216 protein-coding genes, 2 tRNA genes and 5 pseudogenes (1 of these 223 only partly in view) are annotated in these 224,895 nt (G+C 65.0%); 79 read left to right on the top strand and 144 right to left on the bottom strand.

Annotated features, from left to right (window positions below; genetic code table 11):
• From QPK31_RS16340 to QPK31_RS16325, 4 genes are all read right to left on the bottom strand, one after another.
• Window positions 1–1,165: the 5' portion of an MFS transporter gene (locus QPK31_RS16340; RefSeq protein WP_290423972.1), read on the bottom strand. It extends 149 nt beyond the left edge of the window; the window shows 1,165 of its 1,314 coding nt (coding positions 1–1,165); the start codon lies at window positions 1,163–1,165; the stop codon falls past the left edge of the window.
• Window positions 1,158–3,638 carry a family 20 glycosylhydrolase gene (locus QPK31_RS16335; protein ID WP_290423971.1) on the bottom strand — a complete coding sequence of 827 codons (2,481 nt, stop codon included), beginning with the start codon at window positions 3,636–3,638 and terminating at the stop codon, window positions 1,158–1,160. The genes QPK31_RS16340 and QPK31_RS16335 overlap by 8 nt, the downstream gene beginning before the upstream one ends.
• Window positions 3,639–4,003: 365 nt before the next feature.
• A complete protein-coding gene (locus QPK31_RS16330; protein WP_290423970.1) occupies window positions 4,004–6,658 on the bottom strand; it encodes a TonB-dependent receptor in 2,655 nt (884 codons plus the stop codon).
• A 233-nt stretch (window positions 6,659–6,891) separates the two neighbouring features.
• Complete coding sequence (locus QPK31_RS16325; protein WP_290423969.1) at window positions 6,892–7,101, bottom strand: DUF2905 domain-containing protein; 210 nt, start codon at window positions 7,099–7,101, stop codon at window positions 6,892–6,894.
• A 121-nt stretch (window positions 7,102–7,222) separates the two neighbouring features.
• Here QPK31_RS16325 and QPK31_RS16320 point away from each other — a divergent pair, with 121 nt between their 5' ends.
• The 8 genes and pseudogenes from QPK31_RS16320 to QPK31_RS16285 all read left to right on the top strand — a co-directional run bounded on the left by QPK31_RS16320 (window position 7,223) and on the right by QPK31_RS16285 (window position 14,625).
• Complete coding sequence (locus QPK31_RS16320) at window positions 7,223–7,690, top strand: host attachment protein (RefSeq protein ID WP_290423968.1); 468 nt, start codon at window positions 7,223–7,225, stop codon at window positions 7,688–7,690.
• Window positions 7,691–7,905: 215 nt separating this feature from the next.
• Window positions 7,906–8,508 (top strand): lipocalin family protein, encoded by a 603-nt coding sequence (locus tag QPK31_RS16315; RefSeq protein ID WP_290423967.1) that lies wholly within the window; start codon window positions 7,906–7,908, stop codon window positions 8,506–8,508.
• Between the two features lie 183 nt (window positions 8,509–8,691).
• On the top strand, window positions 8,692–9,615 hold the full coding sequence (locus QPK31_RS16310) for a bestrophin family protein (RefSeq protein ID WP_290423966.1): 924 nt from the start codon (window positions 8,692–8,694) through the stop codon (window positions 9,613–9,615).
• A gap of 32 nt (window positions 9,616–9,647) precedes the next feature.
• Entirely contained in the window at window positions 9,648–11,156 is a 1,509-nt protein-coding gene (locus QPK31_RS16305) for an acetyl-CoA hydrolase/transferase family protein (RefSeq protein ID WP_290423965.1), read from the top strand.
• Window positions 11,157–11,350: 194 nt separating this feature from the next.
• Window positions 11,351–12,964, top strand: coding sequence for a methyl-accepting chemotaxis protein (locus QPK31_RS16300; RefSeq protein WP_290423964.1), 1,614 nt, complete (start codon window positions 11,351–11,353; stop codon window positions 12,962–12,964).
• Window positions 12,965–13,360: 396 nt separating this feature from the next.
• On the top strand, window positions 13,361–13,699 hold the full coding sequence (locus QPK31_RS16295) for a zinc ribbon domain-containing protein YjdM (RefSeq protein ID WP_290423963.1): 339 nt from the start codon (window positions 13,361–13,363) through the stop codon (window positions 13,697–13,699).
• Between the two features lie 87 nt (window positions 13,700–13,786).
• Window positions 13,787–13,954, top strand: a pseudogene (locus QPK31_RS16290) (alkylphosphonate utilization protein); the annotation flags it as partial.
• A gap of 98 nt (window positions 13,955–14,052) precedes the next feature.
• Entirely contained in the window at window positions 14,053–14,625 is a 573-nt protein-coding gene (locus QPK31_RS16285) for a hypothetical protein (protein WP_290423962.1), read from the top strand.
• Window positions 14,626–14,834: 209 nt separating this feature from the next.
• Here QPK31_RS16285 and QPK31_RS16280 read toward each other — a convergent pair whose 3' ends face one another.
• A complete protein-coding gene (locus QPK31_RS16280; RefSeq protein ID WP_290423961.1) occupies window positions 14,835–16,106 on the bottom strand; it encodes a serine hydrolase in 1,272 nt (423 codons plus the stop codon).
• 199 nt (window positions 16,107–16,305) lie between these two features.
• On the opposite strand from QPK31_RS16280, the gene QPK31_RS16275 reads away from it, so the two are divergent.
• Window positions 16,306–17,292, top strand: a complete 987-nt coding sequence (locus tag QPK31_RS16275) for an LLM class flavin-dependent oxidoreductase (RefSeq protein ID WP_290423960.1) — start codon at window positions 16,306–16,308, stop codon at window positions 17,290–17,292.
• Window positions 17,293–17,367: 75 nt separating this feature from the next.
• On the opposite strand, the gene QPK31_RS16270 is transcribed toward QPK31_RS16275, so the two are convergent.
• Window positions 17,368–17,958, bottom strand: coding sequence for an isochorismatase family protein (locus QPK31_RS16270; protein ID WP_290423959.1), 591 nt, complete (start codon window positions 17,956–17,958; stop codon window positions 17,368–17,370).
• A gap of 76 nt (window positions 17,959–18,034) precedes the next feature.
• Window positions 18,035–19,213, bottom strand: a complete 1,179-nt coding sequence (locus tag QPK31_RS16265; RefSeq protein WP_290423958.1) for a PQQ-dependent sugar dehydrogenase — start codon at window positions 19,211–19,213, stop codon at window positions 18,035–18,037.
• 122 nt (window positions 19,214–19,335) lie between these two features.
• Here QPK31_RS16265 and QPK31_RS16260 point away from each other — a divergent pair, with 122 nt between their 5' ends.
• From QPK31_RS16260 to QPK31_RS16225, 8 genes are all read left to right on the top strand, one after another.
• The gene (locus tag QPK31_RS16260) at window positions 19,336–19,872 is read left to right on the top strand and encodes a DUF882 domain-containing protein (RefSeq protein ID WP_290423957.1); all 537 of its coding nucleotides are present in this window, start codon (window positions 19,336–19,338) and stop codon (window positions 19,870–19,872) included.
• Window positions 19,873–19,889: 17 nt separating this feature from the next.
• Window positions 19,890–20,702 (top strand): hypothetical protein, encoded by an 813-nt coding sequence (locus QPK31_RS16255; protein ID WP_290423956.1) that lies wholly within the window; start codon window positions 19,890–19,892, stop codon window positions 20,700–20,702.
• On the top strand, window positions 20,699–21,007 hold the full coding sequence (locus tag QPK31_RS16250) for a hypothetical protein (protein ID WP_290423955.1): 309 nt from the start codon (window positions 20,699–20,701) through the stop codon (window positions 21,005–21,007). The genes QPK31_RS16255 and QPK31_RS16250 overlap by 4 nt, the downstream gene beginning before the upstream one ends.
• 105 nt (window positions 21,008–21,112) lie before the next feature.
• A complete protein-coding gene (locus tag QPK31_RS16245; RefSeq protein ID WP_290423954.1) occupies window positions 21,113–22,582 on the top strand; it encodes a PQQ-dependent sugar dehydrogenase in 1,470 nt (489 codons plus the stop codon).
• A 19-nt stretch (window positions 22,583–22,601) separates the two neighbouring features.
• Window positions 22,602–23,045 carry a thioesterase family protein gene (locus QPK31_RS16240; RefSeq protein WP_229437580.1) on the top strand — a complete coding sequence of 148 codons (444 nt, stop codon included), beginning with the start codon at window positions 22,602–22,604 and terminating at the stop codon, window positions 23,043–23,045.
• Between the two features lie 130 nt (window positions 23,046–23,175).
• Entirely contained in the window at window positions 23,176–23,778 is a 603-nt protein-coding gene (locus tag QPK31_RS16235; RefSeq protein ID WP_290423953.1) for an RNA polymerase sigma factor, read from the top strand.
• A 13-nt stretch (window positions 23,779–23,791) separates the two neighbouring features.
• On the top strand, window positions 23,792–24,298 hold the full coding sequence (locus QPK31_RS16230; RefSeq protein ID WP_290423952.1) for a hypothetical protein: 507 nt from the start codon (window positions 23,792–23,794) through the stop codon (window positions 24,296–24,298).
• A 30-nt stretch (window positions 24,299–24,328) separates the two neighbouring features.
• On the top strand, window positions 24,329–25,471 hold the full coding sequence (locus QPK31_RS16225; RefSeq protein WP_290423951.1) for a hypothetical protein: 1,143 nt from the start codon (window positions 24,329–24,331) through the stop codon (window positions 25,469–25,471).
• 84 nt (window positions 25,472–25,555) lie between these two features.
• On the opposite strand, the gene QPK31_RS16220 is transcribed toward QPK31_RS16225, so the two are convergent.
• Window positions 25,556–26,065 (bottom strand): DUF3016 domain-containing protein, encoded by a 510-nt coding sequence (locus tag QPK31_RS16220; protein WP_290423950.1) that lies wholly within the window; start codon window positions 26,063–26,065, stop codon window positions 25,556–25,558.
• Window positions 26,066–26,232: 167 nt separating this feature from the next.
• Between QPK31_RS16220 and QPK31_RS16215 the strand changes: the two genes are divergently transcribed.
• The 4 genes from QPK31_RS16215 (at window position 26,233) to QPK31_RS16200 (ending at window position 29,621) form a co-directional block, all read left to right on the top strand.
• On the top strand, window positions 26,233–26,970 hold the full coding sequence (locus QPK31_RS16215) for a DNA-formamidopyrimidine glycosylase family protein (protein WP_290423949.1): 738 nt from the start codon (window positions 26,233–26,235) through the stop codon (window positions 26,968–26,970).
• A 157-nt stretch (window positions 26,971–27,127) separates the two neighbouring features.
• A complete protein-coding gene (locus QPK31_RS16210) occupies window positions 27,128–28,657 on the top strand; it encodes an HD domain-containing phosphohydrolase (RefSeq protein ID WP_290423948.1) in 1,530 nt (509 codons plus the stop codon).
• Complete coding sequence (locus QPK31_RS16205; RefSeq protein WP_290423947.1) at window positions 28,645–29,118, top strand: hypothetical protein; 474 nt, start codon at window positions 28,645–28,647, stop codon at window positions 29,116–29,118. The genes QPK31_RS16210 and QPK31_RS16205 overlap by 13 nt, the downstream gene beginning before the upstream one ends.
• 95 nt (window positions 29,119–29,213) lie before the next feature.
• Window positions 29,214–29,621 (top strand): PPC domain-containing DNA-binding protein, encoded by a 408-nt coding sequence (locus QPK31_RS16200; RefSeq protein WP_290423946.1) that lies wholly within the window; start codon window positions 29,214–29,216, stop codon window positions 29,619–29,621.
• Between the two features lie 105 nt (window positions 29,622–29,726).
• On the opposite strand, the gene QPK31_RS16195 is transcribed toward QPK31_RS16200, so the two are convergent.
• The 3 genes from QPK31_RS16195 to QPK31_RS16185 all read right to left on the bottom strand — a co-directional run bounded on the left by QPK31_RS16195 (window position 29,727) and on the right by QPK31_RS16185 (window position 32,607).
• Entirely contained in the window at window positions 29,727–30,146 is a 420-nt protein-coding gene (locus QPK31_RS16195) for a GFA family protein (protein WP_290423945.1), read from the bottom strand.
• A 5-nt stretch (window positions 30,147–30,151) separates the two neighbouring features.
• A complete protein-coding gene (locus tag QPK31_RS16190; RefSeq protein WP_290423944.1) occupies window positions 30,152–30,487 on the bottom strand; it encodes a hypothetical protein in 336 nt (111 codons plus the stop codon).
• A 167-nt stretch (window positions 30,488–30,654) separates the two neighbouring features.
• Window positions 30,655–32,607, bottom strand: a complete 1,953-nt coding sequence (locus QPK31_RS16185) for a GAF domain-containing sensor histidine kinase (RefSeq protein ID WP_290423943.1) — start codon at window positions 32,605–32,607, stop codon at window positions 30,655–30,657.
• A 196-nt stretch (window positions 32,608–32,803) separates the two neighbouring features.
• On the opposite strand from QPK31_RS16185, the gene QPK31_RS16180 reads away from it, so the two are divergent.
• The 3 genes from QPK31_RS16180 to QPK31_RS16170 are packed head-to-tail and all read left to right on the top strand — an operon-like array spanning window position 32,804 to window position 33,910.
• Window positions 32,804–33,118, top strand: coding sequence for an EthD family reductase (locus tag QPK31_RS16180; RefSeq protein WP_290424046.1), 315 nt, complete (start codon window positions 32,804–32,806; stop codon window positions 33,116–33,118).
• A gap of 15 nt (window positions 33,119–33,133) precedes the next feature.
• Window positions 33,134–33,268 carry a hypothetical protein gene (locus QPK31_RS16175; protein WP_290423942.1) on the top strand — a complete coding sequence of 45 codons (135 nt, stop codon included), beginning with the start codon at window positions 33,134–33,136 and terminating at the stop codon, window positions 33,266–33,268.
• Window positions 33,269–33,319: 51 nt separating this feature from the next.
• On the top strand, window positions 33,320–33,910 hold the full coding sequence (locus QPK31_RS16170; protein ID WP_290423941.1) for a hypothetical protein: 591 nt from the start codon (window positions 33,320–33,322) through the stop codon (window positions 33,908–33,910).
• A gap of 30 nt (window positions 33,911–33,940) precedes the next feature.
• Here the strand turns inward: QPK31_RS16170 and QPK31_RS16165 are convergent, their stop codons facing one another.
• Window positions 33,941–34,873 carry a LysR family transcriptional regulator gene (locus QPK31_RS16165; protein ID WP_290423940.1) on the bottom strand — a complete coding sequence of 311 codons (933 nt, stop codon included), beginning with the start codon at window positions 34,871–34,873 and terminating at the stop codon, window positions 33,941–33,943.
• A gap of 92 nt (window positions 34,874–34,965) precedes the next feature.
• Between QPK31_RS16165 and QPK31_RS16160 the strand changes: the two genes are divergently transcribed.
• Window positions 34,966–36,327 carry a S41 family peptidase gene (locus QPK31_RS16160; RefSeq protein WP_290423939.1) on the top strand — a complete coding sequence of 454 codons (1,362 nt, stop codon included), beginning with the start codon at window positions 34,966–34,968 and terminating at the stop codon, window positions 36,325–36,327.
• A gap of 3 nt (window positions 36,328–36,330) precedes the next feature.
• On the opposite strand, the gene QPK31_RS16155 is transcribed toward QPK31_RS16160, so the two are convergent.
• The 7 genes and pseudogenes from QPK31_RS16155 to QPK31_RS16125 all read right to left on the bottom strand — a co-directional run.
• A complete protein-coding gene (locus QPK31_RS16155; protein ID WP_290423938.1) occupies window positions 36,331–36,831 on the bottom strand; it encodes a hypothetical protein in 501 nt (166 codons plus the stop codon).
• Between the two features lie 55 nt (window positions 36,832–36,886).
• Entirely contained in the window at window positions 36,887–37,147 is a 261-nt protein-coding gene (locus QPK31_RS16150) for a hypothetical protein (protein WP_290423937.1), read from the bottom strand.
• Window positions 37,148–37,273: 126 nt separating this feature from the next.
• On the bottom strand, window positions 37,274–37,585 hold the full coding sequence (locus QPK31_RS16145) for an antibiotic biosynthesis monooxygenase (protein WP_290423936.1): 312 nt from the start codon (window positions 37,583–37,585) through the stop codon (window positions 37,274–37,276).
• 165 nt (window positions 37,586–37,750) lie between these two features.
• Window positions 37,751–38,221 (bottom strand): hypothetical protein, encoded by a 471-nt coding sequence (locus QPK31_RS16140; RefSeq protein ID WP_290423935.1) that lies wholly within the window; start codon window positions 38,219–38,221, stop codon window positions 37,751–37,753.
• Between the two features lie 380 nt (window positions 38,222–38,601).
• Window positions 38,602–38,742 carry a hypothetical protein gene (locus QPK31_RS16135; protein WP_290423934.1) on the bottom strand — a complete coding sequence of 47 codons (141 nt, stop codon included), beginning with the start codon at window positions 38,740–38,742 and terminating at the stop codon, window positions 38,602–38,604.
• An 87-nt stretch (window positions 38,743–38,829) separates the two neighbouring features.
• A complete protein-coding gene (locus QPK31_RS16130; RefSeq protein WP_290423933.1) occupies window positions 38,830–39,117 on the bottom strand; it encodes a hypothetical protein in 288 nt (95 codons plus the stop codon).
• Window positions 39,118–39,358: 241 nt separating this feature from the next.
• A pseudogene (locus QPK31_RS16125) lies at window positions 39,359–40,733 on the bottom strand (IS1182 family transposase); the annotation flags it as partial.
• Window positions 40,734–41,427: 694 nt separating this feature from the next.
• On the opposite strand from QPK31_RS16125, the gene QPK31_RS16120 reads away from it, so the two are divergent.
• Window positions 41,428–41,802, top strand: coding sequence for a hypothetical protein (locus QPK31_RS16120; RefSeq protein WP_290423932.1), 375 nt, complete (start codon window positions 41,428–41,430; stop codon window positions 41,800–41,802).
• A 251-nt stretch (window positions 41,803–42,053) separates the two neighbouring features.
• Here QPK31_RS16120 and queC read toward each other — a convergent pair whose 3' ends face one another.
• Window positions 42,054–42,770: a 7-cyano-7-deazaguanine synthase QueC gene (gene queC, locus QPK31_RS16115; protein WP_290423931.1), complete on the bottom strand. Its 717-nt coding sequence runs from the start codon at window positions 42,768–42,770 to the stop codon at window positions 42,054–42,056.
• A 152-nt stretch (window positions 42,771–42,922) separates the two neighbouring features.
• On the opposite strand from queC, the gene QPK31_RS16110 reads away from it, so the two are divergent.
• Both QPK31_RS16110 and QPK31_RS16105 read left to right on the top strand, forming a co-directional pair.
• Complete coding sequence (locus QPK31_RS16110; protein WP_374045817.1) at window positions 42,923–44,788, top strand: autotransporter assembly complex family protein; 1,866 nt, start codon at window positions 42,923–42,925, stop codon at window positions 44,786–44,788.
• Window positions 44,788–49,233 carry a translocation/assembly module TamB domain-containing protein gene (locus tag QPK31_RS16105; protein ID WP_290423930.1) on the top strand — a complete coding sequence of 1,482 codons (4,446 nt, stop codon included), beginning with the start codon at window positions 44,788–44,790 and terminating at the stop codon, window positions 49,231–49,233. The genes QPK31_RS16110 and QPK31_RS16105 overlap by 1 nt, the downstream gene beginning before the upstream one ends.
• A 103-nt stretch (window positions 49,234–49,336) precedes the next feature.
• Here QPK31_RS16105 and QPK31_RS16100 read toward each other — a convergent pair whose 3' ends face one another.
• Complete coding sequence (locus tag QPK31_RS16100; RefSeq protein ID WP_290423929.1) at window positions 49,337–49,504, bottom strand: hypothetical protein; 168 nt, start codon at window positions 49,502–49,504, stop codon at window positions 49,337–49,339.
• A gap of 134 nt (window positions 49,505–49,638) precedes the next feature.
• On the opposite strand from QPK31_RS16100, the gene QPK31_RS16095 reads away from it, so the two are divergent.
• Complete coding sequence (locus tag QPK31_RS16095; protein ID WP_290423928.1) at window positions 49,639–50,151, top strand: hypothetical protein; 513 nt, start codon at window positions 49,639–49,641, stop codon at window positions 50,149–50,151.
• Window positions 50,152–50,451: 300 nt separating this feature from the next.
• On the opposite strand, the gene QPK31_RS16090 is transcribed toward QPK31_RS16095, so the two are convergent.
• The 3 genes from QPK31_RS16090 to QPK31_RS16080 are packed head-to-tail and all read right to left on the bottom strand — an operon-like array spanning window position 50,452 to window position 55,354.
• Window positions 50,452–53,274, bottom strand: a complete 2,823-nt coding sequence (locus QPK31_RS16090) for an ATP-binding protein (RefSeq protein ID WP_290423927.1) — start codon at window positions 53,272–53,274, stop codon at window positions 50,452–50,454.
• Between the two features lie 21 nt (window positions 53,275–53,295).
• Window positions 53,296–53,994, bottom strand: a complete 699-nt coding sequence (locus QPK31_RS16085; protein ID WP_290423926.1) for a hypothetical protein — start codon at window positions 53,992–53,994, stop codon at window positions 53,296–53,298.
• Entirely contained in the window at window positions 53,987–55,354 is a 1,368-nt protein-coding gene (locus QPK31_RS16080; protein WP_290423925.1) for a hypothetical protein, read from the bottom strand. Before QPK31_RS16080 ends, QPK31_RS16085 begins: the two co-directional genes overlap by 8 nt.
• A gap of 379 nt (window positions 55,355–55,733) precedes the next feature.
• On the opposite strand from QPK31_RS16080, the gene QPK31_RS16075 reads away from it, so the two are divergent.
• Window positions 55,734–55,922, top strand: a complete 189-nt coding sequence (locus QPK31_RS16075; RefSeq protein WP_290423924.1) for a hypothetical protein — start codon at window positions 55,734–55,736, stop codon at window positions 55,920–55,922.
• 44 nt (window positions 55,923–55,966) lie between these two features.
• Here QPK31_RS16075 and QPK31_RS16070 read toward each other — a convergent pair whose 3' ends face one another.
• Window positions 55,967–56,713 (bottom strand): DUF3108 domain-containing protein, encoded by a 747-nt coding sequence (locus QPK31_RS16070; RefSeq protein ID WP_290423923.1) that lies wholly within the window; start codon window positions 56,711–56,713, stop codon window positions 55,967–55,969.
• A 2-nt stretch (window positions 56,714–56,715) separates the two neighbouring features.
• Window positions 56,716–57,825 (bottom strand): DUF3108 domain-containing protein, encoded by a 1,110-nt coding sequence (locus QPK31_RS16065; RefSeq protein WP_290423922.1) that lies wholly within the window; start codon window positions 57,823–57,825, stop codon window positions 56,716–56,718.
• 112 nt (window positions 57,826–57,937) lie between these two features.
• Here QPK31_RS16065 and QPK31_RS16060 point away from each other — a divergent pair, with 112 nt between their 5' ends.
• The gene (locus tag QPK31_RS16060) at window positions 57,938–58,606 is read left to right on the top strand and encodes a PhaM family polyhydroxyalkanoate granule multifunctional regulatory protein (protein ID WP_290423921.1); all 669 of its coding nucleotides are present in this window, start codon (window positions 57,938–57,940) and stop codon (window positions 58,604–58,606) included.
• Between the two features lie 146 nt (window positions 58,607–58,752).
• Window positions 58,753–62,013: a patatin-like phospholipase family protein gene (locus tag QPK31_RS16055; RefSeq protein WP_290423920.1), complete on the top strand. Its 3,261-nt coding sequence runs from the start codon at window positions 58,753–58,755 to the stop codon at window positions 62,011–62,013.
• Window positions 62,014–62,250: 237 nt separating this feature from the next.
• On the opposite strand, the gene QPK31_RS16050 is transcribed toward QPK31_RS16055, so the two are convergent.
• Entirely contained in the window at window positions 62,251–63,954 is a 1,704-nt protein-coding gene (locus tag QPK31_RS16050; RefSeq protein WP_290423919.1) for a tetratricopeptide repeat-containing response regulator, read from the bottom strand.
• Window positions 63,951–64,658: a sensor histidine kinase KdpD gene (locus tag QPK31_RS16045; protein ID WP_290423918.1), complete on the bottom strand. Its 708-nt coding sequence runs from the start codon at window positions 64,656–64,658 to the stop codon at window positions 63,951–63,953. The genes QPK31_RS16050 and QPK31_RS16045 overlap by 4 nt, the downstream gene beginning before the upstream one ends.
• A 244-nt stretch (window positions 64,659–64,902) precedes the next feature.
• Between QPK31_RS16045 and QPK31_RS26255 the strand changes: the two genes are divergently transcribed.
• The gene (locus QPK31_RS26255; RefSeq protein WP_374045816.1) at window positions 64,903–65,130 is read left to right on the top strand and encodes an ankyrin repeat domain-containing protein; all 228 of its coding nucleotides are present in this window, start codon (window positions 64,903–64,905) and stop codon (window positions 65,128–65,130) included.
• Window positions 65,131–65,297: 167 nt separating this feature from the next.
• Complete coding sequence (locus QPK31_RS16040; RefSeq protein WP_290423917.1) at window positions 65,298–65,762, top strand: hypothetical protein; 465 nt, start codon at window positions 65,298–65,300, stop codon at window positions 65,760–65,762.
• A gap of 467 nt (window positions 65,763–66,229) precedes the next feature.
• Here the strand turns inward: QPK31_RS16040 and mnmC are convergent, their stop codons facing one another.
• The 4 genes from mnmC to QPK31_RS16020 form a co-directional block, all read right to left on the bottom strand.
• Window positions 66,230–67,888: an FAD-dependent 5-carboxymethylaminomethyl-2-thiouridine(34) oxidoreductase MnmC gene (gene mnmC / locus QPK31_RS16035; protein WP_290423916.1), complete on the bottom strand. Its 1,659-nt coding sequence runs from the start codon at window positions 67,886–67,888 to the stop codon at window positions 66,230–66,232.
• A complete protein-coding gene (locus QPK31_RS16030; protein ID WP_290423915.1) occupies window positions 67,885–68,451 on the bottom strand; it encodes a DNA-3-methyladenine glycosylase I in 567 nt (188 codons plus the stop codon). The genes mnmC and QPK31_RS16030 overlap by 4 nt, the downstream gene beginning before the upstream one ends.
• Before the next feature lie 133 nt (window positions 68,452–68,584).
• Complete coding sequence (locus QPK31_RS16025) at window positions 68,585–69,415, bottom strand: DUF4142 domain-containing protein (protein ID WP_290423914.1); 831 nt, start codon at window positions 69,413–69,415, stop codon at window positions 68,585–68,587.
• A gap of 266 nt (window positions 69,416–69,681) precedes the next feature.
• Entirely contained in the window at window positions 69,682–71,349 is a 1,668-nt protein-coding gene (locus QPK31_RS16020) for an acid phosphatase (protein WP_290423913.1), read from the bottom strand.
• A gap of 173 nt (window positions 71,350–71,522) precedes the next feature.
• Between QPK31_RS16020 and QPK31_RS16015 the strand changes: the two genes are divergently transcribed.
• The gene (locus tag QPK31_RS16015; protein ID WP_290423912.1) at window positions 71,523–72,107 is read left to right on the top strand and encodes an O-methyltransferase; all 585 of its coding nucleotides are present in this window, start codon (window positions 71,523–71,525) and stop codon (window positions 72,105–72,107) included.
• 15 nt (window positions 72,108–72,122) lie between these two features.
• Here QPK31_RS16015 and QPK31_RS16010 read toward each other — a convergent pair whose 3' ends face one another.
• Window positions 72,123–74,117 carry an MHYT domain-containing protein gene (locus tag QPK31_RS16010; protein ID WP_290423911.1) on the bottom strand — a complete coding sequence of 665 codons (1,995 nt, stop codon included), beginning with the start codon at window positions 74,115–74,117 and terminating at the stop codon, window positions 72,123–72,125.
• 214 nt (window positions 74,118–74,331) lie between these two features.
• Between QPK31_RS16010 and QPK31_RS16005 the strand changes: the two genes are divergently transcribed.
• On the top strand, window positions 74,332–75,738 hold the full coding sequence (locus QPK31_RS16005; RefSeq protein WP_290423910.1) for a S41 family peptidase: 1,407 nt from the start codon (window positions 74,332–74,334) through the stop codon (window positions 75,736–75,738).
• 141 nt (window positions 75,739–75,879) lie between these two features.
• Here the strand turns inward: QPK31_RS16005 and QPK31_RS16000 are convergent, their stop codons facing one another.
• Window positions 75,880–78,111: a TonB-dependent siderophore receptor gene (locus QPK31_RS16000; RefSeq protein ID WP_290423909.1), complete on the bottom strand. Its 2,232-nt coding sequence runs from the start codon at window positions 78,109–78,111 to the stop codon at window positions 75,880–75,882.
• 131 nt (window positions 78,112–78,242) lie between these two features.
• On the opposite strand from QPK31_RS16000, the gene QPK31_RS15995 reads away from it, so the two are divergent.
• Genes QPK31_RS15995 through QPK31_RS15980 form a run of 4 tightly spaced genes read left to right on the top strand, consistent with a single transcriptional unit; the run spans window position 78,243 to window position 81,261 of the window.
• On the top strand, window positions 78,243–78,956 hold the full coding sequence (locus QPK31_RS15995) for a DUF4198 domain-containing protein (protein ID WP_290423908.1): 714 nt from the start codon (window positions 78,243–78,245) through the stop codon (window positions 78,954–78,956).
• A gap of 18 nt (window positions 78,957–78,974) precedes the next feature.
• The gene (locus QPK31_RS15990) at window positions 78,975–79,277 is read left to right on the top strand and encodes a DUF3649 domain-containing protein (protein WP_290423907.1); all 303 of its coding nucleotides are present in this window, start codon (window positions 78,975–78,977) and stop codon (window positions 79,275–79,277) included.
• On the top strand, window positions 79,274–80,911 hold the full coding sequence (locus QPK31_RS15985) for a PepSY domain-containing protein (RefSeq protein WP_290423906.1): 1,638 nt from the start codon (window positions 79,274–79,276) through the stop codon (window positions 80,909–80,911). Before QPK31_RS15990 ends, QPK31_RS15985 begins: the two co-directional genes overlap by 4 nt.
• Entirely contained in the window at window positions 80,908–81,261 is a 354-nt protein-coding gene (locus QPK31_RS15980; RefSeq protein ID WP_290423905.1) for a DUF3325 domain-containing protein, read from the top strand. The genes QPK31_RS15985 and QPK31_RS15980 overlap by 4 nt, the downstream gene beginning before the upstream one ends.
• Window positions 81,262–81,275: 14 nt before the next feature.
• Here the strand turns inward: QPK31_RS15980 and QPK31_RS15975 are convergent, their stop codons facing one another.
• From QPK31_RS15975 to ssuE, 18 genes are all read right to left on the bottom strand, one after another.
• Entirely contained in the window at window positions 81,276–81,998 is a 723-nt protein-coding gene (locus QPK31_RS15975) for a glycosyltransferase family 2 protein (RefSeq protein ID WP_290423904.1), read from the bottom strand.
• Window positions 81,995–82,585, bottom strand: coding sequence for a methyltransferase (locus QPK31_RS15970; RefSeq protein WP_290423903.1), 591 nt, complete (start codon window positions 82,583–82,585; stop codon window positions 81,995–81,997). The genes QPK31_RS15975 and QPK31_RS15970 overlap by 4 nt, the downstream gene beginning before the upstream one ends.
• Window positions 82,563–83,351 carry a PIG-L deacetylase family protein gene (locus QPK31_RS15965; protein WP_290423902.1) on the bottom strand — a complete coding sequence of 263 codons (789 nt, stop codon included), beginning with the start codon at window positions 83,349–83,351 and terminating at the stop codon, window positions 82,563–82,565. Before QPK31_RS15965 ends, QPK31_RS15970 begins: the two co-directional genes overlap by 23 nt.
• Window positions 83,339–84,382, bottom strand: a complete 1,044-nt coding sequence (locus tag QPK31_RS15960) for an acyl-CoA dehydrogenase family protein (protein WP_290423901.1) — start codon at window positions 84,380–84,382, stop codon at window positions 83,339–83,341. The genes QPK31_RS15965 and QPK31_RS15960 overlap by 13 nt, the downstream gene beginning before the upstream one ends.
• Before the next feature lie 111 nt (window positions 84,383–84,493).
• Window positions 84,494–85,267, bottom strand: coding sequence for an enoyl-CoA hydratase (locus QPK31_RS15955; RefSeq protein ID WP_290423900.1), 774 nt, complete (start codon window positions 85,265–85,267; stop codon window positions 84,494–84,496).
• Window positions 85,268–85,390: 123 nt separating this feature from the next.
• Window positions 85,391–86,587, bottom strand: coding sequence for an acetyl-CoA C-acyltransferase (locus QPK31_RS15950; protein ID WP_290423899.1), 1,197 nt, complete (start codon window positions 86,585–86,587; stop codon window positions 85,391–85,393).
• A gap of 25 nt (window positions 86,588–86,612) precedes the next feature.
• Window positions 86,613–89,009 (bottom strand): 3-hydroxyacyl-CoA dehydrogenase/enoyl-CoA hydratase family protein, encoded by a 2,397-nt coding sequence (locus tag QPK31_RS15945; RefSeq protein WP_290423898.1) that lies wholly within the window; start codon window positions 89,007–89,009, stop codon window positions 86,613–86,615.
• 21 nt (window positions 89,010–89,030) lie between these two features.
• On the bottom strand, window positions 89,031–90,821 hold the full coding sequence (locus tag QPK31_RS15940) for an acyl-CoA dehydrogenase C-terminal domain-containing protein (protein ID WP_290423897.1): 1,791 nt from the start codon (window positions 90,819–90,821) through the stop codon (window positions 89,031–89,033).
• Window positions 90,822–90,868: 47 nt separating this feature from the next.
• Entirely contained in the window at window positions 90,869–91,492 is a 624-nt protein-coding gene (locus QPK31_RS15935; RefSeq protein ID WP_290423896.1) for a TetR/AcrR family transcriptional regulator, read from the bottom strand.
• Window positions 91,493–91,796: 304 nt separating this feature from the next.
• Window positions 91,797–92,177, bottom strand: coding sequence for an RNA-binding S4 domain-containing protein (locus QPK31_RS15930; RefSeq protein WP_290423895.1), 381 nt, complete (start codon window positions 92,175–92,177; stop codon window positions 91,797–91,799).
• 73 nt (window positions 92,178–92,250) lie between these two features.
• Entirely contained in the window at window positions 92,251–93,411 is a 1,161-nt protein-coding gene (gene clsB, locus QPK31_RS15925; RefSeq protein WP_290423894.1) for a cardiolipin synthase ClsB, read from the bottom strand.
• A 3-nt stretch (window positions 93,412–93,414) separates the two neighbouring features.
• Window positions 93,415–94,224 (bottom strand): endonuclease/exonuclease/phosphatase family protein, encoded by an 810-nt coding sequence (locus QPK31_RS15920; RefSeq protein WP_290423893.1) that lies wholly within the window; start codon window positions 94,222–94,224, stop codon window positions 93,415–93,417.
• Window positions 94,225–94,356: 132 nt separating this feature from the next.
• Window positions 94,357–94,560 carry a hypothetical protein gene (locus tag QPK31_RS15915; protein WP_290423892.1) on the bottom strand — a complete coding sequence of 68 codons (204 nt, stop codon included), beginning with the start codon at window positions 94,558–94,560 and terminating at the stop codon, window positions 94,357–94,359.
• 562 nt (window positions 94,561–95,122) lie between these two features.
• Window positions 95,123–95,884 carry an ATP-binding cassette domain-containing protein gene (locus QPK31_RS15910; RefSeq protein WP_290423891.1) on the bottom strand — a complete coding sequence of 254 codons (762 nt, stop codon included), beginning with the start codon at window positions 95,882–95,884 and terminating at the stop codon, window positions 95,123–95,125.
• 23 nt (window positions 95,885–95,907) lie between these two features.
• Entirely contained in the window at window positions 95,908–96,840 is a 933-nt protein-coding gene (gene ssuC / locus QPK31_RS15905; protein WP_290423890.1) for an aliphatic sulfonate ABC transporter permease SsuC, read from the bottom strand.
• Window positions 96,841–97,998, bottom strand: a complete 1,158-nt coding sequence (gene ssuD / locus QPK31_RS15900; protein WP_290423889.1) for an FMNH2-dependent alkanesulfonate monooxygenase — start codon at window positions 97,996–97,998, stop codon at window positions 96,841–96,843.
• Window positions 97,999–98,007: 9 nt separating this feature from the next.
• A complete protein-coding gene (locus QPK31_RS15895; protein ID WP_290423888.1) occupies window positions 98,008–98,982 on the bottom strand; it encodes a sulfonate ABC transporter substrate-binding protein in 975 nt (324 codons plus the stop codon).
• A gap of 20 nt (window positions 98,983–99,002) precedes the next feature.
• Entirely contained in the window at window positions 99,003–99,587 is a 585-nt protein-coding gene (gene ssuE, locus QPK31_RS15890) for an NADPH-dependent FMN reductase (RefSeq protein ID WP_290423887.1), read from the bottom strand.
• A 190-nt stretch (window positions 99,588–99,777) separates the two neighbouring features.
• Here ssuE and QPK31_RS15885 point away from each other — a divergent pair, with 190 nt between their 5' ends.
• The 8 genes from QPK31_RS15885 to QPK31_RS15850 are packed head-to-tail and all read left to right on the top strand — an operon-like array spanning window position 99,778 to window position 107,299.
• The gene (locus tag QPK31_RS15885; RefSeq protein WP_290423886.1) at window positions 99,778–100,995 is read left to right on the top strand and encodes an acyl-CoA dehydrogenase family protein; all 1,218 of its coding nucleotides are present in this window, start codon (window positions 99,778–99,780) and stop codon (window positions 100,993–100,995) included.
• Window positions 100,996–101,002: 7 nt separating this feature from the next.
• Window positions 101,003–101,821: a methionine ABC transporter ATP-binding protein gene (locus tag QPK31_RS15880; RefSeq protein ID WP_290423885.1), complete on the top strand. Its 819-nt coding sequence runs from the start codon at window positions 101,003–101,005 to the stop codon at window positions 101,819–101,821.
• Entirely contained in the window at window positions 101,814–102,476 is a 663-nt protein-coding gene (locus tag QPK31_RS15875) for a methionine ABC transporter permease (protein ID WP_290423884.1), read from the top strand. The genes QPK31_RS15880 and QPK31_RS15875 overlap by 8 nt, the downstream gene beginning before the upstream one ends.
• A 29-nt stretch (window positions 102,477–102,505) precedes the next feature.
• Entirely contained in the window at window positions 102,506–103,330 is an 825-nt protein-coding gene (locus QPK31_RS15870) for a MetQ/NlpA family ABC transporter substrate-binding protein (protein WP_290423883.1), read from the top strand.
• Window positions 103,327–104,748, top strand: coding sequence for an LLM class flavin-dependent oxidoreductase (locus QPK31_RS15865; RefSeq protein WP_290423882.1), 1,422 nt, complete (start codon window positions 103,327–103,329; stop codon window positions 104,746–104,748). The genes QPK31_RS15870 and QPK31_RS15865 overlap by 4 nt, the downstream gene beginning before the upstream one ends.
• Before the next feature lie 16 nt (window positions 104,749–104,764).
• Window positions 104,765–105,745 carry an aliphatic sulfonate ABC transporter substrate-binding protein gene (locus QPK31_RS15860; protein WP_290423881.1) on the top strand — a complete coding sequence of 327 codons (981 nt, stop codon included), beginning with the start codon at window positions 104,765–104,767 and terminating at the stop codon, window positions 105,743–105,745.
• 4 nt (window positions 105,746–105,749) lie between these two features.
• On the top strand, window positions 105,750–106,571 hold the full coding sequence (locus QPK31_RS15855; protein ID WP_290423880.1) for an ABC transporter permease: 822 nt from the start codon (window positions 105,750–105,752) through the stop codon (window positions 106,569–106,571).
• On the top strand, window positions 106,568–107,299 hold the full coding sequence (locus QPK31_RS15850) for an ABC transporter ATP-binding protein (protein WP_290423879.1): 732 nt from the start codon (window positions 106,568–106,570) through the stop codon (window positions 107,297–107,299). The genes QPK31_RS15855 and QPK31_RS15850 overlap by 4 nt, the downstream gene beginning before the upstream one ends.
• Window positions 107,300–107,318: 19 nt before the next feature.
• On the opposite strand, the gene epsC is transcribed toward QPK31_RS15850, so the two are convergent.
• Together epsC and QPK31_RS15840 are read right to left on the bottom strand one after the other, a co-directional pair.
• Window positions 107,319–108,236, bottom strand: coding sequence for a serine O-acetyltransferase EpsC (gene epsC / locus QPK31_RS15845; protein ID WP_290423878.1), 918 nt, complete (start codon window positions 108,234–108,236; stop codon window positions 107,319–107,321).
• A gap of 155 nt (window positions 108,237–108,391) precedes the next feature.
• Complete coding sequence (locus tag QPK31_RS15840; protein ID WP_290423877.1) at window positions 108,392–109,576, bottom strand: hypothetical protein; 1,185 nt, start codon at window positions 109,574–109,576, stop codon at window positions 108,392–108,394.
• 336 nt (window positions 109,577–109,912) lie between these two features.
• Here QPK31_RS15840 and QPK31_RS15835 point away from each other — a divergent pair, with 336 nt between their 5' ends.
• Window positions 109,913–110,302 carry a hypothetical protein gene (locus QPK31_RS15835; RefSeq protein ID WP_290423876.1) on the top strand — a complete coding sequence of 130 codons (390 nt, stop codon included), beginning with the start codon at window positions 109,913–109,915 and terminating at the stop codon, window positions 110,300–110,302.
• A 3-nt stretch (window positions 110,303–110,305) separates the two neighbouring features.
• Here QPK31_RS15835 and nudB read toward each other — a convergent pair whose 3' ends face one another.
• From nudB to ubiE, 9 genes and pseudogenes are all read right to left on the bottom strand, one after another.
• Window positions 110,306–110,758: a dihydroneopterin triphosphate diphosphatase gene (nudB, locus tag QPK31_RS15830; RefSeq protein WP_290423875.1), complete on the bottom strand. Its 453-nt coding sequence runs from the start codon at window positions 110,756–110,758 to the stop codon at window positions 110,306–110,308.
• 93 nt (window positions 110,759–110,851) lie between these two features.
• Window positions 110,852–112,654, bottom strand: a complete 1,803-nt coding sequence (aspS, locus tag QPK31_RS15825; protein WP_290423874.1) for an aspartate--tRNA ligase — start codon at window positions 112,652–112,654, stop codon at window positions 110,852–110,854.
• 69 nt (window positions 112,655–112,723) lie between these two features.
• On the bottom strand, window positions 112,724–113,311 hold the full coding sequence (locus QPK31_RS15820) for a DUF502 domain-containing protein (RefSeq protein WP_290423873.1): 588 nt from the start codon (window positions 113,309–113,311) through the stop codon (window positions 112,724–112,726).
• 51 nt (window positions 113,312–113,362) lie between these two features.
• Window positions 113,363–113,689: an FmdB family zinc ribbon protein gene (locus QPK31_RS15815; protein ID WP_290423872.1), complete on the bottom strand. Its 327-nt coding sequence runs from the start codon at window positions 113,687–113,689 to the stop codon at window positions 113,363–113,365.
• Between the two features lie 555 nt (window positions 113,690–114,244).
• Window positions 114,245–114,841, bottom strand: coding sequence for a methyltransferase domain-containing protein (locus QPK31_RS15810; protein WP_290423871.1), 597 nt, complete (start codon window positions 114,839–114,841; stop codon window positions 114,245–114,247).
• Between the two features lies 1 nt (window position 114,842).
• Complete coding sequence (gene ubiB, locus QPK31_RS15805; protein ID WP_290423870.1) at window positions 114,843–116,414, bottom strand: ubiquinone biosynthesis regulatory protein kinase UbiB; 1,572 nt, start codon at window positions 116,412–116,414, stop codon at window positions 114,843–114,845.
• A 134-nt stretch (window positions 116,415–116,548) separates the two neighbouring features.
• Window positions 116,549–117,157, bottom strand: a pseudogene (locus QPK31_RS15800) (SCP2 domain-containing protein); the annotation flags it as partial.
• Window positions 117,158–117,267: 110 nt separating this feature from the next.
• The gene (locus QPK31_RS15795) at window positions 117,268–118,230 is read right to left on the bottom strand and encodes a Tim44 domain-containing protein (RefSeq protein ID WP_290423869.1); all 963 of its coding nucleotides are present in this window, start codon (window positions 118,228–118,230) and stop codon (window positions 117,268–117,270) included.
• Between the two features lie 11 nt (window positions 118,231–118,241).
• The gene (ubiE, locus tag QPK31_RS15790) at window positions 118,242–118,976 is read right to left on the bottom strand and encodes a bifunctional demethylmenaquinone methyltransferase/2-methoxy-6-polyprenyl-1,4-benzoquinol methylase UbiE (protein ID WP_290423868.1); all 735 of its coding nucleotides are present in this window, start codon (window positions 118,974–118,976) and stop codon (window positions 118,242–118,244) included.
• A gap of 174 nt (window positions 118,977–119,150) precedes the next feature.
• Here ubiE and QPK31_RS15785 point away from each other — a divergent pair, with 174 nt between their 5' ends.
• The 5 genes from QPK31_RS15785 to QPK31_RS15765 all read left to right on the top strand — a co-directional run bounded on the left by QPK31_RS15785 (window position 119,151) and on the right by QPK31_RS15765 (window position 122,468).
• Window positions 119,151–120,035, top strand: a complete 885-nt coding sequence (locus QPK31_RS15785) for a hypothetical protein (RefSeq protein ID WP_290423867.1) — start codon at window positions 119,151–119,153, stop codon at window positions 120,033–120,035.
• Between the two features lie 202 nt (window positions 120,036–120,237).
• On the top strand, window positions 120,238–120,921 hold the full coding sequence (locus QPK31_RS15780) for a hypothetical protein (RefSeq protein ID WP_290423866.1): 684 nt from the start codon (window positions 120,238–120,240) through the stop codon (window positions 120,919–120,921).
• A gap of 41 nt (window positions 120,922–120,962) precedes the next feature.
• Window positions 120,963–121,355 (top strand): hypothetical protein, encoded by a 393-nt coding sequence (locus tag QPK31_RS15775; protein WP_290423865.1) that lies wholly within the window; start codon window positions 120,963–120,965, stop codon window positions 121,353–121,355.
• 83 nt (window positions 121,356–121,438) lie between these two features.
• Entirely contained in the window at window positions 121,439–121,903 is a 465-nt protein-coding gene (locus QPK31_RS15770) for a hypothetical protein (RefSeq protein WP_290423864.1), read from the top strand.
• A 361-nt stretch (window positions 121,904–122,264) separates the two neighbouring features.
• Entirely contained in the window at window positions 122,265–122,468 is a 204-nt protein-coding gene (locus tag QPK31_RS15765; RefSeq protein ID WP_182990774.1) for a cold-shock protein, read from the top strand.
• Window positions 122,469–122,808: 340 nt separating this feature from the next.
• Here QPK31_RS15765 and QPK31_RS15760 read toward each other — a convergent pair whose 3' ends face one another.
• The 4 genes from QPK31_RS15760 to QPK31_RS15745 all read right to left on the bottom strand — a co-directional run bounded on the left by QPK31_RS15760 (window position 122,809) and on the right by QPK31_RS15745 (window position 128,566).
• The gene (locus QPK31_RS15760; RefSeq protein ID WP_290423863.1) at window positions 122,809–123,234 is read right to left on the bottom strand and encodes a DUF971 domain-containing protein; all 426 of its coding nucleotides are present in this window, start codon (window positions 123,232–123,234) and stop codon (window positions 122,809–122,811) included.
• A gap of 8 nt (window positions 123,235–123,242) precedes the next feature.
• Window positions 123,243–123,692, bottom strand: coding sequence for an HIT family protein (locus QPK31_RS15755; RefSeq protein WP_290423862.1), 450 nt, complete (start codon window positions 123,690–123,692; stop codon window positions 123,243–123,245).
• On the bottom strand, window positions 123,689–127,696 hold the full coding sequence (locus QPK31_RS15750; protein ID WP_290423861.1) for a DUF3683 domain-containing protein: 4,008 nt from the start codon (window positions 127,694–127,696) through the stop codon (window positions 123,689–123,691). Before QPK31_RS15750 ends, QPK31_RS15755 begins: the two co-directional genes overlap by 4 nt.
• 366 nt (window positions 127,697–128,062) lie before the next feature.
• The gene (locus QPK31_RS15745) at window positions 128,063–128,566 is read right to left on the bottom strand and encodes a YqaA family protein (RefSeq protein ID WP_290423860.1); all 504 of its coding nucleotides are present in this window, start codon (window positions 128,564–128,566) and stop codon (window positions 128,063–128,065) included.
• Window positions 128,567–128,751: 185 nt separating this feature from the next.
• Here QPK31_RS15745 and ilvA point away from each other — a divergent pair, with 185 nt between their 5' ends.
• The 5 genes from ilvA to rapZ all read left to right on the top strand — a co-directional run bounded on the left by ilvA (window position 128,752) and on the right by rapZ (window position 134,353).
• Entirely contained in the window at window positions 128,752–130,284 is a 1,533-nt protein-coding gene (ilvA, locus tag QPK31_RS15740; protein WP_290423859.1) for a threonine ammonia-lyase, biosynthetic, read from the top strand.
• A gap of 456 nt (window positions 130,285–130,740) precedes the next feature.
• On the top strand, window positions 130,741–131,571 hold the full coding sequence (queF, locus tag QPK31_RS15735; RefSeq protein ID WP_290423858.1) for an NADPH-dependent 7-cyano-7-deazaguanine reductase QueF: 831 nt from the start codon (window positions 130,741–130,743) through the stop codon (window positions 131,569–131,571).
• 365 nt (window positions 131,572–131,936) lie between these two features.
• Entirely contained in the window at window positions 131,937–132,419 is a 483-nt protein-coding gene (locus QPK31_RS15730) for a PTS sugar transporter subunit IIA (RefSeq protein WP_229437697.1), read from the top strand.
• 34 nt (window positions 132,420–132,453) lie between these two features.
• Window positions 132,454–133,389, top strand: coding sequence for an HPr(Ser) kinase/phosphatase (gene hprK / locus QPK31_RS15725; RefSeq protein ID WP_290423857.1), 936 nt, complete (start codon window positions 132,454–132,456; stop codon window positions 133,387–133,389).
• A gap of 100 nt (window positions 133,390–133,489) precedes the next feature.
• Window positions 133,490–134,353, top strand: coding sequence for an RNase adapter RapZ (gene rapZ / locus QPK31_RS15720; RefSeq protein WP_290423856.1), 864 nt, complete (start codon window positions 133,490–133,492; stop codon window positions 134,351–134,353).
• 69 nt (window positions 134,354–134,422) lie between these two features.
• Here rapZ and QPK31_RS15715 read toward each other — a convergent pair whose 3' ends face one another.
• From QPK31_RS15715 to QPK31_RS15675, 9 genes are all read right to left on the bottom strand, one after another.
• Window positions 134,423–135,193: an APH(3')-II family aminoglycoside O-phosphotransferase gene (locus tag QPK31_RS15715; RefSeq protein WP_290423855.1), complete on the bottom strand. Its 771-nt coding sequence runs from the start codon at window positions 135,191–135,193 to the stop codon at window positions 134,423–134,425.
• Between the two features lie 12 nt (window positions 135,194–135,205).
• On the bottom strand, window positions 135,206–136,291 hold the full coding sequence (locus QPK31_RS15710) for an enoyl-CoA hydratase/isomerase family protein (protein WP_290423854.1): 1,086 nt from the start codon (window positions 136,289–136,291) through the stop codon (window positions 135,206–135,208).
• A 128-nt stretch (window positions 136,292–136,419) separates the two neighbouring features.
• Window positions 136,420–136,773, bottom strand: a complete 354-nt coding sequence (gene hpf, locus QPK31_RS15705; protein ID WP_290423853.1) for a ribosome hibernation-promoting factor, HPF/YfiA family — start codon at window positions 136,771–136,773, stop codon at window positions 136,420–136,422.
• A 61-nt stretch (window positions 136,774–136,834) separates the two neighbouring features.
• The gene (locus tag QPK31_RS15700) at window positions 136,835–138,310 is read right to left on the bottom strand and encodes an RNA polymerase factor sigma-54 (protein ID WP_290423852.1); all 1,476 of its coding nucleotides are present in this window, start codon (window positions 138,308–138,310) and stop codon (window positions 136,835–136,837) included.
• Between the two features lie 49 nt (window positions 138,311–138,359).
• Window positions 138,360–139,118 (bottom strand): LPS export ABC transporter ATP-binding protein, encoded by a 759-nt coding sequence (gene lptB, locus QPK31_RS15695; RefSeq protein WP_290423851.1) that lies wholly within the window; start codon window positions 139,116–139,118, stop codon window positions 138,360–138,362.
• A 2-nt stretch (window positions 139,119–139,120) separates the two neighbouring features.
• Window positions 139,121–139,696 carry a lipopolysaccharide transport periplasmic protein LptA gene (lptA, locus tag QPK31_RS15690; protein WP_290423850.1) on the bottom strand — a complete coding sequence of 192 codons (576 nt, stop codon included), beginning with the start codon at window positions 139,694–139,696 and terminating at the stop codon, window positions 139,121–139,123.
• A 27-nt stretch (window positions 139,697–139,723) separates the two neighbouring features.
• The gene (lptC, locus tag QPK31_RS15685; protein ID WP_290423849.1) at window positions 139,724–140,320 is read right to left on the bottom strand and encodes an LPS export ABC transporter periplasmic protein LptC; all 597 of its coding nucleotides are present in this window, start codon (window positions 140,318–140,320) and stop codon (window positions 139,724–139,726) included.
• Between the two features lie 3 nt (window positions 140,321–140,323).
• Window positions 140,324–140,854 (bottom strand): HAD family hydrolase, encoded by a 531-nt coding sequence (locus tag QPK31_RS15680; RefSeq protein WP_290423848.1) that lies wholly within the window; start codon window positions 140,852–140,854, stop codon window positions 140,324–140,326.
• Window positions 140,855–140,857: 3 nt separating this feature from the next.
• Complete coding sequence (locus tag QPK31_RS15675; RefSeq protein WP_374045815.1) at window positions 140,858–141,880, bottom strand: SIS domain-containing protein; 1,023 nt, start codon at window positions 141,878–141,880, stop codon at window positions 140,858–140,860.
• 85 nt (window positions 141,881–141,965) lie between these two features.
• Here QPK31_RS15675 and QPK31_RS15670 point away from each other — a divergent pair, with 85 nt between their 5' ends.
• Window positions 141,966–143,945 (top strand): cation:proton antiporter, encoded by a 1,980-nt coding sequence (locus tag QPK31_RS15670; RefSeq protein WP_290423846.1) that lies wholly within the window; start codon window positions 141,966–141,968, stop codon window positions 143,943–143,945.
• A gap of 44 nt (window positions 143,946–143,989) precedes the next feature.
• Here the strand turns inward: QPK31_RS15670 and QPK31_RS26250 are convergent.
• The 5 genes and pseudogenes from QPK31_RS26250 to ychF all read right to left on the bottom strand — a co-directional run.
• Window positions 143,990–144,322 (bottom strand): annotated as a pseudogene (locus QPK31_RS26250) (DUF6404 family protein); the annotation flags it as partial.
• 101 nt (window positions 144,323–144,423) lie between these two features.
• Window positions 144,424–145,542, bottom strand: a complete 1,119-nt coding sequence (locus QPK31_RS15665) for a diguanylate cyclase (protein WP_290423845.1) — start codon at window positions 145,540–145,542, stop codon at window positions 144,424–144,426.
• A gap of 108 nt (window positions 145,543–145,650) precedes the next feature.
• Window positions 145,651–146,496 (bottom strand): MOSC domain-containing protein, encoded by an 846-nt coding sequence (locus QPK31_RS15660; RefSeq protein WP_290423844.1) that lies wholly within the window; start codon window positions 146,494–146,496, stop codon window positions 145,651–145,653.
• Between the two features lie 65 nt (window positions 146,497–146,561).
• The gene (locus tag QPK31_RS15655; protein WP_290423843.1) at window positions 146,562–148,553 is read right to left on the bottom strand and encodes a PhoX family phosphatase; all 1,992 of its coding nucleotides are present in this window, start codon (window positions 148,551–148,553) and stop codon (window positions 146,562–146,564) included.
• A gap of 150 nt (window positions 148,554–148,703) precedes the next feature.
• Window positions 148,704–149,795 carry a redox-regulated ATPase YchF gene (gene ychF / locus QPK31_RS15650; RefSeq protein ID WP_290423842.1) on the bottom strand — a complete coding sequence of 364 codons (1,092 nt, stop codon included), beginning with the start codon at window positions 149,793–149,795 and terminating at the stop codon, window positions 148,704–148,706.
• 281 nt (window positions 149,796–150,076) lie between these two features.
• On the opposite strand from ychF, the gene QPK31_RS15645 reads away from it, so the two are divergent.
• Window positions 150,077–150,763, top strand: a complete 687-nt coding sequence (locus QPK31_RS15645) for a PEP-CTERM sorting domain-containing protein (RefSeq protein ID WP_290423841.1) — start codon at window positions 150,077–150,079, stop codon at window positions 150,761–150,763.
• Window positions 150,764–150,809: 46 nt separating this feature from the next.
• Here the strand turns inward: QPK31_RS15645 and QPK31_RS15640 are convergent, their stop codons facing one another.
• The 8 genes from QPK31_RS15640 to QPK31_RS15605 all read right to left on the bottom strand — a co-directional run bounded on the left by QPK31_RS15640 (window position 150,810) and on the right by QPK31_RS15605 (window position 158,300).
• Window positions 150,810–151,913 (bottom strand): patatin-like phospholipase family protein, encoded by a 1,104-nt coding sequence (locus QPK31_RS15640; protein WP_290423840.1) that lies wholly within the window; start codon window positions 151,911–151,913, stop codon window positions 150,810–150,812.
• Between the two features lie 286 nt (window positions 151,914–152,199).
• On the bottom strand, window positions 152,200–152,784 hold the full coding sequence (pth, locus tag QPK31_RS15635) for an aminoacyl-tRNA hydrolase (protein ID WP_290423839.1): 585 nt from the start codon (window positions 152,782–152,784) through the stop codon (window positions 152,200–152,202).
• Window positions 152,785–152,911: 127 nt separating this feature from the next.
• Window positions 152,912–153,502 (bottom strand): 50S ribosomal protein L25/general stress protein Ctc, encoded by a 591-nt coding sequence (locus QPK31_RS15630; RefSeq protein WP_229437724.1) that lies wholly within the window; start codon window positions 153,500–153,502, stop codon window positions 152,912–152,914.
• Between the two features lie 189 nt (window positions 153,503–153,691).
• The gene (locus QPK31_RS15625; protein WP_229437725.1) at window positions 153,692–154,642 is read right to left on the bottom strand and encodes a ribose-phosphate pyrophosphokinase; all 951 of its coding nucleotides are present in this window, start codon (window positions 154,640–154,642) and stop codon (window positions 153,692–153,694) included.
• A 148-nt stretch (window positions 154,643–154,790) separates the two neighbouring features.
• A tRNA-Gln gene (locus tag QPK31_RS15620) sits at window positions 154,791–154,867 on the bottom strand.
• A 71-nt stretch (window positions 154,868–154,938) separates the two neighbouring features.
• Window positions 154,939–155,820, bottom strand: a complete 882-nt coding sequence (gene ispE / locus QPK31_RS15615; protein WP_290423838.1) for a 4-(cytidine 5'-diphospho)-2-C-methyl-D-erythritol kinase — start codon at window positions 155,818–155,820, stop codon at window positions 154,939–154,941.
• Window positions 155,817–156,401, bottom strand: a complete 585-nt coding sequence (locus QPK31_RS15610) for an outer membrane lipoprotein LolB (protein ID WP_290423837.1) — start codon at window positions 156,399–156,401, stop codon at window positions 155,817–155,819. Before QPK31_RS15610 ends, ispE begins: the two co-directional genes overlap by 4 nt.
• Window positions 156,402–156,473: 72 nt before the next feature.
• A complete protein-coding gene (locus QPK31_RS15605) occupies window positions 156,474–158,300 on the bottom strand; it encodes a tetratricopeptide repeat protein (protein WP_290423836.1) in 1,827 nt (608 codons plus the stop codon).
• 98 nt (window positions 158,301–158,398) lie between these two features.
• Here QPK31_RS15605 and mutM point away from each other — a divergent pair, with 98 nt between their 5' ends.
• From mutM to mutY, 3 genes are read left to right on the top strand one after another with little or no spacing between them, the layout of a single operon-like run.
• Window positions 158,399–159,232: a bifunctional DNA-formamidopyrimidine glycosylase/DNA-(apurinic or apyrimidinic site) lyase gene (gene mutM / locus QPK31_RS15600; RefSeq protein WP_290423835.1), complete on the top strand. Its 834-nt coding sequence runs from the start codon at window positions 158,399–158,401 to the stop codon at window positions 159,230–159,232.
• A gap of 22 nt (window positions 159,233–159,254) precedes the next feature.
• Window positions 159,255–161,174 carry a dynamin family protein gene (locus QPK31_RS15595; protein ID WP_290423834.1) on the top strand — a complete coding sequence of 640 codons (1,920 nt, stop codon included), beginning with the start codon at window positions 159,255–159,257 and terminating at the stop codon, window positions 161,172–161,174.
• The gene (mutY, locus tag QPK31_RS15590) at window positions 161,171–162,286 is read left to right on the top strand and encodes an A/G-specific adenine glycosylase (protein ID WP_290423833.1); all 1,116 of its coding nucleotides are present in this window, start codon (window positions 161,171–161,173) and stop codon (window positions 162,284–162,286) included. Before QPK31_RS15595 ends, mutY begins: the two co-directional genes overlap by 4 nt.
• A 90-nt stretch (window positions 162,287–162,376) precedes the next feature.
• On the opposite strand, the gene QPK31_RS15585 is transcribed toward mutY, so the two are convergent.
• The 9 genes from QPK31_RS15585 to QPK31_RS15545 form a co-directional block, all read right to left on the bottom strand.
• On the bottom strand, window positions 162,377–162,694 hold the full coding sequence (locus QPK31_RS15585; protein ID WP_290423832.1) for a hypothetical protein: 318 nt from the start codon (window positions 162,692–162,694) through the stop codon (window positions 162,377–162,379).
• Between the two features lie 425 nt (window positions 162,695–163,119).
• Window positions 163,120–164,274 carry a deoxyguanosinetriphosphate triphosphohydrolase gene (locus QPK31_RS15580; RefSeq protein ID WP_290423831.1) on the bottom strand — a complete coding sequence of 385 codons (1,155 nt, stop codon included), beginning with the start codon at window positions 164,272–164,274 and terminating at the stop codon, window positions 163,120–163,122.
• Between the two features lie 10 nt (window positions 164,275–164,284).
• Window positions 164,285–165,925: a bifunctional shikimate kinase/3-dehydroquinate synthase AroKB gene (gene aroKB / locus QPK31_RS15575; protein WP_374045819.1), complete on the bottom strand. Its 1,641-nt coding sequence runs from the start codon at window positions 165,923–165,925 to the stop codon at window positions 164,285–164,287.
• Between the two features lie 124 nt (window positions 165,926–166,049).
• Window positions 166,050–167,444: an Ig-like domain-containing protein gene (locus QPK31_RS15570; protein ID WP_290423829.1), complete on the bottom strand. Its 1,395-nt coding sequence runs from the start codon at window positions 167,442–167,444 to the stop codon at window positions 166,050–166,052.
• A 152-nt stretch (window positions 167,445–167,596) separates the two neighbouring features.
• A complete protein-coding gene (gene pilQ, locus QPK31_RS15565; protein ID WP_374045814.1) occupies window positions 167,597–169,771 on the bottom strand; it encodes a type IV pilus secretin PilQ in 2,175 nt (724 codons plus the stop codon).
• Window positions 169,768–170,304 carry a pilus assembly protein PilP gene (locus QPK31_RS15560; protein ID WP_290423828.1) on the bottom strand — a complete coding sequence of 179 codons (537 nt, stop codon included), beginning with the start codon at window positions 170,302–170,304 and terminating at the stop codon, window positions 169,768–169,770. Before QPK31_RS15560 ends, pilQ begins: the two co-directional genes overlap by 4 nt.
• Entirely contained in the window at window positions 170,301–170,987 is a 687-nt protein-coding gene (locus QPK31_RS15555) for a type 4a pilus biogenesis protein PilO (protein ID WP_290423827.1), read from the bottom strand. Before QPK31_RS15555 ends, QPK31_RS15560 begins: the two co-directional genes overlap by 4 nt.
• The gene (locus tag QPK31_RS15550) at window positions 170,984–171,607 is read right to left on the bottom strand and encodes a PilN domain-containing protein (RefSeq protein WP_290423826.1); all 624 of its coding nucleotides are present in this window, start codon (window positions 171,605–171,607) and stop codon (window positions 170,984–170,986) included. The genes QPK31_RS15555 and QPK31_RS15550 overlap by 4 nt, the downstream gene beginning before the upstream one ends.
• A complete protein-coding gene (locus QPK31_RS15545; protein ID WP_290423825.1) occupies window positions 171,604–172,668 on the bottom strand; it encodes a pilus assembly protein PilM in 1,065 nt (354 codons plus the stop codon). The genes QPK31_RS15550 and QPK31_RS15545 overlap by 4 nt, the downstream gene beginning before the upstream one ends.
• 332 nt (window positions 172,669–173,000) lie before the next feature.
• Between QPK31_RS15545 and QPK31_RS15540 the strand changes: the two genes are divergently transcribed.
• Entirely contained in the window at window positions 173,001–175,340 is a 2,340-nt protein-coding gene (locus QPK31_RS15540) for a penicillin-binding protein 1A (RefSeq protein WP_290423824.1), read from the top strand.
• A 165-nt stretch (window positions 175,341–175,505) separates the two neighbouring features.
• Here QPK31_RS15540 and cyaY read toward each other — a convergent pair whose 3' ends face one another.
• Entirely contained in the window at window positions 175,506–175,835 is a 330-nt protein-coding gene (gene cyaY / locus QPK31_RS15535) for an iron donor protein CyaY (protein WP_290423823.1), read from the bottom strand.
• 39 nt (window positions 175,836–175,874) lie between these two features.
• On the opposite strand from cyaY, the gene QPK31_RS15530 reads away from it, so the two are divergent.
• The 3 genes from QPK31_RS15530 to QPK31_RS15520 all read left to right on the top strand — a co-directional run bounded on the left by QPK31_RS15530 (window position 175,875) and on the right by QPK31_RS15520 (window position 179,316).
• A complete protein-coding gene (locus QPK31_RS15530; protein ID WP_290423822.1) occupies window positions 175,875–176,123 on the top strand; it encodes a lipoprotein in 249 nt (82 codons plus the stop codon).
• Window positions 176,124–176,138: 15 nt separating this feature from the next.
• The gene (gene lysA, locus QPK31_RS15525; protein WP_290423821.1) at window positions 176,139–177,419 is read left to right on the top strand and encodes a diaminopimelate decarboxylase; all 1,281 of its coding nucleotides are present in this window, start codon (window positions 176,139–176,141) and stop codon (window positions 177,417–177,419) included.
• A 79-nt stretch (window positions 177,420–177,498) separates the two neighbouring features.
• Window positions 177,499–179,316, top strand: a complete 1,818-nt coding sequence (locus QPK31_RS15520) for a DUF4153 domain-containing protein (protein WP_290423820.1) — start codon at window positions 177,499–177,501, stop codon at window positions 179,314–179,316.
• A gap of 32 nt (window positions 179,317–179,348) precedes the next feature.
• Here the strand turns inward: QPK31_RS15520 and QPK31_RS15515 are convergent, their stop codons facing one another.
• The 5 genes from QPK31_RS15515 to QPK31_RS15495 all read right to left on the bottom strand — a co-directional run bounded on the left by QPK31_RS15515 (window position 179,349) and on the right by QPK31_RS15495 (window position 185,202).
• Window positions 179,349–179,975 carry a sulfite oxidase heme-binding subunit YedZ gene (locus QPK31_RS15515; protein WP_290423819.1) on the bottom strand — a complete coding sequence of 209 codons (627 nt, stop codon included), beginning with the start codon at window positions 179,973–179,975 and terminating at the stop codon, window positions 179,349–179,351.
• A complete protein-coding gene (gene msrP / locus QPK31_RS15510; protein WP_290423818.1) occupies window positions 179,975–180,958 on the bottom strand; it encodes a protein-methionine-sulfoxide reductase catalytic subunit MsrP in 984 nt (327 codons plus the stop codon). The genes QPK31_RS15515 and msrP overlap by 1 nt, the downstream gene beginning before the upstream one ends.
• A gap of 192 nt (window positions 180,959–181,150) precedes the next feature.
• Window positions 181,151–182,329, bottom strand: coding sequence for a c-type cytochrome biogenesis protein CcsB (gene ccsB / locus QPK31_RS15505; RefSeq protein ID WP_290423817.1), 1,179 nt, complete (start codon window positions 182,327–182,329; stop codon window positions 181,151–181,153).
• 37 nt (window positions 182,330–182,366) lie between these two features.
• Entirely contained in the window at window positions 182,367–184,460 is a 2,094-nt protein-coding gene (locus QPK31_RS15500) for a cytochrome c biogenesis protein ResB (RefSeq protein ID WP_290423816.1), read from the bottom strand.
• A 103-nt stretch (window positions 184,461–184,563) separates the two neighbouring features.
• On the bottom strand, window positions 184,564–185,202 hold the full coding sequence (locus tag QPK31_RS15495) for a cytochrome c (protein ID WP_290423815.1): 639 nt from the start codon (window positions 185,200–185,202) through the stop codon (window positions 184,564–184,566).
• A 176-nt stretch (window positions 185,203–185,378) separates the two neighbouring features.
• On the opposite strand from QPK31_RS15495, the gene yihA reads away from it, so the two are divergent.
• Complete coding sequence (gene yihA / locus QPK31_RS15490; RefSeq protein ID WP_290423814.1) at window positions 185,379–186,098, top strand: ribosome biogenesis GTP-binding protein YihA/YsxC; 720 nt, start codon at window positions 185,379–185,381, stop codon at window positions 186,096–186,098.
• Between the two features lie 15 nt (window positions 186,099–186,113).
• Complete coding sequence (gene hemB, locus QPK31_RS15485) at window positions 186,114–187,127, top strand: porphobilinogen synthase (RefSeq protein WP_290423813.1); 1,014 nt, start codon at window positions 186,114–186,116, stop codon at window positions 187,125–187,127.
• A gap of 258 nt (window positions 187,128–187,385) precedes the next feature.
• Here hemB and QPK31_RS15480 read toward each other — a convergent pair whose 3' ends face one another.
• From QPK31_RS15480 to QPK31_RS15455, 6 genes are all read right to left on the bottom strand, one after another.
• The gene (locus QPK31_RS15480) at window positions 187,386–189,077 is read right to left on the bottom strand and encodes a tyrosinase family protein (RefSeq protein WP_290423812.1); all 1,692 of its coding nucleotides are present in this window, start codon (window positions 189,075–189,077) and stop codon (window positions 187,386–187,388) included.
• A 210-nt stretch (window positions 189,078–189,287) separates the two neighbouring features.
• Window positions 189,288–190,199: a hypothetical protein gene (locus QPK31_RS15475; protein WP_290423811.1), complete on the bottom strand. Its 912-nt coding sequence runs from the start codon at window positions 190,197–190,199 to the stop codon at window positions 189,288–189,290.
• Between the two features lie 139 nt (window positions 190,200–190,338).
• A complete protein-coding gene (locus QPK31_RS15470; RefSeq protein ID WP_290423810.1) occupies window positions 190,339–193,488 on the bottom strand; it encodes an efflux RND transporter permease subunit in 3,150 nt (1,049 codons plus the stop codon).
• Window positions 193,485–194,663, bottom strand: coding sequence for an efflux RND transporter periplasmic adaptor subunit (locus tag QPK31_RS15465; RefSeq protein WP_290423809.1), 1,179 nt, complete (start codon window positions 194,661–194,663; stop codon window positions 193,485–193,487). Before QPK31_RS15465 ends, QPK31_RS15470 begins: the two co-directional genes overlap by 4 nt.
• A gap of 159 nt (window positions 194,664–194,822) precedes the next feature.
• Entirely contained in the window at window positions 194,823–196,184 is a 1,362-nt protein-coding gene (locus QPK31_RS15460) for an ATP-binding protein (RefSeq protein ID WP_290423808.1), read from the bottom strand.
• Window positions 196,181–196,909: a response regulator gene (locus tag QPK31_RS15455; RefSeq protein ID WP_290423807.1), complete on the bottom strand. Its 729-nt coding sequence runs from the start codon at window positions 196,907–196,909 to the stop codon at window positions 196,181–196,183. Before QPK31_RS15455 ends, QPK31_RS15460 begins: the two co-directional genes overlap by 4 nt.
• A 198-nt stretch (window positions 196,910–197,107) precedes the next feature.
• Between QPK31_RS15455 and QPK31_RS15450 the strand changes: the two genes are divergently transcribed.
• On the top strand, window positions 197,108–197,659 hold the full coding sequence (locus QPK31_RS15450; protein ID WP_290423806.1) for a Spy/CpxP family protein refolding chaperone: 552 nt from the start codon (window positions 197,108–197,110) through the stop codon (window positions 197,657–197,659).
• 73 nt (window positions 197,660–197,732) lie between these two features.
• Here QPK31_RS15450 and QPK31_RS15445 read toward each other — a convergent pair whose 3' ends face one another.
• From QPK31_RS15445 to QPK31_RS15295, 31 genes are all read right to left on the bottom strand, one after another.
• Window positions 197,733–198,347, bottom strand: a complete 615-nt coding sequence (locus tag QPK31_RS15445) for a hypothetical protein (protein WP_290423805.1) — start codon at window positions 198,345–198,347, stop codon at window positions 197,733–197,735.
• 133 nt (window positions 198,348–198,480) lie between these two features.
• On the bottom strand, window positions 198,481–200,481 hold the full coding sequence (dsbD, locus tag QPK31_RS15440; protein WP_290423804.1) for a protein-disulfide reductase DsbD: 2,001 nt from the start codon (window positions 200,479–200,481) through the stop codon (window positions 198,481–198,483).
• A 146-nt stretch (window positions 200,482–200,627) separates the two neighbouring features.
• Entirely contained in the window at window positions 200,628–201,023 is a 396-nt protein-coding gene (gene rplQ, locus QPK31_RS15435) for a 50S ribosomal protein L17 (protein ID WP_005663400.1), read from the bottom strand.
• Between the two features lie 121 nt (window positions 201,024–201,144).
• Window positions 201,145–202,122 (bottom strand): DNA-directed RNA polymerase subunit alpha, encoded by a 978-nt coding sequence (locus QPK31_RS15430; RefSeq protein WP_026354946.1) that lies wholly within the window; start codon window positions 202,120–202,122, stop codon window positions 201,145–201,147.
• Window positions 202,123–202,262: 140 nt separating this feature from the next.
• Window positions 202,263–202,886 (bottom strand): 30S ribosomal protein S4, encoded by a 624-nt coding sequence (gene rpsD, locus QPK31_RS15425; protein ID WP_290423803.1) that lies wholly within the window; start codon window positions 202,884–202,886, stop codon window positions 202,263–202,265.
• A 246-nt stretch (window positions 202,887–203,132) separates the two neighbouring features.
• Window positions 203,133–203,537, bottom strand: coding sequence for a 30S ribosomal protein S11 (gene rpsK, locus QPK31_RS15420; protein ID WP_005663404.1), 405 nt, complete (start codon window positions 203,535–203,537; stop codon window positions 203,133–203,135).
• 14 nt (window positions 203,538–203,551) lie between these two features.
• On the bottom strand, window positions 203,552–203,917 hold the full coding sequence (rpsM, locus tag QPK31_RS15415) for a 30S ribosomal protein S13 (protein ID WP_229437761.1): 366 nt from the start codon (window positions 203,915–203,917) through the stop codon (window positions 203,552–203,554).
• Between the two features lie 12 nt (window positions 203,918–203,929).
• A complete protein-coding gene (rpmJ, locus tag QPK31_RS15410) occupies window positions 203,930–204,043 on the bottom strand; it encodes a 50S ribosomal protein L36 (RefSeq protein ID WP_005663407.1) in 114 nt (37 codons plus the stop codon).
• Between the two features lie 36 nt (window positions 204,044–204,079).
• The gene (infA, locus tag QPK31_RS15405) at window positions 204,080–204,298 is read right to left on the bottom strand and encodes a translation initiation factor IF-1 (protein WP_005663428.1); all 219 of its coding nucleotides are present in this window, start codon (window positions 204,296–204,298) and stop codon (window positions 204,080–204,082) included.
• Window positions 204,299–204,318: 20 nt separating this feature from the next.
• Window positions 204,319–205,653 (bottom strand): preprotein translocase subunit SecY, encoded by a 1,335-nt coding sequence (secY, locus tag QPK31_RS15400; protein WP_290423802.1) that lies wholly within the window; start codon window positions 205,651–205,653, stop codon window positions 204,319–204,321.
• 28 nt (window positions 205,654–205,681) lie between these two features.
• Complete coding sequence (gene rplO / locus QPK31_RS15395) at window positions 205,682–206,113, bottom strand: 50S ribosomal protein L15 (RefSeq protein WP_290423801.1); 432 nt, start codon at window positions 206,111–206,113, stop codon at window positions 205,682–205,684.
• A gap of 29 nt (window positions 206,114–206,142) precedes the next feature.
• Window positions 206,143–206,322 (bottom strand): 50S ribosomal protein L30, encoded by a 180-nt coding sequence (gene rpmD / locus QPK31_RS15390; RefSeq protein ID WP_056337609.1) that lies wholly within the window; start codon window positions 206,320–206,322, stop codon window positions 206,143–206,145.
• Window positions 206,323–206,332: 10 nt separating this feature from the next.
• On the bottom strand, window positions 206,333–206,851 hold the full coding sequence (gene rpsE / locus QPK31_RS15385; protein ID WP_290423800.1) for a 30S ribosomal protein S5: 519 nt from the start codon (window positions 206,849–206,851) through the stop codon (window positions 206,333–206,335).
• A gap of 12 nt (window positions 206,852–206,863) precedes the next feature.
• The gene (gene rplR, locus QPK31_RS15380; RefSeq protein WP_229437765.1) at window positions 206,864–207,226 is read right to left on the bottom strand and encodes a 50S ribosomal protein L18; all 363 of its coding nucleotides are present in this window, start codon (window positions 207,224–207,226) and stop codon (window positions 206,864–206,866) included.
• Window positions 207,227–207,237: 11 nt separating this feature from the next.
• Window positions 207,238–207,771, bottom strand: a complete 534-nt coding sequence (gene rplF / locus QPK31_RS15375; protein ID WP_290423799.1) for a 50S ribosomal protein L6 — start codon at window positions 207,769–207,771, stop codon at window positions 207,238–207,240.
• 9 nt (window positions 207,772–207,780) lie between these two features.
• A complete protein-coding gene (gene rpsH / locus QPK31_RS15370; protein ID WP_290423798.1) occupies window positions 207,781–208,176 on the bottom strand; it encodes a 30S ribosomal protein S8 in 396 nt (131 codons plus the stop codon).
• A gap of 14 nt (window positions 208,177–208,190) precedes the next feature.
• Window positions 208,191–208,496 carry a 30S ribosomal protein S14 gene (gene rpsN / locus QPK31_RS15365; RefSeq protein ID WP_141835681.1) on the bottom strand — a complete coding sequence of 102 codons (306 nt, stop codon included), beginning with the start codon at window positions 208,494–208,496 and terminating at the stop codon, window positions 208,191–208,193.
• Window positions 208,497–208,500: 4 nt separating this feature from the next.
• Window positions 208,501–209,040, bottom strand: a complete 540-nt coding sequence (gene rplE / locus QPK31_RS15360; protein ID WP_290423797.1) for a 50S ribosomal protein L5 — start codon at window positions 209,038–209,040, stop codon at window positions 208,501–208,503.
• Between the two features lie 4 nt (window positions 209,041–209,044).
• Complete coding sequence (rplX, locus tag QPK31_RS15355) at window positions 209,045–209,359, bottom strand: 50S ribosomal protein L24 (protein ID WP_136219936.1); 315 nt, start codon at window positions 209,357–209,359, stop codon at window positions 209,045–209,047.
• A 9-nt stretch (window positions 209,360–209,368) separates the two neighbouring features.
• A complete protein-coding gene (gene rplN, locus QPK31_RS15350; protein ID WP_005663451.1) occupies window positions 209,369–209,737 on the bottom strand; it encodes a 50S ribosomal protein L14 in 369 nt (122 codons plus the stop codon).
• Window positions 209,738–209,970: 233 nt separating this feature from the next.
• Window positions 209,971–210,243: a 30S ribosomal protein S17 gene (gene rpsQ / locus QPK31_RS15345; protein ID WP_229437767.1), complete on the bottom strand. Its 273-nt coding sequence runs from the start codon at window positions 210,241–210,243 to the stop codon at window positions 209,971–209,973.
• Window positions 210,240–210,431, bottom strand: coding sequence for a 50S ribosomal protein L29 (gene rpmC, locus QPK31_RS15340; protein ID WP_027867254.1), 192 nt, complete (start codon window positions 210,429–210,431; stop codon window positions 210,240–210,242). Before rpmC ends, rpsQ begins: the two co-directional genes overlap by 4 nt.
• A gap of 12 nt (window positions 210,432–210,443) precedes the next feature.
• Window positions 210,444–210,863, bottom strand: a complete 420-nt coding sequence (rplP, locus tag QPK31_RS15335; RefSeq protein ID WP_005663456.1) for a 50S ribosomal protein L16 — start codon at window positions 210,861–210,863, stop codon at window positions 210,444–210,446.
• Window positions 210,864–210,865: 2 nt separating this feature from the next.
• Complete coding sequence (gene rpsC, locus QPK31_RS15330; RefSeq protein ID WP_229437768.1) at window positions 210,866–211,696, bottom strand: 30S ribosomal protein S3; 831 nt, start codon at window positions 211,694–211,696, stop codon at window positions 210,866–210,868.
• A 10-nt stretch (window positions 211,697–211,706) separates the two neighbouring features.
• On the bottom strand, window positions 211,707–212,039 hold the full coding sequence (gene rplV, locus QPK31_RS15325; RefSeq protein ID WP_210735950.1) for a 50S ribosomal protein L22: 333 nt from the start codon (window positions 212,037–212,039) through the stop codon (window positions 211,707–211,709).
• Window positions 212,036–212,311 (bottom strand): 30S ribosomal protein S19, encoded by a 276-nt coding sequence (gene rpsS, locus QPK31_RS15320; protein WP_229437769.1) that lies wholly within the window; start codon window positions 212,309–212,311, stop codon window positions 212,036–212,038. The genes rplV and rpsS overlap by 4 nt, the downstream gene beginning before the upstream one ends.
• 9 nt (window positions 212,312–212,320) lie before the next feature.
• Window positions 212,321–213,148: a 50S ribosomal protein L2 gene (gene rplB / locus QPK31_RS15315; RefSeq protein ID WP_290423796.1), complete on the bottom strand. Its 828-nt coding sequence runs from the start codon at window positions 213,146–213,148 to the stop codon at window positions 212,321–212,323.
• Complete coding sequence (gene rplW, locus QPK31_RS15310; protein WP_229437771.1) at window positions 213,148–213,465, bottom strand: 50S ribosomal protein L23; 318 nt, start codon at window positions 213,463–213,465, stop codon at window positions 213,148–213,150. Before rplW ends, rplB begins: the two co-directional genes overlap by 1 nt.
• Window positions 213,462–214,082: a 50S ribosomal protein L4 gene (rplD, locus tag QPK31_RS15305; protein WP_229437772.1), complete on the bottom strand. Its 621-nt coding sequence runs from the start codon at window positions 214,080–214,082 to the stop codon at window positions 213,462–213,464. Before rplD ends, rplW begins: the two co-directional genes overlap by 4 nt.
• A gap of 2 nt (window positions 214,083–214,084) precedes the next feature.
• A complete protein-coding gene (rplC, locus tag QPK31_RS15300; RefSeq protein WP_229437773.1) occupies window positions 214,085–214,741 on the bottom strand; it encodes a 50S ribosomal protein L3 in 657 nt (218 codons plus the stop codon).
• A gap of 277 nt (window positions 214,742–215,018) precedes the next feature.
• Window positions 215,019–215,095 (bottom strand) — tRNA-Val (locus QPK31_RS15295).
• A 482-nt stretch (window positions 215,096–215,577) separates the two neighbouring features.
• Between QPK31_RS15295 and QPK31_RS15290 the strand changes: the two genes are divergently transcribed.
• The 8 genes from QPK31_RS15290 to QPK31_RS15255 all read left to right on the top strand — a co-directional run bounded on the left by QPK31_RS15290 (window position 215,578) and on the right by QPK31_RS15255 (window position 223,210).
• A complete protein-coding gene (locus QPK31_RS15290; protein WP_290423795.1) occupies window positions 215,578–216,153 on the top strand; it encodes a TerD family protein in 576 nt (191 codons plus the stop codon).
• A 37-nt stretch (window positions 216,154–216,190) separates the two neighbouring features.
• Window positions 216,191–217,270: an ATP-grasp domain-containing protein gene (locus tag QPK31_RS15285; protein ID WP_308633799.1), complete on the top strand. Its 1,080-nt coding sequence runs from the start codon at window positions 216,191–216,193 to the stop codon at window positions 217,268–217,270.
• A complete protein-coding gene (locus tag QPK31_RS15280; protein ID WP_290423794.1) occupies window positions 217,267–218,451 on the top strand; it encodes a phosphoribosyltransferase domain-containing protein in 1,185 nt (394 codons plus the stop codon). The genes QPK31_RS15285 and QPK31_RS15280 overlap by 4 nt, the downstream gene beginning before the upstream one ends.
• Complete coding sequence (locus tag QPK31_RS15275) at window positions 218,429–219,181, top strand: HAD hydrolase family protein (protein ID WP_290423793.1); 753 nt, start codon at window positions 218,429–218,431, stop codon at window positions 219,179–219,181. The genes QPK31_RS15280 and QPK31_RS15275 overlap by 23 nt, the downstream gene beginning before the upstream one ends.
• Window positions 219,178–220,269, top strand: coding sequence for a cysteine protease StiP family protein (locus QPK31_RS15270; RefSeq protein ID WP_290423792.1), 1,092 nt, complete (start codon window positions 219,178–219,180; stop codon window positions 220,267–220,269). Before QPK31_RS15275 ends, QPK31_RS15270 begins: the two co-directional genes overlap by 4 nt.
• Entirely contained in the window at window positions 220,262–221,185 is a 924-nt protein-coding gene (locus QPK31_RS15265) for an HpcH/HpaI aldolase/citrate lyase family protein (RefSeq protein ID WP_290423791.1), read from the top strand. Before QPK31_RS15270 ends, QPK31_RS15265 begins: the two co-directional genes overlap by 8 nt.
• Complete coding sequence (locus QPK31_RS15260) at window positions 221,182–222,444, top strand: TerD family protein (protein WP_290423790.1); 1,263 nt, start codon at window positions 221,182–221,184, stop codon at window positions 222,442–222,444. The genes QPK31_RS15265 and QPK31_RS15260 overlap by 4 nt, the downstream gene beginning before the upstream one ends.
• Before the next feature lie 91 nt (window positions 222,445–222,535).
• Window positions 222,536–223,210, top strand: coding sequence for a hypothetical protein (locus tag QPK31_RS15255; protein WP_290423789.1), 675 nt, complete (start codon window positions 222,536–222,538; stop codon window positions 223,208–223,210).
• Here QPK31_RS15255 and QPK31_RS15250 read toward each other — a convergent pair.
• From QPK31_RS15250 to QPK31_RS15240, 3 genes and pseudogenes are all read right to left on the bottom strand, one after another.
• The gene (locus QPK31_RS15250; RefSeq protein ID WP_290423788.1) at window positions 223,207–224,142 is read right to left on the bottom strand and encodes a hypothetical protein; all 936 of its coding nucleotides are present in this window, start codon (window positions 224,140–224,142) and stop codon (window positions 223,207–223,209) included. The two genes, QPK31_RS15255 and QPK31_RS15250, sit on opposite strands and share 4 nt — an antisense overlap.
• A 172-nt stretch (window positions 224,143–224,314) precedes the next feature.
• On the bottom strand, window positions 224,315–224,632 hold the full coding sequence (rpsJ, locus tag QPK31_RS15245; RefSeq protein ID WP_036209000.1) for a 30S ribosomal protein S10: 318 nt from the start codon (window positions 224,630–224,632) through the stop codon (window positions 224,315–224,317).
• Window positions 224,633–224,813: 181 nt separating this feature from the next.
• A pseudogene (locus QPK31_RS15240) lies at window positions 224,814–224,895 on the bottom strand (elongation factor Tu); the annotation flags it as partial.

The following is a 224,895-nucleotide window of genomic DNA, read 5'->3' as shown; positions in this document are numbered from 1 at the left end:
AGCCCAGCTGCATGAAGCCGCTGCCCAGCGCGTAGTGCGCGGTTTGATAGGGGCCGCTGGCGATCACCTGCATGATGAACAGGATGATGCCGACGAAGCCGAATCCATAACCGAACATCTCCACGCCGAGCGCGGTGGCGATCAGCGGCAGCGAATCGGGCTGCGCCGCGCTCAAATACCAGAACACCAGGTTCGGCAAATTCATCGCCACGATCAAAAACAGCATCGCGCGCTTCAAACCCAGCCAGGACGTGAAGTAGCCGCCGGCGATGCTGCCCACCAAAAACGCGACCGTACCCGCGGTGCCGTACACCGCCCCCACTTCGGCCGTGCTCAGGCCCAGGCCGCCGACGGCGCGCGCATCGCGCAGGAACAGCGGGCCGATGGTCTGGATCTGCCCTTCGCTGGCGCGGAACAGGATGATGAACAGGATGCCGATCCAGATGCCCTTCTTGGCGAAGAAGGCGCGGATCACGTCGAGCAGCGTGGCGGCGATGCTGCGCAGCGAATCGGTCTGCGCGGTGCGCACCGTGAGCGTGCCTGGCAGCGCCCATGTGTGGTACGACCCCAGGGCCACCAGCGCGGCGCCGAGCAATGCAAACACCACGGTCCAGGCAGGCGCGATGCCGATGCGCTTTTCCAGGTAGCCGGCCAGGATCACCAGTCCACCCAGCGACAGGAATTTCGCGGCATTGAAGAAGGCGCCCTGCCAGCCGGCATAGGCTGCCTGCTGCTTCGCACTCAGGCTGGCGATGTACAGGCCGTCGGCCGCGATGTCGTGGGTGGCCGATGCCAATGACACCACCGCCAGCAGCGCGATCGACAGCGCGAACCAGCTCGGGAACTGCAAGGCCAGCGCCACCGTCGCCAGGCTGGCGCCACCGATCAGCTGGAAGATGACGACCGCGCGCTTCTTGCTGCGCGCCAGTTCCAGGAAGGGGCTCCATAAAGCCTTGAACACCCAGGCAAAGCCGAGCAGCCCGGTCCAGCGGGCGATCTGCTCGTTCGGCACGCCCATGCTCTTGAACATCAGGCCGGCGATCAGCGCCACCGCATAGAAGGGCAAGCCCTGCGCCAGGTACAGGGTCGGCACCCAGGCCAGCGGATGGCGCGCCGCGGGCGGTGCGCTTGTGGCGACAGGGGCGGCGGTGGATACGTCAGACATCGAAAGCGTCCTTCAGGGCGATGGTGGCGCTGCGGCTGCTGCGTCCACGTGTGTCGAAACTGGCGATGGAGACTATACGCGCATCGCGCGGCACATCGCTGGAAACACCCAGCGCCTCCGTATAGCGTGGGCTGGCCGCGGTCGGCTCGCTGCCGTCGACGGTATAGCGCAGCGTCAGGCCCGGCAGCGCCACGTTGGCGTGGATCCGGCCCTCTTCCAGGCGCACGCCCGGCGGCGGCAGGCGGTAGGCCCAGGCCAGCGGCGCACGGTCCAGGCGCGGCAGTTCGCGCTGGCCGAGGCGGTTGGCGAACTCGTTCCAGTCGGCGTCGATGCGCGCTTCGCGTTCGCGCGGATCGGCGATCAGGCGCCAGCCCGGGTCCGGACTCCAGGCGCGTTCGGCCAGCGCCAGCAGGCGCGGCGCCACCATGTATTCGATACGCGCGCGCGAGTGGGCGTTTTCTCCCCACAGCTGGCCCTGCAGGCCGGCGATGCGGCCGCCGTCGAGCTTTTCCAGGCGCGCCAGCAGCGCCTCGGGCACGCGCCGGCCCATCGGGTCGCGCGCCGGCACCGCCCCCTGGTCGAGCGGGCAGAAGGCAAAGGCCTGGCGCAGGCCGACGAAGCCGGCCCAGTAGTAGCCGGGTTCTTCCGGGTCCTTGGCGCAGGCCAGGTCGAAGTAGAGATTCGCCGCGTTCGACAGCACGACGCTGTAGCCGGCATTCGCCAGGCGGTAGGCGATGTCTTCCTGGCCCGAACCCCAGGCGTTGTTCCACACATAGGCGTGGAAGTCCGGTCCGGCGAAGCGCGGCTCGGGTGCGGGGGCGCCGCCGGTGTCGTGGGTCAGCGCGGTATCGTCCCAGCCGGCAAAGGCCAGACCGTGGCGCGCCAGGATTGCGCGGCAGCGCGCCACGAAATCGAAGCGCAGCTGCGCCACGTCGGTCCAGCCCTGCTCCGCCATGCGGGCGCGGCAGCGCGGCGAACCGATCCAGGCGCCGTTCGGCACTTCGTCGCCGCCGGTGTGGATGGCGCGCAGCGGTACGCCGGCTTGCCGGAACAAGTCCTTTACTTCGGCCACCACGGTATCGATGAAGCGGTCCACCGAGGGCAGCGCGATGCAGATCACGTTGTCGTGCCACAGCTGCACCGATTCGTAGGTCGAGGCGTCGTCGGGATCGTCGAGGCGGCAGGCCCAGGCGGCATCAAAGTCGCCGGCCGCCAGCAGGCGGTCGTGGCGCACGCGCATCGCCATCACCGCGGCGCGCGCGTGGCCGGGCATGTTGAATTCGGGGACCACCTCGATATGGCGCGCATGCGCATGACGCAGGATGGCGATGAATTCGTCGTGGGTGTAGTGGCCGGTGCCGGGGGAACTGTCGATGTCGGCGCCGGAGCCGAACGATGGCGGCAGGCAGGGGCTGCCATCCGGGCTGACGCCGCGCCGCGCGCCGACTTCGGTCAGCTCGGGCAGCGCCGTGATCGGCAGGCGCCAGCCTTCGTCGTCGGTGAGGTGGAAGTGGAAGCGGTTCAGTTTATAGGCGGCCATGCAGTCGAGCAGGCGCAGCACGGTGTCGACGCCGACGAAGTGGCGCGCCACGTCCAGCATCATGCCGCGGTAGGCGAAGCGCGGGGCATCGAGCACGTGGCCGGTCGGCAGGCTGCCGTCAGTCTCGATCAGCTGACGCAGGCTCTGGATGGCGTTGAAGACGCCGTGGGCCGAGGCGCCGCGCAGCACGACGGCGTCAGGTTCGATGTCGAGCTGGTAGGCTTCGTCGCCCGGGGCTTCCAGCGCCACGGAGCCGGTCTCGAGGACGACCTGCGCGGTGTGCGCTTCGCCGGCCGGCAGCGCGTCCAGCAACGTGCGCAGGAAGGCGGCTTCGTTGGCGAGCTCGGGGCCGTGGACGATGTGCGTGCCGCTTCCGAGCATGCACCGGCCGGCGCCGAAGCGGGCCGAGACCGGGCGCGGCGTGATGCGGCCGACCTGGTCTTGCGGGAGCAGGTGAAGGGCGGCATTGTCGGTGTAGCGCTGGGCCGCGTTGGCGGTCGGCACCCGGTCTTCGACGTGGCGCATGCGCTGTTCGACGCGGGCGAAGGGCAGGATGCGCGGGTCGCCGAGTTCGATCACGCCGCCGTCTTGCGGCAGCAGGTAGAAGCCGAGCGGCGCGTCGGTCACGCTGATGACCCAGAACTGGGCCTGGTAGGCGATGTCGAAGGCTTCGTCTTCCGGCCAAGGCTTGTCCGCCAGGGCGGTGAGTTTGAACAGGTCGCCGTTCACGTGGGCGATGGCGAAGCCGGCGCTCACGGTATCGGGGATGACCTTGCGGCAGGCGTTGAAATACAGCTGCCAGCCGGGGGCGATGGGTTTGCCGGAGACGTTGCGCAGGTTCAGGCGCGCTTCGAAGATGGCATCGCCGGCGAAGTTGCTCAGGCATTCCCATTCGATGGCAATGGGCGCCGTGCCTGGATGGGGTATCGGCATTGTGTTCCTTGATAAGGCCAGGGTGTGACCCGTACGGTGGGGTCTGTGAGGCCGGGGGCCTCGCAGACGAAGTGCCCACGCGGATACGTGCTGATCCGCGAGCCGGCTGCGTATAGGCTTCGCTCCGCGACGTATTCGGTGGACGAGACGTTAGCGAGACGCTTTGGAGACACTGCTGGCTTGCGTCGTTATCGTCGAACACATTAGCCAACAATGATCGACGTTCCGCGTGGGCACGGGGTGCCCACCGTACGATTGACGTCAACATTGGACGCCATTGCCGACCATGCTCACCGCCGAAAAAAAGGCAAGGCCGCCGCTGGCCTTGCCCGCAAACGCCACGGAGATGCGCTATACCGCGCCGCTTACAGCTTCCCGCGCACGCCCAGGAAGAAGGTCCGCCCATTCGAGTAGAACGCGCGCGGCCGGTCCTTGTTCTCGGCGTACATCTTGATGGTCTCGTTGGTGAGATTGAGCGCATCGAAGGTCAGGGTCAGCTGCTCGGTGAGCTTGACGTTCACCGAGGCCGCCAGCGACGGCATGTCGTCCACGTGCTGGCTGGCGCCGCGGTCGACGCCGGCTTTATAGGCCGAGCGGAAGCTGTAGGCCAGGCGCGCGCTGAAGCGGTCGTTCTCGAAGTAGCCGGTCAGGTTGTAGGTGCGCTTCGAGGAGTTCAGCAGCTCGCCGCCGTCATCCAGCTCGCCGTCGGCCCAGGTGTAGTTGGCCAGGAAGCCGAAGTTGTTGAACAAAGGCTGCTGCCAGCTCAACTCGATGCCCTTGTTCTTGCCGCTGGTGTTGAAGGGCGAGGTGATCTGGTACTCGGCCAGCGCGCTGCGCTTGTTGTTGTAGTAGGTGCCGGTGCTGGTGCCTTGCGCCACGATCGAGCGCAGGTCCATGTAGAACAGGCCCGCCGACAGCGCCGCCTTTGGCGCGTAATACCATTCGGCCGAGACGTCGAAGTTGGTCGAGCGCACCGGGTCGAGGTTGACGTTGCCGCCGCTGCCGCTCAGGGCGTCGTCGTTCAGCGACACCGAGCCGCCCAGCGCCGAGTAGTCCGGCCGCGCCATGGTCTTGGCCACGGCCGCGCGCAGCACCAGGTCGTCGCGCAGGTCGAACTTCACGTTCGCGCTCGGCAGGTAGTCGCGGTAGGTGCGCTTGAAGGTGGTCGGCGTGTAGGGGCCGAAGGCGGAACCGGTGACCGGGTTCGGGCCGCCCGGCAGGTTGACGATCGTGGTCTGCTTGGTTTGCACCGCGCGCAGGCCGATGTTGCCGCTCCAGCGGTCGCCGCCCGCTTCCAGCATGCCGTACAGCGCGGCGGTCTTTTCGCCGACCTGGAATTCGTCCATCCAGTTATGGCGCAGCGTGTAGTCGAGCAGGCGGTTGCCCGGCACCGCGCCCCACTGGCCGAGCGCCCAGCCGTCGTACTTGAAGTAGTTCGAGGACAGGTTGCCGCCCAGGTCGTTGGCGAAGTCGGACGGGTACATCTGGCCGCTCCAGGCCGGGCCCGGGTTGGTGAAGCCGACCGGGCCCGGACGGGTTTCCAGCGGGTGCTCGGCGGTGCGGTCGTGGTCGGTCACGCGGGCGCCGAAGCGCAGCGCGCTGAACATGCCGTCGCGCAGGCGCCATTCGCCGTCGATCTGCGCATACTTTTCCTGGTCCACCGATTGCGCCTCGCCGCCGCCGGCCCAGGCCGTGGAGCCCGGCACCGCCGTGTTCCCGCCGGGGTAGGCAATGGTGGCCGGCGACAGGCCGTTCAGCCCGTACACCATGCCGCCGTCGACGTTGTTCTGGTAATAGACGTCGTTGCGGTCATAGCCCACGCCGTGGGTCTTGCCGAGCCGTCCGGACAGGCTCAGGTCGTCGTTGACCTTGAACTTGCCGTTGACGTCGAGGTACCAGGATTCGCCGCCGGCATCAGGGCGGTAGATGTTGTCGACTTCGCCGTTGTTCACCGCGAAGCCGGCGCCGACCAGGGTGTTGTTGCGCACCACCGGGTTCTGCGGAATCTGGTTGGCCGTGTTGATCGAGTTGGCGGGAGCGGCCAGCCAGTTGGTGTTCTGGTGGCCGGCCTTCAGCTCGGAATAGAAGCCGTTCACGTCGAGCGACACGCCGCGCGCCGGGCGCAGCTCGACGTCGAAGGCGCCGCCGCTGCGCTTCTTGGTCTGCTCGAACAGCGAAGCGCCGATGAAGGTCGGCACCATCACGCCGGTCAGCGCCGGATTCGCGATGGCGGCGGCGCTGGTCGCGCTGATCGGGGTGTAGCCGAGGATCTCCTGGCCATCGCGCCGCACCGCGGCTTTTTCCGAGAAGCCCTGCAGCAGGAAGCCGGCGGTACCCGCATCGTTCTTCATCGCCACCAGGGCCGAGACGTGCGGCTTGGTCTTGCTCGACAAATCGTTGTAGTTGGCCTGGGCCGAGGCCTCGAAGGTGAGCGGCTGGCGGAAGTCGAGCGGACGGCGCGTGATGACGTTGATCGCACCGGAGACGCCGCCTTCGACCAGGTCGGCGGTGGCGCTCTTCTGCACCACGATCGAGCCGACCAGTTCCGACGGCAGCAGCGAGAAGCTGCTGGAACGGCCGACGTTGCCGCCGATCTGGTTCAGCACGAACCAGTCGCCGGTGCTGATCGCGTGGCCGTTGAACAAAGTTTGCTGCAGGCTGGGACTGGTGCCGCGCAGGCTGACGCGGTCGTTCTCGCCGAAGCCGCCCTCGCCGCCCGCCGACGACTGCGTGTTCACGCCAGGCAGGCGCTGGATTGCGTCGGCCACGTTCTTGTCGGGCATCTTGCCGATGTCCTCGGCGGTGACGACTTCGACCACCGAGTCGGCGTTGCGCTTCTGGCGCAGCGACTGTTCCAGCGCCGCGCGCACGCCGGTGACGACCACCGTCTGCATGCCGCCTTCCTGCGCCGTATCGGCTTGCTGGGCCCGCGCCTGCAGCGCGGTGCCCATCGCCAGGATCATGACTGCGGCCGCGATCGCGGTGTGCTTGTGATTATGCCGTGCCATCAACTCGTTCATGTTCTCTCCAAAACATTCGTGGTGTCGTTCGATTCAACCCGGTTTCGAATGCGGTGGGCGCTGGGCGCCTCTGCGGTTCGTATGGACGGCATTGTGTCGTTAGTTGATTGGCCATGTTTGTCAAATCTTGCTGAGCGTGAGGCGGTGTCACATTTTGGACATGCGGGTGTGGTAGGCGCGACGGACAAAAAAAACGCCACCCGAAGGTGGCGTCCGGTCGCGCACAGCCCCCCTCAGCGCCGGAAGATCCGGAAGATCCATAGGATCAGTGTGACGATAATTGAAATGACGAGGCAGGTCACGATCGGAAAATGAAAGCTGAAGCCATCCCGCACGACGTGGATGTCGCCCGGCAGGCGGCCGAAGGGCAGGCGTTTCAGCCAGGGCCAGGCGAGGCCGGCGGCAAGGATCAGGGCGCCGGTAAGGATGAGCAGGCGTTGCATGTCGAGGCTTTCGGTGATTCCACGGGTGCATGCTACACCGGCGCAGCGCACAGGGCGCGCGCGCCGCTGTTGGCATTTCGCGTAGACTTTATTTCACCGAATCGACAAGTATGGAGGTGTTATGGAAGCAACTTGGATCGTTACCGCAAACACGGGCCGCGCGCGTATTTTTGCCGATGCGAAAGGCGCAGACAAACTCGAAGAAATCAACGACATGGTCAACGACGCCGTGCGCCTGCGCACGCAGGACACGGAAACCGACCGCCTGGGCCCGACCTCGGCCACGCAGAGCATCCACAATACCGGCGGCGCGACGCCGAACAAGCAATACGAGCCGCACCAGACCCCGGCCGAGCACCAGTCGGAATTGTTTGCGCGCAGCCTGTGCGACTACCTGCTGCAGGGGCACCAGCAAAACCGTTACAGCCGTTTGACCCTGGCCGCGGCACCGCAGTTCCTGGGCCTGCTGCGCAAGATGCTCGACCCGCAAGTGAGCAAGCTGGTCACCGTGGAACTCGACAAGGACTACACCCAGGTCCCGCCCCACCAGCTGCGCGAGCAGATCGCCGCCCACCAGCAAAAGGCCTGACCGCTGGCCGCGCGGGCAGCGCTATCGGCCTGCCCGCCTTGCCGTCCGGATGCGCATCGGCATCCAGACGGCCGTGCCCGGCGCATGCATGAACGCCGGGCCATATCGCATTTGACCGCTTCGCGCCCTGCCCCCCGCGTTCTCCTCTATTCGTGCGGCCGGGTTCGCCTTGTCGGGCTACCATGATGCAGTCGCCGCTTTAACGAGGACTCTCCATGAACCGTCGTCTCGCCCCCACCCTGGTCAAGGGCACCCTGCTCGCTTCCGTTGTCGCCGTGCTGACCATGAAAGCCTATGCCGCCGGCAAGGCCGCCGCCAGCGACCTGGAACCCGTGCGCAGCCTGGATCTGGAACGCTACATGGGTAGCTGGTACGAGATCGCCCGCTACCCCAACCGCTTCGAGCGCAAATGCGCCGGCAATACCACCGCCATCTACACCGCCATGCCGGACGGCAGGGTACGCGTCGAGAACCGCTGCCGCCTGGAAGACGGCGGCACCGATGTGGCCGAGGGCGTGGCGCGCCTGTGCGGCCCGGCCGGCTCGCCGCGCCTGAAGGTGCGCTTCGCGCCGGCCTTGCTGTCCTTCCTGCCGCCGGTATGGGGCGACTACTGGGTAATCGATATCGACCGCAACTACACCCTGGCCGCCGTCAGCGAACCGGGCCGCGATTACCTGTGGATCCTGTCGCGCACGCCGCAGGTGGAAAAACGCGCGCTCGACGCCTTGCTGGCACGCCTGTCGGGCCAGGGATTCGACGTGCGCCGGCTGGTTTACACGCCGCAGGCCGACCCGATCCAGGCCCAGCAGCACTATTGATCGCGGTGTTATCTCAGCAACAAGTATTCATAACGTTAATAACAGGAATGGGAAATGTGAATTAGAAATTCTGCTGCGCAGCGGCCAGAATAGGCTTTCAGACTTCCCGCCTTCCTCGGCGATGGCGCCCGGCATGAACGATTGCAGCAGTACCTCGTCTCCTCATTTCTACGAGAGGGCGGCATGATCGTCCGCGACCGCCCGAATGGCCTGCGCCTCTTCCTCACCATGCGCGGCTCGATCCTGCCGAGCATCTGGAAAAGCCTGTTCATCACCACCCTGCTGGCGGTGATCGTCACCTGGACCCATGGCCAGCTGTGGCAGCACAAGGTGCACCTGACCATCATTCCGTTCACATTGATGGGCCTGCCGCTGGCGATCTTCCTCGGTTTCCGTAATAACTCGGCCTACGACCGCTACTGGGAGGGGCGCAAGCTCTGGGGCGAACTGGTGCTGCGCAGCCGGAATTTTTCGCGCGAAGTACTGAGCCTGGTGGACACCGCGCCCGGCCACGAGCACATCCGCGAGCGCATGATCCGGCGCGCCATCGCCTTTGCCCACGCCCTGCGCCACAATTTGCGCCGCAGCGACCCGGGCGACGACGTGGCGCGGCACCTGACCGAGGCCGAATGGGCGGCGCTGCGCGCGCGCCCCCACCTCGGCAACGCCATCATGCTGGAAATGGGCGCGGACCTGGCGCGCTGCCGCCACGCCGGCATGCTCGACAGCATCCGCGCCGTCACGCTCGATGCCACCGTCTCGGCGATGGTCGCCACCGGCGCTTCCTGCGAGCGCATCAAGAACACCCCGGTGCCGTTTTCGTACACCCTGCTGCTGCACCGCACCGCCTACCTGTACTGCTTCCTGCTGCCCTTCGGCCTGGTCGATTCGATCGGCTACCTGACGCCGCTGGTGGTGGCGATCGTCGCCTACACCTTCTATGGCCTGGACGCGCTGGGCGACGAGATCGAGGAACCCTTCGGCGTGTCGCCGAACGACCTGCCGCTCGACGCCATCTGCCGCGCCATCGAAATCGACCTGCGCGACGCGCTGGGCGACCCCGACCTGCCGCCGCCTCTGCTGCCGGTCAACAACTGGCTGCGCTAGCGGCCCTCCTGCAACCTGCAAGAAGATCCACGATGAACGACGCATACCAAGACCGAATCGGCTGTCCCCTGCTGCGCGAGCGCATCACCACCGCAGCCGAGGCAGCTGCCCACATCCGCGACGGCATGACCGTCGGCATGAGCGGCTTCACCCGCGCCGGCGACGTCAAGCTGGTGCCGGCCGCGCTGGCCGAACGCGCCCGCCGCGAGCCGCTGCGCATCACCCTGCTCACCGGCGCCTCGCTCGGCAACGACACCGACAAGCTGCTCACCGAAGCGCATGCGCTGGCGCGCCGCGCGCCCTTCCAGGTCGACCCGGTGCTGCGCGCGGCGATCAACCGCGGCGAAGTGATGTACATCGACCAGCACCTGTCCGAGACCGTCGAGGTGCTGCGTGCCGGCCACCTGGGCCCGGTGGACGTGGCCGTGATCGAAGCGGTGCGCATCCTCGATTCGGGCGCGATCGTGCCCACGACCTCGGTCGGCAACAGCGCCAGCTTCGCGATCCTGGCCGAGAAGGTGATCGTCGAGATCAACCTGGCGCAGCCGCAGGCACTGGAAGGCCTGCACGACATCTGGATTCCGAAGAAGCGCCCGATGCGCGAGCCGATCCCGCTGATGCACGCCGAAGACCGCGTCGGCACCACGGCGATTGCCATCCCGCCGGAAAAGATCGCCGCCATCGTCTTCACCAACCAGCCCGACAGCACCTCGAGCGTGCTGCCGCCCGATGCCGAGACGGCCGCCATCGCGCGCCACCTGGTCGATTTCTTCGGCCGAGAAATCGCCGCCGGGCGCCTGACCAACAGCCTGCTGCCGCTGCAGGCCGGCATCGGCACCATCGCCAACGCGGTGATGGCGGGCTTCGTCGACAGCCCCTTCGAGCACCTCACCATGTATTCCGAAGTGCTGCAGGACTCGACCTTCGACCTGTTCGACGCCGGCAAGCTGGCCTTTGCGTCCGGCTCCTCGATCACGCTTTCGCCCGAGAAGAGCCGCCAGGTGTTCGGCGAGCTCGAACGCTATGCCGACAAGCTGGTGCTGCGCCCGCAGGAAGTGTCGAACCATCCGGAAGTCATCCGCCGCCTCGGCATCATCGCCATCAACACGGCGCTGGAAGCCGACATCTACGGCAACGTGAACTCGACCCATGTGGGCGGCACCCACATGATGAACGGGATCGGCGGCTCGGGCGACTTCGCGCGCAACGCGTATTTGTCGATCTTCGCCACCAAGTCGATCGCCAAGGGCGGCAAGGTGTCGTCGATCGTGCCGATGGTGTCGCACGTCGACCATACCGAACACGATGTCGACATCATCGTCACCGAGCAGGGCCTGGCCGACCTGCGCGGGCTGGCGCCGCGCGAACGGGCGACCGCCATCATCGCCAACTGCGTGCCGGCGCCCTACCAGCAGATGCTGCGCGACTACGTGCTGGAAGCGCAGGCGCGCGGCGGCCAGACGCCGCACGTGCTGGAGCAGGCGTTTGCCTGGCACGAGCGTTACCGCCGCACCGGTTCGATGCTGCCCGAGGCAGGTTGACCATGCAGTGCGAATAAGCGCTGTTTATTTGTTAAAAAAACGTGGACATCGCGCCACGTTTTTTACTAATTGCTTGTAGGAAATATAAGTCTGGCTTGGTTTGCCGGCAAAACCTGCGAAAATCCATCGACTTTCCACGCGGCAATTACAAACCGCCGCGCAGGCCTTTCTTTTTTTCCGATTCAAGACTCCTCATGAAACTCGATAATCTCAGAATACGCACGCTCCTCATGGCCGGTTTCGGCGCCATCCTCGCCGTGATGGTGATCCTGGTCGGCCTGGGCATTGGCCAGATGAACAAGGCGGACGCGCTGACCAAGAAGCTGACCGAGGAAAGCTTCTACCGCGCCTCGATGCTGCAGGAATGGCAGGCCATCATCGACACCAACGCCGCGCGCACCCTGGCCGCGATCAAGCTGGCCGACGAAGCCGACGCCAAGTTCTTCCTCGACGCCATCAGCGTGTCGTCGAAGCGCTCGGACGTGCTGCGCGAAGACATCATGAAAAGCATCGAAGGCGACCCGCAGGCGCAGGCCCTGTTCGCCGCCGTCGACAAGGAGCGCGACGCCTACCGCGTGGCGCGCAAGTCGGCGCTCGAGAAAAAGGCCGCCGGCGACGTCGACGGCGTGCGCCAGTTCCTCGATACCGAGATGGTGCCGCGCGTGAAGTCGTACAGCGCCAGCCTGACCGCGATGGTGAAATACCAGCAGGACGCCGTCGAAGTGGATTCGAACAGCATCGAGGCCGAGTTCGCGGCCAGCCTGCGCCTGCAGATCGGCCTGGCGATCGCCGCCGTGCTGGCCGGCGCCGTCTTCGCCTGGTGGATCGGCCGCCGCATCTCGGCACCGCTGGAGGAGGCCGTGACCGTGGCCGCCACTGTGGCGCGCGGCGACCTGACCAGCCGCATCGAAGCGCACGGCAGCAACGAGACCGGCGCGCTGATGGGCGCCCTGCGCGACATGAACGCCAACCTGGTCGACATCGTCAGCCAGGTGCGCGTGGGCACCGGCACCATCGCCGAAGCCGCCGACCAGATCTCGGCCGGCAACCTGGAACTGTCCTCGCGTACCGAGCAGCAGGCCAGTTCGCTGGAAGAAACCGCCTCGTCGATGGAAGAACTGACCTCGACCGTGCGCCAGAACGCCGACAACGCCCGTGAAGCCAACGCCCTGGCGCAGACCGCCTCGCAGGTGGCCGGCCGCGGCGGCGAGACCGTGGGCCGCGTGGTGCAGACCATGGACGCGATCACCGAATCGTCGAAGAAGATCGTCGACATCATCGGCGTCATCGACGGCATCGCCTTCCAGACCAACATCCTGGCGTTGAACGCCGCCGTCGAAGCGGCGCGTGCCGGCGAACAGGGCCGCGGCTTCGCGGTCGTGGCCTCCGAAGTGCGCAACCTGGCCCAGCGTTCGGCCGGCGCGGCGAAAGAGATCAAGGAACTGATCGGCAACTCGGTCGACAAGGTCGAGGAAGGCAGCCGCCTGGTGTCCGACGCCGGCACGACGATGCAGGAAATCGTCGACAGCATCGGCCGCGTGACCGCCATCATGTCGCAGATCGCCATGGCCAGCGCCGAGCAGTCCTCGGGCATCGAGCAGGTCAACCAGGCCGTCGCCCAGATGGACCAGGTGACCCAGCAGAACGCCGCCCTGGTGGAAGAAGCCGCGGCCGCCTCGGACGCGATGCGCGAACAGGCGCAGGCACTGGCGGCCCTGGTGTCGACCTTCCGCTTCGAGGAGCGTGCGGTGCAGGCGGCGGTGCAGTCGCTGCGCGCGCCGGCACGCGCCCTGGCCCTGCAGGCCTAAACGTTTTGCCAGCACCGGCGCGGCCGGTGCACCCTTCCAGCGCCGGGCGATGCCCGGCGTTTTTTTTGGCTGAGCGAAAATCGATACCGCCCGTATCAGTCAGCGGCGCCGCCCGTACGGTGGGCACTCCGTGCCCACGCGGCTACGTGCGTATCCGGTCGGCCTGCAACCGTGATCATTCGCCCCAAAACGTCACCACATATGGAAACGCCAGCGAGACGCATGTGGAGACGCCGCCAATACACACCGTTTTACGCGCCGAACGACCGCCAACATTGATCGACGTTCCGCGTGGGCACGGCGTGCCCACCGTACGGGTTGCGCATTGACCGATCCGCCAATCCCGTTGATGCAGGCAGCGCGCGGTATACTTGCGGTTTCTTTGCGAGCCCCACCATGTCCCTGCCTCCCTGCCCCACCTGCCAGTCCGCCTATACCTACGAAGACGGCGCCAACCTCGTCTGCCCTGAATGCGGCCACGAATGGCCCGCGCAAGCGCTTGATGGCGCCGCCGAGACCGCGCGCGTCTGGCGCGACGCTTCCGGCAACCTGCTGCAAGACGGCGACACCGTCACCGTCATCAAGGACCTGAAACCGAAGGGTTCGGGCGGCGTCATCAAGCAGGGCACCAAGGTCAAGAACATCCGCCTGGTCGATGCCGACCACGACATCGATTGCAAGATCGACGGCTTCGGCGCCATGAGTTTGAAAACCGAATTCGTGCGCAAGGTCTAAGGAACACGTTCACGGGACGCTGTTTGCACGGCTAACACTGATCATCGTTCCGCGTGGGCACGGAGTGCCCACCCTACGGACGGCGACACCGTCACCGTCATCAAGGGCCTGAAACCGAAGGGTTCGGGCGGCGTCATCAAGCAGGGCACCAAGGTCAAGAACATCCGCCTGGTCGATGCCGACCACGATATCGATTGCAAGATCGACGGCTTCGGCGCCATGAGTTTGAAAACCGAATTCGTGCGCAAGGTTTAAACAGGTAAAAAAACACCAGCGTCGTGCGCTGGTGTCTGCTGGACGGGCCGCCAGGTGCGGCCCCGAGTAGGGCAACCGATCAATAGCCGCGGCCGCCGGTGCTGGTGCCCGAGGTACCGGTCGTGCCGGTCGTGCCGGTCGTGCCGCTGGTGCCCGACGTACCGCTGGTACCCGTGGTCCCGGTGGTACCCGAGGTGCCGGACGTGCCCATCGAACCGCTGGCGCCGCTGGTGCCCATCGAACCGCTGGCGCCGCTCGTGCCCATCGAGCCGCTGGTGCCGCTGGAACCGCTGGTACCCATGGAGTTGTCCAGGGTGCCGCTGCTGCCGGAGGAACCGGTGGTGCCGGTCGAGCCGCTGGTGCCCGACGAACCGCTGGTGCCGGTCGAACCGGTGCCGCTGCTGTTGCTGCTGCCGCTGGTGCCCATCGAGCCGCTGCCCGAGGTGCCGGTGCCGCCACCCATCGCGCCGCTGGTACCGCTACCCGACGAACCCGACGAGGAACCCGACGACGAACCGGCGCTGCCGCTGGTGCCGCTGCTGGAACTGCTTTGTTTCTTCTGCTTCTTGCCCGAATGCTTGGTGCTCGATCCGTCCTGGTTCGATGCCGACGAACCGCGTGCTTGCGAGCTGGTCTGGTCGGTCGTGTTGCCGGCGGTGCTGCTCGATTGAGCGTGCGCGCTGAACGACGTTGCCATTGCCGCGGCAACGGACGCACCAAGAAGGCCTTTCAACAATTTATGCATTTTCATGTCAATCTCCTAATGTATTGGGGGCTTAATTCCTCAACAATATCAATGACATAATTGAGGGGGCCGAGTCTAAAGAGGTCGACAGGATGGGGGCGCGCGTTAGCCGAGCGGAAAGATAAAAAAAGAAGTTCAGGGTGCCGCGACACCCGTGTTCGCCCTATGTGCCGGCACGCCTGCCGACTCCGCCGCCAGGGTGCCGAGCCGGGTGTACAGCGCCAGCACGTTGGCCTTGTCGTCGGGATAAACGCGGTTCGACAACAGCACGTAGAAACTGCGCGATGCCGGGTCGATCCACAGGATGCAGCCGGTAAATCCGGTGTGGCCGAAGCTGCCTACCGGATACAAACTGCCGCGCGGACGCAAGGCATAGGGCGAATCGATGTCCATGCCGAGCCCGCGCAGCGCGGCGATGCCGGGCGGGCTTTGCACCGTGGTGAGCAGGCGCACGCTGGCGGGTTGGAGAACGCGCACGCCGTCCAGTTCGCCACCTGCCAGCAGCATGCGCGCAAACCGGGCGACGTCGCGGCTCGTGGTGAACACGCCGGCCGAACCCGCCACGCCGCCGATGCGGCGCACCGTCGGATCGTGCACCACGCCCTGCAGCAGGCCGCCGGCCAGGTCCGCATGAGGCGAAGCGCTCGCCTCGGCGGCGAGCTTCTGCGTCGGCGCGATGGCGGCCCGGTCGATGCGGCGCAGCGGCAGGTAGCCGGTGTCGCGCATGCCCAGCGGCCCGAAGATGCGTTCCTGGGCAAACACGTCGAGCGGCTGGCCCGCGACCTTGCGCACCAGCTGGCCGAGCAGGATGTAGTTGATGTCGGAATAGCGGAAGAAGGTGCCGGGCGCATGCGTGACCGCCTGCGCGCAGGCCAGCGCATGCGCCGCCTCGTCGCCGCGCCAGGCCGGCCTGGCGGGCAGGCCCGCCGCCAGGCCCGAGGTATGGGTCAGCAGGTGGCGGATCGTGATCGCTTCCTTGCCGCCGCCATTGCACTCCGGGAAGTAATCGACCAGCTTCGCTTCGAGGTCGAGCTTGCCGTCCTCGGCCAGCAACAGGACCGCGGGCGCGGTGGCCAGCACCTTGCTCAGCGAGGCGGCGTCGAACACGGTGCCTGGCGTCACCGCCGCGGCATCGGCGTCGTAGCTGAAGCGGCCATAGGCCTGCTCGTAGACGTCGGCGCCACGTTCGAGGTGGAAGACGGCGCCCGGCAGGCGGCGTTCGCCGATCGCCGCGTCGATGGCGCTGTCGATGGCGCCAAAGCGGGCTCCGTCCAGCCCTGCCCTCGCTTGCGGCGCGCTTGGCTCCCCTGTTTCGGGCAAGCCTGCACAGCCGGCCAGCAGGACAAGGCAGGCGCTGGCGACCAGGGCTTGGCGCCGGAGCAAGGTGTACGGGGAAATTGAACGCATGGGAATCCTGGGAACAGCGGCCGCGCGCCGGCCTGGCAGGGGCGGACGCAGAAGCCTTGAATAGAAGGCAATCATTATCCTTGGATTGATCCCTTGGTCAATCTTTACACCCGGCGCCAGACGGCGCGCGCGCCAGGAGCGGCCGCCGTTTTTTCGACCCGGACAGCGAGAAAAAATCCTTCGGCGTATCATGCGGCTCATGATTCCCTTTTCCATACTCGACCTCTCGCCCATCGCCGAAGGCAGCGATGCGCGCGCTTCTTTCAACAACTCCCTCGATCTCGCCCAGCATGGCGAGCGCTGGGGCTTCAACCGTTTCTGGCTGGCGGAACACCATGGCATGCCGGGCATCGCCAGCGCCGCCACCTCGGTGCTGATGGGCTATGTCGCGGCCGGCACGTCGACGATCCGCGTTGGCGCCGGCGGCATCATGCTGCCGAACCACTCGCCGCTGGTGATCGCGGAACAGTTCGGCACCCTGGAGTCGCTGTTCCCGGGCCGGATCGACCTCGGCCTGGGCCGCGCGCCGGGTTCCGACCACGTGACGGCACGCGCCCTGCGCCGCAACCTGGCCTCGGACGCCGACGCGTTTCCGCAGGACGTCGTCGAATTGATGGATTACTTCAACGATTCGCCGCGCCGCCAGGTAAAGGCGGTGCCGGGCGCCGGCCTGAAGGTGCCGCTGTGGATCCTCGGTTCCAGCCTGTTCGGCGCGCAACTTGCCGCCGCGCTCGGCCTGCCCTACGCATTCGCCTCGCACTTCGCGCCGCAGATGATGATGCAGGCAATCGAACTCTACCGCGCCAACTTCCGCCCGTCCGAGCAGCTCGACAAACCGTATGTGATGCTCGGCTTTAACGTGTTCGCGGCCGACACCGACGAGGAAGCGCAGTTCCGCGCCACCTCGATGCAGCAGGCTTTCGTCAACCTGCGCACCGGCCGGCCCTCGCGCCTGCAGCCGCCGGTGAAGGGTTACCTGGAGTCGCTGGGCCAGGCCGAACGCGCCATGCTCGACAGCGTGCTGTCGTGCTCGGCAATCGGTTCGCCGGAAACGGTGGCCGAGCAACTCAAGGCCTTCATCGCCCATACCCGTCCGGACGAGCTGATGATCACCTCGCAGATCTTCGACCACGCGGCGCGCCTGCGCTCGTACGAGATCACGGCGGCCATCCACGCAGCAAACTGACGCGCTGCGAGCACGAAGACGCCGCCGGACACCTGTTCCGGCGGCGTTTTTCATTGGCGGGCTGCGCTGTCCGCCTCAGGCGTCGCCGGTGCCAGCCTGCAAGGCGTCGATCACGTGCGCCGTGCTGCGCACCTTGCCCATCAGGCGGAAGGTGTTCTTGCAGGCGAAGTCATGGGCCTCTGCCGTGATGCCGCTCATCGCATCCTCGACGAACACCAGGCCATAGCCCAGGTCGTGGGCCGCGCGCGCGGTCGACTCGACGCCGATGTTGGTGACGATCCCGCCCAGCACGATGGTCTCGATGCCGCGCCGCCGCAGCAACTGGTCGAGCTCGGTGGCATGGAAGGCGCCCCACTGGCGCTTGACGATTACCACGTCGGTTGCCTCGACGCCGGCATCCGGCGCGAACTGCGAGGCATCCGGCGGTGGCGGCGGCGCGCCCGGTGCATGCAGGGACACGTCCGAAGGCGGCATCTGCAATTCGTTCAGCAGCACGCGCACGAACACCACCATGCCGCCGCGTCCGCGCATTTCCTGGGCCAGCGAGACGCAGTTGCCCAGTACCTCACGGCTCGAATACGGCGCCAGCTCGCGCGCCATGTTGCCGTTTTGCAGGTCAATCAGGACCAGCGCCGTGCTGGCCGGGTCGATCGAAAAATCGTCCATCGCTTTGCTTCCTCGTATCAAATGGGATAGCGGTCAGTATCGGCCAAAGCGATGGACGGCGGCGTCCGTTTCCCGATTACGATTTGTCGGGAACGATACGCAGGATGCGCGACTTGCTCTCGTCGGTCAGCACATACAGCTGGCCATCCGGCCCCTGGCGCACGTCGCGCACGCGGGCGCCGATGTCCAGGCTTTCCTGGCGCACGGCCTTGCCGCTCTTGTCGAGCTCGATACGGCGCAGGTCCTTGCTGGCCAGGCCGCCGCTGAACAAACTGCCGCGCCACTGAGGGAAGGCCGAGCCTGTGTAGTACGCCAAACCGGACGGCGCCGGCGACGGCGCCCAGGCCACCACCGGATCGACCATGCCCGGCACGCTGTGCTTGCCGATCGGTTCGCGCGAGCTGTAGTCCAGGCCAAAGCTCTGCAGCGGCCAGCCATAGTTCTTGCCGCCCTCGACGCGGTTGATCTCGTCGCCGCCGCGCGGACCGTGTTCGCTGGCCCAGGCGCGTCCCTCGGCATCGACCACGATGCCCTGCACGTTGCGGTGCCCATACGACCAGATTTCCGGCAGCGCGCCGGCCTTGCTTGCCAGCGGATTGCCGGGCGCGGGTTTGCCGTCGGCGCTCAGGCGCAGGATGGAGCCGTTGTGGCTGCCCAGGTTCTGGGCCTGGTCGCGCGCCAGCATGTTGCCCACGCGCTGGGGCGGATTGCCGCCATCGCCGATGCTCATCAGCAGGGTGCCGTCGGGCAGCCAGGCGATGCGCGAACCGAAGTGCTGGCCGCCGCTCTTCGACGGCGAGGCCTGGAACAGGGTCTTCACGCTGTGCACCTTCTTGCCGTCGAAAATGCCCTGGACCAGGATGGTGCGGTTCTCGCTGCTGCTGCCGTTGGCCATCGTCATGTAGACGCGTGGATTGCTTCCCTTGTCGGCCGGGTGGAGCGCGATGTCGAGCAGGCCGCCCTGGCCGCTGTCCATCAGCGTCGGCAGTTTTTCGATCGGGACTTCCGTTACCTGCTTGCCGTTCACCAGGTGCAGGGTGCCGGCTTTGCCGGTGACCAGCATGCGGCCGTCGGCCAGCCAGGCCATGCCCCAGGCTTGCGGCAAGGCGTCGGTGACGGTCTCGGCGCGCCAGCCCTTGATTTGCGGCGGGGCGCCGGTGGCCTGGACCTGGGCCAGGGCTGATACGGCCGCGCCTGCCAGGACTGCGGCGCCGACGAGGTAACGCAAAACCGCTTGAGGTTGACGCAATTGCATGCAATTCTCCTTTAAAAGTTGTTATCTTTCAGTCATCGTGGCGCATTTACGTCGATTTCCTGCAGAATGAACGAAACCGGGGTATCATGGCGGTCTCCTCTGAATTCGCGCAAGGATCTTCGATGAACCAACGACGCTCGTTCCTGAAAACCTCTCTCGCCCTTGCCTCCGTTGCCGGCATGCCTGCCCTGGCCAAGGCCGCACAGGCTGTACCTGGCGAACGCACGCTGCGCCTGTACAACACCCACACCGGGGAAACCGTGAAGAGCGTGTTCTGGGCCGAAGGCCAGTTCATTCCCGACGCTTTGCAAGACCTGAACAAAGTCCTGCGCGACCACCGCAACAACCAGATCGCGCCTATCGATCCGCAACTGCTGGTGCTGCTCAATGAAGTGAGCGGCAAGTTCGGCGACAACCAGTTGATCCACGTGATTTCCGGCTACCGCTCGCCCGCATCGAACGCCAAGCTGCATGCCAATACCAGCGGCGTGGCCAAGCACAGCATGCACATGGATGGCAAGGCCATCGATATCCGCCTGCCGGGCAAGGACCTAGCGCAGCTGCGCAAGGCCGCCATGGCCATGCACCGCGGCGGCGTCGGCTACTACCCGGATTCGCAGTTCGTCCACATGGACACCGGACGCGTGCGCTACTGGTAAGCAGCATGAGGCCGCCCATGAATCCTTTCCTGCGCTGCCTCCTTCTGGCCCTTGCCGCTGCCGTGACCACGGCGGCGGGCGCCCAGGATACCTCTCCCGACCCCGCTGTCGCCACCGTGAACGTCACCACCACGCGCGATCCGGTCGACAAATCCTACCGCAAGATGATCAAAGGCATGGAACGCTTCGAACGCGAGCATGCCTATGCCCCCGCCGCCAGCCTGCGTTTCCAGCTGCTGCCGCGCACGCCCGACGTGAAGATGGAAGGCATCACCCTGCGCGTGGCCGGCGACACGGTGTCGGCCAAGGTGCTGGTCGAAGCCGACAACAGCTTCGTTCTTCCGCGCAACGCGCAGCTGCTGCGCGAAGACGCCGCCGTGCTGGCCAACCGCAAGACCACCAGCATGACCTGGCGCGCCGCGATCGTCACGCCCGGCCTGCCACCCGGCACGCGGCGCCTGGGCGACATGCGCCTGGAATGCCGGGTCGGCGTCGAGGCCGGGCTGGTATCGAACAGCTCGCCGCTGTTCGGCTGGCTGTCGAACGCACTCACGAGTGCCGACGACATCTGCACCAGCCCGAACGGCAACTACCTGTTCTTCGCCGAGCGCCCGGTGTTCGCGGTGCGCCTGCGCGCCGGCGAGCGCAGCGAAGTATTACCCTTCCATTTCCTGTACGCCGGCGGCCTGCCGCGCGAGGAACTGCCCTTCTGCGATTGCCAGGTGCTGCTCGACCGTACTTATTACGTGCCGCTCTGGGACAAGAGCTGGCCCGACGATACCCTGGTGGAATTCGAGTACATGACCGATGCCGTGGAGGTGCAGCCATGAGCGTGCGCGCCCTCCTTTTTTCGCTGGCCTTGCTGGGCGGCTGCGCCACCGGCAATGCTCCGCCCGGCACCCAGGTGCCGGCCGAGCGCCTCGCTGCCGCTGTCGTGCCCGGCACCACCACCAGGGCCGAGCTGCTGTCCACGTTCGGCAAGACCCAGGTCGTGGTCTTCGACAGCGGCTACGAAGCCTGGCTCTACCAGTCGCCGGCCGGCGGCGGACGCTTTATGGAATTCGTGATCCTGATCAATCCGCAAGGCGTGGTGGCGAAGACACGCCAGGGGCCGGTTTCGACGCCCAAATCTTGATACCAGGCCGGTTTTGCCCGGCCCCCGCTTTGCCGCTAGCGTGCGCTCTGCTCCAGCGCCTGCTGGCAAAATGGCTCCGTGGATGCCTATCTGTGGAGACCCATCATGCTGGTCGATCGCGCACGGAAGTTCCTGCTGTCCCTGATGCCCTTGCTGCTCCTGCTGGCTGCCTGCGGCGGTGGCGGCGGCAATCCCGGTGCGAATCCCCCAACCAATCCCGGCGCCACCACGGGCAGCCTGCAAGTCAGCATCAACGCCCTGCCTTCCGGCACCAACGCTTCGGTGCGCGTCACCGGCCCGAACAATTTTGTACAAGACCTGACCGCCTCGCAAACGCTGGCCAGCCTGGCGCCCGGCAGTTATACGGTCACGGCCGCCAGCGTTGCCGTCGGCAGCGCCACCTATGCCCCCAGCCCGGCCACGCAAACCGTCACGGTCACGGCCGGCGCCACGGCCAGCGCCACCGTCGCCTATGGCGCCGGCACGCTGACGCTAGCCCTGTCCCAGGTCGGCAATACCTTCGATGCGCCCACCTTCGTCACGGCCCCGAGCGGCGACGAACGCCTGTTCGTGGTCGAGCGCGACGGCGTCATCCGCGTGCTGCAGAACGGCACGGCGCTGACGGTGCCCTGGCTCGACATCAGCGCGCGCGTGTTCACCGGCGGCGAAGGCGGCATGCTGTCGCTGGCCTTCGACCCCGACTTCGCCCGCAACGGCTATTTCTATGTGTACTACATCGACCTGCAGCAGAACATCGTGGTCGAGCGCTTCGGCACCTCGCAGTTGCCGAACGTGGCCGACGCCACATCCGGCCTGGTGATCCTGCGCATTCCCCATCCGCAGTACACGAACCACTTCGGCGGCCTGGTGGCCTTCGGTCCGGACGGCCTGCTGTACGTGGGCACCGGCGACGGCGGCGGCGCCGGCGACCCGCTCGGCAATGCCCAGAACCTGGCCGTCCTGCTCGGCAAGCTGCTGCGCGTCGATGTGCGCAACGCGAGCGCCGGCCAGCCCTACACCATCCCGCCCGGCAATCCCTACCTCAACCAGCCCGGCACGCGGCCGGAGATCTGGGCCACGGGCCTGCGCAATCCCTGGCGCTTCGCCTTCGACAACAACCAGCTCTACATTGCCGACGTCGGCCAGAACGCGCGCGAAGAGGTCAACATCGCCGCGCTCGCCCAGGCTGGCGCCAACTATGGCTGGAACATCATGGAAGGCAGCGGCTGCTATGGCAGCGCCAACTGCGACCGCAGCGGCCTGACCCTGCCCGCCTTCGAATACGAACACGGAAGCAACAACGCGAATGGCTGCTCGATCACCGGCGGCTTCGTCTACCGCGGCAGCGCCCTGCCCGAACTGGCCGGACGCTATTTCTACTCGGATTACTGCGGCGGCTACCTGAAGAGCTTCCTGGCGCCCGTCACCGGGGCCAGCAGCGTCAGCGAGGCGCGCGACTGGAACATCACGGGCGCCGGACAGGTGGTTTCCTTCGGGCGCGACGGCGCGGGCGAGCTCTACCTCGTGAGCGCGAACGGCCGCATCTACCGCATCGTGAGAGGACCCTCGGCCTGACAGGGGGTACAATCCCTGGATGGCACGCTTACACCTCTCCTTCCCCGAAGACCAGTATTACTATTCCACGCCGCTGACGGTGCGCGTCACCGACATCAACGGCGCCAACCACCTCGGCAACGACTCGATGATCTCGATGATCTCCGAGGCGCGGGCCCGCTTCCTGTTCGAGTTCGGCATCGGTGAGACCGAGCGCGACGGCACCGGCATCATCGTCACCGACCTGGCGACGACTTACCGGGCCGAAGCGCATGCGCGCGACCAGCTGCTGTTCGAAGTCGGCGTCATGGATTTCAACAAGTACGGCGGCGACATCACCTTCCGCATCACCCGCCCGCGCGACAAGACCCTGGTGGCGATGGCCAAGTCGGGCTTCGTCTTCTTCAACTACAAGACCAGCCAGGTGGTCGCCATGCCCGAGGACTTCCGCAACAAGTTCGAGCGCGTGAATTGGGTGGACTGAGCCGGGTGGACTGAGCCGGACCGGCTGAGCTGGTTCGGCTGAACGCACGCAGCTGCAGCAGCGCATGGCCGTTCAAAAATAGTTGGAACTTTCCGGCGCCTTTGCCGGAATATGGGTGAGAGATGCCGACATGACCATCACACCCACCACCACCGACGACGATTTGCTGCGCCAGATGCGCGCCGGCCGGGCCGACGCCTTTGCCGCCCTGTACCGGCGCCACCAGGGCCCGGTGTACCGCTTCGCCCTGCTGCGCTGCGGCTCGGGCGACACCGCCGCCGACATCGTCCAGGAATGCTTCCTGGGCCTGCTCGGCGGGCGCTTTGCCTTCGATCCCTCGCGCGGCGCCCTGCAACACTTCCTGTTCGGCGTGGCGCGCCTGCTGATCCTCAAGCACGAGGCGCCGCGCCGGCGCGAATCCCCCTTGCCGGAAGCCGGCGCGCCCGATGCCGGCACGTTCGGCGCCGACGACGACGAGACCGAAGCCGCCTGCGAGGCCGCCGGCCCGCTGGCCCGGCTGCTGGCCGACGAAGCCGCCGAGGAAGTGCGGCGCGCCCTGGCCCGCCTGGCGCCGCACTACCGCGACGCCGTCATCCTCTACGAGATGCACGACCTGTCCTACCTGGAGATCGCCGCGGTCTGCCAGGTCGACATCGGCACCGTGCGCTCGCGCCTGGCGCGCGGCCGCGCCGCCCTCGCCAAACACCTGCGCGCCCACGCCGGCGCCGCCTGAACGGAATACGAGCATGGAACCCGACCGCACCCCCGCCCCCGGCCACGACCCCGATCTCGATGCACGCCTGGCCCTGCTGCGCGGCGCCACGTCCAGCCTGGATGCGCCGCGCTGCGTGGAAAAGGAATTGATGCAGGCCTTTGCCGCCCGCTTCCCGCGCAAGCTGCCCTGGCATCGGCGCCTGAACGTCCTCGAATGGAGCGCGGCCGGCGCCGGCGCCGCCATCACCGCCTGCGTGCTGGCGATCCTGCTGGCGCCGCCCCTGCCCTATGGCGCTAGCCCCTACCCGCCCCTGGTGCGCCTGGAAAACGGCGCCGCCTTCATCGCCCTCGATTCGGTCGAGCGCATCGAGCAGGAACCCGACCCGCAGCTGGTCGAAGCCGAACTGCCGCGCACCGTGCTGGCCGCGCTCGGCCTGCCGGTGGCGCCGGAACAGGCCGGCGAGGCGGTACGCGCCGAAATGCTGATGGCGGCCGACGGCGACCTGCTGGCGCTGCGCCTGTCCGCCATCGACAACTGAATCCATCATCCACCCACCGACGAGGATCCCATGCACACCCGTTCCCCGCTCCCAGCCGTCCTGCTGGCCACCCTGCTGGCCGGCCTGTCCGCCCCCGCCCTTGCCGACGACGACTCGCCGGGCGCCGATACGCACCAGGTCACGACCTTCACCGAAACGCGCATCCGCGACGGCGCGCCCGATGGCCTGCACCTTGCCCTGCGCGGCCCCAGCCGGATGGTGAAGAACGCGCCCTACAGCGCGCTGGCCGTCTCCGAGCGCCTGCAGCAACTGGCCGACGGCAACCAGATCGAGCGCCGCACCCGCACCGCCAGCTACCGCGACAGCGCCGGGCGCACCCGCCTCGAGGTGCAGGACGACAAGGGCAACCTGCGTACCGTGACCATCAACGATCCGGTGGCAAACGCCACCTGGATACTCAACCCGCGCACCCGCAGCGCCACCCGCCTGCCGCGTCCTGGCCTGTCGCGCATCGGCGCCGACGCCGCGCGTACAGCGGCCGAGGCGGCGCGCACCGCGGCGCATGCCGCCCAGGCCGCCCAGGCCGCTGCCCGCAGCGCCGACGATAGCGCGCGCAGCGCCGCCAACGCGCAGCGGTCCCGCATCGAACAAATGCGCAAGGAAGGCAAGCTGCCGGGCGTGGAAGTAAGCGAAGGGCCGAACGGACGCCAGATCGTGGTGCGCCGCATCGAGAACAGCAGCGGCGGCCAACGTGAAACGGTGCGCGTGATCGAGGTGCCGGCGCTGGCGCCGGGAGGGCTGAGCGGCGCCGACCCGCAGGTCCTGGCCGCGCGCATCGGCCCGCTGGTGGCGGGCGCCGCCGGCGACGCGAAATGGGCTGCAAAGGCCGTGCGCCGCGATCTCGGCACGCGCGAATTCGACGGCGTGAAAGCCGAGGGCAAGCTGCGCAGCTACGAGATCCCGGCCGGCGAAGTGGGCAACCGCGCGCCGATCGAGGTGGCCGACGAAAGCTGGTACGCGCCCGACCTGCAGGTGACGGTGTATGCCAGGCACAGCGACCCGCGCAGCGGCGACTACGTCTACCGTCTGGAAGACCTCAAGCGCGGCGAGCCCGACAGCGCCCTGTTCACGGTGCCAGCCGACTACAAGGTGCGCGACGTCCAGGCCACGGTCGAGCGCCGCGTCCTGCGGAAAATCGACGACGCCAAATGAACACCGCGCAGCAGGCCATCATGGCCTGCTGCGCGGCAAAGTTAACACAGGCCGGCGACAAGCTTGCGCCGCGGCCCACGCCGATCAGCGGCGTACTGCCCGTTCGCTGCGGTCGCGCGGCAGGATCGCCGTATAGAACCAGTCCTCGATCATGCGCTTTTCGAAACGCAGGGTGTCGCTGTCGTTCATGCGCACCATGCGGTCCATGAAGCCCATGTCGCGCAGTTCGGCGTCGCCGCTGCGCAGCACCTGCCCATCCTGCTCGAGCGTGTAGTGCAGGTCGATGCGCGGCCAGTCGGGGCCGTTGCTACGCACCACGCGCAGGTCGCGCCCGCCGCGGCTCGGAAATTCGCGTCCGGCCAGGTCGACGTCCTTGACCTCGATGCGCAGGTTCTGGTTCGGCGGCAGCTCGGCGCCGAGGCGGCTGAAGTGCTCGCTCAGCCCCTTCAGCGCCTCGTCACGCTCCCAGGGGGTGAAGGGCACGTCGGTAAAGCGGTCGGGCTGGATGAAATTCACGGTCGTGCCGGCAGCGGCACCGCCGGCGGCCAGCGCCAGCAACCCGGCAGCGGCCAGGTGGCGAATCACGTTCTTCATGGCGGTTCCTTTCTGTCGTAATCTTTTAACTGTTCATTTACCTACTGAATAGTACGCCTGTACACGCGCGCGCGTTGTCATTCAATGGTAAAAGCTGTGTCGAATTGTTAGTCCTCGCACAGCCGGGTTCGCCCGCCCCCGCCAGAATGATGGCAAGGAGGTCGACCGTGCCCGAAGGACCATCGCTGTTCATCTTGAAGGAAGAGAGCACCCGCTTCGTCGGCCAGGAAATCGTCGAGGCCGGCGGCAACGTGCGCGCCATCGATCCGGCGCGCCTGGTCGGGCAGACCATCCTGTCCTTGCGCACCTGGGGCAAGCACTTCCTGATCGAAACCGCGGCGATGACGGTGCGCATCCACTTCCTGCTGTTCGGCACCTACCGCATCGACGAACGCCGCGAAAAGCAGCCCCGGCTGTCGATACGTGTGGCCGACGGCAGCGAAATCAACTTCTATGCCTGCTCGGTACGCGAGATCGAAGGCGAGCTCGACAGCCTGTACGACTGGAGCGCCGACGTCATGTCGGATGCCTGGGACCCGAAGCGCGCACGCAAGAAGCTGCGCGCCCAGCCCGGCATGCTGGCCTGCGACGCCCTGCTCGACCAGGACATCTTTTCTGGCGTGGGCAACATCATCAAGAACGAAGTCCTGTTCCGCATCCGCGTGCATCCGCTGTCGACGATGGGCGCCCTGCCCGCGCCGAAATTGCGCGCGCTGGTCGAGGAAGCGCGCCAGTACAGCTTCGACTTCCTGGCATGGAAGAAACAGTATGTCTTGAAACAGCATTGGCTGGCCCACGCCAAGACCACCTGCCCACGCTGCAATACCCCCTTCAAGAAAGCGGTGCTCGGCCGCAGCGCGCGGCGCAGCTTTTATTGCGAGCGCTGCCAGAAACGCTACGAGTGAGTCATCCGCCCAACACTTCCGATTTTGATGCCTAAGGGCATCTATTGCCTGTTGTTAAGGAACAAAAGCCGTACTACAATCGATTTGCCTGCTTATTGATCAGGCGCAATTTCTATTGCATAAACGTCGAGTCTTTACCAACGGTATCGGAAACGCCATGTCTTTTCTGTCTGCAGCCGCGCCCAAACTCGCACCATGGAAAGTGCTACTCGTCGATGACGAGCCGGACATCCATGACATCACCAAGCTGACGCTGAACCGTTTCCGCCTCGACGGCCGGGCACTGAGTTTCCTGCACGCCTACAGCGGCGCCGAGGCCAAGGAAATCCTGGCCCGCGAAGAAAACGTTGCCCTGGTCTTCCTCGACGTGGTGATGGAACGCGAGGACAGCGGCCTGGAAGTGGCGCGCTGGATGCGACAAGACCTCGACAACCAGTTCACCCGCATCGTGCTGCGCACCGGCCAGCCGGGCCAGGCGCCGGAAGAGCGCGTGATCGTCGACTACGACATCAACGACTACAAGGAAAAGACCGAGCTCGACCGGACGAAACTGTTCACCACTACCTTTGCCGCCCTGCGCGCCTACCGCGACATCATGAAGGTCGAGGATGCGCGCCGCGTCCAGCAGAGCTACCGCGAAGGCCTGGAGCGCGTGATCGCCGCCTCCGCCCATATCTTCCAGCAGCGCAACCTGAAAGACTTCGCCAGCGGCCTGCTGCAGCAGGTCGTGGCCCTGCTCCGCCTCGAACAAAGCATGCTGCTGCGCCTGAAAGGCGCCAGCGTGATCACCGGCGAGAGCCAGTACGAAATCCTGGCCCGGATCGGCGACTTCGGCAGCGAGGGCAGCAACGACGGGTCTGCCAACTTCCTCGGCCCGGAACTGCTGGCCCAGCTCGACGATGCGCGCCACAACCGCATCTCCAAGCTGCACGGCGACACCTACGTCGGCTACTTCCCGAACAACAGCGGCAAGGCATCCTTGCTGGTGCTGCACGGCGTGGAAGAAATCTCCGAGATCGACGCCCAGTTGCTGGAAGTCTTCTGTTCCGGCGTGGCGATTGCCTTCGATAACATCCTGCTGAACCAGGAAATCACCGATACCCAGGCCGAACTCATCCTGCGCCTGGGCGACGTGGTGGAATCGCGCTCGAACGAAGCCGGCAACCACGTGCGCCGCATGTCGCAGGTCTGCCATTTGCTGGCGGAAGTGTCCGGCATGCCGGAAGAAGAAACCGCGACCCTGATGCACGCCGCGCCGATGCACGACGTCGGCAAGATCGCCACGCCCGACGCGGTGCTGCTGAAGCCCGGCCGCTTGAGCCCGGAAGAGTGGGAAATCATGAAGCAGCACCCGACCGTGGGCCTGCAGATCCTGGACGGCTCGACCCGTCCGATCCTGAAAGCGGCTGCCGTGATCGCCCACCAGCACCATGAGAAGTACGACGGTACCGGCTATCCGCAAGGATTGAAGGGCGAGGACATCCATCCATATGCGCGGATTGTCGCCGTCGCCGACGTCTTCGATGCTCTCAGTCACGAGCGCTGCTACAAGGAAGCTTGGCCCGTCGAACAGGTGACGGATTACCTGCGCGAAGTGGCTGGCAAACACCTCGATCCGTATTACGTCGACCTGCTCATCCAGAACATGGACAAGGCGGTGGAGATCAATCGGCAATGGCCGGATTGAAACTGGCGCTGGCTGGCCTGCTGCTTGCCGGATGGGCAGGCATGGCCGCGGCCCAGACCTTGCCGACCCCGTCGCGCACCATGTACAAGTGCACGGCCAATAAGGTCACCTCGTATTCGGACAAGCCCTGCCTTGGCGCGGAGCGCTTGGTGGCGAATCCGGCGCGTGGCGTCAGCAAGCTCAGCGGCACAGAGCGCATCGGCAAGGATGTACAGGACGAACGTATCCGTGACATGTGGGCGGATGCTTTCCGGCCGATCTCGGGCATGACACGGGAAGAGTACGAGGTTTTTCGCCGACGCAATACGCTGAGCACGGCTGCGAAACAGGAATGCCGCCGGCTCGATCCTTCCCTGCTTCAACTCGAAGCCATGGAAAAGGCTGCCGACAAGGCTGCAAAGGCAACGGTCCAGCGCGACTTGTTCATCCTGCGCCAGCGCTTCACCGAACTGCGCTGCTGACAAGCGACCGGCAGTTCGCTTGACGCCTGCGCGCAGCCGGGACTAGCATGCTCCAGCCAAACCGGCATCCGATCACGCCTCCTGCGAGAACTTCGATGGAATTGCTTCCTGTTCGCCTGTCGCCAGGCGCCGACCTGCGCCTGGCCCTGGAAACCCTGCTGCGCCAGCACGGGTCCAACGCAGCGTATGTGTTGCAAGGCATCGGCAGCCTGAGCGTGGCGCAGTTGCGCCTGGCCGGCCGTCCAGCGCCGAGCGAGCTGCGCGGCGACCTCGAGATCCTGACCCTGGCCGGCTCCCTTTCGCCCGACGGCGCCCACCTGCACATGTCGGTGTCCGATGCGGACGGGCGCGTCATCGGCGGTCATGCCTGCGCCGGCTGCACGGTGCGCACGACGGCGGAAATCCTGATTGCCCTATTGCCCCAGCACCGCTTCCGGCGCGCGCTGGACGACGACACTGGCTTTCCGGAACTGTCGATCGCACGCGCGCATACACAAGATTGAACTGAAGGCATCCTGTAGACGGCTACAGACACCAGACAGGACCATGTAACTTCGCTGTCGATTCAACAGTGGCCGTGGATGCGGCCGGGCGACATGGTTAATGGCTCATCCCTGCGCAACTGGCGCCTCTCGGAATTTTGGCAATGCGGGGTCCATGTGATCCCAATGTGCCGCACTGGCGGTGTACATATCCAGGGTGGGACGAAAGCTTTCCGGCGTATCCAGGGTCCCGGCGCGAAGTCCCAATACACCTGGCATCATCTGCAGCTTGGCGAATAACTGCGAACCACATTCTGGACAAAAACCGCGACTGATCGCGTTGCCGCTGTCTGCCCTGGATTCGAAGTATTTGACGGTTCCTTGAATGTGAACCTGGTCTGATTGGACGAAGATCGCTGGAGTGAAAGCACTTCCCGAACTACGCTGGCAATCTCGACAATGGCAATTCCCGGAAAAGACCGGCTCAGCCGAGGCTTCAAAACGAACAGCACCGCACAAACAACCACCACTTAGCAATTTGGCCATACCCTTTAAAACTCCTCTATCACTCGTTTGCAGACGATGGCTTCGCCGCCCTCGCCAGCCGCAGCAATTTGCTTCGCAAGGTCGTTATTGGCTTCGACCAGCAGTTCGCGATAGTCAGTCGATTGTCGGATTGTAGGTAAGGCGGACCGCTCCTCCTCGGTGAAACCCACGAGCATCTTCTCGTATTCTCTTCGGAAGGTGGCTGGATCGAAGGAACCGCAACGACGTTCGACTGCATCAAACAATGCCAACTGCGCCAGGGCCGGATACTCCCAGACGGCAAGCGCATTCAGCGGCACCAGTACGCAGCCAAGGATGGTGTAGAGCAAAGCGCGCGACATCGATTCGCCTTGAAAAATATTTCGTTATCAGTCAGAGGGATCCAGTAGCTCAGCCGAGAATCCATCAGGCCAGCCATTGGACCTGAGTGTAAGTTATTCTTCAAATAAAAGAGCCGGGCTTATGGGAGGCGTTTCATTGCCATCCCGCGTACAGCGCGGGGTCATGTTCACGCCGCCAGCTTCTCCGCCCGCATGCTGCGCGGGAAACGCAACTCGTAGCGCAGCCCCTGCCCCGGCGCACTGTCCACGTGCACCGTCCCGCCCAGCGCGCCCGTCACCAGGTTGAACAGGATGTGCGCCCCCAGCCCACTGCCGCCACTGCCGCGCTTGGTCGTGAAGAAGGGATCGAACAATTTATCCAGCGACTCCTTGTCCATGCCGGCGCCATCGTCGGCGTAGCTCAGCGTCACCGTCTCGCCCTCGAGCGCCGCACGGATGCCGATCTTGCCGGCCTGCTCGCGTTCGAAGCCATGCACCAGCGAATTGACCACCATGTTGGTGACGATCTGCGACACGGCGCCCGGATAACTGTCCAGCACCAGGTCGTGCGGGCAATCGACCTCCACCTTCACCGGCCGCCCCTTGAGCTTGGGCTGCAGCGACAGCAATACTTCGCTCAGGTAATTGCGCATATTAAAACTGCGGATGTCGCCCGAGGATTGGTCCACCGCCACCTGCTTGAAGGAACGCACGAGCGCCGCCGCACGCTGGGTATTGGTGGTCATGATGCGCAGCGACTGGTCGACGATGTCGAAGAAATTGCCCAGGCTGTCTTCGGTCATCTCGCCATTCGCCAGTTCCTCGCGCGTCAGGCGCAGTTCTTCCACCAAATGGCTAGTGGCCGTCACGCAAATGCCCAGCGGCGTGTTGATTTCGTGGGCAACGCCGGCGACCAATCCACCCAGCGAGGCCAGCTTTTCCTGGCGCACCAGTTCGCCCTGCGCTTGCTGCAACTGGGTCAGGGCCGTGTTCAGGGCCGCGTTCTGCTCTTCCAGCAATTCCTTGGTGGCGCGCAGCTTGCGGTCGGCCTGCATGCGGGCAATCGCCACCGCGACGTGGCTGGCCATGAAGGCGAGCAAGTCGAGGTCGGCCTTGGTGTAGACCACGGCCGGATCGTAGCTCTGCACGATCAGCACGCCGTGCGGCTTGTCGTGCACCAGCATCGGCGCACCCATCCAGCTGGCGATGTCGACATTGCCCAGCGGCTCCTTTACCTGGCCGCTCGCCACCAGGCGCGCGAAGCTACCGGCGTCGTGCAATTGCGCCTGCTTCGATTGCAGCAGGTAGGAGCACATCGCCTTGCCGTAGGGGAAGCGCTTGACCGGCGCCTCGGCGTCCTTCTGGTCGACGAAGTACGGGATGCTGAAGTCCTGGGTTTCCGGGTGATACAAGCCGATCAGGAAATTCTCCGCCACCATCAGTTCGCCGATGATGCGGTGCAGGCTGGCCGTCAGGGTGTCGGTGTCGAGGGCGCTGGCCGACAGGTTCGCGATCTGGTACAGCGCGTGCTGCACCTGCTCGGCACGGCGCCGCTCGGCCACCTCGTGCGCCAGGCGCGCGGTACGCTCCTGCACGGCGCGTTCGAGGCGGTCCATGCTTTGCAGGCTCTGCAGCGCCACCGAAACGTGATTCGCGATCACCGAGAACAGCGCCTGGTCTTCATCGCTGTAGGTGTGCTCGGGGGTATAGCTCTGGATCACGATGGCGCCCAGCGGCAGGTGCTGCTGGTCGAGCAGCGGGCAACCGATCCAGTGCTCGGCCGCGCTGCCGGCGCCGAAGCTGGCGCCTTCGCGCTCGCGTGCATGGAAATCGTCGGCCGTCAGCACCAGGTCCTGCCCGTTCATGATGACCCAGGCGGTGGGCGATTGGTTCGGGGACGCCAGGCGTACCGGCTGGTTCAGTTGCGGGCCTTCGTCGGACTCGTCGACGAAATAGACGAAGCGCACCGTGCCTTCGTCGCGGTCGGACAGGGCCACATAGAAATTGGCCGCGTACATGATACGGCCTAGCGCGCGGTGTACGGCGCGGATGAATTCGGTGATATCGCTGCAACTGGTCGAGGTCTGCCCGATTTCAAGCAGCATCGACTGGACCGCTTCCAGCCGGTCGAGACGTTCCATAGGCTTCCCCTTTGCGTGACTTCTTCTGGATAATGCATTGAGGAAATATTAGCAGCAGATGGCGCCGACAAGTAGTTCTTTGGCGCCTCGCCGCTTCCGTGCGACAGAAAGACAACGCTCAGGTAAGACTTGCAAAGTGATGGCCATGGGGGCAGGATGAGTTCATCGACCGCGCCACCCAACAAGGAGACAAATGATGATCAAGGTCAGCGTGATGTACCCGAATGGTCCCGATGCCCATTTCGACGAGGCGTATTACCGCGACAAGCACATGCCGATGGTAAAGGAGCTGATGGGCGAGCACTGCAAGTACTACACGGTCGACCGGGCGCTCCCGTCGGGCGCATCGGACGGGAACGCGCCCTACATTGCCATGGGCCATTTGTTCTGCGATTCGGTCGAGGCCTTCCAGACCGGTTTCGGCCCGCATACCAAGGCGATCATGGCCGACATTCCCAACTACACCAACCAGAAGCCGGTGATCCAGATCAGCGAAGTGCTGGTCGGATAACGACCGCAAGCCGCCATGCTCCCGGTCGCGCTGTTCTCGCTCCTGACGCTGCTGGCCATCGGCTGGATGCTCTACATAAACGCAAAGGATCGCAAGCAGCTCGAACAGGAATTACTGGACGACGCTGACGACAAGGCCGCGCGGCGGTAATTCGGCTGGATCCGCTATCAGGAGACGTACGTGTTGTGGAAAATAGTATCGATGGCAATGCTGTGCTGCTGGTCCCTGCCCGCCTGGGCGGCGGACCCGTGGTGCAGCCCGGGCGGCGCGTCCGCACTGAGGTTTGAATGGCTGTCCAGGGACACAAGCAATCCCTCGATCGGCAGCGTGCGGATCCAGGATGCGTCGGGCAGGATCGTGCAAACGCTGGACGATCTGGAAAGCTATTACGGAGACAGCGAATCGCTGAATACCGGCACGGATTTCAATAACGACAGTTGCCCCGACCTGTTGCTCGTCCACAGCAAGGCGCCGATCGGTAACGAAAGCGTCCGGGTTTTCCTCTACAACGCGGAGGCGAAGCGCTTCGAGATAAACGAAGCCGTGTCGGAGCTGGCTGGGCCGAGCATCGATCCAGACGACAAGAATTGTTTGATCAGTTCATCGAAAGGCGGCGCCGAGGATGTCTACTCGGCAAAGCATTGCTGGAACAAGGGAAAGCTCGTCCTTCAAAGCGAATACGACATCTCGCCGCTGTACAAGGACGGCAAATTCCAGTGCTTCCAGCACACCAGCACGGTCTACCGTGGTGGCAAGAAGCGCACGCGGACGAACTGTACGAAAAAGTTCTGAGAACCACGCACGGCCTTGGCCGCATCGCGCTCAGGACGGATCGCGCGCCTTGCTCGGTTCCCACGGCATGGTCCCGATCTCCTGCTTCAGCAAGGCCAGGAAGCGCTCGGTGCGCGCCGAGCGCCGGCCGCGCTGGGCGCCCATCAACGCCACGATGTCCGCGCCCGGCGCTTCATGGTCGGGCAATACCTGCACCAGCCGGCCGCTGTGCAATTCCCTTGCCACGTCCCAGCTTGAACGCTGCATGATGCCATAGCCATCCAGCGCCCAACCCTTGACCACCCGCCCATCGTTGCTGGCCAGCGCAGGCGAAAACCGCACCGATTCGAAGTCAGTCTGCCCCGGCGCGCGCAGGCGCCACTGGCTCAGGTCTTGCGCGTTCTCGCGCAGCATCAGGCAGCGGTGCCGGCGCAGGTCGGCGATCGAGCGCGGCATGCCGTGCTGCTCGAGGTAGCCTGGTGCCGCGCACAGCAGGCGCTGGTTCTTGGCCAGCACGTGGCGCTGCAGGCTGGAATCGCGCAGCTCGCCGATGTGGACCACGATATCCCAGCCATCGCCGGTGGCGAGGTTCGGCCCGTCCGACAGTTCCAGCTCGACGGTGAGCGATGGATGCGCGGCCTGGAAGCGCGCCGCCAGCGGCGCCACGTGGGCGTTGCCGAAGCCGAGCGGCGCCAGGATGCGCAGGCAGCCGGTCATGTCGTTCTTGCGCTCGCCCAGCGCCTCGGCCAGGGCGTCCATGTCGGCCAGGATCAATGTCGCCTGCGTGGCCAGCAACTGGCCCTCGTCGGTGAGCGTGATGCGGCGGCCGAAGCGGTCGAGCAGGCGCAGGCCAAGCTTTTCCTCGATGGCTTGCAAACGCTGGGAAACCGACGAGGGCGTGACGAGCAGCACGCGGGCGGTGGCCGCCAGCGTCGGCTGGCTCGCCACGGTGCAAAAGAAACGCAAATCCTCGCTGCTCAGCATGAAGTTTTACCTTAACAAAGGAGTGGCCCGGCGTTAATCCCGGGCTTCATGCTCAACTATACAATAGCCGTTTTCACAACACGAAGGCTTCCATGCGACAGTGCATCCGCTTCCTGGCCATCGGCATGCTGGCATGCGCCGCCCACGCGGGCGCGCATGCAGCCCCGCATGCAGTCCAATCCGTGCTGACGCCCGAGCAACTGCGGCAAGACCTGCAGTTCATCCGCCAGACCATCGCCGAGATCCATCCCGAGCCCGGCATCACGATCGCGCCGGCCCGGCTGGAAGCAGCCCTGGACGCGGCGCAGGCGCAACTCTCCACGCCGATGGACCGCGATGCCGCCTGGCGCGTGCTGGGGAAACTGAATCCGCAATTCGCCGACGCCCACCTGGGGGTGTTCCAGCCCGGGCGCGACCAGCAGGTCAAGGCGCACCTGGCGGCTGGCGGCGGCTTCTTTCCCTACGAAGTCCGGGTAACGCCGGAGGGCGACCTCTTCATCCGCGCCGAGCTGGGCGGCAAAACGAGCACGCTGGCGCGCACGCGCATCGAGCACATCAACGGCGTGCCGGCAAACCAGCTCGTGCAGGAACTGCTGCAACTGGTCCACGGCGACACGGCGGCATTCCGCGCCGAGGTGTTGTCGCGCCGTTTCTGGTTTTATTATTGGAAAGTGGCCGGCGCCCCGGCCAGCTTCACGCTGGTGCAGAACGGCAAGCAGGTGAGCGTTCCTGCCAGCAGCGCCCTGCCTGAACTGTTCGTCGGCGCGGACTCGGCGGATTTCGACAAGGTCTACCGTTTCGAACTGCTGGGCAAGCACACGGCCCTCCTGACCATCAAGCAGTTCGGCTGGCCGGACAAGGACAAGTTCTACGCCTTTACGCAGGATGCGTTCGCCAGGATGCGCGCGGCCGGCGTGACCAATCTGCTGATCGACGTGCGCGAAAACGGCGGCGGCGACGACGACATGTGGAAAACCGGCATCCTGCCCTACATCGCCACCCGTCCCTACCGCCACACCTCGACTTACGTGAAGAAAGTGATCCCGGGCCGAGGCAGTGCCACGGAAAAAGTGGGCGACGTCATCCACGGTACACAAAATAACTGGGAACAGCCGCAACTCGGCAATCCCCTGCTGTTCAAGGGCCGCGTCTACGTGCTGGTGGGTGGGATGACTTACTCGTCCGCAGTGCTGTTCAGTAACGTGATGCAGGATTTCGGTTTCGCCCAGCTGGTCGGTGCACGCGGCTATGCACGTGCACGCCAGAGCGGCGGTATCCAGATTCGGAGTCTTCCGAATACGAAACTGGAGTTGGTGGTGCCGCGCTTCGTGCTCGACCGGCCGTCGGGCGCACGCACGCCGGAGCTGGTCACGCCCGATATCGTGCTGGCCGACGATCCCTTCGACGAGCGCGTGCTGGTCGACGCGCTATTGCAGCGCATCGAGCCGCAATAGGACTCAGCGCGGGGCGCGAAAGTCGTTTTCGATCCAGGCCAGGGCCGAGGCCGGGGTCAGCTTGAAGGTCGGCGCCACGCGCACCTTGGCCACTTCCTCGCCCATCTCGTCGGTGGCGGCCAGCATCGCGTAGGGGTCGTCATCGTCGGGCACGATGTCGAGCGTCACCTTCAGCTCGCCCTGCTCGGTCGAGACCACGGTGCTTTTATGCAGCATCGCGTGCAAATGCTGCTCGTGGCGGCGGATGACTTCCGAGGCCGTCTTGATCAGCGTGTTGAAGGCATTGACGTCGAGCGGCTTCGGGTTCTTCTTGTCGCGGCCCATGGTCCAGGGACCGACCAGCGCCGGCTCGCGCTCGCCATCCTTGTACATGGCGACCGCCCAGCCTTCGTCGTCTTCGTTCTTGATCACCTTGGCGGTCCAGCCGTTGCCTTGCCACAGGCGCGGCTCTTGCACCAGCGCGTCGTCGTCACCCGTTTCCAGGTCGTTTACATCGTCATTCATTGCTCGCTGCTTCCATCTTGCCGGGCTCGCGCCCAAAGCAAGATCATAGAGGAAATCAGGCGAGCGGGTGTGGCCGATCGCACTTGCCGGACGCGGCCTCGGCATGCAGGCGGAAGCCGGGCAAGCGGGGCGGGCGGATTGGCGGCGGCAAGGGCGTGCGCAGCGGATCGATGTTCGGCTGGCGCGGCGCTTCCCGATTGAAAGGGTTGATGATGATGGGCGGGATGGTAGGCGGCGCCGATGGCGGCCCCTTCGGTCCCCCACCCGCCCAAGGCTGGCGGTGCGGCGAGTTCATCATGGTGCTGACAGGATGCATAAAGCCTTCCTACAACAAAAGCAGGCTGTCAGTATAGGCGGCGAGCGGCGCAATGCAAGGTCAAAAGACTTAAGGCGCCTGGCAAACGGTCACGCGCTCCCATGCATGCTATTGCCAATCTGTTTCCTACTCGGGAGTTGCCCGAACCAGGAGGTCGCCAACAACGTCGCCCCGAACTGGCCCCTCTATCAGTTCAGCGCATTCGCGCATCCGGTTGCGCAGCTCGACCATGCGTACAGTGGACTCGGCTTGTGTAGACCAGACGAGTTCGGACGGCCATTGGGCGTAGGCAAAATAGTGGCCGTCGGCGCAATGGTGCAGACGCGACCCCAGGCCGCCGCGCTCATCGCGTATCAGTTCGGTGAGTTCGCGCCAGGCCTGCTCGAACTCACGCTCACGGTCAGAAGCTACTTTCCATTTAAAGTAAATCGCATGCATGACATCCTGTCGGATTGGCCGACCTCTTCTGGTCGCAAGGGGGATACCAGCTTACTGCTGGTCGTTGAGGCAGCACGGCTTTGCTACGTTACAGTCGCAAAGGACTGCTTCTGGCCGATTGCGGATCTATTGTAGCGTCAGCTATCGACCCAAAGCGGAAGGTCGTCAAATCAAATGAAGCGAGAACGGAGGCGCTCCATTTTCCTTCAACGCCTTATCGAAATCTTTTCTGCATTCAGCAACCGTCCCATACGTCTCATTTTCAGCGAGATAAAGTTCGTCTTCGATTGTATCGAAAATATGATAGAGCTCAGCGTCGCCCGTGGCACGAGCGACTCTCATTGCTTGCCGGATCGCTCCGCCCAGGGAATCGTTCGTGGAGTCCAGCGTCATCGAAATGCGCCCCAGTAGCCATCGGCAGACAAGGGCCATTTCCGGTTCACCCTCAACCTCATTGAGATCAGAGATGGCGTGTGCAAGCGGCTTGCGCCATGAGACTTCAATCACCTCTCCCGGCGGCTCATCCATTTGATCTATGACCGATATGGCCCACTCCATGGCTTCCTCCGCCTCACAGAGTCCAACTTCTAAGCCAATGCGGAAATATTGGGCAAAACTTGCTAGGGAGGGTTTCATGTAATCTCTGCTTGTATTGCAAGGTCCGCTGTTGGCCGATTGCAGACGTATTGTAGCGTCTGCTTTCGACCCAAAGCAGACGCGGCCCCTCAACGACAACCCGTATCACCGCGCTTCCAACTGAATGTCGCGATTGTGGCGCCGATGACAAGGAAGCTGTTCGTTGAATTCGAATACAGATAATGCACAAAGGCACCAGAAGGTAGAACGCTGGGTACAATCTTGCTTATCTCCAGTCGTTCGTCGGGCAGTGAGCCATTTGACGTGATCCACAAAGAAGAGTCGCCTGTTGGCCTGGTTTGGCAGATTGCTGGCTCAATCGAGCAAAAACATAGCCCAGAAAACTCAACCGTTCCCCGCTGCAGAGAGAACTGTTGGTCTCACGCGGTTGCCCGGCACTGGATGTCGAACTCGAGCGTCGCAGTTGCTCGCACAAAATCGACGGCAAACGACAACAGTTCTGCATCATGAAAAGTTGCGTCTTCGTATGTTTTGTCCAGCAAACTGTCCAGCGTTTCCATATGTTCCTTATGGCCGCTACCGGCCGATCCCTGCCAGTCTGCGACAGACCGGACCCGACCCATTGCGGACCTTGGGCAGTTACGCTGTTAGCGGGCAGCCTTACCAAACACGCGACTGTGCCAATACATCTGCGGTGCGGCAAACCAGTCTTCGTTCCTAGTCGTTCGGAACTGTGCAAGTTGAGCCATCGGTATTTGATAGCGACTGAACAATGCTAACAGGTCTCTAAGGGACGCCTGCGATAGGTTCGTTCTGACTATCAAGGTATCCTGTTCCCGCCGAAGGACACCAGGAATCTCCGTCGCCCACTCAAAGAGATGTTTCTCGTCCAGCTGCGAACCAAAATGCACGTCGGAACAGTCGAGATAAATCATTGGTTTCCTTGTTCTTCTGCGTCCGCTTCTGGCCGGTTGCAGACGTATTGTAGCGTCCGCTTTCGACCCAGGCTGTGTAAAAACGTGAAATTGAGCGGCAGATCCAGCTTCAGCAAGAAATCGGTTTAATTGCGGAGTGCCAGGAAGGGCTGTGGCACCCCGTGACCTCTGCGCGATATTTAGGCCGCCCGAGCAGCCAAAGCCTCCAAAGCAGGCCAAAGCGCCGCAGAAACCGGGCATAGGCCCGGATTGCAGCCAGCATGCCGCTGATACCGAGCACCGCTATCAATCTCCGGAAATTATAGGCGAGCACGTGCAAGCTCATCTCGGTTGCGACGCGCTCCAATCCTTTCAACCGAGGAACGCCGAATTCGCATGGCATCGGGATTCTGCTCAAGGCGCATCTGCATCTCGTCGAGCACGTCCTGATGTTCCCAGCGGGACACCCGTCGTTGCGTACTCGGTGTGCATTTATCCTTGAGGTGGCAACTCTTGCAGTTCGAGCTCCAGTATCGATTCAGCTTCATGCCTTTTTCGACGCTTGAGAAACGCCATATCAGGGATTCGCCTGCAGGACAACGATACTCGTTCTTTACTGGGTCGTAAATGAAGTCGGCCTTGTCGAATCGACCGTCGGCCTTGGCACCCGAGGTTTTCGTAGGAGGTACCAAGACAGAGATGCCTGCTTCATGACAGGCCAGGATTTCCTCACCTTTGAAGTAGCCGCGATCGGCAATTGCTGTCAGTGTCGTCGTGCCGATTGCAGCACGGGCTTTCTTGGCCATGCCTGACAATTGGTCGCGGTCGCTGCCGTTATTAGTCACCTCATGCTCGACGATCAAATGATGCTTGGCGTCGCCTGCGGCCCGCACGTTGTAGCCAACAATTCCCGAACCGCGCGTCATCACCGAGCGCGAGTCCGGGTCAGTAAGCGATATCTGCGTTTCGCCAGTCTCTATCAGCTTCGCTTCGATTTCCTTGAGCGTTGCCATTTGAGATTTCATCGCTGCGATCTTATCGTTGAGACGAACGCTTTTCGACTGTGCAGTAGCTGGTTCCTGCCGGTCAGCGGTATCGAGTTCTGCCAGATAGCGACCGATATTGGCTTCGATCTCCGCCATCCTGCGCTTGAGTTTTGCATCGGTAAAATTGCGATCACTGCTGTTGACGGCCTTGAATTTGCTGCCGTCGATCGCAACAACTGCATCCGAAAACAGATCCAGCTGCTGGCACAGCACGACGAACTGACGGCAGACCTTACCGATGGCCTTGCCGTTATCTTTTCGGAAGTTCGCAATCGTCTTGAAGTCAGGTGCCAAGCGTCCGGTAAGCCACATCAGCTCAACGTTGCGCTGGGCCTCTCGCTCAAGCCGCCGGCTCGATTGAATACGATTGAGGTAGCCGTAAATGTAGAGCTTGAGCAGTACGGCCGGATGATAAGCCGGTCGCCCTGTCTTGGCCGGTTGCATTCGCCCAAATCCGAGGCTGCCAAGATCAAGTTCTTCAACAAATACATCGACCACACGAACCGGGTTGTCCCCACTCACGTAGTCATCCAGGAGTTCAGGAAGCAGTGTTCCTTGTCCGCGATCTTCGCCTTCGATAAAGCGCTTCATTTGGCACCCCAGTGATGAGATACTTCCTCAACGTTTACCAAATCGGTTCCGTTTACATCGGCCTACGTTTTTACACAACCTGGACCCATTGCAGACATTGAATTGTGGCAGGTGAGCAGGCACGCTTACCTCAATCCTCATTGTCAGCGTCGTTCTGTTGACGAAGCCAAGGGCCTTCTACGCTTTCGCGCCAGGCAAGCCATCCCGGAGGAAGATCAGCAAGCTGGCTCACGGAAGGATCCAGATCCACCGCATGACTTAGGCACACCATAAGGGCTTCAGTCGGCGGATTCGAACCATCGAGGAATTGCCACCCATGGTCATCTTCATCATGTGTAACGAGAAGAATTGGGTGGCCGTCATTAACGATGGATCTGGACACGATTGTCGCGCAATTTAGAGGTTGATCGAAGTTCCACATTCTTAACTGTTCAAGATAAATTCGCGAGCTGACAAATAGCCGCTCTTGGCCGATAGCGGACACCTAGAACGGCTCAGTGTACGCGATTGTTGCTTCTGGAGAAACAAGAGGCTTGTCAGCCGCTCTTGAAGAGCAGTCGATCAATCACACACGTTCGTCGTCCTTTCCTGCACTCCGGCCCGCCGAACCTGCCGTTTGTCGCAGCCTGCTCGCACGCCTGACTGCATGCGCCTACAGTCAGCCCATACCCCCTGACCCAACAAGGAGAACACCATGAAAAAAATCGTCCCCTACCTCGTCCTGATCCTGTGCGCGCTACTGCTCTGGGACCTGCTGTTCAGCTTTGACGATGCCACCTTCCACATCGACGGCGACACGGTCGACGGCCCGGTCGGCGCCGCGCTGGCGCTGCTGTTCGGGGCCGGTGGGGCGATCCTCGGCGTGGTGGTGGCGGTCGTGGTGGGCGTGGTGCTGGCGGTGGTGTTCGCCGGCGTCGGCGTGGTGCTGCTGGCGGCGCTGGGCGTGGCGGGCGTGGCGGTGGCCGCGGCCATCGTGCCCTTCATGCTGCCGCTGCTGGCGCTGGTGCTGGTCTGGTACCTGGTGCAGCGCTCGCGCAAGAACCGCGTGGTGCATGCACAGGCGGTGTGACTTGTAGGGTGGACATGTGTGGTGCTGGCATCTAGCCAGCACCACTGTCCACGCGGTACGGCGGTGGATATATGGTTGCGCATGCAAATGAAGGTTCGCATGCGCAATGATTAATTCGACGGCGCATTCCATCAACCGGTCAAACAGCGTGGGCACAAGTGCCCACCCTACAAGAACTGTGCTGCGATGCTTGCAGGAGGTTGAACGCGTGGACGGCACAGCCGCCTCTCGTGGCCCGGTCCACCCTACGCTTATCCGCGCGACGCCTTCTCCGCCGCGTACTGCTCATACCCCCGCGCCCGCAGCGCGCAGGCCGGGCAAGTGCCGCAGCCATAGCCCCAGTCGTGGCGCGCGCCGCGTTCGCCCAGGTAGCAGGTGTGGGTTTCGAAGCGCACCAGGTCCACCAGCGCCTCGCCGCCGGCCTGCTCGGCCAGTTCCCAGGTCTGCTTCTTGTCGATCCACATCAGCGGCGTCTCGACCTTGGTGCGCGTGGCCATGCCCAGGTTCAGCGCCACCTGCAAGGCCTTCATCGTATCGTCGCGGCAATCCGGATAGCCCGAGAAATCGGTCTCGCACATGCCGCCCACCAGCACGTTCAGGCCGCGACGGTAAGCGACGGTGGCCGCCACCATCATGAACATCAGGTTACGGCCCGGCACGAAGGTATTCGGCAAGCCATTCGCCTGCATTTCGATGGCCACATTGCTGGTCAGCGCGGTATCGGAAATCTTGCCGATCAGCGACAAATCGATCATGTGGTCTTCGCCCAGCCGTGCATTCCACTCCGGCGAGAGCGCACGCATCTTGTCCAGCACGCTGGGGCGCACGGCCAGCTCGATGGCGTGGCGCTGGCCATAGTCGAAGCCGATGGTCTCGACGCGTTCGTAACGTTGCAGCGCCCAGGCCAGGCAGGTAGTGGAATCTTGCCCGCCACTGAAGAGTACAAGGGCGGTATCGGGAGGCAGCATGTGTGGTAATCCGGGAAGTTAATCGTTCGCCAGCATTTTTGCAATTCCGTTAAGATGACCTCAGCATTGACACTGAATGGAGAGACATGGTCCTCGCACCATCCGAGCGGACCGTAGCGGCGCCACGGCGATTGCGGATTTTGGCACAAATCGTGCTGTCCGTGTATGCCGTGCTGGGCGCCCAGGCCGCCACTGCCCAGGATACCAAGGGCATCAACTACAACGTGCGCATCGATGCGCCGCGCCAGCTTGACGACTTGCTCGAGGATAACCTCGACCTGTTGCGCTGGCGCGGCAATGCGCGCGTCGACCTCGAACAACTGCAGCGCTTGGTGAAGGAAGCGCCCGAGCAGGCGAAAGCCCTGATCGCCACCGAAGGCTATTACTCGCCGCAGGTCTCGGCCGGACTCGATACCAGCGGCGGCACGCCGGTGGCGCGCGTGATCGTCGAACCCGGCGAACCGACCCTGGTGAGCGACATCGATCTGGTGCTGCAAGGTTTCGTGCCCTTCGAACAGGGCGGCGCCCCCTACGACGCCGCTGCCCTGCGCAACCGCTGGTCGCTGCCCGTCGGCGCCCGCTTCCGCCAGGCCGACTGGGAAGGCGCCAAGCGCGATTTGCTGCGCGAAGTCGTGCAGTCGCGCTTCCCGCGTGCCCAGCTGGTGGAAACCAGCGCCACCGTCGACCCGGAAACCCGCAAGGCCTCGCTGCGCGTGGTCATGGACAGCGGCCCGGAAATGCGTTTCGGCGAGCTGCGCATCCGCGGCCTGAAGCGCTATCCGTCCACGGTGATCACCAACCTGAACAAGATCAAGCCGGGCGACGAATACAGCGAAACGGCGCTGCAGGCGCTGCAATCGCGCCTGCAGGAAACCGGCTACTTCTCCACGGTCGAAGTGAGCGCCGACATGCGCGCCGTGCTGAATGCCGAGATCCAGGAAATGAAGGACGACGACGACACGGATGCGCCGGCCGCGGCTGCCACCGCGCAGGCCGATCCGAACGCACCCGCCGTCCCCGGCCAGGCCGCCACCGGCGTCAAGCCCCCTACTCCAGGCCCGACCGTGCTGCCGGTGCTGGTGCGCGTCACCGAAAACAAGCAGAAGAACGTCGAAGTCGGCCTCGGCTTTTCCACCGACACCGGCGGCCGCGCCCAGGTCGGCTACGACGACCTGAACGTGTTCGGCAAGCGCATGAAGAGCGACCTCATCTACGAACAGAAGCGCCAGAGCGCGCGCGTCGATTTCTTCTGGCCGACCACGCCCGACGGCTACAACGACAGCGTCGGCGGCGGCGTCGAGCGCGAGGACGTGCGCGGCGAAATCACCACCACCGCCAGCGTGGCCGCGCGCCGCGCCTGGGGCACGCCGGAACTCGAACGCAGCCTGACGCTCGAGGTGCTGGCCGAGAAGCGCGAAGTCGCGGGTATCGACACCAACTACAGCAAGAGCATTCCGCTTACCTATAACGTCACGCGCCGCAAGCTCGACAACCTGCTGCAGCCGACGCGCGGCTATGCGCTCAACTGGCAGGTGGGCATTGCGCCGCTGCCGCTGCTGACCGACGAAAAATTCATCCGCGGCTATACGCGCGGCGTGTACTACCGCCCGGTCGGCGAGACCGGCACCCTGATCCTGCGCGGCGAAGCCGGTGCGGTCTTCTCGAAAGACAAAGAGGGCGTGCCGAGCAGCTTCCTGTTCCGTGCCGGCGGCGACCAGTCGGTGCGCGGCTACGGCTACCAGCAATTGGGCGTGCAGGAAGGTAACGCCATCGTCGGCGGCCGCTACCTGCTCACCGCGGGCGTCGAGTACCAGTACTGGTTCCGCCCACCATGGGGCGTGGCCGTGTTCTACGATGCCGGCAATGCCGGCGACAAGTTCAGCGACCTCAATCCGAAGTCCGGCTACGGCGTGGGCGCGCGCTGGCGCAGCCCGGTCGGCCCGATCAACGTCGACGTCGCCTATGGCCACGCCGTCAAAAAGGCGCGCCTGCACTTCTCACTTGGATTTACCTTCTGATGGACAGCGTCGACAACAACCCCACTTCGCCTGCGCAAACACCGCCGCAGGCACCGCAGCCACCGAAAGCGCGGCGCTGGCCGCGCCGCGTCGCCATCGGCCTCGTGGTCACCGGCGTGCTGGTCGGCAGCGCGGCCTGGTACCTGGGCCGCGAGACCACGCTGCAGATGATCGCCGAGCGCGCCGCGCGCGCCACCGACGGCAAGCTCACCATGACCGGCATCCGCGGCTCGATCTATGGCGCCATGCACATCGACCGCCTGGTCTGGCGCACCGACGAGCAACTGGCCATCGCCACGAACATCGACATCGACTGGTCGCCGCGCCAGCTGCTCTCGCGCGGCATCGAGATCACCCGGCTCCACGCGGCCGACCTGCGCATGGAAACCCTGCGCGAGTCGGAAGAGCCGACCACCATGCCAACGACCCTCGAAGCGCCATTCAAGATCGCGCTCGACGACGCGCGCCTGACGAAAGCCACTTTTGTGAGCAAGGGCGGCAACACCGAAATCTCGAACATCCGCCTGCGCCTGCACGGCGACAAGGTGAAATGGCAGCTCAGCGACGCAGTGGCCACCACGCCCTGGGGCCAGCTGGCGGCGAACGGCAGTATCGGCGCCCAGCGTCCGTTCAAGCTCGATGCCAACGCCAGCCTGAGCGGCACGCCGACCGGCGGCGCCACGCCGGCGCAACTGAAACTGCACGCCGGCGGCGACCTGAACCTGACCCAGCTCGACGCCTCCGGTTCGGCCGGCCGCGCCGGCGGCCAGGCGCGCATCGCCCTCTCTCCCTTCGCCGAGATCCCGCTGCGCAGCATGGACCTGAACGCGAAGAACATCGACCCCGGCTTCTTCAACCCCGAGCTGCCGACGGCCGACCTGAACCTGGTGGTCAAGGCCAGCCTGGACGACAAGCGCAACATCTCCGGCAGCGTGAACCTGGTGAACGACGGCGCAACAGGCACGATCGACCAGCAACGCCTGCCGCTGCGCGCGATGCGCGGCCAGCTGGGCGGCAACCTGGAGGCGATGAAGATCAGCGACGTCCTCGTCGACCTGGGCGGCGCCGGCAGCTTTACCGGCAGCGGCAGCGTACAGCGCGGCGAAGATGAAGAGGGCATCGGCACCGCCAACTTCGCCCTGCACACCGACCGCCTGGATTTGAAGCAGATCCACGGCAGCATGAAGCCGACCAAAATCGCTGGCGACATCGCCGTGGCGAACGCCGGCAACGTGCAGTCGCTGAACCTGAACCTGGTCGACGCCGGCCTGCGCCTGGCCGCGCGCGCCAAGCTCGAAGACAACGTCGTCGACATCGAGGAAGCGCGCCTCCTGGCCGGCAAGGGCGTGATCACCGTCACCGGCAACGCCAAGCTGGCCGACGACAAGGCATTCAATGTCAAAGCCAACGCCAGCCGCTTCAACCCCGCCGCGCTGGGCGATTATCCCCAGGCCGACCTGAACGCCGACATCAACGCCGCCGGCGTCCTCGCGCCCGAGTGGAAGGTGAACGCCGACTTCGCCATGCGTCCGAGCCGCCTGTTCGACCAGCCGCTGTCCGGCCGCGGCAAGCTGGCCGCCGATGCGAAACACGTGAGCGGCGTCGACGCGACCGTCGCCCTCGGCCAGAACAAGGTCGACCTGAACGGCGCATTCGGCGCCCCCGGCGAAAAACTCAACTGGCGCCTCGATGGCCGCCAGCTGGCCGCCCTGCGCGCCGATTTGTACGGCGCCGTGAATGCCAGCGGCGTCGTCACCGGCACCATGCAGGCGCCGCGCACCACCTTTGAAGTCGATGCGAATGGCCTGGGCTGGGTCGCGGCCCAGCGCAAGGCCAACGACGGCAAGCTGCACGTCACCGGCGAAGCCTGGCTCGCCGGCGGCGAGGATGCGCGCTTCGTCGAGGTCAAGGCCAACGGTAACATGAGCCGCTTCAACCCGGCCGCCTTTGGCAGCCCGCTCCCGGGCAGCATCAACGGCAGCTTTGCCGCCAGCGGCCGCTCCGGCGCCGACTGGCGCGGCGCCCTCGACCTGAAAGTCGAAGACTCGACCCTGTCGAAGTCGCCGTTCTGGGGCTATGCGCGCCTGAACGCCGACCGCCGCCACATCTCGAACACCGACGTCGATTTGCACGTCGGTCCGAACGTGATCGCGGCAAAGGGCAGCTTCGGCGCCGGCCGCGACCAGCTCGACTGGCGCATCGACGCCGGCCAGCTGGCCGCCTTGGGCCCCGACTTCGGCGGCGCCCTGCGCGGCAACGGCACCCTGACCGGCACCATGGAAACGCCCTCGCTCACGGCCGCGCTGGAAGGCCAGAACCTGAAGTTCCTCGGCACTCACACGGTGCGCTCGCTGCGCGCCAGCGCCAATCTCGGCTCGGGCCGGGGCGGCGCCGACCCGCTGGTCAGCGACATCCAGGTGCTCGATTACGCGAATGGCGACACCCGCATCGCCGCCGCCAGTTTGCAAACGAGCGGCACGCGCGCGTCGCACACCCTGCGCGCGGCCGGCCGCAGCGACGACTTCGACGCCCTGGTCGAAGTGCGCGGCGGCTGGAGCGGCAATGCCTGGAACGGCACCCTGGCGACGCTGCAAAACAAGGGCCGCTATGCGATGACCCTGGCCCAGCCGGTACCATTGAAAATCGGCGTGGCGCCCGGCGCCGGCGTGGCCGGCCTGGCCTCGCCCGAATCGCTGGCCTTCAATGGCGCCGTGATCAAGCTGCCGACCGGCACCGTCAACATTGCCTCGCTCACCAAGCAGGGCCCGCGCTGGAACAGCCGTGGCGCCGCAGCCGGCGTGCCGCTGAATTACATCGCCCAGTTCTCGCCGGCGTTGCGCGAAAACGTGCAGGGTAACCTGACCCTCGGCGCCGACTGGTCGCTCGACATGCGCGTGGCCGGCGGTAAGGCCGCCCCTGCCCTGGCCGGCGGCGTGCACGTGTTCCGCGAGGGCGGCGACGCGCTTGTCGGCGCCGACGTGCCGGTGGCCCTGGGCCTGCGTACGCTGGATTTGCGTGCGGACGTGCAGGGCAGCTCGCTGCGCACGCAAGTGGCGCTGGACGGCACCCGCACCGGCTCCGCGCGCGTCGACGGCACCGTACAGATGCTGAATGGCCGCGTCGACCAGGACAGCCCGCTGCGCATGACGGCCGTCGCCGACATGGCGTCGATTGCCTGGCTGGCGCCGCTGGCCGGCCAGCGCGACCTGGAACTCGACGGCAGCCTGAAGGCCAATCTGACGGCCGGCGGCACCATCGGCACGCCCTCGCTGAACGGCACCGTGAACGGCGACGCCCTCGCCGTGCGCTGGCCGGAACAGGGCGTGCGTTTGCGTAACGGCCAGCTGCGTTCGCAGCTGGAAGGCGACCGCCTGGTGCTGCAACGCCTCTACCTCGAAGGCGTGCAGGGCAATGCCACGGCCGACGGCTCGGTGCGCTTCGGTACGGATGGCGCGATCCAGCTGCGCCTGGTGGCGAACAAGCTCGAAGCCCTGTCGCGTCCGGACCGCACGGTGATCGTCTCCGGCGAAGCGAACCTGGTGCGCGACGCCCAGCGCTTTGCGCTGGATGGCCGCTTCAAGGCCGACCGCGCCCTGATCGAATTCGCGCCGCAAGGCCGTCCGACCATCTCCGAGGACGTGATCGTGCTGGGCCGCGGCGCACCGGCCGCGCCGCAGAAGAAGGAAGCGGAGATGCCGCTCACGATCAACCTGGCAGCCGACCTGGGCGACGACTTCCACCTGCGCGGCCTGGGCATCGACGCCTACCTGGCCGGCAGCGCGCGCGTGCGCATGGTCGGCAACAGCGACCCGCGCGTGAATGGCACCATCCGCGTGGCCAGCGGCCAGTATGCGGCCTACGGCCAGAAGCTGACCATCGACCGCGGCGTGCTGACCTTCAACGGCCGCTACGACAATCCATCGCTCGACGTGCTGGCCGTGCGCAAGCAGCCGGAAGGCACGCAGCTGAGCGAGACGAACGTCGAAGCCGGCGTGCAGGTCACCGGCACGGCGCAGGCGCCGGTGGCGAAACTGGTGTCGACGCCGTCGGTGCCGGATTCCGAGAAGCTGTCCTGGCTGGTGCTGGGCCACGGCATGGAAGGCACGAGCGGCAACGAGAAGGACGTGCTGAGCGCGGCGGCCGGCGCCCTGCTGGGCGGCAAAGGCGGCACCGGCGGCATCACCTCGAAGCTGGCGAATTCGCTGGGCGTGGATGAACTGGGCGTCGGCCAGGGCCGCAACGGCGACGCCGAGGGTCTGGCGAATACGGTGGTCACGGTCGGCAAGCGGATTTCCTCGCGCGCCTACCTGAGCTTCGAGCAGGGCGCGACCACGGCGTCGAGCCTGGTGCGCCTGCGCTATAAACTCAACCCGCGCTGGACGCTGCAGTTCCAGACGGGGACGAATACGGCACTGGACGTGCTGTATGCGTGGGCCTTCGATTGAGCGCCTGATACACCTCCATGGCGGCGTTGCATCGGCTCGCCGTACATTCGTACTGTCTTCGCCGATGCGCCTTGCCCTGGAGGCGTATCAGGCGCTCAAGGCCTTAGTGAATGCTCGGCTTCGGATCGGGGACCGGGTCCTCGTTCTGGGGCGTGTGGACCGGCGTGTGGTGCGGATGCGGTGCGTCGAAAGGTTCTTGCAGCGGCTCTTCGACGGGTACCGGGTCGGGTGCACGGTGCAGGCGCAGCGGCACTGGCGGGGCTGGGATCATGGTCGGGTTCTCCTGGATAATGATGTCATTACCTTAGCATGTGCCGTTCGCTGCCGCCGTCCCGCTGGCGGCATGCGCCGTTGCCCTCGTTTACAATGCCGGCATCGACTCAACCGGCAGCCAACTCTTCCACGATGAACATCACCACCCTCGCCCTGCTCGCCCTGACGCCCATCCTCGTCTGGCGCATCTATGCGCGCCTGAAAACGCAGATGGCGCGCCAGCGCTCGATCATGTCGCGCCACTACACGGGCGTGCTGGTGTTCGGGGGGCTGGTGCTGGTGCCGCTGGCCCAGGTACTGGCGCGGCCGATGGAACTGGCGGCACTGGCGGCGGGTGCGGCGCTGGGCGCGTTCTGGGGCGTGTTCGCACTGCGCCGCACGCGTTACGAGGATGGCCCGGACGGGTATTACTTCACCCCGCCGATGCGCCTCGGGATCGTGATGGCGATGGTGCTGGTGGCGCGCATTCTCTATATCGGCGTGGAGCTGTATACGCTTCAGGGGTCGGGGGCGACGGCGCAGCGCTTCACCGACAGCCCGCTGAGCATGCTGTGCGTGGGGCTGACCGGGGCTTATTTCCTGGCCTATTCGGTGGGGCTGCTGGTGTGGCGGCGCAAGCTGCGCAAGGCGATCGAGCTGGATTGATTGCTTGGTTGGACCGCGTGCTTGCTGTTTTGTGCGGCTGCGTGAACATTGTTGAACGTAGATGTTCGCATGGGTTCCGTGGTGCGATGCTCATCACCGCGTGGGCTCGAGAGCCCACCCTACGAAAAGCACGTTAGCGGTGACTCAAGTAAGGTGGGCACCCCGTGCCCACGCGGAAATTCGCACACACGGACCGGCGTTTTAATCGAACATGGCGAACACCGCCAACGTACCAAGGGCATACCGGTAACGCCACCGGGTTTTCACCAATAAAAAAGGGGCCCATCCGGGCCCCTTCGCTTAGGCGGCTTGCGCCTCTTCCTTCCGCCGCTGCAGCACGAAAATCGGCTGCGCCCACTGCGTGTCCTTCTTCTTCTTGCTCGTGATGAGCGTCAATTCCGAAGGGTCGTACACGTCGGTGTTGTGCGTCAGCGGCGTGGTCATCAAATACTGCGCATCGGTGTTCTTCAGGAACTCGCCCACCAGCTGGATGTTGCGGATATCCAGGTGCGCAAACGGTTCGTCGATGAACACAAAGCCGCCCGAGCCCTCTTCCGACTTGAGCAGGCCAATCAAGAGCACCAGCGACTTCATCACCTGCTGGCCACCCGAGGCCTCGCCGTCGTTCATGCCGATCTGGTCCTTGCCGTCGAACTTGAAGCGCACGTGCAGGCCGGCCTGGGCCAGCTGGACGTCGTCGTTTTCCAGGCGCACCGGGTCGGCCTGGACGTCGATGCCGGCCAGTTCGCCCAGCTCCTTGATGTTCTTCGAGTAGGTCTTGATGGTATAGCGCAAACGCTCGATGTAGGCGCCGCGCGCGTTGCCGGTGGCTTCGATGGCGCGGTTGTTCTGGTAGCGGCGTTCCTCGGTCTCCGTCTGGCGGCCCGACAGCTGCTCGTTCAAACGCGCATACTGGTCGATGACGGTGGCGTCCAGCTCCCAGTCGTCGCGCGCCAGCGCGTGTTCCAGCGACGACAGGCGCAGATTCACCTGGTGCGCATTCTGGTGCTGGGCCACAAGGGCCGCACGGCGTGCCGGGTTCTTCCAGTTGGCCGGAATCGCGCGCCACTCGCGGCGCATGCCCAGCAAGGCCTTGGCGTGCTCGGCGCGCTGCTCGATCTGGCGGCGGTGGTTCAGGCGCAGGCCCGCTTCCGCTTCCGACAAGGCCATGCGCGCGTTCTGCCACACGGTGTCGGCACGGGTGCGCGCCACGGTCGCGTTCTTGGTCAGGGTCTGCAGCTCGCCCAGGCGCGCGCCCACTTCCAGGCGCTCGGCCTTCAGCGGTGCGATCGAACGCGTGGCTTCCTCGAACTCGGCCTGGCGCGCCGCCAGTTCCTTGGCCGCATCGACGCCGGCAATGCGCGCCTTCAGGCCGCCCACTTCGGCGGCCAGCTTGCTGATCGCCAGCGTCAGCGCATCTTCCTTCGCTTCCAGCGCCGGCAAGGACTTCTGGATCGCTTCCAGGCGCTGGGTTTTACCGGCCGCGCCGAAACGGTAGCGCGACGGCTCGACATACAGCGAGCGGCCGCCGCGGCGTTCGCGGTGGTAGGCGTCCGGCGTGATCCATTCGTCGCTGCCCGACTTGAAGCCGGCATCGACCGAATCCACGCGGTCGATGCGCGCCAGCTGGTCGATCAGCCACGACGGCGCAGCGGCCGAGAAATTCACCACCGACAGCAGGCTGTCGTCCTTCATCTTCGGCGCGTCGACGCAGTCCGGAACGATGAAGTGGCGATAGCGCTCCTTCTCCGCCAGGCGGTACGCCGCCGGTGCATCCTTGGCGCGCTCCAGCAGCACCACCGAGGCGTAGCCGCCGAGCACACCTTCCACCGCGCCCTGCCACTTCGGATCCGTCACTTCGACGATGTCCGACAGCATGGCGTGCGGAATACCTTCGTCGCGCAGGGCGCGGCGCATCTGGCGCTGGGCTTCCGGTTCCGGCATCGCGCTCTTGCCCTGCAGGGCCGAGATGGTCTGCATCTCGATGGCGATCTTCGCGGACACCGACTCGCGCGCGGCGCGCTGGCGGGCCAGCTCGGCTTCCTTTTCTTCCAGCTGCGAGGCCACTTCCGCCATGTCGGCGCCCGCTTCCGCCGACAGCTTCTGCAGGCGTTCCTTCTGCTCCAGCAGGTTCTCGAGTGGCTTGAGCTTCTGGTTGATCGCGGTCAGGCGCGACGCCAGCGCCGTGCCTTCCCCCTCCAGCTGGGTTTCCTGCTGCTGCGATTCGGTCAGCGCGCGCTGCTGGGCGGCCAGGGCCTGGCGTTTCTCGGCCAGCTGGCTGTCGGCCTGCAGCATCGGTTTGCGCTGCTCGCGCAGGTGGCGGCTCATGGCGGCCGCCTTTTCGCGCGCCTCGTGGTACTCCAGGCTAGGCAGCACCTCTTCACGCAGGGCGCTCTTTTCCTTGTTCAGGTCTTCCCACTGGTGGAAGTTGGCCACGCGCAGGCGCAGTCCTTCCAGGTTGATGCGCGAGGTTTCCAGCTCCGCCTCGAAGCGCTTCAGTTCCGTCTCAGTGTCGCGCTGGTGGCGCTTGGCTTCGTCGTAGGCGTCCAGCACTTCCTTGTCGCCGAAGACCTGGAACACCAGGTCCAGCAGCTGGCGCGGCGCGTATTCGCACAGTTTATCGGTCTCGCCCTGCTCCAGGGCCAGCACCTTCGACATCGCCGGCGACAGCCCTGCCGAAGCGAGGCGCTTGCGGTAGTTTTCCACGCCGAGCCAGTCGGTGGCTTCGGTCACTTCCTCGATCTCGACGTTCCCCGGGCGCATCAGGTACTGGCGCTTCCAGTCGCCGCCGTTCTTCTGCACCTGGCAGAACAGGGTCACTTCGTCGTCGCTGAAGAAGCCCGAGTGGCGGAAGGGACGGTTCGAGAGCTGGCGCCCGACCGGCTTGTTGTCGACCACGGCGCGCAGCCAGGCGCTTTGCTGGCCCGAATGGCGCGCATAGTGTTTATAGGTGCGGCCCATCGAGCAGTCCAGCCCGAACAGGGTGCGCAGCGCGTCGAGCAGCGTGGTCTTGCCGGAGCCGTTTTGGCCGGCGATGGTGATGATCTTGGCGTCGAGCGGGATGTTCTTGATCCGCTGCCAGTAATCCCAGTGGACCAGCTCAAGTGATTTAATGTGGAACATGGTGTCTCAGTTCGCTCAGCTTCAATTGTCTAGGGATTCGGCGTCGAGGTCGGCGTCATTCGCTGCATCGGCGGCCTTGCGCGGCACCACGGCCAGCGGCGCGCGCTTGAACACGTCGGACAGCGCGCCGTTGATGATGCGTTCCTTCAGCAGGTCGGTGTCCATCATCAGGTCGAGCAGCGGGCCTTCCAGGATCACGTCGCCGCGGCGCTCGATGAAGCCGAGCTTCGAGAGCACGCCCAGGTTCATGTCCATGCGCGTCTTCTTGCCCAGCTTGTCGCCGAAGTCCGACAGCAGCGCGGTGTAGGAAATGCCGATCGAGGCGTCTTCGGCGCGCGGGATCGGCGCGTCCTTGTCGAACATGTCGCTCTGGTCGTCGGCCACCAGGGTGTGGGTTTCCTGGCGCTCGCGCTTGGGCAGGATGATCTGCGCCCACAGCACCACGAGCAAGGCCACGCCGTCGCGCGTCAGGCCGAAGTTATTGTTCTGCCAGATGTCCTTGGCGCCGAAGATCTTCGGCTCCACGTTGCGGTGCAGGGCAATCGTCACATGGTCGGCATACACGTTGTCGAGCAGTTTCAGGCCCGATTCCAGCAGGCGCTTGTCGACTTCGCCGCGGAAGGTCTCGTCCGACAGCGCGCGCTTGACCATCTTGTCGTCGCGGCGCAGGGTCTGGTGCGTGAGCAGGCGGGCAATCAGGATTTGTGCATCGTCATTCATTCGGCGTGCCGCTTTCGAGATCTAGTGAGAGGGTTGCAAAGGACATGGCGGCCACTTCCGGGTCATCCAGCTCGACCAGCTCGTCGCGCGCTTCGAATTTGATCGGCAGGCGCGCCAGTTCGGCGGTGGCGCCCTGCAGGCTGGCCTCGGCGGCGTCGCCCAGCAGCGGCAGCAGGGACGCGCGATAGGACGCCACGGCGAACGAGGCCGGCAGCAGCGACTCGTGCAGCTCGACCTTTTTCGGACCGACGTCCGAGAATTCGGGGAAGTTGCCGAGATTGGCGAAATCGGCCAGCTTGTTGATCCAGTCGTCGAGTTCGGCCTGCATGGCCGGGTTGTCGTCGATGGTCAGCGGCGCATCCTGGCCGCTCGGCAGGCCTTTCTGGCCGACCACCACGGCGCGTTCCGCCAGCAGTTCGGTCTCGGCGACGTCGATCATCTCGGCCGGCGTGCCGAACAGCGGCACCACCGGGCGGTCGATCGCGCCCTCGGCCAGGCTGGCCAGGTCGTCGTGGGCCAGCAGCCAGCGCTTGACGTCGGTGGTCGACAGGCCGGACTGGCCCAGGTGCACGCGCTGGCGCTCGATCTGGTTCAAAGCACGAGAAAACATGCCTTGCATGTTCAAGAGTGCGCTTTGTGCCCTGCCGATCGCCTGCGCCGCCTTGTGCGTGGCCGAATCGGCGCGCTCGTCGGAGGTGATCGCGCGCAGGATCACGGACCCCTTCTCGACCCAGTCGCAGGCCATGTGCCACTTCGCCTGCGAATGGCGCAGCTTGAATTCGGAACCGGAGGCGATGGCGTCGCGGAATTCCTCGGTCAGTTCGACCAGGCGGCCCAGCAGGTGCTTCAGCTGTTCGACGGTTACGCCGCCGACCGCCTGGGCGCCGGCCACCTGGGACAGCAGGAAGCCCATCTCGGCTTCGTCGTCCTCGGGTTTGCCCAGCGCCAGCAGGGTGTCGAGCGCGGACAGCACGTTGCGCGCGAGCGGCGTGATGCGGTAGACGGCGCTCGGCGCGTCCCAGGCCAGGAGACCATGGGTGCGCAGGCGGTTCAGCACCGTTTCCAGGCTTTCCGGGATCAGGTAGGCCAGCTTCTGGTTGATGTCGGCACGGGTAAAGGCCGAGCTGGCAGTGTCGGCGGCCAGCTCGCGCAGCACCAGCAGGCGCACCAGCACGCCGTCCTGGCTGCCGTGGAACAGCGCCGAGAAGGCCGACAGCATGGGCTGGGCCTTCTTCAGGTGGAAAACCTGCTCGATTTCGTCCGGCGCGATGCCGTTCTGGAAATGCACCTGGAGCGGATCTAGCTCGTCCTGCGCAATGCCATGGGGTTCCGCGGCGAGGGCCGCCTGTGTGTCGATCATGTGGGATACCAGTTTCGCAAGCGGACCGTACTGCCGGTTTGTCTGACGAAGGCAGGGAGATGTGTCCGCGGGGGGCGCCAGTATAACAGTTCAGCTAGCTTAATCGTCAGCAATATTCCCCGGCCGCCGGCGCGGTTTTGTACAAACGACACACCCATCCGGCACGCCATGGGGATTGCACGAATGATAAGACAAGCTTATGAATGCCTATTTCTTATGAGATATACATAGATATGCATGCCGGTTTGACAGGCACATGGCAGAGGTTGATGCTGATTAAGACCGCGGGAGCCTGAGCCCCTTCCCGGTCCCCAGCCGCTGCGAGACGACGGCGCAGCTTCGCACCGATAACACCGTCGATTATTGATGAGGAGAGAGCATGAACAGAAAAATCGCTACCTTGCTGTTTGCCATCGGCCTGGGCGTGGCGGCCAGTCCCGCGCTGGCCAGCTGCGAGTTCTACTGCGCATCCGACTACCGTGTCTGCGTGGCCGGCGGCACCCCAACGGCGGAGTGCGCCGCCGAACGCACAGCTTGTCTGCGCGACATGTGCGGCTACGACTACTGATCGTCTCCGACGCCAGGGCCGGCGCCTGCGCGGCGCCGGCTCTTTTATTTCTTGGTAATGCTCTTCAGCGTCTGATCGATGGTATCGCGCTCGTCCTCGAAGCGGATCTTCACCGGATACCATTCCTGCGCCGGCGCCAGCCAGACCTCGACGCTGTCGCCACGGCTGTCGCGCGGTTCGCGCTTGACGTGGATGGTGTCGAGTTCGCCCATGCCAGTGCGAATCTTTTCCTGCTTGACGACCTTGAAGGTCCAGGGTTCCGCATCGCGCCGCCCGGCCACGATGAAGGTCCATTCGCTGCCCGGCTTGAACTTCGCTTCACCGGCCGCGCGCGCCACCGAGGCCAGCTGCCAGGTGACCGAAGCGCGGTCCTGCTCGCCGCCCTTCATGACGTAAGGCAGCTTCACCCCGGTAAAGCTGATCACCTTCTCGTCGCGCACGAAGGTGGTGGTGGTGGCGTCCTTGCGGTAACGCTTTTCCGTAAACGTGTCCGGCGCCAGGCCATAAGCATCGACCCCGCCCTGGCTGCGGTATTCGTTCAGCTTGCCGAGCAGCTGCACTTTCGCCTCGACATTCACGTCGTACTTGCCGTCGCCGGCGCGCCAGGCGATCAGGGCTTCGCCCTTCAGGCCGATGCTTTTCTGCTGGGCGTTCAAATCGTAGGCCAGGTCGGCCGAAGGCGGCAATTCGACCGCGTGCTTGACTGGAGCGGCGGGGGCGGCAATGGCGGCTGCGGCGCCCAGCGCCAGCAGGCCCGTCATCGTACTGCGCATGATTTGCTTGCTTATCATTATTACTTTCCTGTATCGCTCAAAGCGATATTATTCACTGTTTGCGTGGTCACTGCACCGTTGGCCTCCGTATTGCGAATCCGCACGGGATACCAGCCATGCGCCGGCGCCAGCCAGACGTCCAGCCGCGAACGGTAGGAACCTTCTTTTGGCGGGCGCGCCAGATGCCAGGTCTGGATCTTGCCGAGCTTGGTGTCGATCTCTTCCTGGCCGATCACGATGAAGCGGAAGACGACTGCCTCGCGGTCTTCGCCGACCAGCATGTCTATGTTGCCGCTCAATTGTCCAACATCCCCGCGTGCGATGGCGGCCAGTTGCAATGGGACACTGGCCTTGTCCTGGGCGCCCGCTGCCAGCGGGAAGCTTTTTTGCGAGGCCGAGAAGCTGATCTTGTTGCCGCCCCAGTCGAAATGGGTGGCCGTGAGCGCGCGGCCACGGCGCTTTTCCGTCATCTTGATCGGCGCGAAACCGGTCGCCGCCACCGCGCCGTCGCTGCTCAAGACCGCCAGGTTCACGCGCGTGAACACCACGCGGATGCCGGCCTCGAAATTGATGTGGTAGGTGTCGTCGCGGTAGGTCCAGTCGAGCTGGGCTTCGCCGCTCCATTGGGTGCCGTCCTTGTCGGTGCGCGCCACGTCCATCGTCATTTTGGCAGGCGGCGGCATGTCGACCTTGTAGCGGCGCGGCTCGGGCGGCGCTGGCGCCGGCTCAGGTGCGGGCTCGGGCGGCGGGGTGGCAGGCGTGGCCGCCGCGATCGCGGGTGCGCCCTTGCCCGCGGCCGGCGCGCCCTCGCCGCTGCCGCCGGTGCCGGGTTCCACCGGCGGACCGATGGCGTCGTCGGCGAGAATGGGCGCCGGGTCGGGCGGCAGCTCGGGCAGCGGCGGTGGCGGCAAGGGCTTCGGCGGCGGCAGCGGCGCGGCGTCCGGCGGCGGCGTTGGGGCCGGCTCGGACAGCAGGCGCGTCTGCACCATCTTCAGGTCCGGCGGCGCGATCGTGCGCGGCAGGCCGGCGTAGCCTCCGATCCAGGCGAACAGCCACGCATGCAGCAGCACGATCAGCGTGCCCAGCACCAGCGCGCGGCGCCGTCCGGCGATGTAGGAAGCGATACCCATGGTCGATAGTGTACCCGCCCGGGTGCACGCCTGCTGTTCAGCTGCTTGCGGCCGGCCTTGGACACGCTGTTTTTATCTGCTACGCTAGCGCGACAACCAACGGAGACCAACCATGCTGAAACCTCCCTCGCAAACCATGCCTGGCATGACGGATACGCTCGAGTTCGTAAAGAATTTGTGGGGCGGCATGAATGTGCCGGGCATGGGCATGCCGAGCATGGGTGCCGGCAGCCTCGGCGGCGGCCTGTCCACGGACGAGCTCGATAAACGGATCACCGATCTGAAGGCCGTGGAAAACTGGCTCAACCTCAACCTGTCGATGCTGCGCACCTCGATCCAGGCCATGGAGGTGCAGCGTGGCACCATCGCGGCACTGAAAGCGATGAGCGACAGCATGACCCAGGCACTCAGTGGACAGGGAAGTGGCCACGCGGGCGACCAGACCGCCTCGCTGCCGCCCTTCTCCGCCTTCTTCACCGCCAGCGGCGCGCCGGAGCCGGGCACCAACACCCCAGGCGCGGGCGTGGACCCGGCCGCCGGACCAGCTGCAGGACCAGCGGCCGGCGCGGCCGGCGCAGCCGAATCCGCCATGCCCGCCGCCGTCGCGTGGTGGAACCTGTTGCAGGAACAATTCCGCCAGGCAGTGGCAAGCACGATGCCGGCCGACGGCGCCGCTTCCAGTGCCGCCGCTCCGGAAGCGCCTGCCGCCAAGGAACAGCCGGTGAAAGAGCCTACCGACATGGGCGCCCGTACAACGCGCACGAAAGCCGATAAAAGTTAAGTCTTCCGGGAATACCCTTTGCCGTTCGCCCGGCATTTGATTTGACGGGCATCACAAGCGCCCCAGGCGTGCTGAACTTGTCAGTACGGCTGGGGCGCTTGACATTCCACGCTTTCCTGTCCGCACTTATTTGTGGGAGGCAAGACGTGGCTCATCTCGATTTTTCCCAATTGACGGCCGAGCAGGTAGCCGACCTGCGCCGCAAGCTGGAAAGCGCCGGCTGCGCCGTGCCGCCGCGCGCGTCCACCCTCGAGGAACTGGCCGGCGCCATCGCTGCCTTCCGCAAGCAGCAGGGCATCGCCGCCAGCGGCCCGCTCGACGAAGCCACCTGGCGCCGCCTCGACGCGCACAGCGGCAGCGTGTTCAGCGAAGTCTTCCAGAACGAACTCGACCTGCTGCGCCCACGGCCCGACGGCGACCCGGCGCAGGTCATGCCGGCCGCCACCTGCGCGCTGCAGCAGCGCGCGCACAACGCCAGCCTGGCCGGGCTGGCCCTGTCGGGCGGCGGCGTGCGCAGCGCCACCTTCAACCTCGGCGCCCTGCAGGCCCTGGCCGAACTGCGCCTGCTGCGCGACGTCGATTACCTGTCGACGGTGTCCGGCGGCGGCTTCATCGGTGGCTGGCTGTCGAAGTGCATCCGCGAGCGGCGCGGCGACGTGCGCCAGGTCGAAGCCATGCTCACGCAAGGCAGCGCCGGCCAGGCCGTGTCGTGCGAGCCGACCGAAATCCAGTTCCTGCGCCAGTACAGCAACTACCTGTCGCCGAAAAGCGGCACCTTCAGCGCCGACACCTGGACCCTGATCGGCACCTATGTGCGCAACACCTGCCTGAACCTGGCGATGCTGGTGGCCTGGCTCTGCGCATTGCTCGTGCTGCCGCGCTTCGCGGTCTGGGGCGTGCACCGCATCATTGGCCCGAACGGGCGCTGGGCCGCCTGGTCGGACACCGCCTGGCTGCTGGGCGTTTTCCTGTTCCTGGTGGCCGTGTTCTGCATTGCGCTCTCGATCTCCAGCAAGCCGGAAAGCTCGCGCGGGCTGCGCCGCTTTCCGCTCGAGCAGGGCGCGGTCCTGGTGTGCATCAACCTGCCCTTGCTGGCGGCAGGCTTCCTGGTCAGTATCGGCCTGTGGCGCCATGGCGGCGCGCTGCCGATGCTCTGGGACGGCGGCCTGCCGGCGCGCTTTGCCGGCTGGGGCCTGGGCTGGCTGCTGGTGCCGGGCCTGGTCTACTTCATCGTCTGGGCCTGCGGCTGGTACCTGGCGCACGACCGCACCAGCCCTTACCGGAATGCCGGCTACGTGATCTGCCTGGCCGGCGCCGCGGCGGTGGCGACCATGTCGCTGAAGGCGGCGCTGGCTTTTGCCCCCGCCACCGTGGCCCACCTGATGCCGCTTGCCACCGCGCGCATGCGGGCCTGGCCGGCGATCCCGATGCTGACCGTGGCGCTCCTGGTCGGCGCCGCCGCGCTGGCGCTGGAACGGCGGCTCGGGCGCTGCCGTTTTCCGGCCGACGTCTCGCGCGCCGAGCTGCTCGAAGGCTTCAGCCACTTCGCCTGCGCCATCGGCGCGCTGGCCATCGGCACCCTGCTGCTGCTGGCCGGCCTGGCCCTGCTGCCCGACCCGCAGCAGCATCCGATCCTGAACAACGCGATCGCCCTGTCCACCTTCGGCATGCCGCTGATGATGACGCTGTTCTCGGTGACGATGACGCTGATGATCGGCCTGATCGGCCGCCTGTACAGCGACGCCAGCCGCGAGTGGTGGAGCCGGCAAGGCGCCTGGTCCTCGATCTTCTCGATCGCCTGGGTCATGATGTTCGGCGTCGCCTTCTTTGCCGCCCCGCTGCTGCACTGGGCCTGGCTGACCTACGAACCGATCGCGAATGCCGGCACCGCCGTCGGCTGGCTGGTAATGACCATCATCGGCCTGCGGGCCGGCAGCGGCAGCGCCACCGGTGCGCCGGGCAGCAACTGCGCCAAGCGCGAACTGGCGGCGCGCCTGGCGCCCTACTTCTTCACGGTCGGCGTGTTCGCGCTGTTGTCGGCCCTGGTCCAGGCCAGCGTCGCCATGCCCGACGTGCGCTGTCCGAAACCGGTCTCGCTGCCCTGCGTCTACGCGGCGCACGCGAACGCCACCCTGGCCACCGATGGCGCCACGCTGCTGGCGGCCTTCGGCGCCTTCCTCGGCGCGGCCCTGCTGCTCGGCTGGCGTGTCGACATCAACAAGTTTTCGCTCTACATGCTGTACCGGAACCGCCTGGTGCGTTCCTACTTCGGCGCCAGCAGCGCCACGCGCAAACCGCATCCCTTCACCGGCTTCGACCCGGAAGACGACCCGCAACTGGCCGACATGGCCGACCAGCGCCCCTACCACATCGTCAACACGGCGCTGAACCTGGTCAGCGGCGAAGAGCTGGCCTGGCAGACGCGCAAGGCAGCCTCGTTCGCCTTCACGCCGCGCTATTGCGGCTTCGAGATGCCCTTGATGCCGGCGCAAGGACCGAAGCAGGGCCTGCGCGACGCCCAGCGCGGCGCATACCGCCCGACGCGCGAATACGCCTCGAAGTCCGGCGCCGGCGACGACGACGCCAAGGTGCGCCTCGGCATGGCGGTGGCGATGTCCGGCGCGGCGGCCAGCCCGAACATGGGCACCCACTCGTCTCCGCCGCTGAACTTCCTGATGACGATGTTTAACGTGCGCCTGGGGCGCTGGTGCCCGAACCCGCGCAAGGCGGCGTGGACGCATTCGTCGCCGGGGATCGGCTTGTTCTCGCTGATCGCGGAGCTGTTCGGGATGACGAATGCGGATGCCAACTATGTGTATTTGTCGGATGGCGGGCACTTCGAGAACCTCGGCATCTACGAGCTGGTACGGCGGCGCTGCCGCCTGATCGTGGCGGTGGACGTGGCCAGCGACCGCGCCATGGCCTTCGAAGACCTCGGCAACGCGATCCGCAAGTGCGCCACCGACCTGCACGTGAATGTGGAGATCGACGTCTCTAAGATGGACCTGCTGCCCTCGACCAGTTTGTGCGGCGCCAGCTGCGCGGTGGGCGCGGTGCGCTACAGCCACGTGGATGCGGGTGGGGTGGATGGCACGCTCCTGTACATCAAGCCAGCCATCGTGGGATCGGAGAATGCCGATGTGCTCAACTACCGCAAGGCGCATCCGGATTACCCGCACCAGAGCACGGCGGACCAGTGGTTCGACGAGGCGCAGTTCGAGAGTTACCGGGCGCTGGGGTCTCACATCACCAAGGCGGCGCTGGCGGGGGCGGCTGCGGCGTCGCTGCGGGCGGATGGGACGCACGATGTGGCGAAGCTGTGTGCGCATTTGATGGGGGTGCATGGGTTGGTGGCGGCGCCGGTGCCGACACCGCCAAGTCCGGGCAACCGCGATGGGTTCCGGTAATATCGCTATCGCCTCACCATGTCCGCTGCGGTGACCGTACGGTGGGCACTCCGTGCCCACGCGGAACGATGATCATTGTCGGCGCCGGATATCGCCGCGCATGATGCGTATCCGCAGCCGTTCCAAATGCGTCTCGACGGCGTATCCACCGATGTTGACGTTTCGGGGCGAATCATCTACGCCGCTGACTACGGACACGCACGTACCCGCGTGGGCACGGAGTGCCCACCGTACGGTTCAGGCCTCGGACTCCGATGGCGGCATCGGTGCTTCCTCGGCCGCCACTTCATTTACCTCTTCCATCTTCGGCGCCAGCGCCGCCAACTGCTCCATCAACTGCGCAAACCGCTGCTGCCCCGGCTGCAGATGGTCCACATGCGCCAGCACCTCGTGCGCCTCGGCCGCCATCAGCTCGTCGTAGCCCTTTTCGCGCATATGCGAAATCAAGACCTGGGCCGCGTTGAACAGGATCCGCTGGTTGTTCGGCAGCTCCGTCCGTGCATTGCGCATCCAGGTCACCGCTTCGCCCAGCTTGCCGGTCTTCCAGAGCAGCACGCCCTGGTTCATCAGGTCCGACGCTTCCTTCTTCGACGCGCGGATCAGGGACGCGCCCTCCTCGCCCATGCGCGCCTTGTCGAAGATCGCCTGCACCTCGTCGAGCAGCACCACGTTGTCGTGGTTGTTGCGCGCCACGTAGCACAGCAGCTCGACCGGCGCGTCCTTGACGCCCACCGCAAATAACAGCGTCGCCATCTCCAGGCAAGTCGGCACGTCGGGCCGTTCGGGCCGCGCATTCAGCTGCGCTTCGAGTTCATCGCCGGCCTTGCGCGCATGGCGATAGTCGCCGCTCTCGTGGTACACCAGCCCCTCGGTGATCTTGGCGCGCAGCGGCATGTCGGGATGCTCGGCGCCGAACTCGCGCTGCGCCGCCGCCAGCAGCACCAGCGCTTCCTTCGGATCGTTCTTCAGCCCGCACACGCGCGCCAGGCCCAGGTAGGCGTCCGGCGTCTTGCGCACCGAGTACTCGCCAATCGAGATGCATTTGCGGAAGGCCTTTTCCGCCATCGCCACGTTCCCCAGCTTGAGGCAGACCTTGCCGAGATTGCGCTGGCGCGGCACCGAGTTCGGCGACAGCTTGGTCGCACGTTCGAGGATGGTGCAGGCTTCCTCGTACTTGCCCATGTTCTGGTAGACCAGGGCCAGCTGGTCGTAGGCGTCGATGTAGTAGCGGTTTTCCGCGATCACGCCCAGGAACATCTGGCGCGCCTGTTCGAGTTCGCCGTTCACCATGCGGATCTTCGCCAGGCCCGAGCGCGCCCACTGGTACTCGCGCCCGTTCAGTACGCGCTCGTAGGCTTCGCGCGCCTTTTCCGGCTCGCCGCTCTTTTCCATCAGGCGCGCCTTCATGCGCAGCAGTTCGGTCTCGTGCACGCGGCTGGCGGCGATCTGCTCGTCGCACAGGCGCGCCGCGCGCAGGTAATCCTTCTCGGCATAGGCCTGGTCGATGGGACGGAACACCTGCTTGCGGTGCCAGGCACGGTTCAGGCGCGTGAGCAGCACGCCCTCGGTGATCGGCTTCACCAGGTAGGCGTCGGGCTGGTGCTCGGCCGCGCCCATCACCGATTCGACGCTCTTCTCGGCCGAGACCATCATCCACACGCTCGACGGCAAGAGGAAGTTACGAACACGCGCTTCTTCCAGCACCTGCTGGCCGTTCTTGCCGTCGCCGAGGTTGAAGTCGCACAGCACCACGTCGTAGCGCGTCTTCGCCAGCAGCGCGATCGCCTCGCCGCCGCTCGCGGCCTGGTCGATATTCCGCGCGCCGAGGCTGCGCAGGCTTTCGCGCAGCAGCTGGCGCACGCCAATGAAATCGTCGACCACCAGGTAGTTCTTGCCGGCCCAGTCGATCTGCTCGGCCTTGCGTTCCGCGGGGCTGTTCATGGCATGGTCAGGATGAAGCAGCCGCCGCCCAGCCGGCCGCCGTTTTCCAGGCGCACCGCGCCATGGCGGCCGCGGTGGCGGTGCATGCGCGCGACTTCGCGTGCGAAGTACAAACCCAAGCCGGCGCTGTTGGTGCGGAAGTCGACGCCGCTGGCCACGCCGCTCATCGCCTCGGCGCCGGCATCGAGCAGGGCTTGCGGATAGCCGTCGCCGTTGTCCTCGACGCGGATCTCCAGCAGGTCGCCTTCCTGGCGCAGCGCCAGGCGAATGCGGTCGCGCGTGTAGTTGACGGCGTTGTTGACGGCGTGCGAGACCACGCCGACGATCAGGTCTTCATCCAGGTGCCAGATCAGGTCAGTGTCGACTTCGACCTCGAAGGCGATGCCGCGCGATTGCAGCAGCACCCGGCCCAGGGCCGCCACCTGCTCGGCCAATTCGACCATGGGGATGGCTTGCACGTCGAAGGGATACTCGGGCTGGCCGACCTGCTTGTACAGGGCCAGCAGCTGCATCAGGTTGTCGTTCAGGCGGCGCGTCTGGTACAGCATCTGCGCCATTTGGGGGTAGGCGGTTTCAGTCTGGGGCGAAGCGCCGTCGAGCAGGCGTTCCAGGGTCCCGGAAAGCACGCTGATCGAGTTCTTCATGTCGTGCGCGGTCGAGGCCAGGAACAGTGCGAGCTGCTGGGAGTGTTGGGTGTCGTCCATCGCCGGCGCCCTCCTTCCGGCGCTAAAAGTTGCCACAGGCCAATTATACGCACAGAAGACAGTGCGCCTGTGTTGCGTACATGGTGTTTATTCTGGCGCAAAAGCTGAACGCGCCTGACAAAATCCGATTTCTTTCCATAATGACAACAACTACATATACTGCGCTTTTGGCCGACCATTTTCGGCCACGAGCCGACATACCTTCCACATTGAAACCGCACTGCATACGTTCAGAAATCAACCTATGAGTAAGCGTTCATCCATTGATGACTATGACGAGAACGGTATGACGCCTCTGCTATACGCAGTGTGGATCGGTGATCTTGAGACCGTAAGGAGTTTGCTGGATGACGGTGCGGACCCGAATAAGCCGCAGCAAGGCCAAGCATCATCTACTCCTTTATGGCATGCCGAAGAAGATTTCGGACTAACGGCCATCGCGAATCTGCTTCGAGCATACGGAGCCAGCTGACGCAAGAAGCGAACGTCAGCAGTTGGTCGATAGCAGCCGGCTGTGAGAGCGTGAAACGTTTCGAGCTCGGCAACCTGCTATGCTGAGTCAAACGGTGGAATTCAATCAGAAGCGGTCCTTCGCGGCTCGACTTGGTGTACCAAATTGATTGGAACGGGAACGGATGTATGTCTAAAGAGGCGCACCTGACGAATATCGCCAGCGGATTGTGCGGCTCATTCGCCAGTCGGAACAACGATCTGGATGGTTACTGGTCAATCGGCAAACTGCGTTCGCTAGCCGAGCAGTATGGTCGGACCACGGTAATGCTCGATGTGCTGAAGTCATCCATTTACCCCGCCTCGTCCGCGTTCGCACCTGTACTGGCGCGCTATCGCCACCTCGTTGTCAAGTTGGCAGACCTCTCGGGAATCCGCCTTGAGGAAGTCACGGTGGCACGCATCACGCTCGACTTCGCACCTCCACCCTGGCCAAGGGTCAGTTATTACAAGCCGCAATGGGGTGACCAGTTCAGCCTGACCGTGACCATTCACGCGGAAGGCAGGGCCGCTGGTATCGTGCATCACGCAGGCTATTGCCGGCCGCATGATCCCGCTCGGGAGAACAGATCGACTCGCCCGGCAGGCTGCTAATGCGTAAGCCGCTTCGGGTCGTTAGCGGACGCGACAAAAAATCCGCAATCGCTCGGAAGCAGATCATGGTTACTGTGTCATGCCTTACGAAAGTAACATCATGAACATTGTAAGACGCTTTCTCAATTTTCCCGGAGGGATAGATACAGCGGCCACCCGGCGCTCATGCTCCTGCAAGGTACCGCCGTTTCATTTCGCGGATTACCAAACCGTGGACATTGGCGAAGACAAGCACGGCGCCGAGATCTCTGTTTCGACTTGCAAGCGCTGTGGTGATCTGTGGCTCTGCTACCTCATTGAATGGCCGCATTACAGTCGATCCGGTCGGTGGTGGCGCGTGAAGTTATCACCAAAGGAAGAACGTTTGGTGTCTACCGCTACGGCCAGAGAAATTGTCGAGCGTTCCTCCGAAGGGTTTGCAGGAGGTAGCTTCTTCAACTCATGTGGTCATCCGATTACAGCGCCGATCAAACTTGTCTAGTTAAACAAGATTGACGACTGTTACGCCGCGCGCGCAACACGAAACGCGCCGGATCAAGCGCATCGACCAGGCTGGCCTCCAACGGCAGCGGCTCGTTTTCCAGGCGCGCCGCCAGCAGTTCGGCGCATAGCGGCGCCCAGATCAGGCCACGCGAGGCGTAGCCGAGCAGGCCATGCAGACCGGGATAGCGCGGCACATCGCGTAGACGTTCAGTGGTGCCGGCGGCATCGAAATCAGGCAGCGCACCGACCAGCGGCAGGCGGTCCGGCGCCACGCAGCGAAACCCGACGCGGCCCTGCAACGGTGCATCCCGGCCCGCCTCCGGGTTCGAAACCAGTGCCTGCAGGCGTTCGATGTTTTCCTGCTGGCTGGCGGCGCGCAAGGCTGGATCGGCGTCGAGATCGTAGGTGGCGCCGGCGCAGGCCACGCCATTCGCCGCCGGCGTCAGGTAGGCTTCGCGGCACAGCACATACGGCAGCGCCGGCAATGTGGAAGCATCCAGATGCGTGACCTGGCCGCGTAACGCCGATAGCGGCAGCCGCGACGCCTGCGGGAAAGCACCGGATGCCGCCCCACCGGCCAGCACCACGGTCGGCGCTTGCGCGACAACAGCGCCATCGGCCGCGCGTACCAGCCACGCATCGCCTTCACGTTCCAGCGTGACACTGCCGACACCGAATCGCGCCGTCAGCCGTTCACCGCAGGCCGCCATCATCGCCGCGCACACGCTGCCGGGACGCGCCCAGCCGCCCTGGCGGAACAGCCAGGCGCCATCGGGTGCCGGCAGCCCAAGCAAAGCCTCGGCCTCCGGCGACTCCAGCCACTCGGCAAACGCCGGCGGCGTCGTGCCTGCCGCCGCAATGGCGCGCGATGCCTCGGCGTGGCCGGCATCGCGCGCCAGCTGCATCACGCCGCAGGCCGCACCCTCGATCGCCTGGCCGATGCCGCCGATGCTGTCCCAGTAGCGCAGCGCGTACAGGTAGGCCGCACGGGTCAGGCGCGTCGGGATGTTGTCGTCCTTCGAGAGCAGCGGCATGAAGATACCGGCCAGGTTGCCCGAGGCTTCCATCGCCGCCTGCGGATGGCGCTCGACCAGGGTCACCTGCCAGCCGCGCGCGCACAGGCGCTGGGCGGCGGCGCAGCCGGCCAGGCCGGCGCCGATCACCACCGCGCGGCGCGGCGGAACATCGGGCAAAGGCTGGCGCGGCTTACGGCTGGCGAAGCGCGCGCCGCGTTTGTCCTCATCGAACACGAAGCCCTGCGCTGCCAGCGCGGCCACCTGCTCGTCATCGAGCGCATCGACGGCCAGCACCGCATCGCTCGCCACCAGTCGCGCCAGTGCACGGGCAAAGTCGATTCCCTGCACCCGGGCCAGGTACGCAAAGTCGATCCGTGCCGATAGCTGCGCCAGCGCCGCATCGAGCGGTGCACTCAGCAAATCGAGCGTGACCGCATCATCGGATTGCGGAATGCGATGAAACCCCGGCAGCAGGCCATCGGCCAGCGCCACGATGTGCAGGCGTGCAGGCCGCGCCGGATCGCGGCGCCAGGCTTCGATCAATCCCGATACCCGGCTGCCGTCGCCATACCGCGTATCGAGCACCGTATAGCGTGCTCGCCCCTGCCAGAACGACGTCGGATTCACTTCGTGCCTGCGTAACGGAAGCAGTGCGGCGCGTGGTCGTCGACCATGCCGATGCCCTGCATGTAGGCGTAGATGATGGTCGAGCCGACGAACTTGAAGCCGCGCTTCGACAAGTCTTTCGAGAGGCGGTCCGACAGCGCCGTCTTGCTCGGCCGCGTGCCATCGCTCCAGTCGCCGACGATGGGCTTGCCGTTCACATAGGCCCACAGGTAGCTGTCCAGGGTCTGGCCTTCGGCGCGCAGTGCGAGATAGGCCTTGGCGTTGCTGATGGCGGCGGCCACCTTCAGCTTGTTGCGCACGATGCCGGGATTGGCCAGCAGCTCGGCCACTTTCGCTTCGTCGTAGCGAGCGATCTTTTCCGGGTCCCAATCGTCGAAGGCGGCACGGTAAGTATCGCGCTTGTTCAGCACCGTTTCCCAGGACAGGCCGGCTTGCGCGCCCTCGAGATTGAGCATCTCGAACAGGCGGTTCTCGTCATGGCAGGGCGTGCCCCACTCATGGTCGTGGTAGTCGAGGTAACGGGGATTGGCCGGATTGGCCCAGCTGCAGCGTGGGATGGTCATGCCTGGAAGTATAAGCCAGGCAACGCCGGTGCGGCAGGAGGACGCCTCACCCTTCCAGAACGAAAAAAGCACGCGCCCCGAAGGACACGTGCTCTTTCAGCGTCGGCTCGGCCCCAAGGGCCGATCGGTCCGCTTATTTACCTGAAGTCGTACCCGACTTGGCCGTCGCGTTCTGCTCGGCGGCTTTCAGGTGCTGTTCGACGGTCGGGATCATCTTGCCGGCCAGTGCCTTGACGTCGGCATCCTTGGCGCTCTTTTCATGCTTCTTCAGCATGGCCAGGGTGTCCTTGTGGGCCTTGACGCCGCCGGTCTTCATGTATTCGCGGTCGAAGGCGTCGCCGGTCATTTTTTCCAGCTTGGTTGCCATGGCTTTGTGCTTGGCATCGAGCTCGGTCGGCAGGGTCACGCCTTTCGACTGCGCCAGGGTCTGCACTTCCTGCAGCGCCTTGCCGTGGTCGTCGATCATTTGCTGGGCGAAGGTTTTCACCTCGGCGTTCTGGCTCTTGCTTTGTGCCAGTTTGCCGGCTTCGACTTCCGCCATGTTGGCCATGGCCATGTCGTTGATGGCCTTGGTGTCGGCCTTGGCCAGCTTCGAGCTGGCGGTGGCGCCGGCCGCGCCCGAGGCGCCCGACTGCATCGACGACGACTCGGTGGTCATGCCGGCGCTGGAGGCGCCGGTGCTGCCGCTCATGCCATGACCGCTGTGCGAGGAAGACGACGAGCTGCCGGTCTGGCCGGCGGTGCTGGAACCGACCTGGCTGCTGCGGTCTTCCATGCCCTGGCTGTTGGTGTTGTTGACGGCGCCGTCAGCGGCCGACTTGCCGGTCATGTTGGTGCCGGTTTGTGCAGCCTGGTTCTGCATTTCTGCTGCGCTCTGGGTTTGTGCCTGGACGCCATAGCTTGCGAACATGGCCGCGACCGTCGAAACGGCGAGCAGACCTTTCAATACTTTATTTTTTTGCATGATGCTCTCCTGGGTTGGGGTAGGAACCGGCATCGTCTCGTGTGCCGGCGTTCCGATTACGTTGCCACGGCCTGTATGTCTGCCGGCCTGCCGCACCGCGTAATGCGGTAACGGAACGACAACAGATTCGAGCCAAAACGCAGTGTATCGCCGCGTTGGCGAACCCAGCGCGCGTTAGCCGCTTGGCAACATTTTTACGAATATGGATATAAAAAAAATGGCCGGCGCGGGAAGCCCGGCCGGCCATGCGAGTACGGAAAATCGGATCAGCGGAAGCTCAGCGCCGCCGTCAAATCGCCCGGCCCGCGGGCGCCGCGCGCCTTGAACGCCGCATCGCGCAGCGCCAGGCCTTCCAGCAGCGGCAGGCCGTGCAGGCGCGAGATCAGGCGCAGGATCGAGGTCGTGTCGTAGTAGTTGTGGTCCACGGCGCCTTTCTTCGCATGCGGCGAGACCACGATGGCCGGAATGCGCGAACCCGGACCCCAGCGGTCGCCCTGGGGCGGCGCCACGTGGTCCCACCAGCCGCCGTTTTCATCGAAGGTGATCACGACCACCATGTCCTTCCACTGCGGCGACTTCTTCAGGTGCTCGATCACGTTGGCCACGTGGGCATCGCCCGATTCGATGTCCGAGTAGCCGGCGTGCAGGTTCAGGTTGCCTTGCGGCTTGTAGAAGGAGACGGCCGGCAGCTTGCCCGCCACCACGTCGGCGATGAACTTGTTCGAGATCGGGCTGTCGCCCAGGCCACCGTCGCGCAGGTGTTCTTCGCGCGCCTTCGTGCCCGGTGCGAACTGCTTGAAGTAGTTGAAGGGCTGGTGATGGTGCTGGAAGTTCGGGCGCTGGCCGGCGCCGCGGCCGTCGATCGCCGCTTGCCAGGCGCCGCCATACCAGGCCCAGCTCACGCCCGCGCGCGACAGCAGGTCGCCGATGGTGTCGTAGCTTTGCGGCGGCAGCACCGACGGGTCGCTCGGGTCGGCCACATTCGCGTCGCCGCCCGGCGCCGGACGCACCCAGCTCGGTTGATACGGCGGCGCCATGGTGTTCACGGCATAGCCGTCCGGCGTGATCGCGCCCGCATGCACGAACTTCGGTTTGCCGTCGAGCGCCGACTTCGGCGAGTCCGGCGCCACCGCCAGGCGCGTGCCCTGCGGACCGTCTTCCAGCACGGCGATCTTCTTTTTGGCCGGGGTCTCGGCGGCGTTGAAGAACTCCGGCGTGCGGCCGCTGATCAGGAACTGGTGATTCAGGTAAGAGCCGCCGAAAGCCGCCATGAAGAAGTTGTCGCACAGCGTGTATTCGCGTGCGATCTGCCACAGGCCCAGGTGCTTGTCGGTCTCGCCGTAATGGCCCATCACCAGCGCGCCGGAGTCGCCCCAGGCGACAAAGCCGTCGTTCTTGCCGCCGTTGATCTGCATCTGGTTGTGATAAAAATTGTGCACCAGGTCGCGCGTGACCAGGCCTTCCGGCAGCGGCTTGCCGTCGCCGTCGGTCAGCGTCCACGGGCCGTTCGGCAGGTTCACGATCTTGTCTTCGCCGATCAGGTATTCCTTGCCGCCGATGTCCTGGCGGCCCGGCACCATGCCGCCCCAGATCTTCGGCAGCGTCGGCAGGATGGAGCCGTCGCGGTCCTTCTGCGGCGCGCTGGCCGGCAGCGGCGCGGCCAGGCCGGGGAAATTGGCGAACAAATTGTTGAAGCTGCGGTTCTCGAGGTAGATCACGACCACGTTCTTGACGTTCGCCTTCAGCTTGGCATCGAGCGAGGCCGGCTTGGCGGCGGCGCGCTTTGTCGCAGCGGATGCGGCCTGCGCGGCGGCCGGCAGGCTGCCGGCGATCCCGGCTGCGGCGGCGGCCTGGAAGATGCGGCGGCGTCCCGGGCTGGCGGGCTGGGCGTTACCGCGGTGTTCGCTATCGTCGCTATGGTCGTGCTCTTGCATTACTGCTCCTGTGTTCGCTAACCGGAAACGATGATTATCGTTTCTTTCTTGCCGGAGGGGAACCCGCAGATGCCGCCGAAGGGGGCGTATGGACGTGCGATAACAACGCCGGCCCGACAGCGCGGGCGATGCATTTGTGGCAGGATAAGCAAGTCTCGCCAAAGGAAAACCACATGGATCTCGCCCTGCAACGCCAGCTGGAACAACTCGCCGACTTCGGCAACACCAACGATGCCGCCGTCGGCAAGAGCGGCACGCGCATGCTGAACATCACACCCGACACCGGCGAATTCCTGTCCGTGCTGGTACGGGCGACCGTGGCGCGCCGAGTGCTGGGGATCGGCACCTCGAACGCCTACTCGACGCTGTGGCTGGCCGACGCCGCACGCGCCATCGGCGGCGCGGTCACCACCATCGAACTGGCGGCGGACAAGGCGGCGATGGCGCGCGCGAACATCGCCAAGGCCGGCCTGGGCGACATCATCACGCAAATCGAAGGCGAGGCCGGCACCTGGCTGGCACAGGCGCCGGATGCTTCGGCCGACCTGGTCTTCCTCGATTCGGCGCGCAGCCTGTATTTGGCCTGGTGGCCTGACCTGCGGCGCGTGCTGCGCGCGGGCGGACTGCTGGTGGTCGACAACGCCAGCTCGCATGCCCACGAGATGGCGGACTTCGTCGAGGCGGTGAAGAAGGACGCCGCGTTCACCACCAGCCTGGTCCCGGTCGGCAAGGGCGAATTCCTCGCCGTGAAAGCGTAAAACGAAGCCTGAACCTCAGGACTTGACAGCGCGCGCCGCCTGCACCGCAGGCCGCAGCGCTGCCACCGCCTCGACCAGCAGGCTTGGTGTCACCGGCTTGACCAGGTAATCGGTGTAACCGCAGGCGCAGGCGCGGTCGCGGTCTTCCTTGCGCGCAAAGGCGGACAAGGCCAGCGCCGGCACCATGCACAATTCGCTGTCCTCGATGCTGCGCACGCGCCGGATGAACTCGAAGCCGTCCATGCCCGGCATGCCGATGTCGCTGATCAGGAGCTGCGGACGCTGCGCATGCAGCAGGTCGAGCGCTTCCTGCGCCGTGTAGGCCACCGCCACCTGGGCGCCGGCGCCCAGCAGGATGGTGCGCAGCACCTCGAGCGAATCGGCGTCGTCGTCCAGCGCCAGCACGCGCATGCCGGACAGGTCGGGCCAGGCGGCCGGGGCGGCGGTCTCGCGCTTTTCGCCCGGCAGCGCCGGCGCCAGGCTCCAGTCCGGCAGCGCCGGCTGCAGCGGCAGGTGCACGGTGAAGCTCGCGCCCTGCCCTTCGCCGGCGCTGCTGACGGCCACCGTGCCGCCGTGCAGCTCCACCAGCTGGCGCACGATCGACAGGCCCAGCCCCAGGCCGCCGTGCTGGCGCGTGGTCGAGGTGTCGGCCTGGCGGAAGCGGTCGAACACGTGCGCCAGGAAATCGGGATGGATGCCGGGGCCGTTGTCGCGCACGCGGATCGCGATCTGCTCGCCTGCGCGCCATAGCGCCACTTCCACCAGGCCGCCGCCTGGCGTGAACTTGACCGCGTTCGACACCAGGTTCCACATCACCTGCTGCATGCGGCCGGTATCGGCCAGCACCGGGCCGGCCTCCTCGTCGAGTGCGGCCTCGAGGCGGATGCGCTTGGCCATCGCGGTCGGGCGCAGCGATTCGACCACGGCGCCGACGAATTCGGCCGGCTTCACCGGCTGCAGGTCGAGCCGCACCTTGCCCGACAGGATGCGGCTCATGTCGAGCAGGTCGTCGATCAGCTGCACCTGCACACGCGCATTGCGCTCGATGGTCTCCAGCCCCTTGCGCAGCATGTCGTCACCGACCGATTCCTTCTGCGCCAGCAGCTGCGACCAGCCGAGGATGGCGTTCAGCGGCGTGCGCAGCTCGTGCGAGACGGTGGACAGGAACTCGTCCTTCAGCTGGTTCAGGCGCTCGGCCTCGACCCGCGCCTCGACCTCCTGCAGGTAGAGCGCCTTGCGTTCCTCGGCAATCGCCAGCGAGGCGTCCAGGCTGGCGGCGCGTGCCTGCAGGCGCGCATCGAGCACCGAGAACAGCAGGGCCACGACCAGCAGGCCGACGATGACGGCGGTGACGATCAGCGCCAGGTTGTGCTGGCTGATCCAGCCGGTGGCGGCGCGGCACACGCTGTCCGCGTGAAAACCGGCGGCGGCCATGCCGGTGTAGTGCATGCCGGCGACGGCAAAGCCCATCACCACGGCGGCCGCCGACTGCGCCACCCAGGCCCCGGCCGCGCCCTGGCGCAGGCGGAAGGCGATCCACAGCGCGCCGGCGGCGGAACCGATGGCGATCAGCACGGACAGGGCAAACAGCAGCGGATCGTATTCGATGGCCGGCGACATGCGCATCGCCGCCATGCCGGTGTAGTGCATGGCATTGATGCCCACGCCCATCAGCAGCGCGCTCGACGCCAGGTCGCGCGGGCGCAGCACCGGCGCGCGCAGCTGCCACAGCGCCATGCCGGACACCAGCACCGGCAGCAGCAGCGACAGCAGGGTCAGCGGCACGTCGTAGCCGAGCGGGATCGGCAGGCTGAAGGCGAGCATGCCGATGAAGTGCATGGCCCAGATGCCGCTGCCCATCGCCAGCGCGCCGCCGGCGGTCCAGACCACGCTGGCATAGCCGTGCGCCTGCTTCACGCGGCCGGCCACGCTGAGCGCGGTATAGGACGCGAAGATCGCGACCAGCACCGAGACCAGCACCAGCGTTGGGTCGTAGCGTCCGATGAGCATGGGTAGTCGGGTTTCCTTTGCGGTTGGCTGCGCCTGGCGTCAATACACCTGTGCGCAGTATAGACCGGCTTCAGCCGGGCGCGTCCACCGACAGGTAATGTTTCCACAAAGATACATTTTATTCGATATCGCCCGCTTACAGTTGCTTACGAATGCATAACCGCAGCTAACAGCCCGGCGCGCCAGAATCGGCATGAACAGAAAGGAAACCCCCATGCCATTTCGCCGCCTCGCTCTCCTCGTCCCCTTGTGCTTCACCGCCCTCGCCCATGCCGGCGAGACGACGTCCGTCACCGTGCCGAAGGAAGAGCTCGACCAGCTGATCGCCGCCTACGCCCTGGTCAAGTCGCAGTACGTGGAAGCGCCCGACGAGCGCAAGCTCCTGACGGCGGCCATCGGCGGCATGCTCGCCTCGCTCGATCCGCACTCCCGCTACCTCGACAAGGATGCGCTGGCCGAGCTGGAACAGGACCGCCTGGGCGAATACGTGGGCATCGGCATCGAGGTCGAGATCGAGGACGGACGCATGCTGGTGCTGGCGGTGGCCGACGACAGCCCGGCGGCCGCGGCCGGCATCGAGCCGGGCGACGTGCTGGTATCGCTGAACGACGCGCCGCTGGCCCAGCTGGACGTGGCCGAGGTGGCGAAGCGCATGCGCGGCGTACCCGGCACCGCGCTGGCGCTGGGCTTCCGGCATGGCGGCAAGGGCGAGGTACGCCAGCGCGACATCACGCGCGCCGCCCTGCGCGCCGACACCGTGCGCACCCGCATGGCGGCGCCGGGCGTGGCCTGGATCCGCATCTCCAGCTTCGAAGGCCGCACCGCCGCCGACCTGGCGGCGGCCCTGTCCACGCTCGGCGCCGGCGCCGCACCGCGCGGCATCGTGCTCGACCTGCGCAACGATCCGGGCGGGCTGGTGTCGGCCGCCGTCGGCGTGGCCGGGGCCTTCTTGCCGCCGGATACGCTGCTGTTCTCGGCGCGCGGACGCATGGCCGGCGCCGCCAGCCGGGTCACCACCTCCCCGCGCTACTACCGCGGCCCCGGCGAGCCCGACGTGCTGGCCGGCCTGCCGGCCTGGACCCGCACGGTGCCGCTGGCGGTGCTGGTCAACGGCGGCTCGGCCTCGTCGGCGGAACTGGTGGCCGGCGCCCTGCAGGACCACGGCCGCGCAAAGGTCGTCGGCACCCAGACCTTCGGCAAGGGCTCGATCCAGACGGTGTTCCCGCTGTCGCAGGACAGCGCGGTGAAGATGACGGTGGCGCGCTATTTCACGCCGAAGGGGCGCGAGATCCAGGCGCGCGGCATCGTGCCCGACGTGCTGGTGGCGCCGGCGCATGGCAAGAGCGGCGCCGACGGCCTGGCCCTGCGCGAAGCGGACCTGGAACACCACCTGGACACGACGCTGCCGGCGCAGGGCGACACGGCATTGCCGGCCCGGCCGATCCAGCGTGCGACGCTGGAAAGCACGCGCATGTTCGGTACGGGCGACGACCGGGCGCTGGCGGCGGCGGTGCGGATGCTGGCGCCCGACCTGGGACTGGCGCACGAAGCCGGCGCCCTGCTGCGCCGGCTGGGCCTGAAGATCGAAGCCTCGGCGGGGGCATTGGCGACAAGCCTGTAGCGTCAGCAAACTGTCACCTGGCGGTCAAACGCCTGTCACATTCATGGGCGAGGATAGCGCCTGTTCGCAAGAACATGGCAGCTCGCCCTGCCCTACCGGCGCCAGCGGTCGGGAAATATACTGGCACCAATTTCATCAAGCTTAAAGGGTCCCGCGCAGCGTCACCGACACATTGCGCGGATCGCCGTAGTAATAGCCGATGCCGGTCGGTGCGAATTTCTTGTAGTAGACCTTGTCGAACAGGTTATTCGCATTCACCTGCAGCGCCAGCTTCTCGTTGAAGCGGTAGCTCAGCATCGCATTCGCAATCGTGTAGCCGCCCTGGCGCGTGGTGATGGCCCCCGAACGCACGAAGGCATCGCTCTGCGCCTGCACGCCGCCGCCCACGCTCAGGCCCGGTGCGAACGCGTCGAGCTTGTAGGTGGCGAACACGCGCAGCTGGTGCTTCGGATCGATGCTGCGCAGCGGCTGGCCGGTATTCGCCGCCGTGTCGACCACGTAGCGGGTGCGGGTGTTGGTGTAGCCGCCGAACACCTGCAGGCCGGGCAGCACTTCGCCCGACAGCTCGGCTTCCCAGCCCTCGCTGCGCTGCTTGCCGCCGGCCACGCGGCAATAGCCGCTGGTGAAGTAAGGCAGGCAAGGGTTGATCGAGCTCGTGTCCTCGACCGCGCGGCCGACGTTCTCGATGCGGAACAGTCCGGCCGAGGCATTGAGCGCGCCGCCGAAGAAGGCGCCCTTCAGGCCGAGTTCATAGTCTTCGCCGCGAATCGGGTCGAGGATTTCACCCTGCGCATCGCGCACGTTCTGCGGCGTGAAGATCTCGGTATAGCTGGCATAGGCGCTGACATTCTTCGACACGTCGTACACCAGGCCGAAGAACGGCGTCACTTCGCGCGTGACCTTGTAGCTACTGGTCGGGCTGCCGTGCGAATCGTATTCCCACCAGCTCAGGCGCGCGCCGACCAGGCCTTGCAGCGAATCGAGCAGCGACAACTTGAAGGTGCCGAAGGCGCCCTGCTGGGTCGTGATGTTCGGACGGGTCGGCGTGGTCGGCAGGGTCACGTCGCGCTCAAGATAGCTGGTTGCCGGATTCCAGTCGCGGATATCCACCGTGACCGGATACAAATTGCCGGCCCCCCAGCTCTCGACCGCGTCGACGCGCATGCGCTCGGCGCCGACCGTCAGCTCGTGCTTGCGGCCGAACAGCGTGAACGGACCGTTGGCGATCACCGTCATCGCGGCCTGCCTGCTTTCGTTGCCGATGTATTCGGCGGTGGTAACCGTCATCAGGTAGGGGTTGGTGGCGCCCGCCGGACGCGCCATGTAGGTCTGCTTGAAGTCCGTCAAATCCAGGTGGGTGTAGGCGGCGCTGGCTTTCATGGTCCAGTCGTTGTCGAAGCGGTGCTCGAGCGCCAGCAGGGCCTGCTCGTTGCTGCGGTTCCACTTGTTCCAGTCCGAGCCGAGGTAGGTCGAGCGCGGCAGGTTCAGGGGCGTGCCGTCGAAGTTTCCCGGCATGCCGCCCCAGGCGCCGGTGGCGTCCAGGCCGGTGTACTGCAGGCTGCCGGTGAGCGTGGTGCGCTCGCCCAGGTCGGCCTCGACCACGCCGTACAGCACTTCGCGGTCTTCCTGCTTGGCGTCCTGGAAGAACTCCTTCTTGTCCTTCACCGCCACCACGCGCCCGCGCACCGAACCCGATGCGTTCAGCGGACTCGAGATGTCGGCCTCCACGCGGCGGCGGTCCCAGGAACCGAGGGTCAGCGCGCCGGATGCCTGGAAGGCGCGGGTCGGGCGCTTGCGCACCATGTTCACCGTGGCCGACGGATTGCCGGCGCCGCGCAGCATGCCCGAGGCGCCGCGCAGCACCTCCACCTGCTCCAGCACCGCGGTGTCGGGCTGGACGAAAGCCGAACCGCTCTGGCTGATGGTAAGACCGTCGATCTGCAGCGCATCGATCTGGTAGCCGCGCGAGAAATAGGTCACGCGTTCACTGTCGACGTAATCGACGGTCACGCCGGGCGTGTTCTGCAGCACGTCGTGCAAGTCGAGCAGCTTGCGCGCATCGAGGAATTCGCGGGTCAGCACCGTCACCGGCTGCGGAATGTCGCGCAGGTCTTCGGCGCCGCGGAACACCGAGGCCGAGCGGGCGGCAAAGGAGTGCTTGTTCTCGGCCTTGCCGACCACGTTCACCACGGCCGGCGCGGCCTCGGCTACCTCTGCTACCTCGGCAGCGGCGTCGGCCGCGGCGTTTTCGGCCGACGGCCCCTGGGCCAGCACGGCCAGCGGCGTCAGCAGCACGGCGGTCGCGCACAGCAGTTTCGCCCGGCGTGCGCCGGGGGTGAGTCGGAAAGTGGCTGGGGACTGAACGCGGCGCATCGGTGCTTCCTTTTGTTGGTTTGTAAATGAGAATGATTCGCATTATAATTCTCATCAATGCATTGTTGCAATGCTGTATATGCAAACCGCAGCCCGGCCCTGCCCTCGACCATTCCACCCGAAAGTCCGACATGAAGAAACTGCTGCTTCCCGCCCTCCTCGCCTGCATGGTTCTTGCACCCGCCCAGGCCCACCACGTCTGGATCGAGCAGGACGGCAAGACGGCGACGCTGCAGTTCGGCGAATTCGGCGACAACCTGCGCGAAACCTCGCCCGGCCTGCTCGACAAATTCGTGACGCCGAGCGCCACCCTGCTCGGCCCGCGCGGCGAACAGCCGCTGAAACTGACGAAGACGGCGCAGGGCTTCGTGCTCTCGCGCACGGCCGCGCTGGGCGAAGCGATCGTGGTGGAAGAAGCGAGCTACCCTTATTTCGAAAACACGCGCGACGGCAAGACCACGCGCCTGGCCTGGACGCCGGCGGCGCGCTACGTCACCACCTTCATTGCGCAGGAGCCGAAGCTCACCTTCGACATCGTGCCGACCGGCCAGCAGGGCCAGTTCCGCGTGGTCTACAAGGGCCAGCCGGCGCCGAAGGTAAAAGTCAGCGCGGTGATCCCGAACGGCTGGTCGAAGGAAGCGACCACGGACGAGAACGGCCTGGTGCGCTTCGACCTGCCCTGGCAGGGCAACTACGTGATCGAGGCCCACTTCGAGGACAAGCAACCGGGCGAGCGCAATGGCAAGGCCTACGACACGGCCAGCTTCGTCACCGCCCTCTCGTTCAGGCACGCGAGCGGCGCCCCCGCCCTGGCCGCCGGCCCGGCCGCTACGCCGGGCAAATAAGCTGCGAGCCTTCCTGACATGACTACCACCGTGGACCTGCGCTACCGCCTGGGCGTGGCCTCGCGCGCCTTGGCCGCCATCGGCGGCGGCTACCTGCTCGCCGCCGTCGCCTCGACCCTGCTGGCTGTGCTGCTGACGACCTTGCTTCCGCTGTCGCGCGCCGACGCCGTCACCCTCTCGACCATGCTCGCCTTCGTGATCTACCCCTGCGCCGTGCTGTGGGTGTTCGCCACCGCCAGCGCCGGCCGCGCCTGGGCCGGCATCCTCGGCGCCAGCGCCCTGGTGGGCGGCGTGCTGTGGCTGACGGGGAGCCTGTCATGAGGGAGGGATTGCGCCAATCGATGGCCTGGCTGCACACCTGGTCGGGCCTGCTCGTGTGCTGGGTGCTGCTCCTGATTTTCATGGGCGGCACCTCGGCCTATTACCGCGACGAGATCACGCTGTGGATGAAGCCGGAGCTGCACGCCAGCGCCGCCGCTACCTCCGCCCTGCCGACTGCGGCGATCGCCGCGCAGACGGTGGCCGCGCTACAGGAACGCGCCCCGAACGCCACGGCCTGGTACATCGGCCTGCCGAACGAGCGCAATCCGGTGGTCCTGGCCAGCTGGACCCTGCCGCCGAAGAAGGGCATGAGCATGGCCGAGCGGCGCGCCGCCTTCCGCAAGCAAAACGTCACGCTGGACCCGGGCACCGGCCTGGAAGCGCCGCAGGCGCGCGACACCCGCGGCGGCGAATTCCTGTACCGGATGCACTTCGACCTGTACTACATGTCGGCCATCTGGGGCCGCTGGATCGTCGGCATCTGCGCCATGTTCATGCTGGTGGCGATCATCAGCGGCGTCATCACCCACAAGCGCATCTTCAAGGACATCTTCACCTTCCGTCCGAAGAAGGGCCAGCGCTCCTGGCTCGACGCCCACAACGCCACCGCCGTGCTGGCGCTGCCCTTCCACCTGATGATCACCTACACCGGCATCGTGACGCTGATGTTCATGTACATGGAAGCGCCGACGAAAGCCGTGTACAAGGGCGACCAGCAAGCCATGTTCGCCGAGGTCTTCCCGGACAACGAGCGGGTGAAGCCGGCCAGGGTCGCGGCGCCGCTGGCCGACTTTGGCCCGATGCTGGCGCAAGCCCAGGCGGCCTGGGGCCAACCGGTGTCGCGCATCGTTGTCAGCCAGCCGAACGACGCCAACGCCACCGTGCAGCTGGTGCGTCCTTCGGGCCAGCAGCTGTCGAACGTCGAACCGTCGATGACCTTCAATGGCGTGACCGGCGCGCTGATCTCCTCGACCGGCGAGCCGAGCGGCGTGTCGAGCATGCGCCGCGCCTTCTACGGCCTGCACGTCGCCCACTTCGCCGACACTTTTTTGCGCGCGCTGTTCTTCCTGTGCGGCCTGGCCGGCTGCGCGATGGTCGCCACCGGCGCCCTGCTGTGGGGCGTGAAGGAGCGCCAGAAGGTTGCCAAGGTAGTGGCAAAGGGTGGCCGCTTGGGCTTCGGCGTGCGCCTGGTCGACGCGCTGAACATCGGCGCGATCGCCGGCTTGCCGATCGCCTTCGGCGTCTACTTCTGGAGCAACCGCCTGCTGCCGCTGTCCATCGAGAACCGCGCCGCCATGGAGGCCAACTGCTTCTTCATCGCCTGGGGCGCGGCCATGCTGCTGGCGCAGATTCGGCCCTCGCGCGCGATGTGGCGCTTCCAGTTGGTCGTCGGCGCGGTGCTGCTGGCCGGCGTGCCGCTGCTGAACGTGTTCACCACCGATACCCACCTCGGCGTGACGCTGTTCGGCCCGGCCGGCCTGCGTCCGGTGGCGGCCTTCGACCTGGTGGTATTCGCACTGGGTGTGCTGCTCGGCTATGCGGCCTGGTGGCTCAAGCGCAAGGAGCAGAAGGCAGCGGGTAAGGCGGCTGGCGCCAAGCGAGCGCCGCAAGTGCAGACGAGGGAGGCGGCATGAATTTGCTGATCGCGGCCGGCGCCCTGCTGGCCTATTGCGGCCTGGCCGCCAACAGCGTCGCGCTGGACCGGCATTACGCCGACATCCATGGACGCGGCAAGGAGCCGGATGCGCGCACGCGCCTGCGCTACCGTGCGCTGGGTTGGCTGGGGATCGCGCTGTCGCTGGCGGCCTGCGTCGGCGCGAATGGCTGGCATAGCGGGCCGGTGCTGTGGTGCGGGGTACTGACAGCGTCGGCGATCGTGCTGACGCTGTTGTTGCAATATGCGCCGCACAGGGTGCTGCGGCTGGCATGGATTGCGGCGCTGGGTGCGCTGCTGGCCGCATTGGCGCTACTGGCGCTGCGGTAAGCGGCCAGTAAGCGTCAGGCGCCGACCGGAATCAGCTGTTCGGACTGCGTTTCATCCAGCACCCTGAGCAGGGTATCGCCGAAACCGCCGCGTGCACGCGCATCGGTGCGCGCGCTGGTGAACACGCGCGGCTGCGCGCTCCAGGCGAAACGCGCACCGGTGCGCTCCAGCGCCCGCACCAGCAGCACGTCCTCGTGGCAAGGCACCGCTTCGAAGCCGCCCGCCGCCAGGTAGGCGGCCGCGCTGACGCCCATGTTGGCGCCATGGATATGACGATGGCCGTCGCGGTCCTGGTAGTTGCACGCAAAATGCTCGCGCAGGGCGTCGGCCCGCTCGGCGTGCGGCGACCAGTCGTCGACCGCCACCGAGCCGCAGACCACGTCGGCATCCAGCGCCAGCTGGGCCGCCAGCCACTGCGGCGACACGCGCGTGTCGGCATCGGTGAACGCCAGCCAGCGCGCACCGAGCGCCAGCAGGCGGCGCGCACCGGCAGCACGCGCGGCGCCGACGCGGCGTTCATCCACCTCGATGCAATCGAGCGCCACGCCGGCGGCGGCGAACGAGGGCTGGCTGCGGCGCACCACCGCGCGCGAGCCGTCGCCGCAGGCGTCCAGCACCACCAGCACCGCCACCGCTTCGCCGCCGAGCACGGGATTACGCGCGGCGAGCAGCAGCGCCGCCAGGCAGGCGCCCAGGCTGGCCTCCTCATCGTGAGCAGGGACGGCGACGCCGATCATGACGCGTCCTTTTGCCAGATCTCGAGCAGGAAGTCCTGGTCGAGATGGTGCACCGTGCGCCGCATGCCGGGCAGCCGACCGGCCACTGCATGCGCCTGCGCGGTGGCGCTCACGCGGTCGTCGAAATCGTGCAGGTAATGGCACAGCGCCAGTTCGCCGCCCGCGCCCAACATGGCGTGCGCCCGCACCAGCAGGTCTTCCAGGGCGGCTGCGTCGAAGTAATAGGCCAATTCGCTGATCAGCACCAGGTCGTAGCCCCGTTCGCCCGGCCATTGCGCCGGCAGGCTGCGCTGCTCGATGCGCACCGCTTCAGGCGCCATGTCCGGCGCCACATCCTGCAAGCGGCGGCGCGCGGCGGCCACCGCACTGGCGGCGCCGTCGCAGGCCAGCAAGCGTTCGCAACGTGCCGCCAGGGCGGCGCTCATTTCGCCGTTGCCGCAGCCCGGCTCGAAGACCTGGCGGTAGCGCGCCTTGCCCAGGCTGGCCAGCAGCAAGGCGCGCTTGCGCCTTTCGTACCAGGCGGCGCGCACCGACCACGGGTCCTCGTCGGCGGCGTACAGCGCTTCAAAATGCGCGGTCAGGGTCATAAAAGTAGAGTTCGAAAGGCAGGAGGACGCGTTCCAGCGCATGGGCGGGGACGACCGGCGGCGCGTCGCGGCTGGCGTCGGGCAGCACCTGGCTCTGGAAGCAGGCCATGGCGGCGCGCTTGCGGGCCAGTACCGCTGCCGGCAAGGGCAGCTTGCGCGCATGGGCCAGGGGCATGGCGCCGTCCGCCGGCGCGCTCCAGTGCCAGCCCCAGATCGGCGCTTCCAGCGTACGTGCGCCGCGCTGGGCGGCGGCGGCAAGACAGGCGCGCGCGGTCGCTTCGTGGTCGGGATGGCCGTCGTGGCGCCAGGTCGTGAGCACCACATCGCCGGGTTCGAACAGCGCGGCAAGCTGGCGCGCCAGACCGGTTTCGGCCGCCGTCACACCGCCGTCGGCAATGCCGAGGCGGCGCAGGTTCGGCGCCGCGCTGCCCAGGCAGGCCAGCGCCGCCAGCGTTTCCCGCGGACGCACGGCGCGCAGCCGCTCGCGCGGCCAGGCGGCCGAGCCGGGGTGGCTGGCTTCGCCGTCGGTCACCGCCACCAGCAGCGGCGGCCGGGTGTCGGTGCGCGCGCCCAGCAGTTGCAGCAGGCCGCCGCAGGCCAGGATTTCGTCGTCCGGATGCGGCGCCACCACCACCAGGCGCGCACCGTGCGGCACCAGGTCGGCCACGCCAACCTCGGCGACGCCGGCCAGCCCGGTATCGCCGCGCCATGCGTCGGCGGCGGTGCCGGCGCCGGCGATATGACGGTCACGTGTCACAGCCGCCATGGCTGCTCCATGCTTTGCGCCACCAGCTTGCCGACCGCTTCCAGGTCGCGCTCGGCATGGCTCTGGCGCATGAACACCGGCAGGTCGGCGAAGCGGCGCGCCATCGCGGCATCCTTGCACATCGGCCCCGGACCGAGGGCGCGCCCGACCGCGGCCAGGGTGACGTTGGCCGCCGCTTCCACACTCAGGCGCACCGACAAAGCCGCCCTCATCGCATCCGTGCTTGGCGCGCGGTCGATCGCGGCCGCCGTCTCGCGCATCAGGGCGGCGCTGCCCTGCAGGGCGACGGCCGCTTCGCCGAGCTGCGCCAGGCGGTGCGGATCGGAAGGGCGCACTTGCAGCGACTGAGACAGCGCCTCGGCCAGGGCGCCGGCCGCGCCGAACCAGCAGGCGGCCACACCGGCGCCGCCATGCCAGAAGCCGGCGCGCTGCACATAGAAGCCGGGGCCGCCGAGCGCTTGCGCGGCCACCCCGTCGAAGTACACGTCGATGCTGGCGGAATCGCGCATGCCGACCGCCTGCCAGTGATCGTCGGCCATGCTGACGCCGGCCTGGCGCAGGTCGACCGCGGCCAGCATCGCCTCCCCTTCCCTGCTCCAGCAGCTCACCACCGCGTGCGAAACGGTGCGCGCGCCCGAGCACCAGGCTTTATCACCGTTCAGGACGAAGCCGCCGTCCCGCGCCGGGTCGAGGCGCAGGCGCGCGTTGGGCGGCTCGGCGCACCAGGTGCCCCAGATGGTCCCTGCGGCAGCCTCCGCCCCGGCTTCGTGCAGGATGGCCAGGGCGTCGGTATGTCCTTCGAACAGCTTGGCCAGGCTCAGGTCGTGGGCGCCGACGGCGGCCAGCGCGCGCCAGCGTGCCAGGGTCGCGCCCTGGCCGGGCAGCGGAAGGCGGTCGAGGCCGGCCGCGACCAGGCCCTGCAAGGCCGCGGCGGGTTCGCTGCCGGCCAGTTCGCGCAGGATCGCGCGTAGGGCGGAAAGAAGGTCGTCGTCGGGCAGGAAAGTGTCGGTGGGCGAAGTGTGGAGTTGCATAAAATGCATCCTAGCACCGTTGCCTGAGATATGTCCGCACGGCAGCACATCCGCCGGACACAGGGGGGCTGCACCAGGCGCGCCGGAGCGGCGCACCTGGTTCTCACCGCATCAATCGAACTTCGAAAAGTCCGGCTTGCGCTTCTGGAAGAAGGCCGTGAACGCTTCCTTCGCTTCGGCGCCGACCAGCATGGCGCCGAACTGCTTGTTCTCGACGCCGATGGTCTCGGCCACGATGCCGGCGCGCGGGCGCTTCATGAGGGCCTTGGTGGCGCGGATCGAGGCGGCCGGCAGGGCGACCAGCTTGGCGGCCTGGCCCTGGGCAAACGCCAGCAGTTCGGCGGCCGGCAGCACACGTGCGACGATGCCCATCTCGAAGGCTTCCTGGGCGCCGAAGGCTTCGCCCAGCATCAGCTTTTCGGCGGCGCGGGTGTAGCCGGCGGCTTGCGCGACCAGCAGCGACGAAGCGAATTCCGGGCACAGGCCGAGCTGGGTGAAAGGCATCGAGAACTTGGCGTTGTCGGCGGCGTAGACCAGGTCGCAGTGCATCAGCATCGTGGTGCCGATGCCGACGGCGGCGCCGGCGACGGCGGCGACCACCGGCTTGGTGCAGCCTTCCAGGGCTTTCATGAACTGGAACACCGGACGGTCTTCGGTCATGGCGCCTTCGCCGGCGTTGTTCAGGAAGTCGTCGAGGTCGTTACCGGCGGTGAAGATTTCCGGCTTGCCGGTGATGAGGACGGCGCGTACCTGCGGGTCTTGTTCGGCGTCGAGCAGGGCGTCGGCCATGGTCTGGTACATGGCGCCGGTGATGGCGTTCTTGCGCTCGAGGCGGTTGAATTCGATGGTGAGGATGCCGTTGGTTTTATTCGTTTGGATCGTCATTTTTCAGTCTCCGGGGTGTTTTGGGGCACGAAAGACAGCGTGGGCACAGGTGCCCACCCTACGGTTGCACGTGTGCCCACGCTGTGATGTCGGGCGGCTGCATTACTGCGCCGCCCTCTTCGATTAAACGCGCTCGATGATACCGGCCGCGCCCATGCCGGCGCCGACGCACATCGTCACCATGCCGTACTTCAGGTTGTTGCGGCGCAGTGCGTGTACGACGGTCGCGGCGCGGATCGCACCGGTGGCGCCCAGCGGGTGGCCCAGGGCAATCGCGCCGCCCATCGGGTTAACCTTGCTGGTGTCCAGGCCCAGGTCGCGGATCACGGCCAGCGCCTGTGCGGCGAAGGCTTCGTTCAGCTCGATCCAGTCCAGCTGGTCCTGGGTGATGCCGGCGGCGGCCAGCGCTGCGGGAATCGCCACCTTCGGACCGATGCCCATGATCTCAGGCGGCACGCCGCGCACGGCGAACGACGAGAACTTGGCCAGCGGGGTCAGGTTGTGCTCCTTCAGGATCTTTTCGCTGACGACGATCAGGGCGCCGGCGCCGTCCGACATCTGCGACGAGGTCGCAGCGGTGACGGTTCCCTTGGCGGCGAAGACCGGCTTCAGCTTGGCCATCGATTCCATCGAAGCGTCGGCGCGCGGGCCTTCGTCGGCGTCGACGGTGCGGCGCTTGACCGACACTTCACCGGTGGCCAGGTTCGGCGTACGGGTGATGATTTCGACCGGGGTGATCTCGTCCTTGAACAGGCCGGCCTGCTGGGCGGCGATGGCGCGGCGGTGCGATTCCAGGCCGAATGCGTCCTGGTCTTCGCGCGAGACTTTCCATTGCTGGGCGACCTTTTCGGCGGTCAGGCCCATGCCGTAGGCCAGGCCCACGTTCTCGTCCTTGAAGGTCTCCATGTTGATGGAGGGGTGGTGACCCATCATCGGCACCATCGACATCGATTCGACGCCGCCGGCGATCATCACGTCGGCTTCGCCGACGCGGATGCGGTCGGCCGCCATGGCCAGGGCGGTGATGCCCGAGGCGCAGTAGCGGTTGACGGTCACGCCGCCCACGGTGTTCGGCAGGCCGGCCAGCACCACCGAGTTACGGGCGATGTTGAAGCCCTGCTCCGCTTCCGGGAACGAGCAGCCGACGATGGCGTCGACGATCAGGGCCGGGTCCAGGTTCGGCACGGCGGCCATGGCGCCGCGGATGGCGTGCACCAGCAGGTCGTCCGGGCGGGTCGTCTTGAACATGCCGCGCGGCGCCTTGCCGATCGGGGTGCGCGTCGCTGCGACGATGTATGCGTCTTGAAGTTGTTTGCTCATGTTGGTCGTCCTGTCTATTCAGCGATTAGTTGCGCACTGGCTTGCCGGTCTGCATCATGCCCATGATCCGCTCTTGCGTCTTCGGGTTGTTCAGCAGCGCGATGAAGGCCTTGCGTTCCATGTCGAGCAGCCACTGCTCGGACACCACGCTGCCCTGGTCGACGTCGCCGCCGGTCACAATCTCGGCGATGGTGTCGCCCAGGTGGTAGTCGTAGGCCGAGATGAAGCCGCCGTCACGCATGTTGACCAGCTGGCCGCGGATCGTCGCCCAGCCGTAGCGGCCGGTGACGGTGACCGGGCGCTTGGCCGGGGCGCGGTAGCCGGCGTCGAACATGGCGCGCGCCTGCACTTTCGCCACGTGCAGCAGCTCGTAGGCGTTGAAGACGATGATGTCGTCTTCCTTCAGGTAGCCCATCGCCTTGGCTTCCAGCGCCGACTTCGACACCTGCGCGGTGGCCGCGTTGGTGAAACCGGTCTTCAGGAATTGCAGGATGTCGTTGCCCTTCGCTTCGGTAAAGGCGCGCACTGCCGCTTCCTTCAGGCCGCCGCCGGCCGGCACCAGGCCGACGCCCACTTCGACCAGGCCGATGTAGGACTCGATCGAGGCCACGCGCTTCGATGCGTGCAGGGCCAGCTCGCAGCCGCCGCCCAGCGCCAGGCCGGCCACTGCGGCCACCACCGGCACGTTCGAGTACTTCATCTGCATGAAGGTGTCTTGCAGTTCCTTGACGATCGGCTCCATCGCTTTCGCGCCGCCGGTCATGAAGGCCGGCAGGGCCGATTGCAGGTCGGCGCCGGCCGAGAAGGCGCCGCCTTCGGTGGCGTCGGTGTTCCAGATCACCAGGCCCTTGAAGTTGGCTTCCGCTTCCGCCAGGCCGCGCTTGATGCCCTTGATGACGCCATCGCCGATGACGTGCATCTTGGTCTTGAGCGAGATGATCAGGACATCATCGCCGGTATGCCACAGGCGCACCGAGTCGTCCTCGAACACGGTGGTGCCGGCGGTCTTGGCGTCTTGCGCGCCGGCGCCCAGCACCGGTGCACGGAAGGCCTGACGCTCGTAGACTGGCAGGGTCGAGCGCGGCACGTAGCTGTTCGACGAGGCCGAGTACGAACCTTCGGCGGTGTGCACGCCTTTTTCAGCGACCTGGCCTTCGAAGACCCAGGCTGGCAGCGGTGCATTCGTCAGCGCCTTGCCTGCATCGATGTCTTCCTTCACCCATTCGGCGATCTGCTTCCAGCCGGCGGCTTGCCAGGTCTCGAACGGACCGACGCTCCAGCCGAAGCCCCAGCGCATCGCGAAGTCGACGTCGCGCGCGTTGTCGGCGATGCTGTCGAGGTGGAACGCGATGTAGTGGAAAGCGTCGCGGAAGATCGCCCACAGGAACTGCGCCTGCGGGTTGGTCGATTCGCGCATGGCCTTGAACTTCTTGACCGGGTCTTTTTCTTTCAGGATGCGGGCGACGATATCGGCCGCCTTGGCGCCGCCGGCCACGTATTCACCGGTGGCGAAGTCCAGGCGCTGGATGTCCTTGCCGACCTTCTTGTAGAAGCCGGCGCCGGTCTTCTGGCCCAGGGCGCCCTTCTCGATCAGCTTGGCCAGGACCTCAGGCGTCTTGTACAGGCTGAAGAACGGATCGTCCTGCAGGGTGTCCTGCATGGTCTTGATCACGTGGCCCATCGTGTCCAGGCCGACCACGTCGGCGGTACGGAAGGTGCCCGACTTGGCGCGGCCCAGCTTGGCGCCGGTCAGGTCGTCGACCACGTCCACCGACAGGCCGAACTTCTCGGCTTCGTGGATGGTAGCCAGCATGCCGAAGATGCCGACGCGGTTGGCGATGAAGTTCGGCGTGTCTTTTGCGCGCACGACGCCCTTGCCCAGGACCGAGGTCAGGAAGGTTTCCAGCTGGTCGAGGATGACCGGATTGGTCGACGTGGTCGGGATCAGCTCGACCAGGTGCATGTAGCGCGGCGGGTTGAAGAAGTGCACGCCGCAGAAGCGCGCCTTCAGTTCCTCGTCGAAGCCTTCGGCGAGTTTGTTGATCGACAGGCCCGAGGTGTTCGAGGCGAAGATCGCGTTCGGTGCGATGTGCGGGGCGACCTTCTTGTACAGGTCGTGCTTCCAGTCCATGCGCTCGGCGATCGCTTCGATGATCAGGTCGCAGCCAGCCAGGACATCCAGGTTGTCTTCGTAGTTGGCGACTTCGATCAGGGCGGCGTCTTCCTTGTTGCCCAGCGGCGCAGGCGACAGCTTCTTCAGGCCTTCGATGGCTTTCAGGACGATGCCGTTCTTGTTGCCTTCTTTTGCCGGCAGATCGAACAGAACGACAGGCACCTTGGCGTTGACGCAGTGCGCAGCGATCTGCGCGCCCATCACGCCCGCGCCCAGGACGGCGACTTTCTTGACGGTGAAATTGGTCATGGTTGTTATCCCTAGAAGCGGTTAGAACAGGTCGGCGTCGAGCGCCAGCAGGTTGCTTGCGCCCGAGCGCGCCTGGCGGATCAGCATCGCGGTTTCCGGGTACAGGCGGGCGAAGTAGAAACGCGCGGTGTGCAGCTTGGCTTCGTAGAACTTGTCGCCCGAATCTTTCTTCTCCAGAGCGATCTTCGCCATCTGCGCGAAGAAGTAGGAGAACACCAGGTGGCCGACCACGCGCAGGTAAGGCACGGCGGCGGCGCCGACTTCGTCCTGGTTGGTGAAGGCCTTCATGCCGATTTCCATGGTCAGCTTGGTGACTTTTTCGCCGAGCTCGCCCAGCGGGGTCACGAATTCCGACATCGACTCGTCCAGGCCATTGTCTTCGACGAAGGCTTTGATCTTCTCGCCGAAGGCGCGCAGCTTGGCGCCGTTGTCCATCAGGATCTTGCGACCCAGCAGGTCCAGCGACTGCACGGTGTTGGTGCCTTCGTAGATCATGTTGATGCGCGCGTCACGCACGTACTGTTCCATGCCCCACTCGGCGATGTAGCCGTGGCCGCCGTACACCTGCATGGCTTCCGAGGTGGCGATCCAGCCGTTGTCGGTGATGAAGGCCTTGACGATCGGGGTCAGCAGCGCGACTTCGCCGGCGGCTTCCTTGCGCACGTCTTCGTCAGGGTGGTTCAGTTCGCGGTCGATCTGCAGCGCGATGTACGAGGTCAGGGCACGGGCGCCTTCGGCGTAGGCTTTCGCGGTCAGCAGCATGCGACGGACGTCCGGGTGCACGATGATCGGGTCGGCTGGCTTGTCCGGTGCTTTCGGGCCCGACAGCGAGCGCATCTGGATGCGGTCTTTCGCGTAGACCAGGGCGTTCTGGTAAGCCACTTCGGTCAGGCCGAGCGACTGCATGCCCACGCCCAGGCGGGCGGCGTTCATGAACACGAACATCGCGTTCAGGCCTTTATGGGGCTGGCCGATCAGGGTGCCGACGGCGCCGTCCAGGTTCATCTGGCAGGTCGAGTTGCCGTGGATGCCCATCTTTTCTTCGATGGCGCCGCAGAAGATCGGGTTGCGCTCACCGATCGAACCATCGGCGTTCGGCAGGAATTTAGGGACCAGGAACAGCGAGATGCCCTTCGAGCCTTCCGGTGCATCCGGCAGACGCGCCAGCACCAGGTGAACGATGTTTTCCGACACGTCGTGTTCGCCGGCCGAGATGAAGATCTTCGAGCCGGTAATCTTGTAGGTGCCGTCGCCTTGCGGTTCGGCCTTCGAACGCAGCAGGCCCAGGTCGGTGCCGCAGTGCGCTTCGGTCAGGCACATGGTGCCGGTCCACTCGCCGGAGACCAGCTTCGGCAGGTAGAACTTCTTCTGTTCTTCGGTGCCGTGTTCCTTCAGGCACTCGTAGGCGCCGTGCGACAGGCCCGGGTACATGGTCCAGGCCTGGTTGGCCGAGTTCAGCATTTCGTAGAACGAATTGTTCAGCGACACCGGCAGGCCCTGGCCGCCGTATTCCGGATCGCACGCCAGCGCAGCCCAGCCGCCTTCGACGTACTGTTTATAGGCTTCCTTGAAACCCTTCGGGGTGGTCACGGTCTTGGTTTCCGCGTCGAAGTGGCAGCCTTCGCGGTCGCCGGAGTGGTTCAGCGGGAACAGCACTTCCTGCGTGAATTTCGCGCCTTCTTCGAGCACCTGGTTAATGATGTCGGCGTCGATTTCCTGGTATGCCGGCAAGTTCTTGAACTCTTCGCTGACGTTGAGGAATTCGTGCAGAACGAACTGCATATCCCGGATTGGCGCGACGTACTGACCCATGGTTTTCTCCTGACGAAGGTAAGATTGTGTGGAACTTGAAAGGCAGCTTAGTTTTGCTGAATGCGCTGCTGTGTGTCTTGAGTGGGATTACGGTAATTCTCGATCAGCCGCGCGAAACCGCGGTTGGCGCGTTCGAGCGCGCCGGGTACCCGCAGGAAACGTGCGTCATGGTGCAGGGCCAGGATCAGCCCGTACATCTCGTAGACCAGCTGCTGCGGGTCGGTACCCGCCTGCAGGGCGCCGACGTCCACGCTTTGTTGGACGGCACGCAGCAGCGCCCCCTGCCAGGCGCGCACCATCGCCACCAATGCTTCACGGATCGGGCCTGGACGGTCATCGTACTCCACCGCGCCGCTGATATAGATGCAGCCCGACGCAATTTCCACCGAAACCCGCTTGACCCAGCGCGCGAACATGGACTCCAGGCGCGGCAAGCCGCGTGGTTCCTTGACGCTGGGGAAGAATACTTCCTGCTCGAAACGGTGGTGGTAAAGCTTGAGCACTTCCATCTGCAGGTCTTCGCGCGAACCGAAGTGCGCGAACACGCCCGATTTGCTCATGTTCATGCGGTCGGCAAGCAGGCCGATGGTCAGGCCTTCGAGGCCGTTGCGGCTGGCCAGCTCGAGCGCGACGTCGAGGATGGCTGCCCGCGTCTGCTCGCCCTTGCGCATGAATTTTGCTGAAGTGTTGATGACTGTCCCCTGGGTGAATCGAAAATCCGAACGCTCGTACTATTATCTATCGGCGGGTGAATGTCAAACGGGAACTTAGAGGTGGGGTTCTATTGTGCGGAGGGCGGGAATTCCACTGGGCCGTTACGGCTGTGCCGAAGGTAGTTGAACGCGTGGACGGGAAACCCGTCCACCCTACTCCCATCCCTTACACGTAGGGTGGACGGCTGTACCCGACGGGTGGCGTTCACGCGGCCATTGCGCCGTCCACGCGTTCAGGAAACGCCCGCATGGCGGCAACTTCCTACTCCCCTGCCCGCGTAATCGCCCTGCGATCCCGCTTGGTCGGCCGCCCCTTGATCGTGCTGCCCGGCTCCGGAAACAACCTGCGCGCTTCCGTATCGTTCTCGCGCCGGGTAATGCTGTCCTGCGTCTCACTATATAAAGTGCGCGCAATCGGCGCCCCGCCGCGCTTGTCGGAAATCCCGAGCACGGTCACTTCCCAGCGGTCCGAGCCGTTGTCGATAAAAATCTTGTCGTTCAGCTTCACGGCGCGGGCCGCCTTGACCGGCTCGCCGCCGATCCGCACCCGGCCACGCTCCACCGCATCGGCCGCCAGCGAGCGCGTCTTGAAGAAGCGCGCGGCCCACAGCCATTTGTCGATGCGTACACTATCGTTTTCCATTACTTGTCCTTGTCTCGATACAAGTACCCCATATGCTGGCGAGGAAGCGTTTTTTCGACCCCTTGTCCGCTCATTACGCGTAGCCGATGGCAAAAATTCGCATCGCAAACTTATAAGCTAGGTAAGCGGTCCCGTACAGCGCCCGCCGCACCCAGCCGAAGCCGGCAAATTCCTCCAGGTGCACCGGCACCCCGTCCGCCACCCCACGCAGGATGTGCGCCCGCACCGCACGCGCAAACCCGGCGTCGCGCACCACGATGTTCGCTTCCTGGTTCACGAACAGCGACAGCCCGTCGCAATTGCTCGAGCCCACCGTCGCCCAGTCATCGTCGACCACGGCGATCTTCGCGTGCAGCTGCGTCTTGCGGTATTCCACCACCTTGATGCCGGCCGCCAGCAGCTTCGGATAAAACGAGCGCGCCACCGCGTCCTGCATCTTGAATTCGCCCACGCCGATCAGGAGCGTGACCTCGACACCGCGGGCAGCCGCATGCGCCAGTGCCTCGCGGAACTTGCGCCCCGGCGCAAAATACGGATTGGCCAGCAGCACGCATTTGCGCGCCTGGCCGATCGCCTGCAGATAAGCACGCTGGATGGTGCGCCGGTTGCGCAGATTGTCGCGCACCACGAAGGCGGCGCGCATCGGGCGATTGCCTTCGCTTGGCGGCTGGCGCCGCATCTCGCGGAAGAGGCCGATGCGGCGGATCAGCGGCAGGTGGCCGGCACGCGCCCACTGGGCTTGCGCTTCGAGGTGGATCTGCGCCAGCAGCGGCCCCTGCACCTGCACGGCGAAATCCCAGCGCGGCGCCGGCAGCGGGCGGTGCGGCTCGTAGTCGCACAGCATGTCGTCGTTGATGTTGATGCCGCCGATAAACGCGACCGCGCGGTCGACCACCGTGATCTTGCGGTGGGTGCGCGTGACGCCGCGCTTGAACCAGGGATTGAAGACGCGGTAATGGACGCCGGCGGCGGCAAAGGCTTCGGCGCGGCGGCAGCAGACGCGGTGGCCGCTGCCGAACCAGTCGACCAGCACCCGTACCTTGACCCCGCGCCTGGCTGCACGGATCAGCGCCGCCTCGATGCCGCGCGCGACCTCGTCCTCGGCAAAGATATAGGTCTCGAACAAGATGTCGTGCCGCGCGGCGTCGATGGCCGCGATCATCGCCGGAAACAGCTGGATGCCGGATTCGAGCAGGGTGATGTCGTTGTTCGCTACATAGCTGACCGGGCGCATACGCTAGGCGAGCTGGAGTTCCGCGACGATCGGTGCGTGATCCGAGAGTTTGGCCCAGATCGGGCCGGCCATGACCTGCGCGTTATCGACCTTGAAGCCGCGCACGTAGATGCGGTCGAGGCGGAACCAGGGCAACGCGGCCGGGAAGGTACGTGCCGGCGCCAGGCGCGGCTGGCGCCCTGCCCAGCTGCGCACCATGTCGCCCAGGGCGGATTTGGGGCCCAGCTCGTCGAACACCTCGGCCACGCCGAGGGCATTCCTCAGGCGGTCGCTCAGGGTATTGCGCCAGTCGTTGAAGTCGCCGGCAATGATCACCGGTTCGCCATTCGAGGATTGCTGCACCGCCTCGATCAGCTGGACCGTCTGGCGCCCGCGCCCGCCTTCGAACAGGCCCAGGTGCACTACATAGCAGTGCACCCGCCCGGCCGGCGTTTCCAGCACGCAGTGCAGGATGCCGCGCTGCTCGTAGGCATGGTCGGACACGTCGTGGTTATGGCTGTTCTCGATCGGGAAGCAGCTGAGCAGCGCATTGCCGTGGTGGCCATGGTCGTAGACCGCGTTCATGCCGTAGGCCGAATGGTGGGAATCGCCGGCGAAGTATTCGTACTGCGCCGTTTCCGGCCAGACGCGGTGTTCGCGCTTGTGATTGGCGTAGCGCGCCAGATTTCGGTCGTGCCTGCCCTGTACTTCTTGCAGGAAGACGATATCAGCGTGGAATTCAGCGATGGCTTTCTTCAGTGCGAGAACCCGGGGGGTGCTGCGCAGCGATGAGACGCCCTTATGAATATTATAGGTAGCGACACGAATCTTCATGGGAATATTCTACCCCCATCAGTCCGTGACATTTTGGAACGACTTCCAATCGTGCGGCCTGGTGCCGCGGTACTGCAAAAACTCGGTTGTTACGGGTGCGGGGTGAGCCGAGGGCTGCACCCCGCGATGCGATCAATCGAACACGGGAGCGGCTTCCCAGTTGGCGCGCAGGGCGGCGTTCCGGGGTGCTGCCAGGTTGTCCGCCTCGTCCAGAGGTACGGCAATCAGGCGCGGGCCGCTGAGGCGCAAGCCACACTCGAGGTCGATATAAAAGCATTCATCGTCCACGCTCAGGGCTTTCACCTTTTCCTCGTGCTTCGGTTGGAATTGATCCATTCTTTCCTCCAGAATCCGTTGGTTGGACTATGTTGCAATTATTAAATTTCGCTGGATGCGAATTGCTGACAATATTCGACCGATTTCTGATTGTCAACCGCAGATTCTATTGTGCGCTACCTCACATAGCGAATTTCCTACAGGCATTTTTCCCGCAGGAATTAATTTCATTGGGTTAATAGCAAAGTTTCTTTCAAATCATTTTTCGAGTCAGGATGCATATTACGAGGGCGATGACACAATTTGCGTTCACGTTTGACGACGACGAACGAACTTTCGCCCGGTAACTTTTACCAATAGTTAAAACAAAGAATCGAAGGGTTCCGGGTAGAAAAAAAATCGGTCCTTTGGGCAGTTTTCTGGTGGAATGACCGTTGTATTTACGGTTTGTTAAATAAATTTCTTGACTTGTTTTGCAACTAGTGCAGAAAGAACAAGGAGGGAAAGGACGCCGGAAACCAGCATGTTCAGCAGCTGGCCGGTTGCCGGATGATGCAGGAAGATGCGGTCGGTAATGTGCTCGGCGACCGCGGCTCAGTGACTGCGGCTCAGTGACTGCCGCTCAGTGACTGCCAAGCACGCAGTCGAGCAGATGGCATTCGAGTGCCGCGAATGCCGCGCTGCCGCGTTCGCGCGGACGCGGCAGGGTCACCGGTACGTCGTGGACGATGCGGCCGCCGTCGACCACCAGTACGCGGTCGGCCAGTGCCAGCGCTTCCTGCACGTCGTGGGTGACGAGCACGGCAGTGAACCCCTGGCGCAGCCACAGGGTTTCGATCAGGCGCTGCATCTCGATGCGGGTCAGCGCGTCGAGCGCGCCAAGCGGTTCGTCGAGCAGGAGCAGCTGCGGCGCATGCACCAGGGCGCGCGCCAGGGCCACGCGCTGGCGCTGGCCGCCCGATAGCACCGCCGGCCACTCACGCGCGCGCTCGGCCAGGCCGACGGTACCCAGTGCTTCCCGCGCCCGCTCGGCGCCGTCCTTCAAACCGAGCGCAACATTGTCGAGCACGCTCTTCCAGGGCAGCAGGCGTGCTTCCTGGAACATCAAGCGGGTGCCACCCACGCCCGTGCCGGCATCGACAGCAAGGCTGCCATCGTCGAGCTGCTCGAGTCCGGCGATCAGGCGCAGCAGCGTGCTCTTGCCGCAGCCGCTGCGGCCGATCACAGCCACCGCTTCGCCGGGCGCGATGTGCAGGTCGATGTCGTCCAGCACGGTGCGCTCGCCGTAGCGCTTGGTCAGCGCGCGCGCGTGAACCTCGGCGCCGCGTCCGGCCGATGCGGCCGTGGAGCCGACGCGGCGGGTTTCTTCTCGGGTAATCTGCATAAGACCTCGTGATCAACAAACGGCTAGCGGTAAGCCGGATTCCAGCGCAGGAAAGTGCGCTCCAGTGCGCGCGCCGCCAGGTCGGCCAGCTTGCCGAGCAGCGCGTACAGCAGGATGCCGACCAGCACCACATCGGTTTGCAGGAATTCGCGGGCATTCATCGTCATGTAGCCGATGCCGGACTGGGCCGAGATCGTCTCGGCCACGATCAATAGCACCCAGACCAGGCCCAGCGAAAAGCGCACGCCGACCAGGATAGCGGGCAAGGCCGCAGGCAGGATCACGTCGCGATGCAAAGCCCAGCCGGATAGCCCATAGCTGCGCGCCATCTCGATCAGCCCCTGGTCGGCCGAGCGGATGCCGTGGAAGGTGTTCAGGTAGACCGGGAAGAACACGCCCACCGCCAGCAGGAACAGCTTCGCGGTCTCGTCGATGCCGAACCACAAGATCACCAGCGGAATCAGCGCCAGCGCCGGGATGTTGCGGATCATCTGCAAGGTCGTGTCGAGCAGGGTCTCGGCGCGGCGCGAACTGCCGTTCAATAAGCCCAGCAGCAGCCCGAGGCCGGCGCCGATACCGAAGCCCACGGCCGCGCGCCACAGACTGGTGCGCAGGTGCGACCATAATTCTCCGGATTCGGCCAGCGACCAGAAGGCAGTCAGTACCTGCCAGGGTTCGGGCAGGATGCGGCTCGAGAGCCAGCCGGCGTGGGCGGCGACTTGCCAGAGCGCGACCAGGGCGATCGGCAAGGCCCAGGGCGCCAATGCCGCCAGGACCGGATGGCGCCGGCCGGCGGAGGCGCGTTTTTCCAGCTTGGCGGACGAGCCAGCAGGAACGCTGGCCGCCGCGGCGTTGGCGCCCGCCTGGCGCGGCGCCGCAGCAGGCCGCACCGGTTCCACGCTGCCGCTGTCGGACGCTCCCGCTGCACTCGCCCGCAGCACGTCGAACGACGCCATTTACGCCGCCTTTTTCTTCGGCACGATGTCGCTGGCCATCATCTCGCCGAAGGGCCCGGTCAGCGACTGCTCGCCGCCTTCTTTCCCCTTGCCGAGCAGCGGAAACACCAGTTCGGCGAAGCGGTAGGACTCTTCCAGGTGCGGGTAGCCCGACAGGATGAAGGTCTCGATGCCGAGGTCCTGGTACTCGCGCATGCGCGCCGCCACCGTTTCCGGGTCGCCCACCAGCGCGGTGCCGGCGCCGCCGCGCACCAGGCCGACGCCGGCCCACAAATTCGGCGAGACTTCCAGCTTGTCGCGCCGGCCGCCGTGCAGGGCCGCCATGCGCTGCTGGCCGACCGAATCCATTTTCGCGAAGGCGGCCTGCGCCTTGGCGATGATGTCGTCATCCAGGTGGCTGATCAATTCATCGGCGGCGCGCCAGGCTTCTTCATTGGTCTCGCGCACGATCACGTGCAGGCGGATGCCGAACTTCACGGTGCGGCCACGCTTGGCGGCGCGCGCACGGATGTCGGCCAGCTTTTCGGCGACGGCCGCCGGCGGCTCGCCCCAGGTGAGGTAGACGTCCATCTGTTCGGCCGCCAGTTCGTGTGCCGGTTCCGACGAGCCGCCGAAGTACAGCGGCGGATGCGGCTTCTGGATCGGCGGGTAAAGGGTCTTCGCGCCCTTTACCTGGATATGCTTGCCCTCGAAATCGTAGCCGGCCGCCCCGCCCTCGCCGGACAAACTGGCGCGCCAGACGCGGATGAATTCATCCGAGATTTCGTAGCGCTTGGCGTGGTCGGCGAACAGGCCGTCGGCCTCGAGTTCGCCCTGGTCGCCGCCGGTGACGACGTTGATCAACAGGCGCCCGTTCGACAGGCGGTCGAAGGTGGCGGCCTGGCGCACGGCGAGGCCCGGCGTCGACAGGCCGGGACGGATCGCGACCAGGAATTTCAGGCGCTTGGTGGCACCGATCAGCGAGGCGGCCGAGATCCACGGGTCTTCGCAGGAGCGGCCGGTCGGCAGCAGCACGCCCTCATAGCCCAGGGTGTCGGCGGCGACGGCGATCTGGCGCAGGTAGTCGGCATCGACCGTGCGCGCGCCCTTGGTCGTGCCGAGGTAGCGGCTGTCGCCGTGGGTAGGGAGGAACCAGAAGACGTTCGGAGAGGTGGACATGGTGTTTCCTTAGATTGAAGAGACCAGCGCGTCTTTCACGACGATCGGTTTCGGAATCAGTTTCAGGGCGTGGAAGGCATCGGCGATGCGCTGCTGTTCGCGCACCACCTCCGCCGACATCGGCTTCACGCCATAGGCATAGCGGCTGGCGGCCAGGTCGACCACGTTCTTCGGCAGGCCGGTCTGGGCTGTGAGGATGGTCGACACCTCGCCGGGATTGGCCTTGCCCCACGCGTCGACCTTGGCGATTTCCTCGATCAGGATGCGGTTCAAATCGGCATGCTTTTCGGCGAAGCTGCGCGCGGCCAGGTAAAACTGGTGGTTCGAGACCAGGTTGCGGCCATCGGCCAGCACGCGCGCGCCCAGCTGCTGCTCGGCGGCGGCCAGGAAGGGGTCCCAGATCACCCAGGCGTCGACGCTGCCGCGCTCGAAGGCGGCGCGCGCGTCGGCCGGCGGCAAATAGACCGGCTGGATCGCGCTGTAGGGAATGCCGGCCTTTTCCAGCGCCTTCACCAGCAGGAAGTGCACGTTCGAGCCCTTGTTCAGGGCGATCTTCTTGCCGCGCAAATCGGCCAGCGTGCGCAGGGTGGACGTCTTCGGCACCACGATGGCTTCGCTGCCTGGCGAGGCCGGTTCGTGGCCGACGTACACCAGGCGCGCACCGGCAGCCTGGGCAAAGATCGGCGGCGCCTCGCCCACGGTGCCGAAGTCGATGCTGCCGACATTCAGGCCTTCGAGCAGCACCGGGCCGGCCGGGAACTCGGTCCATTTCACTGCGATCTTTTGCGCAGCCAAACGCGCTTCCAGCGTGCCGCGCCCCTTCAGCAAGGTCAGGGTGCCGTACTTCTGGTAGCCGATACGGATTTCCTTCGGCGCCTGGGCAATGGCGGGCAGGTGCAGGCCGGCGGCGATGCCGGTGGCGCCGGCAGCCAGCAGGCCGAGGGCGCGGCGGCGCGCTGGCCGCAGGGTGGAGTCAGGATGCATGGGATTTTCCAGGATGAGAATCAAGCGGGGACGGCGTGCAGGTCCTTGGCGGCGGGTTCGCTGGCCGGACGCGGCGCCACCAGGCGCAGTTCCGAGGCCAGCTGCTCGACGCCTTGCGCCACGCGCACCGCGATCGGCGCGGCCAGGTTCAGGCTGCCATCGAGCCCGCGGCCCAGCTGGTCGGAGGTGGCGTAGATGCTGGGCAGGATCGAGCGCGCCGCCATCGAGGCCAGCACCGGGCGCAGCGCGTAATCGAGCGCCAGCATGTGCGACTGGCTACCGCCGGTGGCCAGCGGCAGCACCAGCTTGCCGGCCAGGCCATCCTGGGGCAGCAGGTCGAGGAAGGCTTTCAGCAGGCCGCTGTAGGCCGCCTTGTAGACCGGCGTGGCCACGACCACGGCATCGGCCTGGCGCACCTGTGCCAGGGCACGGGCAATCGAGGGTTCGTCGGTGTCGAGCGAGAGCAGCGCGGTGGCGGACAGGTCGCGTACTTCGATGCGGTGCAGGCGCTGGCCATGCAGGGCCAGGCGCTCGCCGATGTGCTGCAACAGGCGCGAAGACGAAGAGTGCGGCGCAGGGCTGCCGCCAAGCAGGATGACGCTCATGGTGTGTCCATTTATATAAGGATGACCACAGACTAGGGCCACGCGGCGTGCATGAAAACGAATCGTTTCGCACATCCTTATGCGCCCGCCGTTTTAAGGTTTTGCGCATATCGATGGCCAAATTTCTTCGTTCACGCGGCCGCAAACCCGGTGCAATACTGGTTGCCACATTCTCATCAAGGCAAGCACGATGTCTTCCACCGTCTCCCCTTTGCGCGCCGCAGAACCCGAATCGGTCGCGCCTTCCTTCCCCGATCCGCTGGCCCTGGCCGAGCGCCTGGCCGAGCAATTTGCCGCCACCGCCGTCGAGCGCGACGCGGCCGGTGGACACGCGGCGCACGAGCGTGAACTGATCCGCGAGAGCGGCCTGCTGACGCTGTCGATTCCGGCGGAATTCGGCGGCCAGGGCGCGCGCTGGGAAACCGTGCAGGCCGTGGTCCGCACGCTGGCGCGGGCCGACAGCGCCCTGGCCCACCTGTTCGGTTTCCACCACCTGCAACTGGCCGGCATCCGCCTGTACGGCACGCCGGTCCAGCAGCGCAACCTGCTCACGGCCACCGTCGAACAGCGCCTGTTCTGGGGCAATGCCCTGAACCCGCTCGACAAGCGCACCCGCGCCCAGGCCATTCCCGGCGGCTTCATGCTCGATGGGATCAAGAGTTTTTCTTCCGGTTCGGTGGGCTCGGACTGGCTCACGCTCTCGGCCTGGGACGCGGCCGCGAACGCGCCGCTGATCGCGGTGCTGCCGACCGGCCAGCCGGGCATCCGCGTGGAAGCCGACTGGGACGCCTTTGGACAGCGCCAGACCGACAGCGGCAATGTCCACTTCGACAAAGTCTATTTGCCGGCCGCGCTGGTGCTGCAGGCGCCGGGCCAGGCGCCCACCGCGCAGTCGACACTGCGCTCGCAGGTGGCCCAGCTGATCATGACCAACCTCTATCTCGGCATCGCCATCGGCGCCTTCGAGGCCGCGCGCGACTACACGCTGGAACAGGCGCGCCCCTGGTTTGCCTCCGGCGTGAGCGACGCCAGCCACGACCCCTTCACCCAGCACCGCTATGGCGAGTACTGGCTCAAGCTGCGCCCGGCCAACGTGCTGGCCGACGCGGCCGCGCGCCTGCTCGACGCCGCCTTCGACAAGGGCGCGGAGCTCACGGCGCAGGAGCGCGGCGAAGTGGCGGTGGCCGTGGCCGTGGCCAAGGTGCTGTCGCATCGCGCCGCCATCGATATTTCCAGCGGCATGTTCGAGCTGCTGGGTGCACGCGCGACCTCGGGCCGCTTCGGCTTCGACCGCTACTGGCGCAACGCCCGCGTGCATACCCTGCACGACCCGATCGACTACAAGCTGCGCGACTTGGGCCGCTATGCGCTCGAAGGCCGCCTGCCTGAACCGACGGCCTATTCCTGATACCGCCATGAGCACCGTTCCGACTCCCGACACGCCCCAGGTGGCAATCCGCCTGGCAGACGTCGCCAAGACCTTTGCCACGCCCGACGGAGGACGCTTCGAGGCGATCCGCGGCGTCTCGCTCGACATCCTCGATGGCGAGATCTTCGGCATGGTGGGCAAGAGCGGCGCCGGCAAGTCGACGCTGCTGCGCATGATCAACCTGCTCGAACGCCCCGAGCGCGGCAGCGTGCTTGTAGCCGGTGAAGAACTCACCCGCCTCGGCAAGCGCGACTTGCGCAAGGCGCGCCGGCACATCGGCATGATCTTCCAGGGTTTTAACTTGCTGCAGAACGCCACCGTGTTCGAGAACGTGGCCTTTCCGCTGCGGCTGCACGACGCATTGAACGCGCCGCGCCTGAAGGCGCGCGTGGCCGAATGCCTGGAACTGGTTGGCCTGGCCGACAAGACCGCCAGCTATCCGGCCCAGCTGTCGGGCGGGCAGAAGCAGCGGGTGGCGATCGCGCGCGCCCTGGCCAGCCACCCGGCGGTGCTGCTGTGCGACGAGCCGACTTCCGCGCTCGACCCGGAAACCACGCGCGCCCTGCTCGACACGCTACGCAGCATCAATGCCCAGCTGGGCGTGACGGTCGTCATCGTCAGCCACGAGTTGCAGGTGCTGGGCACCCTGTGCGACCGCGTGGCCGTCATCGAACACGGCGTGGTGGCGGAGCAGTTCGCCCTCGCCGACCACAGCGTCCCGCGCCAGACCGCGCTCGGGCGCGAACTTGCCTACTACGGCACCGAGGCTTTTGCCGCCGCTGCCTGGGGAGATGCCCATGCCTGACTCGATCCTCGCCGTCCTGCCCGAACTCTGGACCGCCTTCCTGCAGACTGCCCTGATGCTCGGCATCGGCGTCACGGCGGCGGTGCTGCTGGGCGGCCCGCTCGGCGTGCTGCTGTTCCTGGTGTCCGATGGCCAGGCCCTGCAACACCGGCGCCTGGCGCTGGTGCTGGGCTGGTTCGTGAACACGGTGCGCTCCTTCCCCTTCATCATTTTGATGGTGGCGCTGGTGCCGTTCACGCGAGTGCTGGCCGGTACCTCGATCGGTCCACTGGCGGCTTCGGTGCCGCTGTCGATCGCGGCGATTCCCTATTTTGCGCGCCTGGTCGAACAGAACCTGCGCGACGTGCCGCGCGGCGTGATCGAGGCGGCGCAAGCGATGGGCGCGTCGGAACTGCAGATCGTCTTGCGCGTGCTGCTGCCCGAGGCGCGCGCCGCCTTGGTGCTCTCGCTCACGGTGCTGTCCATCAGCTTCCTCTCGTATTCGGCGGTGGCCGGCGTGGTGGGCGGCGGCGGCATCGGCGACCTGGCGATCCGCTACGGCTACTACCGCTTCGAGACCGACGTGATGATCTTCACGGTGACGATTTTGATCGTGCTGGTGCAGCTGATCCAGCTCACCGGCGCCCGCACTGCGCGCCGCCTCGACAAACGCTGATCCCTACTCTTCCAATAAAAAGGACTTCCATGCGCTTCCCTCGCCGCACCTTATTTGCCGCTGCCCTGAGTCTGCTCGTCGCCGGGGCCGTTCACGCCAAGGATCCGAAGGAGCTGGTGATCGGCACCAGCGCCGGCCCATACGCCGACCAGATCCGCTACGGCATCAAGCCCATCCTGGAAAAGCAGGGCTACAAGATCAAGCTGGTCGAATTCAACGACTACATCCAGCCGAACTTCGCGCTGGCCGAGGGCGCGCTCGACGCCAACGTCTTCCAGCACATCATCTACCTGACCCGCTTCGCCGAGCAGCACAAGCTGCCGCTGTCGGAGCTGATCAAGATCCCGACTGCGCCGATTGCCATCTACAGCCACAAGCACAAGTCGCTGAACGAAGTCAAAGCCGGCACCACGGTGGCGCTGCCGAACGATCCGACCAACCAGGCGCGCGCCCTGGTCATGCTCGATCAGATCGGCTGGGTCAAGCTGAAGCCCGGGATCGACCCGATCAAGGCGTCGGAGAAGGACATCGCGCAAAACCTGAAAGGCATCAAACTGCTGCCGCTGGAAGCGGCCCAATTGCCGCGCTCCCTGCAGGATGCCGACTACGCCTTCGTGAACGGGAATTTCGCGCTGGCCTCGGGCCTGAAACTGAAGGACGCGCTGCGCACCGAGAGGATCTCGCCGAGCTACGCCAACCTGGTGGCGGTACGCACGGCCGATAAAGATAAACAGTTTGCAAAGGATATCGCCGCCGCCTACCGCTCGCGCGAGTTCCTGGCGGTGACGAACCAGCGGTTCGCCGACTACGCCAAGACCGATTACCAGCTGGCCCTGGAGAAGAGCGCGAAATGAGCGAAGCGAAGCCGCAGGCGTTGAAGCCGGTCCGTTTCAACGCCTTCCAGATGAACACCCCGAGCCACCAGTCGCCGGGACTGTGGCGCCATCCGCGCAGCGACAGCGCGGGGTATGCGAGTGCCCGCTACTGGGTCGAGCTGGCGCAATTGCTGGAAGCGGGCGGCTTCGATGCGATTTTCCTGGCCGACGTGCTGGGCGCCTATGACGTGTATGGCGGGAATCTGGACGCCGCCCTGAAACACGGCGTGCAGCTGCCGCTGAACGACCCGCTGGCGCTGGTGCCGCTGATCGCCCACGCCACCACAAGGCTGGGCATTGGCGTGACGGCCGCCGTCACCTACGAACACCCGTACACCTTTGCGCGGCGCATGTCGACGCTGGACCACCTGAGCGGCGGGCGGGTCGGCTGGAACATCGTCACCGGCTACCTCGACAGCGCGGCGCGCAACCTGGGCCAGGAACGCCAGCTGGGCCACGACGCGCGCTACGACTTGGCCGACGAATACCTCGACGTCGTCTACAAGCTGTGGGAACAAAGCTGGGACGAGGACGCCGTGGTGCGCGACCGCGAACGCGGCGTCTATACCGACCCAAGCCGCGTACACCCGATCAACCACCGTGGCGCGTACTACACGGTGCCCGGCATCCACCTGTGCGAACCCTCACCCCAGCGTACGCCCTTCCTGTACCAGGCCGGCGCCTCGCCGCGCGGTCTCGCATTCGCCGCGCGCCATGCCGAAGCGACGTTCGTCAGCGGCCCGACGAAAAGCATCGTGGGGCGCTACGTGGACAGTGCGCGCGCCGCCGTGCAGGCCGCGGGCCGCGATCAGGCCGCCCTGCGCGTGTATGCCCAGGCGCTGGTCGTTGTCGGCGCCACCGAAGGCGAGGCCCAGGCGCGCCTGCGCGAGTACGAGGAATACATCGACATCGAAGCCTCGCTGACCCTGCTCTCGGGCTGGACCGGCGTCGACTTCTCGCGCTACGGCCTGGACGACACGGTCGAGTACATCGACACCGAGGCCGGCCGCTCGGCGCTGGCCTCGCTCAGCGTGGCCGATCCCTCGCGCCGCTGGACGGTCCGCGAAGCGGCGCGCTTCATCGGCCTGGGCGGACGCGGGCCGGTGATCGTCGGCGACGCGACGCACGTGGCCGACCAGCTGATCGCCTGGCTCGACGAGACCGGCATCGACGGCTTCAACCTCGCCTTTGCCTTGCCCTACGAGGACATGCAGGGCGTGGTGGAGCTGGTGGTGCCGGAACTGAAACGGCGCGGTCGCTATCGCGACGACAAAGGCAGCGCCACGCTGCGCGAACAGCTGCTTGGCACCGGGCCGCGCCTGGCGCCCGACCATCCGGGCCGCCAGGTCAGGATCGAAGAACCGCCCACCGACACCTCGCTGCGCTCCGCAGCCTGAACCACGAAAGAAGAACATGCAAAGAAGAAGCCTGCTCCAGCTTGCCGCCAGCGGCCTTGCCCTCTCCGCCCTGCCCCTGTCCAGCCGCGCCGCCAATCTGGAAGAACTGCGCCTGGACTACGCCTATTACTCGCCCACCAGCCTGGTGCTGCGCCACTTCGGCTGGCTGGAAGAAGCCTTCAAGGCTGAGGGTACACGGGTGAAATGGGTGCTCAGCGCCGGCAGCAACCGCGCCCTGGAGTACCTGAACGCGAACAGCATCGACATCGGCTCGAGCGCCGGCCTGGCCGCCCTGCTGGCCAAGGCCAACGGCACGCCGATCAGGACGCCCTACATCTACTCGCGCCCGGAATGGACGGCGCTGGTGGTGCCGAAGAACTCGCCTATCCGCACGCTGGCCGACCTGAAGGGCAAGAAGGTGGCGGCCACCAAGGGCACCGATCCGTATTTGTTCCTGCTGCGTTCCCTGCAAAGCGTGGGCCTGCGCCGGAGCGACATCGAACACGTCGCCCTGCAGCACGCCGACGGACGCGCCGCGCTGGAACAGGGCCGCGTCGATGCCTGGGCCGGACTCGACCCGCACATGGCGGCGGCCGAACTCGAAGGCGGCGCGCGTTTGCTGTACCGCAACGTCTCCTTCAATACCTACGGCTTCCTGAACGTGCGCGAAGAGTTCCTGGCCAAGTACCCGCAGCAGACCGCGCGCGTGATCGCGGCGTATGAAAAGGCGCGCCTCTGGACCCGCGCCAATCCAAGCGAAGCGTCGAAGATCCTCGCAAGCGAAGCGAAAGTCTCGCTGCCAGTGGCCCTGCTGCAGGTGAAGCTGCGCAGCGACTTCAGTAATCCGCAGCCCTCGAACGAACACCTGAAGGCGCTGCAGCTGGCCGCGCCCATCCTGCGCGAGGAAGCGCTGGTGAAACCCGGTACCGACCTGAACGCGGCCATCGCCGGCCTGATCGACACCCGCTTTGCGCAGCAGCTGATCGCGCGCGCTTGAACCCATGAAGCCGCACACCATCGACCTTCCCCTGCCAGCGTCCGCGCCTGCGCCGCGCAAGCCCTGGCGCTTGCCGCTTGGCTTGCTGCTGCCCCTGCTGGCCGTGGCAGCGTTGGAGTTCGGCGTACGCAGCAGCCTGGTGCCGGCCAACCTGATGCCGGCGCCGAGCGAAATCGCCACCACCCTGGCCTGGCTGGCGCAGAACGGCCTAGCCGGCCACCTGGCCAGCAGCTGCCTGCGCGTGGCGGCCGGCTTCGCCATCGGCGCCAGCCTGGCCCTGGTGCTGGGCGCGGCGGTGGCGCTGCATGCGCGCACCGAACGCCTGCTTGACCCCAGCTTCCAGGCCCTGCGCGCGATCCCTTCGCTGGCCTGGGTGCCGCTGCTGTTGCTCTGGTTCGGCATCGACGAAACGCCGAAGCTGATCCTGATCGCCATCGGCGCTTTCTTCCCGGTCTACATGGGCGTGGTGTCGGGCATCCGCGGCGTCGACCGCAAGCTGCTCGAAGTCGGGCAGCTGTACCGGCTGTCGCCGCTGGCGCTCGCCCGCCGCGTGCTGCTGCCGGCGGCGCTGCCGGCCGTGCTCACGGGCCTGCGCAATGGCCTGAGCCTGGCATGGATGTTCATGGTGGCGGCCGAATTGATCGCGGCCAGCCAGGGCCTGGGCTACCTGCTGTCGGACGGACGCGAATCGAGCCGCGCCGACATCATGCTGGCGGCCATCGTGCTGCTGGCCCTGCTGGGCAAGTTCAGCGACACCGCCATGGGTGCGCTGGAAGCGCGCCTGCTGTCCTGGCGCGACAGCTATGCCAATCGGAGCGCGCGATGACGGCCCTGCTGGAACTGGCCGTCGACGACAAGCGCTACGGCACGCGCACGATACTGCGCGGTTTTCATTTGCGCCTGGAAGTGGGCGAAGTGGTGAGCCTGATCGGCGCCAGCGGCTGCGGCAAGAGCAGCCTGCTGTCGATTGCCGCCGGCCTCGATGGCCAATACCGCGGCAGCGTGCGCTTGCGTGGCGGCGCGATACGCGGCACCCATGCCGAGATCGGCCTGATCTTCCAGGAACCGCGCCTCTTCCCCTGGCTGACGGTGGAGCAGAACATCATGTTCGGCGCGGACGGTGCGCCCGATGCCGGCCGTGTCGCGGCCTTGCTGGAAGAAGTCGGGCTGGCCGGCTACGGCAAATCGCTGCCGAAGCAGCTCTCCGGCGGCCAGGCCCAGCGCGTGGCCATCGCGCGCGGCCTCTACACCCAGCCGCGCGTGCTGCTGCTGGACGAACCGTTTTCGGCAGTGGATGCCTTTACCCGCATGCGGCTGCAGGACCTGCTGGCGCGCGTGGCCGAACAGCATCGCCTGAGCGTGCTGCTGGTGACGCACGACATCGACGAAGCGCTGTATTTGAGTGACCGCATCGTGCTGATGGACGGCGTGCCCGGCCCGGCGCGCGCCGAGTTCGAAGTCGATCACGCAAGGCCGCGCGAACGTGCGGTGCTGGCCACGTCCAAACTGAAACCGGCGATCCTGGACAGCCTGCACGCAGTGCACGCCATCTAGCCGCAGGCCAGAGGCGCGATCAGGCGCCGCGCATCAGCGCCTGGGTCACATTGCTCCCTGCCGGCACGCTGGTCGTGAGCCACACATTGCCGCCGATGGTCGACCCCGCCCCCACCGTGATGCGCCCGAGGATGGTGGCGCCGGCATAGATGACGACGTCGTCCTCGACGATCGGATGGCGCGGCGCGCCTTTCACGAGCGCCCCGCTTTCGTCGGTCGGGAAGCGGCGCGCACCGAGCGTCACGGCCTGGTACAGGCGCACGTGGCGGCCGATGATGGCCGTTTCGCCGATCACGACGCCGGTGCCATGGTCGATGAAGAAGCTGGGGCCGATCTGCGCGGCCGGGTGGATGTCGATGCCGGTGAGCGTGTGCGCGATGTCGGCCGCCAGGCGCGCCAGGAAAGGCACGCCGAGGCGGTGCAGGCAATGCGCCAGGCGGTGGTACAGCACGGCGATGGTGCCGGGGTAGCACAGCATGATCTCGGCCACCGAACTGGCGGCCGGGTCGCCGGCCAGCGCCGCCTGCACGTCGGACACCAGCAGCGCGCGGATGTCCGGCAAGCTGGCGGCAAAGGTGCGCGTGATGGCGCGCGCCTGCTCGGCCAGCTCGGCCTCGCTCAATTCCTCGGATTCCGGACTGAAGCGCAGCGCGCGGCGCACCTGCTCGACCAGCCGGTCGAGTGCGACATTCAGCGTGTCGCCGACAAAATAATCGATGCTCTCGTCGTTCAGGTCCGGGCGGCCGTAATGGGTGGGAAACAGCGCCGCCGAGATGCCCTCGATCACCTGCTTCAGGACCTCGCGCGACGGCAGCTCGCGCACCCGGCCCTGATGGCGGATGTTATGGGTGTTCTCGCGCGAATTGCGCAGCGCCTCGATGATGGGGCCGAGCTGCCAGTGGTTGGCGCCGGCCGGGGGGAAGTGGTTGTCGTTCATGCATCCAGCCTACTCCAACATGCCCGCTGCACGAACGATTTTAATTACACTTCTTTATTCCAGAACAATGCCATCGCGTCTTCTTGGGAGTAGGAAATTTCTCTAACGCAGCATCGCGGTGATTCTTTTATTCGCGGTGATTCTTCTATTCGCGGTTATTCCTCATACGAAAAGCGATACTGTCCCTTCGTCAGCATGAAGGCCGGCGCCGGCTTGCCCGCTTCCACCAGCAGGATGTCGGTCGGGACCGCATCCTCCGGCGCGCCGGCTGGGGTCGCCTTGACGACGCGCCGCCCGCTGGACGGCAGCAGCCTGGCCGGCACCGGCACCGCCGTGCGCCCGGCCAGCGAAACCAGCCAGCCGGGCCGTCCATCCTGGACCGGATAGCGCGGGTGAATCACCTGCATGTCGATCCGTCCGTTCACGCCCAGCAGGATCGGATAGCTGCCATCCTGATTGCGCAGGACAATTGGCCCCTGGGATGGATAGGTGGCCAGCAGCGGCGCATACAGCGGGTTGTCGTCGGCCGGATCGGGATGGGCGATGAAGTCGACCTGCTCGACGTGCAGCGAGGGCAGGCCGCTCATCCGGCGCAAGTGCTCCCCCATCAGGATCGTCTTCGGTTCGGATTCGGGCGACTTGTGATGGTGGGAATAGCCAACCAACACCAGCACCTTGGCGTCCTTGTCCTTGGCAAAGATCCGATCGACGAGATTTCGTGCCTGCATCTCTTCGCGCAGACGCAGTTGCTCGGCCGGCGTCCGGACGCGGATATCCTCGAACTCGTAGGGGACGAGCGTCCAGACATCGGCCAGGGCGGCGTTGACGAACCCGGCGAATACCGGCTCGCCCGTGTAATAGCCTGCATTGCGGGCGATATAGCGCTTCTCGTTTGCCGCCTGGGCGCCAGGGGAGTTGAATGTCTCGCAGGCCAGGTAGGTGTAGCCGATCTTCCTCAGCTCGGCGGCCAGGCGCTGGGCGAAGGCCCGGTGCAAGGGCACATGGTGGGCCTCGTTGATGAGCACGATCCGTTTGGTGCGTGCCTCGCGGACGATCGTCGCAATCGCATCTTCCGCCGCGGCGTGTTCCAGCAGCGCCATCTGGCGCACGATGGCGGGTGAATGGCGCAACTGGCGCCGCCGCAAGAAATCGAAGGCCGCCATGGCTCCATCGGTGTCGCCAACGAAGGAACGCGCCGTGCCAAGCATCTGCAGCTGGCTGCCGCGCTGCAGCACCAGCTTGTCCAGAACGGGGTCGCTGCCGGTCGGGGCACCGTCCCGACCGAAAACGGCGGCCGGTAGCGGCGCGACCGCTCCTTCTGCCGTTTTCAGACGCTCCATATACGTCTCTGGCAAGCGCGTCTGGGCAGTAGCATGTGAAACGAAGAGGCAAGCGAACGCGGCAAGGACGACAGCACGTAGCTCCATCGGAAACCCTTCTGCTCAGTTGGCAAAATGTTTCCAAACAGTATAACCTTGCTGCCGGCAAAAGTTGGCTAGCTGATATGACAGGGCGAGCCCTTACAGATTGACACTTCTCTTACAGCGAAATTGACAACATCCGATGGCATTCGCTGCGACACTGTGGGTGTACGTACAGAGCCGCCAACGGCCACCGACTAAGATCAACCCATCATTGAACCCTGGAGTAGAAAAATGCGACTTGCTCACAACAATATGAAACGCATCGCCGCCGTGCTGGTCCTGGCCGCCGCATCCACGTCCGCGTTTGCCCAGAGCGCCGACTACCGCCGCGGCTACGACGACGGCTATGCCGCCGGCCAGCGCGACGCCCGCGATGGCGGCCGTGGCAACCATGGACGCGGCAATTTGAACATCGAAGAGGCGACCTATGGCGTGCGTGGCGCCATGTGCGATGCGCGCCGCGCAGTGCGCCAGGAAGCCGAACGCAACGGCGGCCTCGTCGTGGCCGGCAATCACCTGTGCGGCGATCCCAAGCGCAATACCAACAAACAGCTGACCGTCGTTTACCGCTGCGGCAACGACCGGCCTGTCCAGGTGTCCGCGCGCGAAAACGACACGCTGCGCCTGAGCTGCTGGCGCTAAGCGCTAGCGCTGCGTGAAATGCCGGGGCAATTGCAAGACCGCCTCGGCATTCGACGACGAAAAGCAGCGGTCGGCCGCCTCCAGCAGCGGCAGCCACGCATACTGCACATGCTCGCGCGGGCTGAGCGTGATGGCGATGTCGCGCGGCACGCAGACCGAGAACACGTGCTCGGTGTTATGCGTCACGCCCGGCGCGTAGCGGTGGCGCCAGGTCGGATAGATCTCGTAAATATTTGACAATCCCCAGTCCAGCAGGCGGATTGTATCCCCATCGGCAACAATCCCCGTTTCCTCGAACAATTCGCGCGTGGCCGTCTGCAGCAGTGGCTCGTCGAGCGCATCGAGCGACCCGGTGACCGATTGCCAGAAGCCGGGCCGGTCGGCGCGTTCGATCAACAGCACTTCCAGGTCAACCGTATGGATGACAACCAGGACCGACTCGGGAATCTTGTGCACGCTTGAACACTCCGTGAAACGAATAAAAAAGGCCGGAACCCGTCAGCGACAGGTTCCGGCCTCTATTCTACCCAGCCATACGGCCGGACGTGCTTAGCCGACTTTCGGCTCGTTACGCAGGCGGATGTGCAGTTCCTTGAGCTGCTTCTCGTCCACTTCCGACGGCGCATTGGTCAGCAGATCCTGCGCGCGCTGGGTTTTCGGGAAGGCGATCACGTCGCGGATCGATTCCGAGCCGGTCATCAGCGTGATCAGGCGGTCCAGGCCGAAGGCCAGGCCACCGTGCGGCGGCGCGCCGTATTGCAGGGCATCCAACAAGAAACCGAATTTGAGCTGCGCTTCTTCGGCGTCGATCTTCAGGGCGCGGAACACCTTGCTCTGGACTTCTTCGCGGTGGATACGGATCGAGCCGCCGCCCAGTTCCCAGCCGTTCAGGACCATGTCGTAGGCCTTGGCAACGCAGGCGCCCGGGTTGGTCTCGAGCATGTCTTCGTGGCCATCCTTCGGTGCGGTGAACGGGTGGTGGGTGGCGTTCCAGCGGTCGCCGTCTTCGTCGTATTCGAACATCGGGAAGTCGATCACCCACAGCGGCGCCCAGACGTCGTCGAACAGGCCGGCCTTCTTGCCGAATTCCGAGTGGCCGATCTTCACGCGCAGCGCGCCGATGGCGTCATTCACAACCTTGGCCTTGTCGGCGCCGAAGAAGATCAGGTCGCCGTCTTCCGCTTTGGTCAGTTCCAGGATCTGGGCGAGCACCTCGTCCGAGATGTTCTTGACGATCGGCGACTGCAGGCCGTCACGGCCTTTCGCCTTCTCGTTGACCTTGATGTAGGCCAGGCCCTTGGCGCCATAGATGGCGACGAACTGGGTGTAGGCATCGATTTCCGAACGCGGCATCGACGCGCCCTGCGGCACGCGCATGCCGACCACGCGGCCACCGGCCATGTTGGCGGCGGAATTGAACACCTTGAACTCGACCGACTTCATCAGTTCGGTCAGTTCGGTGAATTCCAGCTTGACGCGCATGTCCGGCTTGTCCGAACCGTAGGAGCCCATGGCGGTGGCGAAGTCCATCACCGGGAACGGGTTCGGCAGATCGATGCCGGCGGCGTTCTTGAAGACGACGCGCATCATGTCTTCGAACAGGTCACGGATTTCCTGTTCGGTCAGGAACGAGGTTTCGCAGTCGATCTGGGTGAATTCCGGCTGGCGGTCGGCGCGCAGGTCTTCGTCGCGGAAGCACTTGGTGATCTGGTAGTAACGGTCGAAGTTGGCGACCATCAGCAGCTGCTTGAACAGCTGCGGCGATTGCGGCAGCGCGAAGAAGTTGCCTGGGTTGACGCGCGACGGCACCAGGTAGTCGCGTGCGCCTTCCGGGGTCGACTTGGTCAGCATCGGGGTTTCGATGTCGATGAAGCCCAGGTTGTCGAGGTACTTGCGCACTTCCATCGACACCTTGTAGCGCAGGCGCAGGTTGTGCTGCATCTGGTTGCGGCGCAAATCGAGCACGCGGTGCGTCAGGCGGGTGGTTTCCGACAGGTTGTCGTCGTCCAGCTGGAAAGGCACCGGCACCGAGGCGTTCAGCACTTCGAGCTGGGTGGTGTTGATCTCGATCTTGCCCGACTTCAGGTTGGCGTTGGCGGTACCTTCCAGGCGGTTCACGACGGTGCCGGTGATGCGCAGGCAGTACTCGTTACGCACGTGCTCGGCGGCCTTGAAGACATCCGCATTGTCCGGATGGCAGACGACCTGCACCAGGCCTTCGCGGTCGCGCAGGTCGATGAAGATGACGCCACCGTGGTCGCGGCGGCGGTGCACCCAGCCGCACAGGCTGACGGTTTGGCCCAGCAGTTCTTCGGTGACGAGGCCGCAGTAGTTGGTACGCATGGAGGACATATTTTTCTCTATTCCAGGTTGGTATTTCGGTTGCACCGCCAATGCCACGGCGGCCTTGATGCTAATGCTTTATTCGGGAGCGACGACGCCCATCGAGACGATGTATTTCAGCGCGGCGTCGACCGTCATGTCCAGCTCGACGACCTTGCTGCGTTCCATCATCAGGAAGAAGCCGGACGTCGGGTTCGGGGTCGTCGGCACATACACGCTCAGGTACTCGCCGACCAGGTGGTTCTTCACGTCGCCGCCCGGCGCACCGGTGACGAAAGCGATAGTGTAGGAGTCCGCGTGCGGATAGGGAATCAAAACCGCTTGGCGGAACGCGTTGCCCGAGGACGAGAACAGCGTGTCGGACACCTGCTTGACGCTGCCGTAGAGCGAGCTGACGACCGGGATGCGTTTCAGCAGGCGCTCGCCCAGGCGCACGATGTAGTTGCCGACCAGGTTGTTGGTGAGCAGGCCGGTCAGGAAGACGATGGCGATGGTGAGGATCGCGCCGATGCCGGGGATGTCGAAGCCGAACAGGGCGCGCGGCTGCCAGCGCGCCGGCACGAACAGCAGCGACTGGTCGAGCGTGCCGATGACCATGCTCAGGACCCAGGCGGTAATCGCCAGGGGGACCAAGATCAGCAGGCCGGTAAGAAAGTATTTGCGCATCGGTTTCTCGTTGTTCTTATTGCCGCGGCGCAGGGGCCGCGGGCGGGTACATCAGGTCTTGCTGGTGTCGCTCGACGCCTTGGCGGCCGGTGCGGCGGCTGGCGTGCTGTCGCCCGACGACGCGGCCGGGGCGGCGCTCGTGGCCGGCGCGGACTCCGACGGCGCGGCCGGCGCGGTGCCGGTGGCCGGCGCTTTGCCGCCACGGAAATCGGTCACATACCAGCCGGTGCCCTTCAGCTGGAAGCCGGCCGCGGTCAGCTGCTTCTTGAATGCAGGCTTGCCGCAGGACAGGCAGTCGGTCAACACCGGATCGGAAATTTTTTGCAGCACATCTTTGGAAAAACCGCATTCATCGCAGCGGTAAGCGTAAATCGGCATTGGATACTCCGCAAAAATCTTCAAAACCCTGAATTATAAAGCTTTTGTCGCGTAAGTTGCCGATTCGCTGGAAAGGCCCCGTACAGCGGTGGGCAGGGTGGCTGGCTTAGCATTCCTGGAGCGGAGCAGTGTTGTTTTTAATCAGCATTTGGCCAGATCCGTTTGCCGAGGATCAACTAAAGTGATTAAATATCATCTCTCAACGGGATGCGTGCCGGCAGGTCCATGTAACCTGCCGCTGAAAGAGTCAAGAAACAGAAGTTTGCGCGACGCGAGTTGCCGCATGGCCGTACAAGAACGATGTACTTCAAAAAGCCCGCGCATGCGGGCGTTTTTTTGTCTGGATGGTGTGCATGCCGTAACGAATGATCTTGCCTGTGTAGGGTGGACCGGGCCACGAAAGGCGGCTCTGCCGTCCACGCGTCGATAGTTACAGGCAAGATCGTCGTGCACGATGACGGAGCGGATAGCGATCGACGCGTGGACAGCGCACAGGATGCGAACGCTCATCGGTCTCAGGCGGAGCTGTCCACCCTACGTTGAAGCCGCCACCGATCAACGGCGGCGCCAGGTCATCCAGCGCTCCTTGCCGGCAAACACGGGAATGGAATCGACCACTTCGCTGTCTTCGATGCATTCGAAATGCGGCAGCAGCAATTCCTCCAGCGCCGCACGCGCGATGCCGAACGGCGGCCCTTTCGGCGATTCGCCAACGAAAAAGAACCCAGCCAACAAGCCACCGGCCGGCAACAGCTCGGCCCAGCGCGCGGCAATGCGAGGCCACATACTTGGGGGCATCGCGCACAGGAAGGCCTGCTCGTAGATCAGGTCCAGCGCACGCGGCGGCGCATAGGCAAAGAAATCCGCCTCCACCACCCTGCCCGCCCACTGTCCGACCGCCTGCCTGGCAAGCTGCACCGCGGCCGGCGAGAAGTCGATCGCCGTCGCATCCCAGCCGGCATCCATCAGGAAGGCCAGCTCACGCCCACTGCCGCAACCGGGAATCAGCGTCGTCAATGGCTGCGGCGTGCGGGCCACGACATCGCGCAAGCCCTGCGGCACCCCCCCCCGTTCCCAGGGCGTGAACGCCTTCTCGAAACGCTCGTCCCAGAAACCGGGCGTCAAGGGATCGCGGCTGGCGAAGTCAACCATCTCAGGCTGCGCCGCCGTAGCGCGTCAGCAAGGCCGCAAACAAGATCCCGGACGTGATCCCGCCCGCCAGCCAGGCCAGGAAGCCGAGCAGCCGGTTGCTGCGCCGTACTTCCGCCAACACCTGCTGCATCATCTCGTGGTTGGTCGCCCCGTGCGGATGCGAATGGTGTTCCAGCGCCTGGTGCATCAAACGCGGCAACTGCGGGAAGATGTGCGCATAACGCGGCGCCTCGGCTTTGAAGCGCTCGACGAAACCGCGCCAGCCCACCTGTTCGGCCATCCAGCGCTCCAGGTAAGGCTTTGCCGTCTTCCACAAATCCAGGTCCGGATCGAGCTGGCGCCCCAGGCCTTCGATGTTCAGCAGGGTCTTTTGCAGCAGCACCAGCTGCGGCTGGACTTCGACGTTGAAGCGGCGCGAAGTCTGGAACAGGCGCAGCAGGATCTGGCCGAAGGAAATGTCCTTCAGCGGCCGGTCGAAGATCGGTTCGCAGCAGGCACGCACCGCCGACTCCAGTTCGTCCACGCGGGTATCGCGCGGCGCCCAGCCGGATTCGATGTGGGCCTCGGCCACGCGCTTGTAGTCGCGGCGGAAGAAGGCCAGGAAGTTCTGCGACAGGTAATCCTTGTCGAAGTCGTTCAGGGTGCCGACAATACCGAAGTCCAGTGCAATGTAGCGCCCAAAACTTTCCGGCTCCACCGAGACCAGGATGTTCCCCGGGTGCATGTCAGCATGGAAGAATCCATCGCGGAACACTTGGGTGAAAAAAATTTCCACGCCATCGCTGGAGAGCTTTTTCAGGTCCACGCCTTCGGCCGCCAGGCGGTCGATCTGCGACACCGGGATGCCGCGCATGCGTTCCATCACGATCACGCTGCTCGAGCAATAGTCCCAGAACATCTCCGGCACCATCAGCAAGGTCGAATCGGCAAAGTTGCGGCGCAGCTGGCTGGCATTCGCCGCCTCGCGCATCAAATCGAGCTCGTCGTGCAGGTATTTGTCGAACTCGGCCACCACTTCGCGTGGCTTCAGGCGGCGGCTTTCGGCCCACAGCTTTTCGATGAGGGCGGTCGCCATGTGCATCAGGGCGATGTCCTCGTCGATGGTTTTCTTCATGCCCGGACGCAGCACTTTCACCGCCACTTCACGCCCGTTCTTCAGGGTGGCAAAGTGCACCTGGGCAATCGAGGCCGAGGCCACCGGCACCGGGTCGAAGCTGGCAAACAACTGGTCGGGTGACGCACCGAGCGACCGCGTGATCTGGGCAATCGCCAGGTCGGAACCGAAAGGCGGCACGCGGTCCTGCAGCAGCGACAGTTCATCGGCGATATCGGGCGGCATCAGGTCGCGCCGGGTCGACAGCACCTGGCCGAACTTGATGAAGATCGGGCCGAGTTCCTCGAGCGCCAGGCGCAGGCGGATCGCGCGTGGCGTGGTAATGCGGCGCCAGAAGAAAATACCGTTGATGAGGCGGGCGGTGCGTGGCACCCGCAGGCCGGACATTGCAATTTCATCGAGGCCATACTTAATGACGACCGTGAAGATTTTAAGCAGGCGCAGGAATTTCAATATCATCAGCTATCCAGGGTAGTGTCCCCGCTCGGGCGGGTTGTCGGAATGACGGCGCCGCGCTGCGCCGAAGTCTGCACGATGGCGTTGGCGGGCGCGACGATGACGGCCGTCGCCGGCTTTTGCGCTGCTTTTTGCGCCAATGCCTGTTCGAGTTTGGCGATGCGCTTCGCGGCGCGTTCGACGTCGTCGCGCAGGCGCACCACGTCCGCACCGAATTCCTCGACATCGTTCGGGCGCACCAGCACCGGTTGTTCCTCGACCAGGAACTCGGCCAGGTTTTCCGCCAGGCGGCGGCCGGTGGCGCGGGCATTCGCCACCGCGCTGCGCGCGCCACCGGCCAGGCGCGTGGCGCCGATCGGGCCGAACAGGCGTTCGAGGTCATGCTCCGGTTCCCAGCGCAAGCCCTTGCTCAGCTGCGAGATCGTGTTCGCGAATTCGGCGTCGCCCTCGATGCGCACATACGAAAAGGCGCGGTCGCGGTTCTGGGCGATCAGCGGCAGGTCGGCCAGCTTGACGTGGATGGTGACGTTCGGAACCGCATCCGGCTCGCCCGCTTCCAGCAGCCCGTCGGCGGCCACGCGCAGGCGTACCTGCAGGTGGCCGGTGTCGATGCAGGCCAGCTTGCCGTTGTGACGGCGCAGCGCCGTGCGCGCCCAGTCTTCCTGGGCCAGCAAGTGGTTGATGGTGGCGCTGGCCGTGGCGCTCAGGGTGCGCTGCGGGGACAAAAAGTTTGAACTCGGAAACATGAATGTGTTCGCTAAAAAAACAAAGCCGCCCGGGGTAGCGCGGGCGGCTTCGATCTTACCAGTTCGCCGCGGTCAAACCCGGGCGCACAGGAAAGTTTGCAAAAAAAGTATTACGCAATCTGCTGAATGCCCGCGAGCACCCAGCCACCATTGCCCGACAGCGGTTTCGACATGTTCCAGACCTCGTTCAATGGCTCGGTCGGCGCATTCGGCGCGGTGCGGATCTGGCCGCTGAACTGCACGCTGGCCAGGTAGTCGGTGGCCGTGGTCTCGATGCCCAGCAGCTGGGCGCCGATCTCGACCACCTCGGTGTAGTCGGCGTTCGGGCCGCGTTCCTGGATCTGCATGCTCAGCTCGGCAAACACTTCCGGCGTGGTGAACTCGCGCAGGTCGTTGACGTCGCCCTTGTCCCAGGCCGCCTGCATGCGGATGAAGCTGGCTTTCGCATGGCGCAGGAAGGCGTCGGTATCGAAGTCGGCCGGCACGCCCCAGGCTTGCGGCGCCGGCGCTGCTTTATTCAGCGACAGGCCGCCGACCGGCTGCTGGGCCTGGAAGGCTTGCGGCTGCGGCTGCGGCTGACCCAGACCCGAACCGATGGACGGCGTGCCGCCCGCCGGCACTGGCTGCCCGTTGAAACCCTGGAACGACGAATTCGCCGGCGTGTCCTTGCGGCGGAACATGCGCACGATGAACAGCACGGCCAGCGCCAGCAGCGCGAACATGATCAGGCCCGACAGGAAGGACGCCATGGCGCCGCCGATGCCGAGGTGCGAGAACAAGGCGCCCAGGCCGAGGCCGAGCAGCGCGCCGCCCAGGATGCCTTTCCACATGCTCGGACGCTTGGCTTGCGCAGCAGCAGCGCCGGCAGCGGCAGGCGCGGCGGCCGGCGTATTCGGCTGCGTGGTCTGGCGGTTCACCGGCGCGGCCGGCGCTGGCGCCGGCGGCGGCGCCTGGCGCACGGTCTGCGACTGGCGGCCGAAGGAACGCTTGCCGCCCATCGGGCGCGCGGTGGCTTCCGCGATCATCGCGGTGGTGGTCAGCGCCAGCACGGCGGCAACGAGTAACTTTTTCATCGTCTTGCTCCTCACATCTTGATGCCGGTGTGCAGGGCCGCCACACCCGCCGTCAGGTTGTAGTACTGCACGCGTTCGAGCCCGGCGTCCTGCATCATGGTCTTCAGCGTTTCCTGGTCCGGGTGCATGCGGATCGATTCGGCCAGGTAACGGTAGCTTTCCGAGTCGTTGGCGATGCGCTGGCCCAGCCATGGCAGCACCGAGAACGAATACAGGTCGTAGGGCTTCTGCAGAGGGGCCGCCACCTTCGAGAACTCCAGCACCAGCAACTTGCCGCCAGGCTTGAGCACGCGGCGCATTTCCGCCAGTGCCTGGTCCTTGTGCGTCATGTTGCGCAGGCCGAAGGCCACGCTGACCCGGTCGAAATAATTGTCCGGGAACGGCAACTTCTCTGCGTCACAGAGCAAGGTGGGGGTGACTAGCCCTTTATTCAACAGGCGATCGCGGCCCACGCGCAGCATCGACTCGTTGATGTCGGTGAGCCAGACTTCGCCGCTCGGCCCCGCCTGCTTGGCAAAGGCCTTCGACAGGTCACCGGTGCCGCCGGCAATGTCGAGCACCTTGAAGCCGGGACGCACGCCGGCCTGGGCGATGGTGAAGGTCTTCCAGATGCGGTGCAGGCCGCCGGACATCAGGTCGTTCATCACGTCGTACTTCGACGCAACCGAGTGGAAAACCTTGGCGACTTCGTGGACCTTGTCGTCCTCGGAGACAGTCTTGTAGCCGAAATGGGTGGATTTGGTCATGGCAGTGGGCAGTTTGATCTTGCCGCATTATACAAGCGACACGCTTGCAGGCTGGAACTCGACACCGGGGCGCGCCAACCTGGCAGTTCAGCTAGGGTCGCCGGGAACGAAACCGGCATGTCCAGATGCTATTCTTGCAACAGATTATTGTCGCTGCCATGCAAGAGGAAAGTCATGCTTCACACGCGTTTCGTTGTACGCCATGCGCTCCCGGCCCTGCTGCTGGGCTGTGCGCTGTCCCCGGCCCAGGCCATGACCGCCGTCGAAAAGCGGGTCGACACGGCCAGCGCGCCGCACCTGACGCTGGGAGGGGGCGGCAAGACCATGCTCGTCCATTACGTGCAGTCGAAGGACGATCACCGTGTCGGAATCCTGGCATCGAATCTCGCCGACCTCAAGCAGAAGGTGGCATTCTGCGTGGAAGCCAATCGACGCCTTGGCCGTCCCGTGCGTGCGCCGCGCGAATTTCCGGAACAGGTGGGGCGCACCAATGCGTTCGAATACTCCGCGCCCAACCGCAGGATCCTCTACACGGTGAACTACAGCGTTCGCATGGCCGATGACTGCAGCCTGGTCGAAACCGAAGACCGCGAGGCCAGCCTGAGTTCCGTGAAAGGCAGCTGCGAGATCGATCTGGTGCGCAAGACCGCACACGGCGTGTGCGACAGAGGCGGCCATGCCGATGCCGTGCGCACCCCGCTCGCCCCGGGCCGCGAGCAGCAGGAAAAGACCCGCGCCGCGCTCGAGGCCGATCCGCGCATGGCCAAGCAGATGGCCGTGCTGCGCCGCCTGTCCGCCAACGTTCCCGCCAGCGGCGAGAAACTGACCATCGCCGGCCTCGAATGCGAAGTCGTGAACGCGATGGGCTCCACCTCGGGCTGCATCACCCGGGCCGGCAGCTTCATCCCGACCGTCGGCCTCGAAGGCGTCTCGCTGCGCGGCCATTTCGGTGGGTTAGGTACGACGGCCGTCGCGGCGAAACTGGACATGCCGGTCAACCCGGCCATCTTCACGCCCTACGTGAACGGCGGCTTCACGATCACGGCGGAGCCACAGTGACGCCGCGCCGCCACGCCGCTGCCGCAATGACACTGGCGCTGGCCGCGCTGCCTTGCCAGGCCGGCACCACGCTCGAACGCCAGGCCGAGGCCGATGCGAAGACCGCGCCCCACCAGCTCCTCGGGCCAGTTGCCAAGCCCGTACTCGTCCACTACGTTCAGCTGAGGGACGACTCCAGGCCAGTCCGATCGTGCAAGGGGGCGTGCGCCAGCTGCGGGAACTGATGCCGATCTGCGTGGAAGGCAACCGGCGCCTCGGGCGGCCCGCGAATCCGCCGCCTGCGCTCCCGGACCAGGTTTTGCACACCTACAGGTACGACTATGCCGCGTCGAACCGGACCATTATCTACACCCTGACTTACCATGCGACGCTGGCCGAGGACTGCAGCCTGCTCGAGCGAATCGAGCTGAACGCCAAGCTGCGCTCCAGCAAGGGCAGCTGCGTGATCGACCTCAAGCGCAAGACCGCCAAGGGCGTGTGCGACGCCAGCGGCCATGCCGATGCGCCTCCACAGCCACCGCGGGGCGATGCGGCCAGCCTGCAAGCGGCCCTGGCGCCGCTGGCGGCCGATCCGCGCATGGCCAGGCAGATCGCTGCCCTGCGCCAGTTGCCCGGCGCCGGCAAGCCGGTCGAAGGAGCGCGCCGTACCATCGCCGGCGTCGAATGCCGGATGATCGAGCCCCTGGCCGGCGCGCGCGGCTGCATCAGCCGGGCCGGCAGTTTTGTGCCGACCGCCAACGCAGCCAGGGGCATGTCCTTGTATGTCGACGTCGCCAAGGAAGTCCTGGTCGCGACGCAAGCCCGGTTCGACCTGCCGCTCGACCCCGCCATCTTCACGCCTTACCTGGACGGCGGCTACACCATCAGCGGCAAGGACGCGAAATGACGCCTGTTCGTGAAGCCCGTCGTGAAGCCTGGAGACCTTCCATGCACAAGCAGAAAATCGTGGTTGCCGTTCTTGCCGCGTCCGTCGCGATACCCGCCATGACCGCAGGCGACGGGGACTTGTGGATACTGCCGGTTACCGTTGGCTGCGTGGCGCAGTATCCGGAACTGGTAGGAAAGGAGTTGGCCGAGGCCTTGTCGAAAGAACCCAAGTTCGCGGAACAGCTTGGAAAAGCAAGGGCATGCCTGCGCACCCGGCCATGGTCGGCCAAGGCGCTGTGCACCGAGGTCCTGCGCGAGGACCTCAAGTCCTGGCCTGGCGCGGAATATTACGCGCGGATGCGCGAGACCTACAGCACGGAGCTGGGCAGCATGTTCGAGGAAGGCTCCTGCCTGCGGCCCAAGGACTGGGCGGCGCCCGCGAAACGGGAGTAGCGCGTGCTGCGACGTCACTTGCCCGGCCTTTGCCCGTCGACGCAAGGCGAAGCGATGACCAGGGGGCGGGCCCCGGGCCAGGCATGAGCCAGCGAACGCCAGACAAGCATGCCCGCGCCATCGCTATCGGCCTGGTTGCCGGTCCGCTGCTCGCCATCTGCCTGACTGTCGCGGCAGTGGCGATCCCGGCAGCCACCCGCTCCGCAGGCCACTACGACATCGGCAACGAGCTGCTCATGGCGGTGTTCTTCAGCTATGCGCTCTTCACGCTGCAGCTGACGGCGCCGTTCGGCATCGCCATGTATGTCGCCTACGTCTACGTGGCCGTGGCGAGAAAGCGGCGCATCGGCCTGGCCCTGTTTGCCGCCCACTACCTGTTCGCGGCCGTGGTGGCGCTGCCGTTTTTCCTGCACCGCGATCCCGGCCTGCCCGGGAAAACGGCAATCCAGTTCGCCATGCTGCGCGAACGTCCGCTCACCCTGCTCTTTTGCCTCGGCCCCTTCTTCGTTGCGAATCTCTGGTATCTCATCCGCCTGCTGCGCCGATGATGCGGCGACACGGCGCGGGCGCTCCGGGACGTCCCGATACTGGTACGGTCGATCGAGGAAGCGATGGGCGCCGGTTATCTGCTGACGCTTGATAACGGCAAGAAACTTGAGATATCGCGGCGCAATGCTGCTCAGTTGAAGGAAGCAATGAGCCTGTAAGTTTATTGCCTTGTGGATTTATATCGCAGCGGAATGTCGTTACAGTCCAACTCGGCAATAAAAGATATGCAAATTGTGCTTCACGAAAGCAAACTTATCCCTATAATAAATCTGCTTTGTTGAGTACGGCGCTAAACGTCATCCGTTCACACCAGTAGTTCAGGCAAGGCATAACAACTAATAACTTTAGGGGAGTAACAAAATGACGAGCGGTACCGTTAAATGGTTCAACGATGCAAAAGGTTTTGGTTTCATCACGCCTGACGGCGGCGGTGAAGACGTGTTCGCCCACTTCTCGGCGATCAACGCACAAGGCTTCAAATCGCTGGCCGAAAACCAGCGCGTGACTTTCGAGATCACCACTGGTCCGAAGGGCAAGCAGGCTGCGAACATCCAGCCGCAGTAATGTGCGCATGCCGGCCTCGGCCGGTGTCGTGAATAAGGAAAAGCCAGCGTGAGCTGGCTTTTTTCTTTGGGGGCGGCAGATAAATGCCGGCTAGCTTATTGGCGATTGCCGAGACGTACGGTGGGCACACCGTGCCCACGCGGAACGGTGATCAATATTGGCATCGGATTTGTCGCGAACGATGCCGATCGGCGGCGCATCCCAAATGCGTCTCGTTCGCGCCGCTTTCCCATGCATGCGCCGCGGAGCGAATTGTCACGGTCACGGACGCCGGATGAGCACGTAACCGCGTGGGCACGGAGTGCCCACCGTACGGTTGAGGTCTCGATTGAACCGGGCGTTAGTGGCTATGTCCGCTACAACCGCCGCCATGGCGCTTCAGTTCGCCGGGCAGGATCTTGCCCGGTTCGCGGCCGCTGTCGCCATCGAAACCGGCGGCGTGCAGACGGCCCATGTAGTCTTCCCACAGCGCATTCTGCTCGCTGCCGAGCTTGTACAAGTAGTCCCAGGTGTAGATGCCGCTGTTGTGGCCGTCGGTGAAGACCGGTTTGATGGCGTAGTTGCCGACCGGTTCCACGCCGCTGACGCTCACGTCACGCTTGCCCACTTGCAGGGTTTCCTGGCCTGGGCCGTGGCCCTTCACTTCGGCCGAGGGCGAGTACACGCGCATCAGTTCGAACGGAATCGAGAAGGTCTTGCCGTCGTCGAATGCGATCTCGAGGATGCGGGATTTCTGGCGGACGGCCAGGTCGGTTGGTTGTGGCATTGCTGTGTTCATCCTTGTTGGTTCATGCGCCGCGCAATCGCGTCGGCGAGCGCGGGCAGCAGCGCGCGGCGTGCTTCCAGCGTGGTTTGTTCGGTCTGGCGCACGGCCGCGGCCCACACGGGCGCGGGGAAGTGCGCATCGTCAGTGTAGCGCGGGATCACGTGCCAGTGCAGGTGCGGCACCACGTTGCCCAGGCTGGCCACGTTGACCTTGGTGGGCGCCATCACGTCGCGCACGGCCTGCTCGACCTGGTACACGGCTTCGTTCAGCAGCAGGCGATCCTCGCGCGCCAGGTCGCTCATCTCGCGCACATGGTCGCGCCAGATCACGCGGCAAAAGCCGGGATAGTTGGCGTCGTCGACGATGATCACCGACAGTTTGCTGTCGGCGTACACGGTCATGGGAGCGGCCAGGTCGCACAGTTCGCAGCCCGGCTCGCGGATCGGTGCACTCGTCATACCAGCACCCTTTCGATACCGCCGTTATTGGCGCGTGCGACGTAGTCCGGCAGCCAGTTATCGCCCAGCAGGTGTTTCGCGATCTCGACCACGATGTAGTCGGCGCTGGTGCCGGCATCGGCGTTGTAGCGCGACAGGCCTTGCAGGCAGGACGGGCAGCTGGTCAGCACCTTCACTTCGCCCTCGAAGCCGTCCTCGCGCAGTTTGGCGGCGCCCTTCTGGATCTCGTTCTCCTTGCGGTAGCGCACCTGGGTCGCGATGTCGGGACGCGTGATGGCAAAGGTGCCCGACTCGCCGCAGCAGCGCTCGTTCTTCTCGATCTTCACGTTGTCGACGGTCTGCACCAGCGCGTTCACGGTCTTCACCGAGTCCTGCATCTTCATCGGCGTGTGGCAGGGGTCGTGGTACATGTAGCGCACGCCGTTCACGCCTTCGAGCTTGACGCCCTTCTCCAGCAGGTATTCGTGGATGTCCATGATGCGGCAGCCGGGGAAGATCTTCTCGAACTCGTAGGTCGCCAATTGGTCGTAGCAGGTGCCGCAGGAGACCAGCACGGTCTTGATGTCCAGGTAGTTCAGCGTGTTCGCCATGCGGTGGAACAGCACGCGGTTATCGGTCATCATCTTGTCGGCCTTGTCGTACTGGCCGGCGCCGCGCTGGGGATAGCCGCAGCACAAATAACCCGGCGGCAGCACGGTCTGCACGCCGACTTCCCACAGCATCGCCTGCGTCGCCAACCCGACCTGCGAGAACAGGCGCTCGGAACCGCAGCCGGGGAAGTAGAACACGGCCTCGGTATCGGCATTCGTCGCCTTCGGGTTGCGGATGATCGGGATGACCTTGTCGTCCTCGATGTCGAGCAGCGCGCGCGCGGTCTTCTTCGGCAAATTGCCCGGCATTTTCTTGTTGATGAAGTGGATCACCTGCTCGCGTACCGGCGCCTTGCCGGTGGTCGGCGGCGGCGCCTTGACCTGATCCTTGGCCAGGCCGCGCAGCAGCTTGTTCCCCAAACGCTGGGCCTTGAAGCCGAAGCCGACCATCGCCTGGCGCGTGGCGTTGATGGTGGTCGGGTCGGTCGCGTTCAGGAAGAACATGGCCGCGCGGTTGGCCGGCTTGAAGCTGCGCTTGTCCATCTTGCGCAGCAGGTTACGCATGTTCATCGAGACATCGCCGAAGTCGATGTTCACCGGGCACGGCGTCACGCACTTGTGGCACACGGTGCAGTGGTCGGACACGTCCTCGAACTCTTCCCAGTGGCGGATCGACACGCCGCGCCGGGTCTGCTCTTCGTACAGGAAGGCTTCGATCAGCGCCGACGTCGCCAGGATCTTGTCGCGCGGCGAGTACAGCAGATTCGATTGCGGCACGTGGGTGGTGCAGACCGGCTTGCACTTCCCGCAGCGCAGGCAGTCCTTGATGCTGTTGGCGATCTCGCCGATGTCGCTCTGCTGCATGATCAGCGACTCGTGGCCCATCAGGCCGAACGACGGCGTGTAGGCGTTGGTGAGATCGGCCGCCACCGCCGTGGTGTTCAGGAGCTTGCCCTTGTTGAAGCGGCCTTCCGGATCGACGCGCTGCTTGTAGTCGCGGAATTCGCGGATCTCGTCGTCGGTCAGGAATTCAAGCTTGGTGATGCCGATACCGTGCTCGCCCGAGATCACGCCATCCAGCGAGCGGGCCAGCTTCATGATGCGCTCGACAGCTTTATGCGCGTCCTGCAGCATGGCGTAATCGTCCGAGTTCACCGGCAGGTTCGTGTGCACGTTGCCGTCGCCGGCGTGCATGTGCAGGGCCACGAAGACGCGCGAGCGCAGCACCCGCTTGTGGATGGCCACGGTCTCGTCGAGGATGCATTTGTACGCCGCGCCGTTGAAGATCTGGCGCAATGGCGCGCGCAGGTCCTGCTTCCACGAGATGCGCAGGGTGTGGTCCTGGACCACGTCGAACAGGGTTGTATCCGGGTGGCGGCCGATGCGGCTGTCGAAACCGGCGGACAGGTGGCCCAGGCCGAGTTCATCGAGCTTGGCGTGCACGGCGCGCAGCGGCTGGTCCAGGTTCGCCAGGATAAAGGCCCAGCGCGCACCCACCTGCTCGACCAGCGCCACGGCCTGCTGCGGGCGATCGCCCATGATCTCGTCGCGCGCCACGGTGTCGCCGCTGGCGTCGTCGCTCTTCTCCAGCGGCAGGTTGCCGCCCGAGAGATAGGTGTGCAGCTGTTCGGCCAGCTGCAGCTTGTTCTTGATCGACAGCTCGACGTTGATGCGCTCGATGCCGTCGGTGTATTCGCCCATGCGGTTCAGCGGGATCACCACGTCTTCGTTGATCTTGAAGGCGTTGGTGTGGCGCGCAATCGCCGCGGTGCGGGCGCGGTCGAGCCAGAACTTCTTGCGCGCTTCCGGGCTGACGGCGACGAAGCCTTCGCCGACGCGGGTGTTCGCGATGCGCACCACTTCCGAGGCGGCCATGGCCACCGCGTTTTCGTCGTCGCCGACGATGTCGCCGAACAGCGCCATTTTAGGGAGCGTGCCGCGTTTCGACTTGGTGGCGTAGCCGACCGCGCGCAGGTAGCGCTCGTCGAGGTGTTCGAGGCCGGCGAGACGCAGTGTCTCGAATTCCGGCTTGCCGCTTTTCGGCAGGCTGTCGAGGTAATCCTTGATTTCGACGATCGACGGGATCGCATCGCGCGCCTGGCCGAAGAATTCCAGCGCCACGGTGCGCGTGAACTTCGGCATCTTGTGCAGGATCCAGCGGCCCGAGGTAATCAGCCCATCGGTGCCCTCTTTCTGCACGCCCGGCAGGCCGGCCAGGAATTTATCCGTGACGTCCTTGCCGAGGCCCTCCTTGCGGAACTTGCGGCCCTCGATGGTCAGCGTTTCGGTGCGGAAGGGTTCGCCCTTCGGCGCGCCGCGCGTGGACGGGTGGGTCCATTCGAGCTTGAAGACGGCGGTCGGCGCGTCGTGGATCTTGCCGAGGTTGTGGTCGATGCGCGTGACTTCGAGCCAGTCGCCGTTCGGGTCGACCATGCGCCAGGACGCCAGGTTATCCAGCGCCGTGCCCCACAGGACGGCCTTCTTGCCGCCCGCGTTCATGGCGATGTTGCCGCCGATGCACGAGGCGTGGGCCGAGGTCGGGTCGACCGCGAACACGAAGCCGGCCTTTTCGGCGGCCTGCGAGACGCGCTGGGTGACGACGCCGGCGCCCGTATAAATGGTCGCGTAGTCGCGGTCCAGGCCGGGCAGGCGCGTCATCTCGACTTCGCCCAGGGCGATCAGCTTTTCGGTGTTGATTACGGCCGACATCGGGCTTAATGGAATGGCGCCGCCGGTGTAGCCGGTGCCGCCGCCGCGCGGGATGATGGTCAATCCGAGTTCGATGCAGCCTTTGACCAGGCCGGCCATTTCCTCTTCGCTGTCGGGCACCAGCACCAGGAAGGGGTATTCGACGCGCCAGTCGGTGGCGTCGGTGACGTGCGAGACGCGGTGCATGCCGTCGAAGCGGATGTTGCGCTTGTCGGTGTAGGCGCCGAGCACGGCGCGGGCGCGCTTGCGCAAGTCGTACATGTCGCGGAATTCGCGGCCGAAGTCGTCGACGGCCTTGCGCGCTGCCTGCAGCAGCTGTTCGACGGCGGCGCTGCGCGAGGCGGCGGTGGCGGCGTCGCCCTCGCTGGCATCCACGGTGATGCGGCGTTTATCCACTTCGGCCAGGCGATGGTGCAAGGCGTCGATCAGTTTCTGGCGCCGCTTCGGGTTGTCCAGCAAGTCGTCCTGCAAATACGGATTGCGGCGCACCACCCAGATATCGCCCAGCACCTCGTACAGCATGCGCGCCGAACGGCCGGTCTGGCGCGCGCCGCGCAGTTCGTCGAGCAGCTGCCAGCACGACTCGCCCAGCAGGCGGATCACGATCTCGCGGTCGGAGAACGACGTGTAGTTATAGGGGATTTCGCGCAGGCGGGCCGGCGCGTTGTCGGCGAGGAGCGTGTGGATGTGTACTGGGGCGTTCATGGATAGGATCGATTTGGACTGGCCCGAAGGACAACCATTCTAGCTTATTGCGTCGCACAACGCTGGGCAGGCGGCGATTCGCGCAGAGGTTAACAGCAAGAATATTTGCATTCCAGGCTGTCTATGCAAATTTCCTTTGCATGGGGAGGCGCTTTGGCACGGAAGATTAGCCTTGCAGCAATCTCATCCGAATCGCATGCGTTGGGCGGATCGTAGGGTGGACGGCTGTGCCGTTCACGCGTTCACCAGACCTCCGTGTTATCGCGCCACCATGCAGACACTGGTTGAACGCGCGGACGGCGCCCAGGCAGTCGCCAGAGACCCGTTCAGGTATAGCCGCCTCTCGTGGCCCGGTCCACCCTACGTTTAACCGGTAATCCTCGTCAGCAGATCGCCGACGCTTTTCCAGAAGCCGTCGGGGATATACAGCAGGGCCGCGGTCATGGTGACATACCGGCCGAATTTGCCGATGGCCATGTACATCACGCTGGGCCAGAACGGCAAGTGCAGCCAGCCGGCCAGGGTGCACAGGGGGTCGCCGATGCCGGGCACCCAGGACAGCAGCATGGTCTTGGCGCCGAAGCGGCGCAGCCAGCCGAACCAGCGGCTCTGGCGCTCCTTGGCGAAGGCGATCTTGGCGCGGTAGCCGATGCCGTAGTTCAGCACGCCGCCGAGCGTGTTGCCGACGGTGGCCACCAGGATCGCCGGCCAGAACATCGCGGGATTGGCCTTGATGACGGCAAACACGGCCGGCTCGGAACCGAGCGGCACCAGGGTGGCGGAAACGAACGCGATGAGGAATACCGACGTGAGCCCGACTGTGGGAGCGGCGAGAACCTTGAGCAGCCAGAGGACGGCGGTTTCGATCATCGGTGGCCATTGAACAGTTAGAGCTGTCCATTATAATGAGGAAAATCTATCGCCCTCGACACGATACGGCGCGCTAACACCCCAGCGCGGTCGTATCGGCTGCATGCCTCGGTCACCCACCAGGAAACACAGTCTCGCGTCACCGGAAACCAGGACACTGGCCTTTGAATCTCCTATTCCCGACCATGACTACCGATTACCTCAAGAAAATCCTCACCTCGCGCGTCTACGACGTGGCCCAGGAAACCCCGCTCGAACTCGCGCCGACCCTGTCGCAGCGCTTCGGCAACCGCATCTATTTCAAGCGCGAAGACATGCAGAGCGTGTTCAGCTTCAAGCTGCGCGGCGCCTACAACAAGATGGCGCACCTGTCTTCCGAAGCCCTGAAGCGCGGCGTGATCTGCGCTTCGGCCGGCAACCATGCCCAAGGCGTGGCGCTGTCCGCCGCGCGCCTCGGCTGCCGCGCGCTGATCGTGATGCCGACCACCACGCCGCAGGTGAAGATCGACGCCGTAAAAACGCGCGGCGGCGCGGCGGTCGAGGTGGTGCTGCATGGCGATTCCTACACCGACGCCTACCAGCACGCGCTGCTGCTCGAACGCGAGCAAAAGCTGACCTTCGTCCATCCTTTCGACGATCCGGACGTGATCGCCGGCCAGGGCACGATTGCCATGGAAATCCTGCGCCAGCATTCGGGGCCGATCCACGCGATCTTCGTGGCGATCGGCGGCGGCGGGCTGATCTCGGGCATCGGTTCGTACGTGAAAGCGGTGCGGCCCGATATCAAGATCGTCGGCGTGCAGACCATCGATTCGGACGCGATGGCGCGCAGCCTGAAGGCGGGCGAGCGCGTGACCCTGCCGGACGTCGGCCTGTTCTCGGACGGCACCGCGGTGCGCCTGGTGGGCGAGGAAACCTTCCGCGTGGCGAAGGAAGTCGTGGACGAGATCATCCTGGTCGATACCGATGCGATTTGCGCGGCGATCCAGGACGTGTTCCAGGACACGCGCAGCATCCTGGAGCCGGCCGGTGCGCTGGCGGTGGCTGGGGCCAAGGCTTACGTGGAACGCTCGCAGATGGCGCGCCAGCCGGTGAAGAACGAGACCCTGGTGGCGGTGGCCTGCGGCGCCAACATGAACTTCGACCGCCTGCGTTTTGTCGCCGAGCGCGCCGAAGTGGGCGAGGCGCGTGAAGCCGTGTTTGCGGTGACGATACCCGAGCAGCGCGGCAGTTTCCGGCGTTTCTGTTCGCTGGTGGGGCCGCGCAATGTCACGGAATTTACCTACCGCATCAGCGATGAGCGCCAGGCGCATGTGTTCGTGGGCGTGCAGGTGGGCAGCCGCGGCGAATCGTCATTGCTGGCGCGTACCTTCGAGCAGCACGATTTCCGGACGCTGGATTTGACGCACGACGAGCTGGCCAAGCTGCACATTCGCCACCTGGTGGGGGGCAAGAGCGCGCTGGCGCAGGATGAGTTGCTGTATCGCTTCGAGTTTCCCGAGCGGCCGGGGGCGCTGATGCGTTTCCTCGACAGCATGGCGCCGAACTGGAATATCTCGCTGTTCCATTATCGGAACCAGGGTGGGGATGTGGGGCGCATCCTGGTTGGATTGCAGGTGCCGGGTGGGGAGATGGATGAGTTCCGGCAGTTTTTGGCGACGCTGGGGTACCGGTATTGGGATGAGAGTGCGAATCCGGTGTACAAGTTGTTCTTGTGATCGCTGGGGTTAAACCCTCCCGCGCTTGAGTACGTGGGGCTGTTGCCTGTGCCGTCGTGGGTGTGCATGGTCCGCGTGGGCACGGGGTGCCCACCGTACGGTCACCGTTATCGGCTGGTTCATGCAAGAAGCGCCACCGCACAGCGAGATCATAGGAAACCCGGATACGCAGCGTGTCCCGTACGGTGGGCACTCCGTGCCCACGCGGACCAAAAACACCGATAACGGCACAGGCAACAGCCCCATTAGCCTCCGCACTTCCCCGCCAACGTCGCTCCATCCGCGCCGCGTCCACCGCCCCCATCCTCGACACGTCCGCCGCCCAAGCGAATCGCCCACCGATCAGCAGAAAGGTGTACGATACGCCGCTTTGCCGCCGCCGGGCCGGCATTCGTTCGCGCAAGCAATACCCCGCAGAGCCACCAGCGCGCAGCACCGGCCCCTCGAGACCAGATCATGACCAATACTCCCGATCAATCGCCACTTGGCAAATCTTCCGCCTACCAGACCCAGTACGCGCCGGAACTGCTGTTCCCGATCCCGCGCCAGCAAAAGCGCGACGAGCTGTCCATCACGGGGACGCTTCCCTTCTTCGGCATGGACATCTGGAACGCCTACGAATTGTCGTGGCTGAACATGCGCGGCAAGCCGCAGGTGGCGATCGCCACCGTCAGTGCGCCGGCCGACTCGCCGAACATCGTCGAATCGAAGTCGTTCAAGCTCTACCTGAACTCCTTCAACCAGACCCGCGTGGCCGGCCCCGACGCCCTGCTCGCCCTGCTGCGCGAAGATTTGTCGAATGCCTTCGGCGCCCCGGTCCACATCACCCTCACCGAAGCCGAGCACTTCGGCAAGCTGAAGATGGGCGAGCTCGACGGCCTGCTGCTGGACCGCCTGGACATCGACATCGACGCCTATTCTCCGGCGCCGGAACTCCTGAAAGCCAACTTCGACGAAGCCCCGGTCGAGGAAACCCTGGTCTCGCACCTGCTGAAATCGAATTGCCTGGTCACCGGCCAGCCGGACTGGGGCAGCGTGCAGATCCAGTACGCCGGCCCGCAGATCGACCAGGAAGGCTTGCTGCGCTACCTGATCGGCTTCCGCGAGCACAACGAATTTCACGAGCAATGTGTGGAGCGCATCTTCATGGACGTGCTGCGCCAGTGCAAGCCGAGCAAGCTGTCGGTGTACGCACGCTATACCCGGCGCGGCGGTCTCGACATCAATCCCTGGCGCGCCAACTTCAGCACCGGCCGTCCGCATAACCTGCGCGGGGCGCGTCAATAAACTGTGCGTTTGCCGCCACATCGAGCAACCAAAAAACAACAGCGCACGAAACCCTCCGGTTTTCGGACATCGTCCCCAGATACGGGGAAAAGACGGCGAAACGGGGCACGCGCCCCGCTTTCACCCACGGGATCGGGTTTTTCATTACGGAAATTGCGTAGGCCTTGCGAAAGCGCAAATCGCGCTGCCGGCACGGCCTGCCGAGGGATCGAAACCATCCTCTGACAGGGGTAGGATACCGACGCGAAATCGAATGTCACGGCCATTAAACCGGCCTATAATTCTGCACCGCAAGTTGCCCGCGCAGTTGAGCTGTGCTTTGCGCGCAGTTGCCTGAACTGAGCTGCACCATCCAGAAGCGTGTTATGACCAACCTTAGCAAAATTCTTTCGCTTGAAAACGTCCAGCTCGACATCGAAGTGTCGAGCAAAAAACGCGCTTTCGAGCAGGCCGGCCTGATTTTTGAAAACAACTGCGGCATTGCGCGCTCGACCGTGACGGACAATCTGTTCGCCCGCGAGCGCCTCGGCTCCACCGGCCTCGGCCATGGCGTGGCCGTCCCGCATGGTCGCGTGAAAGGCAGCAAGAGCCTGAAGAACCCGATCGCCGCCTTTGTCCGCCTGGCATCGCCGATTCCTTTCGAGTCGCCCGACGGCCGCCCGGTCAGCCTGCTGTTCTTCCTCCTGATCCCGGACCACGTGACCCAGCAGCACCTGGAAATTTTGTCCGAGATCGCGGAACTGTTCTCGGACGAGGCGATCCGCACTGCCCTGGCTTCCGATCCGGACCCACGTTCAGTGCACGAACGAATTATCAACTGGCAACCAAGCTTGCAGGCCTTGGGTTAAACTGAGGGGGCCCTTTTCCCCTCCATTACTCGCCATGCTGCAGACTCCGCTCACCATCCAAAGGCTGTACGACGATAACCGCGACAGCCTGCAACTCGGCTGGTTTGCCGGCTTTCCCGGCGGCGAGCGGCTGATTTCCGGCGACGTGGCCTCGGCCGCCGACCAGGTCGGCCACCTGAACCTGATCCACCCCGGCCGCATCCAGGTGTTCGGCCACCAGGAACTGAACTATTACCACCGCCTGAAATCGAGCTCGCGCACCCACGTGATCGGCGAGCTGATCGGTGGCGGCCCGCCGGCGCTGATCATCGCGCAAGGCCTGGAAACCCCGCCCGACATCCTCGCCATCTGCGACGAGCAGAACATCCCGCTGTTTTCCACGCCGCTGCCGGCGGCCCAGGTGATCGACTTCCTGCGCGTCTATTTGTCCAAGAAACTGGCCCAGCGCGTGATCATGCACGGCGTCTTCATGGACGTGCTGGGCGTGGGCGTCTTGATTACCGGCGACTCCGGCCTGGGCAAGAGCGAGCTCGGCTTGGAACTGATTTCGCGTTCGCACGGCCTGGTGGCCGACGACGCCGTGGAATTCTCGCGCATCGCGCCGAACATGATCGAAGGCCGCTGCCCGCCGCTGCTGCAGAATTTGCTGGAAGTGCGCGGCCTGGGCTTGCTCGACATCAAGGCGATCTTCGGCGAAACCGCGGTGCGCCGCAAGATGCGGCTAAAACTCATCGTGCACCTGGTCAAGCGCGGCGTATTGGATGAGGAAGTCGAGCGTCTGCCCTTCCACTTCCCGACCGAAGAAGTGCTGGGCCTGCCGATCCGCAAGGTCGTGATTCCCGTGGCGGCCGGCCGCAACATCGCGGTGCTGCTCGAGGCCGCGGTGCGCAACACCATCCTGCAACTGCGCGGAATCGATACCCTGCAGGAATTCATGGAGCGGCAACGTCAAGCGATGAGCAGCGACTAAAACCACCATAACTGGCGCGATAAGCGGGTATGTACGCCGATCCCCGACATTTCGCCAACGACGCGGCGACAAGCCGGTACTGTTGCGGTATCATCGCGCCATGCACATCGTACTCATCACCGGCATTTCCGGCTCGGGCAAATCGGTTGCCCTGAACGTCCTCGAAGACGCAGGCTATTACTGCGTCGACAACCTGCCGCCGGCCCTGCTGCCGCAGTTGGTGAGAGCAGTCGATGCCGAGCGCACCGCCAAGCTGGCGGTGGCGGTCGATGCGCGCAGCGCCGAGTCCTTGGTCGAACTGCCGATCAGCGTGCGTTCGCTGAAGGAAGAAAGCCACGAGGTCAAGGTCATGTTCCTGACCGCCAGCACCCATTCGCTGGTCGCGCGTTTCTCCGAAACTCGGCGCAGCCACCCGCTGTCGCACCAGCTGCGTCCAGGCGAGAATCCGGCCTCACGCCGCACCCTGATCGAGTGCATTGCCGAGGAACGCGAGCGCCTGGCGCCGATCGAGCAGCTCGGCCACGTGATCGACACCTCGGAAGCCTCGGCGAACAAGCTGCGCGCCTGGATCAAGGAACTGGCCGAGGTCAAGCATGCCCCGCTGACCCTGTTCTTCGAATCCTTTGCCTTCAAGGTCGGCGTGCCGCTCGACGCCGACTTCGTGTTCGACGTGCGCGCGATCCCGAATCCCTACTACGATATTTCGCTGCGCCCGCTGACCGGCAAGGATGCGCCGGTGATCGCCTTCCTCGACGCCCAGCCGAGCGCCACCGAGATGCTGGAAGACATCCGCGCCTTTGTCGAGAAATGGCTGCCTTCGTTCAAGACCGACAACCGCAGCTACCTGACGGTGGCGGTCGGCTGCACCGGCGGCCAGCACCGCTCGGTGTACATGGCCGAGCGCCTGGCCGCCTACTTCGGCGACACCGAGCGCGTGGTGCTGCGCCACCGCGAGCAGTCGTAAGCGGAAAAACGCCTACGCTTCGTAGGGTGGGTACTCGTACCCACCAGCGCCCCGCTGGCGCCAACAGCGCTAGAAAAACTCGTCCAGCAAGCGATAAAACGCCACCTTGTCCGCGTCCAGTTCCATGCCGTAGCGCTCCAGGAACGGCCGTATCCACTCCTCCCCCAGCTCCTCCGCAATATCGCGCGTCGCCAGCGCCAGGTCCTGGTGCCGGTCCGCCACGCCGAGGCGTCCGCAATCGATAAAACCCGTGAACACGCCATCGCCAGCCATCAGGTTCGGCAAACAGGCATCGCCATGCGTCACGACCAGGTCTTCCTGCGCCGGCTGCGCCGCCCGCAAGCGCGCGAACAATTCGTCCACTGGCAGCCCCTGGTGCTCATCGTCCAGGTCATCCCCGTCGACCAGCCCGGCCTCCATGCGTGCGCGGGCGGCATCGATGCGCCGGCTTGCGCGGTGATCGAAAGGGCAGCCTTGAATATCCACGCTGTGCAGCCGCCGCAGCGCGCCGGCCATGATGCCGATGGCGACAGCAGGGTCAAGCTCGGCCGAGAGCAGGTCGCGCCCCGGAACCGCGGACAGCAGCATCCAGTCGACGCCCTCTTCCCCGGTGAAATCCAGCACGTGCGGGCACGGGATACCGCTCTTGGCGAGCCAGCGCAAACGCTTCGCTTCGTCGCCCAATTCGGACAGCGGACCGGACGGCTCGCTCTTCAGGAACAAGGACGGCGCACCTGGCGCATCCAGGCGCCGAACATGCGCGGCGGAGCAGCCGACCGTTTCGCGTGTGCTCCGGTAGCCGCGCAAGCGTTCGCGCCATTGAGCCGGCAGATCGTCCATTGCCCCGGCTTGTTAATCCAGATGCCGCAACGGATGCGCACTCGCCGGCCACACCGGCGCGAAGAAGCCTTCCACCATCTGCGGCGTCACGTCGTCGAGCGATGCCGGCTTCCACTGCGGCGCATTGTCCTTGTCGATCACCAGCGCGCGCACGCCTTCCAGCACTTCGCCATGCTCGAAGTTGCGGCGCACCAGCGAGCGTTCCATGCGCAGGCAATCGGCCACGCCCATCGAGGCGCCGCGCACCAGCATCTCGCGCGTCACGCACATCATCAACGGCGAGCGCTGGCGCATCGCCTTTAACGCCTTTTGCGCGAACGGGTTCTCGTCACGGCCCAGGGATTCCATGATCGCCGCCACCGAGGCCGCGCCGAAGTGGGCATCGATCGCGCCACGCTGCGCCTGCAGTTCGCTCGCGCCCACGTCGCCCGCGAAACCGGCGGCAAACGCACGGATCGCATCGGCCAACTGTGCGCCCGGCGTCGATTCGATCAGCGCATTCAGCGCCCCCAATTGCGCACCGGGCACGAACACGTCCGCCAGCCCGACATACAGCGCATCGGCCGCACCAATGGTCAAGCCAGTCAGGCCGAGATAGTTACCCAGCTGCCCCGGCGCATGCGACAGGAAATGGCTGCCGCCCACATCCGGGAACAGACCGATGTTCACTTCCGGCATCGCCATCTTCGTGCGATCGGTGACGATGCGCAGGCCGGTGTCCGGGCCGCCCTGGGCGATGCCCATGCCGCCGCCCATCACCACGCCATCCATGATCGAGATATACGGTTTCGGATAAAAATGAATCAGGTGGTTCAGCGCGTATTCTTCGGTGAAGAAATCTTCCAGCAGCGCGCTGCCGCCCATCGGCGTGGCATGGCCGGCTTCGTGGAAGAAGCGGATATCGCCGCCCGCGCACAGGGCTTTTTCGCTGCTGCTGGTGATGACCACGGCATCGACCGATGGGTCGTCGCGCCAGGCCAGCAGGGTCTCGGTGAGGCGCCGCACCATGTCCAGCGACAGCGAATTCAGTGCCTTCGGACGGTCGAGGATAATCGTGCCGGTGCCGTTGGCGATGCGGGTCTGGACGTGGTCGGTCATGGTCTGGAATGGTCGAAAAAACATCCATTCTACCCAAGACCCGTGGCGGCGGGGTATTGACGAGGGGGCGTTAACAATGAAAAGGGCGCCATGAAGGCGCCCTCGTTCAGACGGTGCTGGCCGGCCGATCAGGCTGCGGCTGCTTCTCCGCCTTCAGGCAGACGCTTGAGTGCGTCGCGACTATGACTCTTGAGCATGTCCTTGTACTTCATCACTTGCCGGTCCAGCCTGTCCATCAACAGATCGATCGCAGCGTACAAATCTTGAGCCACACTTTCCACGTGCACGGTCTTGCCGGAGACGCGCAAGTTGATCTCGGCCTTCTGCCTTTTTTCTTTTTCGGTGAGATTGTCGATCGCGAGGATCACGTGGGAATCGATCACTTGATCGAAGTGGCGGGTAATGCGCTCAAGCTTGTTTTGTACGTATTCACGAATGGCGGGAGTAACGTCGAGGTGGTGACCGCTGATAGTGAGATTCATACACACTCCTTTGAAGAGGTGGCGGCTGCCGCGCCGCGCAAGGAACGCGTGGGTGCCGCCGTTACAAGGATTTGCGGAGACTGACTGGAGGAATTTTCAGTGCCTCACGGTACTTGGCAACCGTGCGGCGTGCGATGACCATTCCTTGTTCACCGAGCATTTCCGCGATCTTGCTGTCGGATAATGGGTTTCTGGGGTCTTCTGCTCCTGTCAGTTGCGCGATGAGAGCCCGGATCGCCGTCGAAGATGCTTCGCCCCCCGCTTCGGTGGCGACGTGGCTTCCGAAGAAATACTTCAGCTCAAACATGCCGTGCGGGGTCAGCATGAATTTCTGCGTGGTTACGCGAGAGATTGTGCTCTCGTGTAGGCCTAGTGTATCAGCTATCTCGCGAAGCACAAGGGGACGCATGGCAACCGCGCCATGGCTGAAAAAGTTGCGCTGGCGCTCCACAATTGCCTCGGAAACACGCAGGATGGTGTCGAAGCGCTGGCGCATGTTCTTGATCAGCCACTTCGCTTCCTGCAGCTGCGCGCTCATCTGCCCTTCGCCTTTCCCCTGCTTCAGCAAGGCCGCATACATGTTGTTCACGCGCAGGCGCGGCATCACTTCGTGGTTCAGGGTCACGCCCCAGCCGGTCTTCGTTTTCCGGACAATAACGTCCGGAACCACATAGTCCGAGGTGCTCGACGCGAACGCCGCGCCGGGATGCGGATGGCATTGGCGGATCACAGCCTGCGCTTCGCGCAGGTCTTCGTCGTCGCAGTCGAGCGCCTTTTTCAGCTTGTTGAATTCGCGCTGGGCGAACCAGGTCAAATAGCCTTCGACGATCTTCAGTGCGGTGCGCCGCGTCACCAGCGGCACGCCGGGCATGCGGCGGATCTGCAGCGCCAGGCATTCGGCGGCGCTGCGCGCACCCACGCCCACCGGGTCGAGGCTCTGGATGAGCGCCAGCGCGCAGCGCAGTTCGTCCATCTCGACTTCGAGTTCTTCGGGCAGGCGCGCGTGGATCTCGTCGAGCTGTTCCTCGAGGTAGCCGTTGTCGTCGATGGCGTCGATCACCAGTTCGGCCAGGGCGCGGTCGCGCGGGTTCAGGTTGGTCACCCGCACCTGTTCCGACAGGTGTTCGCGCAGCGTGATGCCGCCGGCTTCCAGCTGGGGGCGGCCGTCTTCGTCTTCGCCGCTGCCGGAAGCGCGGCCGGTGTCGCCCCAGTCGCCCTCGTGTTCGCCGTGTTCGTGATCGGCGCCGCCGTCGAGTCCCTCGGGCGCTTCGGCATTCGCCGGCGCGCCCTCTTCGTTCGATGGCGAGGCCGGCGCTTCGCCCTGTGCGGGCGCGCTGTTGATGGCGCCGTCGGCCAGCAGGCGCACCGAGCGGTCGAGCGGATCGTCGAGGCGTTCCAGCAGCGGATTGTCGGACAGGATCTGCTCGATTTCCTGGTGCAGTTCGAGCGTGGACAGCTGCAGCAGGCGGATCGATTGCTGGAGCTGCGGCGTGAGAGCCAGGTGCTGCGATGTCCGGAGTTGTAGGGATTGTTTCATCGATTCTGACTATTCAACTACGGTTTCGACTGCCATTTCCGGATGCTGCTTACATGCGGAAGTGCTCGCCCAGGTAGACACGGCGCACCGACTCGTCGGCGATGATGTCGTCGGGGCGGCCCGAAGCCAGCACGGCGCCCTGGTTGATGATGTAGGCGCGGTCGCAGATGCCCAGGGTTTCGCGCACGTTGTGGTCGGTGATCAGGACGCCGATGCCGCGCTCCTTCAGGAAGCGCACGATGCGCTGGATCTCGATCACGGCGATCGGATCGACGCCGGCGAAAGGTTCGTCAAGCAGCACGAAGCGCGGATTGGTGGCCAGCGCGCGCGCGATCTCCACGCGGCGCCGCTCGCCGCCCGACAGCGACAGCGCCTGGTTCTCGCGCAGCTTCTCGATCTGCAGTTCGGCCAGCAGCGAATCGAGGCGATCGTTGATGGCGTCCTTCGAGAGCGGCTTGCCGTCGTCGTTGCGCTGCAGTTCGAGCACGGCGCGGATATTGTCCTCGACCGTCAGCTTGCGGAATACCGAGGCTTCCTGCGGCAGGTACGAGAGACCCAGCACCGCACGCCGGTGGATCGGCAGGCTCGAGATATCGGTGCCGTTGATCTCGATGGCGCCGGCGTCCGACGGCACCAGGCCGACGATCATGTAGAACGACGTGGTCTTGCCGGCGCCGTTCGGGCCCAGCAAACCCACGACTTCGCCGCAGCCGACTTCGAGCGACACATCGCGCACCACCAGGCGCTTGCCATAACTTTTCTGCAGCCCCCGGACCACCAGGGTGCTGCCTGCGCTTGCTCCTTTCATGCTCACTTCCCCGCCGGTGCTGGCGCCGGTGCAGGCGCCGTTGCGGGCGCGGTACGGCGCGGCACCAGGATCAGGGTGCCGCGGCCGCCGCCGACCTTGCTTTCGCCGCTAGGATCGTTGCGCACCGCCGCCACTTCCTTGCGGTTGTCGTAGGAGATGAAGGGACCGGTCAGTTCGTTCGCCAGGCGCCCGTTCTCGAGTTCGCGCACGATCGCCTTCGAATGCAGCTTCACCAGTTCCTGGCGCTCGTCGTATTCGATGCGCTCGGCCTGGCCCTCGACCCAGAGGTCGGGACCGCCGTCGCGCTTCTGGCGGAAGGTCGAGACGCGGCCCGGATTCGAGGTCAGCGTGACGCTCATGTAACCTTCCGGCGTTTCCTTGAGCAGGGCACGGTCGGACTTCAGGGTCAGGGTGCCGCGCGTGACGACCACGTTGCCGACCAGGATGCGGGTCTGTGTCACCTCGTCGACGTCGAGCGAGTCGTAGCCGATGACGGCCTGCTTGAGCGAATCGGCGCGCTCGGCAAAGGCCGACAGCGACAGCAGCGAAAGGATGGCGGCAGCGAATATGTTTTTCATGTGTTGGCTGGTTCCTGATGGTTGGGGTCAGCGCGGGCGCGGCGGATAGATGATCTGGCCGCGGCCCATGTGCAGCTTCTGGGTCGGGTTCTCGGCCACCAGGCCGATGCCGTTCACCGACGAGGCGCCGAGCGTCATCTGCACGGGGCGGTCGGTCTTGACGATTTCTTCGTCGGTCAGCACGGTCAGCGCATCGGTGCGCGCGCGCATCGCCTGCGAAGTCGGCGTGGCCGGGCGCACGATGTCGACGTTGTCGGCCAGCTCGACCCGGTTTTCCTTGTGGTGGATCTGGGCGCGCTCGGCGTTCATGGTCATGCGCGGACGGCCCGGCGCCATGCTCTCGACCACCGGCTTGCTCACTTCCGAGACGTCGGTCACCGGATGGTGGGCCAGGCGCTCGCCCGAGACCACGTAGCGCGGCTGGCCGGTGGGCGTCATGCGCACGAAGCTGAAGTTCTCGACGATGTAGTCCGGCTCGTTGCCGGCATCGCCGAGCGCACCCGCATCGTCGCCCTGCATCGCCTGCAGCAGCCAGAAGCTGCCGAAGGCGAAGAACACGGCGGTGAGCATCAGCGCCAGCAGCTTCCAGCGGTGCGAGGTGCGGCGGTTCTGGAGCGTCGCCATGTGTTACGCAAAGTACGGCGCGAGCGCCTGTTCGTAGGTGCCCTGGGCGCGCATCACCAGGTCGCAGACTTCACGCACGGCGCCACGGCCGCCAGCGGCCTTGGTCACGTAATGCGCGCGGTACTGCACTTCCGGATGCCCGCTCGGCACGGTGACGGCGAAGCCGACTTTGGTGAGCAGCGGCAGGTCGATCACATCGTCGCCGATGTAGCCGCATTCCTCGGCCGTCACGCCGGTCTGCGCCAGCAGTTCGGCAAAGGCCAGGCGCTTGTCGTGGAAGCCCTGCCAGACGTGGTTGATGCCCAGGTCCTTGGCGCGGGCGTTGACGATCGGCGACTTGCGGGCGCTGATGATGGCGGTCTGCACGCCGGTCTTTTGCAACAGCTGGATGCCCAGGCCGTCGAGGACGTTGAAGGTCTTGGTGACTTCGCCGTCCGGGCCGTAGGTGAGGCTGCCGTCGGTCAGGATGCCGTCGACATCGAAGATCATGACCTTGATGCGCGCGGCGCGGTTGTTATGTTCGAGAGGCGTCATCGTTCAGATCACTTTTGCGCGGGTCAGGTCGTGGATGTGCAGGGCGCCGACCAGCTTGCCCTCGCCATCGACCACCAGCATCTGGTTGATGCGGAATTCTTCCATGATCGCCACCGCGTCCACGGCCAGCTGCTCCGGCTGCACGGTGCGCGGGCCGGCGTGCATGACGTCGCGGATGACGATGTTCGAGAAGTCCTGCACGCGCTCGATCAGGCGGCGCAAATCGCCGTCGGTGAAGACGCCGATCGGGCGCTTCTCGGCATCGACGACCGCGGTCATGCCCATGCCCTTCTGGCTCACTTCGAGCAGGGCCTGGGCCAGCGGCGCGTCGGGCGACACCGCAGGCACGGCGTCGCCGCTGCGCATGACGTCGCGCACGTGGGTCAGCAGGCGGCGGCCGAGGGCGCCGCCCGGGTGCGAGCGCGCGAAGTCTTCTTCACGGAAGCCGCGCGCGTCGAGCAGGGCCACGGCCAGGGCGTCGCCCAGGGCCAGGGTCACGGTGGTGCTGGCGGTGGGCGCCAGGTTCATCGGGCAGGCTTCCTTGGCCACCGAAATGTCGAGGTGGACGTCGGACAGTTGCGCCAGGCGCGATTGCGGCTTGCCGGTCATGGCGATCAGGGGCGTGCCCATGCGCTTGACGACCGGCAGGATGTCCATCAATTCGGAAGATTCGCCGGAATTCGAGATGGCGATGAACACGTCCTGGGCGGTGACCATGCCGAGGTCGCCGTGGGCGGCTTCGCCCGGGTGCACGAACATGGCCGGGGTGCCGGTCGAGGCCAGGGTGGCGGCGATCTTGCGTGCGATGTGGCCGGACTTGCCCATGCCCGACACCACCACGCGGCCGGTGCAGGCGTACAGCACGGCGACGGCGCGGACCAGGGAATCGTCGGCATCGAGCCGGTCGTGCAGGGCCTTGACGGCGTCGGCCTCGATGGCCAGGGTCTCGCGGGCCAGGGCCATTACCCGGCGCGACTGGTTCTCGTCAAAACTGTTCTGCATTGTTTTTTCATCGGTTACACTCATTCCGGAAGTATAAACGAATTGCGTAAGCAAAAAACTTGCCAGACGTATTGAACAACGCACACTGCGCACAAAAACATATTTACGCATGGCATCCGGACTCGAACTGACCCTCCTCCTGCTCGGCAGCGCGGTGCTGGGCGTGGTGGCTTTCCGCACCCTGCACCTGCCGCCCATGCTGGGCTATCTCGCTGTCGGCGTGCTGATCGGCCCGCACGCCCTGGGCCTGGCCGCCGAAACCGCCTCCACCCACGCCCTGGCCGAATTCGGTGTCGTATTTTTGATGTTCTCGATCGGGCTGGAATTCTCGCTGGCCCAGCTGCGCGCGATGCGGCGCATCGTGTTCGGGCTGGGCATGGCCCAGGTGGTGCTGACGATCGTGGCCGCCATGCTCGGCGCCCTGCTGTTCTCGATGTGGATGCCGGCGCTGGCCATCAGCTGGCAGGCATCGTTCGCCCTGGGCGGCGCGCTGGCGATGTCCTCGACCGCGATTGTCGTGAAGCTGCTCACCGAGCGCCTGGAGCTGGAAAGCGAACATGGACGGCGCATCATCGGCATCCTGCTGTTCCAGGACCTGGCCGTGGTGCCGCTCCTGATTTTGATTCCCTCGCTGGCCAGGAACCCGGAAGACCTGGCCGCGACCCTGGCCTGGGCCGGCGTGAAAGCCGCCCTGGTGCTGGCGCTGCTGCTGTTCTTCGGCCAGAAACTGATGCGCAGCTGGTTCACGCTGGTGGCCAAGCGCCGCTCCCAGGAGCTGTTCATGCTGAACCTGCTGCTGGTGACGCTGGGCGCGGCCTGGATTACCGAGAAGGCCGGGCTGTCGCTGGCGCTCGGCGCCTTTGTCGCCGGCATGCTGATCTCGGAAACCCAGTTCAAGCACCAGGTGGAAGAAGACATCAAGCCTTTCCGCGACGTGCTGCTTGGCCTGTTCTTCATCACCATAGGCATGCTGCTGAACCTGCGCCTGGTGCTGGAACACTGGTGGCTGGTGCTGGCCTTGCTGGTGTTGCCTGTGCTGCTGAAGTTCGCGCTGATCGCGGCGCTGGCCAAGCTGTTCGGCTCCTCGGATGGCGTCTCGATGCGCACCGGCCTGGCGCTGGCGCAGGCCGGCGAATTCGGCTTCGTGCTGCTGAACCTCGCCTCCGGCTCGAAGCTGATCGACCCCTTCCTGATGCAGCTGGTGCTGGCCTCGATGGTGCTGTCGATGCTGGTGGCGCCCTTCGTCATCGCCAATTCCGACAAGATCGTGATGAAGATCGCCTCGAACGAATGGATGATGCAGTCGCTGCAGCTGACCCAGCTGGCCAGCCGCACGATGGCGGCGCAGAAGCACGTGATCCTGGCCGGCTTCGGGCGCAGCGGGCAAAGCGTGGCGACGCTGCTGTCGGACGAAAAGCTGCCCTGGTATGCGCTGGACCTGGATCCGGAGCGGGTGCAGGAAGCGCAGGCGGCGGGGTCGAACGTGTCGTATGGCGACGCCGGGCGGCGCGAAGCCCTGATCGCGGCCGGCATCAACCGCGCCAGTGCGCTGGTGATCACCTTTGCCGATACGCGCGCGGCATTGAAGGTGCTGCACCTGGTGCACGAGCTGGCGCCCTCGCTGCCGGTGATCGTGCGCAGCCACGACGACAGTGACCTGGAGGTGCTGCGCACGGCCGGCGCCACCGAGGTGGTGCCGGAAGCGCTGGAGAGCAGCCTGATGCTGGCCTCACACGCGCTGGTGGTGGTCGGCGTGCCGCTGCGGCGCGTGGTGCACCGCGTGCAGAGCGCGCGCGACGAACGCTATGCCTCGATGCGCGGCTACTTCCACGGATCCAGCGACATCACCGACGATCCGGAACACCTGTACGTGCGCCTGCATTCGGTGGTGCTGGGCGAGGATGCCAAGGCGGCCGGACGGCGGCTCGACGAACTCGGGCTGGACGAGCTGGGCGCCGAGGTCACCGGCATCCGCCGGGCGCGCATGCGCGTGGAGCCGGCGGCGGAGACGGTGCTGCAGGCGGACGACGTGGTGGTGCTGCGCGGATCGGCCGATGCGGTGACGCGGGCCGAGGGGCGGCTGCTGTAGGGTGGCCGGCTATGCCGTCCACCCCACGACCCTAACGATTCCCAGGTCGGAAGCGCGTGCTTCCTTTTGCTCCAGGCGAAGACGCCGGCCATCGTCATGCCGTAGACCAGGCCGCAGATGGCGGCGGCCAGCACGGCCATCATGGGGTCCGTGCCATCCTTGCGCCAGCTGAAGAACCACATGATGACGGCCCAGAAGGGACCGAACCAGAGGCCGAAAAACAGCGTGGTGCGCCAGAAGGTTTCGAAGTGCAGCGGGCGCACCTGGAAGCCGAGGCGGCGGAACAGGCGGATCTGCACCGGCTCGGAACTGGCCTGGGGGATGCCTTTGCGGTTGAGGACAGCGATGGCGCGTTTGCGGCGTTCGTCGAAATTCATGTGGGTTTCGTGGTCGTTGACCTGCTGACAATACGGTGTCGGCCGCTTCGCGTCAATGATCGGCATGCGTGCGCAGCACCGCGTGGGCACAGGTGCCCACCCTACGACGCCATCACCACGCGGTTGCGGCCTGATTCTTTTGCCTGGTACAGCGCCACATCCGCCTGCCCCACCAGCTGCTGGGCCACGCCTTCGATCGGGTGCTCGCGGTCGAAATCGGCGAGCGTGGCAACGCCGATCGATACCGACACATCCAGCAGCACACCGTCAGCCAGGTCGACCGGCGTATCGGCCACGCTCGAACGGATGCGTTCGGCCACGATCGCGGCGGCCGGCAAATCGGCGTCGACCAGCAGCACCACGAATTCCTCGCCGCCGTAGCGCGCCAGCGCGTCGGACAGGCGCAGCTCGGTCTTGATGCGGGTGGCCACTTCGCGCAGGACTTCGTCGCCGGCCTGGTGTCCCACGCTGTCGTTGACCTGCTTGAAACGATCGACATCGATGAACATGCACGACACCGGATATTCCTGGCGCCGCGCGCGCGCGATTTCTTCCAGCAGGCGCCGGTCGATGTAGCGGCGGTTGTAGACGCCGGTCAGCGGGTCGGTCAGGCCGATGTACTTCAGCATCTCGTTGCTGATCACGTTTTCCAGGCAGATGGCGATGATCGAGGCCATGTGCTCGATGAAGTCGGTCGCCATGGCCGGCGTGAAGCGCTGGGCGTCGCGGCTGCCGAGGTTCAGGCTGCCGATCAGGCGCTTGTTGCGCAGCAGCGGCACCCGCGCCACGCTGGCCAGCTTGCTGCCCGCGTGCGGGAACATGCTGCGGTGGTTCATCAGGTCGAAGGCGCCCAGGCGCGGGCGCGGCTTGGCGCCGTCGATGTGCTGGAAGCCGAGTTCCACCGCATGCTCGACGAACAGCAAATCGGCCAGCGGCTCGAAGTCGACGCCCAGCTTGTGCATGACGGTATAGATGTCGGCGTCGGCGTCGACCAGCGCCAGCGTCACGGCGTCGAGCTCGGAAATCACGGGCAGCAGGCGGAAGATGGTGCCCACCAGTTCCTGGAAGGTCGAGGCGCCGACGATCTCGAGGTCGAAGGCCTGGTGCCGGCACATGATGTCGTGGTTGCGCTCGGCCTGTTCGACCAGGTAGGCCATGTGCGCGCGCAGGACTTCGTTTTCGGCAATCAGGTCGCGCGGCGTCGCGTCCGGCTGGTGCATGACATTCCTTTCAGCAATACCCGTTACCTTACGCGATACGGGCAGGCTTGGGAACGAAAATGGGTGCGAATACGTGTTTACGCGCGCGCGGCGCGCCGGCACGCGGCCTTAAAACGACAAAGCGATGTCGAGCTCCTGGCCAACCCGCAGGACGCCGCCCGCACCGTCGGCCACGATGCAATTCATGCCGACGCAGACGGCGCCGTCGAGGATGGCCTTGCCCCGCCAGGATTGCAACACGTCGAGCGGGTCCGGGCCGGGAATGCCGGTGGCCTGGTCGATCGCCGGGATCGGGCAGCGCGCGCAGGGTTTTACCGGCCTGACCAGCACATCTCCGGCACGCAGCGACTCGGTGTAATCCTCCTCGAAGGGATCGGTGCCCTCGGCCACCAGGTTCGGACGGAAGCGGTTCATCGGCAGCGCTTCGCGTCCGGCAGCCAGCAGGCGTGCGTTGATCTCGCCTAGCGCGGAAGCGCCGATCAGCAGCAGCGGATAGGCGTCGGCGAAGCGTGCGGAGGACGGCGCGCCGCCGGTCCATTTTTCGCTGGTCGGACGGTCGAGGCCGGGCGGGAAGCGCACCAGGCGGCAGGCGGCGCCGAGCGCCTCGGCGAACCATTGGGCGGCGGCGTTGCCGCAATCGGCGGCGTCGACGACATCGTCCCAGATCTGCACGCGCACGGTGGGCACGCCGGCACGTTGCGCCAGCGGCAAATGCAGCTCCGCCATGCCGGGCGCCGTCACCACCATGGACGCGCGCTCGACGCGCGGCACGATGGTGGCCATGCGCGGGTACTCGCGCTGGGTCAGGAACTGGCCCTCCGGCGTGACCAGCATCCATTCGCGGTCATGCACGCCCTGGGCAGACAGGCCGGAGACGGTGGCGACGGCTTCGGTCACCCCCATGCCGGCGCAGGACTTGATCGGATACAGGATGAGCTGGGAAAGGATGGCCATATGCCGCGTCGCTGCGTGTGTCGGAGAGGCCGACAGTATCGCATCAACGCGGCATGGCTGGAAGATCAGGCTTTCGCCAGGCGCATCTGGCTCAGTTCACCGGTCAGGTAGCCGACTGCGGAACCGAACTTGTCCTTGTAGTTGGCGCGCACCAGCGGATCGAGCGTCGATTTGACGACATTGTGGATGCCGCCCCAGTCGCCCGCGTGCTGGAAGTTGCTCATGATGTAGGTCCAGCCGTTCACGTCGTCGACCGCGTGCAGGCCGGTCGATTCGCCGCCGGCCGGAATCGACATGATGCGCGAGAGCTGCCTGGTGTCGATGTTGTAGGCCCACAGGAAGTTATTCACGTGCTGGCCGCTGTCTTCGCCGATGAACAGGGTGCGCAGCTTTTCCGAGAACTTCAGGTTGTCCGGATTGGCGATCTTGTTCGGGTTGCCGGTGTTGCCGAGGGCGTCGGCGGTGATGTCTTCGCCGGCGATCAGGGCCTTGGTGTCGACCGGCATCCATTCGCTGTTGATGGCGCCGCCCAGGGTGTCCTTCTGGCCGCCCTTCAGGTTCAATGCCATCACCGCGCCGGCGTTCAGCGCCTTCGGGATCGACACGCCGTTGCCGGCCACGTTCAGCTTGTTACCGGCAACCATCGAGGTCTGGCAGTTCTGCAGCGCCGAGTAGGCGACCTTGTCCTTGATGTTGACGGTCGTGCCTTCCATCTTGGTGAAGCCCATCGAGGCGCCGACCAGGGCGGCGTAGCGGTGGGTTTCGAGGAAGGCGGCGGCCTTCTCCATGCCCGGCACCAGCTTGATCCACTCGACCGCGCCATTGGCGACCACCTGCTTGAAGCTGGCGTCCTGCGGATCGGTCGTGCGCACGTCCATGATGTCGAGCGGCTTCAGGGTGGTGGCCAGCTGGCGGATCTCGGCGCTGGTGGCCGAACCGAGCTTGATCCAGGTGAGCGGCGCGGCGCTGTTCGCGGCCGGGTCGACCGAGAAGCCGGCGCCGACCTTGGCCACGTACAGGGTGCCGGCGGACAGGTCTTTTTCCTTGTCGGCGACGAACACGAAGTAGCCGCTGTTGGTGGCGTCGTCGCCCATCAGCACGGTGCGCTGGTCCGGCATCACCTGCACCAGTTCGTGCGAGATGCGGCCCATGCAGTAGTGCTTCTTGATCGAGCCGGTGCCGTCCGGGTTGACGGTGACTTCCGGCATGTGGCCGTAGTTGTAGGGGTTGGCGGTGGTCTCGTTGCCGTACAGGTTCTTGCTGAAGGCCTTGAACTGGGCGTCGGAGGCGGCGGTAAAGGCGTTCGGCTCGTACTCTTCGCTCGACAGGTGGGTGCCCCATGGCGACAGGCTGGCGCCGCAGGTGATCCACAGGCCTTCGACGCTCGAGGTGTCGACGTTGTGGTATTTCACCAGGCTCAGTTTGCCGGTGCTCTGGTCCTGGTCCAGGGTCAGCACGGCGATCGGCGACGGCAGGCGGCCGTACATGCCGGTGGTGCCGTCCTGGGCGAAGGTGGCGTATTCGAACTGCACCACGGCGAACACCGGCTTGCCCTTCACGCCGGCGACGCTGGCGTTCGGCACGGTCAGCAGCGAGGTGCCGTCCGGCGAATCCGAGAAGAACTGGCGCTCCTTGCCGGCGACGGTGGTGTCGATGATCGGCTGGTTGCGGATGTTGAAGTAGCCGCCGGCCAGCACGGTGCCGCCGGCGCCGTTCGGGACCATGTCGCCGGTAATGAAGAAGGGCTTGTACGACAGCTTGAAGTCGAGCTTGCTGCTGTCGCTGAAGTTGACGGTCATGGTCGAGCCGACGGTGGTGGTGGCCATCGCGGCGGCGTTCGCCAGGGTCGGCGCATCCATCGAGCTGAAGGTGACGCTGGTGAGCGTGGCGACCGGGGCGACCGGCGGCGTGGTGGAGACCGGCGGCGTATCGTCGCCGCCATCGCCGCCGCAGCCTGCCAGCAGCGAAGTGGCGGCAAAGCCGGTCAGGGGCAGCATCGGGGTGGCGCCCAGCAGGCGGAGCAGGCGGCGGCGGGACAATTCAGGGGTCGAGGTCATGCGTCATCTCCAGTGGTGTGGGCACGGCGATTGCCGTGCTGATGGAGGCGCAGAATAGTGGAGCTGTGTTTCGTGTTGATGACAGAAGTGTATTGACCGGGCAAAGAAAAAGCCCGCACGCGGCGGGCTTTTGCTGTCAAAGGAAGTGCTTCAGACGTTGAATAGGAAGTTCAACACATCCCCATCCTTGACCACATACTCCTTGCCCTCGGCGCGCATCTTGCCCGCTTCCTTCGCGCCCGACTCGCCCTTGTAGGTGATGTAATCGTCGAAACCGATGGTCTGCGCGCGAATGAAACCGCGTTCGAAGTCGGTGTGGATCACGCCGGCCGCCTGCGGGGCGGTGGCGCCGACCTTCACGGTCCAGGCGCGCACTTCCTTCACGCCGGCGGTGAAGTAGGTCTGCAGGCCGAGTAGTTTATAAGCAGCGCGGACCAGGCGGTCCAGGCCCGGCTCTTCCATGCCCATGTCGGACAGGAAGGCTGCCTTGTCGGCGTCATCCAGGTCGGCGATTTCCGATTCGATGGCGGCGCTGATCGCGACGATCGGCGCGTTCTGCTTCTTGGCGAACTCGGTCAGCTGGTCGAGCAGCGGGTTGTCGGTGAAGCCGGTGTCCGAGACGTTGGCCACGTACATCGCCGGCTTCGCCGTGATCAGGTGCAGTTCGCGGATCAGGAAAAGTTCGTCGGCGTCCAGGCCCAGGGTGCGTACCGGCTGGCCTTCGTTCAGGTGCGGCAGCATGCGCTCGCATAGGGCGACCAGCTTGGCGGCATCCTTGTCGCCCGAACGGGCTTTCTTGTTCTCGCGGTGGATCGCCTTTTCGACGGCGCCGAGGTCGGCCAGGGCCAGTTCGGTCTGGATGACTTCGATGTCGTCGATCGGGCTGACCTTGCCGGCCACGTGGATCACGTTCGGGTCTTCGAAGCAGCGCACCACGTTGACGATGGCGTCGGTTTCGCGGATGTGCGACAGGAACTGGTTGCCCAGGCCCTCGCCTTTCGACGCGCCGGCCACCAGGCCCGCGATGTCGACGAATTCGACGATGGCCGGGACGATGCGCTCCGGCTTGACGATCTCGGCCAGCTGGGCCATGCGCGGATCGGGCACCTCGACCACGCCGACGTTCGGCTCGATGGTGCAGAACGGGTAGTTTTCAGCCGGGATGCCGGCCTTGGTCAGCGCGTTGAACAGGGTGGACTTGCCGACGTTGGGCAGGCCGACGATGCCGCATTGGAGACTCATGGGAATTCTTTCTCTCGATGATGATGAGCTGTGTGACCCAGCTCGGAAACCCCGCATTGTAACCCGGGCAGCGCGTGTATGCCGCAAAAACAGGCGCGTGGGCAATGTCTCGTTCCGCCCTGTACAACACCTGAACAAGGCGCGAAATGGTGTCGGATTTCTTTACATCATGTAACAGTGAGATTTTTCTTGGGGAGAAATTTTCTTTCCGTTCAATAAGTTATTTAGGTGGAATGAAAATTGCTAAACGGATAGCAATTCTATTCCAATACCGAGACACCATGAAAAAGTTCGCTTTCCTTTTGCTGACCGCCGCAGCGCTGATGGCTGGCTCCGCCCAGGCAGTGACCGTGCGCGGCACCGGTACCGAGTCCCTGGTCGGTCATGACCTGACCGACCCGGAAAACGATGCCCACGGCAATGACTACACCAACTACAACGCGGTGTTCCGCTCGTCGATCGAGCCCTACTACGACGGTGAAGGCGCCTTCAATGTGTTCGATAACTTCGTCGGCGGCGGCAACGACAAATGGTGCTGCGACGCCAACGGCTGGGTCGAAGCCGACTTCGGCGACAAGCGCTACCAACTGACCAGCTTTACCGCTTCGTCGGCCAACGATGCACCTGAACGCGACTCGGACAAATGGCAGATCCTCGGCTCGAACGACGGCCTGCATTACACCGTCATCTTTTCCTACGACCGCGACGGCGTCTCGCCTTGGGCCATGCGTTACCAGGTGAACGAATACACCGCCCGTGTCGACTACGCCCTGCCGGCCGCCTACAGCATCTTCCGCTACCAGACCTTCTCGACCATTGGCGATGGCCTGCACCAGCTGGGCGAACTCGAATTCTTCGGCAAGGAACTGGCCGAGGAAACCAACGACGTACCGGAACCGGGCAGCCTCGCCCTGCTGGGCCTGGGCCTGCTGGCCGGCGCCGGCATGGCGCGCCGCAAGCGCGCCTGAGCAGGTTCGCTCCAGCCACGAAGCCACTGCCGCGCAGTGGCTTTTTTTATGTTCGGATCGCGCGCAGGCGTGACAGGTCGGGCCGCTCGATGAAGGCCGCCAGCTCGTCGCGCAGGCGTCCGCCCTCCGCCATCGCCGTGTTCCACGCCTGCACGCGCGCATCGTGGTTCAGGCCATGGAACTTGAAGTCGGCCCGGTCCGGCAGCTTGCCGCGCGGGAGGGTCTTCAGGAAGTCCTGCGAGGGCGAGACGATCAGCACGTTGTCCAGCCAGCCGCGATTCGGGCCGCGCGCGCAGCGGCGCCAGGGCAGCGCCTTGTCCAGCCAGCCCGGCACGATGTGCTCGTTGAAGTGCGGGTAGAACACGATGCCGTCCGGGTCCTGCGCCTCGACGCGGGCGTAGGGCAGCGCCAGGTTGTAGTCGATGATGCCGCCATCCCAGTAATAGCCTTCCGGCACGCCGGTGATCTGCGTCACCGGCTGCATGATCAGCGGCAGCGTGCCCGAGGCCAGCAGGCCGGCGGCCAGGTTCTCGCGCGTGAGCGTGGCGAAGTGGGTGGTGAAGGTGTCGAACTTGTTGCGCAGCCAGGGCGCGCCGTCGCGGGCGTCGCCGATCACCACGCGTTCGAGCAGGCCGCCCAGGCGTTCGCGCGAGGCGAAGTTGGTCAGCGCCGCTGCCGCGAAGCCGCGCATCTCGGCGCGCCGGTGCGTGGGCGCGGCCAGGCCGCCCTTGCCGCGCACGGCCAGCAGGTGCAGGCGGTGGTTCGGGTGCTGCACGATGTCGTCTTCATGGCCGCTGACGAATTCGCGCAGCAGTTCCTGCACCACCGCGTTGATCTGCTGCGGACTGGGCTTGGTGCTGGTGTAGCGCTGGCCGGCATACAGTTCGCCCAGGCGGGCAAAGGCGCGCACCGGGTCGCGCTGGCAGGCGGCGGCCATGCGCCAGGCGCCGATCGAGGAGCCGATCAGGGTGCGTTCGCGCGGGCTGGAGGGTAGCCATTCGCCGAAGACGAATTGGTCGAGGTCGCGGAAGATCAGGCCTTTCGGGCCGCCGGCGGCGGCGGGGATGATGGCGATGTCGCGGGCTTGCAGGCCGTGGCTGCGGATGCGGGCCAGCGCGCGCGGGCCGGCGTGGAAGTTGAGGGCGCTCATCAAGCGATTATCGCGTGTTTTGTGCGGGCGGTGCGGGTGGCACGCGGCGGGGACCGCAGGTTGGGCACGGCGTGCCCACGCGGTACGTGGGCTTCCTTGCACCACGTTCGGCAGCGTGTCGCTCGCACGGTATCCGAGGACCGCAAAGCTTTACAACCCGGCCTTTGCATAGGGTTCGAGCGAAGATTCACGGGTGCAGGTGCGAGCACATGCACGTAACCGCGTGGGCACTTCGTGTTTGAGGCCCCCGGCCTCAAACACCCCACCCTACGGGAGACGACGCGGTTTATGCGGTGTGCAGCTGCATCGTTGCCACGTCCAGCTTGCCTTCGACGGCGAGCGGGATGATGCGCAGGGCCTTGTCTATCGATTCCTCGATCAGGCTCTGCTCTTCGCGGCGCGGGCGGTGCAGCACGAAGTCGGCGACGTTCTGCTGCAGGTTCAGGCTGCGCGGGTGGCCGATGCCGAGGCGCAGGCGCCAGTAGTCTTGCGTGCCGAGGGCGGCGGTGATGTCTTTCAGGCCGTTGTGGCCGCCCGAGGAACCGCCCTTCTTCAGCTTGGCGACACCGGGCATCAGGTCGAGCTCGTCGTGCACGACCAGCACCTCGTCGGGGTTGATCTTGAAGAAGCGCGCCAGCGCGCCGACCGACTGGCCGGAACGGTTCATGAAGGTCAGCGGCTCCAGTAGCCAGACTTCCTTGCCCGAGATCGTGGTCTTGGCCAGCATGGCGTTGTAGCGGCTTTCGCGCTGCAGGCGGCAGCCGGGCAGGCTGTTGGCCAGGTTATCGACCAGCCAGAAGCCGGCGTTGTGGCGGGTTTGTTCGTATTCCGGGCCAGGGTTGCCGAGGCCGACGATGAGGCGGATGGACATAGCGGTCGCGTCAGGAAAAAGAGGATTATCGCCGAAACGGCGATTGACCAGAAAACAAAAAACCCGCCAGGCGCGAGCCGCGGCGGGTTTTTATCGTGCAGGGCCACCCGAAGGCAGCGCCGAAGAATTACTTGGCTTCTTCGGTTTCGGCAGCAGCTGCGCCACGCGGCACCGAGGTGGTGACGATGGTCAGGTTCTGGCCGTGGGTCAGCGCGGTCACGCCGGCTGGCAGTTTCAGGTCGTCGGTGTGGATCGAGCCGCCGACTTCCAGGGCGCCCAGGTCGACTTCAATGAACTCTGGCAGTTGACCTGGCAGGCAAGCGACTTCCAGCTCGTTCAGCACGTGCGACACGATGGCGCCGCCCAGCTTGACTGCTGGCGAGGTTTCGGCGTTGACGAAGTGCAGGGCGACCTTGGTGTGGATCGGCTGCGAAGCGTCGACGCGCTGGAAGTCAGCGTGCAGGACCAGTTGCTTGTATGCGTGCATCTGGAAGTCGCGCAGCAGGACTTGCTGGGTCTGGCCTTCGATCTCGAGGTCCAGCACGGAACCGTGGAAAGCTTCTTTCTTGAGCGCGTGGTACAGGGCGTTGCCGTCCAGGGCGATCAGGACCGGGGCTGCTGCGCCGCCGTAGATGATGCCTGGGGTCTGGCCAGCCTTGCGCAGGCGGCGGCTCGCTCCGGTGCCCTGCAGGGTGCGGTTGAATGCAACTACTTTCATGTGAAACTCCATAAGTGTGGGATCGCATGCAGGATAAGTTCCCACCCGATTTCCCGGTTTGCGCCCGCCCCCGCGACCAGGGGCTGGCATGGCTGAGCACTGCGTACATGCTCAAGAAATACGAATTCTTTACAGCACAAAGGCGCGCCGGCTTGTCAGCCTGGCGCGCCTCGCATGAAGCGGAACTTCTTAGTCGACGAACAGCGACATGACCGAGTCGCCCTTGACGATACGCTTGAAGGTCTCGGCCAGCAGCGGTGCGCAGGTCAGCTGGCGGATCTTCGGGCAGGCGGCGGCGGCGGCCGACAGCGGAATGGTGTCGGTGACAACCAGTTCGTCCAGCGGCGAGTTCGAGATGCGGTCGATTGCAGGACCCGACAGGACCGGGTGGGTGCAATACGCCACGACTTTCTTGGCGCCGCGTTCTTTCAGGACTTCGGCGGCTTTCGTCAGCGTGCCCGCGGTATCGACCATGTCGTCCATGATCACGCAGTTGCGGCCTTCGACTTCGCCGATGATGTTCATGACTTCCGACACGTTCGCCTTCGGACGGCGCTTGTCGATGATCGCCAGGTCGCAGCCGAGGCGCTTGGCCAGGGCACGGGCGCGCACCACGCCGCCGACGTCCGGCGACACGACCAGCAGGTCGTCGTAGTTCTGCTTCTGCAGGTCGCCCAGCAGCAGCGGCGACGCGTAGATGTTATCGACCGGAATGTCGAAGAAGCCCTGGATCTGGTCGGCGTGCAGGTCCATGATCAGGACGCGCTCGACGCCGGCTTCTTCCAGCATGTTGGCGACGACCTTGGCCGAGATCGCGACACGCGCCGAGCGCGGGCGGCGGTCCTGGCGGGCGTAGCCGAAGTAAGGAATCGCGGCCGTGATACGGCCAGCCGAGGCGCGCTTGAGAGCGTCGACCATCAACATGATTTCCATGAGGCTGTCGTTGGTAGGAGCGCAGGTCGATTGCAGCACGAAGACGTCTTTACCGCGGACGTTCTCGTTGATTTCGACCATGACTTCGCCGTCCGAGAATTTCGAAACGACTGCTTTACCGAGAGGAATACCGAGGCTTTTTGCGACCCCTTCTGCTAGCGCCGGATTAGCGTTGCCGGTAAAAACCATCAGGTTTTCGTAAGCCATGGGAGTCCTGAGAGAAGAGCGTTGATACTTTTGAAAAACAATCAGCCGGCTATACCGGCTGATTATGCTTTAAGGACTGTACCGCCTGGTGCGGTACCGCCTATTTCATCCGCTGGACACATTCGTATCGACAGCCAGATAAAACGAATGGCAGGGGAACAAGGATTCGAACCTTGGTATGCCGGAATCAAAATCCGGTGCCTTAACCAGCTTGGCGATTCCCCTACGCAACTTACAGCTTGCCGCTTTGCTTGACTATTCTAACCGTCATTCGCTGCGACAGGCAAAATTTTATTCTACAACATACTGTTTTGCAAGAGCTTTTTCATCGGATGTCGCGCCAGCGATGTTGCTTTCCACGCTTTCCACTTGCCTGGCACCTGGCCCAGCACATGGTTCGCTTCAGCTTCGCCGGGCAACGCAACAAACACGCAAGCCCCGGAGCCGGTCATCCTGGCCGAACCGTATTGGCTCAACCATGCGATCGCTTCCCCTACTGCTGGAAACAACCTGACTGCGACTCCTTGCAAATCATTTCTTCCGAAGCCGCTGATGTTTTGCGCTTCAGGAAAGTCCGCTATTCTGACGGGTTTGCTGTCTCTTGTCAAATCGTGTGCGGTAAAAATTGCTGGGGTCGGTACGGAGACACCCGGCTCGATCACCACGTAGCAGCAATCCGGCCCCTGCACCGGCTGCATCGCCTCGCCGATTCCTTCCACGAACGCGGTCTCGCCAAAGAGAAAGAACGGAATGTCGGCGCCCAGCGGCAAGCCGATCGCCATCAATTCCTCGTCGCTGAAGCCGCCCTGCCACAAGTGATTGGCCGCCATCAGCGCGGTGGCCGCATCCGAGGAGCCGCCGCCCAGGCCGCCGCCCATGGGGAGGATTTTATCCAGGCGCACGTCGATGCCGCGCACGGCACGGCCGTGGCGCTGTTCGAAGGCATCGGCCAGGCGCCGCAGCGCCCGCACCACCAGGTCGGATTCTTCCGGCACACCGGGCACGTCGTTGACGCGGCGAATCAAACCATCGTCGCGCAGGTCGAAGTGCAAGGTATCGCCGCGATCGATCAGTTGAAAGACGCTTTGCAGCAGGTGGTAGCCGTCGGCGCGGCGGCCGACGACGTGCAGGAACAGATTCAGCTTGGCCGGCGCCGGGCAATCGTGCAGCGACTTCATGGATTGGCCGGGTTGATGATGATGCGGATTTCAAGTTCGCCAGACGCGGTCGTGCGCGCGGCATCGATGCGCTTGGGCAGCGGGTGAACCGCCTTTTCGTCTTGCCAGGAAGCGAAGCGCAGGCGCCAGCCATCGTTCGTGGTGACGCTGTTGTTGGCCGGCGACGCCAGGAAGCGCTTGCCGTCGGCGCCGACCGCATAGCCCTGCAGCCAGTCGCGCAGGCCGGCCACCGGCAGCGCCCAGCCCAACGCCTGCGCGGTCAGCGTATCGATGTCCTTGGCCACCATCGGTTCGCGTCCGGCCTCGGTCAGCGTGGCCTGCTGCGGGGTGACGCTGATCGCGGCGATCTGGCTGAAGGGCGACGACAGCGCCACGTCGATGCGGCCCGGCTGCTGCGACCAGGTGAAATTGCCGTTCAGGTTAGCCGGCTGGCCATCCTTTTGATAGCTCACGGCCAGGCGCCCGGCCAGTTCGATGGTGTCGCGGTAGTCGCCCACGGTGGACTGGGACAGGGGAGCGGTGGCGCAGCCGGCCAGGGTGGCCGCGATGGCAAGCAGGGAGAGGCGTCGGGTAATCGGCATCGGTCAGGATAAAAGTTGGAAAAACAAACGGCGGAACAAGTCCGCCGCAATCTATAGCTTTACACAATTATTTCACAGAGACAGGCGCAGGCGCGCCAGCGTGCTGCGCAGGGTGTCGTTCTGCGGGTCCTTGGCGCGCGCTTCCAGCCATAGCTTCTGGGCGTCGGCGCGCTTGCCGCGCTGCCACAGCACTTCGCCGAGGTGGACCGCGATTTCCGGATCGCGGCGCAGGCTGTAGGCGCGGCGCAGGTGGCCTTCGGCGGCCTCCAGGTTACCCAGGCGGTATTCGACCCAGCCCATGCTGTCCATGATGAAAGGATCTTCCGGCGCCATGCCCATCGCCTTTTCGATCAGGGCGCGCGCTTCGTCGAGGCGGGTATTGCGTTCGGCCAGCGAGTAGCCGAGGGCGTTGTAGGCGTGGTGGTTGTCCGGCGCCAGGCGCATCACTTCGCGCAAGGCTTTTTCCATTTCCTCGACCTGGCCGGTCTTTTCGGCCAGTAGGGCAAAATCGTAGAGCAGGTCCGGGTTGTCCGGGAAGCGCCTGGTGGCGGCCTGCATCAGCGTGTAGGCTTGCGCGGCCTGACCGGCATCGCGCAGGACCTGGGCTTCGGCTGCCAGCACTTGCGCCTGGGCGGTCGGCTCGCCCGGCTTCAGCGATGCCAGCAAACGGCGCGCGGCCGGCACGTCGCCGCTCTTGCCCAGCAGCTGGGCGCGGCGCAACTGGGCGCCGAAGACCGTCTTTTCGTCGCCTTCGGGCAGTTTATCGAGCCAGCCGACGGCGGCCTGCAAATCGCCCCGCTCCTCGGCCAGCTGCGACAGGATCAGCAAGGCTTTCGAGGGGTCGCGCTCGTCGTCGGGATTGCGGCCCAGCACTTCGACGAAGCGCGAGAAATAGCGCTCGGCATTCGGCGGATCGTTCAGCTGGGTCGACAGCACGCCCAGCGCGTACAGCGTGGTGACGTTGTCCGGCTGCTGCCCGTCGAGCAGCAGGAACTGGCGCCGCGCTTCCTCGTACTGCTTGTTGTTGACCAGGATGCGGGCATGGGCGGCGCGCACTTCGCGCGCCTTCGGGTTCGCAGCCAGGAATTGTTCCAGGCGCGCCGTGGCCTGGGCTTCGGATTCGCTCGACTGCGCCAGGGTCAGCATGGCGATTTCGGAATCGGGCTTCAGGGCCAGGGCGGCACGGGCCTCGCGCGCGCCCTCTTCCTTGGCGCCGCGCGCCAGCGCCGCCTGGGCCAGCACCACGTGGCCTTCGACGGTGTCGCGGTAAGGCGCGACCACGCGTTCGAGCATGGCGTTGGCCGCTTCCTTGTCCTTGGCGCGTGAGAGCAATTGCTGCACCTGGTAGAGCACCACACCGCGCACGGCGGGCGGCGCGCCGGCCAAACGCTTGCGGAAGATTTCTTCTGCGTCGGAGATATTGTCCGACAGGATAACCATCCCCAGATAGTATTGCGTCGCCTCGTCGGACTCGGGGTCGAGCTTGCGCCATTCGCGCACGGCGGCCAGGGTGTCTTCGGGCTGGCGCGCGGCCAGGGCCATTTCGGCGGCGCGGCGCGCCAGGCGCGGGTCGCGCGTCTGCTGGGCCAGGGCCAGCATGGTCAGGTAGGGGCCTTGCCAGTCGCCATTGCGGAACGCGAACTCGGCGCGCAGCAGCTGGTTCAGCAGGGTGCTGGTGAGTTCGACCTTGGGCAGGCGCGCCATTTGCGCGGCCTTTTCCGCTTCGGCGGCCGCTTCCGCCGCCTCGGCCGCCGCTTTCTGTTCGGCTTCGGCATCGGCCGCGGTCTTCGCCGCGGCAGGCGCACCCGATTGCGCGACGGCCTGCGACTGCGGCTGTGGCGCCACAGCGCATGCCGCCAGCACACTGGAGAGAGTTACAATGACGAAAGCGTTTTTCAAAGCATGTCCATATCGGGAAGGATGTCCCGATTCTACGCCCAAGCCCCGCAGCGCGTGCGCGCCCGCAACACGAATTTACAAGAATTTGTCAGATTTTCATGCCTGAACTCCCGGAAGTAGAAGTCACCCGGCGCGGCGTCGCGCCGCACCTGGAAGGCCGCGTGGTCGAAGAAGTCGTGTTCCGCCGCGAGGGCCTGCGCTGGCCCTTCCCGGCCCACATCGCGCAGACTCTGGTCGGCCAGCGCATCGAGCACGTCAAGCGGCGCGGCAAGTATTTGCTGCTGGGCTTTGCCGGCGGCACGCTGATCGTCCACCTCGGCATGTCTGGCCACCTGCGCGTGCTGCCGCCCGGTATCGAGTTGAAGAAACACGACCACTTCGACCTGGTGGTCAGCGACGGCGCGCACAAGCAGGTGCTGCGCCTGCACGACCCGCGCCGCTTCGGCGCCGTGCTCTGGCATGCGAACGACGACGGCGAACTGGAACAGCACATCCTGCTGCGCGGCCTCGGCGTCGAACCGCTGGAAGAGCAATTTTCGGCCGAGCTGCTGTACCGCGCCACGCGCAAGCGCAGCGCCCCGATCAAGCAGGTGCTGCTGGCGGGCGACATCGTGGTTGGCGTCGGCAACATCTACGCCTGCGAGAGCCTGTTCCGCGCCGGCATCAACCCGAAGACCCCGGCCTCGCGCATCAGCCGCGCGCGCTACGAAAAACTGGCGACGGCGATCCGCGAGATCCTGGCCGCCGCCATCGTGCAGGGCGGCAGCACGCTGCGTGACTTTATTGCGGTAAATGGGCAGTCAGGATATTTCCAGCAGACATATTTCGTCTATGATCGTGCCGGAGTGCCGTGCAGAAACTGTGGCGCACCGATACGACAAATCAAGCAGGGCCAGCGCTCCACCTTTTATTGCGCCACCTGCCAGAAGTGAACTCCTGAAGAGCGGGTGAGAGATGCAACAAATACAAGAATACGGCGCCTGGCGCGCCGCCATCGCCGATGCGCTGGACGCCTACCGGTCCACGCTGCAAAAGCTGGAACTGGGCGATGCGGCCACCCTGGCGCGCGTCGGCCAGGCCCAGGCGCGCGTGCGCGACGACCGGCTGTCGGTGGCATTCGTCGCCGAATTCTCGCGCGGTAAATCCGAGCTGATCAACGCGATCTTCTTCGCCGACTACGGCCAGCGCATCCTGCCGTCGGCGGCCGGCCGCACCACCATGTGCCCGACCGAGCTGCTGTACGACGCCGCCCTGCCGCCCTGCATCCGCCTGCTGCCGATCGCCACCCGCGCCGGGCAGCTGTCGACGAGCGACTACCGCGACGACCCGTCGGCCTGGACCGTGATCGCGCTCGACCTCGACGCGCCGGACAGCATGAGCGCCGCCTTCCGCCAGGTGAGCCTGACGCGCCGTGTGCCGGCCGAGGAAGCCCAGCGCTACGGCCTGTACGACCCGCTCGACCCGGACCATGGCGACGCCCTGGGGCTTGATGGCACGGTGGAGATTTCGCAGTGGCGCCACGCCATCATCAACCTGCCGCACCCGCTCCTGAAGCAGGGCCTGGTGATTCTCGACACGCCGGGCCTGAACGCGATCGGCACCGAGCCGGAACTGACGCTGAACCTGATCCCGAACGCGCACGCGGTGCTGTTCGTGCTGGCAGCGGAGACCGGCGTCACGCGCAGCGACATCGACGTCTGGCGCACCCACATCGGCGCCGGCCCGGGGCGCCTGGTGGTGCTGAACAAGATCGACGCGATGTGGGACCCGCTGAAGAACGACGCCGGCAACGAAGCCGAGATCGCGCGCCAGCAGCAGGGCGTGGCGCAGCAGCTCGGGCTGGAGATCGACCAGGTGTTCCCGGTATCGGCCCAGCAGGCGCTGGTCGGCCGCATCCACGGCGACATGGAGCTGTTCGAACGCAGCCGCGTGGGCGCACTGGAAGCGGCCCTGCTGCACAGCCTGATCCCGCAGAAGCGCGACATCCTGGCGCGCCAACTGCGCGACGACCTGGCCACGCTCGAAGGCGCGCTGGCCTCCGCGCTGGGCGCGCGCACGCGCGACCTGGTCGAGCAGCTGCAGGAACTGAAAAGCCTGCGCGGCAAGAACCAGACCGTGCTGGCGCTGATGATGCGCCGCATCGAGGCCGAGCGGAAGGACTTCGACGCCGGCCTGCTGCGCCTGCAGGAAGCGCGCACGCGCTTCGCCGCCCTCTCGACCCAGCTCTATACCCTGCTGGGCGTGGACGGCGTGCAGCGCCAGGCCGAGAGCGTGCGCCTGGCGATGCAGGCCTCGCGTTTCGCCACCGGCATGCGCGCCCCGGTGCGCGCCTTCTTCGACGACGCACGCGCGGCGCTCGACGCCTCGGAAGCGAAGGTTGGCGAGATCGGCGGCATGACCGATGCCATGGTGCGCGGCTTCGCGGCCGAGCACGGCCTGACGCTGTCGCCGCCGCCGGCCTTGACGCTGGCGCGCTACCGCGAGGAGATCGACGCCATCGAGGCCTTGTTCGCCAGGCAGTTCGGCACTGCGACCTTGCTGATGACCAGCCGCGCGACGCTGATGGAGCGCTTCTTCGATTCCATCGCCTCGCGCGTACGCCGTGTATTCCGCGCCGCGAATGCGGACGTGGAAGCCTGGCTGAAGGTGATCATGGCGCCGCTCGAAACCCAGATCCGCCAGCACAAGGAGCAACTGCGCCACCGCCTGGCCTCGATCCAGCGCATCCACGACGCCACCGACAGCCTGGAGCAGAAGATCGCGGCCTTCGAAGCGCGCCAGGGCGAGCTCGAACGCCAGCGCCGCCAGGTGCTGGACCTGGGCGCGGCAGTCTGCACGGCGCTCGACGAGCCGGCCATGCTGGAGGCGGCGTGAAGCGTTTGACGGAATTCGACGATCTGGCCGACCCGACGTTTTCGGACGCCGTGATCGCCTGGCAGCGCGCGCACGGGCGCCATACCCTGCCCTGGCAGAACACGCGCGACGCCTACCGCGTGTGGCTGTCGGAGATCATGCTGCAGCAGACGCAGGTGGCTGCGGTACTGGGCTACTACGCGCGCTTCCTGGAGCGTTTTCCGACGGTGCAGGACCTGGCCGCGGCGCCGGTCGAGGACGTGATGACCTACTGGAGCGGCCTCGGTTACTACACCCGCGCGCGCAACCTGCACGCCTGCGCACAGCGGGTGGTGAACGAGTACGGCGGCGTGTTCCCGAGCGACCCCGCCCTGCTGGCGGACTTGCCGGGGATCGGACGCTCGACCGCGGCGGCCATCACGGCATTCTCGAACGGCACCCGCGCCGCGATCCTGGACGGGAACGTGAAGCGCGTGTTTGCGCGCGTGTTCGGGGTCGAGCAGTATCCGGGCGAGAAGCGGGTCGAGGAAGCGCTGTGGCGGCGTGCGGACGCGCTGCTGCCGGAGGAAGGCATCGAGTCGTACACGCAGGGGCTGATGGACCTGGGCGCGACGCTGTGCACGCGCTCGAAGCCCGACTGCGGGCGCTGCCCATTGCAGGCGCGCTGCGTGGCGTATGCCACCGGACGCACGGCCGAGCTGCCGGTACGCAAACCGAAAAAGACGTCGCCGGAAAAACGGGCGGACCTGCTGGTGGTGGTGCACGAGGGCGAGGTGCTGCTCGAGCAGCGGCCGGGCAGCGGGATCTGGGGCGGGCTGTTGTCGCTGCCCGAGGTCGAGGGGCATGTGGCGCTGGGAGACATGGCGCCGTCGATGCTGGCGCCTGCGGAGGCCAGCATGGCGGGGGCGCTGGGGCGGTTCGGCGAGCTGGAGGAAGTACAGGCGCTGCTGCCGCTGGTGCATGTGTTCACGCACTACAAGCTGCATATCTTCCCGCACAAGGTGACGCCTGTGGCGCGCCCTGCAACGCCGCCGGGGTTCGTATGGTGGAAGCTGGCGGACGTCGACCAGGCGGCCTTGCCGGCGCCGGTGAAGAAGCTGCTGCTGGAGTTGGGACGGCCGAGTTTATTTTGATTCCGGGCGCCGCGCTCAATCGAGCTGCGAGATTTTTTCGATGATGTCTTCGTTGCGGCGCGCAGGCGTGTGACGGCGGTCGAACCTCGGTTAGGCAAATCCCTTCGCTTCGGCGATGATCCCTTGCGCGGTTTTCAGGGTGGCTTCCATGGCGGAGGCGACTTCGCGCATCGCGATCATCGGCGACACGTTTTGCTTCTTGCCGTCGTCGGCGCCGCATTCGCGCCGCAGGTGCGAGGCGATGCGCCAGCGGTCGTCGCCGGGACGCCGGATCGAGACGTCGCGCCAGGCGTTGCGCGCTTCGCCTGCGGCGGCGACGGTGAACTGGCGCGGCGACACCGCCTTGCCCTTGTGGACGATGACGTCGCCGTCGACCTGGGCGTAGAAATTGCCTGCCTCCGTGCTCATGCGCAGCTCGGTGCCGTGCGGCAGGAACAGCGCGCCGGTAGCAACATCTCACTGGCAATGCTGTAGCGGCGACAGGCCGGTAGTGCTCCCGCAGCGCCCTCTAAAAAGTGGTCTCGTTCGGGCTGTAGAACCTGGCTCCTTATGTCTTTTTTTGTCTCGAAAAAAATCGAGCCAAAAAAAGACAAGATACGACAGGATGCACACGCCAAACGAGACAGGATTTCAGAGGGCCCGGGTAGAGGGTCCCCCACCTCTCCTGCGAATGCATTAACTCGAAACAATTGCCCCGCCCCGCAGCCGGCGCGTACCCCACGCCTTGCCAAACCGCCTTTCGGCTGCGAACCGCCCTTTGCCTGCGAACCGCTCTTTGCTACCAAAGACCTCAAGCCGAGCGCACCGGATCACGGTGGGTACGAGTACCCACCCTACAGCGTATCGAGCGAAAAAATCCGCCGATGCTCGCGGATCGCATACCGGTCCGTCATGCCCGCGATATAGTCCGCAATCTTGCGCGCCTGTTTCAAGGTATCTACCGCGCCCACCTTGTCGGCGCCAACCTGGTAATCCGGCGGCAGCAATACCGGATCCGTCATGAAGGCATCGAACAATTCGCGCACGATGCGGCTCGCCTTTACGCGCATGCGGTTCACCTGGAAATGCCGGTACAAATTCGCATACAGGAAGCGCTTCAAGGCAGTGGTCTCGGCACGCATCCGGTCGGAGAAACGAATCAGCGGCGGCCCCTGGCGCACGTCCTCGATGTCGCGCGGCGCCGCTTCCAGCAAGCGCGCGGCCGAGGTCTCGACCAGGTCGGCCGTCATCGCCGTGATCATCAGGCGGATCGTCTCGTACAGCGCACGCCGCCCCGGCAGGCCCGGATACTGCGCCTCGACCGCATGGCGGTGGCGCGCGAACAGCTCGACTTCTTCCATCTGCGCCATCGTCAACAGGCCGGAGCGCAGGCCATCGTCGATATCGTGGTTGTTGTAGGCGATTTCGTCGGCCAGGTTGGTCAGCTGCGCTTCCAGGCTGGGCTGGGTCTTGTCGATGAAGCGCTGGCCGAGTTCGCCCAGCAGGCGCGCGTTGGTCAGCGAGCAGTGCTTGAGGATGCCCTCGCGCGTCTCGAAGGTGAGGTTCAGGCCGTCGAAGGCGCCGTAGTGCTCCTCGAGATGGTCGACCACGCGCAGGCTTTGCAGGTTGTGCTCGAAGCCGCCGTAGTCCTTCATGCATTCGTTCAGCACGTCCTGGCCCACGTGGCCGAAGGGCGTGTGGCCGAGGTCGTGCGCCAGCGCCGTGGCTTCGACCAGGTCTTCGTTCAGGCGCAGGCTGCGCGCCAGCGTGCGGCCGATCTGCGCCACCTCGATCGAGTGCGTCAGGCGCGTGCGGAACAGATCGCCCTCGTGGTTCAGGAAGACCTGGGTCTTGTATTCGAGCCGGCGGAAGGCGGTGGAGTGGATGATGCGGTCGCGGTCGCGCTGGAACTCGCTGCGCGAACCGGGCGCCGGCTCGGCGAACTTGCGGCCGCGCGACTTCGAGGAATGCGCGGCATACGGGGCCAGGTTGCAGTCGAAGTCGATCATCCCCTCCTCCTCACTCCGGTGTGTCCTGCACGATGCAGGCGGCCAGCGTGGCGCGCAATACGTCCTGCGGCGCGCTCGTGATGCTTGGGCTGCCCAGCGGCTTGAGCAAGATGAACTTGATCGCCCCGCCCTCGTTCTTCTTGTCGACTTCCATCAGCTCGATCCAGCGTTCGGCGCCCAGGTCCGGCGCCACCACCGGCAGGCCGGCCGCCGCCACCAGCTTGCGCAGGCGCGCGACGCTGGCCGCGTCGATCAGGCCGAGGCGCTGCGACAGGTCGGCCGCCATCACCATGCCGCAGCCGACCGCTTCGCCATGCAGCCAGGCGCCGTAGCCCAGGCCGGCCTCGATCGCGTGGCCGAAAGTGTGGCCGAAGTTCAGCACCGCGCGCAGGCCGCCTTCGCGTTCGTCCTTGCGCACGACGTCGGCCTTGATCTCGCAGGAGCGGGCAATCGCATGCGCCAGCGCCTGCGGGTCGCGCGCCACCAGGCGTGCGATGTTGGCTTCGATCCAGTCGAAGAATTCGCCATCCAGGATGGCGCCGTGCTTGATCACCTCGGCCAGCCCGGCCGACAGCTCGCGCGGCGGCAGCGTGTCGAGGGTGCTGGTATCGGCCAGCACCGCGCGCGGCTGGTAGAAGGCGCCGATCATGTTCTTGCCGAGCGGGTGGTTGATGCCGGTCTTGCCGCCGACCGAGGAATCGACCTGGGCCAGCAGGGTCGTCGGGATCTGCACGAAGGGCACGCCGCGCATGTAGCTGGCCGCCGCGAAGCCGGTCAGGTCTCCGATCACGCCGCCGCCGAGGGCGATGAGCGTGGTCTTGCGGTCGCACTTGTTGGCCAGCAGGGCGTCGAATACCGCCATCAGCGAGCCCCACTGCTTGTGTTCCTCGCCGTCCGGCAGGACGATTTCCACCACTTCCTTGCCGGCCGCGCGCAGCGGCGCGGCGATGCGCTCGAGGTAGAGCGGAGCCACGGTGGTGTTGGTGACGATGGCCGCCTTGTGGCCGCCGACGTGGCGCACCAGCGCCGCCGGGTCGGCCAGCAGGCCGGGCCCGATCGCGATCGGATACGAGCGCTCGCCGAGCTCCACGTTGAGGGTGAGTTGTGTTGCGTTGTGTTCTGCTGCCTGGTTCATCGATGCCGCCTTCGCGCGCCGGGCGCGCCCGGCTGCGAGCGCGTCCAGCTGTTCTAGGATAGTCTGGACCATCGATTGTACGTTAGGTCGGCCGGTATCGATGACGAGGTCCGCGATCTCGCGGTACAGCGGCTCGCGCTGGGCCAGTAGCTGCTCGAGCTTGCGGCGCGGGTCGGCCGTCTGCAGCAGCGGACGGTTCTTGTCGTGCGAGGTGCGCTGCAGGATGCTGCCGATGCCGGCGCGCAGGTAGATCACGGTGCCGCGCTCGGCCAGCAGCGCGCGGCTGGCGGGGTCGAGGACGGCGCCGCCGCCGGTGGCCAGCACGATGCCTTCCTGGCCGGTGAGCTCGCGGATCATCTCGGCTTCGCGGCGGCGAAAGCTCGCCTCGCCTTCGATCTCGAAGATCCACGGAATCGAGGCGCCGGTGCGGGCCTCGATCGCATGGTCGGAATCGACAAAGCGCCGGCCCAACCGGCGCGCCAGGAGCCGGCCAATGGTGGTCTTGCCGGACCCCATCAGCCCGACCAGAAAGATGTTGTTACTGTACGCCTCGGGCACGATATTCAGCTCGTCTAAAAAGACAAACGGCCAGTGCTAGCCTGGCCGCCTGTTGTTGCGGTGTCCCGCCGCGGTGTTCCGCTTATGGGCAGCTGAACGTCAGTTTAAACGGAATCGTGGTCACATCGTTACCCGGCGTGGTGACGGTGACATCGAAGGTCGACGTGAGGGGCGCCGTGCAGTCCTTGCCGGCAGGGTTCGAGACCGAGAAGGTATGGCGCGATCCCAGGGCCGTATTCACATTGGCGTCGGTGAGTTCCTTCCCGTCCGCGGTACGCGGGAAGATGTTCGGCACCGTCGCCGGCACGACCGCCGCCGCCGTCCCGCCCACCATGTTGGTCACCGCGACGGTGGTTCCAAACGGCAAAGGATTCAGGTTCAGGTCATTGAACTGCAGCTCGAATACCTTCGGTGCGGCCGAGCCCTGGGTGCCCAGATCGATCACGCCTGCGGTCATGTCGACGGGCTTCCGGTCGAGGTACACGCTGCCCACGGTGCTGTCGCCGAAGAACAGGTTGATCCGGCCGAAGATCGTCGTGGCGCCATCGGTGCTGCTGGCGCAGATGGTCGCCAGGCCCGGACGGGCATTGTCCGGGGTCGTGCCCGGGCCGGTATTGCACGGGGTCGCCGGCAAGCCCGGGGTGGGTGTGCGCGGCGCCTGCACACGGAAGTCGACGCTGCAGCCGCCGTTGACGGTATTGCAGCCGCCCTTGTCGGACGAGCCGACCGAACCCATGTTGGTCTGGAAGATGACCGGGGTGCCGTCCGGTACCGGGTTGCCGAAGTTGTCGGCAACCAGGACCTGGATGGTGGTGGCGGGCTGGGTCGGGCTGCTGTCGTGCGCCCAGCCTTCGAGGTTGTACTTGGCCGCGCTGAGGGAGAAGGCGCGCTGCACCGGCAGGCCGGTGGTCACGACGATCGAATCCGACGTGGTCGAGATGTTCGCCCCGCTGGTACCGCCCGTGTTCGGCAGCGTGGCGATGACGCGGAAGGTGGTCGGCACCGTGCCGGAATTGACCGTGGTGCTGGCTTCGCCATTCGCATCGGTCGTCGCCGACGCCTGGTTCAGCCTGACCAGCGCAGGCACCGACACGGAAAAGTTGACGGCCTGGCCGGCAAGCGGCCGGTTGTAAACATCCAGCACCTTGAACTTCAGGGTGGCCGTTTCGGTCCGGTTGATGCCGCCCTGGCCCTGCATCACAATCGATTTCTCGCTCGGATCGGCCGAAATGAACTGCACCGTGGCCGGCGCTGCCGCGGGGGTCGTCGGGCTGGTGCTGCCGCCGGTGCCGGTACCGGTGCCGGGCGTGACGCCCGTGCCCGGCGTGCCCGTGCCGCTGCCGGCGCCGGGTGCGGCCACCCCGCCGGGATTGCCGCCGCCACCGCCGCAGGCGCTCAGGACCGCCGCGGTGATCAGGCCGAGGGCCGCCAGGCGCAGGGGCGAGGCAGGCGAAGAAGATTTGGAAGAGTGCTGCATCGTCGTTCGGTTTTTCTCTGTTGTTGGTGATTGGTCGTCGGTCATGCAGCCGGCATACGGCCCTGCCCTTGAAACAGCACAGCGACGCGTTTTGACGGCGTCGCTGTGCAAACATCAAACTCGTGCAGGCAGTGCCTGCCGCGTCTTCCCGGTCAGCGCGACACCGCCGCGCGGTCGGCCACGATCTTCGGCGTGATGAAGACCAGCAGTTCGGTCTTCGCGCTTTCGCGGCCCTGGGTCTTGAACAGGTAGCCCAGCACCGGCACGTCGCCCAGCAGCGGCACCTTGCTCTCGTTGCTGCGCTCGGTCTGCTGGTAGATCCCGCCGAGCACCACCGTGCCGCCGTTCTCGACCATCACCTTGGTCTTCACGTGCTGGGTGTTGATGGCGAAACCGGCGCGGGTTTCCTCGCCCTTCGAATCCTTGCTGACATCGACTTCCAGCACCACGTTGCCGTCCGGGGTGATCTGCGGCAGCACTTCCAGGCGCAGGTTCGCCTTCTTGAATTCGATCGAGGTCGCGCCGCTGCTCGAGGCCACCTGGTAAGGCAGCTCGATGCCCTGCTCGATCACGGCCACCATCTTGTCCTCGGTGACCACGCGCGGGCTGGAGATGATCTTGCCCTTGCCGTCGGCTTCCAGCGCCGACAGTTCCAGGTTCAGGAAGCGGTTGTCGGACGAGGAGAACAGGCTGAAGGCCAGGCTCGGCGCGTTGATGCCGCCGATCGCCGCCGCCGGCAAATTCACCAGGGTCGAGTTGTCGAAGGTGCTGCCGCTGGACTGGCCGGTGACCGCGCCGGCGCCCGCCAGGCTGCCGCTCAGGGCCAGGCGGTTGTTGCCGCCCACGCCGTAGCCGGCATCGCCGCCGGCGGCATTGCGCGCATCGTTGAAGCCGATCTTGGCGCCCAGGTTGCGCGAGAAGCCATCGTTCGCTTCCACCAGGCGCGCTTCGATCAGCACCTGCTTCGAGGCGACGTCGGTCTTCTGGATCAGCATGCGGATGTCTTCGATCTTCGAAGCGATGTCGGTCACGAACAGCTGGTTCGTGCGCGGGTCGATGATGGCGCTGCCGCGCTTGGACAGCACGCGGTTGCGGTTGTCGCCGGCGGCGGCGCCGGTGGCCGCATCCAGGCCGAACACGGTGCGGAAGGACTCGGCCTTCTGGTAGTTCAGCTGGAAGATCTCGGAGCGCAGCGGCTCGAGGTCGGAAATCTGCGCGCGCTGCTCGAGCTCGAGCTTTTCCTTGATCAGCAGCTCTTCCTTCGGCGCGATCCAGAGCACGGTGCCGTTCTTGCGCATGTCCAGGCCCTTCGATTGCAGGATGACGTCGAGCGCCTGGTCCCACGGTACTTCCCTCAGGCGCAGGGTCAGGCTGCCGGCCACCGAGTCGCTGGCGATGATGTTCAGGCCCGAGATGTCGGCCACCGCCTGCAGCGCGGCACGCACTTCGATGTTCTGGAAGTCGAAGCTGATCTTCTCGCCGCGGAAGCCCTGCGGGCCGCCCAGCTTGTTCGGGTCTTCCTTCACGGCGCGCACGTCGACCACCAGCTGGGTTTCGCTCTGGTAGACCGATTGCTCCCACTGGCCCTGCGCTTCGATGACCATGCGCACGTTCTGGCCTTGCGCGCTGGTGGTCACGCGCGAGACAGGGGTGCCGAAGTCGCTCACGTCGAGACGGCGGCGCAGCGATTCGGGCAGGCCGGTGTTCAGGAAATCGACCTGGACGCGGTTGCCGAGCTGGCGCACGTCGACCGCGGTCTGGTTGTTCGGCAGGTCGACCACGACGCGGCCTTCGCCGTTGCTGCCGCGGCGGAAGTCGAGGTTGCGCAGTGGCGGGCGAGCGGCAGGACGCGCATCCGATACGGCCGCGGTTTGCACCTGCTGGGCCGGGGCCGCACCGGCGCCGGATCCTTCCACGGTCACCAGGATCGACTTGCCGCTGATGGCGGCGCTGTAGCCGACGGTGCGCTTCAGGTTCAGCACCAGGCGCGTGCGTTCGCCGGCCTGCACCACGTTCACGCTGCGCATGTCGCCCAGGTTGATGTCGTGGGTGCTCTTGCCGGTGGCATTGGCGGTGGCGCCGAAGTCGAGGGCGATGCGGGCCGGATTCGTGATCGCGAAGCCGAGCGGCAGCTTGGCGGGCGCGTCGCGCATGGCGATGTTCAGCACTACGTTGGCGCCCTGCTGGTTGGCGCTGATCGATTCGATCGCATTCTCCTGCGCCTGCGCCATGCCCATACCCAGCACCATGGCCAGGACCGCGCCGGCGCGCAACAGCCAGCCCGGCAACAAGCGCGCCGCGCCGCTGTTCATTGCAAATTGGGTCATTTCCCGGTCTCCTTACTTTCCTGCAACTCCAGCTTCGATATGCGCTCGACCCAATCGCCGCTAGCGTCCTGTACCATTTCCTTGATTTCCACCGCCGCCGGCGTCACCCGCGTCACCAGGCCGAAGTTCTGGCCCAGGTGCTGGCCGGCGCGCACGCGGTAGATGCTGTTCTCGATGCGCAGCAGGGCGAAGCTGGTTCCCCCTTTTTGCATCATGCCGACCATCGCCATCGTGTCGAGCGGGTAGGCTTCGAGCGCCTCGCGCTGCCGGTTCAAATCCGGCTGCAGCGCGCTGCGCGCCTGCGCCAGCAAGCCGGCATCGGCCATCTTGGCCGGGCTGAACGGGTCCACCGCCCCCTGCTGGTTGTAGGCATAGGGGATGAATTCCTTCGAGGCCGGCAGCGGTTTCACCTTCGGCTTCGTGTCGTTTTTTACCTGGTCCATCCAGCTGCGCACTTCGCGCACGTCGCTGTCGCCGCAGCCGGCCAGCAGCAGGGCCGGCAACAGGACCAGCAAGCCATGGCTCATCTTCATTTCTTGGCCCCCTTGCCCTTCTTGCCCTTGCCGTTTGCCTTCGCCTTCAGGCGCGCGGCGCGCTGCTCGGCCAGTTCCTCGGCGTCGAGGTAGCGGAAGGTCTTGGCGATGGCGTCCAGCGTCAGGCTGCCGTCCTTGTTGGTCTCGATCGACATGTTGTTCAGCGTGACGATACGCGGCAGGTGCGCCATGTCGGCGGCGAATGCGCCGAGGTCGTGGTAGCTGCCGCTGATCTTGATGTCGATCGGCAGTTCGGCGTAGTAGTCGCGCACCACGGTCTGGTTCGGGCGGAACAGCTCGAACGCGAGGCCACGGCCGACGCCGGCCTGGTTGATGTCCGACAGCAGCGCCGCCATCTCGGCCTTGCTCGGCAACTGCTTCTCGAGGCGCTCGACCGACTGGTCGACTTGCGCCTTCTGCGCCTGCAGCGCCTCCAGGTTGACCGCCTGGGCGATCTTGTCCTTGTATTCCTTGCGCAGCTTGGTTTCGCGGGCGGCGCCGGCGTCCTGGGTCTCGAACTGGCCCTGCCAGTAGACGAAGTAGCCGAGCACGATCACCAGCGCCATCACGCCGGCCGCGCACAGCAGGCGCGGCGCCAGCGGCCACTGGCCGGGCTGGCGTCCCTGCAGGCCCTCGAACTGGGCCGACAGGTCGGCGCTCCATTGTTTCAAGTCGATGTTCATGGCTTGGTTCCGTCCTTCGCCGCCACGGCAGGGCTCTTGTTGTCGTCACCTTCCTCGGCTTCGCGCGGGCGCTTGATGCTGACCGCCAGCGTGAACTCGACGGCCTTGCGCGCCAGCTTGTTCTGGGTCAGCGTGGCCGCCTTCACCTCGGTCAGGTCGGGCAGCTCCAGCCAGGGCGACTGGCCCGACAGGTTGCGCAGCAGCTCGGCCACGCGTTCCTGCGACTGGGCGAAGCCGTTCAGGGTGACGCGCTGGCCATCCTGTTTCACCGACTTCAGGTAGACGCCGTCCGGGGTCTGGCGCACGAGTTCGTCGAGCAGGTAGACCGGCTGGTTGCGGTCGCCCTGCAGGTCTTCGACCGCCTGCTGGCGCGACTTCAGCGCCTCGATCTCTTCCTTCAGGGTGGCGATGTCCTTGATCTTCTTGTCGAGCTTCGCGTTCTCGTTCTTCAGCGCCAGGTTGCGCTGTTCCTGGATGGCGATGCGGCTGGCGTTCCAGCCGCCCACCAGCAGCACCACCGCGCCGCCCAGCAGGGCACCGAGGACCAGCATGGCGACAAAGGCCTTCTGCTTCTGCTTGCGTTTCGCTTCCCGGTGCGGGAGCAGGTTAATCCGGATCATCCGAACCTCCGCAGGGCCAGGCCGCAGGCAACCAGGTAGGCGGGGCCTTCCTGGCGCAACTGCTGTTCGCGCACGCCCGGGGCCAGCAGCATGCCCTCGAAGGGCGCCACCGGCGCGGTCGGGATGCGCGTGCGTCCGCCGACCAGTTCCACCAGGCCCGGCAGCATGGCGTTGCCGCCGGCGAGCCAGATCTGGTCGATGCGGGTATAGGGCGTCGAGGTGTAGAAGAACTGGATCGCGCGCGTCACTTCCAGCGCGGCGCTTTCCAGGAAGGGCGCGAGCAAATCGGCGCGGAAGTTCTCCGGCAGGTCGCCGGCTTTTTTACGCGCCTCGGCTTCTTCATACGAGAGGCCATAGGTGCGCACGATGTCCTGGGTCAGCGTGTGGCCGCCGAAAGGCTGCTCGCGCTCGTAGACGGTGTCGCCGTCGAGCAGCACCGACACTTGCGTCATGCTGGCGCCGATCTGGAACAGGGCCACGATTTTGTCCTTGCCGGCGCCTTGTGCACGCTCCAGGGCGGCACGGGCGGCGTAGGATTCGATGTCCATCACGGTGGCCACCAGGCCGGCCGCTTCGGCGATCGCCACGCGGTCTTCCACCTTTTCGCGGCGTGCGGCGGCCAGCATGACTTCCATGTCGTCCGGCGAGTTCGCCGCCGGGCCGACCACGTCGAAGTCGAGGCTGACTTCATCCAGTGCGAACGGGATGTACTGGCTGGCCTCGGACTCGACCTGCACTTCGAGCTGGTCTTCGCCCATGCCGGCCGGCAGGATGATTTTCTTGGTGATGACGGCGGCCGGCGGCATGCCGAGCGCGACGTTGCGGGCACGGGTGCCGCTCTTTTTCCAGATGCGGCGCACGGCCTCGGCCACCTGGTCGAAATTCTCGATATTGCCGTCGACGACGGCGCCGCGCGGCAGCGCTTCGAACGCATGGCGCTCCAGGCGCACTGCACCCTTGCCGGCGTCGGCCAGCTCCACCAGGCGCAGTCCGGACGTGCTGATGTCGAGACCGGCCAGGGGCGGGTCCGACTTGCCGAACAGGGAACCTAGATTGATCACGAGCGTACTCCCTCACTGCTGTCTGCCTGGGCAGAACGATTGTTGAACGCCCGCGTTGGGGAAGTCATTGCTTGAAATGTCCTCAAAAAATGGCAATTTATTGCACATATATGAGGCAACACGTTAAATCGTAGCAATAAGGGTGCGGGCCGACAAGATATTTCTGCACAGGAACACTACAATCCGGCGCGCCTATGCCACACTCGTTAGAGACTTGGAAACAGGCTTTGTCGGACTGCTATCGGATCCTGCGCCGGACGCTTGTCCTCTTGACTTCGTACCGCCACAAAAGCCCCTGTCTTATAATGAGATGGATCAACAATGTGAACGCCATGAAATCCAAATCCGATTCCAAGTCTTCCTCTCCGAACAAATTCAGCGCCAGGCGCCTGGTCCTGTGGTCGGTCGGCGCCCTCGCCGGCCTGGCCCTGACCGGCGTGCTGCTGGTGGTCTTTGCCCTGGCCATGGCCTACCCGAATTTGCCGGCCCTCGACACCATTACCGACTACCGCCCGAAGATGCCTCTGCGGATCTTCACGGCCGATAACGTCCTCATCGGCGAATTCGGCGAAGAGCGCCGGACCCTGGTGCGCTTCAAGGACATCCCCGACGTCATGAAGAAGGCGGTGCTGTCGATCGAGGACGACCGCTTCTACCAGCACGGCGGCGTCGACTACATGGGCGTGCTGCGTGCTGCCCTGCACAACGCCACCGGCGGCGCGCGCCAGGGCGCTTCGACCATCACCCAGCAGGTGGCGCGCAACTTCTTCCTCTCCAGCGAACAGACCCTCAAACGCAAGGCGTATGAAGCCCTGCTGGCCTGGAAGATCGAGAAGAACCTCACCAAGGACCAGATCCTCGAGGTCTACATGAACCAGATCTACCTGGGCCAGCGCGCCTTCGGCTTCCAGTCGGCGGCCCAGATCTACTTCGGCAAGGACCTGAAGGACATCAGCGTGGCCGAGGCGGCGATGCTGGCCGGCCTGCCGAAAGCCCCGTCGGCCTATAACCCGGTCGTGAACCCGACCCGCGCCCGCACGCGCCAGCAGTACATCCTGCAGCGCATGCATTCGCTCGGCTACATCACCGACGCCCAGTTCGAGACCGCCAAGGCCGAGGAACTGAAGATCAAGTCCGACAGCACGGCCTTCGGCGTGCACGCCGAATACGTGGCCGAGATGGCGCGCCAGCTGGTCTACGAGCAGTTCAAGGAAGACACGTATACGCGCGGCCTGAACGTGTTCACCACCATCACCAAGGCCGACCAGGACGCGGCCTACCTGGCCGTGCGCCGTGGCGTGATGGATTACGAGCGGCGCCACCCTTACCGCGGCCCGGAATCCTATATCGAGATCCCGAGCAACAAGACCGAGGCCGATGAAGCCATCGAGGCGGAACTGGCCGAGAAGCCGGACAGCGACGACATCGTGGCCGCCGTGGTGCTGCAGGTCTCGCCGTCGCAGGTGACGGCGGTGCTGGCGTCCGGAGAAGAAATCAAGATTACCGGCCAAGGCCTGTCGTTCGCCTCAAGCTGGCTGTCCGCCAAGGCCGCGCCGAACCGCCGCATCCGTCGCGGCGCCCTGATCCGCGTGATGCAGGACGGAACCTCGGCCTGGAAGATCACCCAGATGCCGGAAGTCGAATCGGCCTTCGTGGCGGCCAGCACCGAGGACGGCGCGATCAAGGCGCTGGTGGGCGGCTTCGACTACAACCGGAACAAGTTCAACCACGTGACGCAAGCCTGGCGCCAGCCGGGTTCCTCGTTCAAGCCCTTCATCTATTCGGCCTCGCTGGAACGCGGCCTGTCGCCGTCGACGCTGGTGAACGATGCGCCGATCTCGTTCGACGCCGGCCAGACCGGCGGCCAGGCCTGGGAGCCGAAGAACTACGACGCCCGCTACGAAGGCCCGATGACGATGCGCCGCGGCCTGACGAAATCGAAGAACATGATTTCGATCCGCATCCTGAACCGCATCGGTGCGCGCTACGGCCAGGAATACGCGACCCGCTTCGGCTTCGACGCCGAACGGAATCCCCCATACTTGACTTTGGCCCTGGGCGCCGGCGCCACCACGCCGCTGCAGATGGCCGGCGCCTACGCCGTGTTCGCCAACGGCGGCTACCGCATCAGCCCTTACCTGATCTCGAAGGTGACCGATAGCGCGGGCAAGGTGTTGTCGGAAGCGCGTCCGGAACGCGCCGGCGTGGAAGCGAACCGTGTGATCGATGCGCGCAACGCCTTCCTGATGGACTCGATGCTGAAGGACGTGGCGCGCTACGGCACCGCAGCCAAGGCGTCGGCCACGCTGAAGCGCACCGACATCGCCGGCAAGACCGGCACCACCAACGACTCGATCGACGCCTGGTTTGCCGGCTACCAGCCGAAGCTGGTGGGCATCGCCTGGATGGGTTACGACCAGCCCAAGAACCTGGGCAACAAGGAAACCGGCGGTGGCCTGGCCCTGCCGATCTGGATCGGCTACATGCAGACCGCGCTGAAGGGCGTGCCGGTGGAAGAGCGTACGGTACCGCCGGGGCTGATCATGGCGGAAGGGGATTACTACTACGTGGAGAACCCGCCGGGAACGGGCGTGCAGTCGCTCGATGTGGGCGTACCGCCGGCGCCGGCGCAGCAGAAGGCGCAGGACGCGGTGAGGAACGAACTGTTCTGATGTTGTAGGGTGGACGGCTCCGCCGTCCACGCGTTCAGGCGCAATGGGATCAATCGCGGTGCCGGGAATGGCAAACCTTCGTTGAATTCCGGGAATAGCAAACGTTCCTTGAACGCGTGGACGGGAGACCCGTCCACCCTACGCACCCCGGCAAGCCGCGTTGGATCAGCCCAGCTTCACCGGCGCCCCACCCTGCTGCGTCGCCAGATCCGACAGCGCCGTGAACATCTCGCTGTCGTCCCGGGTATTCCTCCACTCGTCGCCTACCCGCTTGTAGTGGTAGCCACCGGCCCGCGCCGCCACCCACATCTCCTTCAACGGCGCCTGGCTGTTGACGATGATCTTCGACCCGTTCGCAATGAACTCGATCTCGAGCACGTTGCCGCTGCGCTTGCATTCGACGTCGACCACGTCCTGGTCGTTCAGCTCGTCGAAGCAGGTTTCGATACGGTCCAGCGTCGATTCGGCCAGGTCCAAAAATTCGGTTTCGGTCATGCTACACTCCAAGGTCTTGATCAAACCGTGATTCTAATCGTGAAGTCACCTACTGCGCTCTTTCCCGCTGCCGCGCTGCTCGCGCTGGCCGCGTCGGCCCTGACCGGTTGCGGCCAGACCGGCCCGCTCTACATGCCGACGCCGCCAGCCAAGCCGGCCAATGCGACGCTGGGCGCCACGCCGCTCGCCACGCCGGCTTCGGCTGCAGCCCCGGCGCAGTCGACGCCGCCATCGCCAGGCGCCGGCACGGCCCAGCCGTCGCCGACCAACGTCCCTCCTCAACAATAAGATCCACCGAGATTCATGTCGCACTTTTCGTACCAAGACGGCGTCCTGCATGCCGAAAGCACTCCCCTGTCCCGCGTTGCCGAGGAATTCGGTACCCCGACCTATGTCTACTCGAAGTCGGCCCTGCTGGAGAACTTCGCCGCCTACGCCGACGCCTGCCGCGGCCGCGACGCCCTGGTCTGCTACGCCATGAAGGCCAATTCAAACCTGGCCATCCTCGACCTGCTGGCGCGTGAAGGCGCCGGCTTCGACATCGTCTCGGGCGGCGAGCTGCTGCGCGTGATCGCGGCCGGCGGCGACCCGGGCAAGGTGATCTTCTCGGGCGTCGGCAAGACCGTGGCCGAGATGCGCCTGGCGCTGGAACACGGCATCCTCTGCTTCAACGTCGAATCGATCCCGGAACTGCACCGCCTGAACGAAGTGGCCGGCAGCATGGGCAAGCGCGCGCCGGTGTCGCTGCGCGTGAACCCGAACGTCGACGCCAAGACCCACCCGTATATCGCCACCGGCCTGAAAGCAAACAAGTTCGGCGTCGCCTTCGACGATGCGCTGGCCACCTACCGCACCGCCGCCAGCCTGCCGAATCTCGACGTGGTCGGCATCGACTGCCACATCGGCTCGCAACTGCTCGACGACGCGCCGCTGCTCGAAGCGCTCGACAAGCTGATCGAACTGATCGACACCCTCGACACCGAAGGCATCCACATCCACCACCTGGACATCGGCGGCGGTATCGGCGTCGACTACGGGGCGGCCGGCGATGCGCCGCCGGTGCCGGTGGGCGACTACCTGGGCCGCCTGTTCGCGCGCATCGACGCCTGGCGCGCCGCGCGCCACGAAGGCCGCGCGGTGAAGGTGATCTTCGAACCGGGCCGCTCGATCGTCGCCAGCACCGGCGTGCTGCTGACCCGCGTGGAATTCCTGAAGCCGGGCGTGGAAAAGAACTTCTGCATCATCGACGCCGCCATGAACGACATGATGCGCCCGACCCTGTACGGCGCCTGGATGGACATGAAGGCGGTCGCGCCGCGCACCGGCGACGTGCCGGAACTGTACGACGTGGTCGGCCCGGTGTGCGAATCGGGCGACTGGCTGGCGCGCGAACGCGCACTGGCCGTCCAGCCGGGCGACCTGCTGGCGATGATGAGCGCGGGCGCCTACGGCATGACCATGGCCTCGAACTACAACACCCGCGGCCGCGCGGCCGAGGTGATCGTCGACGGCGAGCAGATGCACCTGGTGCGCCGCCGCGAAGAGCCGGCCGAGCTGTATGCGCTGGAATCGATGCTGAAATAAAGCCTTCCTTGCCTCCGGCGTGCGTTGACGGCTTGGTAAGATGCTAGGATGCTCCGGATAAACTTCCGGAGCATTTTTTATGCACGCAGCTGTCCAGCCCGGCGCCGCGCCGGCATCCGAATCGCCCGCCATGCCACGCATCGCCCTGCTGCGCACCGGCATCGGTCTGGTCCAGGGCCTCATCCTCTACCTGCTCTACCTGGTCGCCGACTACGACGTCTGGCCCGCCATCGAACCCCTATTGTTTGCGCCGGTGCTGCTGGTGACGCTGTTCGCGCCCGTCCTCCTGATCAGCGGCCTTGGCCACCTGACGCGGCGCCAGGTGCTGGCCTGGGTGTCCACGGCCGCGGTCCTGGTGGCGGCGCTGGCGGTGTACGACATCTGGCGCATGGGCAGCATGCCGGAGCGCTGGCATGACTCGCACGTGACCATGCCCTCGGGCGAGTTGTGCACCTTCCTGGTGGCCAGCCTGTTCATTGCCCATGCCCTTGTGCTGTCCGGCGCGCACGACCGGCGCCGCATTGCCGCCTATGCCACGTATTTCGAAATCGCCTGGAAGCTGGGCGTGCAGCTCGCGTTCAGCGGCCTGTTCGTCGGCATCGCCTGGGCTGCCCTGCTGCTGGGCTCCGAACTGTTCAGGCTGGTGAAGATCGACTTCTTGTGGAAGCTGATCCGCGAGCCCTGGTTCGGCATTCCGGTGACGGCCTTTGCCTTTTCCAGCGCCATGCACCTGACCGACGTGCGCCCCGCCATCGTGCAGGGCATCCGCGGCCTGCTGCTGATGCTGGCGTCGTGGATCCTGCCGGTGCTGACCCTGATCGTCGCAGGTTTCCTCGCCAGCCTGCCGTTCACCGGCCTGGAACCGCTCTGGGCCACGCGCTCGGCCGCCGCCGTGCTGCTGTGTGCCGACGCCGCCCTGGTCATCCTCATCAACGCGGCCTGGCAGAACGGCAGTGCACCGGTGGTGCGCCTCATCCGCCTGAGCGCCCGCGTGGCGGCCCTGCTGCCCGTGCCGCTGACCGCGATTGCCATCTACGCGCTGGCGCTGCGCGTGGGCGAGCATGGCTGGACGGTCGACCGCATCGTCGCCGCCGCCTGCATGCTGGTCGCCAGCTGCTATGCCATCGGCTACGCTGCGGCGGCGCTGCGCAAGGGCTGGCTGGCCCTGCTGGCGCCGGTGAACATCGCCACCGCCTTCGTGGTGCTGGGCACGGTGCTGCTACTGTTTTCGCCCCTGCTCGATCCGGCCCGGGTGTCGGTGAACAGCCAGCTGGCGCGCCTGGAAGCGGGCAAGATCAAGATCGACGAATTCGACCTGGTCTACCTGCGCTTCGAGGGAAAACGCTTTGGCCAGGCGGCGCTGGCGGAACTCGACGGTGCGGCGGCGCGCCAGCATGACGATGCCTTGCGCAAGCGGATCGCCGCCGTGCAGGCCATGCAGTCGCACTGGGAAACGGAGATCACCCCGGAGATCACCCTCTTCAAGCCGGCCACGCTGAGCGCCAACCTGACGGTCCTGCCCGCGGGCACGCGCCTGCCGCAGAGCTTCCTGGCCACGGACTGGATGAACCAGAACAGCCCCGTGCCGGTACCCGAATGCATGTTTCTCAGCGGCATGCGCTGCCATGCCTACCTGCTCGACGTGACCGGCGACGGCAGGGCCGAAGTGGTGATCGCCGACGATTCAGGGCGCGGGGCACGGGTGGCACACGAAAACGCCGAAGGGCATTGGCAGCTCATCGCCGAACTGGTGCCGATCAAGTGCGACAAGGCCGGCAAGGCCGCGCCGGACGCACTGCCCCACACCATCGCGGCGGCACTGCCCGATGTCGTGTTGGGCGGCACCCGCTACCAGCTCCAGCCAGCCCGCAACCTGCGCGAAGGCTGCGAGGGGTAACAGGCAGAAGCGCAGGCGGCGAGCGCTTCCGCTCAAGCCCGCACCGCCGCCCGCGCCTTGACCCGGCTCCAGTACACCCGCAGCGCCAGCAACAGCGCCACGATCGCGGCAAACAGCATCGGCTGCGCCAGGTTGTTCTTGGCCGCCTTCATCCACCAGAAGTGCAGCACGGCGAGCGGCGCGATCAGGTAGATCAGCCGGTGCAGCCACTGCCAGCGCTTGCCGCCCAGGCGCCGGATCATGGCGTTGGTGCTGGTCGCCGCCAGCGGAATCAGCAGCACGAAAGCGATGAAGCCGACCAGGATAAAGGGCCGCTTGGCGACATCGCGCAGCATCGACGCGACATCGAAGAAATGATCGAACCAGAAGAAGGCGATGAAGTGCAGCAGCGCATAGAAAAAGGCGAACAGCCCGAGCATGCGCCGCAGTTTCACGATCCAGTTCCAGCCCGTCAGGCGGCGCAGCGGCGTCACCGCCAGCGTGATGCACAGCAGGTACAGCGCCCAGTCGCCGCTCTGGTGCGTGATGTAGGCCAGCGGATCGACCGGCACGCCGGCCACGACCTGCCAGCCGCTCCACAGGAAAGGCAGCAGCGCCAGCACGAACAGCGCCGCCTTGATCGCCGTGATCTGTTTTGCCGAAGGACCCGCCGCCGCCATCAGAAGAACCTTTTCAGGTCCATGCCCGCGTACAGCGAAGCGACCTCGTTATAGCCGTTGAACATCAGCGTGTCGCGCTTGCGCTTGAAGAAGCCGTCCTCGCCGATGCGGCGCTCGGTGGCCTGCGACCAGCGCGGGTGGTCGACCTTCGGGTTCACGTTCGAATAAAAGCCGTATTCGCGCGGCGCCGACACGTTCCAGGCCGTCTTCGGCTGGTCGCGCGTGAAGCGGATGCGCACGATGGACTTCGGCGACTTGAAGCCGTACTTCCAGGGCACCACCACGCGCACCGGCGCGCCGTTCTGGTTCGGCAGCACCTGGCCGTACATGCCGACCGTGAGAAGCGCCAGCGGATGCATGGCTTCGTCCATGCGCAGGCCTTCCACGTAGGGCCAGTCGAGCACGCCGCTGCGCAGGCCCGGCATCTGGGAACGGTCGGCCAGGGTGGTGAATTCGACGTACTTGGCGTTGCCGGTCGGTTCCACCGCCTTGATGAGGTTCGACAGCGAGTAGCCGACCCAGGGAATCACCATCGACCAGCCCTCGACGCAGCGCAGGCGGTAGATGCGTTCTTCGAGCGGCGCCAGTTTTGTCAGGCTGTCGATGTCCAGGCGCAGCGGCTTTTTCACCTCGCCTTCGATGGCCACCGTCCAGGGCCGGGTGCGCAGGGTGTGCGCGTTCTCGGCCGGGTCGGTCTTGTCGAGGCCGAATTCGTAGTAATTGTTGTAGTGGGTGGCGTCGCGCAGCGAGGTCTGCGGTTCGGTGGTGGAGAAGGCCGGGTTGGCTTTGGCGGCCAGCTTCTGCACCGGGGCGGCGTTCTGCGCGAAAGCCTCGCGGTTCGCCATTTCCCACAGCGCGCTGCCGACGGCGGCACCGGCGGCCATGCGCGCGATGAACTTGCGCCGCTCTTCGTACACCTCGCGCGGGGTGATTTCGGATGCGAACGGCCGGTCCAGGCCGTTGGGATTTTGTTTGATCAACATCGGGAACTCCGCAGGCAATCGAAGTTGTACCTTACACCATTGCCTGCGGAACCGTCGGGCGCTTGGCCGATCGGTGATGTTGTGGGGTGTTTGAGCTAACTATCGACGCGTGGACGGGAAACCCGTCCACCCTACCGTAGGGTGGACGGCTTCGCCGTCCACGCGTTCAACCACCGTTCGACACTCTGGAAATCACAACTCGCCGTATGAGTGCAGCCCCGACAGGAACATGTTCACGCCCAGGAAGGCAAACGTGGTCACCAGCAAACCCACCAGCGCCCACCAGGCCGCCATCTTGCCGCGCAGGCCGTTAATCAGGCGCAGGTGCAGCCAGGCCGCGTAGTTCAGCCAGACGATCAGCGCCCAGGTTTCCTTCGGGTCCCAGGACCAGTAGCCGCCCCAGGCCTCGGCTGCCCACAGCGCGCCAAGGATGGTGGCCACCGTGAAGAAGGCGAAGCCGACCGAAATGGCCTTGTACATCACGTCGTCCAGCACTTCCAGCGACGGCAGGCGGTCCGCCAGGATGCCATTGGCTTTCAGCAGGTAAGCCGTGCCCACCATCGCCGCCAGGGCAAAGGTGCCGTAGCCGATGAAGTTGGCCGGTACGTGAATCTTCATCCACCAGCTTTGCAGGGCCGGCACCAGCGGCTGGATGGTGGCGGCGTCGCGCGACACCGTGTACCAGAGCAGGAAGGCGACGGCTGCCGAAATGATCAGCAGCACAAAGGCGCCCAGCTGGCGCGTGGCATAGCGCTCTTCGTAGTACAGGTAGAACAGCGCCGTGATCATCGCGAACAGGATGAACACCTCGTACAGGTTCGACACCGGGATATGGCCGACGTCCGGCCCGATCAGGTAGGACTCGAACCAGCGCACCATCATGCCGGTAAAGCCGAGCACCACGGCGGCCCAGCACAGGCGCGAGCCGATCGCGGCGCCAGAACCGGAACGGCTGAGCAGGCCGATCCAGTAGAACACGGTCGAGAACACGAACAGCGCGCTCATCCACAGGATGGCCGACTGGCTCGACAGCATGTACTTCAGGAAGAATTTCTGCTCGGCCGCGGCCAGCGAGCCGTCGTACATCGAGATCGCCCACAGCGACAGCAGGGCCACGACCGGCATCAGCCAGCGCACCGGCTTCCAGTGCCAGCCCAGCGCGGCAAAGGTCGGCGCCGACAGCAGCAAGATCGCGCGCTCGTAGCCGTCCATGAAGTGGGCGTAGCGGTTCAGCGCGAACAGGGCCGCGGCCAGCAGGCCGGCGCCGAACAGCCAGTCGGTCGCCGTCAAGCGGCGGAAATAGCCGGGCGCTTCGGTGTAGACGCCGTCCTTGAGTACGGGACGGGGCGGGGTTGGGCGGGATGCTTCCATAGTTTCTCCAATGCCTGCTTGTACTGGCAGCGCCAGCTTACGCCGATTGCGGCAGCTTGGCTGCCAGGTCGGCGAATTCTTTCTCGAAATCCAAAGTCTTGCGCTGGGTGCTCATCGCCATCAGCGCGTGGGCGCCGTCGCCGTCCTGGCGCACCCACACCCACAAACGGCGCTCGCGGATATAGAACATCGCAAAGATGCCCGCCACCAGCAGCACGCAGCCGAGATAGACGATCTTCTTGCCCGGCGAACGGGTCACCTGCAGCACCGAGGCTTTGACTTCGTGGAACTCGTCGAGCTGCAAATAGACCGGCGCGCCGTAGAAGAAGCTGTCGGACAGCGCATTCGTCGCCAGCTGCAGGAAGCGGCCATGCTTGTCGCTCGGCGCGATGGGGGCTTCGCCGTCTTTCGCGCGCGCCACCTGCCACAACTCCAGCAAGACGCCGTTCAGCATCTTGATGAAGACGTTCGCCGCTTTTTCCTGCTCGGCCGCCGGAATCTTTTCCAGGAACTGGGCCACGGCGACAAAGCCGCCCGGCGTGTCGTCGCCGGCAAAGATGCCCAGCGTGCGCTCGGCCGACTGGCGCAGCTGGTCGCCGAAGCCGGCCTGGGCCGCCTGTTCCGGCGCCAGTGCGCGCGCTGCATAACGCGCGGCGGCCTGGGCGCGCAAGGCCGGATCGGCGAGCGCGGCGCGCAGGCGCATCCATTCGCGCACGCTGTAGTTGTCGTCGGCCGGGATGCGCAGGAAGCGGAAGCCTTCGGCGGGGCTGGTGCGCACGCCGGCCAGGAAGACTTGCGAACCTTCGAGCGTGACCGGCTGCATGTAGTTCATGAACTCGCGCGCCTGGCCGGTCTGGTCGCGCAGCTTGTATTGCACGCTCGGACCGACGTTCTTCAGGTCCTTGTTGTTGGCGTTCTTGCCGGCCGAGCCCGAGGCCTTGCCCAGGGTCGCCGCGAACTGCTCGTTGAAGGATTGGCCCTTGGTGACGGCGCGCACGTCATTGCCGGCGGCCGTGTTCTCGACGTTGAAGGGACGGAAGCCCGACCATTCGACGGCAAAGGCGCCGCTCGGTGTCTTCAGTTCGGTGGAATTGCCGACGACGCCGGCAATATCGAACGACTTCGATTCGGTGCCGGCCATCGGGAAACCGGTGAGTTTCAGCTTGCTGCCGCCATCCTCGAAGCTCGACTGGTAGACGGCCACGCCTTTATAGATCAGCGGCTCGTTGACCTTGATGGTGGCCGGGAAAGTCTTGCCCGCCTCGCGGTCGTGCACCACGACGTCGCTGGCGAACAGCTTCGGCATGCCGGTCGAATAGAAATCGATGTGGAATTTCTTGAGCTCGATGGCGAACGGCAGGTCCTGCACCAGCACGCCGGTGGCCTGCGGCAGGATCGCGGTGTTGCCGGTCTGGCCTTCGGCCAGCAGGGTGTTGCCGCGGTAGGTCGGGTTGCCCAGGCCGAGGCGGTGCTGGGCCGGAATCCGGGAAATCACGCCAGTGCCGGCATACGGCGTCTTACCCAGGAACCATTGTTGGAAGCGGATGGGCAGTTCGGAGTCGAGCATGCCGCCCAGCAGGATCACGATGATCGCCGTGTGCGCGAAGATATAGCCGAACTTGTTGCCGGCCCCCTTTTTTGCCGCCACCAGGATGCCGTGGCCCTTGTCGACCACCTTCACCTTGTAACCGGCGTGACCGAGGCGATTCGCACTCTGATGGGCTAGGGCCACATAATCCAGCGGCGTGCTCCATTCGCTTTTATGGTGGAAATTGCGCAGCGATTCTTCGCGCACGCCCTCGCGCCAGCTGCGCATGTCGCGCATCATCTTCGGCGCGTTGCGCACCACGCACAGGCCGGTGGAAACGATCAGGGTCAGCAGGATCGCCAGGAACCACCACGCCGTGTACACCGTGTACAGGCCCAGCTTGCGGAAGACTTCGTACCAGAAGGGACCGAACTGGTTGACGTAGTTCGGCATGGCGTCGCCCTGGCGCAGGACGGTGCCGATGATCGCCGCAATCGCCAGGATCATCAGCAAGCTGATGGCAAACCGCATCGATGAGACCAGCTCGACGGCTTCGGCCAGCGCGCGCCGGCGCGTCTTTAGTTCAATTCCCGTGGTGCTCATTCTCAGACTTACTTTCTCATGCGGTCAGGTGCGCCGCGAGTTTACAGCAAAAAGGGCGCCGGCTTGCGCTGGACGCCCTTTCCTTACGAGTGGAGCATGCCGATCAGCGCAGGCCGGCGATGTAGTCGGCAACGGCCTTCATTTCCGCGTCCGACAGGCGCTGCGACAGAGTCGACATCTGCGGGCTGTTGACGCGCGCACCGCTTTTGAATGCGGCCAACTGCGCCAGGGTGTAATCTTGATGCTGGCCTGCCAGGCGCGGGTACTGGACCGGGATGCCGGCGCCGTTCGCGCCATGGCAGCTGGCGCAGGCGGCGACGCCCTTCTCGGCAATGCCGCCGCGATAGATCTTGCGGCCGAGTTCGACGGTGTCCTTGTTTTTCGCGGCGCCCGGCTTGGTTTTTTGCACGGCGAGGTAAGCGGCGATGTTGCGCTTGTCTTCCTCGGTCAGCATCTTGGCGTAGGTGGTCATGACCGGGTTGTTGCGCTGCGGCGTCGTGAAGTCGACCAATTGCTTGTGGGTGTAGGCTTCGAACTGCGCGGAGAGTTTCGGGTTCGCGACGATGGTCGAGTTGCCGTTGGCGCCGTGGCAGGACAGGCAGGCCGGCAAGCCGCGCGCGGCATCGCCGCTTTCGTACAGGGTGGCGCCCTTCGCGGGATCGGCCTTCACGACGGCAGGCTGGGCTTCGGCAGCGCCGGCGGCGGAACCGAACGCCAGGGTGGCAAGCAACAACGATTTCATGAACACCGCGCTAGCGGACGATACAGACACACGATTCATTCGAGCACCCTGAAAAAGTCGAAAACAGTTTGATATGTACTGCGGACTTACCTGTTGCAAACAATTGATAACCCCTTATTGTACAATAGGATTGTTTCCTCCACGCCTCATTTCCTTGCATTTTTCACCTCTCTTCCATGTCCAAACTCTGGCAAGCCCGCTTCTTCACGACCGTCAACCAGCTGCGTGATCTCCCGTCCACCCGGGTTCCCGAGATCGCCTTTGCCGGCCGCTCCAACGCGGGCAAGTCGACCGCGATTAATATCCTGACGAACCAGAAAGGCCTGGCCTTCGCGTCGAAAACGCCGGGTCGTACCCAGCACATCAATTACTTTTCGATCGGCGGCGCCCACGTCGGCCAGCACCGCAAGGACCCGACCATCGTCGAGGAAATCCAGGCCCTGCTGGTCGACTTGCCGGGTTACGGCTACGCGGAAGTGTCGGGCAACGCCAAGCTGCACTGGCAAAAACTGCTGGGCGACTACGTCCAGCGGCGCGAGCAGCTGGCGGCCCTGGTGCTGATCATGGATTCGCGCCGCCCCTTCACCGACCTCGACGTGCAGATGCTGGAATGGTTTGCCCCGACCGGCAAGCCGATCCACTGCATCCTCACCAAAGCCGACAAGCTGAACCGCAACGAGCAGGCCAACATCCTGCGCGAAGCGAAAGGTATCCTGGACAGCTATGTCGACGAGGAAGGCGAAGGCTTCCCCTTCACGGTGCAGCTGTTCTCCGCGCTGAAGCGGATCGGTATCGAGGAAGCGGACGCCAAGATCCAGGAGTTGATCGGCCTGTCCGGCAACGATGAAGATGCTGCAGGCGACGAGGAAGGCAACCCGGTCCCCGACCAATCCTGATAGAAAGCGATCACGATGAGTTCCATCATTACCGGCCAATACCCGAACACGCGCATGCGCCGCATGCGCCGCGACCCCTTCTCGCGCGCCCTGATGCGCGAAAACACCGTTACCGCCTCGGACCTGATCTACCCGGTCTTCATCCTCGACGGCGAAAACCAGCGCCAGCAAGTGGCCTCGATGCCGGGCGTCGAACGCGTCTCGGTCGATTTGCTGCTGAAGGTCGCCGAAGAATGCGTCAGCCTCGGCATCCCGGTGCTGGCCCTGTTCCCGGTGATCGACGCCTCGCTGAAGACCTATGACGGCGTGGAAGCGACGAATCCCGACGGCCTGGTGCCGCGCGCCGTGCGTGCACTCAAGAAGCACTTCCCCGAGCTCGGCATCCTCACCGACGTCGCCCTCGACCCCTACACCACCCACGGCCAGGACGGCTTGCCGGACGAGACCGGCTACATCGTCAACGAAAAGACGATCGCCATGTTGACGCGCCAGGCCCTGGCCCAGGCCGAAGCCGGCGTCGACGTCGTCGCCCCGTCGGACATGATGGACGGCCGCATGGGCGTGATCCGCAATGCCCTGGAAGAGCGCGGCTTCATCCACACCCGCCTGATGGCCTACTCGGCGAAGTATGCATCGGCCTTCTACGGCCCCTTCCGCGACGCGGTGGGTTCGGCCGCCAACCTGGGCAAGGCCGACAAGAACACCTACCAGATGGACCCGGCCAACATCGACGAGGCCCTGCGCGAAGTGGCGCTGGACCTGGCCGAAGGCGCCGACATGGTGATGGTGAAACCGGGCATGCCTTACCTGGACGTGGTGCGCCGCGTGAAGGACGAGTTCCGCGTGCCGACCTTCGCTTATCAAGTGAGCGGCGAATACGCGATGTTGAAGGCCGCCGCCCAGAACGGCTGGCTGGACCACGACAAGGTCATGATGGAATCGATGATGGCCTTCAAGCGCGCCGGCGCCGATGGTGTGCTGACCTATTTCGCGCTGGACGTGGCGCGCAAGCTCAAAGCTGGAGCCTGAGCGCTTCGCGAAGTCTGCTTATAAAAACCGTGCTTTTGCACGGTTTTTTTCGCCGTTTGCCGTTGCCGTTGTAGTTGTAGGGTGGGCACCTGTGCCCACGCGGTATGGTACGGATGAATAGTCGCGCCGTGAGCGGGTGAGGGCGGGTAGCAGAGCGTTGCCTATCGTGTTCATCCGGTACAGACGTTTCGACACGCGGCGGTGCCATACCGCGTGGGCACAGGTGCCCACCCTACAGAACCCGACCCAATCCAAGCTTCAATACACCTCGACGTTCGCCGACACCAGCTCGACATCGGCCTCGTCCATCCCGTGATGCCCCATCATCGCGTGCATCGGCACCACCCGCAGCCGCAGCGCATCGTCGGACGATCCCGCCCCGCGCGCCCCGCTCAGCTTGGCGCCCAGCGGAAGCGCGAAGCTGAGCGCGCCGCAGGAACCGCGGTGTCCGAACATGACGATGGTCGCCAGGTAGAAGGGGCTGCCGGCGTCGATGCCGTGCGGGTTCTCCGGCCCGTTCAGGATCACGATGTAAGGGTCGCGGCAAGCCTGCGGGAAGTTCAGGGTGATGTTCGCCACCACGGTCTGCCCTGCCTCGACCGCGCTTTCCAGCGTGCCCGCCGTCACTTTCACCTGGGCCGTGGCCGGGCGCGCGCCGCCGACCGCGCGGCTCAGCACGGAACCGGGGAACACGCGCCGCGCCACCCGTTGCGGGCGGGCCATTGCGCTGGATGCCTTCGGCAGCGTTTCCTCGCCGCTCCCTGCCTCGTAGTCGTAGTCGAAGAAGCCGGTCGCCTCGTAGTCGCCGGCCCGCGTCTGCGCCACCGGCGCACCCTTGCCGTCGACGAAGAACAGCAGCGGTTCGCGCGCCCAGCGATAGTAATCGGTGGCCTTTTCCGCTGCCGACTTCTGGTCGTCCGGCAGCTCGGTGCGCAGCTCGACGCCGGCCGGTAGCGTCGGCTGGCCGAGCAGCGCTTGCCGGCGCGTCCACACGTCCCACAGCCGGTCGATGTTGGCGTGGTGCAGGAAGAACACCGGATCGACCGGCGACAGCATGTCGGCCATGAAGCCGCGCGATTCGGTGAAATTGCAGTCGCGCGAGCCGACGCAGCGGTGCACCGAATTGTGCGGGCGCGCTTCCAGCACGCCGAAGCCGGCCGACACGCTATGGTTGGCGCTCTTCGGGCTGGCGAAGGTGGCGAAGTCGGGCGCATCGAGGGCGGCGCGGATGGTGGCCGGCGCCACCGCGTCGGAAGTCGCCAGCGAAAAACCAGGCCGCTCGCGCACGATGCCGCGCGCGCCGGGCTGCTCGTAGAACAGGCGGCCCGACGGGTCGCGCAGGATGTCGAACATCAGGTCGGCATCGAAGCGCACATTGCGCGCGAGCAGTTGACCATACTGGGAGTTGCGCGTGTAGACGCCACCGGGCGAGGTCCAGTAGCCCGAGTTCGCCACCGCCGCCGCCAGGCGCGCCTCGAATTCCGGCGCGGTGCCGGCATAGGCGCTGTGGTTGGGGTCGAGCACGCCGTCGAACATGCCCTCGGGCAGGCGCTGCTCGGCGGTCCAGTCCCAGTACGGCAGGGCGAACTGCGGGTCGCCGCTGAGTTCGCGGCAGACCTGCTCGAACCAGCCCAGGTAGCCGCGGTGCCAGGGCAGGAACCACCAGTTGCCGTGCGGGCAGTCGAGGGTGTGGATGATGGCCTGGCGGTACCAGTTGCGCGGGTCTTCCGGCGGAAGCGCCAGCATCGCGCGCACGGCGCGTGCATAGCTTTCCAGCATGCGCACGCCCATCTTCGAGCCCGAGGCATTCGGCCGGCGCCAGCGTGCCCGCGCGGGCGGCTGGGCCAGGCTGGCGCCGAAGGGCAGCAGGCTGGCGCCAGCGGCGATGGCGGCGGATTGCAGGATACGGCGGCGCGATGGACTCGTAACGCGATTCGGTATGAAGGGCATGGCAGGCTCCGGTAGCGGGAAGGGAGGGATAGCCGCCCGCTCGCTTGCAGCGAGCGCGGCGGTCCTGTCCCAGCCTAGCCGGTCTGAACCGGGCGGCGCTGGTGCAGCGCAAAGGGGCGCACCGAAGCGGTGCGCGGCGGCGCCGATCGCGTTTCTGGACGAAAAAAAGCCACGCACCGGACGGGGCGTGGCGGTTAATGCCTGCTGCCGTCAGCGCGGCGGACTGTAGTTCGGGAACATTTCCTTCATCAGGAAAGCCTGCAGTTCTGCCGTGTCCTTCGGCCGCGCGCTCATCGTCACCACCTTGCCCAGGCGGTGCGATTCCCATTCGAAGTCGCCGGTCTTTTCGCGGCGGATCAGTTCGATCATCTTCTTCACCACGGCGGTCTCGACATCGGGCTCGTTGCCCTGCTCCACCGTCACCGAGGTCAGCCAGCGGCGCTTGAAGTTCTGGTTCCAGCCGCGGAACTTCAGGTCCATGCTATGGAAGGTCTTGTTCGAGATCGAGAAGATGCCGCCGCTCTCGTCGCTGTCGTCGCGGCCGCGGTTATTGATCTTGGCAATGTTCGCCAGCGCATTGCGGGTGCCGCGCGCGGCCTCGCTTTCTTCTTCCGACTGGCTCGGCTCGGGCGCGCCGCGCTGGGCGCGCTTGCGGGCGATGTACTCGGCCATGTCCATCGGCGGCGCTTCTTCCGGCTTGGCTTCCGGCTTCGGCTCGGGCGGCGGCGGCTCGACCTTGTCGACGATACGCGGCTTTTCCTCGGGCAGGGTGATGGTGTCGGGCAGGCGCTCGACGCGCGGTGTGGTCGGCCGCGGCTGCGCCGGGTTCTTCGAGGGTTTACTGGTTTTCGCGGGCGACTGGGCCTGGGGCGGCGGCGGTTTCGCCAGCGGCTGGACGTAGACGACTTCGCCGCCGCTCGGGGGCTTGGCCTTTTTCTCGGTGCGCTCGGGCTGGTAGAAGTAGAGCGCTACCAGCAGCAAGTGCAAGGCGATCGTGACCGCCAGGCCGGTGCGATTCGGACCTTGCTTGCCATAGGTCGGCACAACGGCGCCGGGCAGCGGCTGTCCGCAATGCTGGCAAACATCGCTGTGCTCGGCGTAGGTGTGGGAATGGTCACGCAAAATCAATACAAGTTCCGGATAACTGGTCAGCGAAATGCGCCTGTGAGCCGAAGTCTACCCGGTTTGGGTCCCCGGCGCACAGCCGCGTTGCGCTGCACAGCTTACAGGTCGGTTTTCCTGATAGTTGTTACATTGTGTTTCAACCGATCTTGTGCAGCGAGACCGGGTTCGCCGGGGCCGGCGCCGGTGCATGCACGGCATGCTCCGTCTCGTGCGCCGCGATGTCCACGTCGGTCATCGGACCGCTGCCGCTGTACTTGTCCAGGTAGAGATAAATCACCGGGGTGATGTAGAGCGTGATCACCTGCGAGAAGATGAGGCCGCCCACCACCGCCAGGCCCAGCGGCTGGCGCAGCTCGGCGCCGGCGCCGATGCCCAGCGCGATCGGCAGCGCGCCCATCATCGCCGCCAGCGTGGTCATCAAAATTGGACGGAAGCGCAGGATACAGGCCTCGCGGATCGCCTCGACCGGCGTCATGCCGGCATTCCTCTGCGCATCGAGCGCGAAGTCGATCATCATGATCGCGTTCTTTTTCACGATACCGATCAGCATCAGGATGCCGATCATCGCAATCAGGGTCAGGTCGAGGTTGAAGATCCACAGCGTCAGCAGCGCCCCCACCGCCGCCGACGGCAGGCCGGCGAGAATCGTCAGCGGGTGGATATAGCTTTCGTACAGCACGCCGAGCAGCACATAAATGACGCCGATGGCCGTGATGATCAGGATCAGCTGGCTCGACTGGGTATCCTGGAACACCGCCGCGTCGCCGCCGTAATTCGTGATGATCGAGGACGGCAGCTTCATCTCGCGCTTCATCTCTTCGATGGCGGCGGTGGCGTCGCCCAGCGGCACGTTCGGCGCCAAATTGAAGGCCAGCGTAATCGCCTGCAACTGCCCCTGGTGGTTGATCGCCAGCGGACCGACCGTGCGGCGCACGCTGGCAAAGCTCGACAGTTTCACCAAATCGCCATTGCTCGAGCGCACAGACACGCGCGACAGCGCATCGTCGTAGTAGCGGTCGGCCTCGGCCGCTTCCAGGATCACGTAATAGCTGGCGGCGGTCGAATAGATGGTCGAGACCTGGCGTTCGCCGAAGGCGGCGTACAGCACGGTGCGCACGTCGGCCATGTTCACGCCCAGGCGCGCGGCCTTGTCGCGGTCGATGTCGAGGGTCGCTTGCAGGCCCTTGTTCTGCGAGTCGCTGGTAACGTCGCGGAACTTCGGATCGGCGCGCATGCGTTCGAGGAACTTGTCGGCCCAGCTGCCGATCTCGCCGCCCGACACGCTTTGCAGCGAGTACTGGTAGCGGCTCTTGCTCTGGCGCCCGCCCAGCTGCAGGTTCTGCACCGGCGACATGTACACCTGCACCCCGGCCACGCCGCGGGTGGCCTTGCGCAATTCATCCAGCACTTCCGGCATGGCCGGACGTTCGCTACGCGGCACCAGCACCAGGAACATGCGGCCGGTGTTGCCGCCGCCGACGAACGAGGTCACGTCCTGCACGTGCTTGTTGGCGCGCATGATGTCGACCACCTTGCCCTGCAGCGCCATCATCGCCTGCGAGGAGGTGTCCTCGGAGGCTTCGACGGTAATGCGGATCTGGCCCAGGTCTTCCTCGGGGAAGAAACCTTTCGGCATGCTCATGTACAGGACGGCGGTCAGGGCAAAGGTGCCCAAGGCCAGCATCAGCACCAGGAAGCGGTAGCGCAGCGCCTTGTCGAGGCTGCGCGCATAGCCGTTGCGCACGCTGGTGAACATGGCTTCGAAGCGGCGGCCGACCCAGGACATCTCGTGCGGCTCGATGTGGCCGCCGTGCTTGATCAGGCGCGAGCACAGCATCGGCACCAGGGTCAGCGACACGGCCGCCGAGACCAGCACCGCCAGGCCGACGATGACCGCGAATTCGCGGAACAGCAGGCCGATCACGCCCGGCATGAAGAAGATCGGGATGAACACCGCCACCAGCGAAATCGAGATCGAGATGATGGTGAAGCCCATCTCGCGCGAGCCGACCAGGGCCGCATGGAAGGGCTTTTTCCCCATCTCCATGTGGCGCACGATGTTTTCCAGCACCACGATGGCATCGTCGACCACCAGGCCGACGGCCAGCGTAATCCCCAGCAGGGAAATATTGTCCAGGCTATAGCCGAAGGCATACAGCAGCGACAGCGCACCCAGCAGCGAGATCGGCACCGTTACCGCCGGGATCAGGGTCGCGGTCAGGCGGTGCAGGAAGAGGAAGATCACCAGGATGACCAGGATCACGGTGCCGGCCAGCGTCAGGTTCACGTCGTGGATCGCTTCGCGGATCGACACCGAGCGGTCGTTCACCAGGCTGATCTTGATCGAGGCCGGCAACTGCGTCTCGAACTTCGGCATCAAATTGCGCACGGCATCGACCACCTGCACGGTGTTCGCGTTCGGCTGGCGCTGCACCATCAGCACGATCGAACGTTCGCCGTTCAGGCTGCCGGCGGCTTTGACGGACTGGTAGCTGTCTTCGACTTGCGCCACGTCCTGCAGGCGCACCGGCAAGCCGTCGCGGGTGGCGACGATCAGTTTCGCGAAGTCGGCCGCTTTCATGAGCTGGCCGCCGCCCTGGATGGTCAGGGTCTGCGCCGGGCCGTCGAGGATGCCGAGCGGCGTGTTCGAGTTGGCGGCGCGCAGGGCGGCGGCCAGTTCGTCCATCGAGATGTTGCGCGCGTTCATCAAATCGGAACGGGCGCGCACGCGCACGGCGAAACGCTTCTGGCCGTTGACGGTGACTTGCGCGATGCCCGGCAGGGTCGAGATCGCCGGCGACACCACGTTCTCGGCGTAGTCGTTCAGTTCGGCCAGGCCCATCGAGGGCGAGGTCATGTGCATGAACAGGATCGGGGCGTCGGCCGGGTTGATCTTGCGGTAGGCCGGCAAGTCGGTCATTTCCAGCGGCAACTGGCGCTGGGCGGCCAGCAGCGCGGCCTGCACGTCCACCGCTGCCTTGTCGACGTCGATGGAGGTATCGAATTCCAGGGTCAGCGAGGTATTGCCCTGGGTGCTGGTCGAGGTGATCAGCTTGATGCCGGCAATCGTCGAGAATTGCTTTTCCAGCGGCAGCGCCACCGACGAGGCCATGGTTTCCGGGCTGGCGCCGGGCAAGTTGGCGCCGACGTTGATGACCGGGGTGTTATAGCTCGGCAGCGCCGCGACCGGGATGTGCATGTAGGCCAGGATGCCGACCAGCACCAGGCTGATCGACAGCAAGACCACCATCACCGGACGGCGGATACACAGTTCGGACAGATTCATGCTCCACCACCCTTGGTTGCGGGCGCGCCTTGCGGTTTGGCAGCGGAACCGGCTTCGGCGGCGATCTTGATCTTGCCGCCTGGACGCAGGTTCTGCTTGCCTTCGGTAATCACCTGCTCGTTGCCGTTCAAGCCAGTCACCGCCGCGTTCAGGCCGAAGGCATGCTGGCGCACGATCGGCACCTGGCGCGCGGTGCCGTCTTTCTCGGCGATGTAGACGAAGGTGCCGTAGGCGTTGATGATAATCGCATTTTGCGGAATCACGACGGCGTCCTGGATCGTGCGCACCGTGACGCGGGTGTTGACGTATTGTCCCGGCCACAGTTGGCCGTCGGCGTTGCTGAACTGCGCCTTGACGCGGATGGTGCCGCTGGTCGGGTCGACCGTGTTGTCGACGAAGATCAGTTCGCCGGTGACCGGTTTCGCTTCGCCGCCGCTGCTGGCTTCCACCGCGACCTTGCCCGCCTTCTGGGCCGCCAGCAGTGCGCCCAGCGCCGATTCCGGCAGGGTGAAGGCGACGTCGATCGGATCGAGCTGGGTGATGGTGGTGAGCGAAGTGGTCGGCTGGACCAGGCTGCCGCCATACACGTTGATGGCGCCGACGCGGCCCGACAGCGGTGCGCGGATCGCGGTGTAGCTGGCGCTGACTTGAGAAGCACGTACCGCTGCGGAACTCGCCGCCAATGCGGCGCGGGCGCCTTCCACCTGGCTTTGCAGCGAATCGACGGCGCTCTGGGCCAGGAATTTCTGGGCAACCAGTTCCTGGCTACGCTTGTACTGGCGCTCGAGATCGGCCAGGGTGGCCTTGCCGCGCGCCACTTCCGCTTCGGCCTGGGCCACGGCGGCGCGGTCGCTGCGGTCGTCCAGCGAGAACATCAATTGCCCGGCCTTCACGAACTGCCCTTCGCGGATATGTACCTGGCGGATCGTGCTGGTGGTCTGCGGACGCAGGTCGACGGTCTGCTGCGGCGTCACGGTGCCGTTGGCGGCGACGTCCACGCCCACGTCCTGGCGCCGCGGCGCCACCACGTTCACCGTGGTCGGGCCTTGCGGCGCGCCGCCGGCCTGGCCGTTCTTCCCCTCGCCTTCGGCATGGGCGCCGCGGTTCATGTACCAGGCGCCGCCAATGCCGGCTGCAACGACCACCGCGATGACTGCGAGCGTGTTCTTTTTCATTCAGGTCCCTTGCCGCCAGTTCCGGCGGCTTGATCAGTCGATTAACAAATATGCAGATACAAAAGCGTGGCGGGCAGTATGCCATCCACGTATTACAACTTACTTACAGGATTCTTAACAAATGGTCTCGATAGATGGTGCAGGCGGCTGGCTGCACCATCATTTACCAGGGTAGTACTCCGGCAGGGTAAGGGTGACTTCGAGGCCGCCTTCCGGGTGGTTGGACAGCGCGATGCTGCCGCCGTGCTGCTCGGCGATATTCCGGGCGATCGTCAGGCCGAGGCCGGTACCGCCGGATTCGCGCGAGCGCGAGGTCTCGACGCGGTAGAACGGATCGAAGACGCGCGCCTGCTCGGCCGGCGCAATGCCGGGGCCGCCGTCGCGCACGCGGATGCGCGCCGCGCCGTTTACGCGGTCGACCGTCACACCCGCCTCGCGGCCATACTTCACCGCGTTGTCGATCAGGTTGCCGAGGCAGCGGCGCAGGTCGAGCGGGCGGCCGAGGATGGCCATGCCAGAGCGGCCGCTGAGGGTGACGGCCTGGCTGGCGTCGGCGGCGTCGTCGCAGACCGAATCGAGCAGCGAATCGAGGTCGAGCATCTGCATGGTCTCGGTGGTGTCCATGCTGCGCGCCAGCTCCAGGCCCTCGCGCACCATGGCCTGCATCGCCGACAGATCGCCGATCAGGCGTTCCTGCAAATCGGCGTCGGCCACCTTTTCCAGGCGCAGGCGCATGCGCGTCAGCGGCGTCTGCAAGTCGTGGGTGATGGCGGCCAGCATCTGCGTGCGCTGGAAGATGTACTGGCGGATGCGCGCCTGCATGGCGTTGAAGGCGGTGCTGGCCTGGCGGATCTCGCTGGCGCCGCTCACATCCAGCGGCGGACGGTTGATGTCGTTGCCGAGTTCCTGAGCCGCCACCGCCAGGCGCTTCAGCGGACGGGTGGTCATGCGCGCCACCAGGTAGGCCAGGCCGGCGATGCTGAGGAAGAACAGGACGATCACGGCGCGGTAGTCGGTTTCGTCGTTGACGGCGGCGGCGCGCGGCGGCAGCACGGCCAGGCGCAGCTCCTCGCCGTCGCGCAGGCGCACGTTCAAAAATTCGCAGGCGCCGCGCCAGCGCGCCGACAGCAGGCCGTACAGTTGGGGAATGCGCGGCGGGCTCTCGCAGGCGGCGGGACGCGAATCGGCCGAGACGATGTGGTAGCCGGCGCCGAGGCGTTCGGCCAGGGTCTCGGCGAATTCGCTGGCCGACTTGGCCAGCGGGCGCGGGGCGCCGACTTCGAGCGACAGGCCGGGCCGGTTCGCCACCGACAGGTAGGCCGGGCGCGCCGAGGCCGGCACGATCTCGGTGGCCATGATCAGCTGCTCGGCGCGCTCGATCAGGTTCTGGTCGCGCGCATGCTCGAGCACGCGCTGGCGTTCGTTGTCGGCAAGCCACTGGGTCAGGGCGCCGGTGATCAGCACACCCAGCAGCAGGGTGACGAAGACACGGCCCGTCATCGAGCCGAGGAAGGCTTTCACGCAGTCGGCTCCACGGTCACCTGGCCGGCCAGCACGTAGCCGCCGTTACGCACGGTCTTGATGATCTGCGGCATGCGCGCGTCTTCGCCCAGCTTCTGGCGCAGGCGGCTGATCTGGATGTCGATCGAGCGGTCGAAGGGGTCGGCGTCGCGGCCCTGCGTGAGGTTCAGCAGCTGGTCGCGGTTCAGCACGCGGTTCGGGTGCTCGAGGAACACGCGCAGCAGGCGGAACTCGGCGCCCGACAGCATGATCACGATGCCTTCCGGGTTGACCAGGTGGCGCGCGGTGAGGTCCAGGGTCCAGTTCGAGAAGCGCATCTGCTGCACGTTCTCGGCCGGGGCGTTCGAGGGCATGGCGTGCGAGCGGCGCAGCACGCTGCGGACGCGCGCCAGCAGTTCGCGCGGCTCGAAGGGTTTTGGCAGGTAGTCGTCGGCGCCCATTTCCAGGCCGAGGATGCGGTCGAGCGGCTCGTTGCGGGCGGTCAGCATGATGACCGGCAGGGTCGAAGTGGCGCGCAGCTTGCGGCACAGGGTCAGGCCGTCGTCGCCGGGCAGGTTCAGGTCGAGCACGATCAGGTCGGGGCGCGACTCGTCGAGGATTTTCCACATCGCGACGCCATCGGCGGCGGCCAGCGCGCGGTAGCCGTTCGACTCGAGATAATCGGCCAGCAGCTGGCGGATGTCGCGGTCGTCATCGACGATGAGGATGGTAGAAGAATTGTCCATACCTGCAATTATCCTTACTTAAAAGAGCCATGAACAGCGCATTTGTATCGGCATGTATATGGATTCAACGGGGAAACATATTGATACAAAGTGCGTGGCAGGGGACACGCTGGGCTTACACTTTTCCGAGATCATGGAACCCGTGCAGAGAACAGATTACTTGCACAAGAACTGACTCCCACACTGAAAGGACATCGCATGAACACCCTTCGCAAGCAGATCCTGGTTGCCTTTGCCGCTGTCGGTTTCGCCGGCGCCGCCTTCGCCCAGACCGCCGCCACGGCGCCGGTACAGGAAGGCCGCCACGGCCACGCCGTCACGGCCGAACAGCGCGCCGCCCACCATGCCGAGCGCCAGGCCAAGCGCGCCGAACGCCAGGCCGCCCGCGCCGCCAAGCTGCGCGCCGACCTGAAGCTGACGGCGCAACAGGAACCGGCATTCGCCGCCTTCCTCGCCGCCGGCAAGCCGGCCCAGCGTCCGCAGGGGCAAGGCGCCGCCAAGGCCGGCGAGCGCGGCCAGTTCGCCGCCCTGCCCGCGCCGCAGCGCATGGAGCGCATGATCGATCGCCAGAAGCAGCGCACCGCGCGCATGGAATCACGCCTGGCAGCCCTGAACAACTTCTACGCCGTGCTCACGCCGGAACAGAAGAAAGTGTTCGACAGCCAGGCGATGCGCGGCGGCTTCGGCAACCACCATGGCCACGGCGGTCCCGGCCATCATGGCGGGCGCGGCGCGGCGCTGCAAAGCTGAGTTGCCTCGTTGAGAAACGCGAAGGGGATGCGCTTGCATCCCCTTTTTTCGTCGCATGGCGGCTGGCGCGGCGTTACTGCTTGGCCATCCAGCCTTGTTCGGTCTTCATGAACGATGCCCAGGCGGTACGCGCCACCTTGTCGCCCGGCTTCGCGGCGTCCTTGAAGCCCTTCTCTTCCAGGTCGGACCAGGCATACACGAAGGCGTTGCGCCGCGCGCGTACGACATCGTCGGCGCCTTCCTGGTTCCAGTAGGCGACGCAGGGCTGGCAACGCGTCAGGAAGGCATCGCGGCGCTGCGCGAAGTCCTGCTGCTTGCCTATCCATTCGGATGCGGCCAGCGACAGGCTCATGCTCGCCTGCATGTCCTTGATGCCCATGAAACCGGGATTCTTCTTGACGTCGGCCAGCTCGTCCATGATCCCGTTCGCCGCGGCCAGTACCACCTCGGGAAGCGGCTTGGTCAGTTTCAGGTCGTAGGCATAGCGGACGATGTAGGTGTTGATCGCGCTGGTGTCTTCCCAGCCGTTCTGGCGCTTGTAGTTGTCGATCGCCAGGCCTTCCTGCAGGTCGGCCTCGGCATACGGCCGCACCGTCTTGGCGGTGAGGCTGTCGTTCGGTGTTTTTTCGTCGCAGCCCGCCAGGAATACGGCCGAGCACAGCAAGGCGACGCTAAGGGTTTTCTTCATGTTCTCGCGGCAGTGAAATGATCGGACACGGCCGGGCAGCGGCCATGCCGCCCGGCTGGGCGTGCTCATTCTATGAGCGTCGCGATCTTTCCGCAAGGAAATATTATGGCCCGATGCCTGCCCGGCCTTGTGCTTAGTCCAGCTTCTCGAGCGATACCAGGAACTTGCCGGCGTTCTGGTAACCGATCACGCGGCTGTCCGCGATCTCCCTGCCAGACTTGTCGAAGAAGATGATCCCCGGCGGCCCGAACAATCCGAAGCGTTTCAGCATCGCCTTGTCGGCGGCATCGTTGGCCGTCACGTCGACCTGCAGCAGCACCGTATTTGCCAGCCTGGCCTGCACCTGCGGGTCGACGAAGGTCAGCTTCTCCATCTCCTTGCAGGACACGCACCAGTCGGCATAGAAGTCGAGCATCGCGGTCTTGCCGCCCAGCTGGGCCAGGGCCGCATCCAGGTCGGCCACGGTCTTCACGCGCGTGAAGTGCAGCGGCTGCTTCTGGGTGCCGGTCAGGTGCGCCAGCGGCGCCAAGGGGTCGCGGCCGCCGCTGGCCACGCCGACCAGCTGCATCGCGCCCAGGATGCCGCATATGGCGCCCAGGGCGAGCGCGGCCCAGTGCCCGCGCCGGCGCAGCAGCCAGGCGCCATAGCCGAGCAGGAGCAGCGCCCACAGCAGCATCTGCACGCCCGGCGGCAGCACCGGCGACACCAGCCACAGCGCCATCGCCAGCATCAGCACGCCGAAGAAGCGCTTCACGGCATCCATCCAGGCGCCGGCCTTCGGCAGCAGCGAGCCGGCCGACACGCCGACCAGCAGCAGCGGAATGCTCATGCCGATCGCCATCGAGAACAGCGCGGCGCCGCCGACCAGCACGTCGCGCGTCTGGCTGATGTAGACCAGAGCGCCGGCCAGCGGCGCGGCAACGCAGGGGCCGACGATCAGGGCCGAGATCGCACCCATGGCGAACACGCCGGCCAGCTTGCCCGAAGCCTGGCGGTTCGAGACGCCGCTCAGGCGCGTCTGCAGCGAGGCCGGCATCTGCAGTTCGTAGTAGCCGAACATCGACATCGCCATGGCCACGATCAGCAGCGCGAAGCTGCCCAGCACCCAGGGATTCTGCAGGGCGGCGGCCAGGCCTTCGCCGATCAGGCCGGCGGCCACGCCGAGCGCGGTGTAGACGATGGCCATGCCCAGCGAATAGGTCAGCGACAGCACCAGGCCGCGCGAGCGTCTTACCTTGCCGCCCTCGCCCACGATGATCGAGGACAGGATCGGCACCATCGGCAGCACGCAGGGTGTGAAGGCCAGGCCCAGGCCGAGCAGGATGAAGGCGGGGACGATGGCGAGCAGGCGGCCGCCCTGCAGGACGGAGTCGATGGCGGAGAGGTCGGATGGGGCGGCGGATGGCGCGGTAGATGTCGCGCTGGAGGCCGCATTGGATGGCGCACCGGCTGCGGCCGGCGCGGCCGTCGCTGGCGGCGTGCCTTCGGTTGGCTGCTGGGCTGCTGGCGGCTGGGCTGCTGGCGGCTGGGCTGCTGTCTGGGCCGGCGTATCGACTGCGGGCGCGCTATCGACCGGCAAGCCGAGGCGTGCAGCCGCCCCGCCCTCGCCTCGCGGCGCCGACGACAGGGCCGCCGGGGCGTTGCCGTTCGCACCGAGGGGAATGCTCGCCTCCGGCGCCGCGCCGCCGGCGGCGGCCAGTTGCGCGCTGTGTTCCTGCGGCGGATAGCACAGGCCCGCATCGGCGCAGCCCTGGCTGGTGGCGTTCAGGGTAAAGGCTCCGCTGCCCTCGACCGGAATGCGGATCGTCACCGCGCCGTGATAGGTCTCGACTTCCTTGCCGAAGGTCTCGTCGAATTTGACTTTCCCGGCCGGGATCTGCGACGCGCCCAGCTTGGCGCCGCGCGCATTGAAGGCGAAGCGCTCGCGGTACATGTAGTAGCCGGGCGCGATGTCGTAGGTGACAACCGCCGTGCGCTCGCCTTCCATGCGCGCCGAGAACTTGAAGGCGACGGCCGGGTCGAGGAAGTCCTCGGCGGCGCGGGCCGGTGCGATCAGCACGGCGACGAGGACGAACAGCAGGGACAGGGCGGCGAGCAGCGACACGCGCACTTCACGAAGACGGAACAGGGACATGACTTCCTTTGGATGACGACAGCGCAGGAATGGTACACCGGAGTGCCTGCCGATGGGTAACACCCGTCGACTCGCGCCGCGTGTTTCGCGCAGGCGAAAAAAAACCAGGCACGCGGCCTGGTTTTTCTTGTCGCTTGACGCGGATATTACTCGGCGGTCGGTGCTTCTTCAGCCGAGGTGACTTCCGGACGGTCCAGCAGCTCGACGTAGGCCATTGGCGCATTGTCGCCCACGCGGAAACCCATTTTCAGGATGCGCAGGTAGCCGCCGTTACGGTTGGCGTAACGTGGGCCCAGTTCGGCGAACAGCTTCTGCACCATTTCGCGGTCGCGCAGGCGGGCGAATGCCAGGCGCTTGTTGGCCAGGGTGTCGGTCTTGCCCAGGGTCAGGATCGGTTCGATGACGCGACGCAGTTCCTTGGCTTTCGGCACGGTGGTCTTGATGGCTTCATGACGCAGCAGCGAGACGGTCATGTTGCGCAGCATGGCGAGACGGTGGGACGAGGTACGGTTCAGCTTACGGAGGCCGTGACGGTGACGCATGGTACTTCCTTTCGAGTGTATAAAGTCCAGTTCTTCGATCGTTCAGGCTTGCGCAGGAACGCGGACCGGTTCATGTGGTTTAAGACTGCCCGGACAACATTGTCCGGGCAGGTAGTACAAATTACTTCTCGAGGCCTGCAGGTGGCCAGTTCTCGAGTTTCATGCCCAGGGTCAAGCCGCGCGAAGCCAGGACTTCCTTGATTTCGTTGAGCGACTTGCGGCCCAGGTTCGGCGTCTTCAGCAGTTCGTTTTCCGAACGCTGGATCAGGTCGCCGATGTAGTAGATGTTTTCTGCTTTCAGGCAGTTCGCCGAACGCACGGTCAGTTCCAGGTCGTCGACCGGACGCAGCAGGATCGGATCGACCAGCGGAGCACGCGATGGTGCTTCGGCGGCGGCTTCCGTGCCTTCCAGTGCGGCGAAGACGTTCAGCTGGTCAACCAGGACGCGTGCCGACTGGCGGATCGCTTCTTCCGGGGTGATGACGCCGTTGGTCTCGATGTTGATGATCAGCTTGTCCAGGTCGGTACGCTGCTCGACGCGCGCCGATTCGACGGCGTACGACACGCGGCGCACTGGCGAGAACGATGCGTCCAGGATGATGCGGCCGATCGTCTTGTTGGTGTCTTCCGACAGGCGACGGACGTTACCTGGCACGTAACCACGGCCCTTCTCGACCTTGATCTGCATGTCCAGCTTGCCACCGGCGGTCAGGTGAGCGATCACGTGGTCCGGGTTGATCAGTTCCACGTCATGCGGCAGATCGATGTCCGATGCCAGCACGGCGCCTTCGCCTTCCTTCTTCAGGGTCAGGGTCACGGAGTCACGGTTGTGCACCTTGAACACGACACCCTTCAGGTTCAGCAGCAGGTCGACGACGTCTTCCTGCACGCCGTCCAGCGACGAGTACTCGTGCACGACACCGGCGATCGTCACTTCGGTCGGCGCGTAGCCGATCATCGACGACAGCAGGACGCGGCGCAGCGCGTTACCCAGCGTGTGGCCATAGCCACGTTCGAACGGCTCCATCACGACTTTTGCGTGACCGGCGCCCAGGGCTTCGACGTCGATGATACGTGGCTTCAACAAACTATTTTGCATGAAATGTCCTCTTCAATACCCTCGGCTCGTTACACCGATAAGGCTGATGGCTTGTAATTGCTGCTTTTGATCTTAAATCGTAGAAGCAGAGACGCCCACTCGCGTAGCGAGCGGGCGAATCTACCGATCCCTACCAGCGATTAACGCGAGTACAGTTCGACGATCAGCGCTTCGTTGACGTCGGCAGCGATCTCGTTACGCTCTGGGAACGAACGGAAGGTGCCTTCCATCTTCTTGCTGTCGACCGAGACCCAGCTCGGCATGCCGACTTGTTCAGCCAGCGACAGGGCTTCGACGATACGCACTTGCTTCTTGGCCTTTTCGCGAACGGCGATGACGTCGCCGGTCTTGACGGCGTACGAAGCGATGTTCACGACGTTACCGTTGACGGTGAAGGCCTTGTGGCTGACCAGCTGGCGCGCTTCGGCGCGGGTCGAGCCGAAGCCCATGCGGTAGGTAACGTTGTCCAGACGCGATTCCAGCAGCTTCAGCAGGGTTTCGCCGGTGTTGCCTTTTTTACGCGATGCTTCGGCGAAGTAGCGACGGAACTGGCGTTCCAGGATGCCGTACATGCGCTTGACCTTCTGCTTTTCACGCAGCTGGTTGCCGTAGTCCGAGGTGCGGGCACCCGACTTGACGCCGTGCTGGCCTGGCTTGACGTCCAGTTTGCACTTCGAGTCGAGCGAGCGGCGTGCGCTCTTCAGGAACAGGTCGGTGCCTTCACGGCGCGACAGTTTTGCTTTTGGTCCGATATAACGTGCCACGTTGAATCCTTTAATGTATTAATCACGCCCCAGAGGCATCGCGAACGATGCGGCAGGCGCTAGTCCGACCCATGAGAGAGCGGACGTGGCTGAAAGAACGCCCCGGACCGAAGTCCGAGGCGAGAATAGCCGGGCAGTATACCCGAATTCGGGCACCTGCACCGGCATATTTGAAACGATGCGTCTTCGACGACGTCGGTCTGCAACAGCAGGGGAACAGATCGGAATCCGCTCCCTCTTCCGTATTTAGATACGACGACGCTTTGGAGGACGGCAGCCGTTGTGCGGAACTGGGGTAACGTCCTGGATCTCGGTGATCTTGATGCCCAGGTTGTTCAGTGCGCGCACAGCCGATTCACGGCCTGGGCCTGGGCCCTTGATGCGCACTTCCAGGTTCTTCACGCCGCTTTCTTGTGCGACCTTGCCGGCTGCTTCAGCAGCGACCTGTGCCGCGAACGGGGTCGATTTACGCGAGCCCTTGAAGCCAGCGCCACCCGACGTCGCCCACGACAGGGCGTTGCCCTGGCGGTCGGTGATCGTGATGATGGTGTTGTTGAACGAAGCGTGGACGTGGGCGATGCCCTCAGCCACGTTCTTCTTGACTTTCTTGCGGACGCGAGCTGCTGCTGCGCTGCTTTGTTGCTTAGCCATGGTCGGTTCCTAGATTATTTCTTCAGCGATTGAGCGGCCTTGCGCGGACCTTTGCGGGTACGTGCATTGGTGCGGGTACGCTGGCCGCGCACTGGCAGACCCTTACGGTGACGCATGCCGCGGTAGCAACCCAGATCCATCAGACGCTTGATGTTCATGGACAGTTCGCGGCGCAGGTCGCCTTCCACGACAAACTTCGCGACTTCGTCACGCAGCTTCTCGAGTTCGTTGTCGTCCAGGTCCTTGACCTTTTTGTTGGTCGCGATACCGGTCGCTTCGCAGATCTTCTGCGAACGTGGACGGCCAACACCGTAGATCGCCGTCAGGCCGATAACAGTGTGCTGATGATTTGGGATGTTAACCCCTGCAATACGTGCCATTCGTTATTCCTCTTAACCTTGACGCTGCTTGTGACGCGGCTCGACGCAGATCACGCGGACCACGCCCTTGCGCTTGATGATCTTGCAGTTGCGGCAGATCCGCTTGACTGAAGCATTAACTTTCATTTTGTACTCTCTTCTGGTGAGTTTACTTAATATTTTTTACTTGGTGCGGAATACGATGCGCGCCCGGGACAAGTCGTACGGCGTCAGTTCGACCGTTACCTTGTCTCCCGGGAGGATGCGGATATAGTTCATCCGCATTTTACCCGAGATATGCCCCAGGACCACATGCCCGTTTTCCAGCTTTACGCGAAATGTCGCATTTGGGAGATTCTCGAGAATCTCGCCTTGCATTTGGATGACGTCGTCTTTTGCCATTCGGTCCATTCCTCCCGCGCTTAACGCGACGGGATTCCGCCCTTGAAGTTAGCCTTGCGCAGCAGCGATTCGTATTGCTGCGACATGACGTAGTTCTGCACTTGTGCCATGAAGTCCATGGTCACCACCACGATAATCAGGAGTGACGTGCCGCCGAAATAGAAAGGAACTTTCGCAAACGACTGCAGGAACTCCGGCACCAGGCACACGACGGTGATATAGACCGCACCGGCCAGGGTCAGGCGCATCAGGATCTTGTCGATGTAGCGCGCGGTCTGCTCGCCCGGACGGATGCCCGGAACAAACGCGCCGCTCTTCTTCAAGTTGTCCGCCGTTTCCTTGCTGTTGAATACCAGCGCGGTGTAGAAGAAGCAGAAGAACACAATCGCCACCGCATACAGCAACGCGTGGATCGGTTCGCCGGTCGTCAGCGAGGCAGCCAGATCCTTCAGGAACCCGATGAAGGGACCGTTGGAATCCTTGCCGCGCGTGTACCAGTCGACGATCGTCGCCGGGAACAGGATGATCGAGGACGCGAAGATCGGCGGGATCACGCCGGCCATGTTCAGCTTCAGGGGCAGGTGGCTGGTTTGGCCACCGTACACCTTGTTGCCGACCTGGCGCTTGGCGTAATTCACGAGGATCTTGCGCTGGCCACGTTCCACGAACACGACTGCAAACGTCACACCAATCACCAGGAGCACGATCAGGATCGCGGTGAAGCTGCCGATCGAACCGTTCGATACCAGGGTGAACAGGCCACCCAGTGCCGACGGCAGGCCAGCGGCGATACCGGCGAAGATGATGATCGAAATGCCGTTGCCCAGGCCACGTTCGGTGATCTGCTCGCCCAGCCACATGAGGAACATGGTGCCGGTCAGCAGCGACACGACCGTGACGAAGCGGAATGCCATGCCAGGTTCGAGCACAAGACCCGGCTGGGCCTCGAGCGCGACGGCGATGCCGAACGCCTGGAACAACGCCAGAGCCACCGTGAAGTAACGGGTGTACTGGGTTATCTTGCGGCGCCCTGCTTCGCCTTCCTTCTTCAGCGCTTCCAGCTGTGGCGAGACGATCGACCCCAGCTGCATGATGATCGAAGCCGAAATGTAGGGCATGATCCCGAGTGCGAACACGGTAAAGCGGGACAAGGCACCACCCGAGAACATGTTGAACATGCCCAGGATGCCGCCTTCGTTCTGCTTGAACAGCGACGCCAGCGCGATCGGGTCAATCCCGGGGACCGGGATGTGAGCACCGATGCGGTACACGACCAATGCGCCAAGCAAAAACCACAGCCGGCCCCAGGGGAATCCGGCGGCGGCGCTTTTACCAAGTTGTGAATTAGTCGCCAATTTTTGCTCCGATCAGGCAGCGATCGCTTTACGCGACCGAACCGCCAGCTGCTTCGATGGCCGCTTTCGCGCCCGCGGTCGCTTTCAGGCCCTTGAGGTTCACCGCTTTGGTGATCTCGCCCGACAGGATGACGCGCACGTCGCGTGCCACCACCGGCAGGATGCCTGCTTGCTTCAGGACCAGGATGTCGACTTCGCCGACGGCCAGGGCGTTCAGGTCCGACAGACGGACTTCAGCCTTGAAGGTGGCGTTGAGCGACTTGAAGCCGCGCTTCGGCAGACGACGCTGCAGAGGCATCTGGCCGCCTTCGAAGCCGACTTTGTGGAAGCCGCCCGAACGCGATTTCTGACCCTTGTGACCGCGACCGGCGGTCTTGCCCAGGCCGGAGCCGATACCGCGGCCGACGCGACGCTTAGCGTGCTTGGCGCCGTCAGCTGGTTGAATGGTATTCAATTCCATTGTTTTCTCCGTTAGGTAAGCCCGAAGGCTTACCCGACTACTTTAACGAGGTACGAGACTTTGTTGATCATGCCGCGCACCGACGGGGTGTCCTGCAACTCGGAGACCGAGTTGACGCGGCGCAGACCCAGACCACGCACGGTAGCGCGGTGGTCTTGACGGGTGCCGATCAGGCCCTTGACCAGTTGTACTTTGATGGTGTTTGCCATTGTCTTCACCTTAGCCGATGATGTCTTCGACCGACTTGCCGCGCTTGGCAGCGATGTCAGCCGGAGTGCTCATTTTTGCCAGACCGTCGAGGGTCGCGCGAACCAGGTTGTACGGGTTCGACGAACCGGTCGACTTGGCGACCACGTCGGTCACGCCCATCACCTCGAAGATGGCGCGCATTGCGCCACCAGCGATCACGCCGGTACCAGGCTTGGCTGGCATCATCATGACGCGCGAGGCGCCGTGACGACCGGAGACGGTGTGGTGCAGGGTACCGTTCTTGAGAGGCACCTTGATCAGGTTGCGGCGGGCTTCTTCCATCGCTTTTTGCACGCCGACTGGAACTTCCTTCGACTTGCCTTTGCCCATGCCGATGCGGCCATCGCCGTCACCGACAACGGTCAGCGCTGCAAAACCCATGATACGACCACCCTTGACCACTTTGGTCACGCGGTTGATCGCGATCATTTTTTCGCGCATGCCATCATCCGGCTTGTCGCTTGCCATTTTCGCTTGCATTTTTGCCATGACGATTCTTCCTTAGAACTTCAGACCGGCTTCACGCGCGGCATCTGCCAGCGCCTTCACACGGCCGTGGTAACGGAAACCCGAACGGTCGAACGCGACTTCGGTGATCCCTGCTTTCAGTGCTTTTTCTGCGACGCGCTTGCCAACCAGGGCAGCGGCGGCGGCGTTGCCGCCGGCGCCCGATTTGCCACCGAGTTCAGCGCGCACTTCTGCTTCCAGCGTCGAAGCCGAAACCAGGACCTTCGCATCCGGGCTGATCAGGTTCGCATAGATGTGCAGGTTGGTGCGGTGAATCGACAGGCGATTCACGCCCAGCTGGGCGATCTTGATGCGGGTTTGGCGTCCGCGACGCAGACGCGATTGTTTCTTGTCCATGTCAGCTCCGATTATTTCTTCTTGGTTTCTTTAAGCTTCACCACTTCGTCCGAATAACGGACACCCTTGCCTTTGTAAGGCTCAGGCGAGCGGTAAGCGCGCACTTCAGCGGCAACCTGGCCGACCTTTTGACGATCGATACCCTTGATCAGGATTTCGGTCGGGGTCGGGGTGACCGCGGTGACGCCTTCCGGCATCGCGTGCAGCACCGGGTGCGAGAAGCCCAGCGACAGGTTCAGGGCGTTGCCCTGCACTGCTGCCTTGTAGCCCACGCCCACCAGGTTCAGCTTCTTCTCGAAGCCCTTGGTGACGCCGGTAACCATGTTGTTGACCAGGGCGCGCAGGGTACCCGACATGGCGTTCGATTCACGCGAATCGTCCACCACGTCGAAGGTCAGCGTGCCGTTGTTGTTTTCTACCTTGACCAGGCCGTTCAGCGGCTGGGTCAGGGTGCCCAGTGGGCCTTTGACCGTGATCGCTGCTGCAGTGATCGCCACTTCGGCGCCTGCTGGTACAGCGATTGGCATCTTAGCTACTCGAGACATGTCTACTCCTTAAGCCACGAAGCAGAGCACTTCGCCGCCGATACCGGTAGCACGTGCTTTGCGATCAGTCATCACGCCCTGTGGGGTCGAGACGATAGCCACGCCCAGGCCGTTCATGACCGACGGGATTTCATCCTTGCCCTTGTAGATGCGCAGGCCAGGACGGGAAACGCGCTCGATGCGCTCGATGACCGGACGGCCGGTGTAATACTTCAAACCGATTTTCAGTTCCGACTTGCCACCTTCGGTGGTGACAGCGAAATCCTCAATGTAACCCTCGTCCTTCAGGACGTTGGCAATGGCAACCTTGACTTTCGACGACGGCATTGCGACCGTGGTCTTCTGGACAGTTTGTGCGTTGCGAATGCGGGTCAGCATATCGGCGATAGGATCGCTCATACTCATTGCTTATTCTCCTATTACCAGCTGGCTTTGGTCATACCCGGAATCTCGCCCTTCATGGCGAATTCGCGGATTTTGGTACGGGCGAGGCCGAACTTACGGAAGGTGCCACGTGGGCGGCCGGTCATGGCGCAGCGGTTACGCTGGCGGGTCGGCGCCGAATTACGTGGCAGGGCCTGCAGCTTCAGGCGCGCTTCGTAACGTTCTTCTTCGGTCTTCGACTGGTCGTCGATGATCGCTTTCAGAGCTGCACGCTTTGCGGCGAATTTCTCCACCAGGTCTGCACGCTTCTGTTCGCGGTTAATCAGTGCAAGTTTTGCCATGCTCTTAGTTCCTGAACGGGAATTTGAAGGCGGCGAGCAGCGCTTTGGCTTCTTCGTCGGTCTTAGCGGTGGTGGTGATCGAGATGTTCATGCCACGCAGCGCGTCGATCTTGTCGTAGTCGATTTCAGGGAAGATGATCTGTTCCTTGACGCCGATGTTGTAGTTGCCACGACCGTCGAACGACTTGCCGTTCACACCGCGGAAGTCACGCACGCGCGGCAGGGCCACGGTGATGAAGCGGTCCAGGAACTCGTACATGCGGTTGCCACGCAGGGTGACCATGGTACCGATCGGGTAGCCTTCGCGGATCTTGAAACCTGCGATTGCCTTGCGCGACTTGGTGGTCACTGGCTTCTGGCCGGCGATCTTGGTCAGGTCGCCCACAGCGTGCTCGAGCACTTTCTTGTCGGCGATCGCTTCACCAACACCCATGTTCAGGGTGATCTTGGTCAGGCGTGGCACTTCCATCACCGACTTGTAGCCGAATTTTTCGGTCAGGTCAGCGACGACTTTGTCTTTGTAGAATTGTTGGAGACGGGCCATGTTCTTACACCTTCACTTCTTCGCCGGAAGACTTGTAGACGCGGACTTTCTTGCCGTCCTGGTCTTTGAAGCCTACGCGGTCAGCCTTGCCGGTCGCGGCGTTGAACAGCGCGACGTTGGAGACGTGAATCGGCATCGCCTTGTCGACGATACCACCTTGGACGCCGGTCATCGGGTTCGGCTTGACGGCCTTCTTGGCCACGTTCACGCCATCGACGATCACGTGTTCGGCGTCGACGCGACGCGAAACCACGCCACGCTTGCCCTTGTCTTTACCGGCCAAAACGATGACTTCGTCGTTTTTACGAATCTTATCCATTGCGACTCCTTACAGTACTTCAGGTGCCAGGGACACGATCTTCATGAACTTTTCAGTGCGCAGTTCGCGGGTCACTGGTCCGAAGATACGGGTGCCGATCGGTTCCAGCTTGGCGTTGAGCAGTACTGCGGCATTGCCGTCGAACTTCACCAGGGAGCCGTCTTGGCGGCGCACACCTTTAGCGGTACGCACAACCACAGCGTTATAAATTTCACCTTTTTTGACGCGACCACGTGGCGCGGCAACCTTGACGGTTACCTTGATGATGTCGCCAATGCTCGCATAACGGCGCTTGGAGCCGCCCAACACCTTGATGCACAAAACTTCTTTTGCGCCGGTGTTGTCGGCTACTTCGAGCCGGCTTTCAGTTTGAATCATAGTATTTTCTTTCCCAACTTAAGCCGAAGAAACCCCACGGAAAACCGTAGGCCTGCGGTCAGTCTTGGTCCCGCCGGCACGCCCCTGCTGGAGCATGACGATTGGGTGATTGGACTTTCCAATAAACTTCGAACAGGCCGCAGTTACCGAGGGGGACAAACTGCGGCAACACATGAACGAAGCCCGCTAGTATCCCAGATACCAGCGGGCCACGCAAGACAAATTTTTAGTGCTTACAGTACCTGTGCAACTTGCACAACACGGGTAACAGTCCACGCTTTCGTCTTCGAGATCGGGCGACCTTCCGAGATCTCGACCGTGTCACCGGTCTTGGCCTGGTTGGTCTCGTCGTGCGCGTGATACTTGTTCGAGCGCACGATGATCTTGCCGTACAGCGGGTGCTTCACGTGACGCTCGATCAGCACGGTGACGGTCTTGTCCATTTTGTCGGACACGACTTTGCCGACCAGCGTACGCTTCAGCGCCGTTTTAGTGGTGTCGTTCATTTGGCTTCCTTCGAGTTCATCACAGTCTTCACACGCGCGATGTCGCGACGTACTTTCTTGAGCTGCGCGGTATTGCCCAGCTGCTGGGTAGCGATTTGCATGCGCAGGCCGAATTGGGCCTTCAGCAGCTCATTCAGCTCCTTTTGCAGCGCTTCCTGGTCCTTGCCGCGGAGTTCCGATGCTTTCATATTCAACTCCTGTTATTGGCCGACCTGGCGCACGACGAACGTGGTAGCCAGTGGCAGTTTGGCAGCGGCCAGGCGGAATGCTTCGCGCGCCAGTTCTTCTGCGACGCCGTCCATCTCGTACAGGACTTTGCCTGGCTGGATTTCAGCGACGTAGTATTCCGGATTACCTTTACCGTTACCCATACGGACTTCGGCCGGCTTGTTCGAGATCGGCTTGTCCGGGAAGATACGGATCCAGATACGACCGCCACGCTTGATGTGACGGGTCATGGCGCGACGTGCCGCCTCGATCTGGCGTGCGGTGATACGGCCGCGGGCAACTGCCTTCAGACCGAATTCGCCGAACGAGACCGCGGTGCCGCGGGTGTGCGAAATGCCGGTGTTACGGCCTTTCTGCTCTTTACGATACTTCCTGCGCGATGGTTGCAGCATGCTTATTCTCCTGCTTTTTCAGCTGGTGCAGCCGCAGCCGGGGTCGCCAGCTTGACGGCTGGACGAGCGCGCACGGTCGGTGCTGCATTACCTGGACGGGCGCCGCCAGCCGGGCGTGGGCCGCGCGATGGCTTGCCATCGTCACGACGTGGGCCGCGTGGCTTCTTCTCGTCCGGCGGGGTGTCGATGACCGGGGCTTCGCCGGTGACCGAACGGTCGCCCTTGTAGACCCAGACCTTGACACCGATGATGCCGTAGGTGGTCGAAGCTTCGCTGGTGCCGTAGTCGATATCGGCGCGCAGGGTGTGCAGAGGCACACGGCCTTCGCGGTACCATTCGGTACGTGCGATTTCGATGCCGTTCAGACGGCCCGACGACATGATCTTGATGCCGACGGCGCCCAGACGCATGGCGTTTTGCATGGCGCGCTTCATCGCGCGGCGGAACATGATGCGCTTTTCCAGCTGCTGCGAGATCGAATCGGCGATCAGCTGCGAATCGATTTCCGGCTTGCGGATTTCTTCGATATTGACGTGCACAGGCACGCCCATGATCTTCGTCAGCGACGACTTCAGCACTTCGATGTCTTCGCCTTTTTTACCGATCACGACACCAGGACGCGACGAGTAGATGGTGAAGCGCGCGTTCTTGGCTGGACGCTCGATGACGATGCGACCGACCGAAGCGTTCTTCAGCTTCTTCTTCAGGAAGGTACGTGCTTCCAGGTCTTCCTTCAGCATGTCGGCGAAGTTGCCGTTGCCAGCGTACCAGCGCGATGCCCAGTTACGGGTGACCGCCAGGCGGAAGCCGGTTGGGTGGATTTTCTGACCCATCGTTTGCTCCTTAGTTACCGACAGTCACGTAGACGTGACAGGATTGTTTCGAAATGCGATCGCCGCGGCCTTTTGCACGAGCAGTGAAGCGCTTCAGGATCGGGCCCTTTTCGACGTAGATCTGAACGACTTTCAGCTCGTCGATGTCGGCGCCATCATTGTGTTCCGCGTTGGCGATTGCCGACTCGAGAACCTTCTTGATGATCGTCGCGCCCTTTTTCGGGCTGAACTGCAGAATGTTGAGTGCTGCGTCAACTTTCTTGCCGCGGATCATGTCGGCCACCAGGCGGCCTTTTTGTTCCGACAGGCGCACGCCTTTGAGGATAGCTTTAGTTTCCATTATTTTTTCGCCTTCTTGTCAGCGGCGTGGCCCTTGAACGTACGGGTCAGCGCGAATTCGCCGAGCTTGTGGCCGACCATGTTCTCCGAGACGTACACCGGCACGTGCAGCTTGCCGTTGTGGACAGCGATCGTCAGACCGATGAAGTCAGGAGTGATCGTCGAGCGGCGCGACCAGGTTTTGACTGGCTTCTTGTCTTTGGTCGCTTGCGCGGTCTCGACTTTTTTCACCAGGTGGGCGTCAACGAACGGCCCTTTTTTCAATGAACGAGTCATGATTTATCCTTATTTCTTGCCGCGGCGCGAGACGATCATCGACGAAGTGCGCTTGTTCGAACGCGTCTTCTTGCCCTTGGTCTGTTGACCCCATGGCGACACCGGATGGCGACCAGCTGCCGTACGGCCTTCACCACCACCGTGCGGGTGGTCGATCGGGTTCATGACCACACCGCGAACGGTAGGACGAACACCGCGCCAGCGCATCGCACCAGCTTTACCGATCTTGCGCAGGCTGTGTTCGGCGTTGCCGACTTCACCCACGGTTGCACGGCATTCGATGTGCACGCGACGGACTTCACCCGAGCGCAGGCGAACCTGGGCGTAGGTGCCTTCACGGGCCATCAGGACGACGCCGGCGCCGGCGGTACGGGCCATCTGGGCACCCTTACCTGGCAGCATTTCGACGCAGTGCATGATGGTACCGATCGGGATGTTGCGGATCGGCAGGCAGTTGCCCGACTTGATCGGCGCTTCCGAACCGTTCATCACGCTGTCGCCGACAGCCATGCCCTTGGTGGCAATGATGTACGCACGGTGACCGTCGGCGTAGCACAGCAGTGCGATGTGCGCGCTACGGTTCGGGTCGTATTCGATACGCTCGACCTTGGCAGGAATGCCGTCCTTCTGGCGCTTGAAGTCGACCAGACGGTAGTGATGCTTGTGGCCACCGCCGATGTGGCGGGTGGTGATGTGACCGTTGTTGTTACGGCCGGCGGTCTTCGATTTCTTTTCAACCAGTGCTGCGAACGGACGGCCCTTGTACAGGTCGCTGTTCACAACTTTCACCATGCCGCGGCGGCCTGGGGAGGTTGGCTTCATCTTAACGAGTGCCATTATTTAGCCTCCTCGACAAAATTGATTTCCTGGCCTGGCTTCAGGCACACGAAAGCGCGCTTGGTGTGGTTGCGACGACCGTTGAAACGGCCCGAACGCTTTTGCTTGCCTTCGCGGTTCACGGTTTGCACCGATTCCACTTCGACCTTGAACAGCAGTTCGACGGCAGCCTTGATTTCTGGCTTGGTCGCGTCAGGCAGGACCTTGAACACGATCTGCTCGTTCTTTTCGGCGATGAAGGTAGCCTTCTCGGAAATGACCGGAGCCAGCAGCACCTTCATCAGGCGCTCTTCGCTGAATTTGATTGCGGTGCTCATGCGTACATCTCCTCGATCTTGGCCAGAGCAGCTTTCGTGACCAGGACTTTTTTGTAGAACACCAGCGACATCGGGTCGGCAGCTTTAGGCTCGACAACCAGCACGTTCGGCAGGTTACGCGAGGCCAGCAGCAGGTTTTCTTCGATGGTGTCGGTGATCACCAGGACCGATTCGAGGCCCATGCCCTGCAGCTTTTGCGACAGCAGCTTGGTCTTCGGTGCTTCGATCGACAGGTTCTCGATGACGACCAGGCGGCCTTCGCGGGCCAGCTGCGAGAAGATCGAGCAGATACCTGCGCGGAACATCTTCTTGTTCACTTTGTGGGTGAAGTTTTCGTCAGGCGAGTTCGGGAAGATACGACCACCGCCGCGCCACAGAGGCGACGACGACATACCAGCACGAGCGCGGCCGGTGCCTTTTTGGCGCCATGGCTTCTTGGTGGTGTGGCTGACTTCTTCACGGTCTTTCTGCTTGCGGTTACCGCTACGTGCGTTGGCAGCGTAGGCGACCACGACCTGGTGAATCAGGGCTTCGTTGTATTCGCGGCCGAAGACTTCATCGGTAGCTGCAACAGCGGCGCCGGCTTGACCTTGCTCATTCAGGAGCTGAAGTTCCATAATTAAGCTCCCTTCTTGGCTTTGACTTTGACGGCTGGCTTGACAACCACTTGGCCGTTCTTGGCGCCAGGAACGGCACCCTTCACCAGCAGCAGTTGACGCTCAGCGTCGATACGCGCGATTTCCAGGTTCTGGGTGGTGACGGTAACGTCGCCCATGTGACCGGTCATGCGCTTGCCAGGGAACACGCGGCCCGGATCCTGCGCCATACCGATGGAGCCAGGAACGTTGTGCGAACGCGAGTTACCGTGGGTCTGACGACCCGACGAGAAGTTGTAACGCTTGATGGTACCGGCGTAGCCCTTACCGATCGAGGTGCCTTGCACGTCGATTTTCTGGCCCACTTCGAACAGCGAAACATTCACGGTGTCGCCGGTTTTGAGTTCGGCGGCTTTGGCGGCTTCGACGCGGAATTCCTTCAGCATCGTACCGGCTTCCACACCAGCTTTGGCGTGGTGACCCGCAACAGCCTTGGTCACGCGGGAAGCGCGACGTTGACCGAATGCGACCTGAACTGCGGCATAGCCGTCGGTTTCAGGAGTTTTGATTTGCGCGACACGGTTGTTCGATACGTCGAGCACGGTGACTGGGATCGAGTCCCCGTCATCCGTGAAGATGCGCATCATGCCAACCTTGCGACCGAGAAGGCCCAGGCTCATTTTTTCTCCATTCCCACCTACGATTGGGCGGGGGTTGTTTAACTACTAGGAAAAAGTACGGATCGAAAAAGACTAATCCATACCGAAGCCGGCTAGTATAGCGCGCAAAGGGGCTTGACGCAACAAGATAATCGGGGGTATGTGAACCCTTGTTGCGCATTTTTCGCAGTAGCGTGGAGAAGAAGGAATCTGGTCTAGCTGACCAGCACAGAAAAGGCACCTTGGCGCCTTTTCTCTGCAGAACCGCGAAGGGTTCCGCGCATGTTTGAAGTGTCTTTGGTGGGCGGTGCAGGATTCGAACCTGCGACCCCTTGGATGTCGACCAAGTATTCTAACCAACTGAACTAACCGCCCGGGGAGCCGCATTATACGAAGGGTTTGAGGAGAATGCAATAGCTGAGTTTGCGGATGTGCGTGGGTGTTGGATCGCGGGCGTCATCGGGGCTGTTGCCTGTACTGTTATTGGCCTGTTGAATCCGCGTGGGCACGGGTGCCCACCCTACGGTCACGGTCATCGGCGAGTTCATACGAAACCCGGACACGCAGCGTGTCGATTGCAACGGACGGTGGATCTCACGAACCCCGGATACCTGACGTGTCCCGTAGGGTGGGCACTCGTGCCCACGCGGATCATGCATACCGGTACAGGCACAGGCAACAGCCCCACGAACGCATGCATATATAACCTTCGAAATCCCTCCCTAAGCCTGCCATAAGCCCCCTTATGTACAATCGTGCAATTAACGCCTATATTGGCTGCCGAGGCGAACACCATCCCGCCCGGCACGCCACGGCGGACTCCACGAACATTCTTCATCCAACTGAAAGGGTTTGTAATGGCAATCAGCTTGCAAAAAGGCGGCAACGTCAACCTCAGCAAGGAAGCACCGAACCTCACCAAGGTCCTCATCGGCCTGGGCTGGGACCCGCGCTCCACCGACGGCGCCGCATTCGACCTCGACGGCAGCGCCTTCATGCTCAAGTCCGACGCCAAGGTGCGCGGCGACGCCGACTTCATCTTCTATAACAACCTGAAGTCCACCGACGGCTCGGTCCTCCACAACGGCGACAACACCACCGGCCAGGGCGACGGCGACGATGAAACCCTGGTCGTCGACCTGACCCGCGTGCCAGCCGACGTCGAGAAGATCTCGTTCTGCGTCACCATCCACGACGCCGAAGCGCGCCGCCAGAACTTCGGCATGATCGGCAAGGCCTTCATCCGCTGCGTCAACGCCGGCACCAACGGCGAGATCGCCCGCTACGACCTGTCGGAAGACAGCTCGACCGAAACCGCGATGATCTTCGGCGAACTGTACCGCGCAGGCGGCGACTGGAAGTTCCGCGCCGTCGGCCAGGGCTACAACGGCGGCCTGGGCCCACTCGCACGCTCGTTCGGCGTCAACGTCTGATTCGACATCCGGACCGGATTGCAGGCATCGTCACCTGATGCCTGCCCTCGCCCCGCCCCTGTGCGGGGCAGCTTTTACCTGCTACAAGAAGGACTTCATGCGCGTCTGGTTCAACCGTACGTTCTCGTCCGTCTACGCCGCGATCGACCTGATCCGCCGCGACGACACCGATGGACGCTTCCACATCGTCCACAGCAATCCCAATCCCCACACGCCGGCCGCACGCCTGGCCCATGCATTCCACTCCGAGCCAACCGGCCTGGAACCCGAACAATACGTCGACTGGTGCCTCGCCTTCTGCCGCGAGCAGCAGATCGACATCTTCGTCCCCGGACGCGAAGCCACCCTGCTGGCCGGCGCCCAGGAACGTTTCGAGGCCATCGGCACGCGCATGCTCAGCACCGCCTCCGCCGAGACCCTGCAATTCATCCACGACAAGGCCCGCTTCTACGAGGAAGCCGTGCTGCCCGAAGCCCCGGTGGCCGAGTTCCGCCGCTTCGAGAACGCCGCCGAATTCGAGGCCGCCTACGACGCCCTGCGCCGCCGCCACGCCAAACTGTGCGTGAAGCCTTCGCATTCGATCTACGGCCTCGGCTTCGCCATCCTCGACGAGACCCGCAGCAGCGCCGAACTGCTGCTGGCCGGCGCCGAATACCATGTCTCGCTGGATGACTTCCGCCGCGCCCTGCCCGCCATGGGCCAGTTCCGCACCATGCTGCTGATGGAATACCTGGACGGACGCGAATACAGCGTCGACTGCGTGGGCGACAACGGGCGCCTGGTGGCGGCCGTGGCGCGCCGCAAGTCGGCGCAATCAGGAAGCGGCCAGCGCATCGACCAGCGCACCGACATCCTCGACGCCACCGCCAGCCTGGCGCGCAGCTACGGCCTGAACGGCTACTTCAACGTGCAGTTCCGCGAAGCCGGCGGCAAAGCACGCCTGCTCGAGATCAACCCGCGCATGTCGGGCGGCATAGCCATGGCCTGCGTGGCCGGCCCCAACCTGCCCTACATCGCCTTGCGCGGCTTTGCCGACGGCTTCGACAAGGTCGCGGTGGCGGAAGTACGCAACGGCATGCGCGTGGGCGAACTGTCGCACGCCGTGGAGCTGGCATGAACGCGCGCAGCGATCCGGGCCTCAGCGCCAAGCGCGGCGCCGACCTGCCGACCGGCCGGCTCGACGTCACGCTCGACAAGGGCGCACACGAACTCGACGACCTGCTCGGCTTTGCCGCGCGCGCCAATGCCAAGCGCGGCTTCCTTTTCCTGAGCAAGGTGCTGGGCAAGCACTGGCCCGTCAAGCCATCGACGATGCTGGCCGTGCACGAGCGCCTGGCAGCCGACGTCCCCGCCAGCGAAGGCCCGGTGCTGTTCATCGCCATGGCCGAAACGGCCATCGGCCTGGGCCAGGGCGTATTCGAAGCCTGGCTGCGCGCGAACCCGGGCCGCGAAGCCCTGTTCGTGCACACCACGCGCTACCGCGTGGGGAGTGGCGACATCATCGAATTCGAGGAAGCGCACAGCCACGCGCCGCGCCAGTTCCTGCACATGCCGGCCGGCGAACATGAACGCGCCCTGCTGCTGGGAGCGCGCAGCATCGTGCTGGTCGACGACGAAGCCAGCACCGGCAACACCTTCGTCAACCTGGCCGCGGCTTGCCGGCGCCTGAACCCGTCCGTCGAACGCGTGCACCTGAGCGTGATCGTGAACTTCATGGGCGCTGCCGCCACCGAAGGTTTGACGGCGCGCTTCGGCATCCCGACCACCATGGGTGCGCTGATCGAAGGCGAATACCGCTTCGCGCCGAATGAGATCCCGGTGGATGCCGCGCCGGCCCAGCGTTACGACGCCGGGGCCGAACGCGGCGCCCATCCCGGTTTCGGCCGCCTGGGCCTGTCACGCGCCCTGCGGTCGCCGCAAGCGCTGGCAGCGCGGCTGGGCGACACCATCGCACCCGATGCGAAGGTGCTGGTACTCGGCACCGGCGAATTCATGCACGCCTCGACCCTGCTCGGCGCGGCACTGGAAGCGCGCGGCCTGGACGTGGTGGTGCAGTCGACCACGCGCTCGCCCATCCTGACCTGGGGCGCCGTGGCGCACGCATTGACCTTCCCCGACAACTACGGCGAAGGCATCGCCAACTACCTGTACAACGTGGCACCCGGCCAGTACGACCAGGTGCTGGTCTGCCACGAGACGCCGCCGAATGCCGCGCTGCGCGATGTCGCCGGCCAGCTCGGCGCGCGCCTGTTCCACTATCATTCCGAGGACCACGTTGAAGAAGTTCCTGTTCGCTGACCTGGACGACACCCTGTTCCAGACCCTGGAAAAATGCGCGGTGCGCGAGAACCTGGAGCCGGCCGCGTATTACGCCAACGGCAGCGTCTGTTCCTTGACCACGCCCGCCCAGCGCGCCTTTTTCGCCTTTGCCAGCGAAGGCATGACGGTGATCCCGACCACGGCGCGCAGCATCGACGCCTTCCGCCGCGTGAACCTGGGTTTCAGCAGCTACGCGATCCTGAATTTCGGCGGCGTGATCCTGCAGCCGGACGGCAGCATCGACAGCGACTGGCAGGCGCGCATGCACGAAAAGATGAGCGCCGCCCTGCCCGGCCTGCAGCAGCTGGGCGCACGCATCAACGCGCACGCCGTGCGCACCGGCTTCAAGGGGCGCGCACGCCTGGTCGAGGATGCCGGCACACCCTTCTTCATCGTCGTCAAGGACCCGGACAAGATCGTGGCCAACCTGACGCCGATCGAGGACGAGGTGGTGCGGCCCTGGATCGCGGACGGCCATGGCGACTACTGCGTGCACCGCAACGGCAACAACCTGGCGATCCTGCCAACCTCGCTCGACAAGGCGAACGCGGTGGCCTACATCGCCGAGCGCCTGCGCCGCGAGCACGCCGACATCATCACCTTCGGCATGGGCGACAGCCGCTCGGATGCGCGCTTCATGGCCGACTGCGACTACGCCATCATCCCGCGGCGCACGCAGCTGTCGAAACTGACCGTGGAGGCGCTGTGAGCTTCTCCGGCAGCTATGCGGGCGCCGACGTCACCTTCTTGCTCAAGCCGCTGCCGCTGGCCGACTTCGTTACGGATGTGGCCGAGAAGGAGCGCCTGATCCAGTCGGGCAAGCGCCACTACAGCGAGATGCTGTCGCCCGAGCGCCTGCCCTCCGCGCGCTACGAAGCCGTATTCGAAGCGGCCTGCGTGGCCAACGGCGAACGCATGGCGCGCGACTGCCTGACCCTGGCCGGCCTGATTGCCGCACGTCGCACCGGGCCCGTGACGCTGGTGTCGCTGGCGCGCGGCGGCACGCCGATTGGCGTGGTCCTCAAGCGCCTGCTCGCGCGCGTGCATGGCCGCGACGCCATCCACTACTCGGTTTCCATCGTGCGCGACCGTGGCATCGACGCCAACGCCCTGCGCCACATCCTGGCCGGGGGCCACGCGCCCGAATCCATCGTCTTCGTCGACGGCTGGACCGGCAAGGGCGTGATCGCACGCGAACTGGCCGCTTCCATCGAGCGCTTCAACGCACGGCACGGCACCGCCATCGACAGCGGCCTGCACGTGCTGTCCGACCTGGCCGGCAGCGCCGCCTGCGCTGCCTCCTGCGAGGATTACCTGATCCCGTCGAGCATCCTGAACGCGACGGTCTCGGGCCTGGTCAGCCGCTCGGTGCTGAACGACGCCATCGGCCCGGACGACTTCCATGGCTGCGTGCTGTACAGCGATTTCGCGCCGCACGACCGCTCGCGCGCCTTTGTCGATGGGGTGGAAGCCCAGGCGCTGGCGCTGGCAGACAGCGCGCCCGCCGAAGCACAGGCGATCGATACGCAAGCCGCCGCCGAACGTTCGCGCGCCTATCTCGCCGCCGCGATGCACGCCTACGGCATCGCCGACGTCAATCTCGTCAAACCCGGCATCGGCGAAGCGACCCGCGTGCTGCTGCGCCGCGCACCGCGCCTGCTGGTGCTGCGCGACGCGCAAGCGGCCGCCACGGCGCACCTGCGCCTGCTAGCCGAAGAAAAAGGGGTGGCGGTCGAGGTCGACCCTGCCCTGCCCTACCAAGCTGTATCCCTGATCAGGAGTGCATCGGATGCATAAATCGATGGGCGCGTCGCTGTACGTGCCGGCCAACCATAAACACCTGCTCGACATCGCCAACGGCGACAAGCTGCCGGGCGCGCGCTCGCTGATCTTCTGCACCGAGGACGCGGTGGCGGACCGCGAACTGAGCTGGGCGCTGTTCAACCTCGCCGTGGTGCTGGAGAACATGCGGCCGGAGGTCACGGCCGACCGTTTTGTACGCGTGCGCAACCCGGACGTGCTGGCGCGCGTGCTGGCCATGAAGGGCGCCCACAAGCTGACCGGCTTCGTGATCCCGAAAGCCACCCGCCACAACCTCGAGGCCTACGTGAAGCTGGTGCGTGGCACCGACCACATGCTGATGCCGACGCTGGAGACGGCCGAGGTGTTCAGCGAAAGCGAAATGGAAGCCTTCCGCGAGCTGCTGCAGTCGCCGGGCATCCGCAAACGCATCCTGGCGCTGCGCATCGGCGGCAACGATTTGCTGGCCCTGCTCGGCCTGCGGCGTCCGCGCGGCATGACGATCTACCGTACGCCGCTGGGCCCGACCATCGCCAGGCTGGTGACCATCTTCCGCCCTTACGGCTTTGCGCTGACGGCGCCGGTGTTCGAGCACCTGGATTTGCCCGAGCTGCTGGACCAGGAAGTGCAGGAAGACCTGGCCTACGGCATGGTCGGCAAGACCGCCATCCACCCGACCCAGATCGCGCCGATCGAGGCCCACTACAAAGTGAAACCGCAAGACCTGGAAGCGGCGCGCGCCATCCTCGACCCGAACAGCCCGGCCGTCTTCAAGATGCACGACTCGATGTGCGAAGTGGCCACGCACCGCGCCTGGGCCGAGCGCATGGTCGCGCAATCGCACCTGTTCGGATCCGATCCCACCGAGGCGCCGGGCTGGCCGGCCGCCTTTATCGAAAAGGAAAACTCATGACGACATTTGCACGCGGCCAGAAAGGCAAGCTGGCGGACCTCGGGCTCGGCGCCCGCTTCCCGGTCGAGATCGACATCAATGCCCCGGGCATGTCGGTCGACGTGTCCTGCTTCGGCCTGGACAGCGCAGATAAACTCTCGGATGACCGCTACATGGTCTTCTACAACCAGCTGGCCAGCCCGGGCGACGCCGTGCGCCTCGCGCTCTCCGGCAGCCGCGCCAGCTTCGACGTGAACCTCGACGCCCTGCCGGGCACGATCGCCAAGCTGGTCTTCGTGGCCGCCATCGACGGCGCCCAGACCATGCGCGCGCTGGGTGCCAGTGCGCTGACCCTGGGCGGCGGCGCGCTGCGCTTCCCGTGGAGCGGCAGCGACTTCGGCGACGAAAAGGCGGTGATCGTGGCGGAGCTGTACCGGCGCGACGGCCAGTGGCGCTTCGGCGCCGTGGGCCAGGGCTTCAATGGCGGGCTGTCGGCGCTGCTGGCGCACTTCGGTGGCACCGAGGCCAAGCCCGCATCGCCGACATCTGCCCCTGCTCCCGCAGCCCCGGCAGCCCCCGCCACGCCAAAAGTCTCGCTCTCGAAGATTACGCTGGAAAAGCGCGGCGACAAAGTCTCGCTCGACAAGGCGGCCGGCCGCGGCTACGGCCGCATTCATGTGAACCTGAACTGGAACCAGTCGTCGATTTCACCGACGCCGGCACCCACGCCCGAAAAAACCGGCTTCCTGGGCCGCATTACTGGCGCGCTGGGTAACGCAGGCCGGCCGCGCCGTCCGGGCGGCGGCATCGACCTGGATCTCGGCTGCATGTTCGAGCTGGCCGACGGCCGCAAGGGCCTGGTGCAGGCGCTCGGCAATGCCTGGGGCGACTACGACGGACTCCCCTACATCAAGCTCGATGCCGACGACCGCACCGGCGCTGCCACCGGCGGCGAAAACCTGTGGATCAACGGCGACCAGTTCGACCAGATCCGCCGCGCCCTGATCTTCTCCTTCATCTACGAAGGCGTGCCGAACTGGTCGGCCACCGACGGCGTGGTGACGGTGGCGGTACCGAACCAGGCGCCGATCGAGGTGAGACTGGACCAGGGCGGGCGCCAGATGATGTGCGCGATCGCCATGATCGAGAACCAGGGCGGACGCCTGCAGGTGACCAAGATGGTCGAGTACTTCGAGCAGCAGGGCCGCACCAGCGCGCACGAGCTGATGGACCAGCGCTTCGGCTTCGGCTTGCGCTGGAAGACCGGCAGCAAGGACTAGCGGTGGACGATACGACACCATCGGAAAGGTCCGGCTTCGGATGGTGACGCCAGGGCCGGAGGGCGCCGCGCCGCTGCGTTTGTCGACGCACGTGGACGCCGCCTTTCTCGACCGTACCCAGCGCGAGCTGGAAACGGTGCTGCATGCCCGGATGTCGGCGGCGTTTGCACGGCGCGCGCTGGCGTGGCGCCCGCGCCCGATGCGGCATGGCACCGCGTTCGCCGAATGGCGCCTGCTGCGCGTGGTCGGCTCGCGCGCCTGGGCGGTCGGCTTGTCCCTGCTGTCGCTTGCCGGCCTGTTCTTCGTACTGGATGCGGCGGCAGGCGCACATCTGTTGGCGAGCCGCGAGGCGGATCTTGCCTTGTGCGTGGCGGGATTGGCCGTCGCCTGGTTTCCCCACCGGCGCTGGGCCGCCTGGGTCGACCGCTATACCGCGCGGCCCCCGCGCAGCGCGATCGCCGGGACGATGGCCCGCATCCATGCGCGCGCCCTGCTGCGGCAGGCGCGCAAGGCCGCGCCGTTCGAAGCGCAATACGCGCTGGACGGAAGCCGGGCTGTTTATGTGCGCATCGGGGATGAACGCCGCGACCTTGTCTGGGAGCGCACGCTGACGGGCTGGCGCCACAGCGGGGAACACTTCACCTTGCTGTTCAAGACGGAAACGGCCGAGACACCCGATTGCCTTCTCCTGCACGCGCCATCCGCCGCCTTCGAGGCCCATCTCGAAGCACACGGCGTCCGGGCCGCGCCGCCCATGTCGGCTTAGATCGGCGGCGCGGCGCGCTTCAGGGCGGCGTCCAGCAACTCCGGCCGGTCCAGGTACAGGAACACATGGGTTGGCGCCGTTTTCTCGCGCTGGTAAGTGCTGATCGTCACCGGTCGGGAATAGCCCGGGCGCAGGCGCAGTACCACGTTCGGCGCGTCGAAAGGCGACATCGTCACCGTGTCGCGCTGGGCCACGCCATGGCGCTTGCACCACTGCTCCGGCTTGTCGCCAATGCTTTCCATGCTCTCGATCGCGCCCAGGGGAATCAGGCCCGACGCGCGCGCGCCGATCGACAGGTCGAGCGCATCGCCGGTGAGCACATGCCCCTTGGCGCCGCGCACCAGCCAGCGGTCGGCCGCCACATACATCAGGATCGACGCCGCGGACAGCAGCGAGCACACGTGCAGGATGCTGCGAACCTGTGGGTTGTCGATGAAGAGCGAGGCAATCGCGGCGTCGATCGGCAGTTCGATGCAGGCGCAGAAGACGGCAATTGCCAGCACGGTCGAGTAAGAACCACGTTCCGTATAGGTCAGCACGGTGCCGGCTGGACGCGGCGCGTGCGGCTTGCGGCGCATCCAGGCGAAAAAGGCCTGGCGCATCGCGCGATCGAGCCGGTACAGGGCCAGGAACTCGGGCGGAAACGCGGCGCCCACACGCTCGCTCCACGGCGTACCCGTGCGCGACGCGCGGCGCATGCGCTGTTTGAAATCGGGAATGCCGGCCAGGTCCTTGGCCACGATCAGCAGCAGCGGCAGCACGAACAGCGGCTTGTCGAGGAAGGGCTGGAGCGCGGCGGGAAGGACGATCATCGCCAGGCGCCCGAAGATGAAGACGAGGTAGGCATAACCCAGCATCCGCCACCAGTTGGTGTCCTGCAGCCAGGTGATTTTTTCGGCGAAAACGCGTTCTACTGCTCCCTGCCCGTCCATGTCGTTCTCCGTGCGTGTCAAGAAATCATTGCATGAAGCTTAACACGCTTGGCGTTCGGCAATGTGGCGAGCCGGAAAAGCATCGGGGCCGGAAAGTGCCGCCTTTCGGCGGACCCTTCCGGCCCCGATTATTTGTCACTGGCAGATTATTCCACCAGCGGCGAAATCGCGATTACTGCAGTTTGATTTCGACGTCGACGCCAGCTGGCAGGTCCAGCTTCATCAGTGCGTCAACGGTCTTGTCGGTAGGATCGACGATGTCCATCAGGCGCTGGTGCGTACGGATTTCGAACTGGTCGCGCGAGGTCTTGTTGACGTGCGGCGAACGCAGGATGTCGAAACGCTGAATGCGGGTTGGCAGTGGAACCGGGCCCTTGACCACAGCGCCGGTGCGCTTGGCGGTGTCGACGATTTCCAGTGCGGACTGGTCGATCAGCTTGTAGTCGAACGCTTTCAGGCGGATGCGGATTTTCTGGTTTGGAGCGGACATGCGATTTCCTTAGAAAAGAGCGAACCGGTTTGAGGCCGGCAATGATTTGTCAGGTACTACGATGCTGCAAAGGAGCGGAAGTATATCACCGTTCCGGGATGAAGCAGAGGGGCAGAACCGAAGTTCTGCCCCTCTTGTTGTGCCGGCGGGACGTTCATCCCACCGGCAGATCAAACGCTAATTAGGCGATGATCTTGGCAACCACGCCGGCGCCGACGGTACGGCCGCCTTCGCGGATTGCGAAGCGCAGGCCTTCTTCCATC

Origin of the sequence: Massilia sp. YIM B02769, assembly GCF_030411995.1 — a bacterium.
In the GTDB taxonomy this organism is placed as follows: domain Bacteria; phylum Pseudomonadota; class Gammaproteobacteria; order Burkholderiales; family Burkholderiaceae_D; genus Telluria.
The sequence above is the reverse complement of the archived record's forward strand: the minus strand, read 5'-3'. Positions and strand labels throughout refer to the sequence as shown.

Bases quoted from the DNA above. Each gene is read 5' to 3' on its own strand.
- QPK31_RS16335 (WP_290423971.1), bottom strand. From the start codon at position 3,638: ATGCCGATACCCCATCCAGGCACGGCGCCCATTGCCATCGAATGGGAA.
- QPK31_RS16330 (WP_290423970.1), bottom strand. From the start codon at position 6,658: ATGAACGAGTTGATGGCACGGCATAATCACAAGCACACCGCGATCGCG.
- QPK31_RS16325 (WP_290423969.1), bottom strand. From the start codon at position 7,101: ATGCAACGCCTGCTCATCCTTACCGGCGCCCTGATCCTTGCCGCCGGC.
- QPK31_RS16320 (WP_290423968.1), top strand. From the start codon at position 7,223: ATGGAAGCAACTTGGATCGTTACCGCAAACACGGGCCGCGCGCGTATT.
- QPK31_RS16315 (WP_290423967.1), top strand. From the start codon at position 7,906: ATGAACCGTCGTCTCGCCCCCACCCTGGTCAAGGGCACCCTGCTCGCT.
- QPK31_RS16310 (WP_290423966.1), top strand. From the start codon at position 8,692: ATGATCGTCCGCGACCGCCCGAATGGCCTGCGCCTCTTCCTCACCATG.
- QPK31_RS16305 (WP_290423965.1), top strand. From the start codon at position 9,648: ATGAACGACGCATACCAAGACCGAATCGGCTGTCCCCTGCTGCGCGAG.
- QPK31_RS16300 (WP_290423964.1), top strand. From the start codon at position 11,351: ATGAAACTCGATAATCTCAGAATACGCACGCTCCTCATGGCCGGTTTC.
- QPK31_RS16295 (WP_290423963.1), top strand. From the start codon at position 13,361: ATGTCCCTGCCTCCCTGCCCCACCTGCCAGTCCGCCTATACCTACGAA.
- QPK31_RS16280 (WP_290423961.1), bottom strand. From the start codon at position 16,106: ATGCGTTCAATTTCCCCGTACACCTTGCTCCGGCGCCAAGCCCTGGTC.
- QPK31_RS16275 (WP_290423960.1), top strand. From the start codon at position 16,306: ATGATTCCCTTTTCCATACTCGACCTCTCGCCCATCGCCGAAGGCAGC.
- QPK31_RS16270 (WP_290423959.1), bottom strand. From the start codon at position 17,958: ATGGACGATTTTTCGATCGACCCGGCCAGCACGGCGCTGGTCCTGATT.
- QPK31_RS16265 (WP_290423958.1), bottom strand. From the start codon at position 19,213: ATGCAATTGCGTCAACCTCAAGCGGTTTTGCGTTACCTCGTCGGCGCC.
- QPK31_RS16260 (WP_290423957.1), top strand. From the start codon at position 19,336: ATGAACCAACGACGCTCGTTCCTGAAAACCTCTCTCGCCCTTGCCTCC.
- QPK31_RS16255 (WP_290423956.1), top strand. From the start codon at position 19,890: ATGAATCCTTTCCTGCGCTGCCTCCTTCTGGCCCTTGCCGCTGCCGTG.
- QPK31_RS16250 (WP_290423955.1), top strand. From the start codon at position 20,699: ATGAGCGTGCGCGCCCTCCTTTTTTCGCTGGCCTTGCTGGGCGGCTGC.
- QPK31_RS16245 (WP_290423954.1), top strand. From the start codon at position 21,113: ATGCTGGTCGATCGCGCACGGAAGTTCCTGCTGTCCCTGATGCCCTTG.
- QPK31_RS16240 (WP_229437580.1), top strand. From the start codon at position 22,602: ATGGCACGCTTACACCTCTCCTTCCCCGAAGACCAGTATTACTATTCC.
- QPK31_RS16235 (WP_290423953.1), top strand. From the start codon at position 23,176: ATGACCATCACACCCACCACCACCGACGACGATTTGCTGCGCCAGATG.
- QPK31_RS16230 (WP_290423952.1), top strand. From the start codon at position 23,792: ATGGAACCCGACCGCACCCCCGCCCCCGGCCACGACCCCGATCTCGAT.
- QPK31_RS16225 (WP_290423951.1), top strand. From the start codon at position 24,329: ATGCACACCCGTTCCCCGCTCCCAGCCGTCCTGCTGGCCACCCTGCTG.
- QPK31_RS16220 (WP_290423950.1), bottom strand. From the start codon at position 26,065: ATGAAGAACGTGATTCGCCACCTGGCCGCTGCCGGGTTGCTGGCGCTG.
- QPK31_RS16210 (WP_290423948.1), top strand. From the start codon at position 27,128: ATGTCTTTTCTGTCTGCAGCCGCGCCCAAACTCGCACCATGGAAAGTG.
- QPK31_RS16205 (WP_290423947.1), top strand. From the start codon at position 28,645: ATGGCCGGATTGAAACTGGCGCTGGCTGGCCTGCTGCTTGCCGGATGG.
- QPK31_RS16200 (WP_290423946.1), top strand. From the start codon at position 29,214: ATGGAATTGCTTCCTGTTCGCCTGTCGCCAGGCGCCGACCTGCGCCTG.
- QPK31_RS16195 (WP_290423945.1), bottom strand. From the start codon at position 30,146: ATGGCCAAATTGCTAAGTGGTGGTTGTTTGTGCGGTGCTGTTCGTTTT.
- QPK31_RS16190 (WP_290423944.1), bottom strand. From the start codon at position 30,487: ATGTCGCGCGCTTTGCTCTACACCATCCTTGGCTGCGTACTGGTGCCG.
- QPK31_RS16185 (WP_290423943.1), bottom strand. From the start codon at position 32,607: ATGGAACGTCTCGACCGGCTGGAAGCGGTCCAGTCGATGCTGCTTGAA.
- QPK31_RS16180 (WP_290424046.1), top strand. From the start codon at position 32,804: ATGATCAAGGTCAGCGTGATGTACCCGAATGGTCCCGATGCCCATTTC.
- QPK31_RS16175 (WP_290423942.1), top strand. From the start codon at position 33,134: ATGCTCCCGGTCGCGCTGTTCTCGCTCCTGACGCTGCTGGCCATCGGC.
- QPK31_RS16170 (WP_290423941.1), top strand. From the start codon at position 33,320: ATGGCAATGCTGTGCTGCTGGTCCCTGCCCGCCTGGGCGGCGGACCCG.
- QPK31_RS16165 (WP_290423940.1), bottom strand. From the start codon at position 34,873: ATGCTGAGCAGCGAGGATTTGCGTTTCTTTTGCACCGTGGCGAGCCAG.
- QPK31_RS16160 (WP_290423939.1), top strand. From the start codon at position 34,966: ATGCGACAGTGCATCCGCTTCCTGGCCATCGGCATGCTGGCATGCGCC.
- QPK31_RS16155 (WP_290423938.1), bottom strand. From the start codon at position 36,831: ATGAATGACGATGTAAACGACCTGGAAACGGGTGACGACGACGCGCTG.
- QPK31_RS16150 (WP_290423937.1), bottom strand. From the start codon at position 37,147: ATGCATCCTGTCAGCACCATGATGAACTCGCCGCACCGCCAGCCTTGG.
- QPK31_RS16145 (WP_290423936.1), bottom strand. From the start codon at position 37,585: ATGCATGCGATTTACTTTAAATGGAAAGTAGCTTCTGACCGTGAGCGT.
- QPK31_RS16140 (WP_290423935.1), bottom strand. From the start codon at position 38,221: ATGAAACCCTCCCTAGCAAGTTTTGCCCAATATTTCCGCATTGGCTTA.
- QPK31_RS16135 (WP_290423934.1), bottom strand. From the start codon at position 38,742: ATGGAAACGCTGGACAGTTTGCTGGACAAAACATACGAAGACGCAACT.
- QPK31_RS16130 (WP_290423933.1), bottom strand. From the start codon at position 39,117: ATGATTTATCTCGACTGTTCCGACGTGCATTTTGGTTCGCAGCTGGAC.
- QPK31_RS16120 (WP_290423932.1), top strand. From the start codon at position 41,428: ATGAAAAAAATCGTCCCCTACCTCGTCCTGATCCTGTGCGCGCTACTG.
- queC (WP_290423931.1), bottom strand. From the start codon at position 42,770: ATGCTGCCTCCCGATACCGCCCTTGTACTCTTCAGTGGCGGGCAAGAT.
- QPK31_RS16105 (WP_290423930.1), top strand. From the start codon at position 44,788: ATGGACAGCGTCGACAACAACCCCACTTCGCCTGCGCAAACACCGCCG.
- QPK31_RS16100 (WP_290423929.1), bottom strand. From the start codon at position 49,504: ATGATCCCAGCCCCGCCAGTGCCGCTGCGCCTGCACCGTGCACCCGAC.
- QPK31_RS16095 (WP_290423928.1), top strand. From the start codon at position 49,639: ATGAACATCACCACCCTCGCCCTGCTCGCCCTGACGCCCATCCTCGTC.
- QPK31_RS16090 (WP_290423927.1), bottom strand. From the start codon at position 53,274: ATGTTCCACATTAAATCACTTGAGCTGGTCCACTGGGATTACTGGCAG.
- QPK31_RS16085 (WP_290423926.1), bottom strand. From the start codon at position 53,994: ATGAATGACGATGCACAAATCCTGATTGCCCGCCTGCTCACGCACCAG.
- QPK31_RS16080 (WP_290423925.1), bottom strand. From the start codon at position 55,354: ATGATCGACACACAGGCGGCCCTCGCCGCGGAACCCCATGGCATTGCG.
- QPK31_RS16075 (WP_290423924.1), top strand. From the start codon at position 55,734: ATGAACAGAAAAATCGCTACCTTGCTGTTTGCCATCGGCCTGGGCGTG.
- QPK31_RS16070 (WP_290423923.1), bottom strand. From the start codon at position 56,713: ATGATAAGCAAGCAAATCATGCGCAGTACGATGACGGGCCTGCTGGCG.
- QPK31_RS16065 (WP_290423922.1), bottom strand. From the start codon at position 57,825: ATGGGTATCGCTTCCTACATCGCCGGACGGCGCCGCGCGCTGGTGCTG.
- QPK31_RS16060 (WP_290423921.1), top strand. From the start codon at position 57,938: ATGCTGAAACCTCCCTCGCAAACCATGCCTGGCATGACGGATACGCTC.
- QPK31_RS16050 (WP_290423919.1), bottom strand. From the start codon at position 63,954: ATGAACAGCCCCGCGGAACGCAAGGCCGAGCAGATCGACTGGGCCGGC.
- QPK31_RS16045 (WP_290423918.1), bottom strand. From the start codon at position 64,658: ATGGACGACACCCAACACTCCCAGCAGCTCGCACTGTTCCTGGCCTCG.
- QPK31_RS26255 (WP_374045816.1), top strand. From the start codon at position 64,903: ATGAGTAAGCGTTCATCCATTGATGACTATGACGAGAACGGTATGACG.
- QPK31_RS16040 (WP_290423917.1), top strand. From the start codon at position 65,298: ATGTCTAAAGAGGCGCACCTGACGAATATCGCCAGCGGATTGTGCGGC.
- QPK31_RS16030 (WP_290423915.1), bottom strand. From the start codon at position 68,451: ATGACCATCCCACGCTGCAGCTGGGCCAATCCGGCCAATCCCCGTTAC.
- QPK31_RS16025 (WP_290423914.1), bottom strand. From the start codon at position 69,415: ATGCAAAAAAATAAAGTATTGAAAGGTCTGCTCGCCGTTTCGACGGTC.
- QPK31_RS16020 (WP_290423913.1), bottom strand. From the start codon at position 71,349: ATGCAAGAGCACGACCATAGCGACGATAGCGAACACCGCGGTAACGCC.
- QPK31_RS16015 (WP_290423912.1), top strand. From the start codon at position 71,523: ATGGATCTCGCCCTGCAACGCCAGCTGGAACAACTCGCCGACTTCGGC.
- QPK31_RS16010 (WP_290423911.1), bottom strand. From the start codon at position 74,117: ATGCTCATCGGACGCTACGACCCAACGCTGGTGCTGGTCTCGGTGCTG.
- QPK31_RS16005 (WP_290423910.1), top strand. From the start codon at position 74,332: ATGCCATTTCGCCGCCTCGCTCTCCTCGTCCCCTTGTGCTTCACCGCC.
- QPK31_RS16000 (WP_290423909.1), bottom strand. From the start codon at position 78,111: ATGCGCCGCGTTCAGTCCCCAGCCACTTTCCGACTCACCCCCGGCGCA.
- QPK31_RS15995 (WP_290423908.1), top strand. From the start codon at position 78,243: ATGAAGAAACTGCTGCTTCCCGCCCTCCTCGCCTGCATGGTTCTTGCA.
- QPK31_RS15990 (WP_290423907.1), top strand. From the start codon at position 78,975: ATGACTACCACCGTGGACCTGCGCTACCGCCTGGGCGTGGCCTCGCGC.
- QPK31_RS15985 (WP_290423906.1), top strand. From the start codon at position 79,274: ATGAGGGAGGGATTGCGCCAATCGATGGCCTGGCTGCACACCTGGTCG.
- QPK31_RS15980 (WP_290423905.1), top strand. From the start codon at position 80,908: ATGAATTTGCTGATCGCGGCCGGCGCCCTGCTGGCCTATTGCGGCCTG.
- QPK31_RS15975 (WP_290423904.1), bottom strand. From the start codon at position 81,998: ATGATCGGCGTCGCCGTCCCTGCTCACGATGAGGAGGCCAGCCTGGGC.
- QPK31_RS15970 (WP_290423903.1), bottom strand. From the start codon at position 82,585: ATGACCCTGACCGCGCATTTTGAAGCGCTGTACGCCGCCGACGAGGAC.
- QPK31_RS15965 (WP_290423902.1), bottom strand. From the start codon at position 83,351: ATGGCGGCTGTGACACGTGACCGTCATATCGCCGGCGCCGGCACCGCC.
- QPK31_RS15960 (WP_290423901.1), bottom strand. From the start codon at position 84,382: ATGCAACTCCACACTTCGCCCACCGACACTTTCCTGCCCGACGACGAC.
- QPK31_RS15955 (WP_290423900.1), bottom strand. From the start codon at position 85,267: ATGACGATCCAAACGAATAAAACCAACGGCATCCTCACCATCGAATTC.
- QPK31_RS15950 (WP_290423899.1), bottom strand. From the start codon at position 86,587: ATGAGCAAACAACTTCAAGACGCATACATCGTCGCAGCGACGCGCACC.
- QPK31_RS15945 (WP_290423898.1), bottom strand. From the start codon at position 89,009: ATGACCAATTTCACCGTCAAGAAAGTCGCCGTCCTGGGCGCGGGCGTG.
- QPK31_RS15940 (WP_290423897.1), bottom strand. From the start codon at position 90,821: ATGGGTCAGTACGTCGCGCCAATCCGGGATATGCAGTTCGTTCTGCAC.
- QPK31_RS15935 (WP_290423896.1), bottom strand. From the start codon at position 91,492: ATGCGCAAGGGCGAGCAGACGCGGGCAGCCATCCTCGACGTCGCGCTC.
- QPK31_RS15930 (WP_290423895.1), bottom strand. From the start codon at position 92,177: ATGGAAAACGATAGTGTACGCATCGACAAATGGCTGTGGGCCGCGCGC.
- clsB (WP_290423894.1), bottom strand. From the start codon at position 93,411: ATGCGCCCGGTCAGCTATGTAGCGAACAACGACATCACCCTGCTCGAA.
- QPK31_RS15920 (WP_290423893.1), bottom strand. From the start codon at position 94,224: ATGAAGATTCGTGTCGCTACCTATAATATTCATAAGGGCGTCTCATCG.
- QPK31_RS15915 (WP_290423892.1), bottom strand. From the start codon at position 94,560: ATGGATCAATTCCAACCGAAGCACGAGGAAAAGGTGAAAGCCCTGAGC.
- QPK31_RS15910 (WP_290423891.1), bottom strand. From the start codon at position 95,884: ATGCAGATTACCCGAGAAGAAACCCGCCGCGTCGGCTCCACGGCCGCA.
- ssuC (WP_290423890.1), bottom strand. From the start codon at position 96,840: ATGGCGTCGTTCGACGTGCTGCGGGCGAGTGCAGCGGGAGCGTCCGAC.
- ssuD (WP_290423889.1), bottom strand. From the start codon at position 97,998: ATGTCCACCTCTCCGAACGTCTTCTGGTTCCTCCCTACCCACGGCGAC.
- QPK31_RS15895 (WP_290423888.1), bottom strand. From the start codon at position 98,982: ATGCATCCTGACTCCACCCTGCGGCCAGCGCGCCGCCGCGCCCTCGGC.
- ssuE (WP_290423887.1), bottom strand. From the start codon at position 99,587: ATGAGCGTCATCCTGCTTGGCGGCAGCCCTGCGCCGCACTCTTCGTCT.
- QPK31_RS15885 (WP_290423886.1), top strand. From the start codon at position 99,778: ATGTCTTCCACCGTCTCCCCTTTGCGCGCCGCAGAACCCGAATCGGTC.
- QPK31_RS15880 (WP_290423885.1), top strand. From the start codon at position 101,003: ATGAGCACCGTTCCGACTCCCGACACGCCCCAGGTGGCAATCCGCCTG.
- QPK31_RS15875 (WP_290423884.1), top strand. From the start codon at position 101,814: ATGCCTGACTCGATCCTCGCCGTCCTGCCCGAACTCTGGACCGCCTTC.
- QPK31_RS15870 (WP_290423883.1), top strand. From the start codon at position 102,506: ATGCGCTTCCCTCGCCGCACCTTATTTGCCGCTGCCCTGAGTCTGCTC.
- QPK31_RS15865 (WP_290423882.1), top strand. From the start codon at position 103,327: ATGAGCGAAGCGAAGCCGCAGGCGTTGAAGCCGGTCCGTTTCAACGCC.
- QPK31_RS15860 (WP_290423881.1), top strand. From the start codon at position 104,765: ATGCAAAGAAGAAGCCTGCTCCAGCTTGCCGCCAGCGGCCTTGCCCTC.
- QPK31_RS15855 (WP_290423880.1), top strand. From the start codon at position 105,750: ATGAAGCCGCACACCATCGACCTTCCCCTGCCAGCGTCCGCGCCTGCG.
- QPK31_RS15850 (WP_290423879.1), top strand. From the start codon at position 106,568: ATGACGGCCCTGCTGGAACTGGCCGTCGACGACAAGCGCTACGGCACG.
- epsC (WP_290423878.1), bottom strand. From the start codon at position 108,236: ATGAACGACAACCACTTCCCCCCGGCCGGCGCCAACCACTGGCAGCTC.
- QPK31_RS15840 (WP_290423877.1), bottom strand. From the start codon at position 109,576: ATGGAGCGTCTGAAAACGGCAGAAGGAGCGGTCGCGCCGCTACCGGCC.
- QPK31_RS15835 (WP_290423876.1), top strand. From the start codon at position 109,913: ATGAAACGCATCGCCGCCGTGCTGGTCCTGGCCGCCGCATCCACGTCC.
- aspS (WP_290423874.1), bottom strand. From the start codon at position 112,654: ATGTCCTCCATGCGTACCAACTACTGCGGCCTCGTCACCGAAGAACTG.
- QPK31_RS15820 (WP_290423873.1), bottom strand. From the start codon at position 113,311: ATGCGCAAATACTTTCTTACCGGCCTGCTGATCTTGGTCCCCCTGGCG.
- QPK31_RS15815 (WP_290423872.1), bottom strand. From the start codon at position 113,689: ATGCCGATTTACGCTTACCGCTGCGATGAATGCGGTTTTTCCAAAGAT.
- QPK31_RS15810 (WP_290423871.1), bottom strand. From the start codon at position 114,841: ATGGTTGACTTCGCCAGCCGCGATCCCTTGACGCCCGGTTTCTGGGAC.
- ubiB (WP_290423870.1), bottom strand. From the start codon at position 116,414: ATGATATTGAAATTCCTGCGCCTGCTTAAAATCTTCACGGTCGTCATT.
- QPK31_RS15795 (WP_290423869.1), bottom strand. From the start codon at position 118,230: ATGAAAAAGTTACTCGTTGCCGCCGTGCTGGCGCTGACCACCACCGCG.
- ubiE (WP_290423868.1), bottom strand. From the start codon at position 118,976: ATGACCAAATCCACCCATTTCGGCTACAAGACTGTCTCCGAGGACGAC.
- QPK31_RS15785 (WP_290423867.1), top strand. From the start codon at position 119,151: ATGCTTCACACGCGTTTCGTTGTACGCCATGCGCTCCCGGCCCTGCTG.
- QPK31_RS15775 (WP_290423865.1), top strand. From the start codon at position 120,963: ATGCACAAGCAGAAAATCGTGGTTGCCGTTCTTGCCGCGTCCGTCGCG.
- QPK31_RS15770 (WP_290423864.1), top strand. From the start codon at position 121,439: ATGAGCCAGCGAACGCCAGACAAGCATGCCCGCGCCATCGCTATCGGC.
- QPK31_RS15765 (WP_182990774.1), top strand. From the start codon at position 122,265: ATGACGAGCGGTACCGTTAAATGGTTCAACGATGCAAAAGGTTTTGGT.
- QPK31_RS15760 (WP_290423863.1), bottom strand. From the start codon at position 123,234: ATGCCACAACCAACCGACCTGGCCGTCCGCCAGAAATCCCGCATCCTC.
- QPK31_RS15755 (WP_290423862.1), bottom strand. From the start codon at position 123,692: ATGACGAGTGCACCGATCCGCGAGCCGGGCTGCGAACTGTGCGACCTG.
- QPK31_RS15750 (WP_290423861.1), bottom strand. From the start codon at position 127,696: ATGAACGCCCCAGTACACATCCACACGCTCCTCGCCGACAACGCGCCG.
- QPK31_RS15745 (WP_290423860.1), bottom strand. From the start codon at position 128,566: ATGATCGAAACCGCCGTCCTCTGGCTGCTCAAGGTTCTCGCCGCTCCC.
- ilvA (WP_290423859.1), top strand. From the start codon at position 128,752: ATGACTACCGATTACCTCAAGAAAATCCTCACCTCGCGCGTCTACGAC.
- queF (WP_290423858.1), top strand. From the start codon at position 130,741: ATGACCAATACTCCCGATCAATCGCCACTTGGCAAATCTTCCGCCTAC.
- QPK31_RS15730 (WP_229437697.1), top strand. From the start codon at position 131,937: ATGACCAACCTTAGCAAAATTCTTTCGCTTGAAAACGTCCAGCTCGAC.
- hprK (WP_290423857.1), top strand. From the start codon at position 132,454: ATGCTGCAGACTCCGCTCACCATCCAAAGGCTGTACGACGATAACCGC.
- rapZ (WP_290423856.1), top strand. From the start codon at position 133,490: ATGCACATCGTACTCATCACCGGCATTTCCGGCTCGGGCAAATCGGTT.
- QPK31_RS15715 (WP_290423855.1), bottom strand. From the start codon at position 135,193: ATGGACGATCTGCCGGCTCAATGGCGCGAACGCTTGCGCGGCTACCGG.
- QPK31_RS15710 (WP_290423854.1), bottom strand. From the start codon at position 136,291: ATGACCGACCACGTCCAGACCCGCATCGCCAACGGCACCGGCACGATT.
- hpf (WP_290423853.1), bottom strand. From the start codon at position 136,773: ATGAATCTCACTATCAGCGGTCACCACCTCGACGTTACTCCCGCCATT.
- QPK31_RS15700 (WP_290423852.1), bottom strand. From the start codon at position 138,310: ATGAAACAATCCCTACAACTCCGGACATCGCAGCACCTGGCTCTCACG.
- lptB (WP_290423851.1), bottom strand. From the start codon at position 139,118: ATGAAAGGAGCAAGCGCAGGCAGCACCCTGGTGGTCCGGGGGCTGCAG.
- lptA (WP_290423850.1), bottom strand. From the start codon at position 139,696: ATGAAAAACATATTCGCTGCCGCCATCCTTTCGCTGCTGTCGCTGTCG.
- lptC (WP_290423849.1), bottom strand. From the start codon at position 140,320: ATGGCGACGCTCCAGAACCGCCGCACCTCGCACCGCTGGAAGCTGCTG.
- QPK31_RS15680 (WP_290423848.1), bottom strand. From the start codon at position 140,854: ATGACGCCTCTCGAACATAACAACCGCGCCGCGCGCATCAAGGTCATG.
- QPK31_RS15675 (WP_374045815.1), bottom strand. From the start codon at position 141,880: ATGAGTGTAACCGATGAAAAAACAATGCAGAACAGTTTTGACGAGAAC.
- QPK31_RS15670 (WP_290423846.1), top strand. From the start codon at position 141,966: ATGGCATCCGGACTCGAACTGACCCTCCTCCTGCTCGGCAGCGCGGTG.
- QPK31_RS15665 (WP_290423845.1), bottom strand. From the start codon at position 145,542: ATGCACCAGCCGGACGCGACGCCGCGCGACCTGATTGCCGAAAACGAA.
- QPK31_RS15660 (WP_290423844.1), bottom strand. From the start codon at position 146,496: ATGGCCATCCTTTCCCAGCTCATCCTGTATCCGATCAAGTCCTGCGCC.
- QPK31_RS15655 (WP_290423843.1), bottom strand. From the start codon at position 148,553: ATGACCTCGACCCCTGAATTGTCCCGCCGCCGCCTGCTCCGCCTGCTG.
- ychF (WP_290423842.1), bottom strand. From the start codon at position 149,795: ATGAGTCTCCAATGCGGCATCGTCGGCCTGCCCAACGTCGGCAAGTCC.
- QPK31_RS15645 (WP_290423841.1), top strand. From the start codon at position 150,077: ATGAAAAAGTTCGCTTTCCTTTTGCTGACCGCCGCAGCGCTGATGGCT.
- QPK31_RS15640 (WP_290423840.1), bottom strand. From the start codon at position 151,913: ATGAGCGCCCTCAACTTCCACGCCGGCCCGCGCGCGCTGGCCCGCATC.
- pth (WP_290423839.1), bottom strand. From the start codon at position 152,784: ATGTCCATCCGCCTCATCGTCGGCCTCGGCAACCCTGGCCCGGAATAC.
- QPK31_RS15630 (WP_229437724.1), bottom strand. From the start codon at position 153,502: ATGAAAGTAGTTGCATTCAACCGCACCCTGCAGGGCACCGGAGCGAGC.
- QPK31_RS15625 (WP_229437725.1), bottom strand. From the start codon at position 154,642: ATGGCTTACGAAAACCTGATGGTTTTTACCGGCAACGCTAATCCGGCG.
- ispE (WP_290423838.1), bottom strand. From the start codon at position 155,820: ATGAAGTCGCTGCACGATTGCCCGGCGCCGGCCAAGCTGAATCTGTTC.
- QPK31_RS15610 (WP_290423837.1), bottom strand. From the start codon at position 156,401: ATGCCGATTACCCGACGCCTCTCCCTGCTTGCCATCGCGGCCACCCTG.
- mutM (WP_290423835.1), top strand. From the start codon at position 158,399: ATGCCTGAACTCCCGGAAGTAGAAGTCACCCGGCGCGGCGTCGCGCCG.
- QPK31_RS15595 (WP_290423834.1), top strand. From the start codon at position 159,255: ATGCAACAAATACAAGAATACGGCGCCTGGCGCGCCGCCATCGCCGAT.
- QPK31_RS15585 (WP_290423832.1), bottom strand. From the start codon at position 162,694: ATGAGCACGGAGGCAGGCAATTTCTACGCCCAGGTCGACGGCGACGTC.
- QPK31_RS15580 (WP_290423831.1), bottom strand. From the start codon at position 164,274: ATGATCGACTTCGACTGCAACCTGGCCCCGTATGCCGCGCATTCCTCG.
- aroKB (WP_374045819.1), bottom strand. From the start codon at position 165,925: ATGGGGTCCGGCAAGACCACCATTGGCCGGCTCCTGGCGCGCCGGTTG.
- QPK31_RS15570 (WP_290423829.1), bottom strand. From the start codon at position 167,444: ATGCAGCACTCTTCCAAATCTTCTTCGCCTGCCTCGCCCCTGCGCCTG.
- pilQ (WP_374045814.1), bottom strand. From the start codon at position 169,771: ATGACCCAATTTGCAATGAACAGCGGCGCGGCGCGCTTGTTGCCGGGC.
- QPK31_RS15560 (WP_290423828.1), bottom strand. From the start codon at position 170,304: ATGAAGATGAGCCATGGCTTGCTGGTCCTGTTGCCGGCCCTGCTGCTG.
- QPK31_RS15555 (WP_290423827.1), bottom strand. From the start codon at position 170,987: ATGAACATCGACTTGAAACAATGGAGCGCCGACCTGTCGGCCCAGTTC.
- QPK31_RS15550 (WP_290423826.1), bottom strand. From the start codon at position 171,607: ATGATCCGGATTAACCTGCTCCCGCACCGGGAAGCGAAACGCAAGCAG.
- QPK31_RS15540 (WP_290423824.1), top strand. From the start codon at position 173,001: ATGAAATCCAAATCCGATTCCAAGTCTTCCTCTCCGAACAAATTCAGC.
- cyaY (WP_290423823.1), bottom strand. From the start codon at position 175,835: ATGACCGAAACCGAATTTTTGGACCTGGCCGAATCGACGCTGGACCGT.
- lysA (WP_290423821.1), top strand. From the start codon at position 176,139: ATGTCGCACTTTTCGTACCAAGACGGCGTCCTGCATGCCGAAAGCACT.
- QPK31_RS15520 (WP_290423820.1), top strand. From the start codon at position 177,499: ATGCACGCAGCTGTCCAGCCCGGCGCCGCGCCGGCATCCGAATCGCCC.
- QPK31_RS15515 (WP_290423819.1), bottom strand. From the start codon at position 179,975: ATGGCGGCGGCGGGTCCTTCGGCAAAACAGATCACGGCGATCAAGGCG.
- msrP (WP_290423818.1), bottom strand. From the start codon at position 180,958: ATGTTGATCAAACAAAATCCCAACGGCCTGGACCGGCCGTTCGCATCC.
- ccsB (WP_290423817.1), bottom strand. From the start codon at position 182,329: ATGGAAGCATCCCGCCCAACCCCGCCCCGTCCCGTACTCAAGGACGGC.
- QPK31_RS15500 (WP_290423816.1), bottom strand. From the start codon at position 184,460: ATGAGCACCACGGGAATTGAACTAAAGACGCGCCGGCGCGCGCTGGCC.
- QPK31_RS15495 (WP_290423815.1), bottom strand. From the start codon at position 185,202: ATGAAATCGTTGTTGCTTGCCACCCTGGCGTTCGGTTCCGCCGCCGGC.
- yihA (WP_290423814.1), top strand. From the start codon at position 185,379: ATGTCCAAACTCTGGCAAGCCCGCTTCTTCACGACCGTCAACCAGCTG.
- hemB (WP_290423813.1), top strand. From the start codon at position 186,114: ATGAGTTCCATCATTACCGGCCAATACCCGAACACGCGCATGCGCCGC.
- QPK31_RS15480 (WP_290423812.1), bottom strand. From the start codon at position 189,077: ATGCCCTTCATACCGAATCGCGTTACGAGTCCATCGCGCCGCCGTATC.
- QPK31_RS15470 (WP_290423810.1), bottom strand. From the start codon at position 193,488: ATGAATCTGTCCGAACTGTGTATCCGCCGTCCGGTGATGGTGGTCTTG.
- QPK31_RS15465 (WP_290423809.1), bottom strand. From the start codon at position 194,663: ATGAAAAAGAACACGCTCGCAGTCATCGCGGTGGTCGTTGCAGCCGGC.
- QPK31_RS15455 (WP_290423807.1), bottom strand. From the start codon at position 196,909: ATGGACAATTCTTCTACCATCCTCATCGTCGATGACGACCGCGACATC.
- QPK31_RS15450 (WP_290423806.1), top strand. From the start codon at position 197,108: ATGAACACCCTTCGCAAGCAGATCCTGGTTGCCTTTGCCGCTGTCGGT.
- QPK31_RS15445 (WP_290423805.1), bottom strand. From the start codon at position 198,347: ATGAAGAAAACCCTTAGCGTCGCCTTGCTGTGCTCGGCCGTATTCCTG.
- dsbD (WP_290423804.1), bottom strand. From the start codon at position 200,481: ATGTCCCTGTTCCGTCTTCGTGAAGTGCGCGTGTCGCTGCTCGCCGCC.
- rplQ (WP_005663400.1), bottom strand. From the start codon at position 201,023: ATGCGTCACCGTCACGGCCTCCGTAAGCTGAACCGTACCTCGTCCCAC.
- QPK31_RS15430 (WP_026354946.1), bottom strand. From the start codon at position 202,122: ATGCAAAATAGTTTGTTGAAGCCACGTATCATCGACGTCGAAGCCCTG.
- rpsK (WP_005663404.1), bottom strand. From the start codon at position 203,537: ATGGCTAAGCAACAAAGCAGCGCAGCAGCAGCTCGCGTCCGCAAGAAA.
- rpsM (WP_229437761.1), bottom strand. From the start codon at position 203,917: ATGGCACGTATTGCAGGGGTTAACATCCCAAATCATCAGCACACTGTT.
- rpmJ (WP_005663407.1), bottom strand. From the start codon at position 204,043: ATGAAAGTTAATGCTTCAGTCAAGCGGATCTGCCGCAACTGCAAGATC.
- infA (WP_005663428.1), bottom strand. From the start codon at position 204,298: ATGGCAAAAGACGACGTCATCCAAATGCAAGGCGAGATTCTCGAGAAT.
- rplO (WP_290423801.1), bottom strand. From the start codon at position 206,113: ATGGAATTGAATACCATTCAACCAGCTGACGGCGCCAAGCACGCTAAG.
- rpmD (WP_056337609.1), bottom strand. From the start codon at position 206,322: ATGGCAAACACCATCAAAGTACAACTGGTCAAGGGCCTGATCGGCACC.
- rpsE (WP_290423800.1), bottom strand. From the start codon at position 206,851: ATGGCAAAAATGCAAGCGAAAATGGCAAGCGACAAGCCGGATGATGGC.
- rplR (WP_229437765.1), bottom strand. From the start codon at position 207,226: ATGGACAAGAAACAATCGCGTCTGCGTCGCGGACGCCAAACCCGCATC.
- rplF (WP_290423799.1), bottom strand. From the start codon at position 207,771: ATGTCTCGAGTAGCTAAGATGCCAATCGCTGTACCAGCAGGCGCCGAA.
- rpsH (WP_290423798.1), bottom strand. From the start codon at position 208,176: ATGAGTATGAGCGATCCTATCGCCGATATGCTGACCCGCATTCGCAAC.
- rpsN (WP_141835681.1), bottom strand. From the start codon at position 208,496: ATGGCAAAACTTGCACTGATTAACCGCGAACAGAAGCGTGCAGACCTG.
- rplE (WP_290423797.1), bottom strand. From the start codon at position 209,040: ATGGCCCGTCTCCAACAATTCTACAAAGACAAAGTCGTCGCTGACCTG.
- rplX (WP_136219936.1), bottom strand. From the start codon at position 209,359: ATGGATAAGATTCGTAAAAACGACGAAGTCATCGTTTTGGCCGGTAAA.
- rplN (WP_005663451.1), bottom strand. From the start codon at position 209,737: ATGATTCAAACTGAAAGCCGGCTCGAAGTAGCCGACAACACCGGCGCA.
- rpsQ (WP_229437767.1), bottom strand. From the start codon at position 210,243: ATGAACGACACCACTAAAACGGCGCTGAAGCGTACGCTGGTCGGCAAA.
- rpmC (WP_027867254.1), bottom strand. From the start codon at position 210,431: ATGAAAGCATCGGAACTCCGCGGCAAGGACCAGGAAGCGCTGCAAAAG.
- rplP (WP_005663456.1), bottom strand. From the start codon at position 210,863: ATGCTGCAACCATCGCGCAGGAAGTATCGTAAAGAGCAGAAAGGCCGT.
- rpsC (WP_229437768.1), bottom strand. From the start codon at position 211,696: ATGGGTCAGAAAATCCACCCAACCGGCTTCCGCCTGGCGGTCACCCGT.
- rpsS (WP_229437769.1), bottom strand. From the start codon at position 212,311: ATGACTCGTTCATTGAAAAAAGGGCCGTTCGTTGACGCCCACCTGGTG.
- rplB (WP_290423796.1), bottom strand. From the start codon at position 213,148: ATGGCACTCGTTAAGATGAAGCCAACCTCCCCAGGCCGCCGCGGCATG.
- rplW (WP_229437771.1), bottom strand. From the start codon at position 213,465: ATGAGCACCGCAATCAAATTCAGCGAAGAGCGCCTGATGAAGGTGCTG.
- rplD (WP_229437772.1), bottom strand. From the start codon at position 214,082: ATGGAACTTCAGCTCCTGAATGAGCAAGGTCAAGCCGGCGCCGCTGTT.
- rplC (WP_229437773.1), bottom strand. From the start codon at position 214,741: ATGAGCCTGGGCCTTCTCGGTCGCAAGGTTGGCATGATGCGCATCTTC.
- QPK31_RS15290 (WP_290423795.1), top strand. From the start codon at position 215,578: ATGGCAATCAGCTTGCAAAAAGGCGGCAACGTCAACCTCAGCAAGGAA.
- QPK31_RS15285 (WP_308633799.1), top strand. From the start codon at position 216,191: ATGCCTGCCCTCGCCCCGCCCCTGTGCGGGGCAGCTTTTACCTGCTAC.
- QPK31_RS15280 (WP_290423794.1), top strand. From the start codon at position 217,267: ATGAACGCGCGCAGCGATCCGGGCCTCAGCGCCAAGCGCGGCGCCGAC.
- QPK31_RS15265 (WP_290423791.1), top strand. From the start codon at position 220,262: ATGCATAAATCGATGGGCGCGTCGCTGTACGTGCCGGCCAACCATAAA.
- QPK31_RS15260 (WP_290423790.1), top strand. From the start codon at position 221,182: ATGACGACATTTGCACGCGGCCAGAAAGGCAAGCTGGCGGACCTCGGG.
- QPK31_RS15250 (WP_290423788.1), bottom strand. From the start codon at position 224,142: ATGGACGGGCAGGGAGCAGTAGAACGCGTTTTCGCCGAAAAAATCACC.
- rpsJ (WP_036209000.1), bottom strand. From the start codon at position 224,632: ATGTCCGCTCCAAACCAGAAAATCCGCATCCGCCTGAAAGCGTTCGAC.